This is a genomic window from Streptosporangium sp. NPDC004379, assembly GCF_042873875.1.
Classification (GTDB): Bacteria; Actinomycetota; Actinomycetes; order Streptosporangiales; family Streptosporangiaceae; genus Streptosporangium.
This window is the reverse complement of the sequence record NZ_JBIAMC010000003.1, coordinates 398,162-628,847: the sequence shown is the minus strand read 5'-3', so window position 1 is coordinate 628,847 and position 230,686 is coordinate 398,162. Positions and strand designations below refer to the sequence as shown.

Sequence of the window (230,686 nt, the reverse complement as noted above, 5' to 3'; positions counted from 1 at the left end):
CGTACGTGACCGGGATGACCTTGGTGGAGACGTCGGCGAGACGGCCGGCGAGGGCGGTCAGCGCCTCGCGGGGACCGGAGACGACGACCGAGCGCGGGCCGTTGACGGCGGCCACGGTGACGGGCGCGGACAGGTCCGCGATCGCCCGTTCCACCGCGTCGAGGCCGGCCGCGACGGACATCATGCCGCCGGAGCCCTCGATGCCCGCGATGGCCCGGCTGCGCAGCGCGACGACCCGGGCGGCGTCGTCCAGGGTCAGCGCGCCGGCGACGACCGCGGCGGCGATCTCCCCCTGGGAGTGGCCGATCACCACGTCGGGCTCGACGCCGTGGGACCTCCACACCTCGGCCAGGCCGACCATGACCGCCCAGAGCGCGGGCTGCACCACGTCCACCCGGTCCAGGCCGGGCGCGCCGGGGCGCTCGCGGAGGACGTCCAGGAGGTCGAGGCCGGTGAACGGGGCCAGCGCGTCCGCGCACTCGGCGAGCCGTCCGGCGAACACGGGCGAGACCGTCATCAGCTCGCGCGCCATGGCGGGCCACTGCGAGCCCTGTCCGGGGAAGACGAAGGCACGCGCGCCGGCGGTCTCCGTGCCGGTCACGAGGGCGTCGTGCGGCTCCCCTGCGGCCAGGGCCCGGAGCGCGGACAGGCGGGTGCCGCGGTCGGGGGCGAGGACCACGGCGCGGCGTTCGAAGGAGGTACGGGTCCGGGCGAGGCTCAGCGCCACGTCCGCCGGGCCGGTGCCGGGATCCGCGGCCGGCGTCGTGAGGCGCGCGGCCCACTCCCGCAGCGCTCCCTCCGACCGTGCCGACAGCGTCCAGGGCGCGTCCTCCGTACCCGCGTCCCCCGTACCCGCGTCCTCCGCGCCGGCGTCCTCCGTACCGGAGGAGGGAGCGGAACCCGGGACGGAGGCCCGCGCGGGAGGCGAGGCGAGGATCAGGTGGCAGTTGGTGCCGCCCATCCCGAAGGAGCTGACGGCGGCGACCACGGGACCGGGCAGGGGCCGGGTCTCGGTGACGACGTGGAGGCGCAGGTCGCCCAGGGGGATCTCCGGGGGCGCGGACTCGAAGTTGAGGCTGGGGGGCAGTTCGCCGTTCCCGAGCGACAGGACGACCTTGAGCAGCCCGGCGATGCCGGCCGCGCCCTCCAGGTGACCGATGTTGGTCTTGACCGAGCCCACGAGCAGAGGGTCGCCGGCCGGCCGGGCGGTCCCGTACGCGGCTCCGAGCGCCGCGGCCTCCACGGGGTCGCCGACCTTGGTGCCGGTGCCGTGGAGCTCCACGTACCGGACCTGGGCGGGCCGTACCCCGGCGCGGTCGCAGGCCAGCGCGATGACGTCCCGCTGGGCGCGGCCGCTGGGCACGGTGAGGCCCTCGCCGCCGCCGTCGTTGTTGACCGCCCCGCCCAGGATCACCGCGTGCACGGTGTCGCCGGCGGCGAGCGCGTCGGGGAGGCGCTTGAGCACGACCAGCGCGCCGCCCTCGCCGCGCACGTACCCGTTGGCGCGGTGGTCGAAGACGTGGCAGCGGCCGTCGGGCGACAGCGCGCCGAACGCGCCGATGGCGTCGGTGGTCTCCGGCAGCAGGTTCAGGTTCGCGCCGCCGGCCAGCGCCACGTCGCTCTCGCCGCGGCGCAGGCTCTCGGCGGCCATCCAGACGGCCACCAGCGACGACGACTGGCCGGTGTCGAGGGTGAGGGAGGGGCCGCGCAGGCCGAGCACGTACGACACCCGGTTGGCGATCATGGCGCGGTTGGCGCCGGTGTAGGCGTGGCGGCCGGCGCCGCCGATCCGGTCCTGCAGGGCCGCCCAGTCGTTGGAGATGGCGCCCAGGAACACCCCGGTGGCGCTGCCGCGCAGCGAGGCCGGAACGGCGCGGGCGTTCTCCAGCGCCTCCCAGGCCAGTTCGAGCACCAGGCGCTGGTGCGGGTCCATCGCCGCCGCCTCGTTGGGCGAGATGCCGAAGAAGCCGGGGTCGAACCCGTACACGTCCTCCAGGAACCCGCCCCGCCGGTACGCGGTCCCCTCCGCCGCCCGCCCCTCGGGCGCCTCGGTGACGGCGTCCACGCCCTCGCGCAGCAGCCGCCAGAACCTCTCGGGACCGGCGGCTCCCGGGAGCCTGCACGCCATGCCGACGACGGCGACGGCGACCGGCCCCTCGTTCTCGGCCCGCTGTGTCGACTCACCAGCCATCAATGCGCCACCTCAAGCTTCACGCCTCGGGGAGCGTCAGGTATCGACGCCTTGCCTGGGAACGGCTCCGAATAATTACTCGACAGCCGATCTGGAACGCGGCCATGACTTAATCCATTGCGACTTTAAGGTTGCGTTCCGTCCCGGCACACTCCCGGATCGCCGACATGTAGTTGCCACCGCTTCTGGCCACCGGAGGCCACCGGCTCCGCCCTTGACCCCGATCGTTCTCGTCCGCGGAGAATGGCAGGCGGAGAAAGCTGCGGAGGAGATCACATGTCCGTCGAGGCGCCTCTCAGTAACGGCCAGCTCTTCAGCTGGCGGGAAATAGAGCGGTATCCGGACGACTGGCTGGCGGAGGCCAACCTGCCGACCACCTGGGATCTGCGCGGGCTCTCCGGCGAGCGGGTGGACGAGGCGCTGCGGCGGCTGGTGGACCGGCACGAGGTGCTGCGCACCACCTACCGGGATCGGGGCGGCCGGCCGGTGCAGCACGTCCACGAGGACGTCGAGCTTCCGATCGAGCGGATCGACCGGATCGTCACCGACCCCGCCGAGCACGAGCGGACGAAGGCCGAGCTGGTGACGGTGCCGTTCGCGATGAGCGACGCGCTGAACTGGCGCGGCCGGCTGGTCGGCTCGCGGGGCGAGCCGATGTACCTGTGCCTGTCGTTCTCCCACCTGATCGTGGACCTGTGGTCGATCCACCACCTTCAGGACCAGTTCAGGGCGCTGACGGCCGACCCGCGGGCGACCGCGCCGGTGGGGTCCCCGCCGCGCGAGCTGGCGCGGCGGCAACGGGAGGAGTCGTGGCGGCCCCGGCAGGAGGGCTCCGAGCGTTACTGGCGGAGCGTGCTCGACGACGGCCTGATGGACGTCCTGCCCACGCTGCCCGCGAAGGTGAAACGCGACCGGCTGGAGCTGACGCTGCGGTCACGCGGCCTGGGCGGGCTGGCGGCGGAGGCCGGCAGGCGGCACGGGGTGACCGCCCCGGCCGTGGTGATGGCGTTCGTGGCCGCGGGCCTGGCCCGCCACCTGGACGTGGACCGGGTGACGATGAGCCTGATGTCCTCCAACCGGTTCGCACCGGAGGACCAGCACAACGTGGGCACGATGAACCAGCTCATCCCGTTCGTCACGGCCGTGGACCCGCGGTCCACGATCGCCGAGCACGTCAGGCGGCTCCACTGGGCGAGCGCGAAGGCGTACCGGCACTCCGCCTACGACTTCGACAGGATCGCCGAGACGGCGGCCGGGCACGGCGAGCGGCCGGAGCACGACTGCTGGGTCAACCACCTGTTCCGCGCCTGGTTCAACTACATCCAGGTGGACCGGCGCCCCAGCGACCCCCACGACCCCACCCCGGCCTCGCTGGCCTGGACACCGCTCGCCCAGCAGTACGGCCAGGCGTTCCGGGTGCGGGTGGAGGTGCGCGGCGGGTGCACCAGCGTGCTGATGCTGGCCGACCCCGACGTGCTGCCGGCCGGGGCGATGACCGACATCATGCGGACGATCGCCGACGGCGTACGGCTGGCGGCGACCGATCCGGGGCGCGCGCTGAAGGACCTGTGGAGCGCACGCGGCGACCTGCCGCCGTCGCTGTTCCCGCCCGAGCCGCCAGAGCCGCCCCGCTGAGTCCTGGAGAGGCCATGGAACGCACCCTTCACCGGTGGTTCGCCGACGCCGCCGCCCGCCACGGTGAGCGGGTCGCGCTGGAGGTGGGCGGCGGCCGTCACACCTACGCCGAGCTGGAGGCGCTGTCCCGGCGGCTGGCCGCCGAGATCGTCGCGGCCTGCGGCGAGCCGCCCGCCAGGGTCGGCCTGTACGCGGCCCGCAGCCTCCTGGCCTACGCCGGCTACCTGGCGATCCAGCGGCTCGGCGCCACCGCGGTGCCGCTGAACCCGTCCGCGCCCGCCGCGCGCAACCGCGCCGTGACGGCGGCCGCGGGGCCCGGCCTCGTGCTCGCCGACGCCGGCCTCCGGCCGCCCGTGCTGCCCGCCGCCACGCTGGCGGTGAGCCTGGACCGGCTGGACGCCCCGCCGCGCGCCGTGCCCGACGCCTTTCCGGCCGGCCCGGACGACCTGGCGTACGTGCTGTTCACGTCGGGGTCGACGGGTGTGCCGAAGGGCGTGCCGCTGCGCCACCGCAGCGTGGACGCGTACCTGTCGCACGTGGTCCCTCGCTACGAGCTGGGTCCGGGCTGCCGGCTGTCGCAGACGTTCGACCTGACGTTCGACCTGTCGGTGTTCGACATGTTCGCCGCCTGGGGCAGCGGGGCGACGCTGGTCGTGCCGGCACCGTACGACCTGCTCAAACCCGTCGCCTTCGTGGCCCGCGAGGAGCTGACGCACTGGTTCAGCGTGCCGTCGGTGGTGTCGCTGGCCATGCGGCTGCGGCGGCTGACGCCGGGCGCGATGCCGTCGTTGCGGTGGAGCCTGTTCTGCGGCGAGCCGCTGACGCTGCCCCAGGCCGCGGCGTGGCGGACGGCCGCCCCGGGGAGCGTCCTGGAGAACCTGTACGGTCCGACGGAGCTGACCATCAGCTGCACCGAATACCGCCTTCCGGCCGACCCGGGGCGCTGGCCGGAGACCTCCAACGGGACGGTGCCGATCGGGACGCCGTACCCGGGGGTCGAGTACCTGGTGGTGGACGGCGGGGGACGGCCGGCCGCCGAGGGCGAGCTGCTGCTGCGCGGCGTGCAGCGCTTCCCCGGGTACGCCGATCCCGGTGTGAACCGGGGACGGTTCGCCCGCTTCGACGGCGTGGCGGCGCGCGACGCGGCGACGGCGGGCGGGACCGTCGCGCCGGACCTGTGGTACCGGACCGGTGACCGGGTGGCCTGGTGCGACGGCACGCTGGTTCACCTGGGACGGCTGGACCAGCAGGTCAAGATCTCCGGGCACCGGGTGGAGCCGGGCGAGGTCGAGGCCGCGCTGCGGGACCGGCCGGGCGTGGTGGAGGCGGTCGTGCTGGCGGTGCGGGGACGGGACGGCGAGCTGGGCCTGGAGGCGGCCTGCACGGGGACGGGGCTGGACCCCGTGGCGCTGGTCAGGGGGGTGGCGCAGGTGCTGCCCGGCTACATGGTGCCGCGCTCGGTGACGATCCTGGACGAGCTGCCGCTGAACGCCAACGGCAAGGTCGACCGCCGTGCCACGGCCGCCGCCCTGAACACCGTCTGAGGCGGACGCGGTCCGAGACGGACACGGTACGGGGCGCCGCCGCCCGATGGGGTGGCGGCGCCGGCGAGCGGGGCGTCAGAGGGGCGGAGGCGTCAGGCACGACGACAGGGTGCCCCACAGGGAGCCGACCGTCCTGAACGTGGACTCGTTCAGCAGGTCGTCGGGCAGCTCCACCCCGTAGGTGTTCTCCACGTCCACGAGAAGCCGCACCACGCCCATCGAGTCGAGGCCGAGCGCGCCCAGCTGGTCCTGCGGGGTCAGCCGCTCCGCGTCCGCGTACGGCAGATGGATTCTCAGAAGGCTCTTGAAGCTGTCGGGTATTTCCAGCATGGCGAGGTGTCCTCATCTCACGGAATCATCCCCTTGAAAAGAGGTTTCCGAAAAACAGGGGCCCCGGTCAAGCGACCCCTGCTGACAGGTTCTCCGCCGCCGAACCGGTCATCGCGTGACCATTGCCGGACACGCGGTGAAGCCCAATCCTCGAGATGTCCGGTTTCATGGAATCCGCCGAGGTGAACGTCTCATGAAATCCGCAGGCCTGTGCTGGGGGCAGCGCTACATGTGGCTGCGCGTCCATCAGCTTCCTCCGGAGCACCAGCACGAAACGCACGTGGTGCTGCGTTTCGAGGTGCCCTCGGGGATCACCGTCGCCCAGGCGAAGGCCATCCTCACCCATCTGACCCGGCGTCACGAGATCCTGCGGACGACGTACCGGCTCGACCCCGAGCCCGGGCAGCACGTGGATCCGCCGCGCCCGCTGCCTGTCCGGGTCGTCACCACGGAGCGGGACGGCACCCCCGGACCCGTCGAGACGGTCGAGGAACTGACCCGCAGCCCGTTCGACCCGGCCGGGGAGTGGCCGATCCGGGCCTGCCTGGTCACCACCGGGGGCGCGCCGAAGGCGTGCGTGCTGGTGTTCAACCACCTGGCGGTGGACGTCTGGACACTGGGGGAGATCAAGCGGGAACTGCGTACGCAGGCCGCCGGGATGGCCGCGCGCCGCCCGGCCGCGCTGTCCCCCGTCCGGAACCGGCCGGCCGACCTGGCCCGCCACGAGGCGTCGGCGGACGCGGCGATCACGGCGGCGCGGGCGATGGCGCACTGGCAGGAGGAGGTGACCCGCCTCCCCCTCGATCCCTTCGCCCGCCGGCGGGCGGAGCGCGACGGCCCCCCGGCCCGGCACGCGACGCTGGTCTCGCCCGTCTTGCCGGGGGCCGCCCGGACGGCCGCGGGACGGCACGGAGTGTGGCCGTCGCTGGTGCACGTCGCCGCGTACGCGGCGATGACCGCGATCTACACCGGCGGCGACTCGGCGGGGTTCCTGTCGTTCGTCAGCAACCGCGAGACGCATCCCTTCCCCGACGTGATGACCTGCATGTTCTCCCCGACGCTCGTCCGGGTGGACTGCGCGGGCGACCCGTCCTTCGGCGAGCTGCTCGGCCGCGTGGCCGGGAGCTTCTCGCGGGCGCGCGAGCACGCCTACGTCCCCTACGACGAGATCGTCGAGATGGTCTCGCGCGAGGGGTCGCGGCGCGGCGGCCCGGTGCTGCTGAGCTCCGAGCTCAACTTCATCAAGCAGCGCACCAAGGAGTACGGCGGGCGGCGCACCGCCTTCACCTGGAACCCGGTCCCGGAGTCGTGGGCATACTGCGGGCTGGACACGTACCTGCGGATCGACGAGTGGCGCGACGCGGTCTCGCTCTCCCTGCACGCCATGTCGTCGGTCATGGACGCCGGCGCCGTCGAGTGGTTCCTGCGCGGCATGGAGCGCCTGGTGCTGGCGGCCGGCGACGACCTGCGGCTCACCGAACTGGCATCCCTGGTGCCCTTCGCCCCGGAGACGGCCACCGCGTCCGCCATGCCCACCACGCCGCCCTCTGCACCCGCCGACGAGGCCGTGCAGGCGTTGCTGGCGGCCGTGCGGGACGCGCACGGACTCGCCGGCGTCGACCCGTCCGACAGCTACACGCTGGCCGGAGGCCGGGCTCTGCGCATCCCGCGGGTACTGGCGGAGCTGAGCGGCCGCGGCTGGCGGGGACTCACCCTCCAGCAGCTCGCCGGTCCCACACCGCTGGGCGCGCTGGCCGCCCGCCTGACCCCCGTCCCGCAGAACTCCACCACCCCTATTCCCAGTCACAGGGAGTGAACGTCATGTCCCAGACCCTCAACGGACAACAGGTGGTCAGAAGCCGCCGCCTGGTCGCCTCGGAGCAGGAGTTACGCGAGACCATCGACCGCGAGCTGCCCGCCGCCGACCTCGGCGACCTGGTCATCATGGGTGGTCACTTCATGCTCTTCGAGGACCCGGAGACGGGCCGGCTGACGCCCGGCGTCATCGAGGAGCAGCACGACGAGACCATGCGCCGCCGCGTCGCCGGCCGCGTCGGCATCTTCCCCGGTTACACGTGGCGGATGTCGGCCGAGCTGCTCCGGAGCTACGCCGCGGCGGGCGCCGACGTGCGGCTGCTGCTGCTCATCAACGACTGGCAGTACGTGCCCGCCGGCGGCCGCCCGGCCGGCGAGCTTCGCGCGGAGTTCTTCGCCGGCATGTCCGCGCTGCCGTCCTCTTACGAGAAGACGCTGCGGGAGGCCGGGCTGAACGGGGACAGCGTGCTGCCCAGCCGCAAGCACCCCCTGGCCTTCCCCGAGACCTGGCTGAAGTACCGCTTCCAGAAGGCCGCCGACCGCCTCGTCAAGGCGGGGCGCCTGGAGAAGCGCTACCTCGACACCGGCCGGAACGACACCGAGGTGGCCTTCCTGGACGCCGACGGCAACTACCGCACCCTGATCAGCTGCGGCGTCACCGGCTGCGCGGGCGAGATCACCGAGATGGTCTCGGAGGTGTACAGGGCCGGCCACCGCAACCTGCTGATCTTCGCGCCCGGCGAGTGCCTGCGGCCGGTGGAGACCGGCGTCGACATCGCGCTCGGCCTGTACGACCTGCCCGGCATGCGGGTGGTCGTGGCCGATCCCGGCGGCAGCGGCGAGATGTCCGAGGACGAGATCTACGACAAGCTCGTCACCGTCAGCACGTTCCGGCGGTGATCCCCGATGAAGCCCATATACCTGGACGGCTGCGCCACCACCCGCGTCGACGACGAGGTGCTGGAGGCCATGATGCCGTACCTGCGCGAGGAGTACGGCAACCCCTCGTCGCCGCACGCCATGGGCAAGCGGGCACGGCGCGCGGTGGACGCCGCGGCCGAGTCGGTGGCCCGGCTGATCGGCGCCGGCCCCGGCGAGATCGTGTTCACCTCGGGCGCGACCGAGAGCAACAACATCGCCCTGCTCGGCGTGTTCGCCCACGGTGACACCGCCCCGGTCAACGGCGTGTTCTGCCCCACCGACCACAAGTCGTCGCTGGCCGTCGGCCAGGCGCTGGCCGCCCGCGGCGTCGGGACCAGGACCATGCGGGTGCGCCCGAGCGGCCAGGTCGACCTCGGGCACCTGGCCGGGCTGCTCGATCTGAACACCCGGGTGGCCACGGCCGCCTGGGTCAACAGCGAGATCGGAGCCGTGCAGCCGGTGCGGGCCATGGCCGCGCTCTGCCACGAGGCGGGCGCGCTGCTGCACGTGGACGGCGCGCAGGCGGCCGGCCGCATCCCCATCGACGTGCGCGACACGGAGCCGGACACCCTGTCCCTGTCCGCCCACAAGATCCACGGTCCCAAGGGCGTCGGCGCGCTGTACGTGCGGCCGGAGATCCGCCACCGGCTGCGCCCGATCATGTACGGCGGCGGCCAGCACGCGCTCCGCAGCGGCACCGTCCCCACCCACCTGGTCGTCGGCCTCGGCAAGGCGTGCGAACTGGCCGCCGGGCGCTGGGACGCCGAGTGGCGGCGGGTACTCGAACTCCGCGCCGTCGCCCTGGACGTGCTGACGGCCGGGTTCCCCGGGCTGCGCGTCAACGGCGACCCGGACGTGAGCGTGCCGCACGTGCTGAACGTGGTGCTGCCCGGCGTGCGCGGTGAGAGCCTCGTCTCCAGCCTGCGGTCGGTGGCGCTGTCCACCGGCTCGGCGTGCAACTCCGGCTCCCAGGAGCCCTCGTACGTCCTGACCGCCATCGGCCTCTCCCCCGAGGACGCCAACAGCTCGGTCCGGCTGTGCCTGGACCCGCGCATGTCGTTCGAGGATCTGACACTCGGCGTCGAGACCGTCGTGGAGCGGGCCCGCGCGCTGGCCGGCGTGGCCCTGGACAGGGTGACCCCGGCCGGTTCCGAGCCCGCCGGTCTCAGGCCGGTCGGTTCCGAGCCCGCCGGTCTCAGGCCGGTCGGTTCCGAGCCCGCCGGTCTCAGGCCGGTCGGTTCCGAGCCCGCCGCTCTCACGCCGGCCGGTTTCACCCCGGTCGGAGGTGAGCCCGCCGGAGTCGAGGAGGTCACCCCGCTGTGAGGTACTTCCTGGCGGCCTGCACTCCGGCCTGGAAACGGCTGGTGGCGTCGAGATCGCGCATCATGGTGGCGATGTGCCGGCGGCAGCTCCGCACCGACATGCCGAGCTTCCTGGCCACCACCTCGTCGGTGTAGCCCTTGGCCATCAGGGCGGCGATCGACTGCTGGAGGTCGTCGGCCACGCCCGAGTAGCCGAAGTCGATGCCCTCCAGCGGCGTGGCCATCTCCCACAGGTGGTTGAACAGGTCGAGGAAGAACTGGATGACGCCCTGGTTGTGCACGCGGGCGATGCTGGCCTCGGCGTCGTCCGCGCCGAACAGCACGACCAGCGAGCGGTCGAAGACGATGGCCGACCGCGGCACGTGGCTGACGGTGTAGACGGAGGCGCCCGCGTCGGTGAGCCGCTTCATCCGCATCCTGGTGCCGACGTCGGCCCGGTTGCGGTGCTGGCAGATGATGCGGACGGTCACCCCCCTGGTCACCAGGCCGAGGTAGGTCTCCGCCATGTCCTCGACCACGCCGCCTCCCTGGAGCACCAGGACCTCGTCGCGGCAGGCGTCGCCGGCCGTCTTGAGGAAGCCGCGCACCTCCATGGTCCCCGCCAGGTAGTCCACGGTGCCCTGGGACGCGCCCGGCGACTGCTCCACCAGGCCGACCCGTTCCTTGATCTGGTCGAGCAGCTCCCGCCGCCGGTAGATCTCGCGCTCCACGGTGGACACCAGCGACGCCGCGGCCAGCTCCGGGTCGACCGGGGCGTACCGCTCGACGGCGCCGGCGCCGTCGTCCGGCCGCAGCAGGTGGCTGTCCGTCAGATGGCGCACCGCCTCCCGCATCTCCCCCACGCCGATGCCGAGGTCGGCCGCCGCCACCTCGATGGCCTCGATCGCGCCCTTGCTCTCGGCGTAGCGGTACACGTCCATCACGTGGTCCCGGGTGAACGACATCAACGTCATGATCTTTCCTCCTCAGGCGGCGGACAGCGCTCGGCGGCGGAACAGGGCCAGGGCGGCGCCCAGCAGCAGGGCGGCCATCCCGGCCAGTACGGCGAGCTGGGGCAGCACCGCCGTGAGGCCCTTGCCCGGCTGGGCGAGCGTGAGCAGCGCGTCCATGCCCCAGGCGTGCGGGAACAGGTGTCCGATGGTGTTGATCACTTCGCCGGACGACTCGCGCGGCCACAGGCAGCCGCCGAGCATGCCCAGCACCACGCCGAGCGGCGGGCCGACGGCGGGGGCCTGGTCGGGCGCGTTCAGCAGGGTGCCGACCAGGAGGGCGGCGCCGGTCGCGACCAGCGAGAACACCACCACGACCGCCGCCACGCCGAGCGGGTCGCCCCACGTCACGCCGAACGCCAGCGCGCTCACCACGACGACCAGCACGGCCTGGGCGAGCGCCACGAGGAACCGGCTCAGCGCCTCCCCGAGCAGCACCGACGCCCGCCGGACGGGAGCCGTGAGCGCCCGCTGGAGCATGCCGAGCCGGCGGCTCTCGACCAGGGCTGCGGCCACGGCCATGGAGTTGATGAAGGTGAACAGCAGCAGGTTGGCCGGGGCGGTGTAGGCGAAACCGCGCGGGTCGGCGGCGCCCGCGGACCCGCCGGTGACGGCCACGCGGCCGGACTCCGCCTGGGCCTGCCGGACGTACGCGGCGGCCTGGGCCGGCGTGGCGCCCGCGGTGACGGCGGCCCGGGTGGCCTCCTCCACGGCGGCCACCCGGCCCACGGCCACGTCGATGGCGCTGCGGGCGGCCATGCCGCTGCCGTTGACCTCGGTGACGACGAGCCGGAGCCGGGCGGGGTCGTCCGGGACGACCAGGCCGGCGGCCAGCGCGCCGGACCGCACGCCGGAGCGCAGGTCCGCGGCCGACTCCACGCGGGTGACCTCCAGGTCGGGGCGGCGGTCCAGCTCGGCCAGGAGGGCGGCGGTGACGGGGTCGGAGCCGTGCGCGACCACGCCGACGGGCAGGCGTCCCGTGCCGTTGCCGATGGCCATGCCGACGAACGCGATGGACACGAACGGCATGATCACCATGAAGAACAGCCCCACCCGGTCGCGGGTGTGCCGTCGCAGGTTGGCGGCCACCAGGGCCAGGACGGGGCGTGGGCTCACAGCAGCGTTCCCTTCTTCATCCCGAGTACGGCCAGGCCCCCGGCGACCAGTGTGATCGCGCACAGCACGGCGACGGGCCCGGCGACGGCGGCCGGGCCCGCTCCGGAGCCGGCCAGTTCGGTCAGCGCCGTGGAGGTCCAGCCGTTGGGGGTGAGCAGGGCGGCGGCCTGGAGCACTCCGGGCAGGCTGTACATCGGCACGAGGCTGCCGCCGAGGAAGGCCATGACGAACGACACCACCATGATCACGCCGTCCGCCTGGGCGTCGGTCTTCGCCCGGGAGGCCACCAGCATCGTGATCGCCGCGGCGGCCAGCACGTGCGCCAGCAGCACCGTGAACACGGCGAGCGGGTCCCCCCAGGTCGCGCCGGACACCAGCACGGAGGCCGCCCAGGTGACGCACACGCTGACCAGCGCCAGCGCGAACCCCACCGCGGCCTTGCCCGCGAACGGCACCCACGCGGCCAGCGGCCCGGCGCGCATGCGGTCGAGCGTGCCGAGCTTTCGTTCGGTCAGCAGGCCACGGAAGGACGCCCCGACCACGAAGAACGCGAACAGCGCCGCCATGCCGGAGCCGTAGTGGACCGACAGGTCGACCTTGCCGCCGGACATCGGGTCGTCCTCCAGCGCCGGCGACGGTCCCGCCGCCCCGTTGCGCTCCACCAGCTCCTTGACCTCGTCGCCGGGCACCCCGGCCTTCAGCACGGCGCGCACCGCCAGGGTCCTGGCGTCCACCAGCGCGGAGATGCGGTCCACGACCGCCCGCGCCACCACCCCGGCCAGAGGGGACTTCGGCGAGGTCAGGACGGCCACGTCGCCGCCGTTCCCCTCCCCCACGCTGCGGCTGAAACCGGCGGGGAAGACGATCGCCGCGCCGATCTCCTCGGCGTCCAGGGCGCGGTCCGCCTCCTCCCGGCCGGGCAGGTCGCGCAGCGTCATGACGCCCTTCAGCTCCTCCGAGGCCATCACCTCGCGGCGCACACCGGCGGGGAACTCGCCGCGGTCCAGGTCCACGAACCCGACCGTGGCCCGCAGCGGCGGGTCGTCCCCGCCGAGGACCACGCTGAACAGCGTGGCCAGCGTGACCGGGACGATCAGCGCGATCACCAGGGCGGTGCCGTCGCGCAGCCGGGTCCGGAACTCCAGCGCGCTCACCGCGGCGAATGCTCTCCACATGGTCAGTCCCGCAGGGTGGAGCCGGTCAGGTGCAGGAACGTGGCCTCCAGGTCGGGCTCGATGACCTGGGCGGCCGTCACGGTGGAGCAGCCGTCCACGGCGGTGATGAGCGCGGGGAGCAGGTGCCGCCCGTCCTCGGCGAGCAGCCGGATCGACGTGTCGCCGGTCATGGCCGCCTCGATCACGCCCTCGACCGCGCGCAGCTTGGCCAGTGCCGTCTCCATGTCACCCTCCAGCGACAACTCCACCTTGTCGGCGCCGCCGACCAGTGCGATCAGTTCGCGCCGGGTGCCCTCGGCGATGATCCGGCCGTGGTCGATGATCGCCACCCGGTCGCAGACCCGCTCGACCTCCTCCATGTAGTGGGAGGTGTACAGCAGCGACATGCCCTCGCCGACCAGGCGTTCGACGCCGTCCAGGATCGCCTTGCGGCTCTGCGGGTCCACGCCCACGGTGGGCTCGTCCAGGATCAGCACCTCGGGCCGGTGCAGCAGCGCGGCCCCGATGTTGATGCGCCGCTTCATGCCCCCCGAGTACGTCTTGAGCCTGCTGTCGGCGCGGCCCGTCAGCCCCACCAGGTCGAGCACCTCGTCGATGCGCCCGGCCAGCTCGCGGCGGGGCAGGCCGAACAGCCGGCCGAAGAAGCGCAGGTTCTCGCGGCCGGTCAGCTCCGGGTAGAGGGCGATCTCCTGCGGGACGTACCCGATCCCGGCCTTGGCGCGCATGGGGTCGTCGGCCAGGTCCACGCCGCGTACGCGCACGTGACCGGTGTCGGGACGGAGCAGGCCGACGAGCATGGAGATCGTGGTGGTCTTGCCCGCGCCGTTGGGGCCGAGCAGCCCGTACGCCTCGCCGGGCGCGATGTCGAAGCCGACGTCCCGGACGGCGTGGACGTCGCCGTAGCGTTTGCCCAGGCCGTGGCAGGACAGCGCGGGCGGCGTGGCCAGGGTGGACGGCGTGGGCGCGGTCGCCGGCGTGGGCCCGGTCATATCGCCCAGCCCCGCGCGTCGGCCGGGTCGCCCTTGTCGGCGGTGTTGGCGGCGGACACCTGGCGGTCCGGGTCCACGCCGAGCTGGTAGTCCAGCGGGGTGTTGCCGTGCACGCGGTTCCACAGCACGTGGGTGTCCAGGGTGTCGTCACCGCCCCAGTCCTTGGACGAGCCCATGACGAAGGCCGCGCCCATGACAGACTCGCCGCCCGGGTGGTTGTCGTGGATGTGGTTGTCCACGACGCTGACCCGGCTCGTGCCGATCAGCGCGAGGCCGACGCCGGACATCGGCGGGCCCGCCGCGCCCAGGCCGTCCGGCCCGGCACCGGAGGCCAGGTCGTTGCCGTACAGGTCGTTGCCCGCCACCAGGCAGTCGGTGACGCCGCCCGGCGGCTCGCCCTCGTAGACCTGGTTGAGCAGGAGCACGCCGACCGCGTTGCCGTGGCAGGCGTTGCGCAGCACCCTGACGCCGGAGGAGTTGTCGACGAAGACGCCGAAGGCGTTGGCGCAGGACTCGTTGCCGGCCACCAGGTGGTCGGACAGGGGGCAGAAGCTGAGGGCGGCACCGCCGTACCGGCTGCCGCGGGCCCGGCAGTCCATGATCCGGCAGCCGGTGGACTCCCGCAGGTAGACACCCCAGACGTCGTTGTCCACGACCTCGACGCGACGCACCGTGACGCCGGCGACGGAGTGCGCGTAGACCCCCGCGCCGGAGAAGCCGCGCACCGTCAGCCCCTCGATCCGCACGTTCGAGAGGTTCTCGCCGTACACGGTGACGCCGTTGACCACGTCCCCGGCGGCGTCGTGCAGGGGCGGCGCCCCGGACGGCGTGACCTCGCCGGGCTCCAGGATCGTCCGGCCCGCGCCCGCCCCGGTGAGGGTCACGCCGGGGTGCCGGATCCAGACGCTCCCGGCGAAGACGCCCTCCGCCAGGGTGACGTGCGCGCCGGGACCGGCCTCGTCCAGCGCCCGCTGGATCGGCTCTCCCGGCTGGACGGTTCTCCTCATGACGGCATCCCTTCCTCCTGGGTGTGGACGGTCCGGGCGTAGACGACCGCCAGCGCCGCGAACAACCCCTGGCTCTCCCCCCACCGGGCGGCTCCCACGGGCACGCCGGGCCCGAGGCGGACGGCGGCGGCCCTGGCGCTGGCGCCGCGCACGGCGTAGGCGGCGCCACCGGTCAGGGACACCCCCGTGGCGTCGGCCAGTTCCGCCGCCGCCTCGTCCAGGAGGGCCGCGGCCCAGGCGGGCGGCCGATCGGGCAGCGCCTCGAAGTCGTGCCAGCTGAATCCGGCCGGGCGGACGCCGACCGCCTTGATCAGGCTCTCCTTGACGGAGAACGCCGCCACCCCCGGCCCCAGCGTCAGCTCGTCCGGCGTGCTGACGTGCCGGGCGAACACCTCGCCGCCGCGCGCCATCGCCCGTGCCAGCCGGTCGCACTCCACGATGTCCACCCCCATCAGCAGGGCGGGCGCGTCCGGCCGGCCCGCGGGCGGGCGGGCGGCACGTGACCGGGGAGCGGGCGGCGCGACGGCGGGCGGGGAGAGGAAGACGGCGAGCGCGTCCCCGCCGGCGACCGGGAGGGTCCGGGGGGTCATGTGAGGGCTCCGGCGCGGCGGGTGACGAAGCGTTCCAGGGCCGCGGTGTATCCCTCGGCGCACTCGACCATGGGGATGTGACCGCTGTCCTCGACGACCAGGACCTCCGCGTCCGGGCGGCCGGCCAGCACGTCCAGCCAGGGGGCGACGGGGGTCATGCGGTCGTGGCGGCCCCAGACGTACAGGGAGGGGCAGCGGACGCGATCCAGCGCGGGCCTCACCTGGTACCGGCGGGTGGCCTTGAGGCTGCGGGCCATGCTCACCATGGCCTCCGGCCGCTCCAGCAGGGCGCCCGCCTCGGCCATGCGCTCGGGGGCGAAGTGGCTGCGCCCACTGTGGAAGAGGGCGGCCACCATGCGCTCGCCGAAGTCGTCCCCGAAGGGCCGCACGCTGGCGCGCCGGTCGAAGCTCAGTCCCACGTCGGGGTCGGGGGTGAGGCCGGGGGCGCCGCTCACGACGATCCCCCGCACCCGGTCGGGTCGGCGTCCCGCCAGGTCGATGGCCACCAGCCCGCCGAGCGAGTTGGCGCACACCACGGCGTCCTCGACGCCCGCGTCGTCGCAGGCCCGCAGCAGCGCGTCGCCGAGCCGTTCGATCGACCCGGCCACCTGGCGGTCGAGGGCGCAGATGGCCTCGTTCGTGCGCAGCACCGGCCACCCGTCCTCGGACAGCCGCCGGAAGGGGTGGTCCCAGATCCAGCCGCCGGCGAACAGCGCGGACATGAACACCACGGCCGGCCGGCGGTCACCGGGCCGGTGCTCGGCGGTGAATTCCAACATCGGGGTCTCCGATCGCTCGGCGGGTCTCACAGGGTCGGTGCGTCGCCGGGGGTCCAGCCGCACGGGCAGGCCGCGTCCGCGCCGGCCACGACGACCGCCGCGCAGCCGGGGCAGCGGGCGTAGTCGCGGGCGTGGATCGGCCGCCACACGCTGGTGTGGACGCGGGTGCACAGGCCGCTCTTGAAGAAGCGGCGCACGGCGCGCTGGTGGGGCCGGGCGTGGACGGCGCGCACGGACTCGGGCCGGTCGAAGGCGCTCAGCGTGTACTTGCGGTCGCCGATGTCGAACGTGGTCACGCCGAGGAAGCCGCGGGCCGCGCGCAGGGACTTGACGATCTCCACGCTGAGCAGGTCCACGTCGGCCGCCTCGGCGTCGTCGCGTACCTCAAGCCAGGTGAGGACGAGCGCGCCGGGGCGTTCGGTGCGGCCGGTGGCGGCGCGGGTGCTCACGCCGAACTCGCGCGTCCCGTCGGACTCGGGCACGAACCGCGCGCCGTAGCCGAGCCCCGTGGCCAGCGCCAGCCGGTCGAAGTCGCGCCGCACGTGCGCGCCGTCCGCGCCGACGGTCACCAGGTCGGTGCCGGTGACGGTGACGGCGCCGCCCGTGGCGGGGATGCCGAGGTAGGCGTCGCGGTGGTCGGCCGTGAGCGTCCAGGAGACGACGGCCGCGTCGGCGTCCCCGGCCACCCGCCCGGTCTCGAAGCGGAGGTTGCGGAAGCGCGCCAGCACGGCGGCGGCGTGCGCGGCCAGCGCCGGGCCGGCCAGCGTCCCGCCGGAGTCGGGGTCGGCGTAGGAGGCGACCGCGGCGGCGACGGCCTCGGGGTCGCCGTCGCACCACGCCCGCAGGTGCTCCTCCGCGGTCTTCCTGGCGTCCGTCACCGGTCCTCCTCGTCCTCGGGGAGGCGGGGGGCGCGGAGGGCGACGGCGAGGGCGCGGCGCGAGGTGTGGCTGAGGGAGACCCGGATGCGGGCGCCGGGACCGTCGAGCCCGGCCAGCCGGCCGGTGAGGCGGACGGACGGGGGATGCATGTCGCGGCAGGCGGCGTCGCCGCGGCAGGCCGGGGTGGGCACGGGCAGCACCTCCACCTGGCCCAGGCGCTCGGCCGTGGGCCGCATGCCGAGCAGGCGCAGCACCGCGTGCTTGGCCGCGAGCCGTCCCGCCCAGTGCTGGAGGGTGCGCCCGTCGGCGGACCTGACCCGTTCGGCGGGCGTGAAGACCTCCTCCAGGGGCATCGCGCCGACCAGTTCGTGAGGCCGCGTGAACCCCTCGTACCCGACCACGGCGCTCCCCCAGCGGTTCGGCGTCACGCCGCCGCTCCGCCCGTTCACGCCGCCACCGTCTTGGCGAGGCGGCGGAGGGTGGCCGGGTCGGCCATGCTCAGGCACCGGGCCCCCGCGCGCCGGGACAGGCCGGCGAGCACCTTGCTGTCGCCCACCTCCACGCCGGGTGCGACGGCCTCGACCGCGGCGACCGTACGCGTCCACAGGACACGGCCGGTGAGCTGTTCGATCAGGGCCTCCCGCAGCGTCCCGAGGTCGGTGGCCGGCTCGCCGGTGACGTTCGGCACGACGGGGACGCGCGGCTCACGCATCGGCGCCCTCCGTACGGCCTCGGCCCACTCCGGCACGGCCTCCGCCATCAGCGGCGAGTGGAAGGCGTTCCCCACCCGCAGGGTCACGATCTTGGTGGCGGTGACGGCGAGCGCGGCCAGCCGGTCGAGCGCGGGCGGCGTCCCCGAGACCACCACGTGCCCGGGCGCGTTCTCCAGCCCCACCACGACCGGCTCCCCCGGCTCGGACGCGGACGCGGCCAGGTCCTCCACCTCCTCGACGGGAAGTCCCATCACGGCCCGCATGCCGCCGATCCGCCCGACGCCGGCCATGAGCCGCGCGCGGATCGCGACCAGCCGCACCGTGTCGTCGAAGGTCAGCACCCCGGCCGCGTGCAGGGCGCTCAGCTCGCCCACGCTGTGCCCGGCCACGACGGCGGGCTCGTACCCCTCCTCCGTGAGGACGGCCAGCGCGGCCAGGTTGCAGGCCGTCACCGCCACCTGGGCGTGTTCGGTGGCGACCAGCCGCTCCTCGGGCCCGCGGGCGCACAGCGGGGAGATCGGCCGCGTCAGCAGCGCGTCGAACCGGTCCAGCCGCTCCCGGGCGGCGGGACGGCGGCGCAGCCACGCACCCATCCCGACGCGGACGGTCCCCTGGCCGGGGAAGAGATAGCCGAGCATGCGATGCACACCTTTCCGGGGCGGCTAGAGGCGACGGCGCGGACGCCGTTCCTCGTGCGCGGGTTGTTCCGTGCCGAGGAAGCCGAGCAGCAGCTTGCTGACCTCGTCGGGGGCGTCGAGGGGCAGCCAGTGGCCGGCGTCCTCGACGCGCTCGTACCGCCAGGGGCCCTTGACGAACTTGCCGGAGGCGGACATGCCCTCCTCCAGCAGCGCCTTGTCCCCGGCGCCCCAGACGCCGAGCGTCGGCGCGAGCACGGGCGGGAAGGGGCGGGCCGGACGCAGCTCGGCGGCCGGCGAGCGGTTGGCGCGGTACCAGTTGAGCCCCGCGGTCAGCGCGCCGGGCCTGGCCAGGTCGCGCAGGTAGCGGTCGTAGTCGCCGTCCCGGCCCATGATCTCCTTGAACAGCCGCCACCCGTTGCGCCGCAGCAGTTCCTCGCTCACGCCGGGGAACTGGTAGAAGAGCATGTACCAGGAGGCCGCGCGCTGCTCCAGCGACGGGGTGGCGAAGACGCCGGGGTGCCCGACCGAGAGCACCGCCAGGTGGTCGACGCGGCGGGGCATGAGGAAGGCGTACATCCAGGCGATGGCCGCGCCCCAGTCGTGGCCCACCAGGTGGGGCCGCTTGACGCCGAGTTTCATGGTGAGGGCCACGACGTCGTTGACGATGGTCTGCATGCCGTACGCCTCGACCTCCTGCGGCTTGCCGGAGTCGCCGAAGCCGCGCAGGTCGGGCGCGATGACCCGGAAGCCGCCCTCGACCAGGGCGGGGATCTGGTGCCGCCACAGGTAGGAGGAGTCGGGGAAGCCGTGCAGCAGGATGACGGCGTCACCCTCGCCCTCGTCCACGTAGGCCAGGTCCACGTCGTTGACGCGGACGAACTTCTTCTCCGTCATGCCGTCTCCCTGAACAGCCGTTCAGCGAAGAACTCGCTGAAGCCGAACTCCGGTACGTCCTCCGGGGCGACCATGTTGAGCAGCCCGGTCACCTGCGCGGCGAAGTTCTTCGCCATGAGCCTGCGCACCCGCCGCCGCCGCTCGACGGCCTCCGGCCCGAACTCGACGTGCAGCCTGCTGATGATGGAGGCTCCGAAGTGGAGCCGCTCCAGGCGGAGGTTCCGCTCCTCCACGTACGGGGCGAACGCCTCGGGCGACCAGTCGCCGGAGGCCAGCAGGATGTCGCAGACCGTGCGGGAGTCGCGCATCGCGCAGGACAGGCCGGTGCCGAGCACGGTGTCGGCGTTGCCCGCCTCGTCGCCGATCAGGATCACGCCCTCGAACACGGGCGACCTCTCGGGGAAGCTGGACACCGACGGCCACACCGACAGCGGCCCGGCCGGCACCGCCTCGGTGACCGCCTTGCCCCGGTCGGGCAGGCAGTCGAGCTCGAACGCGGCCAGGAACCGCTCCACGCCGCCCGGTCCCCGGTAGCGGTGCTTGTTGGCGACGGGGAAGTTCAGGTAGAGGCGGGCGCGGCCGTACCCCTGGGGGAAGACCATGAACATCACGTCGCCCTCGGTGCCCATGGCCTGCACGTCCGCCGGCCAGGAGTCCAGGCCCTCGACCATCATGCCGCCGCCCCAGTGGTGCATGGAGTTGCGCATGGTGGCGCCGACCTGGCGGCCGACGGTGTTGCCGCGCCCCGTCGCGCCGAGCACCATGCGGGGCCGCAGCTCGTGGTCGCCCTCGGGCGTCCGGTACGTCACCACCGGCCGCGGCCCGGCGGTGACGCCGATCCTGGAGGCGTCCATGACCAGGCGCGCTCCGGAGGACACGGCCTGCTCGGCCATGAGCTCGCAGACGCTGTGGTGGGGGAAGGACAGCGGCCCGCCGATGCCCGGGATGAACCGGGTCATGTCCACGGCCTCGACCTCGTCCTCGGTGACGGCCTCGTCCCAGGTCATCCACTCGCGGATCTCCCAGCCGCCGCCGGCGGAGAAGCAGTCGTACACGCCCAGCCGCTGGGCCTCCCTGATCCCCCACGGCGCCAGCCACTCGCCGCGTACGAGGTCGTGGTAGGCGTCCTGCTTCTCCAGCAGCACCACCGACTGTCCGCCGGCGGCCAGCCTGCAGGCCGCCGACGCGCCGGAGATGCCGCCGCCGACGATCACGACGTCGGGGTCCTCGGGTCGTCGGGTCACGTCCCCCACCTCTCCCAGTAGGTGCGCTCCTTGGCGCTGTGGCGGTCGGCGGGCCGGAAGTCGGTGCCGACCGTGTAGGCGACCGGGATCATGCACACCTGCGTGACCCCGGAGGGGATGCCGAGCAGTCGTCCCACGGCGCGTTCGTGGGGGACGTGCAGGCAGGTGATGGTGCTGCCGAGGCCCCGGCTGCGCAGGGCGAGCTGGAAGGACCAGACGGCCGGGAAGATCGAGCCGTAGAAGATGCTGGCCCGGGTCTCGCCGTGCTGGACCTCGTGGCCGGGGTCCTCGGAGACCTTGTCCGCCATGCGTTCGCGCCAGGCGGCGTTGATGGCCGCGACGTCCGGCGGGCGGCCCAGCACGCACGGGATGACCAGCGCGGGGACCCGGGCGATCGTCTCGGTGAGCGCCTGGGCGGAGTCGTGGTTGCGGCGGGCCTGCCGGTCGTTGCGGCGGCGCCCGGCCCTGACCCAGATGTCGTTGAGGTGGAACTGCCACGACGAGCGGATCATCTCGGCCAGCCGCGCCTTGACCGCGGACTCGGTGACGACCAGCCACCGCCAGTTCTGGTGGTTGTTGGCGGTGGGCGCCTGGACGGCGACCTCCAGGCACTCCTCGACGACCTCGCGGGGGACGGGCCGCTCCAGGTCGAGGCGGCGGCGCACGGACCGGGTGGTGGTCAGCAGCCGGTCGGTCTCGGCCACGTCGAAGGGGGGCGCGCTCACAGGGCCTCCAGCAGTGTCGCGCCGCGCACCGAGCCGGGGGCCGCGGTGAGCGCCACCGCGCGGCGCACGGGGCCGGGGAGGTCCGGCTTGGTCACGTACGAGACGAGGTCACCGGCGCGGGGCGCGGTGAGCCCGGTCAGCGCGGGGGCGACCTGGTCGCGCAGGGCCAGGGCGGCCAGGACGATGTTCATGGCGCCGGTGGCCGCCTGGCAGTCTCCGGTCAGCCCGGCCGAGGCGGTCAGCAGCGCGCCCGGCAGGCGGGCGAGCACGGCGCCGGCCTCCGCGCCGTCCTCGGGCGCCCCGGCCCCGGCGCCGATCACCAGCTCCGCCGGTCCCTCCCCCGCAGGCGACTCCGGCGTGCCGAGCGCCGTCAGGGCCCGGAGGACCGCCTCGGTGCCGGTGCCGGTGTCGGGGGTGTGGGCGGTGGCGGTCACCGTCGCGTACGCCCGGCCGCCGCGGCCCGCGCAGTGCTCGGCAGACTCGACGACGAAGGCCACGGCCGCCGACCCCGGCACGGGCGCGGGCGAGCCCTCGCCGTACGGGACCGGCGGATCCTCCGGCGGCGCGGACGCGGTCGTCTCGTCGGCGGCGACGATCAGGACCACCTCGGCCTTGCCCGCCCGGATCATCTCCAGCGCGCAGTCCAGGGCGATCGAGGCCGACGCGCCGCCGTTGCAGATCGTGGTGGTCGGCCCGCGCAGCCCGAGCGTCTGGCAGACCGCGCCTCCCGTGGCGTTCAGCACGACGTTGGAGAAGCTCAGCACGGCCGGCTTGTTCGGGTTGAGCGCGATGCTCTCGTCGAATCCGCCGGTGCTCTCCGCCGACCCGGCGGCGGTGGCGAACACCAGGCCCACGTCGTCCAGCGCCTTCCTGGGCAGTTTCAGCCCGGCGTCCTCCCAGGCCAGGCGGGAGGCGGCGATGGCCATGCGCGACAGGTGGTTCATGTGCCGCCACAGCGAGCGCGGCGCGTACGTGCGCCCGTCCAGCGACGGCGGCCTTCCGGGCTCCTGACGCCCGGCGGCGACCGCCTCGGCGACCTCGGCGATCCCGGCGCCGGCCCCGGTCACCGGCCCGAGACCGGTGATCACGGCGGTACGGCGCGGCAGCGCGTCGTACGGGCGCGGGTCACGGGGCCGCGTCAGCACGAGGGAGACGTTGTTGCCGCCGAAGGCGTAGTTGTTGGAGACGACCGTGTCGATCGTCATCGGCCGCGCCGTGTTGGGCACGAAGTCCAGGTCGCTCGCGGCCGGTTCGTCCTCGAAGCCGATCGTGGGCGGGGCGGCGCCGTGCTGGAGCGCCAGCACCCCGGCCACCGCCTCCACCGCGCCGGCCGCGCCCAGTGTGTGGCCGACGAACGACTTGATGCTGCTGGTGGGCACCTGCCCGGCGCGTTCGCCGAAGACCAGGCGCATGACCTTGGCCTCCATGGCGTCGTTGGCGGGGGTGCCGGTGCCGTGGCCGCTGACGTAGTGGACGTCGGCGGGGGTGAGGCCGGCGTCGGCCAGGGCCCGCCGCACCGCGCTGGCCCCGCCGCGGCCGGTGGGGTCGGGGGCGGTGGCGTGGTAGGCGTCGGCGGACAGGCCGTACCCGGCCACCTCGGCCAGCGGGGTCGCGCCCCTGGCCAGCGCCAGGTCCAGCGGTTCCAGCAGCAGGAACGCCGCGCCCTCGCCCAGGTTGAGACCGTCGGAGCTGCTGTACGGACGGCAGGGGCCGGTGCTCAGCGCCTGCAGTCCCGCGAAGCCCGCGTACGTGCCGAACAACAGCGGGTCGACGCCGCCGGCCAGCACGGCGTCCGCCTCGCCGGTGAGGATCTTGTCCCTGGCCAGGCCGACCGCGTTGCCTCCGGCCGCGCAGGCGGTGGAGACCAGGACGCGCGGGCCGAGCAGCCCCAGCCGGTCGGCCACCACGTCGCCCGTGCGGTGCATGGGCTGGTAGCGTCCCGCCGCGTCGGGCGTCGCCTGGCACTTCCCGAGGATGATCCCGAACCGGCCGGCCGCGGGCCGGCCGGCCGTTCCCGTCCCCGGCGGGCCGGCGAGGCCGGCCTGTCCGAGCGCCTGACGGGCGGCGACGAGCGCGAGCCTGGCGGTGCGGTCGTCGTCGCGGTCGTCGTCCGGAAGCCGTTCGTCGATCCACGCGTCCGGCACCTGGCCCGCGTACCGGGCCGTGAAGACGGCGAACGCCTCGTCCTCGATGGGGGTGAGGCCACCCTGGCCGGCGGTGAGCCGCCGCCAGAACTCGGCGGGGTCGCGACCGGCCGCGCAGATGATGCCCAGGCCGGTGACCACGACGGGCCGCAGCGCCATGCTTGCCCTCCTTAACTCGGCACCGGAACTCGGCACCGGCCGGTCAGATGATCGGAATGCTCCAGCTCTTGGGCACGATGTAGGGACTGGTCAGCGTGGTCACGGGCAGCCCGCCGACGCTGAGCTCCAGGCCCGCCGCGGCGAGGTCCTCCGACACGCGGGCCAGGCCGAGGGTGGCGTCGAGGCCGACGCTGTGCACGGCGTACACGACCTCGCCGATGTCCTCGCCGCCGGCCTGCACGCGGGTGCCCGGGGTGGGGACGCCGGAGCAGCCGGTGAAGCCGACCGTGCGCCGCCCGCCGCCGGCCTCGAACGCCTCGACCACCGCGTCCTTGCCGACGAAGCCGTCCTTGGTGATGTCCACGAGCCAGTTGGCGCCGATCTCGATGACGGACGCGCCGGGGGTGACCTCGTGGCGGGGCACGGGCTGGCGCACCTCCAGCATCGCGAGCTCCAGCGCCTCCAGCCCCGCCGCCTGCGCGTGCTCCAGCGACCTGCGCCACAGGGCGGTGGCGGACTCGATGGGGACGATCATCTGGTAGCCGTACTCGCCGGTGAGGCCGGTACGGGCGAAGACGATCTCCACGTCGTCCCAGGCGGTGTCCACCACCGACTCGAACGGCAGCGACGCCAGCTCGGCGTCGATCAGCCGCCCGACCACGCCCCACGCGTACGGACCCTCCAGTCCGATGACGGTCAGGTCCCCGGAGCGGTCGGTGATCCGGACGTCGTCGTCCTCCTCCACCCGGGCCAGCAGGTGTGCGAGAAGACGGCCGCCGGCGCCGCAGGAGCTCTCCAGCAGCATCCCGTCCTCCCGCCCGAAGGCGAGGACCTGGTCCACGACCTGCCCGGCCTCGTCCAGGACGAGGCTCATCATGCAGCGATCGGAGGTGAGGTACTCCACGTCGCGGGCCAGCACGCGCTGCGCGAAGTCCACACCGCCGGATCCGGTGATCTCGATGAGGCCGTGCCCTCCGAGGTCCAGGACCACGGCACGGTCTCTGAGCACCCGGTACTCCTCCGCGAGTGACGAGAAACGCAGCGGCACGGTGGCATCACCCACCTCGCCGTACGCGGTGTCCTCCGGATGCTCGGTCGCGAGGACGCTTGCCATGATCACACCTTTCGCGCGGTACGTTGCGACGCCGGATCGGCGATCGTGAGGTTTCCTTCGGCGGCGACCTGGCCGTCCACCCGCGCCGACACGCGGAACTCGGCGAACCCGCCGGTGCCCGCGGTCCGTTCGGCGGTCAGGACGACCTGGTCTCCGGGGACGATCGGGCGGCGGAACCGCATCGACCTGACCCCGGCCAGGTAGCTGATCTCGCTGGCCCCCGCCAGGGCGAAGACCACCCCGCTGAGCTGGGCCATGGCCTCGACGATCACGACGCCGGGAAGCACCGCCTCGTTCGGGAAGTGCCCCTGGAACCACAGCTCGGTCCCCGCCACGTTCTTGGTGGCCGTGCCCTTGACCCCGGGCACCACGGAGCCGACCCGGTCCAGCAGCAGCATCGGCCACCGGTGGGGCAGCAGCTGCCGCACCTGGTCGTGGGAGAGCCGGACGACGGCGGGCGCCCTGCCCGGCTCCGCAGCCGGGAGCTCCGCGGCCGGAAGCTCCACAGCCGGGAGTTCCGTGACCGGAGCCGTCTCCGCGGTCGTCATGCGGAGACCGCCCGCAGAGCCGGGTTGACCTCTTCGGCCAGCCGCGACACCGAACCGAACCCCGCCATATCGCTGTCATAGAGCGCCACGCCGAACTCGGCCTCGATGGCCACGTACAGTTCGAGCACGTCGAGGCTGTCCAGTTCGAGCCCGCGGCCGAACAGCGGCTGGTCGTCGGTGATCCAGTCAGGGTCGATCTCCAGGTCGAGCCGGGAGACGATCATCTTCTTGATCTGGGAGCACGTCTGCTGCCGTTCCGCGGCCCTGGCGCGCAGTTCGTCGATGGTCATGGAGGCCTTCCTTGTCTCGCTCAGCCGAGGCCGCCGCCATGCGCGACCACCACGGATCCGGACATGTACGACGCCTTGGCCGAGGCCAGGAAGCTCACGATGGACGCGATCTCCTCGGGACGGCCCATGCGGCCCAGGCGGATACGGGACTCGTACTGCTTCTTGAGGTCCGCGGGGACCTTGCGCGTCATGTCTGTGGCCACGAATCCGGGGCACACGACGTTGGCCCGCACCCCGTGGGGGGCGGCCTCGTTCGACAGCGCGTGGGTGAACGCGACGATCGCGCCCTTGGAGGCCACGTAGTTGGTCTGGCCGGGGAAGCCCCCGTCGAGCCCGCTGGAGGACGACAGCGTCACGATGGAGCCGCTGCGCTGGTGCTGCATCAGCCGCAGCGCCTCCCTGCAGCTCAGGAACGTGCCGATGAGGTTGGTCTCGATCGGCGCGCGGAACTGCTCCAGCCCCATCGCCACCAGGTAGCGGTCGGAGGTGATGCCGGCGCTGGTCACCAGCACGTCCAGGCGCCCGTGGTCGGCCCGCACACCACGGAACATGGCCCGTACGGCCTCCTCGTCCGTGACGTCGGCCTGGACCGCCGTCGCGCGGCCGCCCTCGTCCTCGATCCGCGCGACGACGTCCTTGGCATCACTCTCGGAGCGGGCGTAGTTGACGATGACCGTGGCGCCCTCACGGGCCAGGTCGAGCGCGACGGCCCGGCCGATTCCACGCGACCCGCCGGTCACCAGCGCCACGGCTCCCTGCGCAAACAGCATCACGGTCTCCAGGAATTCGGCAATCACCGGATCGACTTATCTGGATCTTCCGTGAATGAAACTACTGAGCAGGTGTATCACGTCTGTATCATGCGATTATCTCCGCATTGACCCGGCAATTCCGCTGCATAACGCTGGGCGGCATGAAAGAGCTCGACATCGAAGTCCTGGTGGTCGGCGGCGGACCGGTGGGACTCTGCGCCGCCATTGAGCTGTCCCGCCACGGAATATCGACCCTGCTGGTGGAACGCCACTCCGGAACGTCGGTTTTCCCGAAGGCGCGGCTCATCACCACCAGGACCATGGAACTCTTCCGCGCGTGGGGGATCCAGGACGAGGTGGAGAGCGTGGGGATGCCGCGCGAGGAGTACCTCGCGGTGGGCGTGGGCAGCTCGCTGGCGGCCGGCGACTTCGTCCGCGCCGCGGCCGAGCTGGAGCGCGACACCCCGCAGAGCCCCACCTACACCTACCTGTGCGCGCAGGACGTGCTGGAGGTCGTCCTGCGCCGGCTGGCCAGGGCGCCGGCGTCGTCGGTTTCGTCGGCGACGCCGGCCGAGGTGCGCTTCGGCGCCGCCATGACCCGCATGACCGTGACGGACTCCGGCGTGGAGGCGCTGGTCGAGGGCCCCGAGCCCACGCTGGTGCGGTGCCGCTACCTGGTGGCCGCGGACGGCAGCCGCAGCGGGATCCGCGAGTCGCTGGGCATCGCCACCGAGGGACCGCCTCCGCTGGGCCACATGATCAGCATCATGTTCGAGGCCGACCTGGGCTTCCTGCCCGCCGACCGCCGGGCCGCGCTGTCCTTCCTGACCGACCCGCCGTGCGCCGTGGAGGCCGTGGACCACGGGCTGCGCTGGATGGTGCAGACGGGGTACGACCCGGAGAGGGGCGGCAGCCCCGAGGACTTCACCGAGGAGGTGTGCCTGCGCGCCGTACGGGCCGCCGTGGGGGTGCCCGATCTGCCGGTCACGCTCCTGGGCGTCATGCCGTGGCTGCAGCAGGCACGCGTCGCCACCGCCTTCCGCGCGGGCCCGGTCTTCCTGGCCGGCGACGCCGCCCACGTCGCGACCCCGCAGGGCGGTTTCGGCATGAACTGCGGCATCCAGGACGCGCACAACCTGGTCTGGAAGCTGGCCGCCGTCCTGCGCGGGGAGGCGGGCGAGGGGCTGCTGGACACGTACGAGGCCGAACGCCGCCCGATCGCCGCCCGCACGGTGGACGAGAGCCTGACCAACGCCCTGATCACCCGGCAGATGATGGGGGGCCTGCTGCCCATGGACGAGGCCCTCCGGCGGCAGGCGGACCGGCGCAGCTCGGAGGGCCTGGTCCTGGGCCACCACTACGACTCGTCCGCCGTCGTCCCCGACGGCACGCCGCCCCCCGCGGTGGAGGACCCCTACCGCGACTACGTCCCCACGGCCCGCCCCGGCCACCGCGCCCCGCACGTGTGGCTGACCGGCGAGGACGGCCGGATCTCCACGCTCGACCTCCTCGGCCCGCGCTTCACCCTGCTGACGCCGGCGGGCAGCGGCTGGCTCCGGGCGTCGGCCGGCCTCCCGGCGCGGGGGGCGTCGGGAGGTCTCCCGGTGCGGGGGCCGTCGCCCGGCCTCCCGGTGCGGGCGGTGGAGATCGCCGAGACGGGCGGGGCCGCCGCCCTCACCTCTCCCACCTGGGCGAAGGAGTACGGGCTCGGCCCGCGCGGCGCGGTCCTCGTCCGCCCCGACGGCCACGTGGCCTGGCGCGTCCGCGACGACGACCCCTCCCCCGGCGCCCTGGGGACGGCCCTCGCCACCGTCCTCGCGAGGCGCCGCTGAGGGAAGGCACCGCTGAGGGAAGGCACCGCTGAGGGAAGGCGTCACCGAGGGAGGGCATCGCTGAGGGAAGGCGCCGCCGGGGGAACGCGTCACCGAGGGAGGGGGCATCACCCAGGGGGAGGGCGGAACCGAGAGAGGACACGCCAGGGAGGGCGGAGCCGGGGCAGGGTGCCGCCGGGGAGGTCACGCGGCGGGCTGTCCCGCCCTCCCCACCCGGCCCTCCTGAGCCGGGGTCACGTCACGTGAGCGGAGGCGGGCGACCGCCAGCCGCAGCGAGAGGGGGTTCCCGCGGGAGGTGGCCACGAGCTCGCGCACCTCCTGCGCGGACGTGGGCCCGGCCAGCAGGCCGACGAGCTCCCGCGCCGCGTCCTCGGGCAGCGGCCGCAGGAACACGCGGTGCGCGCCCTGCCGGGCCACCAGGTCGTCCAGGGGGTCCCCGGCGGTGACGAGCACGCGGCAGTGCGCGCCGCCCGGCAGCAGGGCGAGCACCTGGTCGCTGTCACGGGCGTTGTCCAGCACCACCAGCACCCTCCGCCGGGCCGTGAAGCTCCGGTAGAGCGCGAGCTTCTCGTCGGGGTCGCAGGGGAGGTCCTGGGCGGGAACGCCCAGCGCGCGCAGGAACCGGTCGAGCACGGCGTCCGGGCCGGCGCCGGCCAGGTCGGCGTAGAGCTGCCCGTCGGGGAAGGCGTCCAGCCGGGCGTGGGCCCAGCGCACCGCCAGCGTGGTCTTCCCCACGTCGCCGCGGCCGCTGATGACCACGGTGGCCGGCGCGGCGTCCCCGAGCAGGGAGGCGTCCAGCGCGGCCAGTTCCTTCTCCCGCCCCACGAACGGCAGGACCTGCGGCGGCAGCTGGCAGGGAGGCATCGTCGCGACGGGCGGGGGGACGGCGCGGGCACGGGGCCGCATCAGCGCGGACTCGTCCCTGAGGATCTGCTCGTGCAGCCGCCGCAGCACCGGCCCCGGTTCGAGACCGATCTGCTCCAGCAGGTAGCGGCGCGTCTCCTGGTACGTGCGCAGCGCCTCGGCCCGCCGTCCCGCGCGGTACTGGGCCAGCATGAGCTGTGCCCGCACCCGCTCGCGGAACGGCGACTCGGCCACCAGCGCCACGAGCTCGGGGATCACCTGGTGGTGGCGTCCCAGCTCGATCTCCAGCTCCAGGCGGGTCTCCAGCGCCTCCAGCCGCGACTCCTCCATCCACGCCACGTCGTACCGAAGCCCCCGGATGTCCCCGAACGGCCTGCCCCGCCACAGCGCCAGCGCCTCCCGCAGCAGCAGGACGGCCTCCTCGGCCGAGCCCAGACTGACCAGTGCGCGCGACCTGTCGACCATGGAGGTGAACCTCAGCCAGTCGATGCTGTCGGGCTCGGCCCGCAGCAGGTAGCCGGGGCTGGAGGTCTTGATGACCCCGGCCCCCAGCGTACGGCGCAGCCGCGACACGCAGATGGCCACCTGCCGCCACGCGCTCGGCGGCGCGGACCCGGCCCACACGGCCTCGATCAGCCGTTCCACGCTCATCACCCGGTTGGCGTTGAGCAGCAGGCAGGCCAGGATGACCTGCTCCCGGCTGGCGTTCATGAACAGCTCGACGCCGTCCCTGACCACCTTGACCGGGCCGAGCACGCGGAACTCGAAAGCGGAGATCTCCATCACACCGCCCGTCGCGTCGATTCGGCGACCACGGCCGGAACGGGAATCACATCACCGCGGTCGGAATGCAAGATGAAAAGACAATGCCCCGTCATATCAAAGTCTTTCGGTTCATAAGCACTGTCACCCACCGCCCACGGTAGGGAGGGCGGATATCAGGCGTCATCCCCTATCCGTCCCCTCAAGCGCGCCGTCTCCCCTAGGGGCTTCACGCCGGGGAAGGCCGCGTTTCACCCATGGCCGTTCCCGCTCGTGGCCGGGATCGTCCTTTCCGAGTACGCGGCCGTTCCAGCTCGTGGCCGGGACCGTCCTTTCCGGATACGCGACCGGACCCGCAGGCGCCGTGAACGCCATGGAGGCCGCGGAGGCCGCGGAGGCCGCGTGCCGCCGGCTCAGTAGCGGGGCAGCAGGCCGCGGGCCGCCGCCTCGGCCAGGGTGGGCGCCCGCCGGTCGCGGTCCGACACCAGCGGGGACTCGACCGGCAGGGGCAGCCCCAGTTCGTGGTCGAAGTACGACAGCGTGAGCTCGTGCTCCCCGCGGTGCTCCCTCGACAGGAGGTGGCACATCACCGTGCCGTCCTCCAGCGCGGTGAACGCGTGCCCGACCCCGGGCGGCAGGTAGACCGCCTCCCCGCCGTCGCCGCTCAGCTCGACCGCCTCCCACCGCCCGAACGTGGGCGAGCCCGCCCGCAGGTCCACGGCGACGTCCAGGGCCCGTCCCGCGGCGCAGTGGACGTACCTGGCGGTGCCGGGCGGCGTCAGCGTGTAGTGCACGCCGCGGACCACGCCGCGCCGGGACACGCTCCTGCCGATCTCCGCCACGGGGAACGGCCGCCCCACCGCCGCGGTGAACACGCTCTCCCGGTACGGGGAGACGGAGCCGCCCCGGGCGTCGGGGAGAACCTCGGGGACGAACGCGTACGCGCCCGTCACGGCCAGCTCGCGGTACTCCATGTCAGGCCCGTGCCGCGCGGGCCCAGGGCCCGGTCATGCCGCCGCGCCTTCCGCGGATCCCCCGGCCCGGGCGGCGGTCATGACGACCGCCGTGAGCACCAGCCCGTTGCCGGACGTCCAGCGCCCCGCGAACCCGCTCAGCGGTCTCCCCTGCCAGCGCAGTCCGGCCACCAGCAGCCGGGCCTCGAACGTGCCCCGCAGCGGATCCAGGACGATCACCGCGTCCTGGAAGTCCAGCCAGCGCCAGGCCAGCGGATACCACGCCTTGTAGACCGACTCCTTGGCGCTGAACAGGATGCGGTCCCAGCTCGGGCCCGGATGGTCGGCGGCCAGCCGGCGCAGCATCCGGCGCTCCTGGGGAAGCGAGACGGCCTCCAGCACCCCGGGCGGCAGCGGCCCGTCGGGCTCGGCGTCGATGCCGATGGCGGCGGGCGCCGCGCCGACCGCGGCGGCGCGGTAGCCGGCGCAGTGGGTGATGCTGCCGACCACGCCGGGGGGCCAGACGGGCTCGCCGTAGGCGCCGGACAGCACGGGGACGGGGGGCACGCCCAGGAGTTCCATGGCGCGGTGCACGCAGTGGCGGGCGGTGGTGAACTCCCTGCGCCGTTTCTCCACGGCGTTCCGGACCAGATCGGCCTCTTCGGGGAAGAGCACGACGCCGGGCGGGTCGGTGAAGGCATGGAAGGACACGACAGTGTCGGGAAGAATCTCCTCGATCACCCCGCGCCTCCTCTCGTCCGCCCTCCGTCGCACAGTAACCAGGCACGGCATTTCCCGAAAAGGGCTGCGCGGAGTATCAGTGGGGACGGCCCGGAAAACAGGGGTTCGACTAGGGGTCCGGCGCACCCGCCCACCCCTCGACCTGCCCTCCCGCATGCCTTCCGCCCCCTAATGTGTCATTGTTGCATCTGCGCACCGGCTTAAAGTCACGCCGGTCGACAAACAAAGTTTCCACTCTTGACTTACCCTGTCGAGAAGAATTTCCGTTCCGCGAAGGGGATTTCGTGCGTCACACCAGGTTGGGTCCTGCGGGCCCGGTCGTCTCCGCCGTCGGGCTCGGCACACTCGCCCTGAGCGGCGCGTACGGGCCGGTCGAGCCCCACGATGCCGAGCGGCTGGTGCGCAGGGCGCTCGACGCCGGGGTGACGCTGCTCGACACGGCGGACTTCTACGCGGACGGGCAGGTGGAGAGCCTGATCGGGCGGGTGCTCGCCGGACGGTCCGGCGAGGTGACGGTGTGCACCCGCGGCGGGGCTCGCGTGGCCGGGCCCGGCGGCCCGGTCGTGTTCGACGGCCGTCCGCGCGAGCTGGAGCGTTCCCTGCACGCCTCGCTCAGGCGCCTGCGCACCGATTGCGTCGACCTGTTCCATCTCCACTGCCGGGACACCCGGGTACCCCTGGAGGAGAGCGTGGCGGGGCTGGCCGAGCTGGTGCGCGCGGGCAAGATCCGTCGTTTGGGGCTGTCCGGCGGCACGACCGAGCAGGTGCGCCGCGCGCACGCCGTCCATCCGGTCAGCGCGGTCGGCGTCGAGTACTCCCTGTGGGGGCCGCCTCCCTCCCCCGGGCTGCTGGCCGCCGCCCGCGAGCTGGGCATCGCCGTGATCGCCGCCCGGCCGCTCGGCCGCGGCTTCCTCACCGGCCGGGTCCGGCCGCAGGCCAGGTTCGAGCCGGACGACTGGCGGCATGCCGACCCCCGCTTCCACCCCGACCACCGCCACAGCAGCTGCTCCCGGCTCCAGGAGCTCGAGTCGGCGGCGGCCCAGCTCGACCTGGGGGCCGGACGGGTCGCGCTGAGCTGGCTGTTCTCGCGGGGCGAGCACGTCATCCCCGTGCCGAGCACCCGCGACCCGGTGCACCTGGAGATGAACCTGGCCGCCGCCTCGGTCGAGCTGCCTCCCGAGACCCTCGCCAGGCTGGACGACCTGTTCCCCGTCGTCCACTGCGTCCCGCCGGAGTCACCGCCGTTGTGAGCGGTCTCCGGCCGGGATCAGTCCACCTCGCTCCTGGGCGGGGGCGAGATCAGGGACATGGCCAGGGCCTTGTTCACCGCGTCGATCCGCGAGACCGCGTTGAGCTTGACGAAGATGTTGCGCAGGTGCCGCTTCACGGTGGCCTCGGCCAGCCCGAGCCGCCGCGCGATCTGCACGTTGCTCAGCGCCTGCGCCGCCAGCTGCAGCACCTCCAGCTCCTTCTGCGACAGCGTCCCGGCGCTCGGCGACTCCACCCTGGCCAGACTGTGACGCGAGACGGCCAGCACGACCCTGGAGGCGTCCTCGTGCACGCTGTGCACCGCCGCGATCAGCTCGTGCCGGTGCACGCTCTTGAGCAGGTAGCCGCGGATGCCCGCGGACAGCAGCCGGATGAGGAGCTGCGAGCCGTCGTACATGCTGAGGATGATGATCCGGGTGTCGGGCGACAGCCTCCTGATGTTGGCGACCGTCTCGGTGACCTCGTCACCGGGGATCTCGACGTCGAGCAGCACCACGTCGGGGTGGGTCCTCGCGACCACGGCCACGGCCGTCTCGGAGTCGCCGGCCTCGCCGACGATGCGGATGCCGCCGTCGCACTCGAGGATCTCGCGCAGCCCCTCGCGGAACAGCGCGTGGTCGTCGACCAGCACCACGGAGATGGCGTCGCTAGGCGTCTCTGCGATCACGGGATCTTCTCTTCAACGGGATGAACAGCTCGACGAGGCAGCCCTGCCCCGCCTCGCTGGTGACGACGACCCGGCCGTCGAGCAGCTCGGCGCGCTCACGCATGGACGCCATGCCGACCCCGTGGCCGCGTTCGGCTCCCGGATCGAAGCCGCGGCCGTTGTCCAGCACCGATGCCGACAGTTCGTGGGGGGCGATGTTCACGCGCACCAGGACCATGGGCGGGTTCCCGTGGGTGAGGGCGTTGCGCACGGCCTCGCGCACGATGAGGAACGCCTCGTCGCGCACCCGCGGATCGGCCCACGACTCGTCGCCGCTGACGTCGAGGACGACGGAGACCTCGTCGTCCTCCATCTCCTCCAGGAAGCCGATCAGCGACTTCTCCAGGCTCTTGACCGGCGTCTGCGGGTGCAGCTCGGAGGTGAGCTGCCGCAGGTTCTCCATGGTCTCCTGGATGGCCTGCTGCACCATGCCGGTCTTGGCGGAGGCGCGGGCCGCGTCGGACGCGCGGTACGCCTCCGACAACGCCAGTTGCTGGTGGGCGACGCTGAGGCCGTGGCCGATGCGGTCGTGCAGCTCACGGGCGATACGGCGGCGCTCCTCCTCCTGCGCCTCGCGCACCAGGTCGAGCAGGAAGCCGTGGTAGCTGTCGGCGGACTCGCGCACCCGCCGGGACAGGCTCTCCTCCAGGCCGGCGACCGCCAGCGTGACCAGCTCCGCGGTCGTGCCGTAGTCCGTCTCCGCGGCGATTCCCCTGACCAGATGGCGTAACGCCACGCGGAAAAAAAGTGAGCCCGCCTCAAGCGAGGCTTTCGGATGAACGCCGGCGACCGCCCTCGCGTTTCCGACTTCCCAGGCGTGGAATTTGTACAGTTCGCTTATCTGCACCTTACCGGCGCGTAGCGTGGCCACCACGTCGTCCAGGACGTATCGGGCGGTCGAGAGGGCCTGGTCACGGGCTCGCGCATCCGTGAAGACCATGCTCCCGGCGGCCTGCAGGGCCGACTCGAACTCGGCGACTATTTCATTGCGACACGCTTCAACTAATTTCGCCGGATCGTCCGACTGCCCGTGCACCGCCAATATCCCCCCTCCGCTGCGGGACTAACGATGGAGCGCTCCCCAACTATCCCTTGCCTCCGACAATAAGGCAACATTTCCGTTCATATGGGTCAGATGACCAGGAGGAATCCCGTCTTCCACCGCTCACCGCGCCGGAGCGGCCGTCGGCGGCGCGTCCGTGACGCGCAGCCGATCCCGTGAGGCCGGGCCTCCCGCACCCCCGTGCCACCCGCCGGAGGAGACGGTCCGGGACGGCGCGGCCGTCCACCCGCCTTCCGGCGCGGCACGCCGGGCCCGCCGGGGCGACGGCGCCGCAAGGCGGTTCGGGACCGTCACGGTGACGACCGCGACCGGGGCCGCCCGCCGGTCCTTCACACGCCATTCAAAGATGCATTCATATGGCACACACAACAGCGGCCAGATGAACGGCATATTGCGTTCCCATAAACACGCCGTACGGCCGGCGCAGCGATCTGCGTCCCCTCTCCGCCCGCCGCCGACGGGCCGCGGCGACGACGCCGGCGCTCCCCGCGGCCATGGCCGCCAGGACGCCCAGCAGAGGCAGCCCGAGCCGCCAGACGGCCGCGCCGAGCGCGGCGCACAGGGTCATCGAGGCCGCCGTCATCGCCAGCCGCGCCCCGCGCTCCCCGACGAGCACGCCGAACGTGCGCCGTCCGGCGGCGGCGTCGCCCTCGATGTCGGAGAGATCCTTCGCCGGCACGCCGACCAGCACCATCCACCCGATCGCCGCCACGGCGAAGACCTTCAGGTCAGGAGGCACCGGGACGCCCGTACCGCCGGCCGTCGCCACGACGAACCCGCCCAGGTACGACAGCAGCCCTGACAGGCACAGCACGGCCACCGTCCCGGCCGCGCTGCCCTTGAGCCGCAGCGGCGGCCCCGAGTAGAGGTAGCCCAGCACCAGGTTGCCCCCGACGATCCAGGCCATCGACGCCGGAAGCCCCACGGTGGCCGACATCGCCAGGCCTGCGCCCACGGCGCCGACGGCGGCGGCGGCCCGCCGGTCCAGGGCGCCGCGGGCGATCGGCCTGCCGGAGCCGTTGATCCGGTCCTCGGTGACGTCGGTGACGCCGTTGAACAGGTAGACGGCGAAAACGGACAGCACCCAGGCGGCCGCCCCCCTCAGGACCGTCAGCGGATCGGGCGCCGCGGCCACCGGCACGGCCAGGGCGACGCCGGACAGGAAGCGCAGGAGCGAGACCGCCAGGACGAGCGGGCGGGCTTCGGCGAGGCAGAGGGCGAGGGTGCGGGCGAAGGTGCGGGGAAGAGCCGGAACGGTCCGGAGCGTGAGATCGATAGCCGCCATGACTGGAGTGTTGACCGCCGTCAGGGTCGCGATAAGTGGCGTGACCCGAAAGCAGCAGGGGGGATGCGCCTTTCGATACCCCTGGAGTGCTCCTCCCGACACCGGGGACGAACTCCTGACCCCCTGCCTTGTCGCGGTCCGCGACCCCCTATAACTTCGGCACACCCAGTCAAGATCCCCACAGGACCGGAGCGGATTCGCGGAGGAGAGGCGAGCGTTCCGTTTCTCCCCCCGTGCGCCGCGCTCGCGAAGAACGCCGCGACAACGGTAACCCCGCGGACCGCCGCGACTCATCCGATCCAGGGAAAGGAAATCCGAGGATGCTGGGTGCCGAACGCTACCGAGAATTCCGGCCCATCGACCTGACGGACCGCACATGGCCCGGCAGGCGCATCCATGAGGCCCCCCGCTGGCTGTCCACCGACCTGCGCGACGGCAACCAGTCGCTGGCCCGCCCGATGTCCCCCGAGCGCAAGCTGGTGATGTTCGAGCTGCTCGTGCGCATGGGATACAAGGAGATCGAGGTCGGCTTCCCCGTCGCCAGCCAGGACGACCGCGACTTCCTGCGCCTGCTCATCGAGGAGGACCGCATCCCCGACGACGTCCGCATCACCGTGCTGACGCAGGCCCGCGAGGAGCTGATCAGGGACACCGTCGACGCGCTCAGGGGCGCCCCGCGCGCGCTGGTCCACATCTACAACGCCACGTCCCCGCTGTTCCGCCGGCTGGTCTTCGGCATCGGCCGGGACGACTGCCGCGACCTGGCCGTGCGCGCCACGCAGGTCATGATGGACCACGCCGAACGCGTCCTCGGCGACTGCGACCTCGGCTACCAGTACTCCCCCGAGCTGTTCAACGAGACCGAGCTCGACTTCTCGCTGGAGGTCTGCGAGGCCGTCATGGACGTCTGGCAACCGGAGGCGGGCCGCGGCATCATCCTGAACTTCCCCACGACCGTCGAGCGCTCGCTGCCGAACGTCTTCGCCGACCAGATCGAGTGGCTCGACCGCAACCTGTCCCGCCGCGCGCACGTCTGCCTGTCGATCCACCCGCACAACGACCGCGGCACCGGCGTGGCCTCCGCCGAGCTGGCGCTGCTCGCGGGGGCCGAGCGGATCGAGGGCTGCCTGTTCGGCAACGGCGAGCGCGCGGGCAACGTCTGCCTGGTGACCCTGGGCATGAACATGTACGTCCAGGGCGTCGACCCGGGCATCGACTTCTCCGACATCAACGCCGTGCGCCGCACCGTCGAGCTGTGCAACCAGCTCCCGGTCCACCCGCGCCACCCCTACGGCGGCGACCTGGTCTACACGGCGTTCTCCGGTTCCCATCAGGACGCCATCAAGAAGGGCTTCGACGAGCGCGAACGGCGCTCCGCCGCGACCGGGACGCCGGTGGACGAGCTGCCGTGGGAGATGCCGTACCTGCCGGTCGACCCCAGGGACGTGGGCCGCACCTACGAGGCGGTGGTCCGGGTCAACAGCCAGTCCGGCAAGGGCGGCGTGGCGTACGTGATGAGCGCCTGGCACGGGCTCAACCTGCCGCGCGGCCTCCAGGCGGACCTGGCCGTCCGCGTGCAGGCGCAGGCCGACGCCGGCGGCGGCGAGCTGTCGCCGGAGCGCATCGGCGCGCTGTTCCGCGAGGCGCACCTCTACCACGGCGACCCCTTCCGCCCGCTGCCGCTGAGCCGGGAGCCGGTCGAGGTCACGCTCCACATCGACGGGGGCGCGGTGCCGGCCGGGCCGGGCGCGGCCGCCGCCGAGGACCTGGCCTCGGTGCTCGCCCCCTGGGGGATCCGGGTCCTCGCGGTCCACACCACCGAGCCGCCGCTGCACGACGCGCACCCGGGGAGGCCGCCCGGCGGCCGCTCCCCCGGCGAGGTCGTGATCTACGCGGAGTGCGCGGTGGACGGGGGCACGTCCTGGGGCGCGGGCATGCACGCCGACGTGGCCGCCTCCGCCTTCTCGGCCGTCCGCGCGGCGCTGCGGGACCGTCCGGTGGAGTGCCCCGAGCCGTCCCGCCGCCCCCTCCCCCGTCCCCTCGCCACCGCGGGCTGACGGGCGCACGCCCGGCCGGCGGTCACCGGCGCGAGGAGGAGACCGCCCCGCCCCGGACGCGTCCGCCGGCCCGGCCCGCGCACCCCGTCGGCGCACGACCCGCCGCACCCCGCCATACCAGCACCACCGTCAAGGAGGGCCTTCATGGCCGAGCACGACCAGGTACAGGGGATGGCCCTCCTGCGGGACCTTCTGAACGAGGCGGTGTCGGGGCAGGGCCGCATCGCGATGGTCACGGGCCCGATCGCCACCGGCAAGAGCCGGTTGCTGGACGGCCTCACCGAGCACGCGTTCGACCACGGCGCCCTCCCGCTCACCGCGACCGGCTCGCGGACGGAACGGGACCTGCCCCTCGGCGTGCTGTCGCAGCTCGTGCACAACACGCCGATGCCGGAGGAGCACCGCGCGACCACGCTGAGCCTCCTGCAGGAGGGCGCCCGCGCCCAGCTCACGGGCGAGACCCTCGGCCACATGGACGTGCAGATCGTGGACGCGCTCTGCACGGTCCTGCTGGAGCTGTCGGAGCGCTGCCCGCTGCTGATCGTGGTGGACGACGCCCACCACGCCGACCGCGGCTCCCAGCTCTGCCTGTCCTACCTGGCCCGCCGGGTGAAGTACGCCAAGGTCATGCTGGTCTTCGGCGGCGCCGGCCGGGACTCGCGCCGGCCGTTCCCGCTCCACGCCGACCTGCTGCGCCTGCCCCACTGCCGCCAGGTCACGCTCGCCCATCTGTCGCCGGGGGAGGTGGCCGAACGGGTGGCCGAGCGGGCGGGCCGGGAGACGGCCGACCTCCACGCGGCGCGCTGCCACGAGCTGAGCGGCGGCAACCGTCTCCTGGTGGACGCGCTCGCCGATGACTTCCGGGAGACGGGCGCCCCCGACGAGCGGTACGGCGAGGCCGTGCTGACCTGCCTGCACGGCGCCGATCCGGACCTGCTGCGGGTGGCCCGCGCGCTGGCCGTCCTGGGCGAGCCCGGTCCGGCCGCCCGCCTGCTGGGCGAGAGCGAGGCCGACACCGCCCAGGCGGTCCGGACGCTGACCCGGGCCGGGCTGCTGGCCGAGAGCGGTTTCCGGCACGACGCCGCCCGGTCGGCGGTGCTGGCCGCGATCGACTCCGCCGACCGCGCCGGCCTGCACCGCCGCGCCGCCGAGCTGACCTACCACGACGGCGCGGCGGTGGCGGTGGTGGCCGGCCACCTGCTGCTGGCCGGTCACGCCGGCGAGCCGTGGAACGTGTCGGTGCTGGAGGAGGCCGCGGGTCACGCGCTGCGCGACGGCCGCGTGGAACCGGCCATCGAGTACCTGAAACTGGCCTGGCAGGGCTGTGCCGACGAACGGTGGCGCGCCAGGATCGCCACCAAGCTCGTGCGCGCCAAGTGGCGCATCAACCCCAGCACCCCGGCCGGGCAGCTGGCCGAGCTGACCGAGGCCCTGCACAAGGGCCATCTGGGCGGCGGCGACGCCGTGGTGCTCGCCAAGGCGCTGCTGTGGCACGGCCACGTGGCCGACGCCAAGGACGTCCTGGACCACCTCGGGGACCTGGACGAGCTGGACCGGGAGGGCATGACGGAGCTGACCGTCGCCCGCGCCTGGTTCCGCGGCGCCTCCCCGTCGTTCCTGTCCCACCTGCCCGAGCCGAACGCCCGCGAGAACGCCTGCGCCGCGCACTCGCTCACCGCGTCCCGCCGCATCGAGTCGGCGAACATGCTGGTGAAGGCCCTGAGGGAGGGCCCGAACACGGGGACCGCGGCGACCGCCGAACGCGTCCTGGGCGGCTCGCAGCTGGACGAGATGTCCATGGACACGGTCGAGAGCGCGCTGCTGACCCTCACGTACGTGGGACGCGCCGACCGGGCCGCGCCGTGGTGCGACGCCTTCATCGACGAGGCCGTACGCCGCCGGGCGCCCAGCAGGCAGGCCCGGCTGTCGGCCATCCGCGCCGAGATCGGGCTGCGCCGCGGCGACCTGGCCGCGGCCGCGCACGACGCCCGCCGCGCCCTGGAGATCATCCCTCCGGCCAGCTGGGGCGTGGCCGTCGGCGCCCCGTTGGGCACGCTGCTGTGGGCCGGCGCGGCGATGTCCCGCCACGACGCGTGCCTGCCGCACGCCACCCAGCCCGTGCCGGAGGCCATGCTGGAGACCCGCTTCGGCCTGCTCTACCTGTACGGCAAGGCCCGCTTCACGCTCATGGCGGGGCAGGCCGAGCAGGCGCTGAGGGACCTGCGGCTGTGCGGTGAGCTGACGGCCCGGTGGGGTCTGGACGGCCCGGAGTTCCTCCCCTGGCGGGTGGACGCGGCCGAGTGCCTGGTCCGCCTCGGAGACCTCGACGAGGCGAGGCGCCTGGCCGAGGAGGAACTGCACCGCTGCCACGGACGCTCCAAGCGGGTGCACGGGATGGCGATGCGGGTGCTGGCCGCCACCGGGGAGGCCAGGCACCGGGTGAACCTGCTGCGCCGCTCAGCCGACCTGCTCCAGGCGGGCGGCGACAGGTACGAGCTGGCCAGAGCCCTGTTCGACCTCGTGGAGGCGTACCACGCCAGCGGCGAGTACCGGCGCGGCGGGATGCTGGCGCGGCGGGCGAAGGCGCTGGCACAGGAGTGTCACGCGGACGGGTTGAGTCAGGCGCTGTCCCCGGGCGACCACGACGGCGAGGCGCCGGGTGTGCAGCCGATCCTCAGCGACGCGGAGCGGCGGGTGGCCGCGCTGGCCGCCGACGGCTACTCGAACCGGGATATCTCTGCCAAATTGCACATCACGGTCAGCACCGTGGAACAGCACCTGACACGGGTCTACCGCAAGCTCAGCGTGTCCCGCCGCGCCGATCTGCCGGCCCGGCTGGTCGGTGAGCGCCTGTGAGTCACTCCGCGACGGCCGTGCGCATGACCCAGGCGAAGACCAGGGCCGGTTCACCGCCGATCTCGGTGGACTCGCCACGGTGACGGAAGTGCTCGTACCCCGCGCCGTGGGGGAGCTTGAGCGTCTCGTCCGGGGAGCCCACGCTCTGGATCCGCCGCTCGGCGGGCAGGTGGGCGGGCCCGCCCACCAGTACGGCTGTGAACTGGGACATGATGTGCCTCCTGTTTCCTCACAAGGGGATGTTGGAGTGGTGGCCACGGGTGTGCGGGGCACGGGCGAGGGCCTCGGCGATCCGCAGGCGGGTGGTCTCGGGAGCGATCACTTCGTCCACGACGCCGATGGCCACGGCCCGCTCCACGCCGCCCGCGACCCGGCGGTGCTCCTCGGCCAGCCGGGCGCGCAGCCCCTCGCGCTCCTCCTCGGGGACGGCCGCGAGGGCCTTGCGGTGCAGCACTCCGACGGCCGACTCCGCGCCCATGACCGCGACCTCGGCGCCGGGCCAGGCGAACGTGGTGGTCGCGCCGAGCGAGCGGGAGTTCATCGCGATGTACGCCCCGCCGTACGCCTTCCGGGTGATCAGCGTGACCCGCGGCACGACGGACTCGGCGAAGGCGTGCAGCAGCTTGGCGCCGCGGCGTACCACCCCGTCCCACTCCTGGCCGACGCCCGGCAGGTAGCCGGGCACGTCCACCAGCACGACGAGCGGCACCCCGTGGGCATCGCACATGCGGACGAACCTGGCGGCCTTCTCCGCCGACAGCGCGTCGAGGCAGCCGCCCTTGTGGCGGGGGTTGTTGGCCAGCACGCCGACCGGCCGGCCGCCGAGCCGGCCGAGACCGACCAGGATGTTGGCCGCCCACCGGGGCTGCAGCTCCTCGAAGCCGCCGTCGGCGTCCAGCAGGCCGCGCACCAGCGGGCGCACGTCGTAGGCGCGGCGCGGTGACTCGGGCAGCAGCGCACGCAGGTCACGGGGCTCGCGGGTCTCATGGGGTTCACGCAGCGCGGCCAGGTCGAACGCCCCCCGGCAGGTGAAGAAGCCGGTCAGGAGGCGGGCGCGGCGGATCGCGTCCCGCTCGTCGGCGGCCACCACGTGGGTCACACCGGACCTGCGGGCGTGCGCGCCGGGACCGCCGAGCCCCTCCATGTCGATGACCTCGCCGGTGACGCTGCGGACGATCTCGGGGCCGGTCACGAAGACCCGGCCGGCGGGCGCCATGACGACCAGGTCGGTGAGCGCGGGCCCGTACGCCGCCGCGCCCGCCGCGGGTCCGAGGATGACCGAGATCTGCGGCACCACGCCCGAGGCCCGGGTCATCGCGGCGAACATGCGGCCCACACCGTCCATGGACTCCACGCCGTCGGCCAGCCGGGCGCCTCCGGAGTGCCACAGGCCGATCACCGGGCAGCCCCGGCGTACGGCGGCCTCGATGGCCGCCACGACGCGCATGGCCCCGGCCGCGCCCAGCGCACCGCCCATCACGCGGGCGTCGGTGCAGTAGGCGACGACGGGAGCCCCGCCGACCAGCCCGTGTACGGCCGTCACGCCGCTCCCGTCCGCGCCGCCGAGCGGCACGGCCGAGTCCGGATCGAGGAGCAGGTCGAGCCTGACCGTGGGATCACGGGGATCACGGGGATCGGCGGCGGGCTCTGCTGGAATTTCGACGCTTTCGGCGCTTTCGACGGGAACCGCGGGCACGACAGTCATCGCTGCTTTCCTCACACCGGCTCGACACGCAGGTACCTGCGAATGTGGCAACCGGTTCCCGTGCCCGTCCACCCCTACCCCGGACGGCAGGTTGTGACCGCCGCTTCTGCCCGTTGACCCCGACCGGCGGCCCGAGGTGCGGTGATAGCGGTCTCATCCCTGGAGGACTGCCTTGTCTCAATGGTCCCTACCCGTGGTCGCCGCCCTCGTCGCGACCACCCTGATATCACCCGGCCCGGCCGTGACCGCCACGGACACGGCGCTCGAACGCGACCCCGCCTCCCTGGTCAACGTCTTCCACGGAACCAAGGAGGCGGCGGCCGACTTCGGCCACGGCGGAGGCGGGGGCATGACGTTCCCCGGCGCCGTGCTGCCGTTCGGCATGCTGCAGTGGAGCCCCGACACGGTGGCCAACGCGGGCGGCGGCTACCGGTGGGAGGACGACCGGCTACGCGGATTCTCGATGACGCACATCTCGGGGCCGGGCTGCACGGGCGCTCAGGACTTCCCGGTGCTGCCCTTCTCCGGGCCGGTCGGCCGCTCCCCCGCCACCCACGGCGAGGACTACGTCCAGACCTTCAAACACGAGAACGAGACGGCCTCCCCCGGCTTCTACAGCAGCGTCCTGGACACCGGGATCAAGACGGAGATCTCGGTGTCCGCGCGGGCCGGCGTGGCCCGCTTCGCGTTCCCGCAGGGCAAGCCCGGGACGATCCTGCTGAACACCAGCGGCTCGGTCAACGGCGTGGACGACGGCGAGACCAGGATCAGCGGGAACACGGTCGAGGGGTGGGTCCAGACTGGCGGCTTCTGCGGCCCGCCGATGCGCTACAAGGTGTACTTCCACGCCGAGTTCGACCGCCCGGTCACCGGCCACGGCACCTGGAAGGACGACGAGGTCCGCCCCGGCGCGGCCACGGTGGCCAACGCAGGCAAGGCCAAGGTCAGGGGCGACCTGGTGGAGCCGGGCGACGTCACGGTGAACGGGCCCGGGTCGGGAGCCTACCTGCAGTTCGACCCGTCCCAGCCGGTCCAGATGCGGGTCGGCCTGTCGTACGTCAGCATCGACGGCGCCAAGCGGAACCTGGCGGCGGAGATCGGCGGCAAGGGCCTCGACCAGGTGAAGCAGGCGGCCGGCGCCGTCTGGAACGACCGCCTGCGCAAGGTGGCCGTCGGCGGCGGCACCAAGGACCAGCGCCGGACGTTCTACAGCAACCTCTACCACACCCTCCTCCAGCCGTACGTCTTCGACGACGTGGACGGCTCCTACACCGGCCCGGACGGCAAGACCCGCACGGTCCGTCCCGGCCACCACCAGTACGCGACCTTCTCCGGCTGGGACATCTACCGCAGCGAGGTGCAGCTCCTGGCACTCCTCGCGCCCGACGCGGCCTCCGACATCGCCCAGTCCATGTACGCCAACGCCCAGTCCCTCGGCAACGTCTGGGACCGCTGGTCCCACCAGACCGCCGTCACCGGCGTCATGGTCGGCGACCCGTTCCACGTGATCCTGTCCACCGTGTACGCCTTCGGCGCCCGCGACTTCGAGTACACCGCCGCACTCCGGGCCATGGCGGAGGCCGCACGCCGGGTCGGCCCCATGGACATCGGCCACCCGCAGCTCGGCTACGACGAACGCCCCGGCAACGCCGCCTTCATGAAGCAGGGCTACGTCCCGAACGACCCCTCCTCCACCCTCGAGTACGGCATAGCCGACTTCGGCATCGCCCAGCTCGCCGCCCGCCTCGGCGACCGGACCACGACCGCCGAGTTCATGGGGCGGGCGCAGGCGTGGCAGAACCTCTTCAACGCCGGCAACGACTGGATCCAGCCCCGCATGGGCGAGGGCTCGTTCAAGTCGCCGTTCGACCCGGGCGACCCCGACGTCTACATGGAGGGCAACGGCGCCCAGTACCAGTGGCTCGTGCCGCAGAACGTGCAGGGGCTGTTCACGGCGATGGGCGGACGCGACAAGGCCGCCGCCCGCCTGGACGAGTACTTCACCGAGCTCAACGCCGGCCCGGCGCGGCCCTACGCCTACATGGGCAACGAGCCCGCGATGCCCGCGCCGTGGCTGTACGCGTGGACCGGGCAGGCGTACAAGACGCAGGAACTGGTACGCCGCGTGCAGAAGGAGCTGTTCGGCCCCGGGCCCGACGGACTGGTCGGCAACGACGACCTGGGCACCATGGGCGCCTGGTACGTCTGGTCGGCGATCGGCCTGTACCCCGCCATCCCCGGCCGCGCCGAACTGCTGGTCAGCACGCCACTGTTCGACCGCGTGGTGATCGACCGACCCGCGGGCGACATCGTGATCAACGCGCCCGGCGCCGCCTCCCCGTACATCCGCGGGCTGAAGGTCAACGGCGCGGCGACGAGCCGGGCGTGGCTGCCGGAGTCGTTCGCCACGGCCGGCGGGCAACTGGACTTCACGCTCGGCTCCACCCCGAACCGGGGGTTCGGGAGCGACCCGCGTGACGTCCCGCCCTCCTTCGACCAGGGCTCGAAGCCGTACCTGGCGGGCCTGACCCGCGGCAGCGGCCCGGTGGAGCCGGGCGGCGCCTTCGAGACGGACCTGGTCGTCCGCTCCCTGAGCCGGGCGGCGACCCTCACCTGGCGGGCCCAGCCCCCCGCGGGCGTCACGGTGACGCCGTCCGGCGGCACGCTGTCCGTGACGGCGTCGGGGAAGGCGCAGGTGAAGCTCACGATCTCGGTGCAGAAGGACACCGCGCCCGGCTTCCGCACCGTGCCGATCACGGTGGGCGACACGACCGCCGGCGTCCGGCTCAACGTCGCCGCCCGCGGCACCCCCGAGTGGCACCGCAACAACGCCGGCATCGGTGACGTCACCTCGCCCGGCGAGTCCAACCTCGACGGCCCCGGCTTCAGCTACTCCGCCCAGGCGCTGGCCGATGCGGGCCTGCGCCCCGGCGAGCCGGTGACCTGGAAGGACTTCCGCTTCACCTGGCCCGACACCAAGAAGGGCGACTGGGACAACATCCGCGTCGGCTCCACCCCCCTCGACGTGGCCGCCCCGGCCGGCGCGAGCAGGCTCTCCTTCCTCGGCGCCGGCACCCAGGGCAACCCCCAGACCACCGTGACGCTCACCTACACCGACGGGACCACGAGCACGGCCCGGCTGGGCTTCAGCGACTGGATCCTGGACTTCGGCAACGACACCCCCCAGTACGGCAACGAGATCGTGGCCACCGCCCCCTACCGGCAGTTCTGGGGATCCTGGCTGCTCCAGCCCATCAGCGCCAATGTGTACGCCTCCCAGCCCATCGCTCTGACCCCGGGGAAGACGCTCAAGTCCCTGAGCTTCTCACCGGTGGGCGAGGGCCAGATGCACATCTTCACCTGGTCCTTCGCCTGACGTCTCTCGCCTGACCGCTCGTCCCCGGCCCGCCGGGCCCCGACTCCGGGGCCCGGCGGGCCGATGCCGGATTCCGGGTCGCGGAATCCGTACTGGACGGGCGAGCCCGTACCCGTCAGAAAAAGCAAAACGACCCGCGTTTCCGCGGGTCGTAGCCGGGTTTCCCCTGGTGGATCACTGGTGCCCCCTGCAGGATTCGAACCTGCGCACCCGGCTCCGGAGGCCGGTGCTCTATCCCCTGAGCTAAGGGGGCCAGCGAGTGAAAGATTACCAGGTTCTGGAGGTGGACTGACACTCGAAGCGCAGAGGGGAGATCACGGAAGGCGAACGGTCACCGGGGGCCGGGCGGCAGGCTCACCGGGGACCCGGGCGGACGGCTCCGCGGTAGCGGGCGCGGTAGTAGGGGGAGGCGGTGAAGTTCGTCAGCTTGACGACGTCACCGGTCTTGGGGGCGTGGACCATGACGCCGTTCTTGACGTAGACACCCACGTGGGTGGGGTCTCCCGCGCCGCCGCCGAAGAAGACCAGGTCTCCGGCGCGGAGCCGGGAGAGCGGCACCCGGCGGCCCTGCCTGAACTGGCTGCCGGTGTAGTGGGTGAGGGTGACACCCGCCCTGGACCACGCGTGCAGGGCGAGCCCCGAGCAGTCGAAGCCGCCGCCCGTCGGGCCCGCCCCGGACCCGCCTCCCCAGACGTACGGCCTGCCGACATGGCGGAGGGCGGCGGCCACGGCCGTCAGGCCGGGCGAGGCCCGGCGCGACCTCGAAGAGGGAGAGGGGATGGGTGAAGCGCCGGGTTTCCCCGCCCTGGCCGCCGGCCGCCCGGCAGGAGACCGACCAGCCGAAGGCCGGCCGGCGGAGGACCGACCAGTGGAAGGCCGGCCGGCGGCCGGCTGATCGGCGGGAGGGCTTCCGATCCCGGTCTCATCCCGGGTCGAGGGCGGCACCCACGACGGGGGTGGAGTGGGTGCCGGAGACGGCGTCCACGGCGACATGGGGGCAGGGGTCACGGACGGTGTCCATGGCGGCGCGGGAGCGGGGGCCGGGGGCGGTGCCCATGGCGGCGCGGGAGCAGGGAACTCCCGGCGGGCCTCGCAGGCGGAGGCAAGAGCGTCCCGCACCTCGCTCTCGACCCATCTCCGGATGCCGTCCGGCATCCCGGCTCCGAGGAGGGAGCGGATACCCGACAGGAGCCGTACGGCGTCGGGGCAGCGACGGGCCGGGGACGCCTGCGGCGCTCCCGCGAGAGCAGCCGCGAGAGCGGCGGTGGTGAGGAATGCGGTGATCATGTGTCCTCCCGGGTTCGGCGGATGACCGGGGTCCAGGGTCGGCCGGAACACGTGATCGCCAAGGAGCCGAACGGGATTCTGTGGATAACGCGGCGTCCTCCACGGCTTTTCCGGGACGCGGCGGATACGCGTCCGGCGAAAACCGCGCGTGGCCCCACTCCCACGGGTTAGCCTCACGGCCGTGGGCGAGGTTCTGGGCAAGGTACTGGTGGTGGATGACGACGAGGTCATCCGGCAGCTCATCGCGGTCAACCTGACCCTTGAGGGGTTCCAGGTGGAGACCGCCTTCGACGGGCAGGACTGCCTGGACAAGGTGCGGGACGTGATGCCGGATGTGATCACGCTGGACGTCATGATGCCGCGGCTCGACGGCTGGATGACCGCCACGAAGCTGCGGAGGAACGAGGGGACGAGCCACATCAAGGTCGTTCTGATCACCGCACGGGCGCAGGAGGACGACAGGCGGCGCGGGTTCGGCATCGGGGTCGACGCCTACCTCACCAAGCCGTTCGACCCGGCCGAGCTGATCCAGGTCGTCCGCGAGCTGGCCGTCTCCACCCGGAGCCGCTGACCTCCGGACCGGTTCTCCGCCGCCCCGGCCGACCGGCCCGCCGCCCGGCTTCCATCCGGGCGGCGGAGCCGTGCGACCGGTTCGAAGACCCGCCGCCCCGGCTCGGGAAGACTTCCGGAACCCCGGAAAGCCTCCCGGCACCCGCCGAAGCCGAAGGTCCTTACAGCAGGCCCTCCCTGCGGGCCACGGCGGCGGCCTGGGTGCGGGAGGAGACTCCGAGCTTGCCCAGGATGTTGGAGACGTGCACGCTCACCGTCTTCTGCGCGATGAACAGCCGCTCGCCGATCTCCCGGTTGGCCAGGCCCTCGGCCACCAGCGAGAGCACCTCCCGCTCCCGCCCGGTGAGCGCGCCCGGACGCGGCCCGGCGGACGCCCGTCCCCGCGCGCCCTCCCGTGTCTCCCGCTCCACGGTGGCCCCTGCCCCGGACCCCGCCGCACCCCCGTAGAGACCACCGGAAGCGTCCTCGAGCCCGCCCCCGGAAGCGGTCCCGGACAGCGCCCCGGACTCGGCCGAGGGGAACCGCGCCCGGCGGCCCAGGTCGGCCAGGGCGTCGCCCAGCGGCCGGGCGCCGAGCGACGCGGCGGTCCGGACGGCCGTCCGCCATTCCTCAAGGGCCGCGGCGTGGTCTCCCGAGACGAGCAGCGCCTCGGCCAGCCGCCAGCGCGAGCGCGCGGTCTCGTAGACGAACCCGTAGTCGAACGCCTCGACCGCGGCCCGCCAGGCCCCGACGTCGGCGCGGCCGTGCGCGCGGTGCCACTCGGCCTCGGCCCTCGCCAGCCAGGCGTGCCCCTCGGCTCCCGTCCCGGGACGGACCGGCTTGCGGGCGAGGGCCAGCAGTTCGTCGGCGCCGTCGGAACGGCCCAGCTCGGCCAGCGCCCACAGCCCGACCGCTCCGATGCGGATGTTGCCCATGTCGTCCGGGCCGAGGGCGTCGAGGACGGCGGTCACGTGCTCCAGGGCGAGTCCGGGGTCGCCGTTCCACAGGGCGTGCTCGGCGGCCAGCGCCCGCGACATGTAGGCGACCAGGGAGTCGGACCAGAAGGGACGCACCCAGGTCAGCCGCTCGTCCACCTCGGGCAGCCCCATGGCGACCTCGACGAACAGCGCGAAGGACGACAGGACCGCCTCGTGGCCCGTACCGACGCGCACACCGAAGCCCGCACCCTCCCTGCGGGCCCGGACCCAGTCCCCCGCCGTGTAGTGGATCAGCAACTGGAGGAACCGCAGGTCGGTGCCGAAGGTGCTCCAGGACAGACCGCTGTCCTCGGCCAGCCGGATGCCGCGCTCGGCGATCACGGCGGCCTCGGCCATCGAGCCGTGCTCGAACTCGACCCTGGCGTGCTGGAAGATCGCCCGCAGGTCGACGGCCAGGTCGCCGGACGCCTGGGCTGCGGCGGCGCCGAACAACTCCCCGGCCCGGCCGGGGTCGCCGTCGTACTCGGCGCAGGAGGCGAGCGTGACCATCGCGCTCTTCTCCGCGTCGCACGCCCCGGTGGCCCGCGCGATCTCCAGGGCGCGTTCGGCGAGCGGCCGGATCTCCCCGCGGCGGTCGGTGGGGATGAGGGTGCGGGCGAGGGTCGCCAGCGCCCGCGCCAGTACCGCCGTGTCCGGGTCGGCCGCCGCGACGGCCTCCTCGGCGGCGGCGACGGCCGCCGGCACGTCGTCGGAGTCGTAGAGGTAGTAGGCGAGGCGCTCGTGGGTCTCGGCCGTCGGGGGCAGCTCCCGCAACTGGGCGATGGCCCGGTGGTTGTCGCCCGTGCCGGCCGCGGCGACGGCGGTGCGCATGGCGAGCCGTACGCGGTCGGTTCCGGCGCGGATCTCGGCGTCGGGGACGCGGTCCCAGAGCCCGAGCGCCTGCTCGAAGTGGCGGTGGGCCTCGGCGGGCGCGCCGAGGCGCTCGGCCCGCCGGCCCGCCTCGACGGAGGCCGACAGCGCCTCGGCGAGGTCATGACCGGCGAGGTAGTGGTAGGCCAGCTCGGCCGCGGCGCCCTCGCGGGCGGTGAGCAGCCGGGCGAACTCCGAGTGCATCCGGGTCCGCTCGCCGGGCAGCAGGTCGGTGTAGACGGCCTCCTGGAGCAGGGCGTGACGGAAGGCGTAGCCGTACCCTCCGTCGGGGCGGAGCAGCCCCTGGGAGATGATCTCCCGCATGGCGTCCTCGAAGGTGAGGTCGTCCAGGCCGGACGCCTCCTGGAGCAGGGCGTGGTCGACGCGCCGTCCGGCGACGGCGGCGCCCCGCAACACCCGCTGTGCGGCGTCGGAGAGCGGTTCGATCCGGGAGAGCAGCAGGTCGGCCAGGCCGTCACTCATCGAGCAGCCGTCGGTCGCCGCCTCCAGGAGCTCCTCGGCGTAGAACGGGTTGCCTTCGGCCCGGTCGACGATCTCTCTGATCACCCGTGGGTCCGTCCCGCCGAACCCGGAGAGGTGGCCGGCCATCTCGTCGGGACCGAGCGGGTTCAGCTCGACGGCGGTCACCGTGGGGAGGCGTTTGAGCTCGGCGAGGACGCGGCGCAGCGGATGGCGGCGGCGCAGGTCGTCGGTGCGGTAGGTGCCGACCAGGCAGACGCGCTCGGTCTGCAGCATCCGGCTGAGGAAGACGAGCAGGTCGCGGGTGGACCGGTCGGCCCAGTGCAGGTCCTCCAGGATCAGCAGCACGGGCCTCGCCGCCAGGAAGCCCAGCATCGAGCCGAAGAGCCGCTGCTGGGTGAGGGCCGAGTCGGTCCCGGCGTCGAGGTCGGCGCCGCCGGGCAGCAGCCTGCCGAGCACCGGACGGGCCTCGATCTCGGCGCGCAGCTCCGCGGGCGCGCCGCGCAGGGCGTCGGCCAGCGGGAGGTACGGCAACGCGTCGCCCAGTTCGGCGCACTGCCCGACCAGTACGGCGAAGCCGGCCGCCTCGGCCCGTTCGGCCAGCTCGGTGACCAGCCGGGTCTTGCCGATCCCGGCGTCGCCGCCCACGAGGGCCACTCCCGCGAGCCCCGCGGCGGCGGAGTCGAGGACGGCGGTCAGACGGGCGAGCTCCGCCGATCGCCCGATAAGCGCGTTGAGCGCCTTTTGCCAGCCCACGACGGCGAGTATGTCACGGCCCGCCGACAGCCCGGCCGCCGTCCCGCCGGTCATCGTCCCGCCGATCCCTCTCCCACCGATCCCTGTCCCGACGGCCCCCGTCCCGACGGTCGCCGGACAGGTCGCGCAGATCCTCCATCAGGCGGGCCAGCGGCCCCGGAGCCGTCAGCACTCCCAGGTGCCCTCTGCGGGGCAGCAGGATCAGCCGCCCGTTCCGGCAGGCGCGCAGGAAGTCGCGCTCGTTCGCCCGCATCGGGTCGCGGGCGCCGTTGACCAGCCACACCCGGCCCGGATAGGCGGCCAGCGCCGCGAGGTGGTCGTGTCCGGTGACGGCCTCGACGACCTGCGGCAGCGCCTCGCACGACAGTCCCCCGGCGACCATCGCCGCACCGGCGGGGCCGGGCAGGAGGCCGCGGAGGAGGAGGGCGCCGACCCGGTCGGCGCGCGCCGGGTTCCGCGCGGCCAGGGAGGCGGCGAACCGGTAGGGGACGGCCGCCCATCGGCTGTTCGCGGTGCATCCGAGGGCTGCCAGCCCCGCCACCCGTCCGGGGAAGAGGCCCGCGGTGGCGATGCCGACGTAGCCGCCCAGGGAGAGCCCGGCCACGAACGCCCGGCCGCCGAGCGCGTCGATCGCGTCGGCCACCGCCGACGCGGCTCCCTCGATCGTGAACGGCTCTCCCCGGCGCGAACCGTGTCCGGGCAGGTCGGGCGCGGCCACCGGGCCGCGGATGCGGGCGGCCACCGGATCCCACATGGTCGCGCTGACCCGGATTCCGTGGACGAGGACGATCGGCAGCATCACTGACCTCCGCGCTTCGAAGACGATCGAGCAGAACACAACGCAACGGTGCGTTGCATTTCGACATGCCGCCATTAAAACACAACGCACCGTTGCGTGGTTATAGTCGGGTACGGCCCGCCGGGCATCCGCGCGGGACCGCGGAAGCACAGGAACCGCGGAAGCACAGGGACCACCCAGGACGGACCGGAGCCACCCAGGACCGGAAGGACCACACAAGGCCAGAGGAAGCCGGCCGTAGCCGGAAACCAGACGGCACCGGACGGCGAACCCGGACAGGACCGCGCAGAGCGCAGAGGGCAGAGCGAAGGGCAGGGAGCGGGGATGGCACCGCGCAAAGAACAGCAGATCTTCCGGGCCACGCTGGACCTGCTGGCCGAGAAGGGCTACGACGGGCTGACCGTCGAAGGGGTGGCGGAGCGGTCGGGGGTCAACAAGACCACGATCTACCGCTGGTGGCCGTCGAAGGCGGCGCTGCTGGCCGCCGCACTGGTGGAGGCCGACCTGCTGACGGTGGAGCAACCCGACACCGGCAGCCTCAGGAAGGACCTGGAGGCGCTGGTCACCGGCATCGCCGGGCTGCTCACCCGCTCACCGTCGGCGGACGTGGCGCTGGCCGCGCTCGGCGCCGCCGTACGCCATCCCGAGATGGCCGCCGCGGCCCGGCGCTTCTTCGCCGAGCGGCTCTCCGGGGAGGCGGAGATCTTCGAACGAGCGCGGCGGCGCGGCGAGCTGCCGGCCTCGGCCGACCCGCTGATGATCATGGACCTGCTCGGCGGCGCGGTATGGCTGCGCGTGGCCTTCCGCGGCCTGCCCCTGGACGACGGCTTCGCCGCGAGGGCGGTGTCCACGGTCCTCGACGGAATGGCCCACGCTCCGGAGTGAGAGCCGCCCCCGAGTGAGAAGCACCGGGTGAGAGCCGCTCCAAAGCGGATCACTCCGGGCGGGCCGGGCGGCGCGGTCAGCCCGTGAGCGCGGCCGTGACGCGCTCCAGGATCGGGTACGGCACCAGCCCGTAGGCGTGGAAGTCGACCGCGTCCGCCCCGGCCGCGCGGGCCGCGCGGACCTTGGCGGCGAGCCGGTCGGCCGAGTCGGTGTCGGGCGGGCCGGGCCGCAGCACGACCCGCAGCTCCCGCTCCTCGCCCGCCGAGCGGCGGTAGGCGCCCACGTCGTCGGCCACCCGTACGGCGTCGCGGGCGTAGCCGAACGCGCCGAGCGAGGGCACCAGGTCGCCCAGCGCCACCAGGTCCACGCCGAGCTGCCAGGCGTCGTGCGCGGCCAGTCCCGGGGAGGGCAGGCCATCCTCGTGTCCCTTCACCGCGCCGGTCCCGTCGAGGAAGACGAGCCGGGAGCCCTCCCCGGCGACGGCGGCGGAGACCTCCGAGACCAGCGAGGTCACCGCCTCCGAGCGGGCCCTGGCATAGGCGACGGCCTCGGGGCCCGCGTAGGCGGTCAGCGCCGCCCGGGTCACCTCGCCCTGCGCCGGAGGGTCTCCGCCGAGCACGCCGCCCACGATCCGCGCGCACTCCTCGCGCGCCGCCTCGGCGTTGACGCCCAGGTCGGTCGCGCGCCGCATGCAGAAGTCGCAGAAGCACAGGCCGAACAGGAACGCGTCCATCGGGCCCATGGGGACGTGGCCGCGCCCGGGGCCGTGCCCGCGGCCCGCGCCGCCGAAGCCGCAGGGACCGCCGAAGGCGCCGAAGTGCAGCGCCTCGGCGACCACGCTGTCCACCCCCTGCCTGGCCACCGCCCGGCCCAGCGCCACCGCGTAGGAGCGGACGTCCGGGTGGGAGGGGCACAGGTCGGCGGGCGCGCCCCGGTCGCCGAAGCAGCTCCGCACGGTCACGTCGGGGGCGGCCAGGCCCAGCGTGGCGTTGCGCAGGAAGACCGCCCAGCCGTGCAGCCTCAGGCCGCGCCGGGCGGTGTCCGCGCGCAGGGCGGCCAGCGGCCCCCCGGCGGCCCCGGCCTGGACGGGCGGGGCCAGTCGCAGCCCGTCGAACAGGTCGGCGGGCGGCGTGAAGTGGACCCCGTCCGCGCGCAGCGTCACCCGGGCCGGACCGTGGGGCGTGATGTCGCGGGACCGCTCACCGGCCACCGCCACGGTCACGCCCGCGACGCCGTACCCGGCGATCCGGTCGAGGACCGCCGCGCGGCCCTCCCCGCGCACGTCCTCGACGTGGACGTGTAGCGAGCTGTCCAAACCGCCGCCCTTCACCCGGTTCCGGAGTCGGAGTCGAAGCCGGTCAGACTCTAACGTCCCTTGTAGGCGATGAAGTCGATCTCGACGAGGATGTCCATCAGGTCGGACCCGACGGTGGTGCGGACCGGGTAGGGCCGGGTGAAGTAGGACTTGTAGACCTCGTTGTAGGCGGCGAAGTCACGCTTGAGGTGCTCAAGGTGGACGGTCGCCTTCACCACGTCGTCGAAGCCCAGTCCGTGGGCGGCCAGGATCGCGCCGAGGTTGCGCATGACCTGGTGGGTCTGCTCGGCCACGTCGGTCCCGACGACCTCGCCGGTCTCGGGGTGCAGCGGTCCCATGCCGGAGGTGTAGACGAAGTCCCCGACGACGAGGCCCTGGGAGTACGCCCCGACCGGCGCCGCACCCTCGGCGGTGCGCAGCTCCTGCTTGACGCTCATTGACTACCTCCAGCGTGGAACCCGGCCCTCGGGGGCCGGGAGGAGGCGCGGCGCACCGCCGCGCCTCCGATCGGGTCGTGTGTCCGTGACCGCCGGCTCGGCGGGTCACGGACGAACGGGAGCAAGTGAAACAGAGGGAAATATACGGAACTCAGAAGAAGGTCGTGACGAGATCGACGACTCGGTAGTCGTCGTCCACCACCGGGATGACCCGCCACTTGTCGAAGGCGGTGCACGGATGGGAGATGCCGAACGGCACCAGCTCGCCCGGCGTGGCCCGCGATCCGGGCGCGAGCCGTACGACCGCGTGCTGGTCGTGCATCCTGATGACCTCCGAGCCGTCCAGGACGCCGCGCGGCACCGGGAACCCCTCGTCGAAGGGGGCGTCGCGCTTGCCGAGCCCGACGACGGCCGTCCCCGGCTCGGGGACGCTCAGCACGTGCGCCCAGACCTCCAGCGCCGCCCGCAGCTCGCCCTCGATGCGGTTGTACGGCGTGCGCTCGCGGTAGTGGCCGTCGTCGTGGGTGACGTAGGCGCCGCTGCGCAGCACGATCCTGGCCTGGCAGGTGGCGAGCTCCCTGCCGACCACGTCGAACCACTGGCTGCCGCCGACCGACAGGATCGGGTCGCGCACCCGCAGGTGTTCCAGCGCCTCCAGCATCCGGCCCAGGTAGGCCCGCACCTCTTCGGCCGTGCCGAGCACCCCTTCGTACCCGGCGACGCCGGCGAGCTCCACGCCCTCGGCCGCCTGCGCCGCCCCGGCGACCTCCAGCAGCTCGCCGAGCGTGCGGCTGCCGCACCGCGCGCCCGCGACGCCCAGCTCGGCCAGCACCCGGAACGGCCTGGCGCCCGCGTGCGCCGACAGCGTCTCCACCCCCGCCACCGAGTCCACGAAGCACAGGAACTCGGCCGCCGGGTCCTCCTCCAGCCACGCGGCGACCGCGTCGAGCCCGGCGGGGTCGAAGAACTGGTTGGCCAGGACGATCCGGGAGACCCCGAACTCGCGCAGGATGAGGACCTGGCTCGGGGTGGCGGCCGTCATCCCCCACGCGCCCGCGTCCAGCTGGGCGCGGACCAGCTCGGGGGACATGGTCGTCTTGGCGTGCGGGGCGAGCAGCATGCCGTGCCGCCCGGCGAAGTCCGCGAGCGTGGCGATGTTGTGCTCCAGCGCGGAGCGGCGCGCCACCATGACAGGGAAACTGAAGGCCCCGCCGAACAGCGAGGACCCCACCGCCTTCTCGGGGTCCACGATCCCCTTCACCGTCGCCGTCATCGCACCGCTCCCTTCGGTCTGCCCGCCGACCCTATCCTCGCGGCCCACGGCTCACAGGGGAAACGGGCCGAACCCGTCAGAGCCACCGGGAAACGGGACCGGACCCTTCACGATCACCGGGGAAACGGGACCGGACCCGTCAGGGTCGCAGCGCCCGTCCGGGGGTGGCGCCGGTGAGCCGTCCCGCGGCCAGGACCGGCACGCCGGAGACGAGGACGTCGTCCACCCCGGCGGCCGGGACGCGGGGGGACCCGTAGGTGGCCAGGTCGCGGACGGCGGCGGCGTCCACGACGGCGAGGTCGGCGATCTGCCCGGGACGGACCAGGCCCCGGCGGGGCAGGCCGAAGCGGCGGGCCGGGTGGGAGGACAGGTGGACGGCGGCCGCCTCCAGGCTCCAGTCGCCGGTCTCGCGGACGTGACGGCCGAGCATGCGGGCGAACGCCCCGTACCCCCGGGGATGGGGGTGCCCGCCGACGTAGATGCCGTCGGAGCCGCCCGTGTGGGCCGGGTGGCGCAGGATCGCGCGGACCGACTCCTCCCCCTCGGGGCCCTCGTCCGGGCGGGCCGTCACGCAGCCGGCTTCCAGCCGGGTGCCGAGGAGGATCCGGCGGCAGAACTCCCCCGGATCGGTCCCGGCCTCGGCGGCGGCCTCCGGGATCGTCATCCCCTCGGCCCACTCGTCCCCGGGCACGTGGGACAGGGTGATCCTCGGCCAGATGGAGTCGTCCCACTCGATGGGCCCGGACGCGAGGATCTCCAGTGCCCGCCCGGTGTCGGCGGCCGGGATCCGCGCGGGCAGCGCGACCATCGCCAGGATCGTGCTGCCGCGCAGGTAGGGGTAGCTGTCGAAGGTGACGTCCAGCCCCTCGGCGAGGGCCGCGTCGAGGCGCGGCAGCAGGACGGACGCCGGGCCGTGGTAGTGCGAAACGTGGACGGAGGCGCCGGACGCGCGGGCGATGGCGGTCACCTCGGCCATGCCGATCGGGGCCCGCTCGCCGTACGCGCGCATGTGGGTGACGTACGGCAGGCCGCCCAGCGGCGCGCACAGCGCGGCGATCTCGGCGGCGTCGGCGTAGCGGCCGGGGGCGTACTCCAGCCCGGTGGACAGGCCCGCCGCGCCCTCCTCCAGGCCGCGTTCGACCCGGGTGAGCATCGCGGCCAGCTCCTCGCGGGTGGCGGCCCGTTCGGCGGGGCCCATCACGTCGTAGCGGATCGTGCCGTGCGGCAGCAGGTAGGCGGTGTTGAGCGCGGTCGTCCCGTCGTGGCCGTCCAGCAGCTCGCGGACGCTCAGCGGCCCGTCGGCCCAGGGGTGCGCGCCGTTGACGGCCGCGAAGTAGCGGGTGACGTAGTCGAGGGTCCCGGGGGTCGTGGCCGGGGCGAAGGACAGGCCGTCCTGACCGAGGACGAACGTGGTCACGCCCTGGCGGAGCGCGGCGAGCTGCACCGCCGGATCACCGGCCAGGGCGTCACCGTGGACGTGGCAGTCGATCAGGCCGGGCATGACGTGCCGCCCGGAGGCGTCGACGACCGTGCCGGCCTCGGCTCCGGCCTCGGACAGTCTCCCCACCGCGACGATCTCGTCGCCGACGACGCCGACGTCAGCCGGGAACGCGGGGGCTCCCGTGCCGTCCAGCACCCGGCCGCCACGGACCAGCACATCGAAGATCACACCGGGATTGAACCACTCCGCCGTACCCCGGCGCACTTTCCTCTCCGCGGCGCCTCGCGGAAAGAGGAGCCCCCGGGGCCACGAGGGACCCCCGGACCGGCCCCCGGCGCACCCCCGTCCACGCGAGACCCCGGACCGGCCCCCGGCGCGCTCCCCGGCCGCGTGAGACCCCCGGGCCGCCCCCTCCCCGATGCTCCCCGGTGGGCCGGTGCCGCCCCGGGCCGAGGGCGGTGGCATCCTTCAACGGGTCAGGCATCTCCCCGCAGGAAGGCCGTCGTCCCGTGCGCATGAGGCAGCTCCTCCGTCGTCCCCGCGGTCTCCCGGCCGCCGTCCCGGCGGTGACGGCTGCGCTGGCCGCGGCGGCGCTCGCGGTGGCCGCCTGCGCCGCGGACGGGGGTGCGGCCGGCTCCGCCGCCGCCAGGACCCCCGCGGCGAGCGGCACCGGCGGGGCCACCCGTGGATCCGGGACCGGGAGCCCCACCGGCGCCCCCGGGACCGATGGTGCTCCCGGGAGTCCCACCGGCACGCCCGCCCCGGCGGCCCCGGACGCGCCCCGCGTGCCGTTCGGCGGCCACGCGGGCCGCTACGCCGCCGGGACGCTGCGCCCGAGCGGCGAACAGGCCGCCCTCGACGCGAAGGTCGTCGAGCACTACCGGCGATGGAAGGCCGCCTTCGTCCGGCGCGGTTGCGGCAACGGCCGGTACCAGGTCCTCTCCCCCGACGCCGACCACCCATACGTGGCCGAGGCACAGGGTTACGGCATGGTCGTCACCGCGACCATGGCCGGGGCGGACCCGGACGCGAAGAAGATCTTCGACGGGCTCCTCCGGTACGTGCTGGCCCACCCCTCGTCGATCACCCCCGGCCTGCTCGCGGCCGAGCAGGACGCCTCGTGCAGGAGCGTGAACGGCGGCGACTCCGCCACCGACGGCGACCTCGACGTCGCCTACGGCCTGCTCCTGGCCGACCGGCAGTGGGGAAGCTCGGGCGCGTTCGACTACCGCGGGCTGGCGCTCGACCGGATCCGCGCGATCAGGAAGGGCGAGATCAACCCGGTCACCCGGCTGACCAAGCTGGGCGACTGGACCGACCGGGGCGACGAGTACTACTGGGTCAGCCGGTCCTCCGACTGGATGATCGGTCACTTCCGGGCCTTCCGCCGCGCCACCGGCGACCCGTCCTGGGACGAGGTGATCGCCGCCCACCAGGATCTGATCGCCGCCCAGCAGACGCGGTACGCCCCGGGCACCGGGCTGCTGGCCGACTTCGTGGTCGGCACCCGCACCGATCCGAAGCCCGCGCCCCGGGAGGTCCTGGAGGACCCGCACGACGGCGCGTACTGGTGGAACGCCTGCCGTACCCCGTGGCGGATCGGCGACGACGCGGTGGCCTCCGGGGACGCCCGGTCGCTCGCCGCGGTCCGCCGGATGAGCGCCTGGATCAGGAAGGAGACCGGCGGGGACCCCGGCCGGATCGCCGCCGGCTACACCCTCGCCGGCCGCCGCCTCTCCGAGGACGCCGAGGCCGCCTTCTCCGCCCCGTTCGCGGTGGCGGCGATGGCCGACCCCGGCGGCCAGGCGTGGCTGGACGCCCTGTGGGACGAGATGGCCTCCGCCGCCTTCGGCCGCCGGGACTACTTCTCCGCCAGCGTGACCCTCCAGGCGATGATCACCGTGTCCGGCAATCGCTGGACGCCCTGACCGGGTGGCGGGCCAGCACCTCCCTGGCCCGCTCCCTGGCGAGGTTCCAGCCGTTCCACGGGTCCGGCGCGGCCAGGTCGTTGCGTTCGGTCACGTTCCGCAACACGCAGCTGCGGACCGGCTCGGGCAGCCGGTCCAGCGCGGGTACGGCCTCCGCCCCCAGGCCGCCCAGGTAGCGGTGGTCGATCCGGTCCGGGCCCCGGACGGCGATCTGGGTCTCGGCGACCCGCAGGTCCGGGTTCCACACGGCGAAGGCCAGCAGCGCCGCCCCGGTCATCGCGACCAGGGTCCTGGGCAGCCACCGGACGGCGCGGCGCCGGACGAGCCGTACGGCGCCGGCCACGAGCACCAGCGCGAAGACGGCGCCCAGCCACCAGATCGCCGCCTCCACCGAGGCCCGCAGCCGGGTGAAGCCGTAGGCGCCGACGTAGAGGTCCAGCCGGTGCAGGGCCGAGACCAGGACGACCATGGTCAGCGCGCAGAGCGGGCCGAGCAGCCCGGCCATCAGCCACCGCTCCCCGCCCCGCAGCCTGATCGCGCCCGAGGCGACCGCCACGATCGCCAGCACGAACACGCTGACCGCGGCGAGCTGGAAGAACCCCGAACGGGCGTACTGGGCGTAGGTCAGGCCGGTCGCCGACACCAGCCACCTGGACGAACCGAACAGGACCGTGAGCTGCATCGCCACGAACACGCCGAACAGCAGGTCGAGCGCGACGAGCGGCAGCACCCACACCCCCCGGCTCACCGAAAGGCGCGTGGCCGGGCCCTCCGGCTCCGCCACCGGCCGCAGGCCGACCAGCACGGCGGAGGCGGTCACCGCCGCGAAGACGCCGAACAGCAGGATCCGCAGCGGCAGCGCCCCCGCGCCCAGCAGGTCCCGGACGCTGAAGACCCGGGCGACGGCCTCGGCGAAGACCGCGTCGGCCGAGGCGAACAGCGCCCCGAACACCGCCACCAGCACGGCGCTCAGCGCGACCCCGGCGAGCACCGGCACGACCCGCCGCCGCAGCGGCAGTCCCCTGCCCGGCCGCAACGGCGCGGCCAGGAACCACGGCACCGGCAGCAGGCCCAGCACCACCGACGCCCCGCCCCGCAGCACGCCCGCCCAGCCGCGCCCGGCCCCCGACAGGGCGAGCGCGGCCAGCAGGAACCCGGCCGGCAGGAGCGGCCCGGCGAGCCAGTCGGCGTCCCGGAACGCCGCCACCGCGACCAGCCCGTAGGCGATCAGGCCGAGCACCGCCGGCCAGGGGGTGACGCGGCGCCGTACGGCGGGCAGCGCCGCCGCCCCCATGGCCGCGGCGACCAGGACGAACCCCAGGCTCATCGCACTGCCCGGAAGCGCGACGGCGGCGAGGAGCCCGACGGCGGCGCACGCCGGGAGCGCCCACCGAGGAGTGGGCGGCAGCTCGGGCCGGGGCAGCACGGGCGGCACCACGTACTCCGCGGTGGTCCCGGGCGGTGCCGGGGAGGGCTCCACCGCCCTTCCAGGGACCGGCGGGGCGGGCGCACCGGACGGCCGGACCGGAACGGTGGACGTCATCCGCCGCTCGCACGCGGACGGGGCCGGAGCCTCCCACCGGGACGGCCCCGGGATAGCCGGTTCGGACGGAGCCGGGACGGGCGGTGGCCGGACCGGGACGGGCGGTGGCCGGACCGGGACGGGCGGCATCGCGGGCGGGGCGGCGTCCCCGGCGGTGCGCCCCGGCAGGTCGACCGCGACGCGGCAGCCCGGACCGTCCTCCACCCGGATGGATCCGCCGTGCAGTTCGACGATCTCCTTGGTGATGGCCAGCCCCAGCCCGGCGCCGCCGTCGTCCGCCGCGCGGCCGGCGTCCAGGCGGGAGAACCGCTCGAAGACCCGGGCCCGCTCCGCCTCCGGGATGCCGGGCCCCTCGTCGGTGACGCGTAGCCGCACCCCGCCGCCCTCCGGGGCCGCCGCCAGCACCACGGCGCCGCCGTCGGGGCTGTGCCGTACGGCGTTGTCCAGCAGGTTGGCCAGCACCTGGGCCAGCAGGTCGGGATCGGCGCGCACGCCCAGCCCCTCGGGCACCTCGCAGCGCGCGGCGACCCCGTCCCTGGCCAGCACGGCCTCGCGCAGCGCCTGCTCGCACAGGGGCCGCAGCCCGACGTTCTCCAGCTCGATCAGCCGGGCCCCCGACTCCAGCCGGGACAGGTCCAGCAGCTGGGTGACCAGCCGGCCGAGCCGCTCGGTCTGGGCCAGCGCCGTCTCCAGCGTCGCCTGGTCGGGCGCGGAGACGCCGTCCACGACGTTCTCCAGCACGGCCCGCAGCGCGGTGATCGGCGTGCGGAGCTCGTGGCTGACGTCCGCCACCAGCGCGCGCCGCTGGCGGTCCACCTCGGCCAGGTCGGCCGCCATGGCGTTGAACGCGCGGGCCAGCTCGCCGACCTCGTCGCGGGAGGTCGCGGTGACGCGCAGGCCGTACCGTCCCTTGGCGATGGTCTGCGCGGCGGCGGCCATCTCGCGCAGCGGCTTGGTCATCCCCCGGGCGAGGAGCTGCATGATGACCAGGGCGAGCACGGCGGCCACCGCGACGCGGACGTCGCGCGAGTAGCCGGAGTTGATGCCGACCTCGTTGACGACGAACGCCACCACCACGGCCAGCAGGATCACCAGCCCGAGCTTGACCTTGATCCGTCCCAGGAAGTCGAGGGGCCTCAAGCGGAGCACGTCCCGTCGTCGGAGGGAAGGTCGGAGGGGAGGAGGGAGAGGAGAGGGGAAGCGCGCGGGGGGACCGGGTGGCGGGCCGGTCGCCGGGCGGGGACGTCCGCGGTCACGGGCGGACGAGGGCGTAGCCGACGCCGTGGACGGTCCGCACGACGCCGGGTCCCAGCTTGCGGCGCAGCGCCCGCACGTGGCTGTCGACCGTGCGGGTGGCGGCGGCCTCGGAGAAGCCCCAGATGTCGGCGAGCAGCCGTTCCCGCTCGAACACCTGGCCGGGCCGGTCCGCCATGCGGCACAGCAGGTCGAACTCGGTCCGGGTGAGCTGCACCTCGGCGCCCCGGGTGTAGACGCGCCGCTCGGCGACGTCGATCTCGACGTCGCCGAGCCGGATCACCGTGTCCGGCCCGGCGAGCTGGGAGGCCCGCTCCACCCGCCGCAGCAGCGCGTGCACCCGGGCGACCAGCTCGCGCATGCTGAACGGCTTGGTCATGTAGTCGTCGGCCCCGACGCCGAGCCCCACGAGCAGGTCCGTCTCCTCGGCGAGCGCGGTGAGCATGAGCACGGGCACCGGCCGGGCGGCCTGCATCCGCCGGCACACCTCCAGCCCGTCGAGACCGGGCAGCAGCCGGTCGAGCACCACCACGTCGGGCCGCGACCTCGCGTACGCCGCCAGCGCCGCCTCACCGTCCCCGACGGCCGCCACGTCGAAGCCCTCGGCGGCCAGCCGGTGCCGTACGGCTCGCGCGATCGTCTCGTCGTCCTCCACCAGGAGGACGCGTCGTTGCTGAGGTGTCGCCATACGCCGGAGCGTAGACCGGGGCGGTGCAGACGATCGGCGGATAATTGTGAATGTTTCGCGCACCCGCGCCGGGAAGGCGCGGGTGCGGCGGGCCGGGGCGCGGTGTCCTCCGGCCCGCCGCCTCCCGGCGCCTCCCGCGGCGGGAGGGGCCGGCGGTCAGATCATGATCAGCCGGCGGCCGACGACCTGGTAGCCGATCCGGGCGAACGACGCCGCCATGGGTGCGTTGCCCACGTCGGTGCTGTCCCTGACCTGGGGCTCGCCCTCGGCGGTGAAGATGTGCAGCGTCTCGGCGACCAGGTCGTCGATGTAACGGCGGCCCCGGTACGCGGGGTCCACGCCGATGTAGCCGATCGTGGCGGTGGTGGCGTTGCGGGTGGGCATCGTGATGCCCACCACGTCGCCCGCGGCGTCGTGCGCCAGCCGCCAGCGGTGCCGGCCGCCGGGGAAGTCCGCGATGTCCTTCAGGGTGTCCTCCGCGGTCCTCCTCGGCCCGTGTTCGGCGAGACGGCTGCGGTCCCAGGCGTCGAGGCTGCCCTCGGCGATCTTGGTCAGGATGTCGATGACGGCCTCGTCGTCGTCGGCCGGGGTGAAGGTGAGCCGGGTGGAGCGGGGCGGCAGGCCGTACTCGGGGATCCAGCGCAGGTTGAGCCGCTCCACGGAGTGACGCAGCCCGGCCCGTTCGGCCGCCTCGACCCGGTCGGCGACGTCGGCCACGGCGTCGGGGCGGTCGTTCCAGTCGGCGGGCAGGAACAGGTGGAAGTCGGGGCGGTCCCCGGCGGGCGAGGAGTAGTCCGGCGTGACGAGCGCGGCGTAGGCGGCGCGCAGCAGGGCCGCGCCCGTCTCGACGCGGTCGGGGCCGGTACCGGGGTCGAACCAGTCGAGGCTGAACGGGTGCCCGGCGCCGGGCGGGCCCCAGAAGGCGGCGCGGGCCACCACCTGGTCGCCGCGCAGCGCGACCCAGAGCCAGTCGGGCCGGCCGTAGCCCAGCTCCTCGAAGGGGGCGTGGCGGGCGCCGACACCGGAGGCGGGCGGCGGGCCGTAGGCGTGGAAGAGGTGGAGGTCGTCCGCGGTGAGCGGACGGAAGGTCAGGTCAGACACGTTTTCTCCGAAAAAGCGGTGCGCTTCCCCGGGTCTCAGGCGTTCTGTAGCCCGAGGCGGGAGCGCGTGACGATGGCGGACATCACTCCTCACCTCCTGTCCTGTCTCACGTCACCGGCCGGACCTCGGCCGGTGAGGCCGCAAGAGTAGCGGGAGGGTCGCCGGGCCCTCAACCGGTTATCCGGCCGGCGGGCGGAGGCCGCCCGGTCGCGGCCGGTGAGCGGACGGCCGTTTCGTCGCCGTCGGCGGCCGGAAGGCCGGGTCATCCGCTCCGCCGGCCCCGATGACCCGCCGAGATCGACGACCGGGACCTCCGGCCGCCCGTTCCGTTCACCGGTATTTCGGTGATGCGAAAGGTGCTGGTTCATTGGTCCATATCGCGCTAAGTGGCTATGTTTCTGTGCTCGATGGGACAGTGAACGGGGTGAACGGGATCGACACTCGACTGTTAGCGGACCGCTACCGGCTGCTCAACCCGCTCGCCGAGGGCGGGATGGGCACCGTCTGGCTTGCCGCCGACGAGCTGCTCGGCCGTGACGTGGCCGTCAAGGAGGTACGGCTGCCGCCCGACCTCGACCCCGCCCGGCGGCAGGAGCTGTGCGACGCGGCGCTGCGCGAGGCCAACCTGGCGGCCCGGATCAAGCATCCGTCCATCGTCACCGTCCACGACGTGATCGTCGAGCAGGACCGGCCGTGGCTCGTCATGGAACTGCTGTCCGGCGCGTCGCTGGAGCAGACGGTCCGCGACGGCCGGCCGCTGCCGGTGCGCCAGGCCGCCCGGATCGGCGTGAGCGTCGCCGGCGCGCTGGTCGCCGCGCACGCCGCCGGGGTGGTCCACCGGGACGTCAAGCCCGGCAACGTCTTCCTCACCAGGACCGGCCGGGCCGTGCTGACCGACTTCGGCATCGCCGTCGTCGAGGACGAGGCCACCGCGGCGCAGACCGGCCGGCTGGTCGGCTCGCCCAACTACATCGCCCCCGAACGGCTGCGCGGCGAGCGGGGCGGGCCCGCCTCGGACCTGTGGTCCCTGGGCGCCACGCTCTACTTCGCCGTCGAGGGCGTTCCGCCGCACCCGGCGGACACCCCCGTCTCGGCGATCAGCCGGGTACTGACCGAGCCTCCCCGGCCGCCGGAGCGGGCCGGCGCCCTGGGCCCGCTGCTGCTCGGCATGCTCGCCTCCCTGCCCGAGGACCGGCCGCTCTTCGAGGAGGTCGTCCAGGCCCTGCGCGAGCTCGCCGCGGGCCGCCCGGCCGCCGTGCCCTCCGCGCCCTCCACGCCGTTCCCCGCCCCCTTCCCGGCTCCGGAACGGGAGGCCGGTCCACGGCACGGAAGGGGAGCGGGACCCGCGCCGTCCTCCGTCCCCGCCGCGCGCCGGGCGGACCGTCCCGGCCCCCGCGTCGCGCTGTGGGCGTCCGCCGAGATCGCGGCGGTCGCGGCGGTCATCGGGGCGACCATGGGCGTGGTCCACGTCACCGGCGCCTCAGCCGCCCCGGCGAAACCGGCCCGGCTGAGCGAGAAGCCGGGCGCCTTCGCCGTACCCGTGGACATGTGCAAGCTGGTCACCGCGGCCGACGTCAGGAAACTCCTGCCGGCGTCGGACGCCAAGGGGTCGGACGCCAAGGGGTCGGACGCCAAGGGAGAGCCGCTCAACACCGGCGGCTGCGCGTGGGCGGTCCCCGGAGCCGGCCTGCGGATCGATCCCCTCAGCGACGGGATGGACAAGCCGTGGGGCAAGAGCCCCCGGCGGGCCCACGAGATACTGGTGAACCAGCGCAACGGCACCGTGCCGACCGGTTCGATCCTCTGGAGCTGGTCGGAGATCAAGGCCGCCGGCCGATCCACCCGCACCACCGGCGCGCTGCCGGTGAAGCCGGTCGGGGAGGAGGCGTTCGGCTACGACTACTACGAGAACCGGAAGACCGGCCGCCTGGAGCAGAGCCACGTGGTCTTCCGCGTCGACAACCTGGTGCTGGACGTCGGTTACACGGTGGTGGACGGCAGCAAGGACGCCCCGGCGATCCAGGCCGGCGCCCACACCGCCGCCACCTGGATCGCGAACGCGCTGAACAAGCAGAAGGCGAACGGATGAACGACCCAGACGTCACCCGGCCCCAGGGCAGGCGCGGCCGCAGGCACGCCACCCCCGAGACGGAGCCCGCCGGGGCGGCGCTGCCCGCCGTGCTGGAGCAGTCCCCGGGCGAGCAGATCTCACTGGAGCACGCGGTCGGGCGGGGCGGGCCGATGGCGCCGCGCCAGGCCGCGGCGGTCGGCCTGGCCGTACTGGACCAGATCGTCGCCATGCACGCCCGGGGGACGCTCCACGGCGACGTGCGGCCGGGATCGGTGCTGCTCGGCCCGAACGACCGGGTCACGCTCCTCGGGCCGACCTTCCGGTCGCCGACCTTCACCGCCCCCGAGGGGGTGACGGGCCCGGCCGCCGACCTGTGGTCGCTCGGCGCGACCGTCTACACCGCCGTCGAGGGCCGTCCGCCGGCCCCCGGCGGGTCGCTGGACAACGCCGGCCCGCTCGGGCCGATCCTGACCCACCTGCTGTCCGGGGACCCCGGCCGGCGGCCCGACCCGGGGACGCTGCGCAACGTCCTGCTGGAGATCTCCCTGACCGGCACGGCTCCGGCGGTGCCGTTCCAGCCTCCCGCCCCGGACCAGGCTCCCCCGACGCCCCCCGGTACGGCGCGGCGGGACGCCCGGACGTCCCCGGCGGGCCCGCCGCTCGCGCTTCCCGCGGGCTCCGGGACGACGACGCCGGACCGGGAGCACGCGGGCCCGGGTCACGCGGTCCCGGGCTCGGGTCACATGGTCCCGGGTCCGGGGCACGCCGCCCCGGACCCGGGGCCGCCGGACGACGACCCCGCGGCCAACCCCGAGGCGACCGCGCCGCGCCCGGCCGTCGTCGTCGGTCCGGGACCGGCGGCGTCCTCACTCCAGGCCGGTCCCGGCGCGCCCGCCCCGCACGAGGCGGCGCCCGGCTCAGGCTCCGCCTCCCGCTCCCGGCGCCAGGAGGGCCCGACCGGCCCGACCGAGCACGCCCGGGGCAGATCCGGGTTGCTGGTTCCCATGCCGATCGTGGCGCTGACCGGCGCCCTGGTCGTCGGCATGGCGGCCGTCATCGGCTACCTGCTCGCCTCGGCGCCCGGCGACCCCACTGCGGCCGAGCCGGTCGCGTCCGCCTCCGCCGGACCCGGGGGCCGGTTCGCCGCCGCGCCCCGCACCTGCAGCATGCTCGACGAGAAGCAGGCCGGGGAGCTGGTGCCGGGCTTCCGCAGCTCGGAGGTCGAACCCGGCGTCTGCGACTGGCTCAACCAGCAGGACTGGCGCAAGCCGAGCACGCAGAAGTACGACCTGCACGTGCGGCTGGTGGCCATGAAGCAGAGCGACTCCGGCATCCAGCGGGCGAAGGAGTACATCGCGGGCAAGAAGAAGGACTTCGTCACCGACGCCCAGTTCGCCACCCCGAAGCCCGCCCCGCCGGGCGACCTGAAGGGCATCGGCGAGGAGGCGTTCACCACCGGCAAGTACAGCAAGATCAATCTGTACGGGGGGTCGTACAAGGTGAGCGTGGTCTTCCGGGTCAGCAACCTGATCGGGGAGGTCGAGTACGAGCAGGGCGGCGTCGACAAGGACGCCGAGGGCAGGCTCGCGGCGGGGGCGCAGAAGGCCGCCCGCTGGATCGTCGAGTCCCTCAAGGCCAATGGCTGACCCGGCCCTTCCCGTCCTCGCGGGCCGATACCGGGCGATCGACCGGCTCGGCGCGGGCGGGATGGGCGTGGTCTGGCGCGCCCGGGACGAGATGCTGCACCGCGAGGTGGCGATCAAGGAGGTCAAGCTCGGCCCCGGCCTGCCGGAGGCGCAGCGCGCCGAGATGCGCGAGCGCACCCTGCGCGAGGCCAGGGCCGCCGCCCGGCTGGGTCACCCGTCCATCGTGACCGTGCACGACGTCATCTCCCAGGACGGCCGGCCGTGGATCGTGATGGACCTCGTCCGGGGCCGCTCCCTGCAGCAGGTGATCCGCTCCTCCGGGCCGATCGACCCGCGGCGGGCCGCGGCCATCGGGGCGGCCGTGCTGGACGGGCTGGCCCTCGCGCACAGCCGGGGCATCATGCACCGCGACGTGAAGCCGGCCAACATCATGCTGGCCGACGACGGCGGGGTGCTGCTCACCGACTTCGGCATCGCCACGCTGGAGGGCGACGTCCAGCTCACCTCCCCCGACGCGCTGGTCGGCTCCCCCGGGTACATCGCCCCGGAACGGCTGCGAGGCACCGGCGACGGCCCCGCGGCCGACCTGTGGTCGCTGGGCGCGACCCTCTACACCGCCGTCGAGGGGCGCGGGCCGTTCCACCGGGGGGCCTCCGCCGCCACCCTCGGCGCGGTCCTCACCGAGGAGACCCCGGTCCCCGCGCGTGCGGGCGAGCTGACGCCTGTGCTGCTCGCCGTACTGGACAAGGACCCCCGGCGGCGGCCCGGGGAGGCCGTCCTGCGCGAGGCCCTGCAACGGGTGGCCCGGGGACTGCCCGCCGGACCGCTCCTCCCCGAGGACCAGACCGCGCCGGCGGGTACGGCGAAGCGGGGCCGCACCGGCCTCCTCGTGGGGGCGGGGCTGGCCGCGGTGGCCGCCGTCGTGGCCGGGACGGTGGTGCTGACCTCCTCGGACGGCTCCGCGAAGCCCGTCCCCGCCGGGCCCGACCCGCGCGCCGGACGGTTCACCGCCGCCCCCGACCCCTGCTCCCTGCTGACCGCCCGGCAGGTCCGGGCGGTGGGCCCGACCGGTAAGCCGTCCCCGTTGGACGCCATGAGCGGCCACGGCCCCTCGTGCTCCTGGGACAGCGGATCGGGCACCCCGCAGATCCGCGTCACCGTCACCCACTACGCGTCCGTGCCGGGGAAGACTGCGCCGGAGACGGCGAAGGCGTTCTTCGCCGCCGACCGCACCAGGACCGCCGCCGACGCCGGTACGGGCCTCTTCGGCGAGGTCGGCCCGCTGCGCGACGCGGGCCGGATCGGCGCGGAGGCGTTCGCCTTCGACCTGACCAGCGGCGATCGCGTCTACTCCGAGGTCCACTTCCGGGTCAGCAACGTGCTGGTCGAGGTGAACGTGTCGCGGAAGGGCAAACAGGCCGGCGCCGCGCTGCGCGGGAACGCGCTCACCGCCGCGCGTCAGATCGCCGAGGAGCTGAACAGCCGTGACTGAGCAGACCCGCGCCCCGGAGGGACCACGCCGCACGCGGCCCGCGCGCCGGCCGGGCCGTACGGCGGGCCGCCGCGCCGGGGTGTCCGGGACCGGCGGGAACCGGGCGCGATCGGAGCGGGTGGCGTGAGCGCGCCCAGCAACCTGCTGGCCGGACGCTACCGTCTGCTGGAGCGCCGCGACCGCACCGGGACCGCCTGGCGCGCCCGCGACGAGGTGCTCCACCGCGACGTCACCGTCTCGGAGGTACGGCTCCCGCCGCCGGGCCCGCACCGGGACCGGCTCCTCGGCCAGGTACGGGCCGCCGCCGGCCTGCGCCACCCCGGCGTCGTCGCCCTGCACGACGTGATCTCCGCCCCGGACCGGGTGTGGCTGGTGCTGGAGTCGGTCGACGGCCGTTCGCTGCTGCAGACCGTGCGCGCCGAGGGGCCGCTCGCCCCCGAGCGGGCGGCCGAGGTGGGCCTGCGGGTGCTGGACGCGCTGACCGCCGCCCACGGCCGGGGCGTCCGTCTCGCCGCCACCCCCGACACCGTGCTGCTCGGCGCGGACGGCCGGGTCGTGCTGACCGGCGTCGCCGGTCCCGCGCCCGCCGACGACCTGCGGGACCTGGGCGCCACCCTGTTCACCGCCCTGGAGGGCCGGGCTCCGGCCACGGGATCCCTCCCTCCGGTGGTGAACGGCATGCCCCTGGCCGACCCCGACCCCACCACCGGGACGGTGACGTCCGGCCCGCTCGCGCCGCTGGTGGAGGGGCTGCTGGCGGCCGACCCGGCGCACCGCCCCGATGCCACCTCGGTCCGCCTCACCCTGGAGCGGGTCGCCCCCGCCCCTCCCTCGTCCCGGCGCAGGCACCTCGTCACGGCGGCGGTGGCGGCCGCCGCGCTCCTGGCCGGCGCCGCGTTCTGGCTCTGGCCCCGCCCCGCCGGCCCCGCCGCCCCACCGCCGGTCACGCTGCCCGCCTCCTTCGCCGCCGCCCCCGACCCCTGCTCGCTGATCTCCGCGGAGCAGGCGGCCGAGCTGTCGCTGGCCGCCGAGCCGCAGCCCGACGGGAAGACCGGATGCGGCTGGGGCACCGAGGACCGCGAGCTGCCACGGAACCTCCAGTACAGGCTCGCCGTCGAGGTCCTGCGCTACCCGACGGGCGAGAAGGCCCACGCGGGCTACGCGCGCTTCATGGCCGCCGAGGCGAAGAAGGACAGGACCCCGGCGGGCTCCCCGCTGCGGACGGCCAGGCCCGTCACGGCGCAACCCGGCATCGCGGCGGAGGCGTACACCTTCGCCACCACCAACGAGATCACCTACAACAGCGGCGTGGTCCTTCGCGCGGCCAACCTCGTGGTCGCGGTCCAGTACCAGCGCGGCGGAGGCGGCGAGGACCCCGGCGACCACACCCGCTCGGGAGCGATGCGGGCGACCCGGTGGGTTCTCTCGGCCCTGTCCCGGGCGAGCTGAGCCGTACCCGGGGATCCGCGTCGCGAAGACCGGGCCGGCGGGAGGCCGGTCGCGGAGACCGGGCCGGCGGGGTTCGGGATCGGCGGAGACTCCGGGGCGGTACGGCGCGGCGATCACGGGCGCACGAGATATATCTCGCCGGAACCCGGGGGACGGGCCCGCTCGTTGGACGGGCGACGCAGAATGAACTAAAGGCGGGGCGCCGGCTCCGCGTTCGGAGGATGTTGAGGATGTCGCCCGTCCAGAAGTACGCCGTCGGGGCCGCCGCGGTGATCGTGCTCGCCCTGATCCTGCCCCTGCCGAGCATCGTCACCTGGTTGATCGTCCTGGGCGTCATCGCCGCCCCGGTGGTCGGTTACCTCATGCTCGACCCGTCCCAGCGCGCGCGGCTCAAGCGCGCCCGCAGGCGCGGCATCGGCCGCTGACGCCTCCGGACCGCCGAGCCCCCGGGAAGACCTGAGACCGCCGAAGACGACGACCCGCAGGCCCGCGCCCCCGCCGGGGGCGCGGGCCTGCGCGCTTCCGTACGGCGCACGCCCCGGCCCGGACGCCGTGGAGCGCCCGCGCCGAAGGCTCAGGCGGCCGTGGGGGCCGCGGCGGCGAGTTCGGCCTCCACGCGGTGGGTGACCCGCCGCTCGAACACGAACGACAGGAACGGGACCGTGCCCGCGAGCATCACGCCCAGGACGTACGGCCACGACCAGCGGGCCTTCATCCCGAGGTTCATCGTGGCGACGAGGTAGAGCATGTAGAGGAAGCCGTGGATCGGCGAGACGACCTTCGACGGCCCCTCGATGTCGAACCCGTACCGCAGCACGATGCACGTGCACAGGACGAGCAGCATGGTCCCGACGATGTAGGCCAGGACACGAAAGGGCTTGAGGGCGGATTCCACGGTCATCTACCTCGGTCTGTGAGTTGTCGGCACTGCAACGATATGCGGATCAGGCGGCGGCCGGTTCGGCGCCGGAGTCCCGGCCGCCGGAACGGCCGCGGACCATGTCGCGCAGGAAATGCCACCACATGAAGACGGCGAACAGCCCGAAGATCCACCACTGGGCGGCGTAGGCGAGGTTGCGCCAGGTGAGCCCGCCGGGCTCGGTCGGCGGGGGCACGCTCACCGGCTTGACCGCGACCGCCGGGGCGGGCGACTGGGTCTCGGCGGACACGAACCCGTCGCGCAGCCCGGCGCCCGGCCACAGGTTGATCAGCTCTGGCGACGAAACGGTCAGCACCTGCCCCGCCGGAAGCGCCCGCGCCCTGCGCGGCACGCTGTCGGTCGGTTCCGAGGGCTGCAACCGCCCGGTCACGGTCACCGTCCCCTCCGGCACCGCGGCGACGGCCGGGTCGTCGGCCCGGGGCACCCATCCGCGTACGACGGGGATCGCGGTGCCGTCCCCGAGATCGAGCGGGACGAGCAGCCACAGGCCGCCGTCGCGTTCGGCCACCAGGAGCTGCCTGGACCGCTCGAACGTTCCCTGCGCCGTCACCCGGCGGCTGACCGCGTCGCTCGTCAGGTGGCTTCCCTGCTTGGCGAGGGTCTGCACGGCCACCGGGGCTGGGTCGCGCGCCGCGCGGGGCTTCCCCGAGTCCTCGAAGACGCCGAGCTGCCATCGGCCGAGCAGCGCGCACACGACGAGGGCCCCGACCGCGAGCAGGTGGAGCACCAGCGCGCGGGGCGAGAACAGGATGCGGAGCATGACACCACGCTATCCGCCCGGATCGGCGGTCCCGTCTCCAGCAGGGAGGGAGTGCGGGGAGAGCGGCCGGGCTCTTCGCGAAAATGGCATGAGTGGTGGTGGAAGAACCCGCTATATCGCTAAAGTCGTCCCATGTCTGATCCGCAGATTGACCCGGCCGGCAGCACCCAGCAGTTCCGCGCGTTCGCCCAGGGGGCGGAGCCGGAGGCGGCCCCTCAGAAGAAGTCGCCGGTCGTGCCGATCGCGATAGCGGTCGTGGTGCTGGCCGTCATCGCCGTGGTCGCGTACCTGATGATCTGAGACGCCCTGATCGCGGGCCCGCGGCCCGCGACTCGGACGAGGCACGCGGACGAAGCAGCGCCGGTGGGGTTCCCCCGGCGCTTTTGCCTGTGCATGGACGACCGCGTCCCCCATCGACGGCCGGAGCGTCCCCGCCACGCGGAGCCGCTCCCGTCCCGTGTGTCCCGTCGGAACCCACGGGACACACGAGACAGGACCCGGACGCCCCGCGTGCCGGGGCGCCGGTGGCCCCTAGCGGCGTTCGCTCAGCACCAGGGCGCTGCCGCCGCCCCGCCGTACGGGTTCGGCGACCGCCTGGAGCCTGCCGCCGGGCAGGAACTCCACGGCCGTGGCCGCGCCGATCTCGGGGGTCGGCGCGAAGGCGTGCCCCTTGGCCGTCAGCTCGGCGCCGTAGCGCTCGATGAACGCGGGCTCGGCCTGGGTCTGGGCGGTGTTGCGCTGGCTGGCGCGCGGCGCGGCCAGCGCCTCGGGCATCGTCATGCCGAGTTCCCAGCGGTTGACGAGGATCTGCAGGACGGTGGTGATGATCGTCGCGCCGCCCGGTGAGCCCACGGCGAGCAGCGGCCTGCCGTCCTTCAGGACGATGGTCGGCGCCATCGACGAGCGCGGGCGCTTGCCGGGCCCGGGGAGGTTGGGGTCGCCGGGCGCGGGGCCGAAGGTGAAGTCGGTCAGCTCGTTGTTGAGCAGGAAGCCCCGGCCCGGGACGACGATGCCGTTGCCCCCGGTGGACTCGATGGTGATGTTGTAGGCGACCACGCCGCCCCACCTGTCGGTGATGACCATGTGGGTCGTCTCCGGCCCCTGTGGGGCCTCCTCGGCCGTCTCACCGGCCGGGGCGGCGGGGGCGCACGGCTCGTAGGAGCCGTCGGGGCTGCCCGCGGGGGCGGGGTGGGGCATCGCACGGTCGCCGATCAGGCAGGCGCGCTCCTTGGCGAAGCCGTCCGACAGCAGCTGCTCCAGCGGCACGCCAGGGACGTCGCCGACGTACTTGTTGCGGTCGGCGAAGGCGAGCCGGGACGCCTCCAGATACTCGTGCAGGCCCACGTCCGGCAGGGCCTCCAGGATGTTGAGCGCCTCGCCCACCGTCGAGCCGCCCGAGGACGGCGGCGCCATGCCGTACACGTCCATGCCCCGGTAGGAGACCTTCGTGGGCGGCCGTTCGAGCGCCCGGTAGGCCGCGAGGTCGGACGTCTCCATCAGGCCGGGCCGTACGTTCCGGGTGGATCCGGGGGTGACGGGGGGCTTCTTCACCGTGGCCACGATCTCCGCGCCGAGCCGCCCGCGGTACAGCCAGTCGCCGCCCTCCCGGCCGAGGGTGCGGTAGGTGGCGGCCAGCTCGGGGTTGCGGAAGGTGGAGCCGACCCGCGGCGGCGCGCCGCCCGGGAGGTACAGCCGGGCGGTGGAGGTGAAGTCCGCGAAGCGGGCGGCGTTGGCGGCCACCTGGTCGTGGAAGGTCTGGTCGACGGTGAAGCCCCGGGAGGCGACCTCGGCCGCGGGCTGGAGCGCCTGCCTCAGCGAGATGGTGCCGAAGCGGCGCAGGGCCAGCTCCCACTGCGCCACGCTGCCCGGCACCCCGGCCGACAGCCCGCTGGTGACGGCGTCGTCGAACGGGATGCCCTCCAGGGAGGAGGCGGTCATCGCCTTCGGCGCCGTCTCCCGGCCGTCGATCGTGTGGACCTTTCCGCGCCGGGCGTCGTAGTAGACGATGAACCCGCCCCCGGCCAGACCCGCCGAGAACGGTTCGGTCACCCCCAGCGTGGCGGCGGCCGCGACCGCCGCGTCCACGGCGTTGCCCCCGCGGCGCAACACGCCCAGCGCGGCCCGGCTGGCGTCCAGGTCGACGGTCGCGACCGCTCCGCCGTATCCCTCGGCGACGGCTTTCTTCTCCACCCCGTGGCCGGACGCCGCCGGATGGCCGGGGGACATCGGGTGTCCGGGTGACATCGGGCGACCCGCCGGTGCGGCGAGTGCGGGCTGGGTGAAGAGTACGGATCCTCCGGCCAGGACCACCGCCAGAGGCAGGGCGAGACGGCGATCGATCATCGAATTCCTCCAGCGTGGAAACCCCCGCCTTCAGGTGGGGGAGGAAACGCGGTACGGTACCGCGCTTCTGGTTGGGTCGTGTAGCCGTAACCGTCCGCGCGTTGGAGTACGCGCATATGGCGGTGGCCGATGCCCTGCACGGTGCCGTGCCGGGTGGTGATGTTGAAACTGCCGGTGGAACGGACCGCGACCCGGCCGGTGTGCACTCCGGCCTTCTCGCCTGTCGGGACGTTTGCCCGGACCGGGTCCCCGGTCCGGAAGCCCCGAACGGTTTTGGTACGAGGTAGCCGCAGTCTCGGAAAGCCGTGGCGGTCGGCGCGGGTACGGGCGTAGGTGCCGCGCCCGGTCGCCTTGGCCACCAAGGTCGTCGACGGCCGGCCGGTCACGGTCTCCAGGTGGCCGATGTGCACGGCGTCCAGGGTGTGCGGCTTCGGCGCGCCGGTCCGAAAGCGGTTCCACTTGGTGCGCCCGCCCGAGGCCGACGCGACCGGCAGACCGGTCGCCTCCAGCGCCCGCCGGGTGGCGTTGACGGCGGCGGCGTCACGCAACGGCGCCTTCGCCAGCTTGAGGACCTTCGCCAGGAGTGTGGGCTTGCCCCGAAGGAATCCTTCGATCGGAGTGGCGCTCTTGGCCTGGTTGCACGGGACGCACGCCACGGTGAGGTTGCTGATCCGGTCGGAGCCGCCACGAGAACGCGGGTGGATGTGGTCGATGTTCAAGGGCACGTCCTGCGTGCCGCAGTAGGCGCACACCCGGCCCCACTTGGCCAGCAGGTACTCGCGGACCTCGCACCCGACCAGAGTGCCCCGCTGGTATCGCGCCCCTTCGAGCGGCCTCCCGGCCGACATGGCGTGGGTGTCGAAGCAGACCCGTTCCACATGGACGGTACGGACGGGTGCCCAGCGCCTCAGCCGCGCCACCCAGGACATGGTGGTGTCCACGCGGTGCTTCAGGGACGGCGCGAGCCACCCCTTGGGTTTGGTGCGATTGTTGAATCGGGGTGCGCGGTAGCGCAGGTTGCGCGACCGGCGACCCCGGCGCAGTGCGGCCCGCGCACTGAGCTTGTCGCGGATCTGCCCGCCTCGGTGGTCGAGCTGGATCGCATATCTCCCAGTTCGACTTCCGTCGCGGTCAGTGAACACGGCGATGCCGGTGTGCTTGGAGCCGGGGTCGATGCCGACCGCGACGCCCTGGACGGTGGAATCGGCGGCCACGCGGTCACGCAACCGGATGACGAACGGGGTGTGGCGCACCATCACCGCCCGCCCGGACGCCAGTAGGCGACGAGCGCGGGCGGGGTGGCACGGGTCGAGCGGGTGGCCGTGGGCGTCGAGGACGAACACGGCCGGGTGAACCTCACGGTTCGCTCCCTCAGGCGCCGAAGCGCCCTCGGGGTGACGCCGAAACAGACCGGTGCCGTCCGCTTCGATCTCCCCTCGCCCATGTTCCACGCCGGCGCCCGGCGAGGCCGGGAGTCCGCAAGCCGTTTCGTCCCCACCCTCGGGGTTGTCCGCTCTCACGGATTCCAGAGCGGCAGGCTGAGGAAGCACCTGCCGGTGGGTCTGCTCACCCACGTGAAACGTAGTCAATCGAATGCACCTCCTTCAGATGATCGACTCGTGCTGGTCAACGCGGGGCTTCAAAGCGCATCACTGCACCTCAAGCCCCCTCCTTCAGGAGGGGGTCGTTGACCTTTGGCCTCCCACAGTCAGCTCGCCCCAGCCTTTCGCGGTTCGCTCGTTCTGTCAGCCCTTCGCATGACCTTGGTCGAATTCCCGTCCGCCGCCGGTCGAATCCAGGCGGCCTTCGTCAGTTCCCCGTCCGCCGACGACCGGCTTCGCGGAAACCACCGGCGGCCTCGGAAAACCACCGACGGCCCCCGGACCGCCGCGGGCTTCCCGGAAACCACCGGCGGCTTCCCGGAAACCGCCGCCGACCGGCCTCCGGCTACCGCGGACGGCGTAGCCGGCCCTGCCGCGCCGGGGGGACGAACCGGGCGGTGGGCGGGCGTAAAGTTCGGGCGTGCGCGCCGGAACCCGATGGATAGACCCGCTGCTCCCCCTGCTCGTGGCGGCCGTGCAGGTCGTGACGACCCAGGGCGCGCAGTGGAACCAGCCCGACCGCCTCCCTGTCGACCTCCTCGGCAACGCGCTGCTGGTCGCCGGGCCGCTGGCCCTGGCCGTACGGCGCCGCCACCCGGCCCTCACCCTGGCCGTCAACATCGCCGCCACCTGGGTCTTCATCCTCCGCGGCCACGCCTACGGGCCCATCTTCTTCAGCCCGGCCATCGCCCTGTACACCGCCGTCACCCTGGGCCACCGGCGCGCCGCCTGGATCTCCTCGGCCGTGACCTACGTGTTCTTCGTCGTCTACACCACCTGGCTGGCCCCGGTCCCCAGCCCCGGGCTGTGGCACATCCTGGCCATCGCCGCCGCCATGGGAACGGTCCTCGCGACGGGCGAGTTCGTCCGCGCCCGCCGCGAACGGCTCACCGAGCAGCGGCGGGTGGCGCGGGAGGAGGCCCGGCGGCAGGCCAGCGAGGAGCGGCTGACCATGGCCCAGGAGCTGCACGACGTCCTCGCGCACAACATCTCCCTCATCCACGTGCAGGCGTCCACCGCGCTGCACCTCATCGACGACCACCCCGAGCAGGCCCGCACCGCGCTCACCACGATCAAGCACGCCTCCAAGGACGTGCTGACCGAGATGCGCTCGGTCCTCGGCGTGCTGCGCGACGGCGCCCCCCGCTCCCCCACCGCCGGGCTGGACCGGCTGGAGGAGCTGGCCGGGCGCAGCGGGCTGCCGGTCGCCACCGAGGTCACCGGCGCCGTCAGGACCCTGCCGCCGGGCGTCGACCGGGCCGGCTACCGCATCGTCCAGGAGGCCCTCACCAACGTCACCCGGCACGCCCCCGGCGCCTCCGTCGCCGTCCGGCTGGAGTACGGCCCGCGCGAGCTGGTGGTGCGGGTGACCGACACCGGCGGAGACGCCCCCGCGGGCGGGCCGGGCAGCGGCCTGGGCGGCGGCAACGGCATCCCCGGCATGCGGGAGCGGGCCGCGGCCCTCGGCGGCACGCTGACCGCCGAGCCGTACGGGCGGGGCTTCCGCGTCGAGGCGCGGCTGCCGATCCCCGAGGGGAGCGCACGCTCGCCCGAAGAGGACGCACGGCCCCCCGAAGAGGGCTCGCGGCAGGCACCGCGGGACGGCGCGGGACAGGACGGTCCACGGCCTCCCGGGGAAGGCGCGCGATCCGCCGGAGAGGCCCCATGATCCCAGGAGACCGCATGATAAAGATCGTCATCGCCGACGACCAGGCGCTGGTCCGGGCCGGGTTCCGCGCCCTGCTCGACGCCCAGCCCGGGATGACCGTGGTGGCCGAGGCCGCCGACGGGGAGCAGGCCCTGAGGCTGGCCGCCGAGCACGGGCCCGACGTGGTGCTGATGGACATCCGCATGCCGGGCATGGACGGCCTGACCGCCACCCGCCGGATGCCCCCCGGCCCGAAGATCATCATCCTGACGACCTTCGAGCTGGACGAGTACGTCTTCGAGGCCCTGCGGGGCGGCGCCAGCGGCTTCCTGGTCAAGGACACCGAACCGGACGAGCTGATCCAGGCGGTCCGCGTCGTGGCCGCCGGGGACGCGCTGCTCTCCCCCGGCGTGACCCGCCGCCTGATCGCCGAGTACGCCAGCCGCGCCAAGCAGCCCCACCCGGCCCGCGAGCTCGCCCTGCTCACCGACCGTGAGCGCGAGGTGCTCGGCCTCGTCGGCACCGGCATGACCAACGACGAGATCGCCGCCAAGCTGTTCATGAGCCCCGCCACGGCCAAGACCCACGTCAGCCGGGCCATGGTCAAACTGCACGCCCGCGACCGCGCCCAGCTCGTCGTCATCGCCTACGAGACCGGCCTGGTCCGCCCCGGCTGGACCTGACCCTCCCTTTGCGAACCCTCCGCCCCGCGAGGCGGCGCCTGGAATACTCATCGTGTTCACAAGGACACTAAGGGGAATCATGGTGGTCGTCATGACAACGCATCGGAGGTCCGCCGACCTGAGGCCGACCCCCGAGACCGCGTCCCGCCCCCTGCCCGGTACGGCACGTCGCCGGTCACGCTCCGTGTCGATCCCGTTCCCCGCCCGTCACCGGAACGACTGACGGGTACGGCGCGCACCGGCGCGGCGGCGTAACGGCCGCCCCTGCGAAAGGCGGTCATTTTTCGGCCCGTCCGGGAAAAATTTCAATTACACTCCGTGCTCGCCCGGTCACGTGGCAATCTGTCGGATGTCCTGACGAGGAGGGTGACATGGGGTGGTGGCCCGATGGTCCGGAGACGGTTTCGACCCGGGCGACCCCCCGGAGTACGGCGGTGCCGCCTCCCCGTGGCGGCCGCCACGGCTCCGGCCCCGATCCGGGCCCCGGCCCGGCTCCCGGGCCGGGTCTCGATCCGCACATCGGGCCGGATCCCGACCCGGGTCTCGGCCCGGACGAGGAGGCGGAGCTGCTGTCGGCCGCGTACGGCGGCGACACGCGGGCCGCGCACCTGCTGGGCCGGCACTTCGCCCGGCGCGGCGACCGGGCGGCGGCCCGCCGCTGGTGGGAGCGGGCCGCCGCCGGGGGAAACATGGACAGCGCCTACAACCTGGGCCTGTGGCACGAGACGCACGGCGGTTCCGACGACGCCGTGCGGTGGTACGAGCTGGCGGCGGACGCCGGTGACGCCGAGGCGGCGGCCGGTCTGGCGAGGCTCCTGCTGGAGCAGCGCGGCGACGTGCCCGGCGCGCGGCGCTGGTTCGAGGCGGCGGCGCGGGGCGGATGCCGGGCGGCGGCGCGGCGGCTGGCGCTGATCTGCGAGGACGCCGGTGAGACGAGGGCCGCCGGGGAGTGGCATCGCAGGGCGGCGGTGGCGGGCGACCTGGCCTCGGCCCACGACCTGGGGTTCATCGCCTACACCCGCGGCGAGGACGACGAGACGCTGCGCTGGTGGGAGCTGGCGGCCCGGGGCGGCCACGCCGACGCCGCCTACCACCTGGGGCTGTTCCTGCGGGCCGACCGCGACCCCGAGGGGGCCGAGGCGTTCTACCGGCTCGCGGCCAAGAGCGAGCATCCCGGCGCCGCGTCCCAGCTCGGTGGGATCGCGCTGTCCCGCGGTGACCTGCGCACCGCCCGCGCCTGGTTCGAGCGGGCCGCCCGCGCCGGGCGGATCGACGACCAGCGGATGGCGGGGTTCGTGTGCGTGGAGCTGGGCGATCCGCGGACGGCCGGCCACTGGCTGGGCCGGGCCGCGGCCGGGGGCGACCCGGAGGCGGCCTTCACCTTCGGCCTGCTGCTGATCGCCGAACGCGGCGACGTGCGGGGCGGGCGGCGCTGGTTCCGGGAGGCGGCGCGGGCCGGGCACCGCGGGGCCGCCGCCGAGCTGGCCTCGCCGACCGTGGAGGCGGGGCAGCGGCGGCCGGCGGTCGTGCTCCCGCCGTTCTGGGACCGTTCGGCCTCGCCGGAGCTGGTGGCCCGCGCCGAGCTGACGGCCGCCGCCGTGGCGCGGCAGGGCGGCACCCCGCTGAAGGTGGCGGACCTGACCGAGATCCTGGGCACCTGGGATCTGGTGACCCGGCCGCCGCGCGACCGCGCCGGCGCGCTGGCGTGGCTGGCCGGGCGGAGCGACCTCCCGCGGGACGCGCTCGCGCACCTGGCCTCGGTGCGGGACACGCTGCTGCGCCCGGGCGGCGCCCCGTGGCCGACCCCCTCCGAGGTCGAGCGGGTCCTGGCGGTCGCCCGCGACCTGCGCTCGTCCTGGCCGCTCTGACGCCGCCCCGCACGGCCGGTCCCGCACAGGCCGTACCGGGCCCGCCTCGCACAGGCCGTACGGGTCCCGCCTCGCACGGCCCGGCCGCGCACAGCCGTACGGCCCGCCCCGCGCGGCAGGAGCGCGGGAAGCGGGCCGTACGGGGTCGGGTCAGGCGGCGAGGACCTCGGAGACCGGCGTGTACGGCAGGTCGAGGGCGAGTGCCACCTGGTCGTTGGTGAGCCGTCCGTCGTGGGTGTTGAGGCCCGGGGCGAGGGCGGGGTCCTGCTGCAGGGCCGACTTCCAGCCCAGGCCGGCCAGCTTGACCGCGTACGGCAGGGTTGCGTTGGTCAGCGCGTAGGTGGAGGTGTTGGCCACCGAGCCCGGCATGTTGGCCACGCAGTAGAAGACCGAGTCGTGCACCTTGTAGGTCGGCTCGGCGTGCGTGGTCGGCCGGGAGTCCTCGAAGCAGCCGCCCTGGTCGATGGCGATGTCGACGAGCACGGAGCCCGGCTTCATCCGGGAGACCAGGTCGTTGGAGACGAGGGTGGGGGCCTTGGCGCCGGGGATCAGCACCGCGCCGATGACCAGGTCGGCCGCGAGGACCTCCCGCTCGATGGCGTAGGAGTTCGAGACGAGGGTCTTCAGGCGGCCCTGGTAGACGGCGTCGATGTGGCGCAGGCGGTCGATGTTGAGGTCGAGGACCGTGACGTCCGCGCCCATGCCGACCGCGATCTGCGCCGCGTTGAGTCCGGAGACGCCGCCGCCGATGACGACGACCTTCGCCGGGGCCACGCCGGGCACGCCGCCGGGCAGGATGCCGCGGCCGCCGTTGAAGCGCATGAGGTTGTAGGCGCCCACCTGCGGGGCGAGGCGGCCGGCGACCTCCGACATCGGGGCGAGCAGCGGCAGGGTGTCGCCGACCTGCACGGTCTCGTACGCGATGCCGGTGACCTTCCGCTCCAGCAGGGCGTCGGCGCACTCGCGGCCGGCGGCGAGGTGCAGGTAGGTGAAGAGCACCTGACCCTCGCGCATGCGGTGGTACTCCTCCGAGATCGGCTCCTTGACCTTGAGGATCATCTCGGCCTCGGCCCAGACCTCGTCGGCGGTGTCGAGGATCTTGGCGCCGGCGAAGAGGTAGTCCTCGTCGGGCAGGTGCGAGCCGAGGCCGGCGTCGCGCTGGACGTACACCTCGTGGCCGTGGCGGACGAGTTCGTGCACGCCCGCCGGGGTGGCGGCGACGCGGTATTCGTGGTTCTTGACCTCGGCGGGCACGCCGATCTTCATCGCGGTTCCTTTCGGTGCCGACGGGACGCCGGAGAAGCGGGGGGTGAAGGGGCAGGGTAGCGCCGCGCACCGGTACGGGGACGCGCGGCGCGCGGCGCGGCGCCGTACGGCTAGAGCAGGCTCCACGCCTCCGTCAGCACGGAGCGCAGAATCGACTCGATCTCGTCGAACTCCTTGGGACCGCAGATGAGCGGCGGGGCGAGCTGGATGACCGGGTCGCCGCGGTCGTCGGCGCGGCAGTACAGCCCGGCGTCGAACAGGGCCTTGGACAGGAAACCGCGGAGCAGGCGCTCGGACTCGTCGGCGTCGAAGGTCTGCTTGGTGGTCCTGTCCTTGACGAGCTCGATGCCCCAGAAGTATCCGGAGCCGCGGACGTCTCCGACGATGGGCAGGTCGAGCAGGCGCTCCAGGGTGGCGCGGAAGACCGGCTCGTTGCGGGTGACGTGGCCCAGGAGGTCCTCGCGCTCGAACAGGTCGAGGTTGGCCAGGGCGACGGCGGAGGAGACGGGGTGTCCGCCGAAGGTGTAGCCGTGGGCGAACATCTCGGTGCCGCCCTTGAACGGCTCGAACAGCCGCTCGGAGGCGATCATGGCGCCGATCGGGGAGTAACCGCTGGTCATGCCCTTGGCGCAGGTGATGATGTCGGGGACGTAGTCGAACTTCTGCCCGCCGAACATGGTGCCGAGGCGGCCGAAGGCGCAGATGACCTCGTCGGAGACCAGCAGGACGTCGTACTCGTCGCAGATCTCGCGCAGGCGCTTGAAGTATCCGGGGGGCGGCGGGAAGCAGCCGCCGGCGTTCTGCACCGGTTCGACGAAGACGGCGGCCACGGTGTCGGGGCCCTCCATCTCGATGGCGCGGGCCACGCGCTCGGCGGCCCAGTAGCCGTACTGCTCGGGGGTCATGCCGGGCACGCCGGTGATCTCGTCGGCGCGGTAGTGGTTGGTGTTCGGCACCCGCACCGAGCCGGGGACGAGCGGCTCGAACATCTGCTTGAAGGCCGGGATGCCGGTGATCGACAGGGCGCCCTGCGGGGTACCGTGGTAGGCGATCTGGCGGCTGATGACCTTGTGCTTGAGGGGGCGGCCGGTGAGCTTGAAGTACTGCTTGGCGAGCTTCCAGGCGGTCTCGACGGCCTCGCCGCCGCCGGTGGTGAAGAAGACCCGGTTGAGGTCGCCGGGGGCCTGCTCGGCCAGGCGCTGGGCGAGCTCGGCGGCCTTGGGGTGGGCGTAGGACCACAGGGGGAAGAACGCCAGCTCCTGGGCCTGCTTGGCGGCGGCCTCGGCCAGCTCGCTGCGGCCGTGGCCGGCCTGGACGACGAACAGCCCGGCGAGCCCGTCGAGGTAGCGCTTGCCGTGGACGTCGTAGATGTACGAGCCCTCACCACGGACGATCATCGGCACTTCGGAGTCCTGGTAGGCGCCGTGCCGGGTGAAGTGCATCCAGAGGTTGTCCTGGGCGGCCCGCATGATCGAGGCCACGTCGGTGTTTTCGGGGTGCGTCATTGCCATCTTCCCTCGCTGAGCTGGGCTGCCAACCAGTGTGCCCGGAAAATACGGACATTGACAAGTGAAAACGTGGCTTCGATGTGAAACAGCGTCGAAATCCGTGGCTGCGGTACGCTACGGCAACGAAATCCGCGCACTCATATCGGGGCGGAACGGGCAGCGCACGCCCCTCGGGCCGCAGGTCGGAAGTGGGATGTGCTGGAATCGGACGTTGGAGCGGCCCACCTCACCGGCCGCTCCACAACGGAAACGATCAGATATCGAGATGCGGGGTAAAGTTCGTGACTCCTGACGAGATCGAGGGCGCCGTCGCCGCCGGCATGCCTCAGGCGGTCGAAGACCTCAAGCGGCTCGTCGCCATCCCCTCGGTGGCCTTCCCCGGCCACCCGGAGGAGCCGGTGCACGCGGCCGCCGCCGCCACCGAGGAGCTGCTGCGCAGCGCGGGGCTGCCGCACGTCCGCCAGATCCCGGTGGACGGCAGCTTCCCCGCCGTCTACGCCGAGGCCCCGGCGCCTCCCGGCGCGCCGACCGTCCTGCTCTACGCCCACTACGACGTCCAGCCCGCCGGGGACCCGGTGCTGTGGCGCACCCCGGCCTTCGAGCCGACGGAGATCGACGGCGCCCTCCACGGCCGCGGCGCCGCCGACGACAAGTCGGGCGTCATCTCCCACGTGGCCGCCCTCCGCGTCTTCCAGGGCCGCTTCCCGGTGGGCGTCAAGGTCATCATCGAGGGCCAGGAGGAGTACGCCGGGGAGCGCCTGGAGGCGTTCGTCGAGCGCAACCCCGAGCTGCTCCGCGCCGACGCGATCGTGGTGGCCGACACCGGCAACCCGCACGTCGACGACCCGGCGGTGACGACCTCCCTGCGCGGGATGGGCGCCTTCACCGTCGAGGTGCGCACCCTGGAGGAGGCGCTGCACAGCGGCACGTTCGGCGGCGCCGCCCCGGACGCCCTCGCCGCGCTGCTCCGCATGCTGGCCTCGCTGCACGACGACAACGGCGACGTCCGCGTCCCCGGCCTGCCGCACGGCGTCTTCCTGGGGGATGGCCCCTCGGAGGAGGACTTCCGCAAGGGCGCGGGCGTGCTCGACGGCGTCTCACTGGTCGGCTCGGGCTCGCTGGCCGACCGGCTGTGGGCCTCCTACGCCATCACGGTCACCGGCCTCGACGTGCCGACCGTCGCCGGGGCCATCAACGCGGTCCAGCCGGTCGCGCGCGCCCGGGTGACCGTACGGGTCCCCCCTGCCGCCGACCCGAGGACGGCCGTCGAGTCCGTGGTCGACTTCCTCAACCAGGTCGCCCCCTGGGGCGTCAAGGTGAGCTTCAGCGACTACGTCGCCGGCTCCGGATTCCTCGCCGACTCCGGCGGCACGGCCCGCACCGCGCTGAACGAGGCGATGGAGCGCGCCTACGGCCGCCCGCCGCGCGACGTCGGCACGGGCGGCTCGATCCCGCTGGTCTCCACACTGGCCAGGCAGTTCCCGGCCGCGTCGATCCTGCTGTTCGGCGCCGAGGACGACGACGCCTCGATCCACGCGCCCAACGAGCGCGTGGACCTCGGCGAGCTCCGCCGCAACATCCTGGCCGAGGCGCTCTTCCTGCAGCGGTACGGCGCCGCGACGGCCTGAGGCCCGCCACCCGGCCCCTTCCGGCCCCCGGCCTTCCGGTGGGGAGGCCGGAAGGCCGGGGACCGGAGGACCGGAGACCGGAACGGGCCCGCCGGAGGCCGGAGACCCGAAGCCGGTCCGCCGAAGGCCGGTCCGCGGAGGGCCGGCCGCCGAGAGCCCTGCCCGCCCTCGGGCAGGGCTCTTTTCACGTGATATTTTTTATACTGACTGGTCAGTTTAAAGAACGGAGGGTGCGTGGTGTTCCGAGGAGCCGAGGTGCGCGCGACGGGTCTGTCGCTGAGAGGCGACCACGGCTGGGCCTACCGCGGCGTCACCCTCCACGCCGAGCCGGGCGGCGTCACGGCGGTCACAGGCCAGGCCGGCACCGGGCGGACGAGCCTGCTCCTCACCCTGGCCGGGCGGATGAGGCCCACCGAGGGCACGCTCTCGGTCGCCGGGCACACCACGCCGAAGACGATCCGGCGGATCGCCGCGCTCGGCCTGGTGGACGGGGTGAACGACCTGGAGAAGGCGCTGTCGGTCGCCGAGCACCTGCACGAGCGGTCCCCCGGTCTCCTCCGGCGCGGCCGGCAGGAGGCGCGCGCCGCGCGTGCCCTGGAGCTGGCCGGCCTGGACCTTCCGCCCGATGACCGGACCCTGGTCCGCGACCTGGGGCGGGAGCAGCGGATCCGCCTGGGCGTCGCCCTCGCGCTGCTCGACGAACCGGGGCTGCTGGTCGCCGACGACATCGACGTCGGCGTCACCGCGGACCGGAGGGAGGCGATCTGGGGGACGCTGTCGGACCTGGCCGCCCTGGGGCTGACCGTCGTCGCCTCCTGCGTCGAGGACGCCCCGGTGCCGTCGGTGCGCCTGCCCTCCGGAGCCGCGGCCCCGGAGGCCCCGAAAGCCCCGGAAGCCGAGGCGGGTACGGCGGGCGCGGTCGTCCCCTTCGCCGGGCAGTCACCGCCGGAGCCGCCCGCCGGCCGGGCTCGGACCGCGCCGCGCCGGGACGCGCCGGACGGGGGGACGCCGGACGGGGGGACGCCGGACGGGAAGGCGCCGGACGGGCGCGGAGCGGGAGCCGTACCGGGCGGGGGCGGCGAGGACGACGGACACGCGGCACGCGAGGAACACGAAGGAGAGAACCGATGAGGGCGCTGGGACCGGGACGGCTGGAGCTGCGGCGGTTCACCCGCTCACGGCTGACCCGCTCGGCGCTGGCCGGCGTGGTGATGCTGCCGCTGCTGTACGCGGGGCTGTACCTGTGGTCGTTCTGGGACCCGCAGGGCCACCTGGAGAACATCCCGGTCGCCCTCGTCATGGAGGACCGGCCCGCCGAAGCCGGCGGCAGGACGATCGACGCGGGCCGCGACCTGGCCGACGAGCTGCGCGACCGGAAGGTCTTCGACTGGCACCGGGTCGACGCCCGCGAGGCCGCCGACGGCGTCAACGACGGGAGCTTCTACCTGTCGCTGACCATCCCCGCCGACTTCAGCGCCCATCTCGCCTCGCCGTCCGAGAAGGACGGCACACCCACCCCCGCCGAGCTGGGCGTGCGGGTGGACACCGGCCGCAGCTACATCATGGGCACCATCTCCGACGCGGTGTTCGCCGAGGTCAGGGAGGCGGCGGGCCGCACCGCGCTCAAGGACTACTGGGACGACGTCTTCGTCTCCTTCGGGGAGCTGCACGACGCCACCGCCAAGGCCGCGAACGGCGCGGACGAGCTCCACGACGGCGCGGCGAAGGCCGGCGAGGGCGCGTCCTCCCTGAACGACGGCCTCGGCCAGGCCCGGAACGGCGCCCACCAGCTCGCCGTGGGCCTGGGCAGCGCCGACACCGCGACCGGGAAGCTGGCGGCCGGCGCGGACAGACTGGCCGGAGGTCTGGGCGAGGCGGAGAGCGGCTCACGCAAGCTGGGTGCGGGGCTGACCAAGCTCACGAGCGGCGCCGAGCAGGTCGCGAAGGGCAACGCCAAGGTCTACGGGCAGGTCCACGGACAGGTGACGAAGCTCAACGCCGTGGCCGATGAGGTCATCCCGGCTCTGGAGGAGAACGGCACGCGTCTCGCGGCGCTCGCCGAGGCCGTGCGACGCGGCGCGGACGACGTCGCCGACGGCGCGGGGGCGCTGCCCGGCGCGGTCAGGCAGAACGCGGACCAGGCCGGTCGGCAGGCGCAGGAACTGCGGAACCTGCTGGACGACGACCCCGACGCCGACCCGCGGCTGCGGGCCGTCGCCGACCGGCTCACCCAGTCCACCCAGGAGGTCGCGAGCGGCCTGGACGGCGCGGGCGGCGGTGACGCCGGAAACGCCGTGGCCCGGCTGCGGCAGAGCGCCCAGCGGATCTCCGAGATCGCGGACCGTACGGCGAAGCTCGCCCCGACCGCCGGTGAACGGCTCGGCCAGATCAGGGACAAGATCAACGAGCTGGACGCGGGGCTGGGCAAGCTGGCGGACGGCTCGGCCAAGGTGTCCCAAGGGCTCGGCGACGCGTCGGCGGCGAACGGCAAGCTCACCGCCGGGCTGGCGAAGCTCGGTGACGGCGCCGGACAGCTGTCCGGCGGACTGGCCCGGCTCAACGGCGGCATCGTCAAGCTGAGCGACGGCGCGGCCCGGGTCGACAGCGGCGTCGGCCGCCTGCACCGGGGCGCGGGGGAGCTCAGCACCGGCCTCGGCAAGCTCACCGACGGCTCCGCGGAGCTGAGCGACAAGCTCGGCGACGGGGCCGGGGAGATCCCCGACTACGGCAAGGGCGAGCGCGCCGACCGCAGCGACATGATGAGCGAGCCGGTCAGAGTGGCCAAGCAGGTCCTCAACGAGGTTCCCAACTACGGCACCGGCTTCGCGCCGTTCTTCGTCCCGCTCGCCCTGTGGGTGGGCGCTATGGTCAGCTACATGGTGCTGCGGCCGCTCAACCCCCGTCTCCTCGCCGGCACGGCCACCGCGTGGCGGATCGCGGTGGGCGGCTGGCTGCCGGGCCTGGTGCTGGGCGCGGCCCAGGTGGGCGTGCTGCTGGCGGTGCTGCGCTTCGGGCTCGGCATGGAGGCCGCCCACTGGGCCGGGGTGGCCGGGATCCTGCTGCTCACCGCGGCGGCGTTCCTCGCGGTCGTGCAGGCGGTCAACGCGCTGCTCGGCCCGCCGGGCCGGGTCGTGGTGCTGGCCCTGCTGATGCTGCAGCTCACCTCCTCGGCCGGCACGTACCCGATCGAGACCTCGCCGGGCTTCTTCCAGACGATCTCGCCGTGGCTGCCGATGAGCTGGGTGGTCAGCGCGCTGCGCCGGCTGATCAGCGGCGGCGACCTCACCGTGGTCTGGCAGGCCTGCGGAGTTCTGGGCCTGACCGTCGCGGTGGGCCTCGCGCTGACGGTCCGCGCGGTGAACAAGGGCCGCACCTGGTCGCTGCGCCGCCTCCACCCGGAGCTGGCGCTGTGACCGCCGGCGCGGCCTCGTCGAAGACAGCGGCGAAGACGGGAGGGCGGCGGGCCGAGACCCGGCTGAAGCTGTTCACCGCGGCCGTGGAGGTGATCGCCGAGCAGGGCTACACCGCCGCCACGGTGGAGGCGATCGCCGAGCGCGCCGGGGTGGCCAAGGGCACCGTGTTCTACAACTTCGGCAGCAAGGAGGCGCTGTTCGCGGCGATGCTCGACCACGGCATCGAGCGCCTGGCCGGCGCGCTGGCCGAAGCGGCCTCGCCCGCCCCGGCGGCCTCGGTGACTTCGGCGGCCTCTGCGGCCTCTGCGGGCGGACCGGGCGGAGCCGCACCGGGCGGGCCGGGCCCCGCCGCACCGGGTGACGCCGTGCCGGCTGGCGCCACGGCACTGGAGGCCCTGGACGCGGTGGTCATGGCGCAGCTCCGGTTCTTCGAGGAGTACGGCGCGTTCGCCCGGGTGCTGCTCGCCGAGATGTGGCGCACCGCCTGGCAGGACGCGGTGGCCAGGCTGCGCGACCAGGTGCTGGGCGTCTACGCCGACGTGCTGCGCCGGGCGGTGGCCGAGGGCCTGGTCCGGGAGGGCCTGGACGTCGAGACCGCGGCGACCGCCGTGTTCGGCATGGTGGTGACCGTGTCCATCGAGCGCCGGGCGCTGCACCCGGACCGCCCATTGGAGGAGCTGCACGCCACGCTCGCCGACCTGCTGCACCGGAGGGTCACCGGCTGACCGGCCCCGCACCGGCTCGGGCCGGGAGTGGCCCGGTTCCGGAGCCGGGAGGCCGGTCCCGGCCCGAGCCGGAAGCGGCCCGGTTCCGGAGCCGGGAGTGGCCCGGATTCGGAGCGGGAAGCCGGAGAGCGGGAAAGCCGGGGAGCAGGGAGGCCGGGAGCGGCCCGGATTCGGAGCGGAGAGGCCGGGAGGCGGAGAGGCCGGGAGGCGGAGAGGCCGGGGGCGATCAAGAGGAGCCGGGAGAATCGGAAGGCCGGAAAGCAGGTTCCGGAATGCCCGAAAATTCGGAATAACCAGGGGAGACGGCGTCCCCCGGCGTTTCCCTTGTCCCGGCGGACCGGCCTTCCTACGATCACCCCGTGGCCTACACCCCCGCACGTCCCCGCCGGAGGATCCTGCCCTACCTCCTGGCCGTGGTGCTCGCCGTCGGGCTGATCGCCGGACTGCGCTGGTACACCGGCCGGGAATCGGGCGTCGCCGAGCCGAGCGCCTGCCGGGGCGAGGCGACGCGGATCCGCCTGGCGTCCTCCCAGGACAAGATCTGGCTGCTGCGCGAGGCCGCCAAGGCGTACAACGGCCGGGCCGTCGCCGGCCGGTGCGCCGAGGTGGTGGTCGACGAGGCCAACTCCGGCACCGCGATGCGGGCGCTCGCCCGGGGCTGGAAGGACACCGACGGCCCGCGGCCCGACGTGTGGTCGCCCGCCGCCTCGGCGTGGGTGACGCTGCTGCGCCAGCAGGCCGGAGGCTCCGACGGCACCGTTCCGGTCGCCGACGCGAAACCCGTCCCGATCGTGACCGCCCCGCTGGTCTTCGCGATGCCCAGGCCGATGGCCGAGGCACTGGGCTGGCCGGGCAAGGCCGTCGGCTGGTCGGACCTGGCCGCTCTGGCCGGTGACCCGCGGGGCTGGGCGAAGTACGGGCACCCGGAGTGGGGCCGGTTCAAGCTCGGCAAGACCAACCCGAACTACTCCAGCAGCGGTCTCAACGCCACCATCGGCGCCTACTTCGCCGCCACCGGCACGACGTCCGACCTGACCGCCGCGGACGTCGCCGACGCGAAGACCCGCGCCTTCGTCAAGGGCGTCGAGCAGTCGATCGTCCACTACGGCGACATCTCCATGACCTTCCTCGGCAACCTGCTCCGCGCCGACGACCGCGGCGAGGCGATGTCCTACATCTCCGCGATCACCATCGAGGAGAACTCGGTCACCGACTACAACCGGGGCAACCCGTCGGGCAACCCGGCCACGCTGGGCCGGCACGCCCCGCCGCGCACCCCGCTGGTGGCCGTGAACCCCAAGGAGGGCACGCTCTACTCCGACCACCCCTACGTGCCGCTGACCTGGATGGACCCGGCGAAGAAGGCGGTCGCCGACGACTTCCTGGCCTACCTGCACAGCGCGCCGGTGCAGGCGAAGTTCACCGAGTACGGCTACCGCGGCTTCGACGGCAGGCCGGGGCCCCGGGCCACCCGGGAGAACGGCGTCGTCCCCGACGCGAAGATCACCGCGCTCAGCCCGCCCACCCCGTCCGTCATGGACAAGGTCCTGCGGAGCTGGTCGGAGCTGCGCAAGCGGGCCAACGTGCTGATCGTGGTGGACAGGTCCGGTTCGATGGAGGAGGAGGCCACCGGCACCGGGCAGAGCCGCCTGGAGCTGGCCAAGAAGGCGGTGGCCGGCGCGCTGCCGCAGTTCCGCGGGGACGACCGCGTCGGGCTGTGGGCCTTCTCCACCGGGCAGGACGGCGGCCGCGACTACCGGGAGCTGGTCGGCGTCGAACCGGTGTCGAAGACCGGCTCCGCGCTGCGCGACCGGATCGGCGAGCTGACCGCCCAGGGCGGAACCGGCCTCTACGACACCGTCCTCGCGGCCGTCGACCGGATGCGCCGCGCCAGGGACGAGGAGGCGATCAACGCGGTGGTCTTCCTCACCGACGGCAAGAACGAGAAGAACGGCGGCAGTGACCTGAACCACCTGCTCACGCGGCTCAACCCGGAGGTGCGCCTGTTCACCATCGGCTACGGCGAGGGCGCGGACCAGGACGTGCTGCGGCGGATCGCCGAGGCCACCGACGGCGCCGCCTACGACTCCTCCCGGCCCGACACCATCGACCAGGTCTTCACCAGCGTGATCTCCAACTTCTGAGCGGGCGCCGGTACCCGGCGCCCGCCCCGGCGACGGTGCGGTCCTCAGGACGACGCGGTCCGGAACCCGTCTACGCCCTCCCGGGCGACGCCGTGGTCCAGAGACGACGCGGTCCGGAACCCGCCCACGCCCTCCCCGGCGATGGTGTGGTCCGAAACCTGCCGGTGCTCACCGCCTCGTCGCTGCTTGGCTGGATGCCCGCAGTCCGCACGCCCTCGCCTGGACGGGAACCATGCCGACGACCACGCTCACCCGGCCCCGCCCGGCCCTCATCGACTGGCTCGCGATCATCTCGCTCACACTGGGGATCTTCGCCATCGTCACCAGCGAGATCCTGCCCATCGGCCTGCTGCCCGACATCGGCGCCGACTTCGGCGTCTCCGACGGCATCACGGGGCTCACCATGACGCTGCCCGGTGTCGTCGCCGCGGTCGCCGCGCCCGTCGTCACGCTGACCACCGCCCGTCTGGACCGCCGCGTCATGCTGTGCGTCCTCATGGCGGTGCTCGCCGTCGCCGACGTCCTGGCGGCCGGGGCCGCCTCCTACTGGGTCATGCTGGTCTCCAGGGTGCTCGTCGGCCTCACCATCGGCGGTTTCTGGTCGATCGGGGCGGGGCTGGCCGGTCGCCTGGTGGCGCCGCCGTCCGTCGGCACCGCCACCGCCGTGATCTTCTCCGCCGTGCCGCTGGGCTCCGTGCTCGGCGTGCCGGCCGGAACCCTCCTCGGCCAGCTCGCCGGCTGGCGGGTCTCGTTCCTCGCCCTGGCCGCGCTGGCCGTCCTCGTCCTGGCCGCCCTGCTGGCGCTGCTGCCGCCGCTGCCCGGCGACCGGGCCACCGGCCTCCGTGTCCTGATCGGCCTGCTGCGCACCCGGGGCGCCGCCGCCGCCCTGCTGGCCACCTTCCTCGTCGTCCTGGCCCACTTCGGCACCTACACCTACGTCACGCCCTTCCTCCAGGACGTCACCGGTCTGCGTCCCGCGGCCGTCAGCGCCGTCCTGCTGGCGTACGGCGTGGCCGGGATCGCCGGCAACTTCCTGGCGGGCAGGGCCGTCACCACGCACCCCCGAGGCGCCTTCGCGGCCTGCGGCTTCCTGATCGCGGCCGTCACCCTGCTGCTGCCCTGGGTGGGCACCACGGCCGCCGGCGCCACGGTGGCACTGGTGCTCTGGGGCCTGGCCTACGGCGGCGTGCCCGTCTGCTCGCAGGCGCCGTTCGCCGGCGCCGCCCCGCACGCGCCCGAGGCCGCCATGGTCGTCTTCACCTCCTCGTTCCAGGCGACCTTCGCCCTCGGCGCGTTCCTCGGCGGCCGTCTCGTCGACGCCTTCCCGATCTCCACCGTGATGATCTGCGGCGGGCTGACCGCCCTTATCATGGCCGTGTCCCTGCGATCGCTCGCCGGGCCCCGCTGAGTCCTCCGGGCACCGATCGCCACGGAGGCGAACTTCGGCGGGGGCTCATTCGTCGGACATATACCGACACCCCCCGGGAGGCAGGGTTGTACCAGCAGCCGCCGCGACGCCGCAGGAACTTCGCCCCGTTCGTCATCGCGGTCATCCTCGCCGGAGCGATGATCGTCGGCCTGCGGTTGTACGTCGAGAACAGGGGGCCGGACCGCGCGGCCGGTGACTCCGGGCGCGGCGCCGGGCGGTGCGACGGTGAGAAGACCACGCTGACCGTGGCCGCGTCGCCGGAGAAGGCCGGGCTGCTGCGGGAGATGGCGGACCGCTACAGCGGCCGGGAGGTCGGCGGGCGCTGCGCCGAGGTGGTCGTCCGGAACGTGGCCAGTGGCGGCGCGATGCTGGCCCTGGCCCGCGGCTGGGACGAGCGCGCCGACGGCCCCCGTCCCGATGTCTGGTCCCCGGCGAGCAGCGGCTGGATCACCCTGCTGCAGCAGCGCGCGGCGGCGGCCGACACCGGCTCGCTGGTCGCCGCGGAGAACCCGTCGGTCATCAAGACGCCGCTGGTCGTCGCGATGCCCAAGCCGATGGCCGAGGCGCTGGGCTGGCCGGGCAGGAAGCTCGGCTGGTCCGACCTGCTCGACCTGTCCACCGGCTCCTGGGCCGGCCACGGCCACCCGGAGTGGGGGGCCTTCCGCCTCGGCAAGACCAACCCCAACTTCTCCACCAGCGGCCTGAACGCCACCATCGGCGCCTACTTCGCCGCCACCGGCCTGTCCGGCGACCTGACGGAGAAGAACGTCGCCGACGCGAAGACCCGGGACTTCGTCCGGGGGGTGGAGCGCTCGATCGTCCACTACGGCGACACCACGCTGACGTTCCTGTCGAACCTGCAGCGGGCCGACGACGCGGGGGCGGGGCTCGGCTACATCTCCGCGGTGGCCGTGGAGGAGAAGTCGGTCTGGGACTACAACCAGGGCAACCCGACCGGCGACCCCGCGACGCTGGGGAAACACGCCAAGCCCCGGGTGCCGCTCGTCGCGATCTACCCCAAGGAGGGCACCCTCTACTCCGACAACCCCTACGCCGTGCTGACCGCGCCGTGGGTGGACGACGCCAGGCGCGCGGTCGCGGCCGACTTCCTGGCCTACCTGCGAGCGGCGAAGCAGCAGGACCGCTTCGCCGAGTTCGCCTTCCGGTCCCACGACGGGAAGGCCGGAAAGCTGATCACCGAGGCGAACGGGCTGCTGCCGTCCGAGCCGAGGAAGACGCTCGACCCGCCCGCCCCGAACGTGCTGGACAAGGTGCTCGCCGGCTGGGCGGACCTGCGCAAGCCCGCGAACGTGCTCCTGGTGATGGACGTCTCGGGTTCGATGGGGGCCTCCGTGCCGGGCACCGGGAAGAGCAAGCTGGACCTGGCCAAGCAGGCGGCCTCCAACGCGCTGTCGCAGTTCGGCCCGCAGGACACGGTGGGCCTGTGGATGTTCTCCACCCAGCGGGACGGCCCCAAGGACTACCTGCAGCTGGTCCCGATGGGCACCACGGGCGCGGGCCGGATCAAGGACCTGCGGGCCAGGATCGACGGCCTGACGCCCGACGGCGGGACCGGCCTCTACGACACCGTTCTCGCCGCATACCGGCACGTGCTCGGCCGGCACGAGGACGGTGCGATCAACGCGGTGGTCTTCCTGACCGACGGCAAGAACGAGGACACCAACAGCCCCTCCCTGGAGAACCTGCTGCCCGACCTGCGCGCCGAGCCCGGCGGGGAGTCCGTACGGATGTTCACGATCGCCTACGGCCAGGACGCCGACCTGAGCGTGCTCCGGCGGATCTCCGAGGCGACCGACGCGGCCGCCTACGATTCCCGTGAACCCGGGGGTATCGACCAGGTGTTCACCGCGGTGATATCCAACTTCTGATGTCCCGTATCGGTGAGGAACTCCGTGATCCCTGGGGGCTGCTGCTCGGCGCGACCGCCGGCGGAGCCGCCTGGGCCGTCAGCGTGCACCCGGCCGGCGCCGTCTTCGTCGGCGTCACCGTCTGGCTGGTGAAGGCGGGCGTCACCGTCGCCCAGGGGGGCGACGCGCGTCCGGCGGCGCGGGTCGTCGCCGCGGGCAGCCGGGAGGCCTACTGGCTGGATCGGGCCGCCGCGGCGGCCCGCGACTTCGGCGAGCTGAGCGCCTCGCTGGAAGACGGCCCCCTCGCCGGGCGGATCGCGCTGATGCGGCCCCAGATCGACGACGCCCTGGCCACCCTGGAGCGTCTGGCCGAGCAGGCGTCCCGTACCGGCACGGCGCTCGGGCGCTTCGACCCCGCCCAGCTCTCCCGCGAGCACGAGCGCCTGACCCGGGAGCTGAGAACGGCGAAGAAGGGCGTGATCGACGACATCGGCCGCGCCCTCACCTCGCTGGCCGCCCAGCAGGACGTGATCGCCCGGCTCACCGAGACCAGGGACCAGGTGCTCGCCCGGATGGAGTCGAGCGCCATCGGCATCGAGGGTCTCGTCGCCCGCGTGGTGGAGCTGTCGGCGATGACGACGGCGGGCGCCCTGGAGCCGGCCCGGGTCCTCGACGAGCTGGCCGACAGCCTCGAAGGGGTCCGGCAGGGCCTGCACGAGACCGAGCGGATCACCCGTGACGCGCTGGACCCCCACGACGCGCCGGACCGATGAGGATCGACAAGAGGAGCCCCAATGTTCAAGGTCGTCCGCCGGGCGTGGCGCTACCTGGTCTTCGCCCTCTCCGGCAGGCTGGACGAGCTGGCCGATCCGCGGATCCAGATCGAGCAGGCCATCCAGGAGGCCAAGGAGCAGCACCAGCGGCTCTCCCAGCAGGCCGCGGCGGTCATCGGCAACGAGCATGAGCTTCAGCTGAAGCTCACGCGCTCGCTGGAGGAGGCCGAGAAGCTCCAGGCCAACGCCCGGCAGGCGGTGCTGCTGGCCGAGCAGGCCAGGGCCGCGGGAGACGAGCGCAAGGCCCTCTCCTACGAGGACTCCGCCCGTGCCTTCGCCTCCCGGCTGGTCGCGGCGGAGACCGCCCTGCAGGACGCCCGGCTCATGCACGAGCGCGCCGCGCAGTCCTCGGCCCAGGCGCGGGCGGCGGTCGAGACCAACGCCATGGCCCTGCAGAAGAAGATCGCCGAGCGGATGCGCCTGCTGTCGCAGCTCGACCAGGCCGCGATGCAGGAGCAGCTCAACAAGGCCATGGGAGACCTGTCCGGCCTCGCCCCGGCCGGGGAGACCCCCACCATGGACCAGGTCCGCGACAAGATCGAGAAGCGCTACGCCCGCGCGCTCGGCGAGGCCGAGCTGACGTCGAACTCCGTCGAGGCCAGGATGATCGAGGTCGAGCGCGCCGCCATCGACGTGGAGGGCGCGGCCCGGCTGGAGGCCATCAAGGAGAGCCTGGCCCTGGAACGGAAGCCCGCCCAGGACGACCGCCCCGGCCCCACCCCCTGACCCGCGCCGTACGGCCGTGCGTTCCTGACGGGCCCGTCCGGTCCGGGCCGCGGCCGACGCGGTGCCGTGCGGGCGGGGGCGGCGGGGTCAGCGGATCGGCAGGTCGTAGACGCGGCGGACGCTGCTCGGGGTGCCACTGAGATCGGCGCCGTAGATGTGGAGCGAGACGGCGGTGCCGTCCCCGATGTTGCGGACCCGGTGGATGTCGCCGGGCGGCGCGAAGCCGCTGACCTCGCCGGTCCGGTTCGCCGTACGGCCGATCTCGGTGAGGTGGTCGCCGTCGAGGCGGTAGAGCGTCTCGTACTCCACGCCCTGCAGCACGCCGAACACGCACCAGGCGACGTGGTCGTGGATCACGGTCTCCTGACCGGGCCGCCAGACGACGGCGGCGACCGAGAAGTCCGCCTCGGTGTGCAGGACGTGGGTGACGTAGCGGTCCGGGTCTCCGACCCGCTCCTCCTCGGTGAGGATCCCGGGCGCCGGCAGCCGTCCGCGGAGCAGGTCCGCGACGGCGAACGCCGTCTCGCGCGGGCTCATGGCCTTCGTGACCAGCTCACGGGTCCCCTCGACGAGTTCCGCGAGGCCGGGCCGGGTGATGAGTGTGGTCTCCATGCCTCCAGCCTGCGCGACGGGAACACATACGTCCAATGCCATGTTTCCCGCTGATTCATAGATATCGTTGATACATGCTGGATCTCGTACGGCTCCGCGTGCTCGCCGCGGTGGCCAGGCACGGCTCGGTCACCGCCGCCGCGCGTGAGCTGCACTACTCCCAGCCCTCGGTCAGCCACCACCTGGCCCGGCTGGAGGCGGAGACGGGCGCCAAACTCGTCCAGCGGGTCGGCCGGGGCATCCGGCTCACCGAGGCCGGCCGGCTGCTGGCCGAGCGGGCCGCCGAGATCGCCGGCCGCGTCGACTCGGCGGCCGCCGAACTGTCGGCGCACGTGGGACTGCGGGCGGGCCGGGTCAGGCTGGCGGCCTTCCCCTCGGCGCTCAGCACGTTCGTGCCCGAGGCCGTCTCCCTGCTGGCCCGGCGGCACCCCGGCCTGGAGCTGCGCCTCACCGAGACCGAGCCGCCGGAGGCGCTGCGCATGCTGCGCGAGGGCCACGTGGACGCGGCGGTGGTCTTCCGCTACGACACCGCCCCCGAGGAGGACGGCGTCCGGCTGCTGCACCTGCTGGACGATCCCAGCTACCTGGTCGCCCCGGCCGCCTCCGAGGCCCCGTCCGGGATGGGCGTTCCCCCGCCCGCCGATGGCCTGACCGCCGGTGATCCGGCCACCGGTGACCTGACCGCCGGCGGTCTGGCCGCGCACCGCGGCGACCGGTGGATCGGCGGCTGCGAGCGCTGCCGCGTCCATCTGGTGGACCTGTGCGGCCGGGCGGGCTTCGAGCCGGAGATCGCCTTCACCACCGACGACATCGTGGCCGTCCAGGCGCTGGTCGTCGCCGGGATGGGGGTGACGGTGCTGCCCGGCCTCGCCCTGCGGGCGCACCGCCACCCCGCCGTCGAGGTGACCGAGCTGCCCGGCTCGATCCGTCACGTCTACGCCGCCACGTACGGCGAGCCGCTCCTCCCCCCGGCCACCGCCGCGCTGCTGGAGACGCTCACCGCATCGGTCTGACGCGTTCCCGGGCCTTCAGCCGCGCCTGCCGCCGTGATGGTCGGCGAGGCGGGTGAGCAGGTCGACCAGGTTCCGCCGGTCGTCCGCGGGCAGCGGCGCGAGGAACTCGTCCTGGGCGGCGGCGAGCAGCCGGTCCAGGTGGGTGAGCTGCCTCCGGCCCGCCGCGGTGATGGTGACGACGTTGCGCCGGCGATCTTCCGGGTCCGGTGCGCGCTCCAGGAGCCGCCGCTCGGCGAGGTCGTTGACGGTCGCCACCATGTCGCTGCGGTCGATGCCGATGCGGCGGCCGAGGGCCGCCTGGCTGGCGGGGCCGTACTCCTCCAGCGCGGCGAGCAGGGAGTAGTGGTAGCGCCGAAGGCCGGCCTGGGCGAGCGCCTGGTCCACGATCCGGTTGGCGGCCAGTGCCGCCTGGTTGGTCAGCCTGCTCGGCAGTGCGCGCAGCCGCCGCGGCGGCGTTCCCTCGGGGGTGTCCACGGAAGCAATGTAGCAAGTCGTTGGCCGCACCCATGATCACGCGCGTCACCGTCCGGACACCCGGCTCCCGGCTCCCGGCTCCCGGCTCCCGGCTCCCGGCTCCCGGCTCCCGGCTCCCGGCTCCCGGCTCCCGGCTCCCGGCAGCGAGGGTGCCTCTCCGGTGCGGAGAAAGCACGGAGAAGGCGCGGAAAAACCGGCGGCGACGGCGAGGCCGGCCGCCCTACGATACGGACATGCCGGATCTGACGACACTCGCCCTCTTCACCGCCGCGACGCTCGCCCTGCTGCTCGTGCCGGGCCCCGCGGTCTTCTACATCGTGACCCGCAGCGTCGCCCAGGGCCGGAGCGCGGGGCTGGTGTCGATGCTCGGCGTCCACCTGGGATCGGTGGTGCACGTGGCCGCCGCGGCGCTGGGGATCAGCGCCCTGCTCGCCGCCTCGGCGACCGCGTTCGCGGTGGTCAAGTATCTCGGCGCGGCCTACCTGGTGTGGCTGGGGGTGCGCAAGCTGATGACCCGTTCCGGCGACCTCGACGCGGCCGCGCCGCCGATCGCCTCCCGCTCCCGGCTGTTCTGGGAGGGCTTCGTGGTCAACGTGCTCAACCCGAAGACCGCCATCTTCTTCCTGGCGTTCCTGCCGCAGTTCACCGACCCGTCGCGGGGAGCGATCGCCCCGCAGGTCATGCTGCTGGGCGTGATCTGGATTGTCCTCGGCGTCATCAGCGACGGCGCCTACGCCCTGCTGGCCTCGGCCATGGCGGGCCGCCTGCGCCGCTCGGCCCGCGCCCGCCGCCGGCTGGACACCGGCAGCGGCGTGATCTACCTGGGCCTCGGGGCCACCGCCGCGCTCACCGGCCAGGCCCACGCCTGACGGCGCCACGAGCCCACGCCTGACAGCGCCACCGGCCTACGAGCCCACGTCTGACGGCGCCACCGGCCTACGGGGCCACGCGCCTGACGGCGCCACCGGCCCGCGCCGCCTCACGTACGGCCGGGCCCGCGCCACCCGTGTACCGGCCGGGCCGGCGCCGGCCGGGGTCAGAGGTCCACCTCGCGGGAGGCGACGACGTTGAGCGCGCCGGGCTCCCGGCCCGCCGGGGTGACGAGGACGTGCCGGCCCGGCTCCTCGTACCCGTTCTCCGACAGCCACGTCAGCGTGTAGGGGTCGAGCCGGCTGAAGTGGATCGGGCAGCCGGGCGAGAAGAGCTCGGTGCCGACCGCGTCCCGGCCGGCCTCCCCCTCGATGATCGACAGAGTGTAGACGGTCATGGCAGGCCCCCCGAGAAAGACGAGCGGCCCGCGGAGCCCCCGCGGACCGCGTTCCCGCCGGGATTCATACCCCGGGCCGCCCGTCCGGCCCCGCCGTACCGCCCCGGTCGGCCGTGACGTCCCGGACCGGCGCGCCATGCGGGGCCGGCGCGCCGGTAGGGCCGGTCAGCGGAAGCGGTAGACGGTGGTGGAGGCGAACTCCTCGCCGGGCCGCAGCACCGTCGAGGGGAAGTGCTCCTGGTTCGGCGAGTCGGGGAAGTGCTGGGTCTCCAGGCAGAGCCCGGCGTGCCTGCCGTACGCCGTGGAGACGCCGTCGAGGAGGTTGCCGGTGTAGAACTGCACGCCGGGCTCGGTGGTGGTGACCTCCATGGTCAGGCCGCTCGCCGGGTCGGTGACCTCGATGCCGCCGTCCAGGACGTAGCAGTGGTCGTAGCCGCCGCCCAGCGCCGGGTCGTCGATGCGGTCCCCGATCCTGCGCGGTGCGGTGAGGTCGAACGGCGTGCCGGCCACCGGGGCGAGCTCGCCGGTCGGGATCTGCGTGTCGTCGACCGGCAGGTAGCGGGCGGCGTCGATGCGGACCACGTGGTCCAGCACGTCGCCGCCGCCGGCGAGGTTGAAGTAGGAGTGGTTGGTCAGGTTCAGCACGGTCGGCGCGTCGGTCGTCGCGCGGTAGTCGAGCCGGATCGCGTCCCCGGTCAGCGTGTAGGTGACCGAGACGGTCAGCGTGCCCGGGTAGCCCTCCTCGCCGTCGGGGCTGACGTAGGCGAGCGTCACCGCCTCCGGGGAGACCTCGGTCGCCCGCCACACCCGCTGGGAGAAACCGCCGGGCCCGCCGTGCAGGCTGTTGGGGCCGTTGTTGACCGGCAGCCGGTGGGTGACGCCGTCGAGGGTGAACCGTCCGCCCGCGATGCGGTTGCCGTACCGGCCGACGACGGCGCCGAAGTAGCGGCTGCGCGTCAGGTAGTCGTCCAGGGTGTCGCAGCCGAGCACGACGTCGACCCCGGAGACCTCCAGCGACTGGAGGACCGCGCCGTAGGTGAGCACCGACGCGCGCATCCGGCCGTTCTCCAGCGTGTGCCGCCAGACCTCCTCGCCGTCGGGTGTGGTCCCGAACGGCCGGCGCGACCCGGCCTCGTCCCCGGTCGCCGCGGTGTCCCCGTTCCGTGTGGCCTCGCCGTTCACGATCGCGCCTCTCCTGTGGATTCCCGGACGACCAGGCGGGTCTCCAGGGTGGTCAGGGTGGAAGTCCTGCCGTCGCCGACGGACTGCAGCAGCAGGTCGACCGCCATCCGCCCGGCGGCGGACGTCGGCATGGCGACGGTGGTCAGCTTCGGCCGGTTCAGCCGTCCGGAGACGGTGTCGTCGACGCCGACCACGCTGACGTCGTCCGGGACCCGCACGCCCCGCTCGTACAGGCCCTCGATGAGCCCGATGGCGACCAGGTCGTTGTAGGCGAGCACGCCGGTCGCGCCGGAGGCGACCACCTCGGCGGCGACGGCGAGGCCGCCCTGCTCGGTGGGCGCGTTCGGGCCGAGGATCACCAGTTCGGCGCCGGAGGCGGCGGCCGCGGCGGAGGCGGCCTCGCGCATCTGCCCGCTGGTCCACGAGCCGCTCGGCCCGGCGGCCAGGGCCAGCCTGCGGTGCCCCAGCCCGGTCAGGTGCTCGATCGCGAGCCGGGCGCCCTGGGCGACGTCCATCAGTATGGTCGGCATCCCCTTGATCCGCCGGTTCACCACGACGAACGGCACGTCGGCGTGCAGACGCTCGATGACCCGGTTGGACAGCCGGGGGCTGCACAGCAGCACCCCGTCCACCTGCTTGGTGAGGGTCTGGATCAGTTCCTCCTCGACCTGCGGGTCCTCGTCGGTGTCGGCGACGAACACATGGTAGTCGCGGGCCCTGGCGTGTGCCTGGGCGGCCTTGATCAGCGGGGGGAAGAACGGGTTGGAGATGTCGGCCACGATCAGGCCGATGTTGTGGGTGCGGCCCGTGGTGAGGGCGCGGGCGGCCCGGTTGGGCCGGTAGCCGAGGTCCTCGGCGACGGCGAGCACCCGGTTGCGCGTCTCGGTGTTGACCAGGTGGGGTGCCGAGAAGGTGCGGGAGACCGTCGAGACATGGACTCCCGATGCCCGCGCCACATCCCTGATCGTCGCTGCCACTGTGCTCCTTCGTCGCGCCCTGTCGCGCTCTCGTGCACATTAGTGCAAACGGTTGCAGCGCTGTCAACGGCACGGGATCGAGCTCCCCGGAACACCATGGCAACGGTTGCACCGAACCCGCTTCGGAAAATACGGGAAAACTCGCTGGTGAGCCCGGGTTTACCAAATTGAGCCCTTGACGTTGCGAACAGATGTCCGCCATGTTTCATGCAACCGGTTGCAGCTCGCGACGCCGAATCCCCCCGTCGAACACGAAGGAGTCGCCGGTCATGGCAATCTCCACGGCCTCCACGGCGAACCATCGGATGCGCCGGTCGCGCGGCGCCGCGCGAACCCCCTACCTGCTGATCGCCCCCGCGGTGATCGCGATGCTCGGGTTCCTGGTCTACCCGATGGCCAGCGTCATCTACTACAGCCTGCAGAACTACAACGTCACCAAACCCTGGGACAACGGCTTCGCCGGCCTGGACAACTTCCGCCGGCTGCTGTTCGAGGACCCGCTGTTCTGGCAGAGCCTCGGCTTCAGCGTCCGGTGGGTCGCCGTCGAGGTGGGACTGCAGCTGGTCTTCGGCCTCTTCCTGGCGCTGATCGTGAACGAGACCTTCGTCGGCCGGGGACTGTCACGGGCCCTGGTGTTCTCCCCCTGGGCCGTGTCCGGGGTGCTGACCACCGGGATCTGGGTGCTGCTCTACAACCCCACGACCGGTGTGTCCCGCTACCTCGCCGACCTGGGTCTCATCGAGTACGGCGCCGCCCCGCTGGCCCAGCCCGGCACCGTGTTCTGGGCGGCGGTCCTGGCCGAGCTGTGGCGCGGGGTGCCGTTCTTCGCGATCCTGCTCCTCGCCGACCTGCAGAGCATCCCCAGGGAGCTGTACGAGGCGGCGTCGGTGGACGGCGCCACCCGCCGCCAGCGGTTCCTGAACGTCACGCTGCCGCACCTCAAGGACGCGATCGTCCTGTCCACGCTGCTGCGCTGCGTGTGGGAGTTCAACAACGTCGACCTGCTGTACACGCTGACCGGCGGCGGCCCGGCGCACGCGACGACCACGCTGCCGCTGTACGTGGCGAGCAAGGCCGCGCAGTCCCACGACTTCGGGTACGGCTCGGCGCTGACCACCGCCGCGTTCCTCATCCTGACCTTCTTCTCGATCGCCTACCTGCGACTGAGCAAGTTCGGAGCCAAGTCATGACCGTCCAGACGGCCGCACGGCCACGTCTCCCCGGCCCGACGACGGCGCCCCGGGGCACGAAGAGCCGGGAGAGGATGCGGGTCAGCCGCTGGCAGATCTGGGTCCCGCTCGGGCTCTACCTCCTGTTCACGCTGGTCCCCTTCTACTGGATGCTGGTCTTCGCCGTACGGCCCAGGGGATCGACCTCGCTGCTGCCCTGGCCGGTCACCTTCGACAACTTCGAGACCGTCTGGAACGAGCTCGGGTTCGCGGTCTTCTTCAAGAACAGCCTGATGGTCGGCGTCGCCTCGCTGATCATGACCACGGTGATCGCGCTGGCCGGCGGCTACGCCCTGGCCCGGTACGACTTCCGCGGCAAGAAGGCGTTCATGCTCGGGATGCTCTGCACGCAGTTCATCCCCGGCGCGATGATGCTGATCCCGCTGTTCGAGATCTTCAGGACCCTCGGCCTGGTCAACTCGCTGTGGAGCCTGGTGATCGCCGAGACCGTCTTCCAGCTCCCGCTCTCGCTCATCCTGATCAGCGGCTTCATCCGGAACGTGCCGATCGAGCTGGAGCAGGCCGCGTGGGTGGACGGCTGCGGACGGCTGCGCGCCTTCTTCGCCGTCGTGCTGCCGCTGCTGCGCCCGGCGCTGGTGGCGGTCGGCTCCTTCGCCTTCATCCACAGCTGGAACAACTTCCTGTTCGCGCTGATGTTCGTCAGCGAGCAGGAGAAGTTCACGGTGCCGGTCGGCCTCGCCTACTCGCTGGGCGAGTTCAGCGTCGACTTCGGCGCGCTGGCCGCGGGCGGCGTCGTCGCCGCCGTGCCCGTCGTCCTGGTCTTCGCCGTCATCCAGCGCTATCTCGTGCAGGGCATGTCCGCCGGCGCGGTGAAGGGATGAGTCCTGTGGTCCGCACTCTCGTCACCGGAAGCGCCGGCCGGTTCGGCCGCAGCGTGGTCACCGCGCTCGCCGAGGCGGGTCACGAGGTGATCGGCGTGGACACCGCGCCCGGCACCCCCGCCGGCGCCGCCGAGACGCTCCCGGCCGACCTGACCGACCTCGGCGAGACGTTCGAGGTGATGACGCGCTTCCGCCCGGACGCCGTGGTCCACCTCGCCGCGATCGCCACCCCGTTCAGCCGGACCGACGCCTTCACCTTCCGGGTCAACACCCAGCTCGCGTTCAACGTGTGCGAGGCGGCCTGCGGCGTCGGCGTCGAGCGGGTCGTGGTCGCCAGCAGCCCCACGGTCATCGGATACGGCACGCCGGGCTGGAAACCGTCCTACCTGCCGATCGACGAGGACCACCCGGTCGCCCCGGGCAACGCCTACAGCCTGTCGAAGCTGGTCGCCGAGCAGGTGACGGCCTCCTTCGCCCGCCGGTCGCCCGCGAGGTTCGCGGCCGTGCGGCCCTGCTTCGTCGTCGCCCCCGAGGAGTGGGCGGGCGCGCCCACCCAGTCCGGGCACACGATCGCCGAACGGCTGGACCGGCCGGAGCTGGCCGGGACGTCGCTGTTCAACTACATCGACGCCCGCGACGCCTCGGACCTGGTGCTGACCCTGCTGGACCGGCTTCCGGAGCTGCCGTCGGGCGAGGTGTTCTTCGCGAGCGCGGCCGACGCGCTGGCCCGTGAACCCCTGGCGGAGCTACTGCCCCTGCTCAACCCCGCCACGGCGGAGTTCGCGGCCGGTCTGACCGGCTCCTCCCCCGCGTTCTCCTCCGCCAAGGCCGGACGACTTCTCGGCTGGCAGGCCAAGCGCAGCTGGCGCACAGAGATCGGAGAGTCCTGATGAACCTCAGCGGAGTGCTGTTCTTCCCCGTCACGCCGTTCGGACCGGACGGCTCCCTGGCCGAGGACGTGCTGGCCGAGCACCTGCGGCGCGGTCTCGCGCACTCGCCGGGCGGGGTCTTCGTGGCCTGCGGGACCGGCGAGTTCTCCGCCCTGTCGGAGGCCGAGCACGCCCGCGCGGTGCGGGTCGCCACCGAGACCGTCGGCGGCCGGGTGCCGGTGCTGGCCGGGGCGGGCGGCCCGATCGGCGCCGCGCTCGCCCAGGCTCGGGCGGCCCGGGAGGCCGGCGCGGACGGGCTGCTGCTCATGCCGCCCTACCTGACGAACGGCCCCCGCGAGGGTTACGCGGCCTACGTGTCGGCGGTCGCCGAGGTGCTGCCCGTGATCATCTACCAGCGCGGCTCGGTGGTGCTGACCCCCGAGCAGGCCGTGGAGCTGTCCCGGATCCCAGGCGTCGCCGGCATCAAGGACGGCGTCGGCGACATCGACCTCATGCAGCGCACGGTACTGGCGGTGCGGGAGGAACGGCCGGACTTCCTGTTCTTCAACGGGCTGCCCACGGCCGAGCTGACCATGCCCGCCTACCGGGGCATCGGCGTGGACCTGTACTCCAGCGCGGTGTTCTGCTTCGCCCCGGAGATCGCCACCGCCTACCTCAACGGCGACGAGCGGCTGATCAGGGAGTTCTACGCGCCGCTGGTGCGGCTGCGCGGCAAGGTCCCCGGGTACGCGGTGTCGCTGGTCAAGGCCGGGGTGCAGTACCGGGGGCTGGACGCCGGCCCGGTCCGGCCGCCGCTGGTCGAGCCGTCCGCCGAGCACATGGAGGAGCTCGTCAAGCTGATCACGACCGGGCTCGCCCTGGTGGAGGGACGATGACCGGCGGCGCGCCGTCCGGCTCCGGGACGCCGCCGGACCGATCGGACGGTTCCCGAACGCGGCCCGGCGACGGGGCCGGAGCCGGCGTCCCGGCCGGCGGGACCCGGGCGGACGGCGGGCGTCCGGTGGTCACCGGCCTGTCCACGACGCTGCGGACCGTGGCCCTGTCCCGCCCGTGGGGCGCCGGCGTGCCCGCCAACCACGTCATCGTCGTGGAGCTGACCCTGTCGGACGGCCGTACCGGGCGGGGCTTCTCCTGGACGCCGCAGATCGGGGCGCACGCCGTACGGGCGCTGCTGGACCACGAGATCCGCGAGGCCGTCATCGGGTGCGAGCCGCACCCGGAGGTCGTGTGGGACCGGCTGTGGCGGCACCTGCGGGAGGCCGGCGGCGGCGGCCTGACCACGATCGCGCTGGCCGGGGTGGACCTGGCGCTGTGGGACCTGCGCTGCGGGGACGGCGGGCTGGTCGGGACGCTCGGCCGGCGGCGCGACAGCGTCCCGGTGTACGGCAGCGGCGTCAACCTGCACTACCCGCTGGAGGAACTCGTCGCGCAGGCGGAGCGGTGGCGCGCGGCCGGCTACCCGGCGGTCAAGGTCAAGGTGGGCCGTGACGCTCTGCGGGAGGACGTGGCGCGGGTCGCGGCGGTGCGCGAGGTGATCGGCCCGGACACGCTCCTCATGGTCGACGCCAACCAGCGCTGGGACCTGCCGAGGGCGCGGCGGGCCATCGCGGCGCTGTCGGAGTACGACCTGCACTGGGTGGAGGAGCCGCTGCCCGCCGACGACGTGACCGGCCAGGCCCGGCTGCGCTCGTGCGTGGACGTGCCGATCGCCGTCGGCGAGAGCGCCTACTCCATCCACGACTTCCGGGACCTGCTCGCCGCCGGGGCCTGCGACATCGTCCAGCCGAACGTGGTCCGGGTCGGCGGGATCACCCCGCTGTTGCGGATCGCCGAGCTGGCCAGGGCGTTCGGCGTGCCGGTCTATCCGCACCTGCTGCCGGAGATCTCCGGCCAGCTCGCCCTGGCGCTGCCGCTGCCGTGCATGGCCGAGGAGGTCGAGGACGCCTCCTTCGCCGCGCTCGGCCTGATCGACGAGCCGTACCCGGTCTCGGTGAAGGCGGGCGAGCTGCGCGCCGGGGACCATCGCGGCCTGGGACTGAACTGGAGGGCGCAGTGACGGAACCCGTCAGGGTCGTGCTGGCCGGCGCCCACGGACACGGCTGGTGGCACCTGGAGAACCTGCGGCGTCTGTCCGCCGCCGGGACGGTCGAGCTGGCCGGGGTGTGCGACGTGCGGCCCGTCGAAGGGCTGCCCGAGGGGGTCGCGTTCTCCGGCGACCTGGAGGAGCTGATCGGGCGGACCGGCGCCGAGGCGGCGATCCTGTGCACGCCGATCCACACCCACGCCGACCTCGCGGTCCGGGCGCTGCGCGCCGGGGCGCACCTGCTGCTGGAGAAGCCGCCCGCCTCCACCTACGAAGGCTACGAGCGGATCGCCGCCGCCGTACGGGAGACCGGGCTGGCCTGCCAGGTGGGTTTCCAGAGCCTCGGTTCCGAGGCGGTCCCGGCGGTGCGGAAGCTGGTCCGCGACGGGGCGGTCGGCCGGGTCACCGGGATCGGCGCGGCGGGCGCCTGGGCGCGCCCCTACTCCTACTACTCGCGGGTGCCGTGGGCCGGGAGGCGTCGGGCCGACGGCGTCGACGTGGTGGACGGCGTCCTCACCAACCCGCTGGCGCACGCCGTGGCCACCGCGATCGCCGTCTCCGGCGCGGAGGTCGAGTCGGTCGAGGTGGAGCTCTACCGCGCCAACGCGATCGAGGCGGACGACACCTCGTCCGCGCGGCTGCGGATGGACGACGGGACGACGGTCACGGTGGCCGTGTCGCTGTGCGCCGACCGGCGGCACGAGCCGTACCTGGTCGTGCACGGCGAGACCGGGCGGATCCGGCTCACCTACACCGAGGACCGCGTCGAGTTCGGTGGCGCGTCGGCGACGCACCCCCGGACCGACCTGCTGGAGAACCTGGTCGCGCACATCCGCGGCGAGGCGGACCTGCTGGTCCCGCTGGAGCGGACCGCCGGGTTCATGCGGGTCCTGGAGGCCGTACGGCTGGCACCCGAACCCCGGGTGATCCCCGACGCCTTCCAGGAGGTCGGCGCGGAGCAGCGCGTGCTGCCCGGGATCGCCGAGGTCACGGCGGCGAGCGCGGAGCGCCTGGCGCTGTACTCGGAGCTGGACGTGCCGTGGGCCCCGGACGCCGCCCCCGCGACCGCCTCCGCGTCCGTGCCGGTGTCGGCACCCGTACCGCCCGCCGCGGTCGCACCCGCCGAGGCCGCGTCCGCCTCCGCCTCCGCCTCCGCGTCCGTCTCCGGCGCGGCCACCGGCCCGCCCGGCCCGGCCGGCCCGGCCGGCCCGGCCGGTTCCGCCGTGGGCCTCGACGTCGGCGGGGTGCGGGTGGCCGAGTACGTGATCCGGCCCCGGCTGCCCGGGACGTCGTCGCCCCGCCCCTACCTGCACCCCGTGCGGACGCTGGGCGGGACCGTCGTCACCGAGTTCGCCCCCGCCGACCACGTGCACCACCTGGGGGTGAGCGTCGCCGTGTCCGACCTGGGCGGCGCCAACTTCTGGGGCGGACGCACCTACGTCCGCGACCACGGGCCCGCCTGGCTCGGCGACCACGGCTCCCAGCGCCACCTGGCCTTCCTCCGGCGCGACCCGGCCGGCTTCACCGAGACGCTGTCCTGGCGCGGGCCCGACGGGACGGAGATCGCCCTGGAGGAGCGCGAGGTCCGGGCGGTGGAGCTCGACGGCTGCTGGGCGCTCGACTTCTCCTTCACGCTGACGAACCTCACCGGCGCGTCGCTCGAGGTCCGCAGCTCGGCCACCAAGGGCAGGACCGGGGCCGGCTACGGCGGCTTCTTCTGGCGGGCGCCGGGTGAGACCGCCGACCGGGAGGTCTTCACCGAGGACGCCGAGGGCGAGGACCGGGTGCACGGCTCCACCGCCCCCTGGCTCGCCCTGGCCTCCCCCGGCTGGACCCTGGTCTTCGCCCAGCGGTCGGACCCCTGGTTCGTCCGTACCGAGGAGTATCCGGGGGTGGGCCCCGCGCTCGCCTGGGAGAGGCCGCTGGTCGTCGAGGACGCCCTGGCCCGCAGGGTCGTCACCGTCGTCGCGGACGGGCGGCTGGACCGCGCCGCCGCCGCGGCGCTGGCCGGCGAGGCCACGACATGATCTCCGGCCACCGCGGGCCCGGCCTCCGGGCCCGCGGACGCCGGGAGGGACCCGCGCGGGCGGGTCCCGGACGCACCTCCGGCGGGCCGTGCCCGGCCCGCCGGATCGACAGGGAAGATCTCACGCCGCCGGCCCTCCGGGGGCGTCAACGTCACAGCGATGTCGGGGGACAGACACTGAAAGGCAGGGAGCAATGACTGCACGCTCGAAGCGGCTGGCGGTCCTCGCCACCGCGCTCATGCTCGGTTCCGGTCTGGCCGCGTGCGGTTCGGACGACGCCGCGTCCTCCGACGGCACCACCACGATCACCTTCTGGGACGACAACGGCGGCCCCGCCCGGACGCCGGTGTGGCAGCACATCATCGACGAGTTCCAGAAGGCGAACCCGAAGATCAAGGTGAAGTACGTCGGCATCCCGATCGCGCAGGTCCAGCAGAAGTACGACACCGCCATCGCCGGCGGCGGCCTGCCCGACGTCGGCGGCGTCTCCACCGCGATGCTGGCCAGCCTCGTGGCGCAGAAGGCGCTCGACCCGCTGGACACCCGGATCTCCGGCGGGGCGCTGAACGGCAAGCTGAACGAGCAGGTGGTGAACACCGTCAAGGCGACCGTGCCCGACGCCAAGACCTACATGATGCCGATGTCCACCAACATGGGCGTCTTCTGGTACCGGACCGACTGGTTCAAGGAGGCCGGGCTGGAGGAGCCCAAGTCCTGGGACGAGTTCTTCACCGCCGCCCAGAAGCTGACCGACAAGTCCAAGAACCGCTACGGCTTCACCATCCGCGGCGGCGCGGGCTCGATCGCGCAGATGGTCGAGGTCGTCTACGGCCAGTCGGGCATCACCGAGATCTTCGACGCCTCCGGCAAGGCGACGGTCAACGACCCGAGGAACGTGGCCGCCCTGGAGAAGCTGGTCGGCATGTACGACAAGGTCACCCCGCAGGCCGACATCAACAACGACTACGTGAAGATGGTCGCCCAGTTCGACGGCGGCACCGTCGCGATGATGCAGCACAACCTCGGGTCGTACAACGACCACGTCAAGGCGTTCGGCAAGGACAAGGTGGCGGCCATGCCGGTGCCGAAGTCCGACGGCGGCGTCCAGACGGTCCTGTCCAACCCGGTCGCCGGGATCGGCCTGTTCGCGAGCGGCAAGAACAAGGACGCCGCCTACAGGTTCGCCGAGTTCGCCGCCTCCAAGGCGATGAACAGCTACTGGGCCGAGAAGACCGGCGTGCTGCCGGCCAACACCGAGGTCAACGACGAGCCGTGGATCAAGGATCTGCAGCACGTCTCCACGGCGGTCAAGGTGCTCAACGACCCGGCCACCAAGGTCGTGCAGATGCCGTACTACCTGCCCGAGTTCAACGCGATCACCAAGACCGACGCGGAGCCGGAGTTCCAGAAGGTCCTGCAGGGCAGCCAGACCGCCAAGCAGTTCCTGGACACCCTCGCGGCCAAGCTGACCGAGGCCCAGGCCTCCTACAAGCAGCGCAACGGCGGCTGAGCGAGGGGGCGCCGGTGCCCGGACCCGCTCGGGGGCACCGGTGTCCGGACCCGCTCGGGGGCGCCGGTGTCTGGACTGAGGAGCGCAGCCGCGGAGCGGCGGAGTGACGAGGGAAGACACCGGGCTTGAGCCCCCGAGCCGCGACGCGCAGCGTCGCCATGAGCACTACAAGACACCGGGCTTGAGCCCCCGAGCCGCGACGCGCAGCGTCGCCATGAGCACTACAAGACACCGGGCTTAAGCTCCCGAGCCGCGACGCGCAGCGTCGCAATGAGCACAGCCCCACCCCGGCGCCGGTCCCGCGACCGGCGCCTCCCCCTCCCCTCACCTGACCTGATCTGCGGAGGAATTTCATGAAACGGACAGTCACCCTCGCTGCCCTGTTGTCCCTGGCGGCCCTGGCCGCCCCGCCCGCGCTGGCGGCGGCCCCCGGCCCCGCCGCCCCGGCCGCCTCGTCCGGTCACGGTCACGGCGCCGACCTGGGCCGGCAGACCCTTCCCAGAGGCGACGGCTGGGCCTCCGAGGGGACGGGCACCACCGGCGGCGCCGCCGCGCCCGCCGCGAACGTCCGTACGGTCACCACCCGCGCCGAGCTGGCCGCCGCGCTCGCCTCGCCGGGGCCGAGGATCATCTATGTCTCGGGGACCATCGCACCGGACAAGACCTGCGCCGACTACGTGACCGGCGGCTACTCCCTGGAGGCCTACCTCGCGGCCTACGACCCCGCGGTGTGGGGCCGGGACACCGAGCCGTCCGGACCGCAGGAGGACGCGCGCGCCGCCTCCGCGGCCCGGCAGACCGCGGACATCAAGCTCAAGGTCCCCTCCGGCACCACCATCGTCGGCCTGGGCGGGAACGCCGTCATCCGCGGCGTCAACCTGCACGTCGACAAGGCCGACAACGTCATCATCCGCAACATCACCTTCGAGGACACCGCCGACTGCTTCCCGCAGTGGGACCCCACCGACGGCGACGAGGGCAACTGGAACTCCCTCTACGACAACATCTCGGTGACCGGCTCCACGCACGTGTGGGCGGACCACAACACCTTCAGCGACGGCGACAACCCCGACTCCGGCCAGCCGCTGTACTTCGGGCGGCCCTACCAGGTCCACGACGGGCAGCTCGACATCACCTCGGGCTCCAACTACGTGACGGCGTCGTGGAACCGGTTCACCGACCACGACAAGACGATGCTGATCGGCTCGACCAACAACCCGGCCACCGACTCGGGCAAGCTCAAGGTCACCGTCCACCACAACCACTTCAGGAACACGCTCCAGCGACTGCCCCGGGTCCGCTTCGGCCAGGTGCACGTCTACAACAACTACTACGAGGTGCCGGGCGACTCGGGCTTCGAGTACGCGCTGGGCGTGGGCGTGGGGTCGCAGATCTTCGCGGAGAACAACTTCTTCCGGCTCGGCCGCGCGGTGGACCCGGCGTCGCTGCTCCACGACTGGGGCGGCACCTCCCTCACCGCCCGCGGCAACGTGCTGCGGGTGGGCGGCAGGGTCTCCCCGATCGACCTCGTCGCGGTCTACAACGCCGGGCACGACCCCGACCTCGGCTCCGACGCGGGCTGGACCCCGGTCCTGCACACCGGGATCGACCCGGCGGAGTCGGTCCGGCTGTCGGTGTCGCAGCACGCGGGCGCGGGCCGCGTGCGCTGACCCTCTCAAGGAGCCGGGGCCCCGGTCCGCGTACGGCGGGCCGGGGCTCCGGCGCGTGAACCGGCCTTCACGAACCGGCCTTCATGAACCGATCCTCGCGCAGCGATCCTCGTGAACCGGATCTCGCGAACCGGACCGCCGTCGCACGGCCGCCTTCAGCCGAGTCGCGCCAGCGCCTTCGCGTTCCGGACGGCGTTGTCACGATCACCCCGGCCGGTGGTGATCAGGCTCCTCAGGCTGCCGGCGACGTAACCGTCCCAGGCCGTCGTGCAGACGTCGAAGCATTCGTAGTCGGGGACCAGCCCCTGGTGTGTGAAGCGGAGCCGCGTCCCGCCGTCCTCCTCGGAGATCTCAAAGATGATCTTCGTGCCGATCCACTCGGTCTTGTCCCGGGTGAAGCCGAAGTGGTTGTCCAGGCACAGCCAGACGACCTTCTCCCCGGGCACGAGCTCCACGATCCGCATCGTGCAGCGGTGGTTCTCTCCGGAACGGTAGGTGAACTCGCCGTCGAGCTCGTCGGTGGGCCCTTCGATGTCCTGCGACCACCACTCGCGGACGTCGGTGACGGCGGCGAAGACCTCCTCGGGGGTCTGGTCCACCAGGAACGTTATGGTGTGACCCGAATCACTCATGGTCGTGTTTCCTTCCTTTCGCGGGTGGCGCCGTGCTCCCGGCGTCACCACGGGCATGAGGGAGCGATGTCCTGACATCACTCCAGATGTGAGCACATCACTCCAGGTGTGAGCGCAGTGCCGCGAGATGTCCGTCCCAGTCGCGGGCCAGGGCGGCGAGGAACCGCTGCGCGACCCGCATCGGCTCCGCCCGCAGGCGGTAGCGGATCCTGCGTCTTTCGCCGGGCTCGGCCGCCACGAGGCCCGCCTCGGCGAGCACCGCGAGGTGCTTGGCGATCCCCTGCCTGGTGATCGGCAGCCTGGCGGCCAGGTCCGTCGCGGTGGCCGGTCCCCCCTCGGCGAGCGCGGCGAGGATGGCGCGCCGGTTCGGGTCGGCCAGTGCCGCGAAGACGGCCTCCGCGACGGCTTCCGACGCCTGGTCAGACATGGAGATAGGCGGCCAGCTCGTCGAGTTCGTGTGCCCAGCCCTGGGTGTTGCCGTCGAACGCTCCGCGGTGCTCGGCCGGTTCGAGCTGGGCGAATCCGGTCTCGACGACGGTGACGACGGTGCCGTCGCCGTCCGGCGTGAGGGTGAACTCGACGTAGGTACGGCGCGGGTCGTGATCGGGCAGGCCGTGGATGTGCCACGTGTACCCGAAGACCGTCCGCGGCTCGATCCGCTCGATGCGCAGCTCCGCCGCGTCGCCGCTCTTCCAGGTCAGTTTCGCGGTGCCGCCGACGCTCAGGTCGATCTCGGCGCTGTCGCCGAACCAGGCGCCGAGTCCCTCGGCCGTGGTGACGGCGTCCCACACCCGCTCCACCGGCCGGTTCACGCGCACGGTGCGTTCGATCCGATCAGGAAACCCCACGGGGCACCTCCAAATAGCAACCATTCGGTTGCCATAACCATATGGCAACCGAATGGTTGCGTCAATTACGGCCCGGAGCACCGCCTCACGACCTCGGCGTGGCGACCTTGCCGGCGATCCTGGGGTCATCGGCGCCGACCCGCTCCAGACCGGCCGCGACGCGCAGCGCCTCGTCCCGGCTGAGACGGCCCCCCAGGGAGAACCGGCGGCCGTCCTTCGCCATCCAGATCAGGCGGATCTCCTCCGCGCCCTCACGCGCCAGGTAGCCGGTGCCGCGTACCGAGGGGTCCTTCGCCGCGATCGTCACCCTCTCGGCGCCCTCGTGGGCGAGGGGGTTGCGGCCGCGGTCCTCGACGGTCAGGGAGAAGCCGCCGTCCTGCTCGAATGTCCCGTAGGCGGCACTCATCCGCCATCGGGGTCTCGGCGCGTGCCCCGCGGAGTCCACGGTGACCGTGAAGCCCTCCGGCAACGGCCAGCGGGTCACCGTACCGCCCTCCAGGACGAGCCCGTCGAGCGCGGCGAGCACCTTGTCCGCCGGAAGCCCCCGGGACCGGGCACTCCACCACAGTCCGTGCTCCCGCCAGGCCACCACCAGCGCCCCGGCGGTCCGCGCCGCCTCGTCCGCGGGGCGGGCCAACCGCCCGCCGACACCGCGCACCGTCACATCGGTGAGCCGGTCCGGGTCGTCGACCTCCAGCGGGCCCGCTCCCGGCCCCCACAGGGTGATCACCGGTGTCGCGTCCGGACCGCCGGAACCGGTCTGTTCGGCCACGGCCGAGGGACGGGTGCCCTCGGCGGGGAGGTCGTCCGGACCGCACGGCGCCACGGCGGCCGCGAAACCGGTCAGTGGGGGCGCCGGCAGCGAACGCGCCGGCAGATAGCGCCCCTCGGGCGGCAGTGCGCCCGGGTCGGTGAGCGAGTCGACGCATTCCAGTCCTCCCGCCTGGGCGGGGGGCGGGGCGAACACGTCCCAGGCGGTGGTTCCCGCCGGCCGCTCCCAGGGCTGCCCCGGGACGACGACCCCGGAGAGCGCCAGCACCACCGCTCCGGCCACGGTCCCCGCCACCGCGACCGCGACGTGTGCGCTGCGCCGCCGGCGGCGCAGCGTGCGGGCGCGGTCCTCGATCTCCGCCAGCGGGCGGGCCGGCCCCGCCGGCAGATGGTCCCCCAGCCTCCGCAGCTCGTCCTCGTCGATCGACGTCATCGCTCTGCCCCCTTCGGCTCCTCGGACAGCACCTGAGCGAGGCGTCTGCGGGCATGGTGCAGGGTCGCCGAGACCGAACCGGTCGCCACCCCCATCGCCTCGGCCACCTCCGCCACGCTCAGGTCCGCGACGTACCGCAGCACGACCGCGGTCCTGGTCCGGGGCGGAAGGCCGGACACCGCCCGCCACAGCGCGGTGTCCGGTTCCTCGGGCGGAGGGTGATGAAGCTCCCCCTCCGCCCGGCGGCGTTGCAGGTACCGGCGTTCCAGGCGCAGCCGCCGGAACCTCGACCGGGCCTCGTTCAGCGCGACCCGGTACACCCAGGCGCGCCGGGAGTCCGCCCGCCGGACCTTCGGCCAGTGCACCAGTGCCCTGGCGAACGCCTCGGCCGTGGCCTCCTCGCCGAGGTCGGCGTCGCCCACGGCGAGCGTCACCGCTCGCCGGATCTCCACGAACGCCTCGGCGTACCACTCGGCGAAGTCGTCCGCCGTCACATTCCGCGCCTCGCTCATGCCGCCTAGACGCGGAGGCGCCGGTTTTCCTTTAGCGTCCGGTCTTCCTTGAGTGCCCGGTCTTCCTTGAGTGCCCGGTCTTCCTTGAGTGCCCGGTCTTCCTTGAGTGCCCGGTGCCGCCGGCCGTCCCCCGGCCTCGCGTCACCCTCCGGTCCGCAGGACCCCGTCGACCCGGCGCGGGACGCCGAGGGGGTTGTCGTCGCGCAGCTCCGGCGGGAGCAGCTCGGCGGGCCAGTCCTGGTAGGAGACGGGCGTCAGCCAGCGGCGGATCGCGGCGGCGCCGACCGAGGTGTGGGCGGGGGCGGTGCTGGAGGGCCAGGGGCCGCCGTGGTGCATCGCCCAGCTCACCGCGACCCCGGTGGGCCAGCCGTTCCAGATCAGCCTCCCGGCCTTCCCGAGGAGCACCTCGGCGACCTCGCGGGCCTCTCCGGGGTCGCTTCCGTGGACGGTGGCGGTGAGCGCCCCGTCCAGCCGCTCCAGTACGGCGGGCAGCTCGGCGGGGTCGGCGTAGGTGACCACGATCGCAGCGGGGCCGAAGCACTCCTCGGCGATGCCGGGCAGGGCCTCGGCGAACGCCGCCAGATCGACGGTGAACACCTGCGGCGTCACCGCGAACGCGCCCTCGCCGGGCCGTCCCTCGGCGAGGGGGGTGAGCGCGCCCAGCCGCTCCAGCCCGTGCAGGAACCCGCCCCGCATCCGCTCGGTCAGCATCGGTCCGCCCGCGGTGGCGGCGACCGCCTCGGCGACGGACTTCAGCAGCTCGGCGTCGTCGGGCACGAACACCAGGCCCGGATTGGTGCAGAACTGGCCGACGCCCAGGGTGAGCGAGGCGGCGAACCCCGCCGCCAGGCCCTTGCCGTGGTCCTGGGACAGGGCGGAGGGCAGGACGACCACCGGGTTGACGCTGCCCAGCTCGCCGTAGAACGGGATCGGATCGGGCCGCTCGTCGATGAGCGCCTGGATGGCCTTGCCGCCGGGGATCGACCCGGTGAAGCCGACCGCCGCCACCTCGGGGTGCCGCGCCAGGGCCTTGCCGGCGTCCAGCCCCCGGACGAGGCCGAGGAGCGCGGGGTCGGGCAGGGCGCCCTGGATGATCCGGTGGGACAGCTCGGAGGTGCGGGGGTGCCCGTCGTGCGCCTTGACCACCACCGGGCAGCCGGCGGCCAGTGCCGAGGCGGTGTCGCCGCCGGCGACCGAGAACGCGAAGGGGAAGTTGCTCGCCGCGAACACGCCGGCCACGCCGGGCAGCGGGTGGTTCATGCGGCGCAGGTCGGGGGTGGGCGGCTCCGCCTTGGCGTGGTCGATCACCGCCTCGACGTGGGCGCCGTCGCGCAGGACCCGGGCGAAGAGCCGGAACTGCCCGGCGGCCCGGCCGACCTCGCCGCGCAACCGTACCTCGCCGAGGGCGGTCTCGGCGTCGGCGGCCCGCCACAGCTCCTCGATGTTCGCCTCCAGCGCGTCGGCGACCGCTTCGAGCACGACGGCCCTGTCGGCGGCCCGCCAGGCGGGTGCGGCGGCGTGCGCGGCGCGGACGGCGGCGTCCACCTCCTCGTCGGAGGTGAGGGGGAAGGGGTCACCGAAGGACTCGCCGGTCCGGGGGTCATATGAGTGGATCAACGCGGAGCAACCTTTCATCACCGTGAAGCGCCCCCATGGAGGCACACGAGAACCACTCTCTTACGGTAAGCGCTTTCCGCAACAGGGGGTAATATTTTACTGTGCTCATTGCGACGCTGCGCGTCGCAGCTCGGGGGCTCTTACCCGGTGTCTTCCCTCGTCACTCCGCCGCTCCGCGGCTGCGCTCCTCAGTCCAGACACCGGTGCCCCTCGCGGGTCCAGACACCGGCGCCCCCGAGCGGGCTCATGGTGACGTGGCGGACAGGGCGGTCTCCCGGGCCCAGCGGTAGTCGGCCTTGCCCGCCGGGGAGCGGACCATCTTCTCGACGAAGGCGAAGACGCGCGGCACCTTGTAGCCGGACAGCCGGGTACGGCAGTGCGCGGTCAACTCCTCGGCCGAGGGGGCGACGCCCGGCCGGGGCTCGACCACGGCGGCGACCCGCTCGCCCCACCGCTCGTCGGGGACCCCGGCGACCACCGCGTCGAAGACCGCGGGGTGGCCCTTGAGGACCGCCTCGACCTCCTCGGGGAAGACCTTCTCACCGCCGGTGTTGATGCAGGCCGACCCCCGGCCGAAGATCGTCAGGGTGCCGTCCTCCTCGACGGCGGCGATGTCGCCGGTGAGCAGCCAGCGGGTGCCCGCCCGATCGGTGACGAAGGTGCGGCGCGTCTTGTCCTCGTCGCGGTAGTAGCCGAACGCGATCCGGCCGCTCTTGGCGACCGTGCCGAGCTTTCCGGACCCGGGCTCGACCGGCTCCAGGTTCTCGTCGAGCACGGCCAGGCCGGAGCCGTCGTTGACGCGGAACCGCTGCCCCGACTCCGGTGAGGAGCCCGGGACGGCGGAGGCGGTGTAGCCGGACTCGCTGGAGCCGAAGCCGTCCATGATCATCCGGTCCGGCAGCAGCTCGGCCAGCCGATCGCGGACGGCTCCGCTCAGGATGGCGCCGGTGGAGCTGACCACGAACAGCGACGACAGGTCGTGGCCGCCCCGGGCGATCTCCTCGGCCAGCGGGCGGGCCATCGCGTCGCCGGTGATGTTGATCGACACGACGCGCTCCCGCTCGATGGCCCGCAGCACCTCGGCCGGGTCGAACCGGCGGACGTAGACCATGGTGCCGCCCAGCCACCAGGTGATGAAGGTGGCCATCTGGGCCGCGCCGTGCATCAGCGGGGCCGCCGCCATCATGCTGAACGGCCGGCCCGCCACGGCCGCCTCGACGACCTCGCGCGGCGTGGCGCGCGGCTCGCCGTACGGGTTGCCGCCGCCGAAGGCGAAGAACAGGTCCTCGCACCGCCACATCACGCCCTTGGGCATGCCGGTGGTTCCGCCGGTGTAGATGATGTAGACGTCGTCGCCCGATCGCTCCGGGAAGCCGCGCGTGGCCGGCTGCCCGGCCAGCGCCGCCTCGTACGGCACCGCCGTCCCGAGCGAGGAGGGGCCGCCCGCCACGATCAGGTGACCGAGCCGTTCGGCCCGCGGCGCCACGGCCGACACCCGCCCGTCGAACTCCGCGTCGAACAGCAGGGCCACGATGTCGGAGTCGCGGTAGAGGTGCAGCAGCTCCTCCTCGACGTAGCGGTGGTTGACGTTGACCGGCACGGCCCGGATCTTCAGAGCGGCCAGCAGGCCCACGACGTACTCGACGCCGTTGCGGAGCTGGATGCCGACGTGCTCCCCGGCCCGCACGCCCACGGCGAGGAGGTGGTGGGCCAGCCGGTTGGCCTCGGCGTCCAGCCCGGCGTAGGTCATCCGGTCGTCACCGCAGACGACGGCGACCCGGTCCCCGACCGCGTCCGCGAGGCCCTCGAACAGATCCGCGTGGTTGAACTCCATTCGGCCCTCCCGGAGGGGTCAGGGTCTGTCGCTGCCGACCATCCACATCGCGAAGAACTGGGCGCCTCCCCCGTAGGCGTGCCCGAGGGCCCGTCGGACGCCGTCCACCTGGTGCTCACCCGCCATTCCCCTGACCTGGAGCGCCGCCTCGGCGAACCGGATCATCCCGGACGCGCCGATGGGGTTGCTCGACAGCACCCCGCCGGAGGCGTTCCACGGGATGTCGCCGTCCAGGGCGGTGGCGCCGGACTCGGTGAGCTTCCATCCCTCCCCTTCGGGGGCGAACCCGAGGTTCTCCAGCCACATCGGCTCGTACCAGGAGAAGGGCACGTACACCTCGGCCACGTCGATCTCCCGGCGCGGGTCGGTGACCCCCGCCTGCCGGTACACGTCGGCGGCGCAGTCCCGGCCGCCCCGGGGGTTCACGGTGTCGCGGCCCGCCCGGAAGATCGGCTCGGACCGCATGGCCGCGCCCAGGACCCAGGCGGGGACGGAGCCGGTGAGCCGGTCCTCGGCGGCCAGCACCATCGCGCACGCGCCGTCGGAGGACGGGCAGGTCTCCAGGTAGCGGATCGGCTCCCACAGCATCGGCGTCGCCTCGACCATGGCCCGGTCGATGCCGGGGATGCGCAGGTGGGCGTAGGGGTTGCGCAGCGCGTTGCGCCGGTCCTTGACCGCCACCAGCGTGCCGATGTGCTCCGGCGCGCCGGAGCGGCGGATGTACTCGCGGATGTGCGGCGCGAAGTAGCCTCCCGCGCCGACCACCAGCGAGGCGCTGAACGGCAGGTGCGTGGACAGCGCCCAGGTCGCGTTGGACTCCGACTGCTTCTCGAACGCCACCGTGAGCACCCGGCCGTGCACGCCGCCCTGGATGAGCGAGGTCCCGGCCAGCGCGGTGGACCCGCCGACCGAGCCGGCGGTGTGCACCCGCATCATCGGCTTGCCCGCCGCGCCGAGCGCGTCGGCGAGGTACGCCTCCGGCATCATCACGCCCTCGAACAGGTCGGGCGCCTTGCCGATGACGACGGCGTCGATGTCCTTCCAGGTCAGCCCGGCGTCCTCCAGGGCGCGCAACGCCGCCTCGCGGACGAGTCCGGCGAGGGAGACGTCGCGCCGCCGCGTCGTGTACCGCGTCTGGCCGACCCCGATCACCGCGCAACGGTTCATCTTCAGCCCTCCAGCACGGCGACGAGGTTGTGCTGGAGGCAGGGGCCGCCGGCGGCGTGCGCGACGGCGCGGCCGGCCCTTCCCTCCATGACGTGACGGGCGGCCTCGCCGATCCGGATGAGGCCGGTGGCCATGACGGGGTTGGCGGCCAGCGGCCCGCCGCTGGGGTTGACGTCCGTGGCGTCGGGGATGTCCAGCGCCCGGCGCAGCACGATCTCCTCGTGGCTGAACTGGGCGTGCAGTTCGGCCACGTCGGGATGACCCTCGCCGGCCCCCGCCGCTCGCGCGGCATCGGCGGCGGAGGCCGACCGGGCGAGATCTCTCATGCCCGGGTAGTGCGGCTCTATGCGGTGGGCGACGCCCTTTATCCACGCGGGCCGCTCACACAGCTCCCGGGCCAGGTCGCCGGCGGCCAGCACCACCGCGGCGGCGCCGTCGGTGATCGGGGCGATGTCGTACGGCCTCAGCGGCGCGACCTCGAACTCCTCCCCCTCGGGGTCGGGCAGGTCGAGGGCGCAGGGGTTGGCCCGCCCGGCGGCGCGGCTGCGCCGTACGATCTCGTCCAGTTCGGCGCGATCGGCGGACACGGCCGACGCCTGGAGCGCGGCGAGGGACACCTGGTCGAGGCCGAGCGGAGCCAGGTAGTAGGGGTCGAGCTGGAGCGTCATGATCTCCCGCAGGTCGCCCTGGGACGACTTGCCGAAGCCGTAGACGAGGGCGGAGTCGACGTCGCCGTGCTGCAGCCTGGCCCACGCCTCGTACAGCGCCCAGGCGGCGTCCATCTCCACGTGGCTCTCGGAGATCGGCGGCCAGGCGCCGAGCGCGTCCAGCGCGGAGACGAAGGAGAACGGCGCGCCCGCCAGGTAGTCGCACGAGCCCGAGCAGGTGAAGCCGAACCGGCGCAGCCCCGTCGCCCGGCGGACCTCCTCCAGCGGGCCGAGGATCATCTCCGGCTCGCTGCGGCCCTCGTCGACGGCGCTGTGCCGGGTCTGCGCGAACGCCACCACCGCGACCTCGCGCATCACACCCCCTCCCGTACGGCGCCGCCCGCCGCGGGTCCCGCGCCGCGCCCCGTGTGGTCCTCGCGCATCACGTCTCCTCGTCCGGCTCGCCGGTGGGGGCGAACCACCGCACGCTGTCCATGGACGGCCCGCGTTCGGCCTCGGGGACCCACACCGCCCGCACCCGCATGCCCTCCCGCACCTCGTGGGCCGGGACCCCGCCGATCAGGACGATCATGGGGACGTCGGCGCCGTCGAGCCGGACGTAGGCCGACACGAACGGCACCTCGGGGGCGCGCGGGTCCGGGAGGTTGTTGATCGCGAAGGTGGTGACCGTCCCGGTGCCGGGCAGCACGACCTCCTCGGTGACGGCGACGCCGCACTCGGGGCAGGACAGCCGGTAGGGCACGTACACCTTGCCGCAGGAGTCGCAGCGGCTGCCGAGGAAGACGCCCCGGGCGATGCCCTCCAGGAAGCGGGCGAGCGCCAGCCCCGGCGTGACGCTGTACTCCACCCGCACCGGAGCGGTCATCGCGGTGACCTCCGGGACGAAGCACTCGATGTCGGTGACGTGGCCGGTGCGCTCGGCCCGCCAGCGGGGCCGGACCCGCAGGCCGGGACGCATGGCCCGGACGTCGCCCGCGTCCACCGCGTGCAGCAGGGAGGTGTCGGCGCCGTCCAGGCGGATCAGGGCCCAGGCGAACGGCCGGTCCAGGGGGTGGCCGGCGCGCGGGGAGCCCGCCCACGACCAGCTCCCGACCGTCCCGGCCGGACCGACCTCGACGAACTCGTCGGTGACGGCGTCCCCGGTGTCCGGGTCGTACTCCAGCGGCGGCACCAGCGTCCGGCCCGTCGCGGTGCGGACGCCGACGAGGCGGCGGTCGCGCAGCTCGGTGAGGAACCGGCCGATCACCGGCCCGGTCGTCCGGGTGTAACCGCCGGGGAACTCCAGCACGTGCCGCGTCCGCGGGATCATCGGCGCCTCCCGTTCCGGGGCCGGACGGCGGTCCAGGGCCGGACGGCGGTCCAGGACCATGCGGTGGTCCGTGGCCGTGTCCACGCGGCGCGGCCGGGTCGTTCAGATGGCACGGTCGCGCCCCTCCCAGTACGGGTCCCGCAGCCTGCGTTTGAGGAGCTTGCCGTTGGGCTCGCGCGGCATCTCCGCGATGAAGTCCACCGACTTCGGCCACTTCATGGTGGACAACCGGCCCCGGAGCGACTCGACGAGCTCGGCTGCCAGCTCGGGTGAGGGCTCGACGCCGGGTGCGGGCTCGACCACGGCCTTGATCTGCTCGCCCCACTCCTCGTCCGGGACGCCGAACACGGCCACGTCGGCGACCTTGGGGTGGACCATCAGCTCGTTCTCGATCTCGGCCGGGTAGATGTTGGCCCCACCGGAGATGATCAGGTCCGCCTTCCGGTCGCAGAGGAACAGGAAGCCGTCCCCGTCGAGGTAGCCGATGTCGCCGACGGTGAAGAAGCCGTCGAGGCGGCCGGCGTCGGTCTTGGCCCGGTCGCCCTTGTACTCGAAGTCCGCGCCGGCCATCTTCATGTAGACCGTGCCGGGAGTGCCGGGCGGGACGGGCCGCAGGTCGTCGTCCACGACGAGCAGCTCGCTGATCGGCCAGGGCCGCCCGACGGTGCCGGGGTGCTTCTTCCAGTCCTCGGGGGTCGCGATCGTGCCGCCGCCCTCGGTGGCCGCGTAGTACTCGTAGACGCAGTCGCCCCACCAGTCGAGCATCGCCCGCTTGACCGGTACCGGGCAGGGCGCGGCGGCGTGGATCATCCACCGCAGCGACGACAGGTCGTAGGCGCCCCTGACCTCCTCGGGCAGCGAGAGCAGGCGCTTGAAGTGGGTGGGGACCATGTGCGAGCTGGTCACCCGGTGCCGCTCGCAGAGCCGGAGCATCTCCTCGGCGTCCCAGCGGTCCATGAAGACGAGCGTGTGACCCATGTGCAGGGCGGAGCCGCCGAACTGGGTGACCGCGGTGTGGTAGCCCGGCGAGGTGACCAGGTGGACGTTCCCGCCGCCCGGGGTCATGCCGAACATCGCGAGCAGGAACGTCATCAGCTCGGCCCCGTCGTCGGGGTCCAGGCCGCTCAGCGGCCGGCGGACGCCCTTGGGCCGGCCGGTGGTGCCGGAGGTGTAGTGCATGGTGGCGCCCGCCGTACGGGCGGCCGGGGTGGTGGCGGGATGCCCGGCGACCAGTTCGGCGACCGGGCGCGCGCCCGGCACGTCCCCCAGGGCGAAGACCCGGGACGGGTCGATCCCCGACGCGGCCGCCCCGCGCGTGCCCTCGGCGGCGAAGCGCTCGTGGACGAAGAACGCGCGGGCCTCGCTGTCGGCGACGATGTGGCCGATCTCCGGGCCGGTGAGGTGCCAGTTGACCGGCGTGTAATACCACCCGGCCTGCAGCGCCGCGAGGTAGAGCACGAGCCCGTCCGCGCCGTTGGGCGCCAGGCCGCACAGTCCGTCCCCGGTCTTCATCCCCAGGTCCCGCAGCGCGTGCACGAGGCGGTCGGCGCGGGCGAGCAGGTCGCCGGCGCGGTGCGGGGTGCCGTCGGGGTCCACGGCCGCGATCCAGTCGGGATCGGCCTGCGCCAGTCTCCAGAAGCCGAGCGTGCCCATCACAGATCCTTCCCGACAATGCGAAAGGGCCCGACCGCCAAAGTGAATCACGTTCTCGTTATTGATGAAACCTCTGGTGATACGGGGAAGATGGAACGAGAATCTGTTCTCACAAGCATGGGCAGGGTAACCCGCCCGACCTGACCGAGCAAGCGCTTGACAGTAGACCGGAGGCCCCGTGGAACTCCTGCCGATCAGCACGCCGCACTGCCGGGTCGAGCGCGACGGCCACGTCGTCGTGGTGACCATGGACCGGCCGGAGGCCCGCAACGCCCTGTCGACGGACATGCTGGTCGGCATGGCCGACGCCTGGGCCTACGTCTCGGCCGAGCCGGACGTCCGCGTCGCCGTGCTGACCGGCGCGGGCGGGACGTTCTGCGCGGGCGCCGACCTCAAGGCCATGGGCGCCCCCTCGGAGGACCCCCGGGTGCGGGAGCGGGCCGCGAAGATCCCCGACGTCCACTGGAAGGGCCTGCTGCGCGACCCCGGCGCCCTGCCGTCGAAGCCGGTCGTCTGCGCGGTCGAGGGGTACGCCGTGGCCGGCGGCACCGAGCTGCTCGTCGGCACCGACCTGCGGGTGGCCGCCGAGTCCGCCGTCCTCGGCCTGTTCGAGGCCCGCCGCGCGCTGTTCCCGATGGGGGGCTCCGCCGTACGGCTGCCGCGGCAGATCCCCTACGCCTTCGCCATGGACCTGCTGCTGACCGGCCGGTCCGTCACGGCGCGGGAGGCCCTGGAGATGGGGCTGGTCAACCGGGTCGTCCCGGACGGCAAGGCGCTGGAGGAGGCCCTGGAGCTCGCCGGCCGGGTCGCCGAGTGCGGGCCGCTGGCCGTACAGGCCATCCTGCGCACCCACCGCGAGACCCTGGGCATGCCCGAGGCCGAGGCGCTGGCGGTCGCCGACGCCATCGGCTGGCCGGTGATCGGCTCCGAGGACGCCAAGGAGGGCGCCCGCGCCTTCCGCGAGAAGCGCCCCGCGGTCTACCACGGCAGATGAGCATCGCCGGCACCCCGGCTCGCCCTCCGCCGGGGCGCCGGTAGACCTCAGACGCCGACGACCCTGACGGTCTTGCCGCAGAGCTTGTACATGTCGTCCTCGTCGGAGGTGAGGACGATCACCGGTCTGACGGCTTCCAACGCCGTCGCGGCCACCACTGCGTCGATGGCGTACTTGTGACCGTGCAGGCGGGCATCGCGAAGGAGGCCGATCGCCCGCGAACAAATCTCCTCGGTGACCGGCTCGACCTTCAACCGGGACAGGTGCCACCGGAGGCGGCCGCCTTTCACGCGGACGTCCTGAGCCTCGATCGGGGTCATAGCGCTGACCACGACTCGGAAGTCGTTGTCCTGGGCCTCACGCACGATCGCGGTCACTTTCGGGTCGGCGGCGCACCACCTGACGAGCCCCTCGCAGTCGAGGACGACGGTGCCGGCGCTCAGCCTGCTTCGTGCGCGCGCCATCCGCCCTCTTCCTGAAGCTCGGGCGCGGACTTCACCTCGCGGAACAGCTCGGCGGCCTCGTCGCGCAGCGCCTGCGGGATCGGCCCGGAAACCGTCTCGTTCTCCTGGAGCGCCTCCTCCAGAAGATCCCGCTCGATCTGCCGCTCGACTGCGGCGTCCACATAGGCCGAGAACCCTCGTGCTCCGACACGTTCCCTGACGGCTCGAATGTTGCCGGCACGCAGGGAGACACTGACCTTGGCCGCCGGGCCGTCCCCGGGGGCGAACCGTTGTTCAGACCCTTTCATCCATCCAGTTTACTACTTGAAGTAGCAATCGGAAGGTCTCTTCATGGTGGACGGCACGGCTTTCCGGCGACCGGCCTCGCGCACATCCCCGGACGATGATCCTCCGGATCGTTCTTGGGATCAGACGATTGAGCCCTTCGGGGGAGAAATGCTGATAATCGGGGAGCTGAACCAGGGACATTCGTCTTCAGGAGGCTTCATGACGTACGACGTGGCGACTGTGCGGGCGCACTTTCCGGCGCTGGAGGAGGGGGCCGCGCACTTCGACGGCCCCGGCGGCTCACAGGTCCCCGACGTGGTCGCGGACGCCGTGGCGGGCACGCTGCGCGCGGCGGTGTCCAACCGGGGCGTCATGACCGCCGCCGAACGCCGCGCCGACGGGATCGTGACCGGGGCGCGGCAGGCCATGGCCGACCTGCTCGCGGCCGACCCGGCGGGCATCGTGTTCGGGCGCAGCATGACGCAGCTGACCTACGACATGGCCCGCGCGCTGGCCAAGGAGTGGGGTCCGGGCGACGAGGTCGTGGTCACCACGCTGGACCACGACGCGAACATCCGGCCGTGGGTGCAGGCGGCCGAGGCGCGCGGGGCCACGGTGCGCCGCGCCGACTTCGACCCGGCCACCGGCGAGCTGCCCGTCGGGGCCGTCACGGGCCTGCTCACCGGGCGCACCCGGCTGGTCGCCGTCACCGCCGCATCCAACCTGCTGGGCACCCGGCCGGACGTCCCGGCGATCGCGGAGGCGGTGCACGCGGCCGGGGCGCTGCTCTACGTCGACGGCGTGCACCTGACCCCGCACGCCCTGGTCGACATGGGGGCGCTCGGCGCCGACTTCTACGCCTGCTCGCCGTACAAGTTCCTAGGACCGCACCTGGGGGTGCTCGCCGCCGATCCCGCGCTGCTGGAGACCGTGCACCCCGACAAGCTGCTGCCCTCGTCCGACGCCGTACCCGAGCGGTTCGAGGTGGGCACGCTGCCCTACGAACTGCTCGCCGGCACGACGGCGGCGGTCGACTTCCTCGCGGGCCTGGTTCCGGGGAGCGGGAGCCGGCGCGAGCGGCTGGCCGCCTCGATGGGCGCGCTGGAGGAGCACGAGCGGGCCATGCTCGACCGGCTCGACGCGGGTCTGACCGGCATCCCGGGCGTCACCCTGTACGGCGCGGCGGGACGCAGGCGCACCCCGACGACGCTGTTCTCCCCGGGCGGCGTCACCCCGGCCGACGCCTACCGGCTGCTGGCCGAGCGCGGGGTCAACGCGCCTGCCAGCAGCTTCTACGCGCTGGAGTGCTCGCGGAGGCTGGGACTCGGCGACGCGGGCGCGGTCCGGGCGGGGATCGCGCCGTACACCGACGAGTCCGACGTGGACCGGCTGGTGAAGGGCGTCCGCGAACTCGCCGGCTGATCCCATGCCCGAAAAACCCGGAAATTTGAGCCGTTTCTTATATGATCCTTTTCGGTAGCTTTGGCAGGTGATTTCGCACGAGCAGCCGGCCGACCCCCCACGAGCGGCCGGTTCCGGGGCGGCGGCGAAAGGACCCGATCGTGGCGACGGACATCGAGTGGAGCCGCCAGGCACTCCTCGAACTCGGCCGGCTGGCACACCGGCGGGGACGCGAGCTGACGGACGCCCGCGAGGGCTTCCCCGCCGAGGTGGGCGCCTCCCTCTTCGGCACGCTGAAGGGCGGCGCGGAGCTGGCCGCCACGGCGGGCCGGGTGGAGAAGCACGTGGACGCCGACGTCCGCGCCGGGAAGAACCGCCTCGACGACGTGGAGCGGGCCCTGGACAACGTCGAGCGGAACATCCGGAAGACCGAGCCGGGCCACGGGAAGGGCACACGCGCGGTATGACCGACATGGGAGCCGTGCGAAGCCTGGGCGGGGAGCGGCTGGTCGCGCTGGCGGCCAAGGCGGACGGGAACCCCGGGGAGATCCGCGCGATCGCGAAACGCTGGCGGGACGCCGCCACCAAGAGCGCCGAGCCGTTCGACGACCTGGACGGGGCGATCCGCCGGAAGGTGTACGGAGCCTGGCACGGCGACTCGGCCGACGCGTTCGTGCGGTACATGCGGGCCTATCCCGAGGCGGGCAACGAGCTGCGCGACACGCTCCGCGACTGCGCCAACGCCCTCGACGACGCCGCCGACGCCGTGCACACGGCCAAGAGCAAGATCGACGAGGTCTGCTCCGCCCTCCTCGACTGGCACCGCGGCAACCCGCGCGCCACCAAGGAGCAGATCAGCACGGCGGTCGGCCGGTCCGTCACCAGCGCCGAGGGACACGTGACCACGGCCGAGACCGCGCTCTCCACCGCCAAGGGCAAGATAGACGGGTACCTCCGCGACCTCTCCTCGACGTTCGGCAAGATCGCGGCCCCGGCGGGGCAGGAGTTCGCGCCCAAGGACGGCAGCGTCGACGGGTGGATACCGGCGGACCGCACCCCCGTCCGCACCACCTCGCTCGCCTCGGCGACCGGCGCCCCGCCCGGCGGCGCGCCCTGGTCACCCGGCGGCGGCGGGGGCGGCGGAGGCGGCGTCGCCACCGCGGACGCCCTGCCGTACGTGACGGGTTCGGGGACCGGGGCCGACATCGTGTCCGCCGTACGGACCCACCTCGGCAAGCCGTACGTCTGGGGCGCCAACGGCCCCCGCGCCTTCGACTGCTCCGGGCTCGTGTACTACTGCCTGAACCAGGCCGGGATCAAGATCGGCGACACCACGGCCGAGGGCTACCGGGTGAGCGGGAAACCGGCCACGCTCCCGCTCCAGCCCGGGGACGTGATCACCTTCGGCAACCCCGCCACGCACTGCGGCATCTACATCGGCGACGGCAAGATGATCCACGCCCCGCACACCGGGACGGTGGTCCAGGAGGCCAGGGTGGCCGACGTGGCGGGATCGAGGGCCGTCACCTACCGCCGCTTCACCTGACGGCGGGCGGGTCCCCTACCCGTCGCCCGACAGGCGGCCCAGGCGCTCGACGGCCTCGATGTACTCCTCGACCATCGTGAAGACCACCTCCTTGGCGGACCGCACCTGGTTCATCGCCCCGATGATCTGTCCCGCGGGGAAGGTCGCCAGTTCCGCGGCGTCGGACCGGCCGATCCTGCGCAGGGCGTCGGAGACCAGCATGAACTGCAGCGGCATCGGCAGCGTGCCGGGCGAGCCCTCGGCCTCCCACGCCTCGGTCCACTCGTTGCGCAGCAGGCGCGCGGGCTTGCCCGTCCACGAGCGCGAGCGGACGGTGTCGCGGGAGGTGGCCGCGAGGATGCGCCGCCGGGCCGGCTCGGGGGTGTCGGCCTCCTCCACGGCCAGCCAGACGGAGCCGGTCCACACCCCCTCGGCTCCGAGCGCCATGCCTGCCGCCATCTGCCGGCCGTTCCCGATGCCCCCGGCGGCCAGTACGGGCACGTCCACGGCGTCCACGACCTGCGGTATCAGCACCATGGTGGAGATGTCGCCGGTGTGCCCGCCCGCCTCGGTGCCCTGGGCGACGACGATGTCCACGCCCACCTCGACCTGCTTGACCGCGTGCCGGGGCGTGGAGGCCAGCGCCGCCACCCGCACCCCCCGCGCGTGCGCCGCCTCGACGACGTCGGCGGGCGGCGGCCCGAGGGCGTTGGCCAGCAGGGCGATCGGGTGCCGCAGCGCCACCTCGACCTGCGGCCGGGCGGTGGCGTCGGTCCAGCCGAGCAGGACCTTCCCCGCGCCCGCCTCGGAGTCGGGCAGTTCGGCCACGCCGTGCGCGGCGAGCAGGCCGTCGACGAAGCGGCGGTGCCCCTCGGGGATCATCCCCTGCAGCCGCGCCACCAGGTCCTCGGGCGAGTCGACGTCGAGGCCGGCGCCCTCGTAGGAGGCCGGCATGACGACGTCGACCCCGTACGGCCGGCCGCCGGCGTGCTCGTCGATCCAGGCGAGCTCGACCTCCAGCTCCTCCGGGGTGAAGTAGAGGGCGCCGAGCACGCCCATCCCGCCGGCGCGGCTGACCGCGGCGACGACGTCCCTGCAGTGGCTGAACGCGAAGATCGGGAATTCGATGCCGAGCATGTCCGTGACGCGTGTCCGCATGCGCCCACGGTACGACCGGCCCCGAATGACTGCAACGTGTTCTAGCTACGTAATTCCCTCCGCAGCGGGAACAGGAGATGAGAAGGGAACAGGTTTCAGCGTGGCATTCTGCGCCAGATCGCGCGCGGCAGCACGCGCATCACCGCGAACACCCACCGCAGCCGCCCGGGGACCCACACCGTCTCGGCCCCCGAGCGCAGGCCCGCGACCACAGCGTCGGCCACCTCGCCCGGGGTGGACGACATCGGCGCCGGGGACATGCCCTCGGTCATCCGGCCGACGACGAACCCGGGCCGGACCACCATCACCCGGGCCCCGGAGCCGTGCAGGGCGTCGCCCAGGCCCTGCGCGAAGCCGTCCAGGCCCGCCTTGGCCGAGCCGTACACGAAGTTGGCCCGCCGTACCCGCACCCCAGCCACCGAGGACAGGACGACCAGCGTGCCGTGCCCCTGCTCGCGTAGCCGCCGGGCGGCGGACAGCCCGGCCGAGACGTGCCCGCCGTAGTTGACCGCGACCGCCCCGGCGGCGGCCACCGGGTCGGCGTCGTAGACCGCCTGGCTGCCCAGGACGCCGAAGGCGGGGATCACCACGTCGAGGTCGCCGACCAGCTTCGCGGCCGTCTCGATCACCTCGCCGTGCGTCTCCGGGCGGGCGGCGTCGAAGTCGACCAGGTGCACCTCGGCGTCGCCGATGACGGGGGGCGTCCCCCCGGCGATGCCGCGGGCGGCGAGCACGACCCGGCGGGCGCCGTCGCGGACCAGCCGCTCGACGATCGCCAGCCCGATCTCGCTGCGCCCGCCGAGCAGCAGCACGGTGTCCACCGACCCCAGCGCGTTCCTCACGGAATGAGCCTCCTTCTCTCGGGACCCGGGCCCACCGGCCCCGGACGACCGGCCGCCCGTACGGCGCCGGCCCTCACAGCAGCAGTCTGCGGGCCAGGTCGGAGCGGAACACCCCGTCCGGGTCCACCTCTTCGCGGACCCCGCGCCACTCTCCCAGCCGCGGGTACATCGCCGCCACCGTCGCGGCCGACGCCCGGGAGTCCTTGGCGAGGTAGATCCGGCCGCCCGCCTCGGCCACCTGGTCGTCGAACCCGCGCAGCAACCGGGCCAGGCCCCGCCGCCCCGCCGGGATGTCCAGGGCGAGCGTCCAGCCGGGGACCGGGAACGACAGCATCCCCGGCGTGCCCGGCCCGAACCGCTTGAGCACGGTCAGGAAGGACACCACGCCCTCGGCGGACAGCCGGGCGACGATCCGCCGCAGCGTCGCCTCCTGCCCGAACGGCACCGCGAACTGGTACTGCACGAACCCGCGCGAGCCGTAGACCCGGTTCCAGCCGTCCACCCCGTCGAGGGGGTGGAAGAAGGGCGCGATGCCCTGGATGAGGCCGGTCGCCGGGCGCGACTTCGCGTACCACGCCTCGTTGAACGCCCGCACGGTCAGCGGGTTCAGCAGGCCGTTGGGCGCCCAGGGCGGGGCCTTGAGCACCGGGCCGGGGCCGAACGCCAGCGGGTCGGCGCCGCGCGGCAGCTCGTCGCGGGACGCGTGGTCGCCCCGGGTGAGGACGCTGCGGCCCATCCGGCCGCCGCGGGCGAGCAGGTCGATCCAGGCGACCGTGTAGCGGTAGCGGTCGTCGGTGGCGGCCATCGTCTCCAGCGTCTGGTCCAGGTCGCGGGTCCGCTCGACGTCCACCCGGACGCGGGAGGTCTCGATCGGCACGCACCGGAAGACCGCCTCGGTGATCACGCCGGTGAGCCCCATCCCGCCGACCGTGGCCCAGAACAGGTCACCGTCCGGCACCGCCCCGCCGCCACCGGAGCCGGCCGCACGGTCGCCCCGGTCTCCGTCCGGGGTGACCGTGCGGGTCTCGCCCGAGGCGGTGACCAGGGTGAGGGAGCGCAGGTGGGCGCCGAAGGAGGAGTCGACGTGGTGGTTCTTGCCGTGCACGTCGGCCGCCACCGCGCCGCCGACGGTCACGTGCCGGGTCCCCGGGGTGACCGGCACGAACCAGCCCCGCGGCACCAGCGCGGTCATCAGGTCGTGCAGGCTCACCCCCGCGCCCGCGGTGACCAGGCCCGTGTCCTCGTCGATGGACCACGTGTCGAGCCCGGTGCAGTCGCAGACCAGCCCCCCGGCGTTCTGCGCGGCGTCGCCGTAGGAGCGGCCGAGCCCCCGGGCGGCGACGCCGCGGCCGGGGGCCCGCCGTACCAGCTCGGCGACCTCCTCGGCGGAGCGGGGGCGGGCCAGGCGTGCCGGGGTCGGCGCGGTACGGCCCCAGCCGGTGAGAAAGGTCATGAAAGGTAGATTCCCACGAGCAGAGGCACGAGCAGCAGTCCGGTGAAGAGGAGCAGGGGCCGGTCACGCAGCACGAGCTCCTCGGGCTCCTCGCCCACCCCACGGTCCACCAGCAGGTTGTGCCGCAGGACGATGAGCACGAACGGCACGATGCTGATCGCGTGGAAGGGGCCGGGGTGCCGCTCGTTCAGCGCCCACAGGCAGTAGGTCACGATCATCGCGCCCGAGGACATCGCCCGGACCCCGGCGAGGTAGCTGGGTGTGTAGGCCGACAGGGCCCGCCGGGCGGAGTCGCCGGAGGCGCGCAGCTCGGCCTCGCGTTTGCCCGTCACGAGCAGCAGCGAGCCGAGCGAGACGACCACCAGGAACCAGCTCGTCACCGGCACGTCCACGGCGACCGCTCCGGCGAGGGCGCGGACCACGTGGCAGCCGGCGACCGCGACCAGGTCCACCACGGCCTGGTGCTTGAGCCAGAAGGTGTAGGCGAAGGTCAGCGCCAGGTATCCGGCGACGACGGCGGGCAGCCGCCAGTCGCCGGTCAGCGCGGCCAGCGCCGGGCCCAGCAGCAGCAGGACGACCCCGACGATCCGCGCGAGCCGTACGGTGACCAGCCCCGCCGCGATCGGACGGCGGCGCTTGCGCGGATGGCGGCGGTCGGCCTCGACGTCGGCGGCGTCGTTGAGCAGGTAGGCGCCGCTCGCGGCCAGGCAGAACGCGCCGAAGGCGATCGCCGTGCCCAGCAGGCCCCGGGGGGTGGTCAGCACCCCCGCCGCCGCGGGGGCCGCGAAGACGAGGGCGTTCTTCAGCCACTGGCGGGGCCGGCAGGCCCGCAGCAGCGCCACGGGCGAGAACCTCGAGGAGGCGGGCGGGTCCGCCGGCGGCCGCGCGACGGCCGTCTCCTCGTTCACCAGGTCGGTTCCCGCCGCCTGCGGCCGGCGATGACCATGAGGATCCCGGCGACCAGCATGACGACGCCCACGATCAGCAGGACCAGCGGGATGGTGACCTTCAGCAGGGTGATCTGGCTCTTGCCGTCCAGGGCCTTGCTCACCAGGGCGTCGACCGTCTTGGGGGTCATCCTCGCCGTCGCGTCGAAGGCGGTGATGGTGTGGGCGCCGTCCTGGGTGGTGAGGACCTCGTGGCGCTCCTGCTCCTGCCTCACCGGCGAGCCGGTCGTGGGCTCGACCCAGAAGGTGTTCCGGCCGCTGTAGTACCGGTCGACCTCGATGTCGCCGGTCGTGTCCGTCACCCCCATGATCGAGGCGGGGACGGTGCGGGTCTCGGTCTTCGTCTTCGGGACGTCCTGCTCGAACCGGTAGGCGCGCACCCCGTTGACGTTCTCCTCACCGACGAAGCGGGCGTCGAACGCCTTGCCGGCGGTGGCGTTGAAGACCCGGTAGGTCTTCTTCTGCACGTCGAAGGGGAACAGGTAGACCTGCCCCTCCAGCTTCACCGGCTTCTTGTCGATGTTGGCGGCGCAGCAGTCGACGGCCTCGCCGGTGTACTTGTTGAAGGCGCTGCGGCGGGGGACGAGCGAGATCAGCGGGTTGTCGTTGGTCACGTCGTTGACCGCCATGACCTCGTCCCAGACCACCCGGTCGCCCTGGGCCTGGGAGACGTCCCCCCGCGTGGTCACGGTGATGTCGGCGTCGCCGGTCATCACCTTGAGGTCCCCGGCGCTGAAGTACCGCGCGCCCGGGGCGGTCAGCTCGCTGATCCCGTAGTAGTCGGCCGGGGCGGCGATCAGCTTCGGTCCGACCTGGAACCGCACGAGCGGCGCCAGCACGATGAGGAACGCCCCCAATGCTATGAGGACTAGTCCGACGGTCCGGCGCATCTGGCCTCCTGGGGGTCCCGACCTGGGAGAATTAGGGGGATATATCTGGATTAACGAGGCTACTGGCCAGTATGTTAGTTGCCGAGAGTGACCGTCGTCACGTAGGGATGCGGAAAAGTGACCGAAACAGGTTCTGCCACGGAGGCCCTCTCCGGCCCGGATCCCGCGACCCCCCGCAAAACTACCCCCGAACTGCGCCTCCCGGACCCAGGGGACATCCCGGAACCCGCCATACCGGCCGCTGGAAACGCGCCCGCGACGCCGTCCGGGCCGCCGTCCGGGACCGGGCGGGCGACGCTCACCGAGGACGGCCCGGCGACGCCCTCCGGCGACGGGCCCGCGACGCTCACCGGGGACGGCCGGCTCGACACCCTCGACGGCGTGCGCGCCGTCGCCGCGTTCGCCGTCCTCGTCTTCCACGTGGCGACCGAGAGCGGGGCCGCGCTCGCGCCCGGCTTCGGCGGCGCGCTGCTCTCCCGGGGCGACGTGGCCGTGCCGATCTTCTTCGCGCTCTCCGGGCTGCTGCTCTACCGGCCCTTCGCGGCGTCGCTGCTGGCCGGGGAGGCGCCCGTCCACGTGCGGTCCTACCTGTGGAAGCGCGCCCTGCGGATCCTGCCCGCCTACTGGCTGGCGGTCGCCGCCGCCCTGCTCCTGTGGTCGCGCGACCACCTGTCGGACGGCTGGACCTGGCTGAAGCTGCTGACCCTCACCCAGAACTACGACACCCACCCCTGGTGGTTCGGCCTGGGCCCCAAGGGCCTCGCCCAGATGTGGAGCCTGTCGGTGGAGGCGGCCTTCTACGTCGCCCTCCCGCTGCTGGCGGCCGGGCTCGCGGCCTTCGCCCGGCGCGGCGGCCCGGACACGGACGTCCGGGCCCGGCGGCTGCTGACCGGGCTGGCCGTGCTGGGGGCGGTGTCGCTGGTCTGGACCCTGCTGACCTACTACCCGGAGTACCGCCCCTACCTGAACTCCTGGGCGCCCCGGTCGGCGATCTTCTTCGCTGCCGGGATGGCCCTGGCCGTCGTGCTGGCCTGGGACCGGGCCGACCCCGCCGGAGACTCTCCCGCGAGCCGGTTCCGGCGGGCGGCCTCCGCCTCCCCCGGCTCGTGGTGGCTGGTCGCCGCGCTGGCCTACGCGCTCGCGGCCTCCCCGGTGACCGGCACCCGCTTCCTCGGCATCGACGGCTTCTGGTCGGGCCTGTTCGAGATCGTCCTCTACACGGTCGTCGCCGCGTGCCTGCTCGTCCCGGCCACCCTGCCGCCCCCCGGCGACTCCCCGGTCCGGCTGCTGCTCGGCAACCGGGTCATGGCCTACCTCGGCCGGATCTCCTACGGGGTGTTCCTCTGGCAGTTCGTGGCCATCCATCTCTGGTACGGCTTCACCGGGCAGCCGTCGTTCACCGGCGGCTTCCTCGCCAACCTCGTCCCCATCGCGGCCATCACCCTCGCGCTGGCCGCCCTGACCCACCGCTTCATCGAACGCCCCGCCTACCGGCTGGCCCATCTCGGACGAGGAGAAGGCCGAAAGCCGATGCGATGACACATCGCGATGTATATTTGATGCATATCTAGGCATACAAGGGAGACGCGATGAGTCGAACCATGATCGATCTGGATGACGATCTCCTGGCCGAGGTGGCCAAGGCACTGGGAACCGGCACGAAGCGAGAGACGGTCAACACCGCTCTGCGCGAGGTGCTGGAGAACCGGCGACGCGCGCTGGCACTGACGCGGCTGCGCGCGGCCGCCGCCGACGGCGCCTTCGACCTGGACATGTTCGAGGACAAGGCGAACTACCGCCGGTGAGCGCCGCGCGGTTCCTCATCGACACCAGCGCTCTGGCCAGGTTCATGCGTGGCGAAGCCGAGACGTACGGCTGGGATCAGGCCGTCACGGCGGGACTGGTCGCCGTATGCCCCGTCACCGAGCTTGAGTTCTTCTACAGCGCGCGATCACCGGCAGATCGCGAGCAGGGCATCGAGGAGATACGTCGTCTGTTCGGATGGGTGCCCGTTGACGACCGTGCTTACGACCGGGCATGGCAGGTTCAGGCCCTCCTGACCTCCAAAGGGCTGCATCGCTCAGCAGTGCCGGTGGACCTGGTGGTGGCGGCCACCGCGGAGCTGAGAGGACTCACCCTGCTCCACCGCGACCGCGACTTCCAATGCATCGCCTCGGTCACCGGCCAGGCCCTCCAGTGGTACGGCCCCGAGAAAACAGGTTAATCGGAGCGGCCACCGAAGATCTTCGCTCGGGCTTCGGCCAGCTCCTCCTCGGTGAAGGCGCCCTCCCTCTCCTGATAGCGGCGGAGGTCCTCGGCGATCAGGTGGTGCCTGATCCGACGTGCCACGGCCTCGGCGACATAGCCCGAGACGTCGTCGGTCAGCTTCCTCAGCTCGTCCAGCTGCTCGGTGGGAAGAGTCACCGTGATGCGTGTGGTACCAGCCACAAGAGAAACATACTCCGGCGGGCTTCCGCGCGATCGGATGTCCTGGCGACCCGATCCCGCAAAGGTGTCCGCCACCGTCCGGACGGTACCTTCGACCTGGAGATCAACAACTGTGATGCCGTGGTACGCGGGGGTACGATCGAGCCATGGACGCTCCAAAGCCTCGTTCGATCGAGGTGAGCGTGCGTCAGTTCGTCAACGACTCCGGCAGCGTCACACGCGGCCTGCGTGAGGGAAGACGATACGTTCTGACGCTCAACGGCGAGCCGCTCGCCGAAGTGAAGCCGATCAAGCGTCGCCGGTTCGTTCCCACGGCTGAGGCGCAGTCCGTCTTCGCCACCGCCCCGGCCATCGACTGGGACGAGGTGCGGGCTGATCTGGACACGACGATCGATGACGAGCTCCACGATCCGCTTGAAAGCAGCGGGTGCGGCGACCTCTGAGGTCAGGTCAGGACGGGTTTTCGCCCTCGGGGGCCGGAGAGCCCAGGGCGACGGCGATCACGCAGACCGGGGCCTCCGGGTCGTTCATCTCGATCCGCATCCCCCGTCCGATCCCGTGCACCGGGAACTGGACCAGCCCCGAGGCGGTCCTGCGCAGCGACAGGACCGTGCGCTCCCCGCCGACCTCCACGGTGACCGAGGCGGGGCGGTCGGCCGAGTAGGACAGGCCGCCCACGGTGGCCCGGCCGCCGAAGGAGACCGCGTCGGGGAAGGACATCGCGCCCAGCAGCGTCCGCATGCACCGCTCGTCCGGGCCCCGGGTGGCGAAGAAGCCGGGGACGACGTTCATCCGCACCAGCTTCCCCTGCCGGTTGAAGACCCGGGCGTCCTCGGTGGGTTCGGGGTGGGCCATCCTCGCCCGCAGCGCCGGCCGGGCCAGCGGGGCGAGCAGGCGGTCGGTGAGCCGCCGCTCGCCGTTCACCGGCAGCACGATGTCGGGCGGCACCGGCGCCGGGTAGATCACCGCGGTGTCCGGGGCGGCGGCCAGCTCCGCGGCGGCCGCGTCGAGGTAGGCCCGGACGCGCTGGCCGTTCAGGGTCGCCCGGTACGCCTCGACGGAGAACACCGACAGCACCAGGTAGGCCCCGGCGGTGAGCCCCGCGACGAGGGCGAGCGAGGACCGTTCGGGGAGCGGACGGCGGTAGGCGTCCGTCTCCCCCGCCACCGGCAGCAGCGCGCAGCCCAGGCAGACCGCGAGGACCAGCGCGGCGTCGGCGACGTAGCGGGTCTCGGCGCCCACCAGTCCCAGGTAGCTGCCCCGGGCGATCACCGTGGGGATCGCGTCGGCGAGCACCAGGTACCCGGCCAGCGTGAGCCACGCCCGGTGCGCCCGGCGGCGGTAGACGAGCGTGGCCACCACCGTGACCGCCAGCACCGTCCAGGAGAGCGCCACGACGAAGCCGGACGGCGCGGCCAGGCCGCCCGCCGGGGTCGGCGTCCACGACACCGGCCCGCCGACCGCCCCGCTGGGGAAGGTACGGCCCAGCAGCAGGGAGACCAGGTCGGCCGCCACACCGGGTTTGGGAGCCGAGGCGCCCTCGCCCGGCGCGGTGTCCATCCGGTCGAGGTAGACGAGCGTGTAGGCGGCCAGCACCGCCGCGTGCGCCGCCCAGAGCCAACGGTTCGCCCGCAGTTCCCGCCACATCGAGCGGAGCCAGCCGGTCTCCCGGTCCCGCAGGAACGCCGTGGTCAGCGCGAACAGCAGGAAGGGCGCGAAGACGCCCTTGGTGCTGAAGGCCATGCCGGCCACGCACCAGATCAGCGCGCGCCGGCCGTACCCGGCGCCCTCCCCGCGGGCGAAACGCACCTGGGCGGTGAGCGCGAGCACCAGGGCGAGCTGAAGCGGGATCGCGTTGATCGCCGCGGCCCACCAGGTGAACGCGGGGAAGGTCAGCGGGCAGAACAGGAACAGCGCCAGCGGCAGCAGGATCGCCGGCCGGACGCCGAACAGGGTCCGCAGCAGCCGCAGCGCCAGCACGCCGAGCAGCGCCTGCGCGGCGAGCGTGACGGCCGACACCAGCGCCCAGTCGTAGGGGGCGACGCGGGACAGCACCCAGGTCAGCGCGATCGCGCCCGGCATGAAGTGGCCCTTGTGCACCCGGGTCAGGTAGTCGAGCGTGAAGTCCTCGCCGTAGGCGTTGCCGACGAACAGCAGGTCGTCCTCGACGAAGTAGGAGTCGCGCAGGACCAGCACGCGCAGCACCAGCGACGCCGCGATGAGGGCCGCCCCGCCCAGCGCCACCGGGCCGCGCAGGCGCGCCAGCCACCCGGGCAGCGTGAGCCGCACCGCCGGCGGCCCCGCCTCCGTCCCGCCCTCGGCGGTTCCCGTGTCCTTCGTGGCGTCCACCAGGCGTCTCCCTACGATCCGGTGTTCCGGTGGAACACCGTACGAGCTGTCAGGACCAGAGATGATGCGGTGTTATGCTCCGGCCCACCTGGTTTGTCCAATTGCGGTGAGGAGCAGCGTTGGAGACCCCGCAGGCACCGTTCCGGGCCACTTTGGGCCGGTCTGTCGCGCTCCTCCGCGCCTTCCGCAAGGAGCAGACCGACCCCGACTTCTTCTACGGCATGCTGGCCCGCGACACGGTCGCCCAGCTCGCCTCCTACACCGAGCTGGACGGCGCGCTCGTCGCCGACGTCGGCGGCGGCCCGGGATACTTCACCGACGTGCTGCGCGCGGCGGGCGCCCGCCCGGTCTGCGTCGACTGCGACGCCGGCGAGATGATGGCCCGCCGGGGCGCCACGCCCGAGGGGGCGGTGCTGGGCAGCGCGCTGGACCTGCCGCTGGCCACCGGGTCGGTGGACGTCTGCTTCTCCTCCAACGTGCTGGAGCACGTGCCCGACCCGTGGCGGATGGCCGCCGAGATGGTACGGGTGACCAGGCCCGGCGGCGTGGTGTACCTGTCGTTCACCAACTGGCTGTCGCCCTGGGGCGGCCACGAGACCTCGCCCTGGCACTACCTCGGCGGCCACCGCGCCGCCGCCCGCTACACCCGCCGGTACGGCAGGCGCCCCAAGAACGTCTACGGCGAGAGCCTCTACCCCGTCTCGGTCGGCGCCGCGCTGCGCTGGGCACGGCGGCAGCCCGGCGTCACGGTCCTGGACGCCCTGCCCCGCTACCACCCGCGCTGGGCGACCCCGGTGATCCGCGTCCCGGGGCTGCGGGAGATCGTGAGCTGGAACCTGCTGCTCATCCTGCGCCGTCACTGACCGCCCCTTCCGGGTTCTCCGGCACGGCCGCGCCGACCACCACGGCGCGCAGGCAGACACCGCTCTCCCCGCCTCCGTCCGAGCGCGAGCCCTCCGGGCGCGAGCCCTCCGGGCGCGAAACGTCCGGGCGCGAAACGTCCCGGCGCGCAACGTCCGGGCGTGAGCCGTCCGGGAGCGTGACGCGGACCGGCCCCGGGGCGGGCGGCGTCACGAGGTGGACCCGCTCCCGGTCCGCCCGCAGCGTGACCTCGGTCCGCCGCTCCCCTGCGGTCACGGTGACACGCGTGTCGCGGGGCACGCGGTAGTGCAGGCGGACGACGTTCCCCTCGCGGACGGCGAGATCGGCGGTGACCGCGCCGCCGCGCCACGGGAGGCAGCCGCCGTCCTTCCCGGTCACGAAGCCGCCGAGGACCGCGGCGGGCACCAGGTGCCCCCGGTCGTCGAAGGTCACCGCGTCGTAGGCGACCCCGGGGTGGATGATCCGCTCGCGCAGCGCGCCCGTGGCGAGCGGGGCGAGTGCCCGGGAGGTCAGCCGGTCCGGCAGCGGCTGCCAGGGGAACATCATCCGCTCGGGCACCAGCCCCGGGTACACACCGGTTTCGGGGCCGAGTGCGGCGAGGTCCGCACGGGCCGCGTCGAAGTAGGCGCGGCCGGTCCTGCCGGGGAGCGTGGGGCCGAAGACCGACGCAGACACCAGGGCGAGCGCCACGTAGGCGCATACGGCCGGTACGGCGTACACCGGAAGGGTCGGCGCGCCCCCGTCCGGGACCGCCGGGACCGCCTCCGGACCGGAGCCTGCCCGGACCGCGGGGACCGACTCCACTGCCGGAGCCGCCGAAACCCTCGGGACCGCCGGGACCGCCTCCGGGCCGGAGGCCACCGGGTCCGCCGTGCTCCCCGCCGCGCCCCGCCGTACGGCCTCCGTGTCCCGCGCCGCGCCCCGCCACGGCATGAGGGCCAGTGCCAGGCAGACGGCGAGCAGGGGGAGGGCGTCGGCGATGTAGCGGCTCTCGAAGGCGCGCCAGGACCCGCCCCGGGCGATCATGATCAGCAGGCCGTCCGCGACCAGGAGGTAGCCGCCCGCCAGCAGCCACGCGGGGACGGCCGCGCGCCGTGCCCGGCAGGTGCCCGCCACGACGGCCGCCAGGGCCAGCCAGGCCACGGCGATCTCGACGGGCCGGTGACCGGCCAGCGCGCCGGCCGACGTCACCGGCCCCCAGGTCAGCGGTCCCCCGGCCAGCAGGGTCGGGACCGTGCCGCCGAGGAACGTCCCGGCGTAGTCCACAGCCGTGTAGAAGTCGGGAGGTATGACCCCCTGGCCGCCGGACCGCCCGGACGCCGTGAGGTAGGCGGCGAGGTAGGCGCCGGCCACCGCCGCGTGGACGAGCCACAGGCCCAGGTGCCGGCGCGCGGCGCCGAGCACCCCGCGCTCCCCGGCGAGGAGCACGACGGTGAGGAGGAACAGCACCGGCGGGATGAGGACCGCCTTCTCGAAGAACAGCAGCCCGGCGCAGGTCCAGGCGAGCCCGGCGACCGCATGCCGCGGGCGGCCGGTGCGGATCAGCAGCACCTGCGAGCACATCGCCATGAGCATGGCGATGTGCAGGGGAAGGATGTTGACCGCCGCGGCGAACCAGGCGGTCGCCTGGAAGGCCGCGGGTGAGAACAGGAAGAACGCGAGCGGGACGAGGATCATCGGCCGGGGCCCGAACAGCAGGCGCAGCAGCCGGTACAGCGCCAGGGACGCCGCCGCGGACAGGACGAGGACCACGGCCGAGACCAGTCCCCAGTCGTACGGGGAGATCGCGGTGAGGGCCCGGACCAGCGCGAGACCGCCCGGCATCAGGTGGCCGATGTGCACCCGCAGCAGGTGCGCCCAGCCGAACGGCTCGGTGACGGCCCGGCCGGCGAAGACGATGTCGTCCTCGGTGAAGTAGGACCGGCTGAGCAGCCATCCCTTCAGCACGAGGCTCGCGGCCACAAGCAGCAGCGCCGCGGCCGTGAGGCCGTACCGGAGCCGCGGGACGCCGCGCGCCCAGGCCGGCAGCCGCAGCTCCACCTCGACCGGGCCGCCGCCCGTCCCCGTCATCGCCCCACCCCGGCCGCCGCGCCGCTCACTTCCGCTCCCCGTCCGCCCGGACCGGGTCACGGCCTGTCCCCGTGCGCGTGCCCGTCCGAGCCTCCGCCGCGCCCGTCTCCGCCCTGGTCACGCCGTTCGGCCTCGCCTCGGACACGGCCGAGCCCGTCTCCGCCCCGGCCACGGCCGGGTCACCGTCCGGGCCGGGCCGCCCGTCCCGCCTCCGCCGCCGGAGGGCCACCGGGACCAGCGCGAGCCCGGCCGCCAGGAACACGCCCGGCAGCAGGTCGCGGACGAGGAGGACCCAGCGGTCGAAGGCCCCCGCGTCGGCCACCCGGTCCGCCACGTCCTCGGGCGTCATGTCGAGGTCCGCCAGGAGGGTCACCTTGCGCTCGACCCCGTCGGGGGTGCGCAGGGCCTGGCGCTGGTGCTCGCGCACCTTGACGGTCAGGCCGCTCTCCGGATCCACCCAGATCGTCCGGGTCACCTCGGCGTAGCGGGAGACGCTGACGGCCCGCCACTCCGGCAGTCCGAGCGCCTTTCCGGGGAGCTGCCCGGGGACGTCCTCGATCCTGATCGGGCCCGCCGTGTAGGTGTAGCGGTAGGCGGGCCGGCCGAACACCCGTTCCTGCCGCTCGTAGCGGAGCGGGACCGCCGTCCGCAGCAGCACGTCGTACATCGGGTAGGTGCGCGGCTCGGCGCGGAACGGCAGGCGGAAGGCGATTCCCTCCTGCCGGGCTCCGGGGTCGTCGTCGACGTACCCGTCGCAGCAGGCGACCGCCAGGCCCGTCCTGCGGTCGAAGGCGGTCCGGCGCTCGTGGTAGTCGATCCGGTCGCCGCCCTCGGCGGTGAGCGAGGTGAACTCCACCCACACCGCCGTGTCCGGGCCGCCCGCGCCGGCGTCCCCGCTCACCGTCGTGGTGGACAGCAGCGAGACCCCGGCGTGGGAGGTGAGCGTCGCGGTGTCGAAGTACTGGGCGCCGGACGCCGTCATGCGGTACGTCCTGGCCTGCTCCAGCGGCATCACCAGGGCGCTGGGGTAGACGTACAGGCGCAGCAGCGCCGCCAGCGTGACGAAGAAGGCGCTCGCCGCCGCGAACGCGGTCCAGGGGACCCGCGGGCCGGTCACCGGCGCACCGCCGCCGCGACCGGCTCGGGGTGTCGCGCCGGTTCCGGCCCCGGGGCGGCCGGGTCGGCGGGGGCCGGTTCCGGGGCCGCGACCGGCAGCCAGGCGAGCGCCAGCAGGCAGAGCGCCTGCGGCACGATCCCGGTCAGCGCCCCGGCGAGGGCGGTCCCGCCGTACGCGGTGCCCGCGGCGAGCGCGAGACCGGCGAGGCAGAGCGGGACCGCGGGCGCCCACCGCAGCAGCGTCGCGGGCACGGACCCGCCGGGGCGGGCGCTCCAGCGCCTGACCGCCAGGGCGTACAGCGCCGCCGCCGCGGTGACGGCCAGCGCGCCCGCGACGCCGCCGGTCCACAGGCCGACGGCCGGGGCGAGCGGCCAGAACCAGGCCGCGCGGACCGCGGCGGCCCCGGTCCCGGCCCGGCGGGGCGCGGTACGGCGCGGCCGGACGAGCGCGAGCACCGCCACCAGCGGCACCAGGCACCCGCCGCCGAGCAGCGCCGCGCGGTAGGCGGAGTCGGGCTCGTAGCGCATGGTCACCACGCCCTGCCCGGCGGGCAGTTCCCACGCCTGCCGCCAGCCGTCCAGCCGGACCGGCTTCAGCCGTCCGTCGCCGAGGTACGCCTGCCAGCCCGCGTTGTGGTTCTCGTTGACCACCAGGTAGGAGGGGGCGGAGACGGAGAAGCGGACCCGCCGCTCGGCCGGTCCCCACGCCTGAGTGGTCACGGGCGCGGCCGTCACGACGCCACCCCCCGGACCGGCCCCGGGGGAACCGGAGGAGGCCGTGGACCCGGTGGACTCCGACGCGTTCAAGGACTTCGAGGACTTCGGGGACTTCGGGGGGTTGGAAGTTGATCCGGATGAGGAGTCCGAGGACGACCCGGTCCTCCGGTCCGCCGTCCCGCCGTCCGCCCCGCCGTCCGCCGTCCCGCCGTCCGCGGTGCGCACCACGACCGACTCGATCCGGAAGGCGTCGGCCGGGGCGACGCTCACCCGGGCCGTGCCCGGCTCCAGCTCGACCCGTCCGCAGGCGCGGTAGCCGACGGGGCGTCCGCCGAGCACGTCGCCCATCGTGCCCCGGACGACCTCGGTGCGCACCGCCTTGCCGTTCACCGAGAGGGTGGGCCCGTACCCGCAGGGCAGCCGCAGCGGGGTCCTCTCCATCGAGCCGAGCGGCTTCACCCCGGGGACGGTGACCTCCGACACCTCGATCGGCCGGGACGCCGGGGCGGTGAAGCCGATCTCCAGGGTGTCGGTGGTGATCTTGGGGAAGACCACCCGGCCGTCGGCGCGGATCCAGCCCCGCGTGGTCTGCCCGCCGCCGCTCACGCTGACCTGGACCGGCGGCTGCCCGAGGAAGGAGTCGGGGAACAGCACCATGATCTGGGAGATCGTCCGTTTCCTGCCCAGCCTGACCGTCAGGGACGGGTGGCGGTCGGCGGGGTCGGCGTACCAGACGGTGGAGACGTCGCCGTCCATGGCCGCGCGACCGAGGACGGCCGGATGATCGGTCAGCGTGGAGGAGGCGGTCACCTGCGGGTGGACGCCGTGCAGGGTGGTGACGAGGCGGGAGGAGACGGGGTCGGTCAGCACGGCGTCGCCGCCGATGGACCGCTTCCCGCCCTCGCGGACGGTGAACGAGCGGTCGAAGCCGTCGCCGTCCTCGCCGGTGATCTGCAGCGTGGCGGGGTCGCAGGTCCAGGTGGACGATCCGCGCATGCAGGCGCTCGCCGTGCCCCGGCGGGTCAGCAGCACCGTCCCGGGGTCGCGCGGGCCGCCCGGGGGGACGACGAGGGTCCGGCCCGGCCGTACGCCGGGGATCGCGACCTCGGTGACGCCGACGCGGGCGCCGGTCGGCGTCGCGAGCTCGGCGGCCAGCCTGGTCACCCGGATCCGCAGCCAGGAGGTCCGCCCGAGGGGCGGGCGCATCAGCTGCGGGGCGGCGTCCGGGCTCACCGCGACCCGGCGGGCGCCCGCCTCGGTCTCCAGGGAGACCTCCGCCACCTGCGGCAGCACCGGCGACCGTTCGAAGGCGACGGTGATCTGCGGCATGTCGATCGGCGCGGTGAAGCGCACCTGGAGCCACTGCCCGACCGCGCCGTCCCAGCCGTCGGAGCGCCACCCGGTGCGCGGGTCGCCGTCGAACGCCGCGTACGGCTGGCGGCCCGGATCGCGGCGCTCCCCCGCCTCGATGCCCGACTCGGCGGAGGAGGCCCGCACGTCCCGGACGCCGGTGTAGGCGGCCGTGACGGTCGCGCCGGACCAGGCGGGGTCGGTGAGGTCGGTCCCCCGGTCCCGTTCGGGCGGCTGGCCGGCGGTCATGGCGGGGGTGGCGATGCGGCGCAGGTCGCCGAAGAGGATCTCGCGGCGGCGCAGCGTGTCGGTGGCCACCGTGTCCCGCGCGGACACGGCGGGCGCCCCGGGCTCGTCCCCGACCACGACGGGCCGGTCGCCGGTGAGCAACCCCTCCTCGGCCAGGTCCAGCACCGCCTCGGGCGCGCCGGTGACCCGGAGCGTCCCGTCGCGCGGCACGGTCGCGGCGAGCGGCGCGGGGCCGGGCACCGCGTAGACCTCCAGCGCCGAGTAGGGCTGTTCGAACCAGCCGGCGGCCGTGGGGCTGGACCGCAGGCCGATCTCCGGGCCGAAGCCGGCGACCCGCCGCAGGCCGGTGGACTCGGCGAGGGTCTCGTGGACCCGCGCGGGCCAGGCCGTGCCGAGGCTCTGCCGGGCGAGGTCGTTACGGACGAGCAGGTACTTCACGCCGATCCGGCGCAGCGAGGCGGTGAGACCCGGCGACCCGCGGCCGGTGGCGAAGCGCTCGTCCACCGCCTGGATGAGCCGCGCCAGCCCCGGGGAGCCCCAGGGGACGTTGGTGTGGGTCGCCCAGCGGACGTTCAGCAGCGACTGCATGGGCTCGTCCATCGGACGGCCCCACAGGTAGTCGCCGCGGCGTGATCCGGGCACGGCCAGGACCATGCCGTCGCCGGTGTTGCGGTTCAGCCAGGTCGCGGCGTCCCGCCAGTAGCCGGGCAGGGCCTCGAACCCCCCGGCGGGGGTCGCCCCGGCGGTGGCCACCGGCAGCGCGGCCAGGGCCGCCAGTACGGCGGCGCCCGCCAGGACGGGCCTGCGCAGCCGTACCGGACCGGCCAGGGGCAGCGCGGCGAGGCCCAGGGCCAGCGGGAGCCGGATGAGGGCGTCGAACTTGTGCAGGTTGCGGAAGGGCGCCAGCGGCCCGTCGAGCAGCGCCCGGACCTGCTCGGTCCACGGGTGGACGAGCGCGTCGGCGTGCCCTGCGGTGACGATCACCACCCCGGCGAGCACGCTGAGTGCGAGGAAGGGCCGCTCCGGCGTGGCGCGGGCGGCGATCCCGGCGAGGCCGAGCGCGGCGACGGCGGCGGTCAGCGCGATCATCACCGGTACGGTGGCCTGCTCGAACGACGCGGGCAGCCACGCCTGGCCGTCGATCGGCAGGAAGGACATCCAGCTCGACGTGCCGCGCAGGGTGTTGAGGAGCGAGGTGACGCCGGTGGTGGCGTCGGCGGTCTCGATGAAGGGCAGGAAGGAGAAGATGTAGCGGCCCATCACCAGCAGGGGCAGCAGCCACCACATCGACACCGCGGCCACGCAGGCGAGCCACCACGCGAGCAGGCGTCGCCGGTGGGGGCCGCCGCACCGGGTCAGCAGGTACAGCAGCGGCACGACGAGGACCGCCAGCTCGGCCACGGCGTTGATCCCCCCGGCGAGGACGAACGCCAGCGCCGACAGCGCCGCGGCCCGGCGCGGGCTCGCCCCCGGCCGGGTGCCGCGGATCAGGGGCAGCAGCACCCACGGCAGCACGGCGCTCGGCTGGAACTCCGAGGAGTTGGTCCCGATCAGCGCGACGGCGTGCGGGGCGAGGGCGTAGGCGAGCCCGGCGAGGACGCGGGTGGCGGGGGTGCCGATCCCCATCGCCCGCGCGACCCGCTCGACGCCGAGGAACGCCGCGCACAGCACCAGCGCCATCCAGAGCCGCTGGATGTTCCAGGCGGGCATGTCGAGCGCGGTGAACAGCGCGTAGAACGGGCCCATCGGGAACAGGTAGCCGTGCGCCTGGTTCTGCAGGTGGCCGAAGAACGCGTCGTCCCACAGGTGCGCCGCCCGTGCCAGGAAGGCGACCGGGTTGATCGCCATGTCCAGCTTGGTCTCGCCGATCACCTGGCCGGGGGAGGTGTTGAACGCCACGGCGGCGAGCAGCAGGCAGCCTGCCAGCAGGCGCAGGCCGTGCCGGAGCCGGCCGGTCTCGGAGCCGCCGGCCGTGCGGGGTCCTCCGGCCTTCCCCGCGTCCTCGGTCTTCCCCGCGTCCTCGGTCTTCCCCGCGTTCTCGGTCTTCCCCGCGTTCTCGGTCTTTCCGGTCTTTTCAGCGGGTACGCCGCGACCGCCGGCCACGGCGTCGTCGGGCGCGGCGGTTCCGGCGGTCTCGGAGGCGGGTCCCGTGTTCAAGCGGGGTCGGTCTCCCCAGGGGCGAGGAGACCGGGGGCCGCGACGCCGCGCAGCGGGCCGGCCGTACGGGCGGCGCGGCGCTCAGGGCGCTCAGGGCGCTCACGGAGCTCGCGGAGCTCGCGGAGCTCGCGGAGCTCGGCGGTGATGAGGGAGGTGACGGCGGCGCCGGTCCGGCCCCAGGTGAACTCGCCCGCCCACGCCCGGCAGGCCGCCTGGATCTCCGCGCGCCGCGCCGGGTCCGACAGCTCCCCGATCGCCCGGTCCACCACCTCGGCGAGCGTCTCGCCGTCGTGGACCAGCCAGCCGGTCACCCCGTCCCTTACCGAGTCACGCAGTCCGGCGACGTCGTAGGCGACGGTCGGCACGCCGAAGCCCGCGGCCTCGATCACCGTCAGGCCCCACCCCTCGAACTCCGAGGCGGTCACGTTCAGCAGCGCCGCGCCGAGCACGGCGTTCTTGGCGGGCTCGGCGAGGAAGCCGTGCAGGTGCACCCGGTCGGAGACGCCCAGCTCGGCGGCCCGGCGGGCGAGCTCCCCGCTCTCGGGTCCCCGGCCCACGACGTGGACGTGCAGGCCGGGACGGGCGTCGCCCAGCTCGGCGGCCAGGCCGACGACCCGCTCGACCCTCTTGTGCCCGACCAGTCTGCCCAGGTAGGCCACGAGCGGGTCGCCGGGCAGCTCCCGCATCGTCACCGGGCGGGCGGCGGGGCTGCCGTTGGGCACGACGTGGATCGGCGCCTTCCAGCGCAGCCGCGCCCGCAGGTCCTCCCGGGACGACTCCGAGACGGTGATCGTGGTGCGGCGGCGGTAGAGCAGCCGCGCCACCGGCCCCTCGACGAGGCAGCCGATCCTGGCCAGCCAGGGCGGGAAGAAGGCGTGGAACTGCCGGTCGTGCACGTGGTGGACCAGGCAGATCACCGCGGTGCGACGGCGCACCACCAGGGGGGAGAAGAAGGGGATGCCGTTCATCGAGTCGATGACGACGTCGAACCGGCGGCGGCGCAGCAGCAGCCAGAGCGGCACGAGCAGGTAGACGAGGTAGCGGTTGCCCATCCTGCGCAGCTCGACGCCGTCGCGCCGCTCGGCGGCGGGCTGGCCGGGCTCGCGGGCGGTGGCGAACCACACCTTCGCGCCCTGGCCGGTCAGGTAGCGGCTGACCTGCCAGGCGTACTCCTCCGCGCCGCCCGCCACCGACTGCTGCGGTTCGCGGAAGTTCAGCACCGCCACCCGGACGCCGCGCAGCGGCGCCTCGGGCGTCCCCTCGGTCTCCACGCTGAGGACGGGCCGCGACGGGGCGGGCGGGCGCGGCCCCGCGCTCGCGCTCCGGCCGAAAAGGGCCACGCTGCCTCCTTGCTCCTTCGGTCCGCGGTCCTCCGCGGCCTCTCCTGTCCCCCGCGTCCGTGCGGGCGCCGCCGGACGCCCCATCCGGTCCGGGCCGATCCGGTCCGGGTAGGGCGCCGCCGCCCACGCCACCTCGGTCCGGGGCGGCGCGCCCGTTCCAGGGCATGGTGAAACCGCGCTCCGTGCCGGTGGATGATCTCCGCGGCCCGGCCGGGGGCGGTGCGCCCGCCGGCCGCCGCGCGGCCTCAGGTCACCTGGTGCCGTAGTTGTACAGGGGCCGGTTCGGCGGCTCCGGGGTCGGCGAGCCCACGTTCACGACTGCCACGGAGGCGCCGACCGCGAGGATCGCTCCGATGGCCAGCGCCAAGAGCACTCGCATCACTGGGCTCCCTTCAGCGACGGACAGTGTGCCGAGACTAGAACGTGATTCGCGCATAAGCCATGGTTTTGGTTAAAACGTGACAAAGAAAGTTACCGTTGGGTACTCCTCCGAGCTGGGGATACACCCCGCCCAAGAGCGTCGATCAAGCTGTTCAGAGGCCCTGGTCAAGCCGCAGGAGCCGGATCTCCGGGCCGGTGAACACGGTCACCGCGTCACGGAACGTGTCGTCGCCCGCCCGGGTGAGGACGTAGCGGACCCCCAGCCGCGCCAGCGCCGCCTCCCGCGCCCCCGGTCCGGCACGCAGCGCCGCGTCCACCCCCGCCGTCGCCGGGTCCTCGGGCGCCACCCGCAGCCGCCCGCCGCCGGGCAGCCCCACCAGCAGCGCGTCGTTCCACAGCACCCTGCGCCGGAACATCTTGGTCGCCGGGTCCAGGATCACCCGGTGGCCGTTCCACCCGAACGCCCGGTGCGCGCCCCACGGCAGCGACAGCAGCGCCCCGGGCGCCGGATCGGAGTTCACGATCGCCTGGACCCGCCGCCACTCGTCCGGGTAGTCCACCGCGGCCAGCCTGCCGAACGCCCCCATCGCGAATGTGGGAAGCACCAGCACGGGGACCGCCACCGCGACCGCGGCCACCGCGCGCGAGCTCCAGCGCGAGCGCGGCGCCTCGCCGGCGCGGCCGGTCCCCGCCTCCACCGCGCGCGAGCTCCAGCGCTCCACCGCGCACGCCAGGCCCACCGCCTGCAACAACACGAACGGGGCGAGGTAGAGCTGACCGTCCCGCAGCGGCCCGAACCCCGGCCACCATCCGACCAGGCCGCCCAGCACCCCCGGCGCGAAGGCGCCCGTCAGGGCGACACCCAGCCCGGCCGCCGCCGCCGTCGCCAGTCCCGTCCGGTACGGCGCCGCCCGCCCGGCGCGCGTGAACGCGTATCCCCAGACCGCGACCGCCGCCAGCGCCAGCCGCACGCCCGCCGACCACCAGGTGCCCTGCCCCGGCACGCCGGCGTCCGAGTTCCAGATCCCACCGAGCCCGAGCAGGCTGCCGACCGTCCCGAAGGGGCCGTCGGCGCGGGCCGCGAACGCCCGCACCCCCGCCGGGTCCGTCACCGCGCGGCTACCCAGGGCCGGCACCAGCCACGGCAGGCTGAGCAGGACGACGACCGCCGCGGCCCCGCCTGCCCGGCGGAACGCGGCCCCGGCCCGCCACCGGTCACCGTCCCCGCTGGGCTCACCGGGACGCCCGGCCTCCCCCGGCACTCCGGACGGTCCCCCGGGACCCGCACCAGGCGGCCCGGCGGGCGGCGGGTGAACGGCCGGGGGCCGCGCGGTCGCGGCCACCGGGAGCACCGCCAGCGCCGAGACCAGCATCGCCTGGAACCCGCCCACCGCGGCCGGCAGCAGCGCGACCGCCAGCCGTACCGGCCAGACGGCCCGCGCCCGCCACGTCCCCGGGGACCGCCGCCCCGGAGCCCGCGCGTCCTGCCGTACGGCTTCCGCGGGCCGGGCCGGGCCGCCCCGGAAGGCGTGCGCCGCGGCGGCGCGCACCGCCCAGGGCAGCCCGGCCACCCCGAGCAGCAGCGCCCACTGGCCCAGCAGCAACCGCTGCGCGAGGTAGGCGTTCCAGGCATAGAAGGCCGCCGCCGCCAGGCGCGGGCCGAGACGCCGCGAGGGCACCAGCGCCGCCGCGCCCGAGGCCGCCAGCACGAAGACGCCGAGCAGCGCGGCCTTCTGCACCACCTGGGCGGGCACGGCCTGCGCGAGCAGCGCGACCACCAGGTCACTGGGCACCGCCCGGGGGAAGCCCTCCCCCGCCGCCGCCAGGGGCGGGTCCGGCACGAAGACCATGTCATAGCGGAGCACGAACCCCGGGCCCAGCGCGGGGCCGAGGGCCAGCATCCCCAGCGCCAGTCCCAGCAGGGCGGGGGCGGATCTTACCGCCCTCCCGGCGAGCCTGCTCCACACAAGGACCGACCCTAACCGGTCACCCACAATGGACGATCCCCTTCGAAGCGGCTCCGTCCGCGGCCGGTCCCGGAGGGACGGCCACGGACGGGCTCGGAGGCGCCGCCGCCGCGAGCTACCGGCCCGGCTCCGGGTCGCGCGGCAGGCCGAGCATGCGCTCACCGATGATGTTGAGCTGCACCTCGGTGGTGCCGCCGTAGATCGTCATCGCCCGGGTGGCGAGCACGGCGCGGTTCCAGTAGCCGGCGTCGCCGAGCTTCATGTCGGCCGCGACCACCGCGGCCGCGCCGAGCAGGCCGACCGCGCACTCCGAGACGTGCTGGGCGTGCGAGGTGGACAGCAGCTTGCGCACCGAGGCGTCGGCACCCGGCTCCGCGCCGGTGAGCTGCTTCAGCGTCACCCGCATGCCGAGGGCGCTGATCGAGTGGCCCTCGCAGACGACCCGGGCCACCTCCTGGCGCTCGGCGGGGGTCAGCTCGCGGCCGAGCCGCCCGGCCAGGCCGATCAGGTCGGGGACGGACGCCCCGGTGCCGCCGGAGCCCGCCGACAGCGAGACCCGCTCGTTGGACAGCGTGTTGCGGGCGACCTTCCAGCCCTGGCCGACCTCGCCGACGACCAGCTCGTCCGGGACGAAGACGTCGTCCAGGAAGACCTCGTTGAACAGGTTCTCGCCGGTCATCTCGGTCAGCGGCCGGACGGTGACGCCCGGGGCCTTCATGTCGACGATGAAGTAGGTGATGCCCTCGTGCTTGGACCCCTCGGAGGAGTTGCGGGCGATGCAGATGCCCCACTCGGCGACGTGGGCCACGGAGGTCCAGATCTTCTGGCCGTTGAGCCGCCAGCCGCCCTCGGTCTTCTCGGCCTTCATCTGCAGTGAGGCGAGGTCGGAGCCGGCGCCCGGCTCGGAGAAGAGCTGGCACCAGATCATCTCGCCGCTCAGCGTGGGCGGCAGGAAGCGCTCCTGCTGCTCGGGCGTGCCGTACGCGACGATCGACGGCACCACCCAGGCGCCGATGATCATCTGAGGCGTCCGGACGCGGGCGGCCTTGAGCTCCTGGAGGATCAGCACCTGCTCCAGCGGCTTGGAGTCGCGGCCCCAGGGGCGGGGAAGGTGCGGCATGACGAACCCGGCTCCGGCCAGGGCCCGCTTCTGCTCCTTGCCCTCCAGCGCGGCGATCTGGGCGATCTCGGCGCGGATCTCCTCGCGCAGCGCCGCCGACTCCTCCGGGAGCTCGATCTCCATCTCCCGGCTCACGCCGGAGAGCGCGAGCCCGGCGACCCGTTCGGCCCACTCGGCCGAGGGGCCGAGCAGCGCGCGCAGGGTCAGCGCGCGGCGGTAGTAGAGGTGGGCGTCGTGCTCGAAGGTGTAGCCGATGCCGCCGAAGATCTGGATGGCGTCCTTGGCGCACTGCACGGCGGCGTCGGGCGCGACGACCCCGGCGATCGCGGCGGTGTAGGCGGCCACCGCGGCGGCGCCGTCCCCCTCCCCGGCGGCCTCGGCCGCGGCACGGGTGGCGTCCCAGACCGTGGCGCGGGCCTGCTCCAGCGCGACGAGCATCCGGGCGGCCTTGTGCTTGACGCCCTGGAACTGGCCGATCGGGCGGCCGAACTGCACGCGCACCTTGGCGTACTCGGCGGCGGCGCGCACGCACCACGCCGCGACGCCCGCGGCCTCCGCGCCGAGGAGGATTGCCGCGAGGTCGCGGACCTCGGCGCCGGTGAGGCCGTCCAGCACCCGCCCGGCGGGCACGGTCACCGCGTCCAGCTCGGCCCTGGCCACGCCGCGGGTGAGGTCGAGGGACGCGACCGGCGTCACGGTCACCGCGGAGGCGTCCAGCACGACCCATTCCGCCTCGTCCCGGCCGGTGTCCACGGGGAGCACCAGGACGTCGGCGAGCGCGCCGCCCAGGACCGTCGCGGCGGTGCCGGTGACGGTGAGCGCCCCGGCGTCGTCACGGGTGCCGGTGAGGGACCCGCCGAGCGCGACCGCGCCGGTCAGCGTGCCGTCGGCGAGGCCGGGCAGCAGTTCGGCGCGGGCCTTGCCGTCGGAGGCCAGGATCGCGGCGGCGGCGAGGACGGTGGGGACGTAAGGGCCGGGGGCCGCCTTCTCACCGAGGGCCTCGACGGCGACGGCGGCCTCCAGCAGGCCGTAGCCGCTGCCGCCGTACTCCTCGGGGAGGTGCAGGCCGAGAAGACCCTGACCGGCGAGGGCGGGCCAGAAGGCGGGGCGCTCCCCGTCCCCGGCCGCGACGGCGGTGCGCACGACCTCGGGGCGGATGTTCCGCTCGGCCCAGCCGGTCACCGACTCGCGGAGCGCCTCGTGCTCCTCACTCAGTCCGATCGCCATGACAGCCTCCAGATACGGTTCTCTGCCAGAACCATATTCTAGAAGTTGCTTCCATCACAACGGCCGGGCACTGGCCATCAGGGGGGCGATGTCCGCCCAGAGCTGCTTGCGCGAGTCGGGCACGGTCACGAAGAGCATGGCGGGCTTGCGGCGGCCGACGTCGAGCACGGTGACCGCCGCCTGGGAGGTGCGCTTCCTGCCGTCCAGCACGTAGGTCACGCGGTATCCGAGCGTCCAGCCCCTGCCGCCGGCCGCCTTCTGCGAGGCCGTCCAGGTGATCTTCCCGCCCGGCGGGTGGTGGTTGGCGGCCGTCCACTTCACCGCCTGCATCGCCGCCGTCCGCAGGGCGGTGTAGGTCTTCAGGGCGGTGGCCGGGGTCGCGCCGGGGAGCATCCCGGAGCCGACGACCGTGCGCGGCAGCCGCGCCGCGCCGACCTGCTGGCCGACCGAGAAGGACGGCACGGCCGCGGTCTTCCAGGGACTGCCGAGCTTGGCGTAGGTGATGTCGGCCATGGTGTCGGTCACCGAGCCGACCACCCCGCTGGGCGTGCCGGGCAGCGTCGCCAGGGCCTTCATCTTGGGCCTGCCGGGCAGCGTGATCGTGGGGACGGCCTTCGCGCCGGGCGCGGCGGCGCCCTCCTGGCGGGGCTGCGCGCTCCGCTCCGGCGGCTCGTCCCCGGAGAACAGGACGAAGACCAGGACGACCGCGGCGGCGGTGAGGAGCGCGGCGACGATGCTGTAGACGGCCCGCAGCGACAGCCCGCCGCGCCGCGCCGGCCCGGTGGGCGAGCCCCCGGACGGCGATGGCGGCACCGGCGGCACCGGCGGCTCCGCCCGTCCTGACCGGTCGCCCGCGGGCGACGGCCGCTCCGGCGCGGGGAACGGTCCATCCGGGTCGATCCTCGGGACCAGCAGGGTCTCCTCGCCGTCCCCGATGGGGAACCGGCGGGGCACCCGGGTGCCGATCATGGTGCCGTCCTCGGCCTGGACCGCGGGCATGGGCGCCGTGGGCGCCTCGTACGACGGGATGTATCTCTCGTGAGAACGCCCGGAGGAGTCACCGTCAACGTCCGCCATGGTCGTCAGGCTACGTCACCGGACCCCGAACGATGAACCCGGACCCGATCAAAACCTCGGCAGGGTACCGCCGCCGGTGTCCGGGAAGATATCCCTGCATGGGGGGATCGACATCGCGGGCCGCGCTGCCGGCGGCCGTCACCATCGCCGTCGCCGTGGCACTCGCGGGCTGCGGCGGGACCGGCGGGACGGGGCTGAGCGGCTCGGTCTCCGACTCGGTCTCCGGCTCGGCCGGCGGACCGCCGGGGAGCCCGCCGACCGCCACGGCCGGCGGGCTCCCCGCCTCCCCGACCGGCACGCCCGCCGGCCCCGGGACGCCGGTCTCGCCGCAGTCCCTCCAGGCGGCCTACGAGCAGGTCATCACCGCGGTGCTGCCGTCGATCGTGCAGATCACCACGAGTGAGGGTCTCGGCTCCGGGGTCGTCTACGACACCGCCGGGCACATCGTGACCAACGCCCACGTGGTCGGCCGGGCCAGGCGCTTCCAGGTGACGCTCGCCAGCGGCGGCCCGCCCCGGGCGGCCAGGCTGGTCAGCTCCTTCGAGCTGGGCGACCTGGCCGTGATCAAGGTGGACGACCCCAGGGGGCTGCGGCCCGCCGCGTTCGGCGACTCCGGCCGTCTGCGGGTCGGCCAGTTCGTCCTCGCCATGGGCAACCCGCTGGGCCTGTCCGGCAGCGTCACCGACGGGATCGTCTCCGCGCTGGGCCGTACGGTCACCGAACCCGCCGACGGCGAGGGCCCCGCCGCGACGATCACCAACGCCATCCAGACGTCGGCGGCGATCAACCCGGGCAACAGCGGCGGCGCCCTGGTCGACCTCTCGGGGAGGGTCATCGGCATCCCCACCCTCACCGCCGTCAACCCCGAGCTGGGGGGCGGCCAGGCGGCCGGCATCGGCTTCGCGATCCCCTCCGACACCGCCGTGGACATCACCCGGCAGATCATCGAGAAGGGCAAGGTCGTCAACACCCGCCGGGCCGCCCTCGGCGTCACCGTGCAGACCGTGATCGGCTCCGACGGCCTGCCGGCGGGGACCGGCGTCGTACGGGTCGACCCCGGCGGCAGCGCCGCGCGGGCGGGGATCCGGACGGGCGACCTGATCGTCTCCATCAACGGCACCGCTACCCCGACGACGCAGGCGCTCTCGGAGGTCCTCGCCGGCCTCGACCCCGGCGACCGCGCCCGGGTGGAGCTGCGCCGCACGGACGGCTCCACCACCGCCGTCACCGTGACCCTGAGCGAACTCCCCGGCGCCGGCTGACCCGGCCGTCACGCTCACCACAAGATCTTCTGTACTGAAGAGAGTGCACGTAGATTCATGCGCCTTGCAGTACATTATGAGCATGAGCAAAGAGATCCTGCAGGTCCGCGAGGTGGACACCGCAGACCTCGCCATCCTGCGCGAGCGGGCGACCAAGGAAGGGAAGTCCCTGTCGGCCTACGTCCGCGACATCCTGCACGACGAGGCGACACGGATGACCAACGCCGAGGTCATCGCCCGGATAGCCGAAGAAGAACCGGTGGACGTGAGTCTCGACGAACTTCGCTCCTATGTGGAGAAGGACCGCTCCTGGTGACCGTCGTCGACACCTCGATCATCGTGCGGCTGTTGCTCGCCGTCAAAGGCGACGACCTGCTGCGGCAACGCCTGGCAGGGGTGGGACGCAGCCTGCACGCCCCGGCCCATCTCGACATCGAGGTCCTTTCCGCGATCAGGGGACTGCTGGCCGGAGGGAAGATCCCCGAAGATCGGGCCCGGCGCATGGCCGGACAACTCAACGCCCTGCGCATCACCCGGCACGAGGTGGCTCCGTTGGGCCCACGTGTCCTGGCCTTACGGCACAACTTCACGGCGTACGACGCCGCCTACGTGGTGCTCGCCGAAGCCCTGGAGCAGCCCCTGCTCACCTGTGACGCCAAATTCGCCCGCGCTCCGGAGGGCGCCCACCGAGCCGAGATCCACATCTATCCCGCCTGAGGGGCCGGCCAGAACGACGAAGTCCGCGAGGGCGAGTGCCACCCGCCCCCGCGGGCGTCACGGGGCGGGTGCCGGGGTCAGCCGGCGGTGAAGACGAGTTCGACGCGGCGGTTCCTGGCCCGGTTCTCCTCGGACGGCCTGCCGTCGACGACGTTGGGCACCTTCGGTTCCCGCTCGCCGCGGCCGGTGGCCTGGAAGGTCACGTTCCGCCCGGCCAGCAGCGGCAGCAGCGCCCGCCGCACGGCCTGCGCCCGCCGCAGGGACAGCCGGTCGTTGTAGGCGTCCGCCCCCTGGTCGTCGGTGTGCCCCACGACCTTGACCACCCCGCCGGCCGACTCCGCCGCGATCCGGTCCGCCACCCCGCGCAGCCGCGCCGACGCCCCGGAGGTGAGGGAGGCGCGGTCCAGTGCGAACAGCACGTCACTGGTGATCGCCAGGGTGACCGTCTCACCGGTTTTCGACTCGCTCTCGCTGCCGTCCAGGGACTCGGTCTCGGCGAGGATGTCCTCGACGGGCAGGGCGATGTCGTCGACCGGGGCCGTGGTGCCGTCCGGCGGGTCCGGCTCCGCCAGCACCGGCGACGCGGTCCCGGCGGCGAGCCCTGCCGCCAGCGCCGCCGTCAGCACCGCGGCCGTCAGGGCGCGGCGGGCGCGCTCAGGAGATCGGGACATCGGTGAACACCCCGAGGACCGGCATCTCAACGTTGATCTTCTGCACGTCCGGCGGCGGCGCGGCGTACGTCGCGTACATCGTGACGACCTCCCCCGCGTCGATCGAGTTCTCGTACGCCGAGCACACGCACTTCGTCCCGGTGCCCTCGCCCGTGCGGGCCACCCGGTAGCGCTTGGCGTTGACCGGGTCGACGAGGCTCACCCCGGCCACCGTCAGGCCGAGGTGGGTGGATTCGTCCCCCAGGCGGGTGTACATGCTCCAGTCGGTGTCACCGGTGTTGGTGATGGTCCAGCTCAGCGTGACCATCCGGCCCTGCCGCCTGAGCCCCGTGATGTCCGCGGTCAGCTCGGTGCCCTCGATCTTGGCGTCGCGGGTGGCGATCACCGTTCCCTGCTGGGCGGGGGCGCTGGTCCGCGTGTCCGGCGAAGCCTGGTCGCCCGGCCCCGCCGTGCCGGTCCCGCCGTCCCGCGGCGCCTCGCCGCCCGTCTCCGCCGTCTCCGCCTGCGCGGACCGTGCCTGGCGCTCCTGACCGCCGCCGCCCGGCTGCAGGCCGTCGAGCGCGCCGCACGCCGTCAGGGCCAGCGCGAGTCCGGGTACGGCCACCGCGACGGCGATCTTCCTTCGCATCCTGGGTCACCTCTGTTCGTCGGGGTCGGTGTCGGTCCCGAACCTACCGAGACGACCTTAAGGATCCGTATAGTCCGCTATAACCGGTCCGCTACAGCCGCAGGCCGCGCCGTCGGCGCGCCTCACCCGCGAGCTCCCGGGCCTCGCCCAGGCCCTGCCGGTCACCGAGGACGTCGAGTTCCTCCATGGCGGCGGAGACGATCGCGAACGCCTCATCCACCTCGTCGAGGTCGAGGTGCGCCCCCGCGAGGACGAGGGCCGCGCGGGCCGCGCCCCGGCGGTCACCGTACTCCCTGAAGATCGACGATGCCTCACCCGCCGCCACGCGCGCCGGCTCCGGCAGCCCTTCCGCGCGCGCCACCCGCGCCAGCAGCAGCAGGCCCGCCGCCTCCGGCAACCGGTCGCCCAGCCTCCGGTCGATCCGCAGGGCGCGCTCGACGCGGTCGCGCGCCGCGGCCACGCGCCGCCCCTCCAGGTGCGTCCGGGCCAGGTCGCGCAGCGCCGCCGCCTCGCCCCGGGGGTCGCCCAGCTCACGGTAGGCGTCGAGAGCGGCCGACAGCAGGGGCTCGGCCCGCCGTACGGAGCCCAGCGCGCGCAGCGCGTCCGCCCGGCCGCGCGCGTCGCCGGCCGCCTCGAACTCCGCCAGGCACTCCGACAGGCGCCGTTCCGCCTCCACCGGTTCCCCCCGCGCGAGAAGGACGAGGCCGAGCCGGTACCGGGCGCGTGCCGCCTCCGGCCCGTCGCCCAGCTCGCGGAAACACGACAGCGACTCCCCGAGCTCCCGCGCGGCGTCGTCCAGCCGCCCCTCTGCCCGGTGCAGGTCGGCCAGCGCCCGGCGCAGCAGCGCCTCGCCGTGGCGGTGGCCCGCCCGCCGGGCGGCCGCGAGACCGATCCGGTTCGTCGCGTGCCAGTCCTCCCGATGCGCGCGCAGCTCGAAGAACGGCGTCAGGTAGAAGGCCAGCCGCCAGGCCGCCTCGTCCAGTCCCGCCCGGTGGAAGTCCGCGACGGCCGCGACCAGGAACCCGCGTTCGGCGGCGAGCCACCGGACCGGCTCGCGCAGGTGGACGGTCTCGGGGGCGAGCCCCCGCTCCGTCGTGCGGGCCAGCGTCCGGCCGGTGCCCGGCTCGGCCGGCAGCAGCAGCGCGCGGGCCCGCCGGACCCGGTCCAGGACCTCCCGGGCGAGTACGGCGAGCACCCGCTCCGCCGTCCCCTCCTCCTCGGCGAGGCGTTCGGCGGCGTAGAGACGGGTGAGGTCGTGGCGGCCGTAGCGTTCCTGCCCCGCGTCGTCCAGTCCCCGCGCCTGCAGCAGCCCGGCGCGGGTCAGCTCCTCCAGTTCCCGGTCCACCCGCACGGCCCCGAAGACCGCCGCGGCCGCCCACGGCGCGACGTCCGGCGCCGACAGCGCCCCGAGGCGGCGCAGCAGACGCCGCTCCTCCTCGGCCAGGTCGCGGTAGCCCAGGGCGAGGCTGCTCCGCACGGCCAGGTCGCCCGCGGTCAGCTCGTCCAGCCGCCCCCGCTCGTCCTCCAGCCGCCCGGCCAGGTGCGCCAGCGTCCAGCCGGGACGCCGCGCCAGCCTGGAGCCCGCGATCCGCAGCGCCAGGGGCAGGCCGCCGCACGACACGGCGATCCGCCGCGCGGCCTCCGGCTCGGCCAGGACGCGTGACGCGCCGACCACCCCGGCCAGCATCGCCGTCGCCTCCGCCTCGTCGAGGACCTCCAGCTCGAAGGCGCGGGACGCCTCCAGCCCGTACAGCGGCGACCTGCTGGTCACCAGCGTCAGGCAGCCGCGTCCCGTCGGAAGGAGCGGTCTGACCTGCGCCTCACCGACCGCGTCGTCCAGCACCACCAGCAGCCTCCGGCCGGACACCATGCTGCGGTAGAGCCGCACCCGGTCCTCGATGCCCGCCGGGACCGCGCCCTCGGGGCAGCCCAGCGAGCGCAGCAGGTCCTCCAGCACGGCGCCCGGAGCCGCCGGGCGGTCTCCCCCGGCCCTCAGCGCGGCGTGCAGGCGCCCGTCGGGGAAGTCCCCGCCCAGCACCGTGGCGGCGTGGACCGCCACGGCGGTCTTCCCCGCCCCGGCCGGACCGTGCAGCACCAGGTGGACCGGGGCGCCGTCCGGATCGGGGGCCTCACGGGCGATCCAGTCCATCACCGCCGCGCGGCCGGTGAAGTCCGCGATGTCGGGCGGCGTCTCCTGCGGGACGGGACCTCCGCCGCCCGGCCCGTGCCCCCGCGGCGAGCCGTGTCCCCCGGCGGATCCCCCGGCGACGTGCACGGTGTGCACGCCGTACGACCCGGCCGGCACGCGGGCCGCGTGCGGCTCCGGCCCGGCCAGCACGCTGTCGTGGGCCGCGCGCAGCTCCGCCCCGGGCTCCAGTCCCAGCTCGTCCACCAGAACGCGGCGGGCGTCCTGGTAGGCGGCGAGCGCCTCCGACCGCCTGCCCGCCCAGGCCAGCGCGAGGATCAGCTGTGCCCAGGACCGCTCCCTGAGCGGGTAGGCGGCGACGAGCGCGCGAAGCTCGCCGACGACCTCCCCGTGGCGGCCGAGCACCAGGTCGAGGTCGATCCGCTCCTCGGTGGCGGCGAGACGCGCCTCCTCCAGGCGTACGGCCTGCGTCCGCCACAGCTCGGCCGAGTCGACGCCGGCCAGCGCCGGTCCGCGCCAGAGCCGCAGGGCCTCACGCAGCCCCTCGGCGGCCTCGGCTGCGGCTCCCGCGTCGCGCGCCCGGCGGGCCCGCTCCACCAGGCGGCCGAACAGGTGCGCGTCCACCCGGACGGGATCGACGTCGGCCAGGTAGCCGCCGGGGGCCGTCCGGATCGTCGCGGCGCCCAGCGACCGGCGCAGCGCGCTCACGTAGACCCGCAGGACCGCCTCCGCCGAGGCCGGTGGTCCCTCGTCCCACACCGCGGCGGCCAGGCGGTCGAGCGTGACGACGCGCCCGGCGTTCAGCAGCAGCGCCGCCAGGACCGCCCGATGCTTGGCCGGGCCCGGCGTCAGGTCACGGCCGCCGTCACGGACCTCCAGCGGTCCCAGAACGCCGAACCGCACGGGTCAGTCCCCTGCCGGGCGCGCGCCGAACGAGGCGAACCGGACCCGCACCACCGCGTCACCGTACGGCGCCGCGTACACGCCCGTCTGCCCGGGACCGTACGGATCACTGTCGACGGCCTCACCGGCGAAGCCCTCGTTGACCCACATGCGCAGCGCGATCCTCCGCCCGTCGGGACGGCACTCGGCGACGACGCGATTGTCCGCCGACGCCCTGACCTCCGCGTTCTTGACGGGACCGTAGAGGACGGCGGGCGGGCGGCCCGCCCGCCGCTTGGTGATCGACACCGTTCCCGCGGAGCCGACCGCGAACTCGTAGCGGTCGCCGCCTCCCGCGCCGCCCCGGCACCAGACGCCGAACTCGCCGGTTCCGTCCGTCAGCCTGGCCGAACCGGTGACGACCGTTCCCGTCTCGGGCTCGTCCGGCACGGGCGCCGACTTCCACAGCCGCCACCCCGGGTTCACCGACAGGAGGTAGGCGCCATCGGTCACCCGCGCGCTTCCGGCGTCGGTGGTCCCCTCCGACCAGGGCCGCCGGGCGTCGCCGAAGCCGGCCTGGAACGACCACTGCCCGCCCGGCCGGGTCGTCGCCCACCACACCGCCCCGCCGGCCACCACCGTCACCGCCACCGCCGCGGCGGCCAGACGGGCCGTCGGCCGGATCCGCCGTCCGCGCCCGGCGGCCCGGGGTTCATCCCGCCCGGCCGTGTCAGGCGCGGTACCGGCCGTGCCGGGCGGGGCAGGGGACGCCGGTGGGCCGCCCCACCCGCTCGTGGCGGGCGCCGGCCGCGGGGCGCGGGCGTCCGCCGTACCGGAGGCGGACGGAGGGCCGGCCACCGCGCCGGGCGCGTGACCGCGCGACGGCTCGGACGCGAACCCGCGGTCAAGGGCCGCCCCGGGACCGGGGGCGGGCCCGGAGGCGGGGGCGGGCCCGGGGGCGGAGGCGGGGGCCGTGCCGTACCGGGGGCCGGGACCGGTCTCCATGACGCCGCCGGTCCAGGTGCGCTCGACGACCCGGGTGGCCGTGTCCGGGGTGAGCTCCGGCCCGCCGACCAGTTCGGCGAGCAGCTCCCGGGCGCTCGGCCGCCTGGCGGGGTCCTTGGCCATGGCCCGCTCGACGACACCGCGCATCCGCTCGTCCAGGCCGTCGAGCCGGGGGCCCTCGTTGACGATCCGGTAGAGGACCTCCGCCGGGGCCCCGCCGCCGAACGGCAGCCGCCCGGTCCCCGCGAAGACGATGACGCCGCCCCACGCGTAGACGTCGGCCGCGGGGGTGAGCTCCTCTCCGCGCACCTGCTCGGGAGCCATGAACGCCGGGGTTCCCAGGATCACCTGACTGGTCAGGTTCTCGCCGTCCACCAGCTTCGCGATCCCGAAGTCGATCACGCGCGGTCCCATCGGGGAGAGCAGCACGTTCGACGGTTTGAGATCCCGGTGGATCACTCCGGCCCCGTGGATCGCGTTCAGCGCCACCGCGACCCCGACCGCCAGCGCCTCCAGGTCGGAGCCGGTCATCGGCCCCCGCTCCCGTACGGCCCGCGCCAGGTCGGGTCCCTTGACGTACTCGGTGACGAGGTAGGCGACGTCCCCCTCGACGCCCGCGTCCAGCACCGGAGCCGTGCAGAACCGGGCCACCCGGCGGGCCGCGTCGACCTCGCGCCGGAAGCGCCTGCGGAAATCCGGGTCGCGGGCCAGCTCCGGGTTGATCACCTTCACCGCGGCCAGCGCCCCGGTCGGGGAGGTCGCCAGGTGGACGGTGCCCATGCCGCCGCGCCCGAGCACCCGCCGGAGCAGGTACCCGCCGATGGCGGGCTGCTCGGCCGATATGCCCCGTTCCGAAGGATTCATCGGGCTTAGCGTAGCTTTCCAGCACGATTCTCACGCGCTGCTCTCACGTCCGGCCCTGCCCTGCGCACCGCACGGTTCGCCGGACGGCCGGGGAAGCCGGGAAGGCCGCACCCGAAGGAACGGACCGAGGAGATCCCGCGGACCCGCGGCGTGGACGCCACCGAGATCGCATCCGTCCCGCCTGGAGGCGGACGGAACGAAGCCGAGCCGAGGTCGCATCCGTCCCGCCTGGGGGTGGACGGAACGAAGAAGCCCGCCGGGGCGAGTGCTACTCGCCCCGGCGGGCTTCTTCACGGGGTGGTGGAGGTGGCGGGAATCGAACCCGCGTCCTTCAGCTCCAAAACAGGGCTTCTCCGGGTGCAGCCCGCTGTGCTTTTCTCAGCCCCGGCGATCACGCAGGCAAGTCGCCGACGGGCTCAGCCACTGTTAGATTTCCCGATCTCCCCCGTGGCCGGGTCGATCGGTTGAGCCTCCTAGCGATGCCGGATCCGGGCCGGAGGCGCTCCCGGGCCGGCAGAGGTCACTCGCTGCTTAGGCGGCGAGGGCCAGGTTGCCCTGGCTGACCTCGGAGTGCGTCTTATTGGCACTTGTTGGTCGCGGTCACAGTGTTAACGAGGTTATGTCCGCAGTCCTCGACCCGCTTCCCCTGAGATGCAAAGCCAAAGTCGAAACCAGTCACCCCCCTGTTGAGTTGTCAACCCGACCCCGAAGGGCGGGCTATCCGAAGATACCCGTAACAACACCGTCGATGCCAACCTGATTCCCGCCCGGGAGCCCTTCCGGGCGGGAAGATCCAAAAATCCTGGGGGCGCGGGCGTCGCGCCGCGCGCCCCCGGGATCGACCGGCAGGGTCGAGCCGGTCCGGGCCTACGGGGCCTCCCCGAGACGAGGCCCCGGTCCCATCACAGTGACCGGGCCCGCAACCCCCCAGGCGGTGCCCGGTCACCTGGAAGGACGCAGCGCGGGCGCCCGATGGTTGCTCGGGGCCGCGAGATTGTCGCCGGGAATGCGTGCGAGGCCGGTGACACGGCCGGCTCCCGCGTGCGGCGGGTCACAGGCCCGCGCGCAGCCCCCGGAAGAACCGCCCGGCGACGGTGGCCCCCGCGGCGGGGTCGGAGCTCTCCATCAGCACCGCCACGGCCGTGTCCCCCTGCCAGCCGACGAACCACGACAGGGGCTTGCGGCCGCGGACGGCGGTGGCGGTGACGCCGTACACCGGGTCACCCGGAGCCGCGGCGGCGCGGGCCGAACCCGAGGTCACCCCGGCCCGCATGAGCGTCTTGAGGGTGGCGACCGTCCTGTCGTCGAGCTTGATCGGCGCGGGCGGCTGCGCCGGCCTGGTCTCGGCCGAGGGGTCGGGTTCCTTGGGATCGGTGACCAGGACGGGCGGGTGCCAGGTGCCCGTGGGCGAGGCGACCGCCCCCGCCACCAGGGCCATGGTCAGCGGGCTGACCAGCACGTTCTGACCCACGATGGCCCGTGCCGTGGCCGCGTCGCCCTTCAGGGGCCGTATCGAGCCGCTGAAGGTCGAAAGCGGCAGGTTCCAGCGCGTGCCCAGGCCGAACCTCTTCGCGCCGGCCTCCAGCTCGGCGCCGTCCACCTTGCGGGCCAGCGAGGCCAGCGCCGTCACGCAGCCGGTGGCGAACGCCCCCTGGACGGTGGGCGTGCTCGGGGCGGGCGGCCCGGACTGGCGGAAGCGGGCACCGCCGACACTCCGCTCCCCGGGGCAGGCGAGCTTCTGCTTGAAACTCGTCCCCGCCTTGATCAGCCCCTCGACGGCCATGAGTGAGAACGCCGAGCCGGGGTGGAACCGCCCGGCCAGGGCGTCCTCCTTCTGGTTGTACTCCTTGGTCGCGCCGACGGCCCGTACCTCGCCGGTGGAGGCCTGCACCGCGACGAGCATGCCGGGCGTGATGCCGAGCAACGCGTCGTCGGCCGTCTTCTGGACGCCGCGGTCGAGGGTGGTCCGCACCGGCGAGGTGGGCCGTCCGGACCACTTCTTCAGCTCGGCCACCTCCTTCATCGTCCTGACGTCCAGCGTGATCACGCTGGTCTCGGTCGAGCCGGTGAGGTACTCCTGGTAGGCCTTCTGCAGCCCGGTGCGGCCGACCGTGTCGCCCGCCCGCTGGGGGCCGCCGAGCTGCTGCTGGAGGTCGGCGGTGACCGCGGAGACGACGCCCACGATCTGCTTCGGGGAGTCGGGCGCCAGGGGCTGCGGGTCCTTGGCGATGGTGATGCCCGGGATGGCCTTCAGCTGCGACTCCAGCTGCGCGTAGCGCCGGCCGCCGAAGGTGGCCAGCGGCACGGCCGCGTCGGGCCGGGCCGACCGGATCCGGCTCAGCAGGCGGTCCTGGGGGAACCCGGTGACCTTGGCCAGCTGTTCGCAGACCTCGGACGGGTTCTTCAGCTCGGCCGGCGTGACGTTCGCCACGTAGAGGGTGGTCTCCTGCTGGAGGGGGGCGCCGGTGCGGTCCTCGATCGGGTTGCGCCCCTGGGGCTTGATGTCCACCGCGAACCGCTGGCCCTCGTGCAGGTCGGGGTGGAGGACGCTGGGCGACCAGTGCACCTTCCACTGGCCGTTCACCAGGCGCAGCGGCAGCCGCCCGTCGTACTCCCACAGGGGGTTGTTCTCCCCCAGGTCGACCTCGGCCGCGAAGTCGGCCTCGGCCTGCTCGTCCTGCCCGGCGCGCAGGCCGGTCAGCCGGAAGCGGAACGAGGCCGCGTCGAGCTGGACCTTCGCGTCCTCCAGCGCCGTGCGGACCGCCTTCTCGTCGCCGTCGGTGCGCCTGGCGGCGGCGGCGTAGTCGCCCGTCTGCCAGCCGACCAGGAAGTCGCGGACCGCCTCGTGGGCCGACGGCTCCTCCAGACACGCCGACAGCAGGGGGACGGTCGCGGCCAGTGTGAGCGCCGCGGCGACGGCGCGCCGAGCCTTCCTCGTCACGGTTACCTGTTCCTGTACCGGACCGCGCGCGCCATCTCCCGCTTGGCCTGCTGCTCGGCCAGCGTCTGCCGCTTGTCCCAGTCCTTCTTGCCCTTCGCGAGGCCGATCTCGATCTTGGCCTTGCCGTCCTTGAAGTACAGGGCGAGCGGCACCAGTGTGAGACCGCCCTCCTTGGTCTTGGAGGCCAGCTTGTCGAGCTCCTTGCGGTGGAGCAGCAGCTTCCGGGTACGGCGCGCCGCATGGTTGGTCCACGTCCCCATCGTGTACTCGGGGATGTGGACGTTGATCAGCCAGGCCTCGCCGTCCTTGATCGTGGCGTACCCGTCGACGAGGGACGCCCGCCCCAGGCGGAGCGACTTGACCTCGGTGCCCTGCAGCACGAGGCCCGCCTCGTAGGTCTCCTCGATGTGGTAGTCGTGCCAGGCACGCTTGTTCTGGGCGATGACCTTCCGCCCGGTCTCACGTGGCATGCCTTCGAGCCTACCGGTGACCGGGACGGCGTACCGCGCCCGAGATCGCGCGCATGTCCGGCGCGGGGGTCATCGCGGCGTCATACCCGCAGGTAGCGGCGGAGCGTGACGAACGACGCCAGGATACAGATCACCACACCGATGACCAGGGTGAGGAGGATGACCGAGGTCACCTTCTCCCAGGTGAGCACGGTGTTGGCGAGGTAGACCTGCACCTTGTCGAAGAGGAACACCTTGCTGACGATCAGCAGCACCCCGGACATCACACCGCCGATCAGGCCGGCGATGACGCCCTCCATGACGAACGGGAGCTGGATGTAGATGTTGGAGGCGCCCACCAGCCGCATGATCCCGGTCTCGCGCCTGCGGTTGTAGGCCGACAGCCGGACGGTGTTGCCGATCAGCAGCGTGGCCGCGAAGACCAGGATGATGGCGATCACCAGGGCGGCCCAGCGCAGGCTCTCCAGGAGGGCGAAGAACTTCTCCAGGAGCTCCTTCTGGTTCACCACGTTGGAGACGCCGGGGGCCCCCTTGAGCTGCTCGATCACCGCGGGGTAGGTGTCGGGGTCCTTGAGCTTCACCCGGAACGACTCCGGCATGTCCTCGGCCCGGATCGCCGAGAGCAGCACGGTGTTGCCGGCGTTCTGCGACTTGAAGACCTCGTAGGCGTGGGCGGCGTCCTCGAAGGAGACCGACTCCACCTGGGGCAGCGACTCGATCCGCTGCTTGAGGGCCGCCTGTTCCTGGGCGTTCACCCCGCCGCTGCCCTTGCACTGCGGGAAGGGGTCGTTCTTCTTGCACAGGAAGGCCGAGACCTCGACCCTGTCCGACCAGAAGTCCTTCATGGTGGAGATCTGGGAGTTGATCATCAGGCCGACGCCCAGCAGGGCCATGCCGATCGCCACTGTCACGATCACCGCGACGGTCATCGTGAGGTTACGCCGGAGGCCGATCCAGACCTCGGAGAAGATGAAGTTTGCCCGCATGCTCTTCCTGTCGCTGCTGCCGGTACTGGTGTGTCAGTACGCCTGGCCGTAAACGCCACGCGACTGGTCTCGGACGATCTTGCCGTCCTCCAGTTCCACTACGCGTTTGCGCATGGAGTCGACGATGGCCGCGTCGTGCGTGGCCATGACGACGGTGGTGCCCGTCCGGTTGATGCGGTCGAGCACCTTCATGATGCCGATGCTCGTGGCCGGGTCGATGTTGCCGGTGGGCTCGTCGGCCAGGAGGATCATCGGCCGGTTGACGAACGCGCGGGCCATCGCGACCCGCTGCTGCTCACCACCGGAAAGCTCGTCGGGCATCCGGTGGGCCTTGCCCTCCAGGCCGACGAGCTCGACGACCTCGGGCACGACCTTGCGGATGAACCGCCGCGGCTTGCCGATCACCTCCAGGGCGAACGCGACGTTCTCGTACACGTTCTTGTTGGGGAGGAGCCGGAAGTCCTGGAACACGCAGCCGATCCGGCGCCGCAGGTGCGGCACCTTGAAGTTGGACAGCCGGGCGAGATCCTTGCCGGCCACCTGGATCACCCCGGAGTCGGGGCGCTCCTCCTTGAGGACAAGGCGCAGGAAGGTGGACTTCCCCGACCCGGAGGGGCCGACGAGGAACACGAACTCACCCTTGTCGACATCGACGCTGACGTGGTCCAACGCGGGCCGGTTCTGGTTCGCGTAGACCTTGGTGACATTATCAAAATGGATCACGGGCGCATCACGGCATGCCAGTCTAGGGGGTAGGACGGTCGAGGTAGTGGCGGAGCTTCGCCTTCGCCTCTCGCCGGCCGGGGGGCGCCGGTCTTTACCGACGATCGACGTTCCGGTGGGCGGAGCCCAGTCTAGAGGGAAGACCGGCCTGGAAAGTCCATAACGGAAACAAAACGATTCGGCCGCCCGGTAACGACCGCATAAAGTGGTTCTGAAGGCTAGAAGGAGGACGTATGAGCTGTGAGGACTTGGTCTGCGCGCGGTGCGCGCACCCTGTCGCCGAGGGCCGCTGTCCTCAGTGCCGCGCCGCCCGCGAGCGGATGCACCACCACGGCCTGGACGGCACGGCGGCCACGCTGGTGCTGCTGGCGCTGGTCGCGCTGCTCCTGCTGTCCCTGGCCCTGAACCACCTCACGGGGACCTGAGAAGGCCCCCGACGGGCGCCGGACGGCGCCCAGGCGCCCCGCCGTACGGCGGTCCCGCCCGGACGCCCGGCGGCGTCGCCCGACGCCCGGCGTCACCCGGCCGTCACTCGGCGCCCGCCTCCTGGCGGCGCGTCCAGCGGATCTCCGCCTCGATGAACTGGTCGAGGTCGCCGTCGAGCACCGCGGCCGGATTGCCGGCCTCCGAGCCCGTACGGAGGTCCTTGACGATCTGGTAGGGGTGCAGCACGTAGTTGCGGATCTGGGTGCCCCACGACGTGGTGGCCTCACCCCGGATCTCACTCAGCGCCGCGGCCTCCTCCTGCCGCTTGCGCTCCAGGAGCTTCGACTGCAGGACCGCCATGGCGGTGGCCTTGTTCTGCAGCTGCGAACGCTCGTTCTGGCAGGAGACGACGATCCCGGTGGGCAGGTGGGTCAGGCGGACCGCCGAGTCGGTGGTGTTGACGCCCTGGCCGCCGGGCCCCGAGGAGCGGTAGACGTCGACGCGCAGGTCGTCCTCGTTGATGTCGATGTGGTCGGTCGTCTCGACGACCGGCACCACGTCCACGCCGGCGAAGGAGGTCTGGCGGCGGCCCTGGTTGTCGAACGGGCTGATCCGCACCAGGCGGTGGGTGCCGTGCTCGCCGCGGAGCGTGCCGTAGGCGTAGGGGGCCTTGACGGTGAAGGTGGCCGACTTGATACCGGCCTCCTCGGCGTAGGAGGTCTCGTAGACCTCCGTCGGGTAGCCCTTGCGCTCGGCCCAGCGGAGGTACATCCGCAGGAGCATCTGCGCCCAGTCGGCGGCGTCGACGCCGCCGGCCTGGGAGTTGATCGTGACGACGGCCTCGCGGGCGTCGTACTCGCCCGACAGGAGGGTGCGCACCTCCAGGGCTCCGACGTCGCTCCTGAGCGACTCCAGCTCGCGGTCGGCCTCGACGCGGGTCTCCTCGTCGTCCTCGGCGGCGGCGAGCTCGTACAGGACCCCCAGGTCCTCCAGGCGGCGCCCCAGCGACTCGATCCTGTTGACCTCGCCCTGGAGGTAGGAGAGCCTGCTGGTGACCTGCTGGGCCCGCTCCTGGTCGTTCCACAGGTCGGGCGCGGCTGCCTGCTCCCCGAGCTCCTCGATCTGCTTGCGCATCACGCCGAGGTCGAGGACGTCCTGGATGCTGGCGAGCGTGCCGGTAAGCTCGTTGATCTCTTCGGCCGGATCGATGACTGCCACGTCTGTAAAGGGTACGCGACCGCCGAACCCCGTTGGGTACGGCTCGCGTCCCGCCGGTGGCTAGCATGGGCGCGCGAGGGGACCACGAGGAGGCCGGCAGTGCGAGCACATCGGAGACGCGGGCCGCTCGCGCTCGCCCTCGCGCTGGTGACCTGCGCCGCGGCCTGCTCGGGCCCCGGCGACCAGACGCCGCTCAAGGGCGGGATGCCGCCCGGCTCGACCTCCACCCCCGCGGCCCTGGCCGCTCCGCCGGTCACGCTCGCGGAGGCGGACGAGGCCCTGGAGGGCGTCCTGGCCGTCGAGGGCGTGCTGAACGGCGCCACGCCGCACCTGAGCGCCGACCGCAGGAACGCGCTGGCCCAGACCTGCGACGCGCAGTACGACATCACCTTCGCCGCTTTCAAGGTCTCCCGGGACGCGCCGCCCCACCGCACCTGGGGCCGGCCGCGGCTGCTGGTCCCCCGCGTCCAGCGGGCGCCCTACTGGTTCGCCGCGGTGGTGAGCAACGAGGACTCCGCGGGCGGCTCCCGCACCGCCGTGCTGACCCTGACCGAGCGCGACGACAGGTGGTGCGTGAGCTCCACCGCGCTGCTGGAGCCGGGCGAGCGGGTCCCGGAGATCGCCGAGGACGCCGAGGGCTACGCCACCGCGCTCGACCAGGACGACCGGTCGGTGGAGATCAGCCCGCGGCTGATGCCGCCGCTGCACGCGACCGCGGCGGAGCAGGGCACCCGGGGGATCGCGGCCGGACTGGTCGAGAAGGGCCGGCGCACCACCGGCTACGCCGAGGAGATCGCGGCCGAGCGGGCGAAGTACAAGAAGGACGACTGCCAGGGCTACGACTCGATCTTCGGCGCGAGCGGCTACCCGGTGCGCGCCCTGCGCACAGCCGACGGCGGGGCCATGGTCATGTACGCGCTGATCAGGACCGACACCCTGACGAACAAGGTCCCGCCCTGCGCGATGATCAGGGTGCCGGAGCACCTGGAGCCGCTGTACTCCGGCCCGAAAACGGTGGTCAAGGAGCTGCGGATCGCGGAGACGCAGCCCTACGTCAGCGTCGTCCCGCGCCGCAACGCCCACGCCCCGGCGCGGATCATCGCCTATCTCGGCTCCGTCACCAAGGTCTTCGGCACCTGACCCGCCTGACCTGCCCGGCCCCCACATGACCCGCCGAGGGGCCCCGGTGACCGGCCGGTCACCGGGGCCCCTACGGGGTCACGCCTCGCGGACCGGCAGGTTGACCGTGGCCACCAGCGCGCGGATCGCGCGCAGCGCCACCGACAGCGTCGCCAGGTCGAAGTTGTCGCTCTCCCAGATCTCCGACAGGGTCTGCCGGGCACGGGCCACCGCCGCCGCGTTCGCCTCGGTCCAGCGGGCCAGGCGCTCCTCCGGCGACAGGCCCGGCGAGCTGTGGGCCAGGACGTCGCGGGTGAGGGAGGCGTGCGCGGCGTAGAGGTCGTCGCGCAGCGCGGCCCGTGCCATGGAGTTCCACCGGTTGTCCCGCGGCAGCGCGATGACGCGCTCGCGCAGCCCGGCCAGCTGGAGTCGGTCGGCCAGGTCGAAGTAGACCTCGGCCACCTCGCCGACCGGGCGGCCGAGCTGTGAGGCGACCTCCACCAGGTCGAACGTCGAGTAGGCCGGGACCATCGACGCGACCCGCTCGGCCAGCTCCCCGGGGACGCCCCGGGCGACGAAGGAGTCGCGGCGCTCCTCGAACGCCGCCAGGTCCGAGCCGGTCAGCAGCTTGGGCAGGTGCGGCAGCAGGCCGTTCATGCCCTTGGCGAAGAAGTCGGCCGTGGAGGCCAGGTCGAGCGGCGCCCGGCGGTTGCCGAGCAGCCAGCGGGTGCCGCGCTCGGCCAGCTTGCGCGCCTCCAGCTCCATGGCGATCTGCGTGGCGGTGTCCACCTTGTTGTCCAGCTCCTCGACCTGCCGCCAGAAGCTGGGCAGGTCGAACACCTCGCGGGTGACGAGGTAGGCGCGGGTGATGTCGGGGGCGGACGCGCCGCTCTCCTCCCCCAGCCGGAACATGAAGGTGGTCCCACTGGAGTTGATCATGTCGTTCACCACGCAGGTGGTGATGATCTCCCGGCGCAGCGGGTGGGCGTCCATGTGGGGGCGCATCCGCTCGCGCAGCGCCGACGGGAAGTAGGACACCAGCCAGGAGGCCAGGTAGGGGTCGTCGGGCAGGTCGGAGGCGAGGATCTCGGCGTCCGTCACCAGCTTGGTGTAGGACAGCAGCACCGAGAACTCCGGCGCGCTGAGCCCGAGCCCGGCCTGGCGCCGCTCGGCGATCGTCTTGTCCGAGGGCAGGAACTCCAGCTCCCGGTTGAGCAGCCCGGCCCGCTCCAGCCTGCGGAGCTGGCGCGCGTGGATGTGCAGCATCTCCGGCGCCTGGGCGCGGGCGGCGGCCAGCACCACGTTCTGGTCGTAGTTGTCCCGCAGGACCAGGTCGGCGACCTCGTCGGTCATGTCGAGGAAGATCTGGTCGCGCTGTCTGTCGGTCAGCTCGCCGTCGCGGACCGCGCGGTCCAGCAGGATCTTGATGTTCACCTCGTAGTCGGAGGTGTCCACGCCGGCGGAGTTGTCGATGAAGTCGGTGTTGACCAGCCCGCCGTTGAGCGCGAACTCGATCCGGGCGAGCTGGGTGAAGCCGAGGTTGCCGCCCTCTCCGACCACCTTGCAGCGCAGCTCGGCGGCGTCGACCCGCAGCGCGTCGCTGGCCTTGTCGCCGACGTCGGCGTGGGACTCGCTCGACGCCTTGACGTAGGTGCCGATCCCGCCGTTCCACAGCAGGTCCACCGGGGCCCGCAGGATGGCGCTGATCAGGTCGTTGGGCGCCAGCGAGGTCACCTCGTCGGCCAGGCCGAGCGCGGCGCGCATCTGCGGGGAGACCGGGATCGACTTGGCCGTACGGGGCCAGACGCCGCCACCCTTGGAGATGAGCGAGGTGTCGTAGTCGGCCCAGGAGCTGCGGGGCAGCGCGAACAGCCGGGCGCGCTCGGCGTAGCCGCGGGCCGCGTCCGGGTCGGGGTCGACGAAGACGTGCCGGTGGTCGAAGGCGGCGACCAGCCGGATGTGCTGGGACAGCAGCATGCCGTTGCCGAACACGTCGCCGGACATGTCGCCGATGCCGGCCACGGTGAAGTCGGTGCTCTGCACGTCCACGCCGATGGTGCGGAAGTGGTACTTGACCGACTCCCAGGCGCCCCGGGCGGTGATGCCCATGGCCTTGTGGTCGTAGCCGACCGAGCCTCCGGAGGCGAAGGCGTCGCCCAGCCAGAAGCCGTAGTCCTTGGCGACCTCGTTGGCGATGTCGGAGAACGTCGCGGTGCCCTTGTCGGCGGCGACCACCAGGTAGGTGTCGTCCTCGTCGTGCCGGACCACGTCGGCGGGCGGGACGACCCGGCCGTCGACGAGGTTGTCGGTGATGTCCAGCAGGCCGGAGATGAACATCCGGTAGCAGGCGACGCCCTCGGCCAGGACCTCCTCCCGGTTGCCCGACCTCGGCGGGTTCTTCACGACGAAGCCGCCCTTGGAACCGGTGGGGACGATGACGGTGTTCTTCACCATCTGCGCCTTGACCAGGCCCAGCACCTCGGTGCGGAAGTCCTCCATCCGGTCCGACCAGCGCAGGCCGCCGCGCGCGACCTTGCCGAAGCGCAGGTGCACGCCCTCCACCCGCGGCGAGTAGACGAACACCTCGAACCTCGGCCGGGGCAGCGGCAGCACGCTGATCGACGGCGAGTCCAGCTTGAGACTGATGTACGGCTTGCGCTCGCCGTCCACGGTCTGGAAGCAGTTGGTCCGCAGGGTTGCGCCGATCATCTCCAGGTAGGCGCGCAGGATGCGGTCCTCGTCCAGGGAGGCGACGTCCTCCAGGGCGCCGAGGATCTCCTCGTGCAGCGCGTCCTGCAGCTCGGCGCGGACGTCCTCGGCGCGGCGGGGGTCGAGCCTGGCCTCGAAGTAGCGGACCAGCAGCCGGGCCACGCGGACGTTGCCGAGCAGGACCTGCTCGATGTAGTGCTGGCTGAAGGTCGTGCCGGCCTGGCGGAGGTACTTGGCGTAGACCCGCAGGATCTCGGCCTGCCGCCAGGTCAGGCCGGCGGCCAGGACCAGCGCGTTGAAGCCGTCGCTCTCCACCCGGCCGTGCCACAGCGCCTCGAACGCGTCCTGGAACAGCCGCTTGAACTCGTCGCGGTCCACCTCCTGCGAGGGGGTGTAGCGCAGGCCGAAGTCGTAGATCCAGGCGTCCTTGGTGTCGGGGTCGTTGTCGCGGTCGATCTCGTACGGCCGCTCGTCGACCACCTCGACGCCCATCCGCTGCAGCAGCGGCAGCACCTGCGACAGGGAGACGGGAGCGCCGATCCGGTAGATCTTGAACCGGCGCTCGCCCTCGGCCGCGTCGTAGGGCTCGTAGAGGTTCATCCCGAGCTCGTCGGACGACTCCGCGAGCTCCTCCAGGCGGCGCAGGTCGGCGACGGCCATCCGCGGCGGGAAGTCGGCCTTGTACCCCTCGGGGAACGCCGTGGCGTAGCGGCGCACGAGGGCGGGGGCCTCCTCCTCGGAGCTCAGCTCGACGATCGCGGAGGCGAGGTCGTCGTCCCAGGAGCGGGTGGCCGCGGCCAGCTTGGCCTCCAGCTCCTCGACGTTCACCGCGTCGGCGCTCAGCGGCCGGCCGCGCTCGCCGCGCACCACCACGTGCAGCCGGGCCAGGGCCGATTCGCCGATCATGGCGCTGTAGTCGAGCGAGGTGCCGCCGATCGCCTTGAGCAGGAGGTTCTGCAGCTTGACGCGGATCTTGGTGGTGTAGCGGTCGCGCGGCAGGTAGATCAGGCAGGAGATGTAGCGGCCGTAGTCGTCGGGGCGCAGGAAGAGCCTGACCTGCTTGCGCTCGCGGAGCCTGAGCACGCCGAGCGCGATGGGCAGCAGCTGCTCCACCGAGGTCTGGAAGAGCTCGTCGCGGGGGAAGGTCTCCAGGATCTCGATGAGGTCCTTGCCGTCGTGGCTGTCGGCGGCGAACCCCGCCAGGTCCAGGACTTCGGCCAGCTTGCGGCGGAGCACCGGGATGCGGGAGATCGACTCGCTGTAGGCCACGTGGGTGAACAGGCCGAGGAAGCGCCGTTCGCCGACGACCTCCCCGGCGGCGTCGAACATCTTGACGCCGACGTAGTCGAGGTAGGCCGGGCGGTGCACGGTGGCGCGGGTGTTGGCCTTGGTGATGATCATCAGCTGCTGCCGGTCGCGGGCCTTCGCGCGCAGCTCGGGGCTGAGGGCGGCGAAGCTCTCCGAGCCCGCCTTGTCGTGGCGCAGGATGCCGAGGCCGGTGCCGGGAACCTGGCGCAGGCTGTCGCCGTCCTCGCCCTCCTCCAGGCGGTACTCGCGGTAGCCGAGGAACGTGAAGTGGCCGTCGGCCAGCCAGCGCATCAGTTCCAGGCTGTCCTCGGCCTCGGCCGGCTCCAGCGGCGGCGGGTTGAGCGAGACGTCCTCGGCGGTCTGTACGGCCAGGGCCCGCATCTTGACGAAGTCCTCGACGGCGAAGCGCACGTCGGACAGGATCCGCTCCAGGTCCTCCTCGATCACCCTGAGGGTCGCGGCGTCGGCCTGGCGGTCGACCTCGAAGTGCATCCAGGACTCGACGAGCATCTGTCCCGTCGTGTCGTCCTCGCCGCGGCCGAGCAGCCTGCCGGTCATGTCCCTGCGCACCCGCATCTGGGGGTGGACGACCAGGTGGACGCCGATCTCGTGGCGGTCGAGCTCCATCGTCACCGAGTCGACCAGGAAGGGCATGTCATCGGTGACCACCTCGATGACCGAGTATCCGGGGTCCCAGCCGTGCTCCTCCAGCGTGGGGTTGTAGGCCCGCACCAGGGCGCGGCCCTGGGGGCGCCGCTCGGCGAGCTGCCGCTGGGCCATGGCCGGGCCGTAGACGTCGACCGGGTCGCGGCTCAGCAGGTCCTCGGGGGCGACATGCCGGTAGTACAGCCGCAGATAGGCGAGGGCCTCCTCGGTGCCCACGTGCTCGCTACCCGGCGTGTGCGCGCACATCTCGGCGGCACCCCTGAGTAGCTCGTCCTTGGCCTCGTTGAGCGGCATGTCGCTCTCACTCCTTTGTGAGGGATTTTTCATAGTTGGAGGGATCTACGGCTTAATCCGTAGTTCCCAGGGGCGGAGGAAGTAATACGGAAGCCGCGGATCTCCCGGCGGCGGGTCTCCCGCCGTACGGCCCGCGCCCGCACGGCCCACACCGTGGCACCTCGCCCCCGGACGGCCCGCGCCCGGCGCGGACGGGAGCGGAGGCGGAGTGCGGCGCGGTGTCCCCGCGGCGGAACGGGCGAAAGGACCGGCGTGACCGTCGCGGCGGATGACCGGTCGCCGCCGGTCGCCGTGGCAGGGTGCGTCGTGGGCCCCGCGGCTCCCCGCCGCCGTCGGCGCGGAAGCCGCCGTCGCCTGCGCGGGACCGGCGGTCCCGTGGTGCGGGAGGGACGGTCCCCGCCGGATGCGGGCGGTGAGGCCAGCATCGCACAGGGTGGCCTGGATGAGGCGGCGACACCGCGCCCCCCCGCTCACCGAAACTCCGCCCACCGGGCGTGGCCCGCGGCACAACACCTCCAGCGGCCGCTGTCCCGGTCCCCGTTGACCGGAATATGCCGCCGCCCTGCATATCACCCGAAAAGCCAGGAAACGTCAACGTGGCGTCGATGCTCCGGCGGGCCGCCGGAACGGTCCGGCCGGATACCGGGGGCGCCTCGTGCGATCCGGGCGGCGAGGGGAAACCCCGCCCTCCCCCCATGGTAGAGCCCCTGGAGGGCGTCTTCGCGGGGTTCGCGCATCACCGGAGGTCCGCCGAAAACGGGTGGAGCGCCGTCCGCCCGGGTTGACACCATCGGGAGATGCGCAACTGGCCTGTTTTCGGACTGCGGGTGACCACCCCTCGCCTGGAGCTGCGACTCCCGTCCCTCGACGACCTCGACGCCCTGGCCGACCTCGCCGCCGAAGGCGTCCACGACCCCGACGCCATGCCGTTCCTGTTCCCGTGGACCGACGCCGAGCCCGCCGAGCGGGCGCGGAGGAGCGTCTCCTACCACTTCCGGCAGTGGGGCGACTGGTCCCCGGAGAAGTGGGCCTGCGCCTTCGTCACCGTCGTGGACGGGGAGGTCGCCGGCACCCAGGAGGTCTGGGCCTCCGACTTCGCCGTCACCCGGCAGGCCGAGACCGGTTCGTGGATCGGCCGCCGGTTCCAGGGGCGGGGCATCGGCACCGAGATGCGCGCCGCCGTACTGCACCTGGCCTTCGCGGGTCTCGGTGCCCGCCACGCCGTCTCGGGCGCGTTCGCCGACAACCACGCCTCGCTCGGGGTCTCCCGCAGGCTCGGCTACGCCCCCGACGGCGTGGAGATCCGCAGCCGCAGGGGTGAGCCCGCCGAGCTCCTCCGGCTGCGGCTGGCCCGCGACGCCTGGACCGCCCGGGACGACGTCGAGATCCACGGACTGGAGCCCTGCCTGCCGCTCTTCGGCGTCAGCCGTACGACGGAGAGCGGCTGACCGCCTCGGACGTCACCTCGCCACGCGTTCCTCCGGCGAGGGAGACATGGACCTCTGGATCTCGTTCATGGTCCGGGAGGACGGCCCTCGATGACTTCCCTCGGGAAGCAGGACACTGAAGTACGGTTCAGCGAACCGTACTTCAGTGATCGGGGCCGCTTCCGGGTGCCGATCGAACGAGTGAGCCGATCAGCGCGCCCGGCGTCAGCCGTACAGCGCGGGAAGGTCCACCAGGAGGACGCGGTCGTCCCGGCGGGCGGCGGCGGTGAGATCGGCGTCGAACCCCGCCCCGCTGTAGCAGGCCAGTTTCGCCTCCTCCACCCTGTGCCCCTGTGCCGCGAGCACCTCACGGGCGCGACGCAGCCTCTCCAGGTGCCCGAGCCCCATCACCCTGTCCCACTTCACCTCACCGATCGACAGGACCCGCCGCTTCTCGCCGAGCAACGAAGGCGACACCGCCACCACATCAAGTTGGATCTTGTTGTTCTCCCGCTTCGCGTGGTCGACGACGAGAGTGGAGCCCACCTCTCCGGGTGGCTCGTCGAAGGCGTCATCAGCCAGAATCGCCCAGTCGCGGCATGTCTGTTCGAAATCGGGGCCGACGACCTGGGACAGGAACCTCGGCCGCGAACCCCGCCACACCCGCTCGGCCTCCCCGAGTTCGAGAGCGGCCCACTGCGGCCTCATCACCGCCTGGTAGAAGGTGATGAGGGGTTCCGCTATCCGATAGACGGGCTTACCGCTCTTGAGGGCGTCGTGATCCTTCACGATCAGCTGACAGTCCTCAAGCACGTTGAGCGGGTGAGCGATCTCCGCGGACTTGCGTCCCACATAAGCGGCTATCCCACCATTGGTGGAGTTTTCAGCGGCGATGGCACCGAGAACCGAGTGGTAGAGGCCCGAGTCCCGCGCTCCCATCTCCTCCGCGAGGAGATACCGCGCCTCGCGGAACAGCGGCGTCTGGGGGTTGAGAACCGTGCGACGCACCCAGTCGTCGAAGTCGCCCGGTCCATCGGGGGCGTCGTTGCGGACGAACTGGCGCCGGTAGGCGGGCGTGCCGCCGACGACGGCATGGAGAAGGGCGGCGAGCGTCGGGTCGTCCGCTCCCCAGAACGCGGCGGCGGACCGGTAGCGCAACGGCTTGACGACCAGTTCGAGTCCGGCACGCCCCCGGAGCGGGGCCTGCCCGGAGAGCAGACCGCCCATCACCGACATCGCCGACCCACAGAGCAGGACACGGGCGAAGCACCGTTCACGGCTGACGTGCCAGTACGTGTCGAGGTGACGCTGCACGATCGAAGGCAGTGCGGGGCTCGCCTTCATCAGGAGCGGGAACTCGTCGATGATCAGCGGGATGGGCCGGTCCGCCGCCAGGGAGAAGAAGTGCGTCAGGGCGTCGTCCCAGCCGGAGAACATGATCGGCGTGGGAGCGTTCGTGAAGCGGGCGAGTGCCGCGCCGAACATGCGCAGCGCTTCGGTCTCGGTCGACTCGTCCGCCTGGAAGTAGAAGCCGCCCATGCTCTCGGCCAACGCGGTGAGCAGGTAGGTCTTGCCCTGCCGTCGCCGACCACTGATCACTCCCAGGGTCGGCTCCGGCTCGGCGTACTCGACGAACGAGACCAGCGCGTTCCAGTCGCTGTCGCGATCGAAGATTCGTTCAGGCTTGGCAACCGGCATGTGCCGATTCTACTAAACTAGAGTTTAGTCAACTGCAGTTTAGTGATCTGGGTCACTCCTGATTCGGCGTGAAGTGCGACAGCACCTCAGGGTTGGCCATGGCGTCGAGGTTGGCGGCCTTCTCCGGTGGGACGCCGAGGAGGATCTTGCGCACCGGAACCTCCAGCTTCTTGCCGCTGAGCGTGCGCGGGATGCCCGGGACCTCGATGATCTCGTTCGGCACGTGCCGGGGCGACAGCTCCTCGCGCAGCGCCGTGCGCAGCCGGCCCAGCAGGTCGTCGGAGAGCCCGGCCCCCTCGGCCATGGTGACGTACAACAGCAGCCTGCCGTCCTGGCCGAGCTGACCGGTGTCGATCACCAGGCTGTCGGCGATCTCGGTGAAGCGCTCCACCACCCGGTAGAACTCGCTGGTGCCCATCCGCACCCCGCCCCGGTTGAGGGTGGAGTCGGAGCGGCCGTAGATCACGCAGCCGCCGTCCGGCAGGATCTTGATCCAGTCGCCGTGCCGCCAGACGCCGGGGTAGTCGGCGAAGTAGCTCTCCCGGTAGCGGGCGCCGTCCGGGTCGTTCCAGAACATGACCGGCATCGAGGGCATCGGCGCGGTCAGCACCAGCTCGCCGACCTCGCCGACCACCGACCGCCCCGACGGGTCGAACGCCTCCACCTTCGCGCCCAGGCAGCGGCACGGGATGACGCCCGCGCGGACCGGCAGCAGCGGGACCGCGCCGACGAAGCCGGTGCAGACGTCGGTGCCGCCGGAGAACGAGCCGAGCTGCACCCGCGGCAGCCTCTCCGCGATCCAGGCGAACCCCTCCGGCGGCAGCGGCGAGCCGGTGGAGCCCACGCCGCGCAGCGCCTCCAGCCCCTCCGGCCGCACCCCGTCCTTCATCGACGTCACGATGTACGGCGCGCCGACGCCGAAGTACGTGACCCCCTCCTCGGCGGCCAGCCGCCACAGCGCGTCGGTGCCCGGGTGGGCGGCCGACCCGTCGTAGAGCACCACCGTCGCGCCGACCAGCAGGCCGCCGACGAGGTAGTTCCACATCATCCAGCCGGTGGTGGTGTACCAGAAGAAGACGTCGTCCTCACCCAGGTCCTGGTGGAAGGAGAGCGACTTGAGGTGCTCCAGCACGATGCCGCCGTGGCCGTGCACGATCGGCTTGGGCAGGCCCGTCGTGCCGGAGGAGTAGACGATCCACAGCGGGTGGCCGAACGGCACCGGCTCGAAGTCGAGCGGCCCCTCGGCGGCCCGCAGCTCCGCCCAGTCGATCACCCGCCCGCCGTCCCCGGCGTCCTCTGGGGCCGCCGCCCCGGCGGACTCTCCCGGGGAGGGGATGCGCACCCGGGCGGCCAGGGTCGGCAGCTCGGCCGCGATGTCCCGCACGACCTGGGAGCGGTCGAACCGCCTGCCGTTGTAGTGGTAGCCGTCCACCGCGATGAGCACCTTCGGCTCGATCTGGGTGAAGCGGTCGATCACACTGGAGGCGCCGAAGTCCGGGGAGCACGACGACCAGACGGCCCCGAGCGAGGCCGTGGCGAGGAAGGCGACCAGCGTCTCCGGCACGTTCGGCGCGTAGGCGGCGACCCGGTCGCCCCTGCCGACGCCCAGCGCCGCCAGGCCCGCGCGGACCCGCGCGACCTCTCCGGCCAGCTCCCCCAACGTGAGGGCCCGGCGTTCACCGGTCTCGCCGCGCGACACCACCGCGAGGCGGTCCGGGTCGGACGCGGCCCGGCGCAGCGCGTTGGCCGCGTAGTTCAGCGTCGAGCCGGCGAACCACTCCGCGCCGGGCATCGTCCCGGACAACACGGGCCCGTCACCGCGCTCGCCGACCACCCCGAAGTGGTCCCAGACCGACGTCCAGAACCCGGCCGGGTCGTCCACCGACCAGCGCCACAGGGAGTCGTAGTCGCCCGGCCGTCCGAGCCACTCCATGTAGCGGGTCACCTTGGCGTCCCTCACGACCTCCGGGGCGGGTTCCCAGAGCAGCGCACCTTCCTCAACCATGGTCCCCATCCTGTCGGCGGCCCGCCCGAATGTCATCCCCGGGACGCACACACCGGCCGGGTGCGGGGTGTGGGCCGGACACGTGGCTCAATCGCGCAGCCACTCCACGGCGGCCCGCGCCGCGGAGCCGATCACCGCGTCGGCGCGGGGCTGGTTGTACGCCGTGCCGTACGAGCGGGTGAAGACGGCGACGGCGTAGCGCCCGCCGTCGGGGTACTCCACCACGCCGGCCTCGTTGCGGATCGTGGGCAGCGTCCCGGTCTTGCCGCTGACCGCGACGTCGTCGTAGGGGAAGCCGGCCGAGAGGCGGTGCGGCCACACCTGCAGGCCGAGCAGCCTGCGCATCGCGGCGCACGACCCGGGCGAGGCCGCCTCGTCGCGCCAGATCATGCCGAGCAGCCGCGTCGTCTCGCGCGGGGTGCTGCGGTTGGTGCGCGCGGGGTCGAGCACCCGGAGCCGCGCCAGCACCGAGGGGTCGGTGGGCATCTCCTCCTGCCCGGCGTCCTCGACGATGCTCGCGAACAGCTCGCGGCAGTCGTGCTCGACCCGTGTGCCGGTCAGCCCCAGACCCGCGAGCATGGTGTTGACCGCCGACAGCCCGACCCGGCCCATCAGCGTGTCGGCGGCGGTGTTGTCGCTCACCGCCATCATCAGATAGGCCAGGTCGCGCAGGGACATCGTCACGTCGTCGGACATCGCCGACACCCCGGTGGGCCCGGGAGTGTGGCGGTCCGCCATGACCGTGACCCGCTCGGCCGGGTCCAGCAGCCCACGGTCCGCCTGCCGGAAGAACTCCACCAGCAGCGCGACCTTGAACACCGAGGCCGTGACCACGGCCTCGTCGGCGCCGTGGGCGACGTCGGCGCCGGTGTCGATGTCCACGGCGTGCAGGAAACCCGTCACCCCGGCGGAGCGGAAGAGGGTGCCGAGGCCGGTCATCGAATCTCCTTGCGAGGGGGAAGCCCGGTCGCCGGGGCCGGGGCGGAGGCGGTCACGCGAGGAACCCGGAGGCGGGGCGGGCCCGCACCCGCCGGGCCGGCGCCACACCGTCGTCCGTCATCCCGGCGTTCTCCCTCAGCACTCGTGCCGCCACCGCACCGAAGGCTACGGCAGCCTCTCCGGGCTCTCCCCGCCAGGCGGTGGAGACCTGCCAGGTCAGCGGACTCCCCAGCAGCGGCCGCCAGCGCAGCCCAGGGAGGGTGACCTGCGGCCCGAAGGCGACGGCCGTGCCCGCCATGACCAGGCCGAGGGTCTGCGCCTCGTGGACCTCCTCCGGGACGAACCCGTGGCGGCGGCACTCGGTGAGCGTCTCCTCATGCAGCCCGGGTTCGTGAGGGTAGAGCACGAGACGCCGCCCGGCCAGGTCGGCCAGGTGCACCGACGCCGACGCCGCCAGCGGGTCGGACTCGGCCAGCACCACGCCGGGGCGCTGGACGAGCACCGGCCCGAAGCGCAGGCCCGGCACGGCCACCGGGTGGCGGACCACGCCCACGTCGAGGGCGCCGTCGAGCAGCGCCGCGACCTGGTCGGCGCTCCACATCTCCGCGGGCGCCGGCCGTACGTCGGGGGCCCGTTCCCGGAATCCGGCGATGAGCGCCGCGATCACCGCCGACCCCAGGTCGGGCAGGACCCCCACCCGCAGCACCGCGCCCTCGCCGCGCCCGGCCAGCTCGCGCAGCCGCTCCACCCGCGACACGATCTCACGGGCCTCGGGCAGCAGCAGCCGCCCCTGCTCGGTCAGCCGCACCTGGCGGGCGGAGCGGTCGAACAGCCGCACGCCGAGCTCCTCCTCCAGCCGCCGGATGCGCTGGCTGAGCGGCGGCTGGGCCATGCCGAGCCGGATCGCCGCGTTGCCGAAATGGAGCTCCTCGGCGACGACGGTGAAGTAGCGCAGATGGCGGACGATGTCCATGAGCAGCAACCATATCGGTTCCGCTATGGAGTGACTCCAGATATCAATATTGGACACCACCGGGATCCCTCTGGTCTCCTCGATCCGCGAGACAGGGGGACGAACCATGAGGAACACATACAGGTACGGTGCGGCGGCGGTGACGCTGGCCGTCGCGGCGGGCGCGGGCGTGTGGCTGCTGCGCACGCCGGGGTCGCCCGAGGACACCGCCCGGGACTTCCTCGCCGCCTGGGCCCGCCAGGACCACCGGGCGATGCGGGCGCTGACCGTCGACCCGCCGGACGACTTCGACCGCTGGTACACCCGCTTCCGGTCCGACCTGAAGCTGTCGAAGGCCGCCTTCCGGGTAACCGCGGGCGACTACTCCGGCGGCTCAGACGACTCCGGCGACTCCGGCGACTCGGGCGACTCGGGCGGCTCCGACGGCTCCGACGGCTCCACGGTCAGGTTCCGGGCGACGCTGGACGGCCCGGTGCCCTGGTCCTACGACGGGTCGCTGCGGGTGGTCGAGCACGAGCGGGCCTGGCGGGTGCGGTGGACCCCGGCGGCGATCCACCCCCGCCTCGGCCGGGGCCTGCGGATCAAAGCCATGCCGTCGCGGTCCGAGCGGGCGCCGATCCTGGCCGCCGACGGCGCCAGGATCGACACCCCCTCCGCGCCCGGCTCGGTGCAGCAGCTCGTCGAGGGGCTCTCCGAGAGATACGCCGCCCGCCTCACCGGCTCCTCCGGCGGCCGGGTGGACCTGGTACGGGGCGCCGAACGGGTCGCCACGCTCACCACCGCGGGCGCGCGGCCCGGCCGGAAGCTGACCACCACGATCGACCTGCGGGTGCACCGCGCCGCCGCCGACGCCATGGACGGCGTGACCAAGCCGGCCTCGCTCGTCGCGCTGCGCCCCTCGACCGGCGAGGTCCTCTCCGTGGCCAACCAGCCGGGCGGGTTCAACCGGGCTCTGCTCGGCCACTACCCGCCCGGCTCCACCTTCAAGGTGGTCACGGCCTCGGCGCTGGTGGCGGGCGGCATGACGGCCGACCAGCCGGTGGGCTGCCCCGCCGAGCGGAACATCGGCGGCTACGCCTTCCACAACGCCGGCTTCGAGGAGTTCGGCACGGTGCCGCTGCGGGCCGCGTTCGCGCACTCCTGCAACACCACGTTCGGGTCGCTGGGCGTGGAACGGCTCGGCGCCGAACGCCTGGCCTCGGTTGCGGCGAGCTTCGGGTTCGGAGGGCCGGTGGACCCGGGGGTGCCCGCCGTACGGGCGCAGTTCCCGAAGCCGAAGGACGACACCGACCTCGCCTCGGCCGCGATCGGGCAGGGCCGCGTCCTGACCAGCCCGCTGAACATGGCCACCGTCGCCGCCGCCATCGCCGACGGCTCCTGGCGCCCGCCCCGCCTCGTGGACGCCTCCCTGCTGCCGGCCGCCCCGTCCAGGAAGCTGGAGCCCTCGGTGGTGCGGGCGCTGCGCACCCTGATGCCCGCGGTGGTGACGGACGGCACGGCCAAGGGGGTCTCCTTCCCCCCCGGTACGGCGGGCAAGACCGGGACCGCGGAGTTCGGCTCGGGAACCTCGGGGAAGGAACCGCCCACCCACTCCTGGTTCATCGGTTACCGCGGCGACCTGGCGTTCTCGGTGATCGTGGAGGGCGGCGGCGAGGGAGCCGCGGTGGCCGCCCCGATCGCCGCCCGCTTCCTCGACGGCCTCGCCTCACCGTGAGCCCGGCGGAATGCCGAGGCACGGCGGCACCGGTCACGGCCAGGCCCTGACGCCATCGGCCGGCGCGGGACGCGCGCGGTTCAGCCCGCCCTGCGGGACGGGGAGGTCAGGCCGGCCACGGCGGCGACGACCTCGGAGGGGTTGGCCAGATCGGGCAGCACCACGTCGGCGCCCGCCTCGTGCAGCTCGGCCGGCAGGGAACGGCCGGTGGCGACGCCGATCATCGCGGCCCCGGCGATCCGGGCCGCCTGGACGTCGCGGGCCGAGTCGCCGATCATCACGGTGTTGCCGCCGTCGAAGGCCGTGCCGTACTTGGCCTTGGCCCGGCCTTGGGCGACCTGGAGCAGGGTGGCCTTGGGATAGACCTCCTCGCCGTAGCCGCCGACCTCGAAGTCGACGTGCCGGTCCAGACCGAAGGCGGTCAGCTTGTGCACGGCGTTGCTCTTGATCGTGCCGGTGAGCACCGCCTGGACGGTGCCCTCCAGCCTGGCCACGGCTCTGAGCGCCTCGGCCGCGCCGGGCATCGTCCGGCCGTTCCGGGCCAGCAGGCCGCGCCGGGCCGCGAAGGCGTCGGCCAGCGCGTCGAGGAACGCAGGCAGGTGGTCGTCGGTGGCGACGACCCCGTTCAGGGCCAGCATCTCGAAGACGATCTCGGAGTCCGGGCGGCCGTTGTGCTGGGTCAGCTTGACCAGCGGACGGCCGGTGACCCGCCGGAACGCCTCTGCGTACGCGTCGCGGGTCACGATGGACACGTCGACCAGTGTGAGATCGATGTTCCAGAGAACCAGGCGGTTGATCGTGGCCTCCCGGGGGTGGGGCGCGGATGCCACCGGGGTGGGGGTTCACGGACGCCGGTGGTACGGATGCCAAGGGTACGGCCGCCGCCGGGCCCGCGCTCCACCCGATGCCGAGAACGTCCGGCCCGGTGCGCGTCAGGCGTGGTCGAGGGCCTCGGCGAGGGTGTCGACGACCGGGACGCCGCAGGTGGCCAGGGCCGCCCTGCCGGTCACGCCGCCGCTGTAGAGCACCGCCCGCGCCCCGACGTGCCGCGCCGCGTGCGCGTCGTCGAGGCTGTCACCGATCACCAGCACGTCGGCGGGATCGGTGCCGAGCGCCGCGAGGTGCGCCGCCATCGACTCGGCCTTGCGGCTGCCGGAACCGGCGAGCAGGCCGTCGATCCGCAGGAAGTGCCGGGCGATCCCCAGCTCGGTCACCTTGGGCACCAGCCGGTCGTGCGCCCACATGGACAGCAGCGACTGCCCGCCGCCCGACTCCTCCCAGCTCAGCAGGGTGGCCAGCGCGTCGGCCGCCAGACCGCAGCCCGGCATCAGCCGGTGGTAGTGGTCGTGGAACCCGACGTCGAGCCTCTCCCACTCGCCGTCGAGGAGAGAACGGCCGAGCATGCGCTCGTAGGCCGTCCAGATGGGACGGGAGTACACCGTCCGGAAGCCCTCGACGTCGTAGGGGGCCAGACCGTAGGGCTCGAAGACCGCGTTCGTCGCCTCCACCACGGCGTCGATGTCGTGAAAAAGGGTGCCGTTCCAGTCCCAGACAATGTGTTTCGCCATAGCCGTTCCAGCCTAGTACGGCCGCCGCGGCGGGTCCTCCAGGGTGGGGTCCGTCACGCCGTCCGGTACCAGTGCCCGTACGTTCTCGGGGGAACATCTCGGCGTGGACCACGCCGAGCCGAGTGCCGTGGCGGCACACTCAACCCATCGGCTGGAGCGCCCTCACCGGGTGAAGCCGCCCGGGCTACGCGGCGGCCGGCTCATCCGATCATGAGATCGGTCACACTCGCGTCGTACGGGCTTGAGTGTGCCGTGGCGGCATACCCGTTAATCGTTCGGATGCGTACCGACGAAGAACCGAACGTGACGCCGGAGCAGAGTCGTGGGCCTGCCCGCCCTGACGACGGTGTCGAGGCCCCGAAGCCCACCGTGCTGCACCAGATGGGGGGCACCGCCGGGTTCGTCTACTCGACGGTTCCGGTTGTCGTGTTCGTGACGGCGAACGCGTTCCTGCCGCTGCCGGTCGCCGTCGGCATCGCGGTCGCGACCGGGCTGGCGCTGTCCGTCTTCCGGCTGTCGCGCGGGGAACGCCTCGTCTCCGCGGCCGGGAGCCTGCTCGGGGTGGCGCTGGCCGCCGGGATCGTCGTGTGGACCGGCTCCGCGCGGGACTTCTTCGTGATCGGGATCTGGGCGTCGCTGGCCGGGTTCGTCGTCACGTTCGGGTCGGTGCTGGCCCGTCGGCCGCTGACCGGTGTCATCTGGAACGCCTTGCACGGCGGGACGTGGGCGTGGCGGTCCGACCGCCCCGTGTGCGTGGCGCACGATGTCGCGACCCTCGCCGCGGCGTCGGTGTTCGGGGCGCGGTTCGTGATTCAGCAGTGGCTCTATCTGGCCGACAGCACCGGCGCCCTGGGCATCGCCCGGGTGGCCATGGGCACCCCGCTCACCGTGCTGGCCGCGCTGGTGGTCCTGTGGGCTTTCCGGCGCAGCACCAGACGCCTCATCCGGACGAACTGATGACCGGGGCGCCGAGCCCGCCGGTGGCGCCGGCGCCGTGCTCGTGGCCGCGGTCGGAACGGTCCTGACGACGGCGCGTACCGTCACGGCGGAACGGTGCGGATCCGCCTGAACCCCTCCCCTCCCCTCGCCCTGCGGGCGACGAATGAGCCGAAAAGGTAATGAGCATGACCCTTTACGAAGGTGCGATGCAGGTGGTCCCCGTCCTGTTGATCGTCCTGTTCATCGAGACCCGCAGCGGTGACCCGCAGGCCAGCCCAAGAATGCGGCGTTGGGAGGACATTCAGAACAGGGGTTACGCCGCGCTCGGCCTCGCCGCGTTCCTGGTGTCGATGCTCGTCGTGGCAGGCATCGTCCCCGTCGGACGCATTCCGGCCGTGATCGTCATCGCCGCCCTCTCCGGCTGCATGGGCCTGTTGTACGCCCGGATTCAGCAGCGCCTCGCCCGTAACCGCAGCGAACGGTACGGCCAGGCGGCGGACGACCGCTGACGCTCCGCGTCGCCCGCCGGTTCGGTGGAAACCGTGCCGCCTCGGCATGGCCGGGCCGGGCCGCCGCACCGACAGGGCATGCGGGCCATGGACGCCGTCACCGTCCGACGTGGCTCGACCCACCTGGAAAGCGCCGGCTCCCCGCGGGGGCCGGCGCTTTCCAGGGATGGTCAGCGGCAGGCCTTGGCGGTGACGCCGGCCCCGTTCTGGCCGCCGGCGCCCGTGCCCCACTGGATGCTCGCCGCGCCCCACGCGCAGACACCCGGGGCCCGGAGCATGTTGCCCCAGTGCCGGCCGTGGTTGCCCGCCTTGAAGCGGAAGGTGTCCGAGCTCCGGTTGGTGTAGACACGGACCGACCCCCGGGCCGTGCTGCTGACGGAGATCTCGGTCCAGTTGGTCTTGCAGCGGCTGGACCACATGAGCCTGACCGTGCCGACCGTCCCGTTGGCCCGGCTCGTGATGTCGGCCTTCTTCACCACCCGGGCCGTGTTGCCACAGCCGGTGCGGTACGGATCCTTGTGGTCGTAGTAACTCTGCGCGTTCGCCGGCGCCGCGGCGACCAGGGTCACGCCGGCGACCGCCAGCGCGGTCGCGACCGTTCGAATCCTCATTTTGTGCCCCCTTCTTCGGATGTGGATCTGAAGACGGGGATCAACCCTAGACCGAAAAGTAAAGGGAAATAAGCAAATATCGGATTTTAAGCCAGAAAAGCCGCCTGACCTCGCCGTACGCCATCAGCCGGCCACCGTCAGCCGACCAGGTCGGGCATCTCCTGGGTGGCGTACCACAGCAGCTCGTGGGCCTCGGCGCCGTCCACCGTGAACCGCGCGTCCTCGTCCGCGAGGTCGGCCTCGGGCAGCGCGGCGATCGCGGCCTCGACGTCCGCCACCGCGGCCTCCTCGTCCACGTGGACCGCGGCGATCCGCGCCATGGGGACCGCGGCGGCGAGCCGTACCCGGGCGCGCTCCTCCAGATCCGCGCCCATGCCCACCTCGCCGTCCGGCACCTCGGCGGCGACGACGACCCGGCGCGCGGCCGCCTTGACCCCGTCGGCGCGGTCGGCGGCCAGCATCCGCAGGGACGCGCGGGCGGCGTCGGTCAGGGCGACGTACTCCAGTTCCTCGGTGTCACCCGAGGCGTACCACTCGACCAGCGCGGGCGTGACCGCGTAACCGGTCAGCGGGGCGGGGCCGAGCTCACCCTCGGCGAGCACGCGGGCCAGCGCCGGAAGCGTGCAGGGCAGGTAGACGCGCATCCATGCCTCGATCTGTTCATCCCACACCGGCGCCGGTGCGGCGCCGATCACCCATCGAGTGTGCCAGCCCGGACGGCCGGGCCGCACGCGACGCGGACACCCGGCCGCCCGGCGGGCGCCGCACTGCCGTAGCCGCGGCACCGGCACGGCCGTACGGCGCGGGCACGGCCGTACGGCGCGGGCACGGCCGTACGGCGCGACGGGACGAGTGGACCGGGGCGGGGACGGCGGTGCGGCGTCAGCGCAGCGGCAGGCCGAGAAGCGTCTCCAGCTCCGCGATGGTCTCCTCCGCCTCCCGATGGTGCACGCCGACGATGCCCAGCGCGCGGGCGGCGACGATGTTGGCCTCGATGTCGTCGACGAACACGCACTCCTCACCGGTCAGGCACACCCGCCCCAGGGCGTGCTCGAAGATCCTCGGCTCTGGCTTGCGCATGCCGACCTCGCCGGAGATGACGACCTCGTCGAAGAACTCCTCCCAGCCGTCACGGGGGTACTCGTTGGCCCAGGAGTTGGAGACCAGGCAGGTCCGCAGTCCCGCCGCGCGCGCCGCGCGCAGCATGTCGTACATCGGCTCGATCCGGAGGAACCCGGAGAACATCCTCTCCAGCAGCCCCTCGGCGGCCGGTGGCACGCCGTCCGTCGTCACCAGCATGGCCGCCAGGGAGCGTTCGAAGTCGGGCCCGGAGATCTCCCCGCGTTCCAGGGCGTGCACGACGTTCTCGGCCGCGCCCGACCCCTCGTAGGCGTGCTGCACCAGCTGCTGCATCACGTCGCGGTAGTGGTCGGCGTCGATCCGGTCGGCGACGATCCAGGAGGCGATCGCCTCGGACAGGTTCGTCGTCAGCACCCCGCCCCAGTCGATGAGCACACCTTTGAGCATCCCGCCTCCTTCTCGACATCAGCCCCAGATTATGACGTATCCGGACGAACTCAACGGGGGTCTTATCTTCCCCCTGATCGCCGAGGGGCGAAACACCCCCTTCATCGTCTCTTCTTGATGTTTCGGGAAAGCGCGTGGAATGCAGACGCCTTTGCATGGCGAATGCCCACCTGAGCAGGAGAAACGCGTTTCGGACGCGGCTTGGGAGGAACGCTATGGAAACGGCGGCATGACCATGGAACCGTACGTAGATGGCCTTATGGGGCCTCTGCGGGCTTTGTTCCGATCGTTTCTCAGAACTCCGTCCTGGAGGGACCATGACAGTGAGCCAGACGTCGAGCCGGACTTCGAGCCGGACGCCGACCCGGGCGTCGAGCCGGGGTGCGACCCGGGCGTCGAGTCAGGCGTCCCGGCCGTCGCGCAGTCGCGCGGCGACGGGTTCCACCGCGAAGGCGTCGGCGCCCGCGACGACCGGCCGGAAGACGGAGCGGCACGGGACCGCGGGGCAGAGCACCGACGGTCACGCGCTGACGCTGAACCTGCCGATGCTGACCGTGCAGCTGCGTCCCCCGCACATGCATCTACCGCACCTCAGCCGGCAGGAGGCGGGCCAAGCCGTCGACACGGCCCGGTCACTCCTCCCGTCACCGGAACGGATCGTCTACTACGGCGGGCTCGGCGCGCTCGCGGTCGCGGGACTGATCGAGTGGCCGGTGGCGGCGGCCATCGGGGTCGGTACGGTGATCGCCCAGCGCGCCCGCCGGGAGCGGGCCGCCTCCCGCTCCTCGAAGGCCGCGTCGCCCGTCCCGGGCTCCGTGATCGCCCCGGACGTCGCCGAAGGCTCCGGGAAGACCGGTACGGCGGGCACCTCGCGCACCCGGGCCGCCCGCACCACCGCCCGCGCCACCACACGGAGCACCGCGCGGACCCCCGGAAGCGCGTCACGAGCCACCGGCGGCACCGCCCGGACCACCCGGTCCACCTCCGCGGCCACGGGAGGGACCACGCGCGCCACCCGATCCGCCACGGGCGGCGGAAGCACGTCACGAGCCACCCGGGCCGCCACGCCGGCCGCCCGGTCCACGTCGCGGACCACCCGGGCCACCGCCTCGGCCACCAAGACGGCGTCCCCGGCCGCCAAAACCACCCGGGCCGCATCACGGACCACCCGGGCCGCCACACCGACCGCCCGATCCGCATCACGGACCACCCGGGCCGCCACCGCGAAGAGCGCCTCCGGGTGACCTTCGTGCCGCACGCACTCAGATCGCCGATCGAGGCGCTCTGGGGACTCGTGCCCGACCCGCTCCGCGCCGCCCTTCCGGGCTCCCGTGAGGCGCGGGCCTGTCCCGGCGGGGTCCGCATCGATCTACGGAGAATCGGTGGTCCGGGCACCGGCCGGATGGCGCGGCGGCTGGAGGACCGGCTGCTGTCGGTGAAGGGCGTCGACCGGGCGGAGGTCAACGGCGTTCTGGGCTGGGTCTTCGTCGGCTGCGACAGCGCCGCGGCCGACCTGGGCAGGCTGCTGTCGATCGTCGAGCAGTTCGACGGCGGGGCCGGGGAGGAGGAGTTCGAACCGGGCCCCGTGGAGGAGGCCGAGACCACGGAGGACCGGTGCCCGCGCTCCCCCTCGTCCCGGCTGGCGGAGAACCACGCCCGGGCCGGCCTCCGGCTGGGCGCGAGCGTGCTCGGGGCCGGGCTGGCCGTCGCCGGACGCGCGTTGCGGACGCCGCCGCTCCCCCCTTCCGTCCCCACCATCCTCAATCTGGTCGACTCCACCCCGTTCGTCCGCACCGCGCTGGAGCGCCGCCTCGGGCGCGCGGTCACCGACACGCTGTTCACCACCGCCGGAATCGTCGGCCACACGTTCGCGCTGCGGCCGTTCGGGATGGTGGTCCAGTCGGTGACCGCGGCCGCCCGCTACGCGGAGACGCGCGGCACCCTTCGGGCCTGGCGGGAGCACCAGGAGGAGCTGGCCAACCGAGAGGGGGGCTACCGTCACATCCGGTCGGCGCGGACGCCCCGTACGGCCCCGATGGCCCGCAGCCCCGTGGACCGGTTCGAGCGCGCGGCGAGCCCGCTGGCGGTGGGCGTCTCCGGCCTGACCCGACTGCTCAGCGGCAGCCGCGAGCAGGGCCTGGCCATGCTGGTCAACGCGACGCCCAAGGCCGCGAAGCTGGGCCGCGAGGCGTTCGCGGGAGCGGTCGGCCGGGCCGCGGCCGGGCGCGGCGCGATCGTGCTGAGGGGCGACGCCCTGCGCCGGATGGACGGCGTGGACACGGTCATCCTCGACGCCGGAGTCCTCGCGACGGGCTCCTGGACGATCGACCGCGTCGTCCCGCTGACCGGCGACGCGACCGGTGGCGCGGACGGCGGCGCGGACGGCGGCACGGACGGCGGCACGGACGGCGGCACGGACGGCGGCACGGACGGCGACGAGCTGCGGGCCCGGCTGTACGGGCTGATCGACCTCTCCGACCCCGCCGCGCGGTGCGAGCACGACGGGTGGACGGCCGAACCGCTCGCCGACCCGGCCGGGTTCCTGCCGTCGGGCGGTCCTCCCCCGCCGGACGACCTCGGCGAGTGGGAGAGCCGGGGGCTGCGGGCGGTCGGTGTGAGGAGGGAGGGCGTGCCGGTGGCCCTGGTGGGCGTGGCCCCGGGGGTCGATCCCCTGGCCGACGCCCTCGTCGCCGCGGCCCGGGGTGCGGGCACCGTACTGCTCGCCGGCGGCCGCGCGAAACGCCCGGAGCACGCGGGACACGCGAAGCACACAGGGGCCGCGGAACCCGCGGAGCTCGCGGAGCTCGCGGAGCTCGCGGAACTCGGCCGGCGGCTGGGGGTCGCCGAGAGCGTCCCTGGCGGCTCAGGGCTCGCCGCGAGGGTCCGCGCGCTCCAGGCGGACGGGCACGGCGTGGCCGTGGTGTCGGACCGTCCCCTCGCCGCGCTGGCCCAGGCCGACCTGGGCGTCGGCGTGCTGCGGCCGTCGGGCCCGGTGCCGTGGGACGCGGATGTGATCTGCGAGACCGGCGAGGCCCACCTGCTGCTGAGCTCCCTGGGCCCGGCGCGCCGGACGAGCGAGCGGTGCGTGTGGCTCGGCGTCGCGACGGCGTTGCTCGGCACCGGCCTGACCTTCCTCGGACCGAGGGCCACGACGGTGCGCTGGGCACAGCTCGTCAGCGACGGCACGGCGCTGGTGGCCATCGCGGTCGGCGAGTGGTCGGGCCGCGACGCCGGACGCGTGGCGGCGCCGGTCCGCACCGACCCGACCCCCTGGCACGCCATGCGGGCCGAGGACGTCCTGGCCCGGCTCGGCTCCTCGCCCCGGGGCCTCAGCGAGGCCGAGGCGCTGCGGCGCCGTACCGCCTCGGGGGCCCGTCCGGAGGCCCCCGCCTCACTGCTGCGCGCCTCCGCCGAGGAGCTGGCCAACCCGCTGACACCGGTCCTGACCGCGGGCGCGGGCCTGTCGGCCCTGGTCGGCTCGGTCCCCGACGCGGTGCTGATCGCCGCGGTCATGGTCATCGACGCGTTCATCGGGGGCGGCCAGCGGTTCGCCGCCGACCGCTCCCTGCGCCGCCTGACCGAGACCGTCGCGCTCCGGGTACGGCTGCGCCGCCCCGGCGGGCAGGAGAGCACGACCGTGGAGAACCTCGTGCCGGGCGACGTCGTCGAGCTGCGGGCGGGCGACGCGGTGCCCGCCGACTGCCGGGTGGTCAGGGCGGTGGGCCTGGAGGTCGACGAGGCGAGCCTGACCGGCGAGTCGCAGCTCGTCACCAAGTCACCGGCGCCGGTCGGCGCGTCCGCCCTGGCCGAGCGGACCTCGATGGTCTACGAGGGCACGACGGTGGCGGCCGGGCACGGTCTCGCCGTGGTCGTCGCGGCGGGCCGGACGACCGAGGCGGCCCGTACCGCCGGGATCACCGCGGAGCGGCCCCCGCCGACCGGGGTGCAGCTGCGGCTGCGGCGGCTGAGCCGGGAGATCCTCCCGGTCGCGATCGGCTCCGGCCTGCTGCTCCTGGTCGCCGACCTGGCACGGGGCAGGTCGGCGGCGCAGGCACTGGCGCCCGCGGTGAGCCTCGCCGTCGCCGCCGTGCCCGAGGGGCTGCCCTTCGTCGCCTCGGTCGCCGAACTCGCCGCCGCCCGGCGGCTTTCCAGGCGCAACACCCTGGTGCCGAACCCCTCCACCATCGAGGCCCTGGGCCGGGTGAACGTGCTCTGCTTCGACAAGACGGGCACCCTGACCGAGGGACGCATCAACCTGCGGCGCGTCTCCGACGGCCGGACCGAGCAGCCGGTGGAGGCGCTGACGCCGGAGCTGCGGCGGATCGTGGCCGCGGGGATGCGGGCCGGGCCCCGGAGCGACCCGGGGCGGCCCGTCGCCCATCCCACCGACCGCGCCGTCCTGGAGGGGGCCCGGCGGCTGGAGGTGACGCCCGAGGACGGCGTTGAGGGGTGGGTGCGGATCGACGAGCTGCCCTTCGAACCCGGCCGCGGCTACCACGCCGTGCTCGGCGCGGGCGGGGCGGGGGCGCTGCTGAGCGTCAAGGGCGCTCCGGAGATCGTGATCACCCGCTGTACGGCGGTGCTGCGCGACGGCCGCGAGACCCCGATGACCGATCCCGTGCGCGCGGAGCTGGAGAAGGAGGTGAACCGGCTGGCCCTGCAGGGGTACCGGGTGCTCGCGGTGGCCGAGCGCGGAGCCTCCGACCGCCGCGACCTGGACGAGGAGCGCATCCGCGAGCTGCGCTTCCTCGGGTTCCTCTGCCTGGCCGACCCGATCCGGCCCACGGCGGCCGAAAGCGTCCGCCGGCTGATGGGGGCGGGCGTCCGGATCATCATGGTCACCGGTGACCATCCCAGCACCGCCGAGGCGATCGCCGCCGAGCTGGACGCGCTGAACGGCGGGCGGGTCATGACCGGCCCGGAGATCGACGACCTGGACGACGAGGAGCTGGCCGAGGCGCTGTCGGACGCGGCCGTCCTCGCCAGGACCACCCCGGCGCACAAGGCCAGGATCGTCCGCTGCCTGCGCCGGTCCGGCAAGGTCGTGGCGGTCACCGGCGACGGCGCCAACGACGCGCCCGCGATCCGCGTCGCCGACGTGGGCATCGCCCTGGGCTCCCGCGCCACCGCCGCGGCCCGGGCCGCCGCCGACGTCGTGGTGACCGACGACCGCATCGAGACGATCGTCGACGCGATCATCGAGGGCCGGGCCATGTGGAGCTCGGTGCGCGACGCCCTGAGCGTCCTGCTCGGCGGCAACATCGGGGAGATCGTCTTCACGGTCGGCTCCAGCCTGCTGTCCGGCCGGAACGTGCTGAACGCCCGTCAGCTGCTGCTGGTCAACCTCCTCACCGACATGCTGCCGGCGCTGGCGGTGGCGGTCCGGCCTCCGGCGGCGACGAGCCCGGAGAAGCTGCTGGCCGAGGGGCCCGAGGCGTCCCTGGGAGCCTCCCTGACCCGGGACATCTACCTGCGGGCGGTCACCACGGCGAGCGCGGCCGGGGCGGCCTGGTGGATCGGCCGGATGACCGGCACGGCGGGCCGGGCGAACACGATGGGGCTGGTGGCGCTGGTGTCGGCGCAGCTCTTCCAGACCCTGGCGCTCGGCCGCCGGGACCGGGTGGTCCTGCTGGCCTCGGCCGTCTCGCTGGCCGTGCTGGGCCTTGCGGTGTCGGCTCCGGGGGTGAGCCGGTTCTTCGGCTCCCGCCCGCTCGGGCCGGTGGGGTGGACCGTCGCCCTGGGCAGCGCCGTCGCCGCGACGGTCGTGGAGACGGCGCTGCAGGCGTCGGCCCGCAAGGTGTCATCGCCTGTTCATCCCGAGGTAACCTGACCTGGGCGTTTAGTCCATGTTTGTCATGAATTATTGCTTATAAGAGGATTTCTCCCCTGTTGTGAGGTCGTCATGCCCGCCATCCTGACGTCGCTGCTGGCCAAGCTGGCCGTCATCGCGCTCGAAGCCATCGCCGCCTACGCCATCCGGGCGATCGTCGCCTCCGTCCTGGAGCGCCGGGGCCTCCAGCCGGTCTAGACCCGGCTCGGCCCCGGCCTCCCGGTCAGCGGGCCCGCGACTCGATGAGCCGGGCCACCCTGCGGTGCTCCGCCGAGCGCAGCGTCTTCTCGGCCTTCGCCGGGTCCGCCACCGGCGCGCGCTCCAGCAGCCCCCGCGCCTCCTTCAGCGTCAGCAGCCGCCGCACCGACTGGTCGAGCCGCGCCCGGGTGATCTTCCCCGACTTCACCGCGGCCAGCACCGCGTCGTACGCCTTGGTGAAGTTCGGCGGCATCAGCAGCAGGTCGACCCCGGCCAGGATGGCCCGGACCGGCACCTGCGCGTCGCCGTACTTCTTCCGCACTCCGGCCATGTCGAGCGCGTCGGTCGAGACGACCCCGTCGAACCCGAGCCGGTCGCGGAGCAGCCCGGTCAGGATCGGCTTGGACAGCGTCGACGGATCCCCGGACGGGTCGAGCTTCGGCATGACCACGTGAGCGCTCATCACCACGTCGGTCTTCGCGCCGATGGCGGCGGCGAACGGCGGGGCGTCCAGCTTCCGCCACTGCGACAGGGAGTGCCGGATCACCGGCAGCCCGGTGTGGCTGTCGACGTCGGTGTCGCCGTGGCCGGGGAAGTGTTTGGCTGCCGTGGCCGTCCCCGCGTCGTGGAAACCCTTGACCGCCGCGGCGACCATCCGGGAGACCTTGGCCGGGTCGGAGCCGTAGGCGCGCGGGCCGATCACCGGGTTGCGCGGGTTGATGTTCACGTCGGCGACCGGGGCGAAGTCGAGGTTGATCCCCAGGACGCGCAGCTCGCTCCCGGTGACCTCGGCGGCCTTCCGTGCCAGCGAGGGGTCACCGGTCGAGCCGATGACGGACGCGCCCGGCATGGTCGTGACCAGCGGCGCGAGGCGGGAGACCCGGCCGTTCTCCTGGTCGGCGCCGATCAGCAGCGGGATCTTCGGCGAGGCCTTCTGCAGCCCGTTGGTCAGGGACACCAGCTGCCGGACGTTCTTGACGTTGCCCGCCCAGGGGAACAGGATCACCCCGCCCGGCCGGTACTTCGCCACGGCCTTGGCGGGGGTGTCCGCGCCGAACCGCGCGCTGTTCTCCCCCGACGCGGTGTCGGGGGCCGCGCCGTACACCACGGGCATGAAGAGCTGCCCGACCTTCTCCTCCAGGCTCATCCGGGCGAGCACGGCCTCGACCTTCGAGGAGGCGGACGCCCGGGACGCCGGGGGCGCCTGCGATCCGTCCGGGGTCGCGGACGGGGTCGCGGACGGGGTGGGGGGCGCGGCGGACGTGGCGGTGGCGCTCGCGACGGCGCCGTCGTCCCGGCCCGCGGCGGGCCGGGCGGGCGAGTCCGCTCCCGAGGCGGCGCAGCCGGCCACCATAGTCGCGATCACTGCCAGACCAGTCGTACGAATGCACCGAACCATGCGCCCCACGCTATCCGCGTCCGCGGGCGGACACGCCGCGCCGCCCCATCTCCGGACCGGAAATCCCCCATCTCCCGGCCATCCCAGTCATCCCGGCCATCCCGGTCAAAGGCCCAGCTCCGCCAGGCCCGGCAGGTTCGCCCGCGCCACGGCGCGCGCCTCGTCCGGCGAGCCCGCGGCCACGGCCGCCGCCGCGGCGAGCACGCACTCCTCCCGTGAGTGCCGCGCCAGGGCCGCCCGTACGGCGGGCAACGCGGGCGCGGCCATCGACAGCGAGGTGACGCCGATCCCGACGAGCACGCAGGCCAGCGCCGGGTCGCCGGCCGCCTCCCCGCACACCCCGCACGGCCTGCCGCGCTCGGCCGCGCCGGCCACCGCCAGGCCGACCAGGTCGAGCAGGGCCGGCTGCCAGGGGTCCTGCAGCGCGCTCAGCGACCCCACCTGGCGGTCGGCGGCCAGGGTGTACTGGGCCAGGTCGTTGGTGCCGACGGAGAAGAAGTCCGCCTCCGCGGCCAGGTCGGCGGCGCGCACCGCGGCCGACGGGATCTCGATCATCACCCCCGCGGACGGCAGCCCGGCCTCCCGGCAGGCGGCGGCGAACCAGGCGGCCTCCCGCGCGGTGGCGACCATCGGGGCCATCACCCGGAGATCCGCCCGCGAACGCGACGCGGCGCGGGCCAGGGCGCGCAGCTGCGTCTCCAGGATCCCCGGGTGGGCGCGCAGCAGCCGCAGGCCCCGCTCGCCCAGCGCCGGGTTGGGCTCCGGGCGCGGCGGCGGCAGGAACGCCAGCGGCTTGTCCGCCCCCGCGTCGAGCGTCCGGACGATCACCCGGCCGCCCGGGAAGGCGTCCAGCACCGCGAGGTATGCCTCCTCCTGCTCCCGCTCGCCGGGCGCCGCGGTCCGGTCCAGGAAGAGGAACTCGGTCCGGAAGAGCCCGACGCCCTCGGCGCCGTTCGCGAGGGCCGCCTCGACGTCGTGCGGGCCGCCGATGTTGGCCAGCAGCGGCACCGGGTGCCCGTCGGCGGTGGCCCCGGGGCCCGTGGCCGCGGTCAGGGCGGCCTCCCTGTCCGCCGCGACCCCGAGGGCCGCGGCCACGTCGGCGTCCGGCGGGGCGGTCCGTACCGTCCCGGCCGCGCCGTCCACCAGCAGCGGCGTGCCCGCCGCGATCGAGGCCGCCCCCGGGCAGGCCACCACGGCCGGTACGCCCATCGCGCGGGCGAGGATCGCGGTGTGGCTGGTCGGCCCGCCCTCCTCGGTGACGAAGGCGGCCACCACGTCCGGCGACAGCGCCGCGGTGTCGGCGGGCGCCAGGTCGCGGGCCACGAGGACGTACGGTCCCGGCGGGCCGTCGAGGGCGTCCAGGGAGGACGGCGGGCCGGGCGGCGGCCGACCGTCGAGCACCGCGATCGCCCGGTCCCGGACGTCGTCCAGGTCGGCGACGCGCGCACCCAGGTATCCCCCGGCGTCGGCCAGCATCGCGCGGTAGCCGCCGAACGCCTCGTAGACGGCGCGGGCGGCGGACTTCCCGGCGTCGATCAGCTCGGCCACCCCGGACGCCAGGCCGGGGTCGCGCGCCATCATCGCCTGGGCGTCCAGGATCTCCCGGGCCTCGCCGCCGGCCCTGGCCCCGCGCTCCTCCAGGTCGGCGGCGACGTCGGCGAGGGCGCCTTCGGCCCGCGCCCGTTCCGCCTCGGCGTCGCCGCCGTGGCCGGATCCCGGCTCGGGGACGGGCGGCTCCCAGTCGAGCACGAAGGCCGGGCCGAAGCCGACGCCGGGGCTGACGCCCGTCCCCGTCAGCTCGTTCACGGAGCCGATGCGATCTCGGCCAGCCGGTCCAGGACCTCGTCGGCGCCGTCGCCCTCGGCGGCGATCACCACGGTGTCGCCCTTGCGCACGTCGAGCGACAGGACCGACAGGATGCTCTTGGCGTTCACCGGCTTGCCACCCCCCTTGGAGATGGTGATCTCCAAGGGGGCCTTGGCCGCGGTCTGCACGAACATCGCCGCCGGGCGGGCGTGCAGGCCGACCTCGGCCTCGACGGTGACTTGACGCTGGTTCACGGACTCCTCCTGCGAGTGCCGGCCGGGCGGTCCAGACCACCCGGCGTCCTGTCGCCCGGCGGAACCCGGGCGGCCTCCACCGTACGGCGGCCGGTGATCGGCCGCTGCGGGTCCCGTGCCCGCGCGTGACCCGGCCATGCGGCGTGCGCCGTACCGGGCACCGGACGCGCCCGTGCGCGCCGTGCCGGGGCCCGGACGTGTCCGGGCGCGCCCGGACGGGGCGTACCGGTTCAAGGGGCTCACGTCCACCGGAAGAGCTCGTCTCCGGCGCGCACGGGGCCCCGGGCGAGCGCGGTGACGGCCTCGGAGAGGGCGTCGAGGGCCACCACCGGGCAGACCGGCGAGCGCCCGCCCGCCGCCACCCGCGCCGGGTCCCAGGCCACCACGGGCTGTCCCGCGCCGACCCGCTCCCCCTCCGCGGCCAGCGTCTCGAAGCCCTCCCCCTTGAGCTGCACGGTGTCGATGCCCAGGTGCACCAGGACCCCGCGGCCGTCGTCGCCGACGACGACGAAGGCGTGCGGGTGCAGCTTCACGATCGTGCCGGTGATCGGCGAGACCGCCCGGCCGGCCGTCCGCTCGGGCTCGACCGCCATCCCGGGACCGACCAGGCCCTGGGAGAACACCGGGTCGGGCACCGCGTCCAGACCCACCGCCGTCCCCGTGACGGGGGTCATAACCGTGATCATCGCAAATCCCCCTCGGTCTTCCCCGTGTGCCGGGGCGGGACAGCGTCCGGCCGCCGGGCGGGACCGGCCCGTGGTCCTCCCCCGCTCGCCGGGGCGGGGCGCCCGCGGGCCGCCGCGCGGATCGGTGTCCGGTCCTCCCCCGCCGGGGCGGGGGAGGACCGGCGCGTCAGCCGATGATGTCCTCGATGTCACCGGCGATCGTGTCGGCCTCGGGGCCCACGACCACCTGGACGACGTTGCCGGTGGCCATCACCCCGTGCGCGCCGGCGGCCTTGAGGGCCGCCTGGTCGACCTTGGAGGCGTCGCGCACCTCGGTGCGGAGCCGGGTGATGCACGGCTCGATCTCGATGATGTTGCCCGCGCCCCCGAGACCCGCGATGATCGCGTCGGCGTCAGCCGCCATGTCGTCCTCCCTTGCCGTCGGTCTGTGACCAGGCTAAACGACGCTCGGTGATCAGTCGGTCTGCGTCACCTTGTTCAGGCCGCGCGGAGCGTCGGGGTCGATCCCGAGCCTGCGGGCCAGTGCCTCGGTCAGCAGCTGCCCCGGGACGATCAGCCCGAGCGGGGCGACCCATTCGGGCAGGTCGGGACCGTTCAGCGCGGCGCTGGAGGCGGAGGCGAGCTCGGTGCCGCCGCCGACGGTGAACGCCTGGGCGCCCGCCTCGGTGACCCGCCGGGCCAGGGCCACCGTACCGGCCAGGGTGGGGCCCTGACCCGCGGCGACGAGGACGGCGGGGGTGTCGGCGTCCACCACCGCGATCGGGCCGTGCAGCAGGTCGGCGTACGACAGGCCCATGGCGTGCAGGTAGCACGCCTCCTTGAGCTTGAGGGCCAGTTCGAGGGCGGTGGAGAAGGCCAGCCCGCGGCCGGAGACCACCGCGCCCGGCTTGTCGGCCAGGCCCTCGACGACCGCCTCCAGGTCCCCCGGCTCGGCGATCAGCTTCTCCACGGCGTCCGGCACGCGCCGCAGGTCGCCCGGATCGACGTCGGCTCCCAGGCCCAGCCCCAGGACGGCCAGGGCGGCGAGCTGGGTGGTGTAGGTCTTGGTGGCCGGGACGGCCTTCTCCTCGCCCGCGAGCGTGCACAGGGCGAGGTCGGCGGCCTGGGCGAGCGGGCTGCCCTCGCCGCCGTTGGTGACGGCCACGGTCGTCGCGCCGCAGTCCTTGGCCCAGGAGAGGGTCTCGACGATCTCCTCGGTCCGGCCCGACTGGGAGAGCGCCACGGCCAGGACACCGTCGAGATCCAGCCTGCGGCGGTAGGTGGTGGCGATCGACGGCGCGGCGAGGGTGGACAGACGGCCCGCGTGCGCCTCGGCCAGATAACGGCCGTAGACTGCGGCGTTGTCGGAGGTGCCGCGGGCGATGAACAGCAGCTGGCGGGTCCGCCGGGCGAGCCGTTCCACCTCTCCGACCCGGGGGAGGAGGGCGTCCAGGGTGGCGCGCAACGCGGCGGGCTGCTCGGCGATCTCGCTGCGCATCTTGGTCGTCATCTCGTTCATCCTTCGGCTCGGACGGACGAGATCGGGCCGTTATCCATCCGTCTCCGGTCCGTACGTTGACACCCTTTTCCAGCACGTGGTCTAGTCCGGACTAGACCAGTACGAACCATAGCTCATCACCACATACAGATCGAGTGGCTGGTTGCCGGTCAGAGAGGGGGACGCCGTGGCCCGGATCGATCCGGACAGCCCGGTGCCGAAATACTTCCAGCTCCGGGAGATCCTGCTCGACATGATCGAGAGTGACGAGCTGGTCATCGGCACGGCGATCCCGTCCGAACGCGAGCTCTGCCAGCGCTTCGGCCTGTCCCGCATGACGGTACGGCAGGCGGTCGACCACCTGGTCTCCGAGGGCAGGCTGCAACGCGTCCCGGGCAAGGGCACCTTCGTGGCCCGCCCGAAGATCGAGATGGCGCTCCGGCTGACCTCGTTCAGCGACGAGATGCGCTCCCGGGGCATGGAGCCCGGCTCCCGCGACCTCGACCGCCGCGTGGTCCGGGCCAGTGCCCACCTCGCCAGGGAACTCGGCATCCGTCCCGGCGAGGAGGTGCACTTCATCGAACGGCTGCGGACCGCCGACGCCGAGCCCATGTGCATCGAGCGGGCCCACATCCCGGTCTCCCTCGCACCCGACCTCGGCGACCACGACCTGAGCGGCCGCTCGCTGTACGCCCTGCTGGAGACCCGCTACGGGCTGGTGCTCGACGCGGGCGAGCTGACCATCGACGGCGGCATCGCCGACCCCGGCGACGCCGACCTGCTGAAGCTGCCGCGCGGCGGGGCCGTGCTGCTGCTGCAGCGGCGCTCCTTCGCCGGGGGAGTCTGCGCCGAGCTGGGGGTATCCACCTACCGAGCCGATCGTTACCAGCTGCGCACCGTCCTGGAGACGCCGCGTCGCGCCTGACACGCCCCCGCCCGCCTGCGAACGGAAGGGACAACACCAGTGAAGCGATCCTCTTTCCCGGCTCCTGTCCCGGCGGTCTTCCCGGACGGCCCGGCGGTCTTCCCGGGCGGTCCGGCGGCCCGTCCCGCGCCCCGCGTCCCACGCGGTGAGGGAGGCGCGGGATGAGCGCGGCGGCGGAGCACCGGCCGTCGCCGTGGTCGTCGGCGTGGTCGTCGGTCTTCGCGGTGCTCCAGCGGGTCGGGCGCTCGCTGATGATGCCGATCGCGGTGCTGCCCGCCGCCGGGCTCCTGCTCCGCTTCGGCCAGGACGACCTGCTCGGCCGTACCGACAATCCCGTCCTCGACCAGTTGGCCGGGGTGTTCGCGGCGGCGGGCGGCGCGCTGTTCGACAACCTGCCGCTGCTGTTCGCGATCGGCGTGGCGATCGGGTTCGCCCGCAAGGGCGACGGCTCGACCGCCCTGGCCGCGCTCGTCGGTTACCTCGTCTTCGACCGGGTCTCCCGGACGCTGTTCTTCGCCGCCCCGCAGGACTCGGCGGTCTACCGTAAGGTCGCGCTGACCGTCGTGGGGCCCGAGGGGCGGCCCGCGCCCGCGCTCGACCTGGGCGCCCAGAACCCCACCGGCGTCCTGGGCGGCATCGTCATCGGCATCGTCGCGGCCCTGCTCTGGCAGCGTTACTACCGCATCAAGCTCCCCGCCTGGCTCGCCTTCTTCGGCGGCAGGCGGTTCGTCCCGATCGTCACCGCCGTCGCCGCGCTGCTCCTCGGCGTGGTCTTCGGCCTGCTCTGGCGGCCGGTCGGCGACTGGCTGGCGTCCGCGGGCGACTGGCTCGCGCTGCACGGCCCGGTGGGCGCCGGCGTGTACGGCGTGGCGAACCGGCTGCTCATCCCGGTCGGCCTGCACCACTTCCTGAACACGATCGTCTGGTTCACCCTGCCGGAGTGCCGGGCGGGCGTCGACGGCGCGACCAGGAACGCCGCCGGCGACCTGAACTGCTACTTCGCCGGCCAGGACGGCGCCGGCATCTTCATGACCGGGTTCTTCCCGGTCATGATGTTCGGCCTGCTCGGCGCGGCCATCGCGATGTGGCGGGCGGCCCCGCCCGGCAAACGCGCGACCGTCGGCGGGATCATGCTGTCTGCCGGCCTCACCGCCTTCGTCACCGGCATCACCGAACCGCTGGAGTTCGCCTTCATCTTCGTCGCGCCCGTGCTGTTCGTGGTGCACGCGCTGCTCACCGGCCTGTCGATGGCCCTGATGGCCGAGCTGGACGCCCGCCTGGGGTTCACCTTCTCCGCGGGCGCCATCGACATGCTGCTGAACGCGGGCAAGTCCAACACCCACCGGCTCGTCCTGGTCATCGGCTTCGGGCTGGTCTACTTCGTCGTCTACTACCTGCTGTTCACCGTGCTGATCAGGAGGATGAACCTCGCCACGCCGGGGCGGGAACCGGACGAGGGCGCTCCCTCTGCGGAGTCCACCCCCTGAGGTCCCGCCGAACTCTGAGGTCCCGCCGAGCCCTGAGGTCCCGCCGGGGTCTTCCGAGGTCCCGCCGGGCCTTGTGAGGGGCGTTCCGGACGTCCGCCGGACATCGCGAGCCGTCCCGGAACCCGTCCCGCCCGGCTGGGGACCGCACCAGGTCGACGTGGCCTTCCTCTCCTACCGGGACGAACCGGCACGGCCGAGTGGAAAGTTGGCGGCGGCGGTATCTGGACGGGTGGCCGGAAACTCCTGAACGCGTCAGGTAAGCCGACGACGATCGGAGCCCCCATGCCGCGTCCTCCACACCCTCCGGGCCTGCCGGTCCCTCCACGCCCGCAGCGTTCCCTCCGTTCGCCACGCCCGCCGCGCCTCTCCCGTCCGCCGCGTCCCGTGCCGCTCCCCCGGCTCGCGCCGCACCCCTCGGCGGAGCCGCCCTACGACGACGAACACCCGCCGCCGCCCGGCCCGCCGTACGTCCAAGGCGCCCTCGCGCTGGCCGGCGAGCCCGAGCCGGCCGGAGTCCCGGAGCCCGAGCCGACCCGGGCCCGCGAAACCGGACCGGCCCGGACCAGGGAGCCCGGGCCGGTCCGGGTCCGGGAGCCCCGGCCCGCCGGGCGCGGTGACCGTCTGCCGCCGGTGTGGGGGGAGCCGGGCCCGGTCCCCGACGGGCGGCGGCTGCGCGCCCTGGGCCAGGCCGTCGCCGAGGCCCTGTCCGGGCGCCGGCCGACGGCGAGCCTGTCCGCCCACATGACCGTCCGGGCCCACGCCGAGCTGGTCCGAGCCGGGAAGGTCATCGGAGGCGCCCGGCCGCCGCTGGTCGGCACCCCGCACGTGTCCCAGCCCGAGGACGGGGTGGTGGAGATGTGCGTCCTGGTGCACTGCGGCGACCGGCCTCGCGTCCTGGCGCTGCGCCTGGAACGGCGGGGGGCGCGGTGGTTGTGCACCGACGTGGAGACCACCCCCTGAAAAGCCCCGGAAGCCCTCGAAGCCCTGGAAAGCCCGAAAAGGGGCCCGCACGTCGGCCGTGCGAGCCCCTTTTCGGGTGTGTGGCGGGTCAGGCCTGGACGTTCCTCGGGTCGCCGTGGCAGCGCTTGTACTTCTTGCCCGAGCCGCAGGGGCAGGGGGCGTTGCGCTCCACGTCGCCGTAGGCGTCACGCTCGGCCTTCGTGCTCACGCGGGTGTGCTCGATCTCGCCGCTCTCACCGGGCGCGGAGTATTCGAGCTCGGAGGGACGCTCCGGGCCGCGCAGCCCTCGGGCGATGATCGAACGGGTCTCGGCGATCGCCGAGTCCTCGTGCGCGTGGTCGTGCTCCTCGACGATCGGGTTGGTCTGCACCTCGACCTCGAGGTTGAACAGGTACCCGACCGACTCCTCCTTGATGCCCTCCAGCATCGCGGAGAACATCTCGAAGCCCTCGCGCTGGTACTCGATCAGCGGGTCGCGCTGCGCCATCGCGCGCAGGCCGATGCCCTCCTGGAGGTAGTCCATCTCGTAGAGGTGCTCGCGCCACTTACGGTCGAGGACCGACAGGATGACGCGGCGCTCCAGCTCCCGCATCGCCTCGGAGCCCAGCTCCTCCTCGCGGCGGTCGTAGGCGGCCAGCGCGTCGGCCTTGATCTTCTCGGAGAGCACCTCGGCGGTGAGCTCCTCGCGGCTGCCGGCCTCCTCGACGACGTCGTCGACGGTGAGGGTGATCGGGTAGAGCTGGCCCAGCGCCTTCCACAGCTTGTCGAGGTCCCACTCCTCGGCGAAGCCCTCGGCGGTGGCGCCCGTGACGTAGCCGTCGACGACGTCGCCGACGAAGCCGCGGATCTGCTCGTGCAGGTCGGCGCCCTCCAGCACCCGGCGACGCTCGGCGTAGATCACCTTGCGCTGCCGGTTCATGACCTCGTCGTACTTCAGGACGTTCTTACGGATCTCGAAGTTCTGCTGCTCGACCTGGTGCTGGGCGGAGGCGATGGCCTTCGACACCATGCCGGACTCGATCGGCACGTCGTCCGGGATGTTGAGCCGCGTCATGATCATCTCGACCCGGGCCGAGTTGAACAGGCGCATGAGGTCGTCCTCGAGGGAGAGGTAGAACCGCGACTCGCCCGGGTCGCCCTGACGGCCGGACCGGCCGCGGAGCTGGTTGTCGATGCGCCGCGACTCGTGGCGCTCGGTGCCCAGGACGTACAGGCCGCCGAGCTCGGTGACCTCGTCGTGCTCCGCCGCCACGGCGGCCTTGGCCTTCTCCAGCGCCTCGGGCCAGGCCTTCTCGTACTCCTCCGGGGTCTCGACCGGGTCGAGGCCGCGGTTCCGCAGCTCCAGGTCGGCGCGGAAGTCGGGGTTGCCGCCGAGCATGATGTCGGTGCCTCGACCGGCCATGTTGGTGGCGACGGTCACGGAGTTCTTGCGGCCGGCCTCGGCGATGATCGCCGCCTCACGCGCGTGGTTCTTGGCGTTGAGGACCTCGTGCTGGACGCCCCGGCGCTTGAGCTCCTTCGAGAGCCGCTCGGACTTCTCCACGCTGGTGGTGCCGACCAGGACCGGCTGGCCCCGGTCGTAGCGCTCCTTGATGTCCTCGACGCAGGCGAGGAACTTGGCGTCCTCGGTCTTGTAGACCACGTCGGCCTGGTCCTTGCGGATCATCGGCCGGTTCGTCGGGATCGGGACGACGCCGAGCTTGTAGGTCTGGTGGAACTCGTTGGCCTCGGTCGCCGCGGTGCCGGTCATGCCGGACAGCGTGGTGTAGAGGCGGAAGTAGTTCTGCAGCGTGATCGTGGCGAGAGTCTGGTTCTCGTCCTTGATCTTGACGCCTTCCTTCGCCTCGATGGCCTGGTGCATGCCCTCGTTGTAGCGGCGGCCGTGCAGGACGCGACCGGTGAACTCGTCGACGATCAGGACCTCGCCCTCGACGACGATGTAGTCCTTGTCCTTCTTGTAGAGCTCCTTGGCCTTCAGCGCGTTGTTGAGGAAGCCGACCAGGTGGGTGTGCTCGGGCTTGTAGAGGTTGTCGATGCCGAGCCAGTCCTCGACCTTCTCCACGCCGGACTCGAAGATGCCGACGGTGCGCTTCTTCTCGTCGACGGCGTAGTCGCCGGTGCTCTCCTCGCCGTCCTTGCCCTCGGTGCCGCGGCGGAGCCGGGGCGCGATCTTGGCGAACTCGGCGTACCACTTGCCGGACTGCTCGCCGGGGCCGGAGATGATCAGCGGCGTGCGGGCCTCGTCGATGAGGATCGAGTCCACCTCGTCGACGATGCCGAAGTTGTGGCCGCGCTGGACGCACTCCTCCAGCGACCAGGCCATGTTGTCGCGCAGGTAGTCGAAGCCGAACTCGTTGTTCGTGCCGTAGGTGATGTCGGCGTTGTACTGCCTGCGACGCTCCTCCGGCGCCATGTTCGCCAGGATCACGCCGACTTCCAGGCCGAGGAAGCGATGGATGCGGCCCATCTCGTCGGCGTCGCGCTTGGCGAGGTAGTCGTTGACCGTGATGACGTGCACGCCCTTGCCGGAGATGGCGTTGAGGTAGGCGGGGAGCGTACAGGTCAGGGTCTTGCCCTCACCGGTGCGCATCTCGGAGATGTTGCCCATGTGCAGGTTGGCCCCGCCCATGATCTGCACGTCGAAGTGGCGCTTGCCCAGCACACGCCGGGAGGCCTCGCGGACGGTGGCGAAGGCTTCGGGAAGCAGATCGTCGAGGGACTCGCCGTCGGCGTGGCGCTGCTTGTACTCGTCGGTGAGCGCGCGCAGCTCGGCGTCGGTCAGGCTCGTGAAGTCGTCCTCGATGGAGTTGACCTGGTCGGCGATCCGCTTGAGCTTACGCAGAAGCTTGCCTTCGCCTGCGCGAAGAATCTTGTCGAGAAAGGCTGGCACTTTAGGTAAGGCTCCTCGCAGGTCTTCCGGACCGGACGGGCCCGGATGAGGACGAGACATGGTTCTCCGCAGCCATCGTAGGCGGTTCCGCCACCCGGCACAGCCATCCTCGGCGACGCCTTCCACGACCGCGGGGTCCATCGCGTCCCGTGTATCAGGACTACTTCCCAGACTAAAGGGTATGCCGATTGCCCCACGCGCACGATGACGGCCGGTGCCGTACGGGCGCGTCGCCCCCTCGGGTCACCCCCCTCGGAAGGAGACGCCGCCATGCCGGACGGCGCACCTGGCCCCCCTCATTCCGACCACGGCGCGGGCCACGGCGGCAGGGCCTCGTCCTGGCTCGCCGTGACCGTGCTCATCCTGGGTTTCGCCGCCGCAGGGATCGGCCTGTGCCGCGGTCCCGACTGGTTGCTGCTCTGGGCCGGCACGGCCGTCTGCGTCATCGGCGGGGTCCTCATCGTGGCGTTCGGCGCGTTCCGGGACGTCTCGGTCGAGGTCCCGCGCGAGTTCCCGGACGCCCGGACCGGCCGCGCCGCCCCGGGTCCGCGCGGCTGACCGGCCCGCCACACCCTTCTGCCCCGGTTCACCCGGCCGGCCTGCCCGCCTTCTCACGCCCATGCGCACAGCGACGCCGACCGGCCCCGCACCCGGGCCCGCTAACCGGCATACCGTTTTCGTCGGTGTGGGGCGCTAGTCTCGGCGTCATGCTGACGCGATGCCTGCCCCGGGGCCGCTCATGACGGTCACGCTCTCCGCCGACGAGGCCCGCCGTATCATCCTGCGCGCCCAGGGTTTCCTCGGCGCCGACGCCCGCCGCGGCGGCGTCCCCGCCGTGCTGCGCCGGCTGGGCGCCGTCCAGCTCGACACGATCTCCGTCCTGGCCCGCTCCCACGAGCTCGTCGCCTACTCCCGTCTCGGCGCCGTCGGCCGGGCGAAGGTCGAGCGCGCCTACTGGGACGACCCGGCCCGCGCGTTCGAGTACTGGTGCCACGCCGCGTGCGTGCTGCCGATCGGCGACTGGCCCCTTTACGCCTTCCGCCGCCGGTACTACGCGGCCAGGAAGTACCGCTGGCACGAGGTGCCGCCGACTGTCGACAAGGTGTTGCACCAGGTGCGGGAGAACGGCCCGGTCACCACCGCCGACCTCGGCGGCGCCAAGAACGGCGGCCCCTGGTGGGACTGGTCGGACGCGAAGATCGCCATCGAGTGGCTGCTCGACACCGGGCAGGTCGTCTGCGCCCGCCGCGTCGGATGGCGGCGGGTCTACGACCTGACCGAGCGGGCCGTCCCCGCCCACCTGCTGGCCGAGGACCTCTCCGACGCCGAGTGCGTCACCCGCCTCACCCGGACCGCCGGACGCGCCCTGGGCGTCGCCACCCGGGCCGACCTGGTCGACTTCCTCCGTCTCAAGGCGCCCGAGGCCGTGTTCCTGGACGGGGCCCTCGCCACCGGCGCCGCCGGGCTTGTCCCGGTGCGGGTCTCCGGCTGGCCCGACCGCGCGGCGGACGCCTGGGCCGACCCGGCGGCGCTGGAGAGCAAGCCGCGGGGACGGCACCGCACCACCCTGTTGTCGCCGTTCGACTCCCTCGTCTGGGACCGCCCCCGCACCTCGCGCGTCTTCGGCTTCGACCACCGGCTGGAGGCGTACGTCCCGAAGGACAAGCGGGTCCACGGCTACTTCACGATGCCGGTCCTGGCCGGCGGCCGCCTGATCGGCCGGGTGGACCCGGCGCGGGAGGGCACCACCCTGGTCGCCCGGCAGGTCGGCCTCGAACCCCGTGCGGGCCGCGGAGCCGTCGAGGCGCTGGCGGGGGCCCTCGCGGAGGCGGCGGCCTGGGTCGGCTGCGACGCCGTACGCGTCGAGCGGGCCGATCCGGCCGTGACCGTCGCGCTGTCCGCGGCGCTCGACGAGGCGCTCTGACCACCGGGATCACGCCGGGCCGGCCTACGGCGGGCTCGGAGCACACCGCCGAGGACCACCGGTACCACCCGGCCCGGCCCGCGGCGGGCTCGGGGCGCACCGCCGGGCACCGCGGAGACCACGCCGGACGGGCCCCGTGAGGAAGGGCTCACGGGGCCCCGCCGGTCAGGTGATCTCGAGCATCCGCTCGCGGACCGCGTAGACCACCGCTTCCATCCGGGAGTGGAGCTGGAGCTTGTCCAGGATGTTGCGGACGTGGTTCTTCACGGTGTTCTCGGCGATGAACAGCTGCTTGGCGATCTCGCGGTTGTTCATCCCCTTCGCGACGAGGCGCAGCACCTCCATCTCGCGGTCCGTCAGGCGCGGGACCGGGAGCTGGGGAGGCCGCTCGGCCTCCTTGCGGCTCATGTTCGCGAACTCGGTGATGAGCTTGGCGGCCATCGCCGGGTTGATCAGCGACTGCCCTTCGTGGACGCCGCGGACGGCCTCGGGCACCTCGTCGAGCTGCACGTTCTTCAGCAGGTAGCCGGTGGCCCCCGCCTTGATCGCCTCGAAGAGGTCCTCCTCCTCGTCGCTCACCGTCAGCATGATGATCCGCGTGCTCGGCACCGAGGCCTTGATCTCGCGTGTGGCCTCGATGCCGCTCCGGCGGGGCATCCGTACGTCCATGAGCATGACGTCAGGGGTGAGGCGGTCGGCGAACTCGACCGCCTCCTGCCCGTCGCTCGCCTCGCCGACCACCTCGATGTCCGTCTCCGTGGACAGCGCCATCTCCAGACTGCGGCGGATCAACGCGTGATCGTCGACGATCAGCACGCGGATCGGGTCACCGCTCCTGGCAGGGCGGGTCGTCTCATCGGATTCCGTCACGCCTCCTCCTCGGGGGGCCAGAGCCGTTGGACCGCCATGATTACACGGTTTCAGGTCCTCGGGGTGGTCGGAGAGGATCTTCGTCCGGGTTCGTCAGGGTTCGACGAGCCGCAACACTCCGTAGTTGTAGCCTCGCCGACGGTAGACGACGCTCGGCAGGCCGCTCTCCTTGTCACGGAAGAGGTAGAAGTCGTGGCCGACCAGCTCCATCTCCAGCAGCGCCTGGTCGATGGTCATCGGATCGGCTTTGTGGGTCTTCTCCCGGACCACCAGCGGCCCGTCGCCGTCCATCTGGATGGGGACGATCGCGCTGTCCTCGGAGAGGTCGTCGGCCTCCGCGGACGGCCCGGGCTCGAAGCGGTACTCGTCGCCGCCGCCGCCGACGGTCGCGGGCTCGACGCGGACCCCGGCGGGGTCGATCTCGAAGGACTCCGCGAGCGCGCCGGCGGTCAGCTCGGCCACCGAGGGGGGACAGTGGTTGCCGTAGTGGACCTTGCGCCGGTCGGCGAGGCGCCGGAGCCTGCCTTCGAGCTTTCCGAGTGCGATGTCGAGGGCTGAGAAACGGTCGTCGGCCGAGGCCTCCGCACGGATGGCGGGACCCCGGGAGTGGATGGTGAGCTCGACCCGCTCTCGCTGGCCGCTGATGCGCGGGTTCGTCTCCTTCGACACCTCCACATCGATCCGGATCAGTTTGTTGTCCAGACGCTCGATCTTGGCCAGCTTGGCGCTCACGTGGTCTCGGAACCGGTCACTCACTCCCGTGTGCCGACCCTTGACGATGATGTCCATGCACAGCCCCCCTTCGAAACCTCGACGGTGTTGGAGCGGCGGCACCCACCCGGCCGACCTGGTCTTCGTCCCCACATCCGCCTGCTGAGGGTCTCGCAGCTCTCTGCCACTACTGCCCTTCTCTTCTGGCGAGGAACATCTGGCTCCCCGGGAAGGCAGGACTTACCTCTAAGCCGCACCGTGATCGATCGACGAGAAGTCGTCTTACGTGGACCGTTTAGCCTGCGGCTGGCATCGGCTAGCCGGGCCGACCCCTTCGCGGGGGCCGGTCCGGCGCAACCACGGACCCGGGCGGGTGCCATGTTCAGACGCTATCCGCATCGCGGCCGAATGTCAGCTTGGCCCCGCCTTTGCCGGTCACTTTGCGTCATCTTCACCGCGCGGCCGAGGGGGGAGGGCGGCCGTTTCCCCGGCGCGGCCGCGGCGCGCGCCCGCTTCTCAGGGGACCGGGCGGATCGGACGGAGCCGATCCGGACAGGGGGACGCCGGCACCGGACGAGACCGTTTTCCGGCCGTTACATTACGTACGGTGATCGTTCCGGAATCCGCTCTCCCGGCGTGTCGCGGCGACCGTGGCGGCCAGCGGGACCTCCGTGCCCGCCTCGCGCAGCGCCCGGGCCGCCTCGGCGAGCGTCGCACCGGTGGTGAGGACGTCGTCCACCAGCACGACGGCCCCTCGCCCGGCCCAGAAGCCGAGCCGCGCGCGGTTGTGGCCTCCGGCGACCCGGAACGCCCCGCCGAGGTTCTCGGCCCGCCTGCGGGCGCTCAGGCCCGCCTGGTCGGCGACCCGGCGGCGCTGGGTGAGGACCCGGGCGACGGTCGCCGGCCACCCGGCGGCGCGGAGATATCCGGCGGCCAGCTCGGCGAGCCCGGCCACCGGGTCGTGCCCGCGCCGCCGCAGCGCGGGCCGGGCGCTGGGCACCGGGACCAGGATGACGGGCCGCTCGCCCGCCGCCGCGGCCACCGTCAGCGCCAGGGCGCCGGCCAGCGGGTGGGCGAGAGCCGTACGGCCGCGCTCCTTGTAGGCGAGGATCGCCCGCCGCGGGCCGCCGGCGTATTCGGCCGCCGACCAGCACTCGGGCAGGCCGGACGGGCGGGGATTGGGCATCCGGCGCGCGGGCTCGCCGTGCAGCTCCGCCGTACAGCGGGGGCAGACGAGGGCGCCCGGGGCGTCGCACCCGGCGCAGCGCGGCGGCAGGACCAGATCGAGCAGAGCGGTCGACACGTGCCCACGGTTTCACGCGCCACCGACAAAAACGCCCGTGAGCCCGCGCACGCGGCTCCCCGGCACGGCCCGCGCCATCGGCGGAACGCCGGCGCGGCTCCCCGGCACGGCTCACGCCTCCGGCCGAACCACCCGGCACGGCTCACGCCTCCGGCCGAACCACCCGGCACGGCTCACGCCTCCGGCCGGACCACCCGGCACGGCCCGCGTCTCCGGCGGAGCGCCGTGCCGCGGCTCAGCCCAGCGGGTAGGCGGGGTAGGCGGGACCGTCCTTGGTGAAGGAGGCGGAGCCGTTCTCGTTCTTGACCACGGCCTCCCACTGGGCCGAGTTGCGGTTCCAGGAGAGCAGCTGCCAGTTGCCGTCGTCGTCCTTCGCTCCGGCCAGCAGGGAGCCGTTCAGCGCGGTGATGCTCTGGATCTGCGGGTTGGACGGCAGTTGCTTGGGCTCGGCGACGACGGACGCCTCCAGCAGCTCGGACTTGCCGGTGAGGACGTAGAGGGTCGCGCCGTCCTTCCAGGCGATGTCCTTGATGGTCTGGTTCGGCTCGACGTTCACCACCGGGTGCAGATTCGTGATCTTGGTGGCGGCCCCCTGGCCGATGACCGTGCCGATCTTCACCTCCTCCTCGGTGCCGCTCCGCACCACCGCCGCGACGTGCACCCCGTCCCGGGCGACCCGGAGCGCCTTGACGTAGACCGTCTCCAGGTCGGGGGCGGAGACGGCGTACTGCTTCCGGCCGTCGTGCCGCAGCACCTTCGAGGTGTGGTCGTCGGGCCGGTCGACGGTCCACAGGGTGTGGTAGCGGTCCCAGGAGGGCGGGGTCAGGGAGGTGCCGGAGATCCAGGGCCGCCACTGGCCGCCGGGGTTCATCGGGGCGACCGCGACCTCCCGGTCGCCGGACGACAACGCCGCCACCTGCCACTGGTCGCTGATCGCCGGACGGGTGCGGGAGCCGTCCTTCCCCCCCGCCTGGCCGGGCACCGGCTGGCCGACGTTGTCCCGGCCCAGCGTGCGCAGCGCGCCGTCGGCGAGGAAGTAGGGGTGGATGTCGCCGGGGGTCATCCAGGCGTCGAAGTCGATGTGCTCCTGGGCGTCGATCGGCAGCAGGCTGTCGGAGTAGTACGGCTCGCCCTTCACCCGGACCTCGAAGTCCCAGCCGCCCTTGGTCAGCTCGGCGAGCGTCCCGGCGATCTGGGCCGACATCGGGCCGATCAGGTCGGAGTCGACCGGCTTGGACAGGTCGATGACCACGCGGTCGTCCTGGGTGTCGACGCCGAGGAGCTGCGTGTCGGGTTCGAAGGCGGTGTTCACCGCGCCCTTGAGCAGGCTGCTCGGCCCCTTCAGCAGCCTCTGGACGATCGTCTTGGCGAAGTTGGCGGTGGGGTCGATCGGCACGCGTACCTGGTCGACCACCAGTCCCTTCCACGCCGAGTCCAGGAAGTACAGGTCCGCCTTGAGGTAGGCGCGCTCGACGTCGGCCTCCGACAGCAGCAGCCCGTCGGGCGCCGCGTTGATCCGCCACCCGTTCGGCCCCTTGACCAGGCTGAACGGCTCGTTCAGCGGGCCGCCGGTCGGCCGGTAGCGGCCGTCCTGGTCGATGATCGCGGTGAGGGTCCCCTTCAGGACGACCCGGGCCGTCCCGTCGCCCTGCTCCGGCGGGGGCTGGACCTCGCCCTGCTTGTAGACCGTCACCCCGCTCTGCGGCTTCCACTTCCCGGCGAAGTCGTCGGTGAGGTACCTGCGCGCGATGCCGCGGTCGCGGTCGTCGACGCTGGCCATCGCGGCGCGGAACCCGGCGACGACCTGCTCGGGCGTCCAGCCGGCCTCCGGCGGCACGGCGATGACCCGCGCGTACGGGTCGCCCAGCGGGTTGCCCTTGCGCACGTCGTCCACGACGGCCGACCGGCCCCCGACCGGGATGACCGAACAGGCGGCGGACATCCAGCCCAGCGCCAGTACCAGGCCCACCACGCCCACGCGCCGCCCGGTACGGGCCGGCCGCCGGCCGCCCGCCGCCCGCCCGGGGGGCGCGGGCCGTTCCGTCTCCCGGAACGGCGTCTCAGTCCGCATCGCGTCCCCCGTCGGCCGTCGCCGGCGACAGCACCGGCGTCATGTGCGCCCGCCACGTCCGGCGCATCTCCACCTCCGGCGGGACCAGCGGCAGCGGCGACCCGCGCAGCGGCGACCCGGCCGTCCTGGGCAGCGACAGCCGGAACTGCGAACCCTCCCCCGGCGAGCCCCACGCCTGGAGCCAGCCGCCGTGCAGCATCGCGTCCTCGCGGGAGATCGCCAGTCCCAGTCCGGTGCCGCCGATCGTGCGCGCCCGCGAGGGGTCGGCCCGCCAGAACCGGTCGAAGACCATGTTCTCCTCGCCCGGCTTCAGGCCCACGCCGTGGTCGCGCACGGCCACCGCCACCGCGTCGCGGTCGGCGCCGACCGTGACGATGATGTCGCGGCCCTCGCCGTGCTCGATCGCGTTGAACAGCAGGTTGCGCAGGACACGCTCGATCCGCCGGCTGTCCATCTCGGCCATGCAGGGCTCGCCGGGCAGCCGCAGGTCGAAGCGGGTGGAGTGGCGTTCGGCCAGCGCCTCGGAGTCGGCGACGGCGCTCAGCACCACGTCTCTCACGTCGACGGGCTCGATGTCCAGCTCGGCCGCGCCCGCGTCGTAGCGGCTGATCTCCAGCAGGTCGGCGAGCATCGTCTCGAACCGGTTGAGCTGGTTCTGCATCAGCTCGGCCGACCGCGCGGCCATCGGGTCGAAGTCCTCCCGGGCGTCGTAGAGCAGGTCGGCGGCCATCCGCACGGTGGTCAGCGGGGTGCGCAGCTCGTGCGAGACGTCGGAGACGAACTGCCGCTGGACCTGCGACAGCTCCTCCAGCTGGTGGATCTTCAGCGCCAGGTTGGCGGCCATCTCGTTGAAGGAGGCGGCCAGCCGGGCCAGGTCGTCCTCGCCGCGGACCTTGAGCCGCTCGTCCAGGCGCCCGGCGGCCAGCCGCTCGGCGGCCTGGCGTGCCAGCCGTACCGGGGTGACCACCTGGCGGGTGACCAGTGAGGCGATGGCGGCCAGCAGGAGCACCAGGGCGACCCCGACCAGGATGAGCATCCGCAGGACCGAGGTGAGGGTCTTCTCCTCCTGGTCCAGCGGGACGAGGTGGTAGATCTCGTAGCCGCTGTCCAGGGGTGTGCCGGAGGTGTCCAGGCGGGTGCCGAGGATCATGCCGGGCCGCGAGTCGCCGCCCTCGTAGCGCAGCCTGCCGTAGTAGGTGGTGACCTCCTCGGGCTGCTTCTTCAGCACGTCGGCGCGGAGCCGCTCGGGGATGCTCACCGGGTCGATGTTGGTGGTGACGTAGAACTCGCCGGGCCGGTTGTCGTTGCGGATGACCACCGAGTAGCGGGGGACGGCGCCGGCCCGGCCCGCCAGCGCCACGATCGCCTGGCCGAGCGGGCTGTCCCCGCCCGCCTGGAGCGCCCCCGCCATGTCGGCCTGCTGCTTGGGAGTCTCACCGTCGGGCTGGTTCTTCAGGTAGCCCAGCACGGCCTTCCGGTCGGCCTGCGCCTCGCTCCTGGCCGCGCGCTCCCGGGACTCCAGCGTGGTCGCGACGATCTGCTGCATGAGGAAGACCCCCAGCACGGCGACCACCGCGATGGAGATCACCATCGTGCTGGTGACCACGCGGAGCTGGAGGGAACGCCAGAAGACGCGGCGCACCCAGCCGGCCGCCCATCGGGCCCGGCGGCGGAGGCCCCGCGCCACCCGGCGCGGGGTGCGGAGGCGCTTACTGGAGGGCATGTCGGGATCCCGGGGAGGCCGCGACGGGTCTTCAGGCGGGTCCGGCCTTGTAGCCCACCCCGCGGACCGTCACCACGATCTCAGGGTGCTCGGGGTCCTTCTCGATCTTCGCCCGGAGCCGCTGGACGTGCACGTTGACCAGGCGGGTGTCGGCCGCGTGGCGGTAGCCCCACACCTGCTCCAGCAGCACCTCGCGGGTGAAGACCTGACGCGGCTTGCGGGCCAGCGCGACGAGCAGGTCGAACTCGAGCGGCGTGAGATTGATCGTCTCCTCGCCGCGTTTGACCGAGTGTCCCGCCACGTCGATGGTGATGTCGCCGATCTGCAGTATCTCCGGCGTCGGCTCGTCGGTGCGGCGCAGCCGGGCGCGGACCCGGGCGACCAGCTCCTTGGGCTTGAACGGCTTGACGATGTAGTCGTCGGCGCCGGACTCCAGGCCGAGCACCACGTCGATGGTGTCGCTCTTGGCCGTCAGCATGACGATCGGCACGCCGGACTCGGCGCGGATGCGGCGGCAGACGTCGATGCCGTCGGCCCCCGGCAGCATCAGGTCGAGCAGGACGAGATCCGGCCGGGTGTCGCGGAAGGCGTCGAGCGCCTTGTCGCCGTCGGAAACGAAGGAGGGCTCGAAGCCTTCTCCCCGTAGGACGATGCCGAGCATCTCGGCGAGAGCGGCGTCGTCGTCGACGACCAGCACGCGTCCTTTCATGGCCCCTCATTCGTTACGCCGTCTGGGAGTTTTCGGGGGGAATGCACGGTTAACGCAGATTACCCTTGCCTGGCCAGTGGGTGACACCGGCACCGACGTCGAGCATTCGGAAGGCGAATTTTAGGCCCACGTACGGCAAAGCCTCGGCCCGGCCCCCGCGCCACCCTCCCCGTTCCCGGCGACCCCGGACGCCAAGCGGAGGTGGTGACCTTCCCAGTCTGGAGTAAAGAACCCGGTCTCGGCCATCCCTGCGGCGTCTCGGTCGTCCGCGATCCGGCCGATCCGGAGGCCGGAAACCCGGATCAGTCATCCCGCCCATCACAATCGGCACCCACGACATGCCAGGATTGGGATATGTCAGACGGTCACGATCCCGCTCCCGACACGCCCTCCGGCTGGGCGGCCCACCAGCCCCCGCCCTACCAGGGAGTCCCGGGATCGCCGTGGACCGCCCCCGGGCCGCCGCCCGCCTCCCCCGCCGGACCCGCCCAGGGCGGCCACCCGCCGTACGGCGGGCCGCCCCACCCCGGCGGGCCGTACGGCCCCGGCCCGGATGCCCCGCCGTACGGCCCGGGACCCCAGCCGCCGTACGGCAGGCACCCGCAGCCGGCCGCGCTGCGGCCCGGGATCATCCCGCTGCGCCCGCTCGGCCTCGGCGACATCCTCGACGGCGCGATCAAGCTGATCCGCTCCAACCCCAAGACCGTCCTGGGCCTCTCGGCGATCGCCGCGGTGCTCGGCGTGATCCCCACCGCCGTCGGCCAGGCGGTCGTCTTCGGCCAGATCGGCGCGGCCGTGAACGACCCCTCCGCGCTGGACGGCGTCGGGGAGAGCGGCTTCCTCGGCCAGTACGGCGACGTGCTGGTCTCCTACGCCGTGGAGTTCGTCGTGGTGACGCTGCTCACCGGCGTGCTGACCCGGATCCTGGGCCGGGCCGTCTTCGGCGGCCGGACGACCGCGGGCGAGGCGTGGCGGCTGTCCCGCGGCCGCATGCCCGCGCTGTTCGGGCTGGTGGCCCTCGAAGCGCTCCTCATGCTCGTGCCGGTGGTCCTGATCTCACTGGTGATCGTGGCGCTGGCGAACGCCGGGGCCGGAGCCGGGACGGCGGTCGCAGTGGGGGCGCTGGCGGTGCTCGGCTACATCGCCTACGCCGCGTTCGTCTCCACCCGCCTGGCGCTCGCCGCGCCCGCCGCGGTGCTGGAGCGGCGCGGGGCCCTCGACTCCATGCGCAGGTCGTGGCGGCTGGTGAACGGCGGCTTCTGGCGCACCCTCGGCATCCTGATCCTCACCAGGATCATCACGTTCCTGATCACCTTCGTGGTCGCCGTCCCCTTCACCTTCGGCGCCGCCCTCGTCAGCATCGGCGTGCCGGGCTCGACCGGCGCGCAGGTCGCCACGGCGGTCCTGATCGCGATCGGCGGCACCGTCGGCGCGATGATCACCTATCCGTTCCTGGCCGGGGTCAACGGCCTGCTCTACGCCGACCGGCGGATGCGGTCCGAGGCGTTCGACCTCGTCCTGCAGACCGCCGCGATCGAGCAGCGGCGCCAGGGCTGGGTGCACGCCACGGCCGACGACCTGTGGCTTCCCTCCGCCACGCCCGGCGCACCCGGCCCGCACCCGCAGGCCGGACAGGGAGCTTCGTGGCCCCACTCCTGACCCTCCTGAATCTCGGCACGCCGGTCGACGTCGGCCGTGACGAGGCCCGCCGCGAGGCGGCCCGCGAGCTGCTCCGGGCCGGGTACGCCAGGGAGTCGGCGTTCGACCGCGCCGTCCGGGCCGTGAACCAGTTCATCGGCGACCTCACCGACCAGGACTCCCTCGGGACCGTGGGAAGCGTGACCGTCCGGGTGGTGCTCGTCGCCCTCGTCGTCACCGCGATCGTCGCGCTGGCCGTGGTCGCGCGGCGGACGGCCGGGGGCCGCGCCGCCCGCCGCGAGGAGGTCTTCGGCGACGGCCGGCGCACCGCGGCCGAGCACCGCGCCGCGGCCGAGCGGCTGGCCGCCGAGGGCCGCTGGGCCGAGGCGGTCCGCGAGCGGCTGCGGGCCGTCGCCCGTGATCTGGAGGACCGCGCGATCGTCGACCCCGTCCCGGGCCGCACCGCCGCCGAGCTGGCCGCCGAGGCCGGCCGCGCGCTGCCCGGCCTGGCCGCCGCCCTGGTCGCCGCGGCCCGGACCTTCGACGACGTGACGTACGGCGAGACCCCCGGCACCGCCGAGGCGTACGAGACGCTGCGCGACCTCGACGAGCGGCTCCGCGCGGCGCGCCCGGCGGACGCGGTCCCCGCCCCGGCGGACGCGGCCGGCGGCGCGGCCGCGTGGGGAGGGCCCCGATGAACGACCCCACGGGCACCACGGGCACCACCGGCACCATGGACACCGCCGGCGCCGCCGACGCACGGGCGGCGGACCCCGCGGACGTCGGCCTCGCCGCCGCCCCGGTGACCGGTTCGACGTCCGTCTCCCCCACCGCCGCGAGCCTGTGGCGCGGCGGCCGGGGCGTGCTCCTGGTCGCCCTCATCGTGGTGGCCGCCGCCGTCGCCGGCGTTCTCCTCGGCGGCACCGGCGGACCCGACCGGCGGCTCGACCCCGACGACACCTCGCTGTCCGGCGCGGGAGCCCTCGCCCGGCTGCTGGAGGGCCGTGGCGTGCGGATCGCCCGGGTCACCTCGGCCGCCGACGCGCGGGCCGCCGCGACCGCCGGCAGCACGCTGCTGGTCACCGACGCCTTCCCGCTCACCGCCGCGGACGCCTCGCGGCTGGCCGGGGCACCCGCCGACCTGCTGCTGGTCGGCGCCGGACGACGGCTGCGGACGCTCGCCCCCGGCCTGCTCGCCACCGGGGAGGCCCGGCCGCGCTCACGCGAGCCCCGCTGCGCACTGCCGGCCGCGGCCGCCGCGGGCAGCGCCCACCTGGGCGGGACGACCTTCTCCGTCCCCCGGGGCGGGACCGGCTGCTACCCCGCCGGGGACGACCCGACGCTGGTCGCCTACCGCGACGGAGACCGGACGATCACCGCGGTGGGCGACGGCGACTTCATGACCAACCTGCGCCTGGCGGAGGACGGAAACGCCGCGCTGGCGATGAACCTCGCCGGCGCCAGGCCCACGCTCGTCTGGCTGGTCCCGCCGCCCCCGGGGGAGGCGCCCGCGGCGTCAGGCGAGCAGGGCCTCTACGATCTCGTCCCGCCGGGCGTCAGATGGGCCGCGGCGCAGCTCGCGCTGGCGGTGGTGCTGCTGGCGCTCTGGCGGGGCCGGCGGCTCGGCCCGGTGGTGGCCGAACGCCTGCCCGTGGTGGTGCGGGCCGCCGAGACCGCGGAGGGCAGGGCCAGGCTGTACCGCGCCAGGCGGGCCCGTGACCGCGCCGCCGCCGCGCTGCGCGAGGGCTTCGCCGACCGCGTCGTCCCCCGGCTCGGGCTGCCGTCGGCGGCCGGGCCGGACGCCAGGGTGAGCGCGCTCGCCGGACGGACCGGGCAGCCGGCGCCGCAGGTGGCGTCCGCCCTGTACGGCCCGCCGCCGGCCGACGACGCCGGGCTGGTCGCCCTGGCCGCATATCTGGACATGTTGGAGAGGCAGGTCAGAGATTCGTGAACGTGCGTGACGAGCGAGCCGTTGATGCGAACGGCGGCGCGAACGGCGGCGCGGACGCCGCCCGGGAGGCGCTGGGGGCGCTGCGCGCCGAGGTCGCCAAGGGCGTCGTCGGCCAGGACGCCGTGGTCACCGGGCTGGTCATCGCCCTGCTCTGCCGGGGACACGTACTGCTCGAAGGGGTACCCGGGGTCGCCAAGACCCTGCTCGTGCGGACCCTCTCCGCGGCGCTGTCGCTGGATTTCAAGCGGGTGCAGTTCACCCCCGACCTGATGCCCGGCGACGTCACCGGCTCCCTGGTCTACGACGCGAAGACCTCGGAGTTCGAGTTCCGCCCCGGACCGGTCTTCACCAACCTGCTGCTCGCCGACGAGATCAACCGCACCCCGCCCAAGACGCAGGCGGCGCTGCTGGAGGCGATGGAGGAGCGGCAGGTCAGCGTGGACGGAGTGCCGCGCCACCTGCCCGATCCGTTCATCGTGGCCGCCACCCAGAACCCGGTGGAGTACGAGGGCACCTACCAGCTCCCCGAGGCGCAGCTCGACCGGTTCATGCTCAAGCTGACCGTGCCGCTGCCCTCCCGCGAGCAGGAGGTCGCGGTGCTGGAGCGGCACGCGCTCGGCTTCGACCCGCGCGACCTGTCACACATCAGGCCGGTGGCGACCGCCGCCGACCTGGAGGCCGGGCGCGCCGCGGTCCGCCAGGTGCACACCGGGCCCGAGGTCCTCGGCTACATCGTGGACATCGCCCGCGCCACCCGGCAGTCGCCGTCGCTGCAGCTCGGCGTCTCGCCGCGCGGCGCCACCGCGCTGCTGGCGGGCGCCCGAGCCTGGGCCTGGCTGTCCGGCCGCACCTACGTGACGCCGGACGACGTCAAGGCCCTGGCCCGGCCGGCCCTGCGGCACCGCGTCCAGCTCCGCCCCGAGGCCGAGCTGGAGGGCGCGTCCGCCGACGGCCTGATCGACGCCGTCCTCGCCGCCGTCCCCGTCCCCCGCTGAAGCGACGATGGCACTGACGGGACGGGCCGCCCTGCTGGCCCTGCTGGGCACGCTGGTCGTGCTGTTCGCGCCGCGGCCGGGACCGGCCGTGGCCGGGGTGGCGCTGCTGCTGGCCGCGCTGGTCGCGGTGGACCTGCTGCTGGCCGGGGGCGTGCGCCCGCTGCGGTTCACCCGCTCCGGCGACCGCCTGGTACGGCTCGGGGAGACCGCCACGGTCGACCTGGTCGTGGAGAACCCCGGCCGCCGCCGGGTCCGCGGCCTGCTCCGGGACGCCTGGCCGCCCTCGGCCGGAGCCGTCCCCCGGCACTTCGCGCTGGACGTCCCGGCCGGGGAGCGCCGCCGCCTCACGCTGACGCTCACCCCGGCCCGCCGGGGAGACCGGGAGGCCGCCGCCGTCACGGTGCGGTCGCTGGGCCCGCTGGGCATCGCGGCCCGCCAGGGCTCGCACCGGGTGCCGTGGTCGGTACGGGTGCTGCCGCCGTTCCTCAGTCGCAAGCACCTGCCCGCCAAGCTGACCAGGCTCAGGGAGCTGGAGGGCGCGCACCCGTCGATGGTCAGGGGCCAGGGCACCGAGTTCGACTCGCTGCGCGAGTACGTGCCCGGCGACGACGTGCGGTCGATCGACTGGCGGGCCACCGCCCGCCGCTCCGACGTCGTGGTGCGCACCTGGCGGCCCGAGCGCGACCGGCGGGTGCTGATCGTCCTGGACACCGGGCGCACCTCGGCCGGCCGGGTCGGCACCGCCCCGATCCCGCTCGCCGGTCAGGAGGACCGGTCCCCCGCGGGCCGCGGAGCCGGGCCCGGCGGGCTTTCGACCGGGCTTCCGGGCGGTCTTTCCGGCGGGCTTCCCGGTGGGCGGGGCGGCGTGTGGACCGCGCCGGGCTGGCCCCGGCTCGACTGGTCGATGGACGCGGCGCTGCTGCTGGCCGCACTGGCCTCCCGAGCCGGCGACCGGGTGGACTTCATGGCCCACGACCGCTCGGTGCGTGCCTGGGTGTCCGGGGCGGGTCGTACCGAGCTACTGTCGTCGCTGGTCAACGCGATGGCACCGATCGAGGCCGAGCTGGTCGAGGCCGACGCGGCCGGCATGGTCGCGGCCGTCCTGGCCCGTGCCAGGCGGCGCTGCCTGGTCGTCCTGCTGACCGACCTCAACGCCGCGTCACTGGAGGAGGGGCTGCTGCCCGTACTCCCCCAGCTGTCCTCCCGGCACCTGGTGCTGGTGGCCGCCGCGTCCGACCCGCAGGTCGCGGCGATGGCCGCCGGGCGTGGCACCCCCGAGCTGGTGTACGACGCGGCGGCGGCGGAACGCCAGGGCGCCGACCGGCGCCGCATCACCGCCCGCCTGCGCCGCCAGGGCGTCGAGGTCGTGGACGCCGCCCCCGAGCAACTCGCCCCCGCCCTCGCCGACGCCTACCTCGCCCTCAAGGCCGCCGGCCGCCTCTGACCCCCGTCCCGCCGGGCCCGATGGCCACCGTCCCGCCGGACCGGATGACATGAAACGCCGGACATCCCCTGATCGTCATCGATAGCTTTTGACCATGACTCCTGGTGACGGCCGGGTGGCCGATCGTCATATCCGCTGGGCGCGACCTGAGCCGCAGGCCGACGATCCCGAGCGCGTCCTGATCCCGGAGGCGCTGGCCTTCGGCAAGGCCCTGTACGACCGGCGCAACGCGCTGGGGCTCAGCATCGCCGAGCTCGCCGGGCGCGCGGCCCTGACAGAGGACGAGATCGAGCGCATCGAGGAGGGCGGGACCGCCCCGACGGCCGCCCTGCTCCGACGCCTGGCCGGGGCGCTCCCGGCACGACCCCACCGCCCCGGCGTGTGTTCGGCTCGGCAGAGCCCCTCCGGCACGGAGCCTCCTAGACTTGGGACGGGACGACAGCGGAGAGGACAGCGATGACAGCTCAGCCACATGAGGTCTCCGGCGCGGATGCGCCTCTCCCCGAGAAGAACCTGCGGTCGATCCGCGCCGCACTCGCTCTGCCACAGGATCGCGCCGCCTTCGACGCGGGTCTGCGACTCGCCTTGGACGAGGTGCGGGTCAGCCTCGACCTGGGGAGGCTGACCGAGTTCGTGCACAGCTGGTGGCTGATCGCCTGCGACTCCGTCCGCGATCGGGCGGGCCGCGAGGACATGTACGAACGCGCCGCCCACGCGCGGGCTCTGGCCGAGCAGGGCCGCCCGCTTCCCCGGGGGAACCGGTCCTGGCGGGAGATACTGGCTGAGCGCGGGACCGACACGTAGGTGTACACCATCACGCCGCCCGATCCTCTCGCCGAGGAACAGATCGCGGCACTGCCGACCGAAGCCGCCCGTTACCTCGCCGAGGTGTTCGCCCTTCTGGAGACCGCTCCGTGGACCGGCAGGCCGGCGAACCCCGCCAGTCCCGACGGAAACATGCGGATCATCTCGTTCGGAGAAGGCGGTCTGGTGACCTATCTGGTCCTGGAGCCACAGCGCGAGATCTACATTCTGCGCGTGCAGTGGGTGTGACGGAAAGACCGTTCACAGGTGTTCCTGTGGCCTTCCGCGCTCCGGTCCGGGGTCAGCCGGAGGTGGGGGTGACGTCGGGGGCGCGTTCCAGGTCGCCGGTCTCGCCCGCGCGCAGGGCGCGGCGGCCGAAGTAGACCACGTAGGCGAGGAAGGCCGCCTCGGCGACGACCCCGATGCCGATCCGCGCCCAGGTGGGCAGGGGCGAGGGGGTGACGAGCCCCTCGATGAGCCCGGAGACCAGCAGCACCACGACCAGCGCGAGGGCCACGCTCATGACGGCCCTGCCCTGCTCGGCGAGGGCCTCGCCGCGTCTGCGGGGGCCGGGGTCGACGACCGTCCAGCCCAGGCGCATGCCGACGGCCGAGGCGAGGAACACCGCGGTCAGCTCCAGCAGGCCGTGCGGGGTGATCAGGCCGAAGAAGATGTCGAGCTTGCCGCGCGAGGCCATCAGCCCGGCGGAGACCGCGACGTTCAGCGCGTTCTGCAGCAGCACGTACGGGATCGGCAGGCCGAGCAGTACGGCCATGATGATGACCTGCATCGACACCCAGGCGTTGTTGACCCAGACCTGCCCGGCGAAGGAGGCCGCGGGGTGCTCGGAGTAGTAGTCGGCGAAGTCGTGGTCGACGAGCTGGGTGATCTCCTCCGGTGTGCCGATCGCGGCCTGCACGGCCGGGTCTCCCGCCACCCAGACCGCGACGACCGCCGAGACCAGGAGGAACGCGGCGGTCGTGCCGAGCCACCACCACCGGGCGCGGTAGGCGACCACCGGGAACGAGACGGTGAAGAAGCGGACGAGCTCCCGCCAGGCGGGGGCGTGCGCGCCGGTCACCGCCGAGCGGGCGCGGGCGACCAGCGACGACAGGTGGCTCACCAGGATCGGGTCGGTGGGGCCGGAACGCACGATGGACAGGTGGGTGGCGGTCCGCTGGTAGAGCTCCACGAGTTCGTCGATCTCGGCGCCGTCCAGCGACCTGCGTCGCCGTACCAGGTGTTCCAGGCGGTCCCAGGAGGGGCGGTGCGCGGTGACGAACGCGTCGATGTCCACCCGGAAAGCGTATCCACCTTCCAGGCGGCGGGGACTTCCGCGACCGGCTCGGGGTGAGCCGGAGCCGGAGCGGCCGCTAAGCCGCTCAAGGGCTCAAGGGCTCAATGGCTCAGCCGCTCAATGGCTCAGCCGCTCAGTGACTCAGCGGCTCAGCGCCTCAGCGGCTCAGCGGCTCAGCGGCTCAGAACGCGACGCCGCAGCGGAGGATCACGTTGGCGTACGGCCGCGCCTCACCGGTCCGCACCACCAGCCGGGCGGAGCGGGACCTCTCCTTGAGCCGTTCGTGCGGGACGTGGTCCAGGGAGGGCAGCCGTTCGCCCAGCAGCGCGTGGCAGGCGGGGTTGGCCGTCCTGACCTCCTCCGCCGCGACGGCGCCCTCCACGACCAGTTCGGCGAGGAGGCCGTCCAGCACGTCGGCGAAGGCCGGGACGCCCGGCAGGAAGGCGAGGTCGACTACCTGGACCCCGGGCGGCAACGGCATCCCGGCGTCGCAGACGAGCACCTCGTCGGTGTGGCCGAGGCGGGCGAGCGCGCCCGACAGGGCCGCGTTGAGGATTCCCGCGCGCTTCACCGCGGATCCCGGCTCACGGCGACCCCGCCCTCCCGGCGGCACCGCGGGTCCCGGCTCACGGCGACCCCGTCGTCCTCCCCGCGACACCCCGGCTCCCGGTTCACGGCGACCACGTCGCCCTCCCCGCGGCTCCGGGCCCCCGACGAGTCCGGAGCCACGGGGACCACACGTGACTTCACGTTCACAGCGTCTCCAGGTCCCCGACCCGGGGGTAGGAGCTCTGCGCGCCGTGCAGGCGGACGGACGCGGCGCCCACCCGGACCGCGAACGAGGTGGCGGAGGCCAGGTGGTCGCCCTGGGACAGGCGCCAGGCCAGCGCACCGGTGAACGCGTCGCCGGCGCCGGTGGTGTCCACGGGCTCCACCCTGGGGCTCGGCACCGCGGTGACCTCCCCGGCGTCGGCGACGACCGCGCCGTCGGCGCCGAGGGTGAGGACCACCGAGCGGGGGCCGAGCGACAGCAGCTCCCGTGCCTGCCGTACGGGGTCGGCGTGGCTGCCGAGGAGCAGCGCGGCCTCGTGCTGGTTGACGACGAGGGGGTCGCACGCCTCCAGCAGCTCGTCCGGCACCACCGCCGGCGGCGAGAGGTTGAAGACCACCCGGCTCGCGACCCGCGCCGCCGCCACCACCGTGGCCAGCGGGCTCTCCAGCTGCAGGCAGACGACCGGCGCCGAGGACAGCAGGCGTTCGGCGGCGGTGATGTCGTCCTCGGTCAGCAGCCCGTTGGCGCCCGGCGAGACGATGATGCTGTTGTCGCCGCCGGCGTCCACGGAGATCAGCGCGACCCCGCTCGGGCCGGGCGTCTCGATGAGGTGGCCGAGGTCCACGCCGTCGGCGCGCAACGCCTCGCGCAGGAACTCGCCGTGGCCGTCGGAGCCGACCCTGCCGAGGATGGCGACCCGGGCGCCGAGCCGCGCCGCGGCGACGGCCTGGTTGGCGCCCTTACCGCCGGGGTGGGTGGCGAGCTCCGAGCCGATCACGGTCTCGCCCGGCGCGGGCCGCCGGGCGACATGGACCACCAGGTCGGCGTTGACCGACCCCACGACCACCACGTCGTACGGCGACACGGGCCGGCCGCCGGGGCCGGCCCCCGGCCGGGGGGACCCGTCGATGTGGCCGCTCATCACGAGCCCGCGAACTCTGCGACGTTGTCCTTGTTCACGATCTTGACGGGCACGGCGACCGTGGCCTCCACCTTCTCGCCCTTGGCGGCCTTGACGGCGCCCTGGACGGCCTGCTGGCCGAGGAGGGCCGGCTGCTGGGCGACGCTGGCGCTCAGCGTGCCGTCCTGGACGGCCTTGAGCCCGTCGGGGGTGCCGTCGAAGCCGACGACCTTGACCTCCTTGCCCGCCTTGGCGCCCAGCGCCTTGACGGCGCCGAGGGCCATCTCGTCGTTCTGGGCGAACACGCCGGTGATGCCGGGGTTGGACTGCAGCAGGTTGGTCATGACGTCCAGGCCCTTGGTCCGGTCGAAGTCGGCCGGCTGCTGGGCGATCACCTGGATGTTGGGGAACGCCTTGATCCCCTCGGTGAAGCCCTGGCCACGGTCGCGGGCCGCGGAGGTGCCGGGCACGCCCTGGAGGACGACGACCTTGCCCTTCTCGCCCATCTCCTTGGCCAGTTCCTGCGCGGCGAGCTTGCCGCCCTCGACGTTGTCGGAGGCGACGGTCTGCGCGACGGTGCCGCCGTTGACGACGCGGTCGGCGGCTACCACCGGGATCTTGGAGCGTTCCGCGGCCTTGACCGCGGGCCCGGCGGCGTCGGAGTCGACCGGGTTGATGATGATCGCCTTCATGCTCTGGCCGGCGAAGTTCTGGATCTGGTTGACCTGCTGGGAGGCGTCGTTCTGGGCGTCGGTGACGGTCAGCGCGACGCCCTCCTTCTTCGCCTCGTCCTCCGCGCCCTTGCGGAGCTGGACGAAGTAGGGGTTGTTGAGGGTGGAGACCGACATGCCGATCTTGATGTCCCCACCCGACGTCCCCGAGCCGCCGTCGGAGGAACCGCTCGAACCGCCCGAGCCGCAGGCCGCGAGGCCCAGGGTGAGCGCGGCTCCGGCCGCGGCGAGGCTGATGGTGCGCTTGATCATGATATTTCGTTCCCCTCGGGGTGATTCTCAGGCTGTGGCCTTGCGGCGCAGGGTGTCGAAGAGGACCGCGAGCGCGATCACCACTCCGATGACGACCTGCTGCCAGAAGGCGGAGACGGAGAGCAGGTTGAGGCCGTTGCGCAGCACCGCGAGGATGAGCGCGCCGACGAAGGTGCCGAAGGCCCGGCCCTTGCCGCCCGACAGGCTCGCCCCGCCGATGACGACGGCGGCGATGGCGTCGAGCTCGTAGCCGGAGGCCGCCTGGGGCTGCGCCGAGGCGAGCCGGCTGGCCAGGACGATGCCGGCGATGGCGGCGAAGAGGCCGGACAGGCCGTAGGTGATGAGCTTCTGCCGGTCGACCTTGATTCCGGAGAGCCGGGCGGCCTCCTCGTTGCCGCCGATGGCGTAGATCGCCCGCCCGGAGTAGGTCCGGCTCAGGATCAGGGCGGTGATCAGCCCCATGGCGATCATGACGAGGACCGGGATCGGCAGGTATTCGCCGATGGTGTCGCCCAGGTGGGTGACGGCGTCGGGCAGGGCGATCGGGCTGCCCTGGGAGATGACCAGGGCCAGGCCGCGGGCGATGCCCAGCATGGCCAGGGTGGCGATGAACGGCGGCAGCTTGCCGTACGCGATCAGGGCGGCGTTGGCGAGCCCGCACACCAGGCCGACGACCAGCGCGGCGACGACGGCCAGCGGCCACGGCAGGCCCGAGTCGGTCGACAGCCAGGCCAGCGCGATCGCCGACAGGGCGGCGACGGAGCCGACCGACAGGTCGATGCCGCCGGTGATGATGACGAAGGTGACGCCGAAGGCGAGGATCGCGGTGACCGCCGCCTGGACGCCCACGTTGAGCAGGTTCGTCACCGTCAGGAAGTCTCCCGACAGCAGTGACAGACCGGCCACGAGCACGACCAGGGCGACCAGCGCGCCGTTCTCGGCCAGCCAGGCGGCGGCCGGGTGCCGGCGCCGCGTCGCCTTGGCGGGCCCGTTGAGCACATCAGTGGACACGTGCATCCTCCACCTCGCTGACGGCCAGGGCCATCACCGAGTCCTGTGTCGCTTCACGCGCGGCGAGCTCTCCGGCGAGCCTGCCGCGGGCCATCACCAGCACGCGGTCGCTCATCCCGAGGACCTCGGGGAGATCACTGGAGATCATGAGAACCGCGTGCCCGGAGGCGGTGAGCGAGTTGATCAACTGGTAGATCTCGACCTTGGCTCCCACGTCGATGCCGCGGGTGGGCTCGTCGAGGATGAGAACGCTCGCGTCGGCGAGCAGCCATTTCCCGATGACGATCTTCTGCTGGTTGCCGCCGGAGAGCGTGCGGACCTCCTGGGCGAGGCCGCTCATCCGCACGCCGAGCCGTCCGGCGACGTCGGCGGCGGCCCGGCGCTGCCCGGCCCGGTCGACGAACCCGCCGCGGCTGGCCCGGCGGAGCGTGACCAGACCGAGGTTCTCTGCGACGTCGGCGCCGAGGACCAGCCCCTGGCCCTTGCGGTCCTCCGGGACCAGGCCGAGACCGGCCTCCATGGCGGCGTGGACGTCGCCGCGCGGCAGCGGGCGGCCGTCCACCAGGACCTCGCCGGTGTCGTAGGAGTCGGCGCCGAAGATCGCCCGGGCGACCTCCGTACGGCCCGCGCCCACCAGCCCGGCCAGGCCGACGACCTCGCCGGCGCGGACCTCGAAGGAGACGTCCTCGAACGCGCCGCGCCGGCCCAGGCCGCGGACCCGCAGCAGGGGCTCGCCCGGCGCCGCGGGCTCCCGGGGGTACCGCTGGTCGATCGGACGGCCGACCATGAGCCTGACCAGCTCGTTCTCCGGCGTGCTCGCCGGAACCCGGGTGACCGAGCGGCCGTCCCGCAGTACGGTGACCCGGTCGCCGACCTGCGGGATCTCCTCCAGGTGATGGGTGATGAACACGATCGCCACCCCCTGGTCGCGGAGCCGGCGGACGATGGCGAACAGCCGCTCGACCTCGCTGGTCGTCAGCACGGCGGTGGGCTCGTCCATGATGAGCACCCGGGCGTCGAGGGCGAGCGCCTTGGCGATCTCGACCATCTGCATGCGGGCGATGCCGAGGCGGCCGACCGGGGTGCGCGGGTCGACGTCCACGCCGACCCGGGCCAGCAGTTCGCGCGCCCGCTCGTGCATCCTCCTGGTGTCGACGAGCCCGAAGCGGCGGGGCGGGCGGCCCAGCGCGAGGTTCTCGCCGACGGAGAGCTCGGGGACCAGGTTGAACTCCTGGTAGATGGTGGCGATGCCGAGCCGCTGGGCGTCTCCGGCGCCGCGGATCTCGACGGGCGCGCCGTCGACGACGATCCGTCCGGCGTCGGGGCGGTAGGCCCCGGAGAGCATTTTGATCAGCGTGCTCTTGCCCGCGCCGTTCTCGCCGAGCAGGACGTGGACCTCGCCGGCCCGCAGGTCGAAGTCGACCCCGTCCAGCGCCACCACGCCGGGGAACTCCTTGCGCAGTCCCTCGACGCGGAGGATCTCACCCCCGGCCGCCCCGCCCCGCGTGCTGTCGTCGTTCGTCACGAGACGTTCCTTCCTTCCCCGCACGACTGCCTGGGCACCAGTACGGCCGGCAGGACCACCGATCCGGCGGGCCGCCCGTGGAGCAGGTCGAGGATGACCCGCACGGCGCGCACGCCCAGTTCGGCGACGGGCTGGCTGATGGCTGTTATCGGGGGGTTCATGTGGGGGAACCACGGCACGTCGTCGAAGGACACCAGTGCCACGTCCTCGGGGATGCGCAGACCGCGCGCCCGGATCTCGTCCAGCGCGCCCAGGGTCATCAGGTTGTCGCCCCCGAAGATCACCTCGGGCGGCTCCGGAAGGTCCAGGAGCCTGGCGGTGAGCTCCCGGCCGCTGCCCAGCTGGAAGTCCCCCGACCGAATGTACTCCGGGCGCAGCTCGATCCCGTGCTCTGCCGCCGCCTTCACGAAGGCGTCGGTGCGCTCGCGGCCGGTGGAGAGCCGGAGCGGGCCGGAGATGAGGGCCACCCGCCGGTGCCCCAGCCTCTTCAGGTGGCCGGCGAGCTCGCCGATCGCGGCGGTCCCGTCGACCCGGACCGACGGCACGTCCATGCCGGGGAGCACGCGGTCGATGAACACCAGCGGGCCGCCCGTCGCGGCCGCCTGCTCCACCAGCGGGGTGACCTCGGCGGTGGGGCAGATCAGCAGCCCGTCCACCCGCTGCTCGATGAGGGTGCGCACGTAGTGGTCCTGCTCCTCGGGCCGCTCGTCGGCGTTGCCGATGACGACGGTGTAGCCGGCCTCGCGTGCCGCGTCCTCGACCGACCGGGCCAGCTCGGCGAAGAACGGGTTGAGGATGTCGCCGATGATCAGGCCGAGCGTCCGGGTCGCCTCGGTGCGCAGCGAGCGCGCCACCGCGTTGGGGACGTAGTTCAGCTCGGTCATCGCGGTGTAGACCCGGTTCCGGGTCTCCTCGGACACCGAGGGGCTGGCGTTGAGGACCCGGGAGACCGTGGCGACGGACACACCCGCGCGAACGGCCACATCCTTGATACGTGCCACCGGCCCTCCCGTGTAATCGATTACATGAGGGTATGTAATCGATTACATGAACACCACTCGCATCGAAGTGACCTGCGTCACAGATCGTTTCCGCCTCCTGGACCCCGGATTCAGGTGGTGTCCGCCCCCGCCCGGCGGGCATCCGGGACGGGCCGGGCGGGGGCGGGCGGAGAGCCCCCGGGCGGGCACCGCGGGACATCGGGCGGAGAGGGACGGGGAGGGCCGGGCGCCGCGGGGACGGCCGGGGCGGGCGCCGCGGGACCGGCGGGAACCGCCGGGACGGGCGGAACCGGACCCGGCCGGGGCGGGCGCCGCGGGACCGGCCGCCGGTAGGGTTCTTGTGTGTCCGAGGTCGTAACCGGCGAGGCGGTCGTCGTCGAAGTCCGGATCGCCCAGCTCCCGAGCCGGGTCGCCGCGCTGCTCATCGACATCCTGGTCCAGCTCGTGACGCTGGCCGGGGCGTCCTTCGCGGCCGGCGCCCTGCTCCTCGTCTCCGACCCCGCGCTGACCGCGATGGTGTACATCACGCTGTCCGTGCTGGTCCTGGTCGGCTACCCGGTGGTCTTCGAGACGCTCTCGCGCGGGCGCAGCCTCGGCAAGCTGGCCCTGGGCCTGCGGGTGGTCAGCGACGACGGCGGCCCCGAGCGGTTCCGCCAGGCCCTGTTCCGCGGCCTGGCCGGGGTGCTGGAGATCTGGACGCTCAGCGGCGCCCCCGCCCTGATCAGCTCGCTGATCTCGGAGAAGGGCAAGCGCCTCGGCGACGTCTTCGCCGGGACCATCGTGATCGCCGAGCGCGCCCCCCGCCGGTACGGCCCGCCGCTGGAGATGCCGCCGCCGCTGGCCTCGTGGGCGGCGACGCTGGAGCTGTCCCGGCTGCCCGAGGAGGTCGCGTCGACCGCCGTCCGGTACCTCACCCGCCGGAACGACCTGTCACCCGCCGTCCAGCACGAGATGGGCGCGCGCATCGCCGCCGAGATGTCGGCCTTCGTC

Annotated in this window: 193 protein-coding genes, 1 tRNA gene and 1 other RNA gene (2 of these 195 cut by a window edge); 75 read left to right on the top strand and 120 right to left on the bottom strand. The window is 73.4% G+C overall.

All coding sequences use genetic code 11. The annotated features are described in order from the left end of the window. Positions 1–2,191 carry part of the coding region annotated (locus ACFYSC_RS09990) for a beta-ketoacyl synthase N-terminal-like domain-containing protein (protein ID WP_389959238.1) on the bottom strand (this coding region is incomplete at its 3' end). The annotated region extends 2,329 nt beyond the left edge of the window, so 2,191 of the 4,520 annotated nt are shown. A 276-nt stretch (positions 2,192–2,467) separates the two neighbouring features. On the opposite strand from ACFYSC_RS09990, the gene ACFYSC_RS09985 reads away from it, so the two are divergent. Together ACFYSC_RS09985 and ACFYSC_RS09980 are read left to right on the top strand one after the other, a co-directional pair. After that, positions 2,468–3,826, top strand: a complete 1,359-nt coding sequence (locus ACFYSC_RS09985; protein ID WP_389959235.1) for a condensation domain-containing protein — start codon at positions 2,468–2,470, stop codon at positions 3,824–3,826. A gap of 14 nt (positions 3,827–3,840) precedes the next feature. Continuing rightward, positions 3,841–5,370 carry an amino acid adenylation domain-containing protein gene (locus tag ACFYSC_RS09980; protein WP_389959232.1) on the top strand — a complete coding sequence of 510 codons (1,530 nt, stop codon included), beginning with the start codon at positions 3,841–3,843 and terminating at the stop codon, positions 5,368–5,370. 75 nt (positions 5,371–5,445) lie between these two features. Here the strand turns inward: ACFYSC_RS09980 and ACFYSC_RS09975 are convergent, their stop codons facing one another. Further along, a complete protein-coding gene (locus ACFYSC_RS09975; RefSeq protein ID WP_362942891.1) occupies positions 5,446–5,700 on the bottom strand; it encodes a phosphopantetheine-binding protein in 255 nt (84 codons plus the stop codon). A gap of 193 nt (positions 5,701–5,893) precedes the next feature. On the opposite strand from ACFYSC_RS09975, the gene ACFYSC_RS09970 reads away from it, so the two are divergent. From ACFYSC_RS09970 to ACFYSC_RS09960, 3 genes are read left to right on the top strand one after another with little or no spacing between them, the layout of a single operon-like run. Then, the gene (locus ACFYSC_RS09970; protein WP_389959229.1) at positions 5,894–7,516 is read left to right on the top strand and encodes a condensation domain-containing protein; all 1,623 of its coding nucleotides are present in this window, start codon (positions 5,894–5,896) and stop codon (positions 7,514–7,516) included. 5 nt (positions 7,517–7,521) lie between these two features. After that, positions 7,522–8,415 carry an LPD16 domain-containing protein gene (locus ACFYSC_RS09965; protein WP_362942897.1) on the top strand — a complete coding sequence of 298 codons (894 nt, stop codon included), beginning with the start codon at positions 7,522–7,524 and terminating at the stop codon, positions 8,413–8,415. 6 nt (positions 8,416–8,421) lie between these two features. Next, complete coding sequence (locus tag ACFYSC_RS09960; protein ID WP_389959224.1) at positions 8,422–9,759, top strand: cysteine desulfurase family protein; 1,338 nt, start codon at positions 8,422–8,424, stop codon at positions 9,757–9,759. On the opposite strand, the gene ACFYSC_RS09955 is transcribed toward ACFYSC_RS09960, so the two are convergent. From ACFYSC_RS09955 to fabG, 18 genes are read right to left on the bottom strand one after another with little or no spacing between them, the layout of a single operon-like run. Further along, complete coding sequence (locus ACFYSC_RS09955) at positions 9,746–10,711, bottom strand: hypothetical protein (RefSeq protein WP_362942903.1); 966 nt, start codon at positions 10,709–10,711, stop codon at positions 9,746–9,748. The two genes, ACFYSC_RS09960 and ACFYSC_RS09955, sit on opposite strands and share 14 nt — an antisense overlap. Positions 10,712–10,723: 12 nt before the next feature. Beyond that, complete coding sequence (locus ACFYSC_RS09950) at positions 10,724–11,863, bottom strand: ABC transporter permease (RefSeq protein WP_389959221.1); 1,140 nt, start codon at positions 11,861–11,863, stop codon at positions 10,724–10,726. Further along, complete coding sequence (locus tag ACFYSC_RS09945) at positions 11,860–13,038, bottom strand: ABC transporter permease (RefSeq protein ID WP_389959218.1); 1,179 nt, start codon at positions 13,036–13,038, stop codon at positions 11,860–11,862. Before ACFYSC_RS09945 ends, ACFYSC_RS09950 begins: the two co-directional genes overlap by 4 nt. A gap of 2 nt (positions 13,039–13,040) precedes the next feature. Continuing rightward, on the bottom strand, positions 13,041–14,027 hold the full coding sequence (locus ACFYSC_RS09940; RefSeq protein WP_389959216.1) for an ABC transporter ATP-binding protein: 987 nt from the start codon (positions 14,025–14,027) through the stop codon (positions 13,041–13,043). Further along, positions 14,024–15,034: a nitrous oxide reductase family maturation protein NosD gene (locus ACFYSC_RS09935; RefSeq protein WP_389959214.1), complete on the bottom strand. Its 1,011-nt coding sequence runs from the start codon at positions 15,032–15,034 to the stop codon at positions 14,024–14,026. Before ACFYSC_RS09935 ends, ACFYSC_RS09940 begins: the two co-directional genes overlap by 4 nt. Next, entirely contained in the window at positions 15,031–15,624 is a 594-nt protein-coding gene (locus ACFYSC_RS09930) for a 4'-phosphopantetheinyl transferase superfamily protein (RefSeq protein WP_389959211.1), read from the bottom strand. Before ACFYSC_RS09930 ends, ACFYSC_RS09935 begins: the two co-directional genes overlap by 4 nt. After that, positions 15,621–16,403, bottom strand: coding sequence for an alpha/beta fold hydrolase (locus ACFYSC_RS09925; protein WP_389959208.1), 783 nt, complete (start codon positions 16,401–16,403; stop codon positions 15,621–15,623). Before ACFYSC_RS09925 ends, ACFYSC_RS09930 begins: the two co-directional genes overlap by 4 nt. A gap of 26 nt (positions 16,404–16,429) precedes the next feature. Continuing rightward, positions 16,430–17,281: an ester cyclase gene (locus tag ACFYSC_RS09920; RefSeq protein WP_389959205.1), complete on the bottom strand. Its 852-nt coding sequence runs from the start codon at positions 17,279–17,281 to the stop codon at positions 16,430–16,432. Beyond that, positions 17,278–17,730, bottom strand: coding sequence for a phosphopantetheinyl transferase (locus ACFYSC_RS09915; RefSeq protein ID WP_389959203.1), 453 nt, complete (start codon positions 17,728–17,730; stop codon positions 17,278–17,280). The genes ACFYSC_RS09920 and ACFYSC_RS09915 overlap by 4 nt, the downstream gene beginning before the upstream one ends. Next, positions 17,727–18,632, bottom strand: coding sequence for an ACP S-malonyltransferase (locus tag ACFYSC_RS09910; RefSeq protein ID WP_389959200.1), 906 nt, complete (start codon positions 18,630–18,632; stop codon positions 17,727–17,729). The genes ACFYSC_RS09915 and ACFYSC_RS09910 overlap by 4 nt, the downstream gene beginning before the upstream one ends. A 24-nt stretch (positions 18,633–18,656) precedes the next feature. Beyond that, positions 18,657–19,526 carry an alpha/beta fold hydrolase gene (locus ACFYSC_RS09905; protein ID WP_362942933.1) on the bottom strand — a complete coding sequence of 290 codons (870 nt, stop codon included), beginning with the start codon at positions 19,524–19,526 and terminating at the stop codon, positions 18,657–18,659. Continuing rightward, positions 19,523–20,770, bottom strand: a complete 1,248-nt coding sequence (locus ACFYSC_RS09900) for an FAD-dependent oxidoreductase (protein ID WP_389959198.1) — start codon at positions 20,768–20,770, stop codon at positions 19,523–19,525. Before ACFYSC_RS09900 ends, ACFYSC_RS09905 begins: the two co-directional genes overlap by 4 nt. Then, positions 20,767–21,495, bottom strand: coding sequence for a nitroreductase family protein (locus tag ACFYSC_RS09895; RefSeq protein WP_389959195.1), 729 nt, complete (start codon positions 21,493–21,495; stop codon positions 20,767–20,769). The genes ACFYSC_RS09900 and ACFYSC_RS09895 overlap by 4 nt, the downstream gene beginning before the upstream one ends. Further along, positions 21,492–23,798, bottom strand: a complete 2,307-nt coding sequence (locus ACFYSC_RS09890; protein ID WP_389959192.1) for a beta-ketoacyl synthase N-terminal-like domain-containing protein — start codon at positions 23,796–23,798, stop codon at positions 21,492–21,494. The genes ACFYSC_RS09895 and ACFYSC_RS09890 overlap by 4 nt, the downstream gene beginning before the upstream one ends. Positions 23,799–23,841: 43 nt before the next feature. Next, entirely contained in the window at positions 23,842–24,912 is a 1,071-nt protein-coding gene (locus ACFYSC_RS09885) for an aminomethyl transferase family protein (RefSeq protein ID WP_389959189.1), read from the bottom strand. 2 nt (positions 24,913–24,914) lie between these two features. Continuing rightward, entirely contained in the window at positions 24,915–25,460 is a 546-nt protein-coding gene (gene fabZ / locus ACFYSC_RS09880; protein WP_389959186.1) for a 3-hydroxyacyl-ACP dehydratase FabZ, read from the bottom strand. Then, a complete protein-coding gene (locus ACFYSC_RS09875; RefSeq protein WP_362942951.1) occupies positions 25,457–25,750 on the bottom strand; it encodes a phosphopantetheine-binding protein in 294 nt (97 codons plus the stop codon). Before ACFYSC_RS09875 ends, fabZ begins: the two co-directional genes overlap by 4 nt. A gap of 20 nt (positions 25,751–25,770) precedes the next feature. Next, entirely contained in the window at positions 25,771–26,520 is a 750-nt protein-coding gene (gene fabG / locus ACFYSC_RS09870; RefSeq protein WP_362942954.1) for a 3-oxoacyl-ACP reductase FabG, read from the bottom strand. A 143-nt stretch (positions 26,521–26,663) separates the two neighbouring features. On the opposite strand from fabG, the gene ACFYSC_RS09865 reads away from it, so the two are divergent. Beyond that, positions 26,664–28,334 carry an FAD-dependent monooxygenase gene (locus ACFYSC_RS09865; RefSeq protein WP_389959181.1) on the top strand — a complete coding sequence of 557 codons (1,671 nt, stop codon included), beginning with the start codon at positions 26,664–26,666 and terminating at the stop codon, positions 28,332–28,334. Between the two features lie 183 nt (positions 28,335–28,517). Here the strand turns inward: ACFYSC_RS09865 and ACFYSC_RS09860 are convergent, their stop codons facing one another. The 3 genes from ACFYSC_RS09860 to ACFYSC_RS09850 all read right to left on the bottom strand — a co-directional run bounded on the left by ACFYSC_RS09860 (position 28,518) and on the right by ACFYSC_RS09850 (position 31,654). Beyond that, complete coding sequence (locus ACFYSC_RS09860) at positions 28,518–29,981, bottom strand: BTAD domain-containing putative transcriptional regulator (RefSeq protein ID WP_389959178.1); 1,464 nt, start codon at positions 29,979–29,981, stop codon at positions 28,518–28,520. Positions 29,982–30,373: 392 nt separating this feature from the next. Next, positions 30,374–30,934, bottom strand: coding sequence for a dTDP-4-dehydrorhamnose 3,5-epimerase family protein (locus ACFYSC_RS09855; RefSeq protein ID WP_389959175.1), 561 nt, complete (start codon positions 30,932–30,934; stop codon positions 30,374–30,376). Positions 30,935–30,967: 33 nt separating this feature from the next. Further along, positions 30,968–31,654 carry a 4'-phosphopantetheinyl transferase gene (locus tag ACFYSC_RS09850; protein WP_389959173.1) on the bottom strand — a complete coding sequence of 229 codons (687 nt, stop codon included), beginning with the start codon at positions 31,652–31,654 and terminating at the stop codon, positions 30,968–30,970. A gap of 284 nt (positions 31,655–31,938) precedes the next feature. On the opposite strand from ACFYSC_RS09850, the gene ACFYSC_RS09845 reads away from it, so the two are divergent. Then, the gene (locus ACFYSC_RS09845; protein WP_389959170.1) at positions 31,939–32,904 is read left to right on the top strand and encodes an aldo/keto reductase; all 966 of its coding nucleotides are present in this window, start codon (positions 31,939–31,941) and stop codon (positions 32,902–32,904) included. Between the two features lie 17 nt (positions 32,905–32,921). On the opposite strand, the gene ACFYSC_RS09840 is transcribed toward ACFYSC_RS09845, so the two are convergent. The 3 genes from ACFYSC_RS09840 to ACFYSC_RS09830 form a co-directional block, all read right to left on the bottom strand. Beyond that, complete coding sequence (locus ACFYSC_RS09840; RefSeq protein ID WP_389959167.1) at positions 32,922–33,590, bottom strand: response regulator; 669 nt, start codon at positions 33,588–33,590, stop codon at positions 32,922–32,924. Then, positions 33,571–34,365, bottom strand: coding sequence for a sensor histidine kinase (locus ACFYSC_RS09835; RefSeq protein ID WP_389959164.1), 795 nt, complete (start codon positions 34,363–34,365; stop codon positions 33,571–33,573). Before ACFYSC_RS09835 ends, ACFYSC_RS09840 begins: the two co-directional genes overlap by 20 nt. Before the next feature lie 679 nt (positions 34,366–35,044). Continuing rightward, positions 35,045–35,977 (bottom strand): UbiA family prenyltransferase, encoded by a 933-nt coding sequence (locus tag ACFYSC_RS09830; RefSeq protein WP_389959161.1) that lies wholly within the window; start codon positions 35,975–35,977, stop codon positions 35,045–35,047. Positions 35,978–36,297: 320 nt separating this feature from the next. On the opposite strand from ACFYSC_RS09830, the gene ACFYSC_RS09825 reads away from it, so the two are divergent. Together ACFYSC_RS09825 and ACFYSC_RS09820 are read left to right on the top strand one after the other, a co-directional pair. Next, positions 36,298–38,034, top strand: coding sequence for a 2-isopropylmalate synthase (locus ACFYSC_RS09825; protein WP_389959159.1), 1,737 nt, complete (start codon positions 36,298–36,300; stop codon positions 38,032–38,034). 144 nt (positions 38,035–38,178) lie between these two features. Next, a complete protein-coding gene (locus ACFYSC_RS09820) occupies positions 38,179–40,890 on the top strand; it encodes an AAA family ATPase (protein WP_389959156.1) in 2,712 nt (903 codons plus the stop codon). Position 40,891: 1 nt separating this feature from the next. On the opposite strand, the gene ACFYSC_RS09815 is transcribed toward ACFYSC_RS09820, so the two are convergent. Both ACFYSC_RS09815 and ACFYSC_RS09810 read right to left on the bottom strand, forming a co-directional pair. Further along, a complete protein-coding gene (locus ACFYSC_RS09815) occupies positions 40,892–41,101 on the bottom strand; it encodes a DUF5988 family protein (RefSeq protein ID WP_362942986.1) in 210 nt (69 codons plus the stop codon). A gap of 18 nt (positions 41,102–41,119) precedes the next feature. Next, positions 41,120–42,595, bottom strand: a complete 1,476-nt coding sequence (locus tag ACFYSC_RS09810) for an acyl-CoA carboxylase subunit beta (protein WP_389959152.1) — start codon at positions 42,593–42,595, stop codon at positions 41,120–41,122. Between the two features lie 193 nt (positions 42,596–42,788). On the opposite strand from ACFYSC_RS09810, the gene ACFYSC_RS09805 reads away from it, so the two are divergent. Then, positions 42,789–45,971 (top strand): GH92 family glycosyl hydrolase, encoded by a 3,183-nt coding sequence (locus ACFYSC_RS09805; RefSeq protein WP_389959149.1) that lies wholly within the window; start codon positions 42,789–42,791, stop codon positions 45,969–45,971. 178 nt (positions 45,972–46,149) lie between these two features. Here the strand turns inward: ACFYSC_RS09805 and ACFYSC_RS09800 are convergent. From ACFYSC_RS09800 to ACFYSC_RS09790, 3 genes are all read right to left on the bottom strand, one after another. Further along, positions 46,150–46,224: transfer RNA gene (locus tag ACFYSC_RS09800), tRNA-Arg, on the bottom strand. 101 nt (positions 46,225–46,325) lie between these two features. Then, positions 46,326–46,700, bottom strand: a complete 375-nt coding sequence (locus ACFYSC_RS09795) for a C40 family peptidase (protein ID WP_389959146.1) — start codon at positions 46,698–46,700, stop codon at positions 46,326–46,328. A gap of 193 nt (positions 46,701–46,893) precedes the next feature. After that, complete coding sequence (locus tag ACFYSC_RS09790; protein ID WP_389959143.1) at positions 46,894–47,028, bottom strand: hypothetical protein; 135 nt, start codon at positions 47,026–47,028, stop codon at positions 46,894–46,896. A gap of 411 nt (positions 47,029–47,439) precedes the next feature. Here ACFYSC_RS09790 and ACFYSC_RS09785 point away from each other — a divergent pair, with 411 nt between their 5' ends. Next, the gene (locus tag ACFYSC_RS09785; RefSeq protein ID WP_389959140.1) at positions 47,440–47,829 is read left to right on the top strand and encodes a response regulator transcription factor; all 390 of its coding nucleotides are present in this window, start codon (positions 47,440–47,442) and stop codon (positions 47,827–47,829) included. A 160-nt stretch (positions 47,830–47,989) separates the two neighbouring features. On the opposite strand, the gene ACFYSC_RS09780 is transcribed toward ACFYSC_RS09785, so the two are convergent. Both ACFYSC_RS09780 and ACFYSC_RS09775 read right to left on the bottom strand, forming a co-directional pair. Then, positions 47,990–50,944: an AAA family ATPase gene (locus ACFYSC_RS09780; RefSeq protein ID WP_389959137.1), complete on the bottom strand. Its 2,955-nt coding sequence runs from the start codon at positions 50,942–50,944 to the stop codon at positions 47,990–47,992. Further along, the gene (locus ACFYSC_RS09775; protein WP_389959134.1) at positions 50,904–51,689 is read right to left on the bottom strand and encodes an alpha/beta fold hydrolase; all 786 of its coding nucleotides are present in this window, start codon (positions 51,687–51,689) and stop codon (positions 50,904–50,906) included. Before ACFYSC_RS09775 ends, ACFYSC_RS09780 begins: the two co-directional genes overlap by 41 nt. Before the next feature lie 324 nt (positions 51,690–52,013). Between ACFYSC_RS09775 and ACFYSC_RS09770 the strand changes: the two genes are divergently transcribed. Next, a complete protein-coding gene (locus tag ACFYSC_RS09770; protein WP_389959131.1) occupies positions 52,014–52,574 on the top strand; it encodes a TetR/AcrR family transcriptional regulator in 561 nt (186 codons plus the stop codon). Positions 52,575–52,650: 76 nt separating this feature from the next. Here ACFYSC_RS09770 and ACFYSC_RS09765 read toward each other — a convergent pair whose 3' ends face one another. The 4 genes from ACFYSC_RS09765 to ACFYSC_RS09750 form a co-directional block, all read right to left on the bottom strand. Continuing rightward, complete coding sequence (locus tag ACFYSC_RS09765; RefSeq protein ID WP_389959128.1) at positions 52,651–53,889, bottom strand: hypothetical protein; 1,239 nt, start codon at positions 53,887–53,889, stop codon at positions 52,651–52,653. Positions 53,890–53,939: 50 nt separating this feature from the next. Then, positions 53,940–54,326, bottom strand: coding sequence for a Rid family detoxifying hydrolase (locus tag ACFYSC_RS09760; protein WP_389959125.1), 387 nt, complete (start codon positions 54,324–54,326; stop codon positions 53,940–53,942). A gap of 151 nt (positions 54,327–54,477) precedes the next feature. Beyond that, the gene (locus ACFYSC_RS09755; protein ID WP_389959123.1) at positions 54,478–55,599 is read right to left on the bottom strand and encodes an alanine racemase; all 1,122 of its coding nucleotides are present in this window, start codon (positions 55,597–55,599) and stop codon (positions 54,478–54,480) included. A gap of 139 nt (positions 55,600–55,738) precedes the next feature. Next, positions 55,739–57,268, bottom strand: a complete 1,530-nt coding sequence (locus ACFYSC_RS09750) for an amidohydrolase family protein (protein WP_389959120.1) — start codon at positions 57,266–57,268, stop codon at positions 55,739–55,741. 287 nt (positions 57,269–57,555) lie between these two features. On the opposite strand from ACFYSC_RS09750, the gene ACFYSC_RS09745 reads away from it, so the two are divergent. Continuing rightward, a complete protein-coding gene (locus ACFYSC_RS09745; protein WP_389959117.1) occupies positions 57,556–58,968 on the top strand; it encodes a glycosyl hydrolase family 8 in 1,413 nt (470 codons plus the stop codon). Here the strand turns inward: ACFYSC_RS09745 and ACFYSC_RS09740 are convergent. The 3 genes from ACFYSC_RS09740 to ACFYSC_RS09730 form a co-directional block, all read right to left on the bottom strand. Continuing rightward, positions 58,937–61,660 (bottom strand): DUF4153 domain-containing protein, encoded by a 2,724-nt coding sequence (locus ACFYSC_RS09740; RefSeq protein WP_389959115.1) that lies wholly within the window; start codon positions 61,658–61,660, stop codon positions 58,937–58,939. The genes ACFYSC_RS09745 and ACFYSC_RS09740 overlap by 32 nt on opposite strands. Positions 61,661–61,763: 103 nt before the next feature. Next, positions 61,764–62,453, bottom strand: coding sequence for a response regulator (locus ACFYSC_RS09735; RefSeq protein WP_389959112.1), 690 nt, complete (start codon positions 62,451–62,453; stop codon positions 61,764–61,766). Positions 62,454–62,609: 156 nt separating this feature from the next. Then, the gene (locus ACFYSC_RS09730) at positions 62,610–63,554 is read right to left on the bottom strand and encodes a GNAT family N-acetyltransferase (protein WP_389959110.1); all 945 of its coding nucleotides are present in this window, start codon (positions 63,552–63,554) and stop codon (positions 62,610–62,612) included. 424 nt (positions 63,555–63,978) lie between these two features. Between ACFYSC_RS09730 and ACFYSC_RS09725 the strand changes: the two genes are divergently transcribed. The 5 genes from ACFYSC_RS09725 to ACFYSC_RS09705 all read left to right on the top strand — a co-directional run bounded on the left by ACFYSC_RS09725 (position 63,979) and on the right by ACFYSC_RS09705 (position 70,637). Next, positions 63,979–65,643 carry a protein kinase gene (locus ACFYSC_RS09725; protein WP_389959108.1) on the top strand — a complete coding sequence of 555 codons (1,665 nt, stop codon included), beginning with the start codon at positions 63,979–63,981 and terminating at the stop codon, positions 65,641–65,643. Next, positions 65,640–67,271 (top strand): hypothetical protein, encoded by a 1,632-nt coding sequence (locus ACFYSC_RS09720; RefSeq protein ID WP_389959105.1) that lies wholly within the window; start codon positions 65,640–65,642, stop codon positions 67,269–67,271. The genes ACFYSC_RS09725 and ACFYSC_RS09720 overlap by 4 nt, the downstream gene beginning before the upstream one ends. Then, on the top strand, positions 67,264–68,763 hold the full coding sequence (locus tag ACFYSC_RS09715; RefSeq protein WP_389959102.1) for a protein kinase: 1,500 nt from the start codon (positions 67,264–67,266) through the stop codon (positions 68,761–68,763). Before ACFYSC_RS09720 ends, ACFYSC_RS09715 begins: the two co-directional genes overlap by 8 nt. A 123-nt stretch (positions 68,764–68,886) precedes the next feature. Continuing rightward, positions 68,887–70,212, top strand: coding sequence for a serine/threonine-protein kinase (locus ACFYSC_RS09710; RefSeq protein ID WP_389959099.1), 1,326 nt, complete (start codon positions 68,887–68,889; stop codon positions 70,210–70,212). Positions 70,213–70,442: 230 nt separating this feature from the next. Next, positions 70,443–70,637, top strand: coding sequence for a hypothetical protein (locus ACFYSC_RS09705; protein WP_389959096.1), 195 nt, complete (start codon positions 70,443–70,445; stop codon positions 70,635–70,637). Between the two features lie 149 nt (positions 70,638–70,786). On the opposite strand, the gene ACFYSC_RS09700 is transcribed toward ACFYSC_RS09705, so the two are convergent. Next, on the bottom strand, positions 70,787–71,113 hold the full coding sequence (locus ACFYSC_RS09700) for a DUF3817 domain-containing protein (RefSeq protein WP_362943041.1): 327 nt from the start codon (positions 71,111–71,113) through the stop codon (positions 70,787–70,789). Positions 71,114–71,156: 43 nt separating this feature from the next. Continuing rightward, the gene (locus tag ACFYSC_RS09695) at positions 71,157–71,912 is read right to left on the bottom strand and encodes an SURF1 family protein (protein WP_389959093.1); all 756 of its coding nucleotides are present in this window, start codon (positions 71,910–71,912) and stop codon (positions 71,157–71,159) included. Positions 71,913–72,044: 132 nt separating this feature from the next. Here ACFYSC_RS09695 and ACFYSC_RS09690 point away from each other — a divergent pair, with 132 nt between their 5' ends. Next, positions 72,045–72,212 (top strand): hypothetical protein, encoded by a 168-nt coding sequence (locus ACFYSC_RS09690; RefSeq protein ID WP_362943047.1) that lies wholly within the window; start codon positions 72,045–72,047, stop codon positions 72,210–72,212. 231 nt (positions 72,213–72,443) lie between these two features. On the opposite strand, the gene ACFYSC_RS09685 is transcribed toward ACFYSC_RS09690, so the two are convergent. Beyond that, positions 72,444–74,255, bottom strand: a complete 1,812-nt coding sequence (locus tag ACFYSC_RS09685; protein WP_389959090.1) for a gamma-glutamyltransferase family protein — start codon at positions 74,253–74,255, stop codon at positions 72,444–72,446. Continuing rightward, entirely contained in the window at positions 74,252–75,598 is a 1,347-nt protein-coding gene (iscB, locus tag ACFYSC_RS09680) for an RNA-guided endonuclease IscB (protein ID WP_389959087.1), read from the bottom strand. Before iscB ends, ACFYSC_RS09685 begins: the two co-directional genes overlap by 4 nt. Before the next feature lie 679 nt (positions 75,599–76,277). On the opposite strand from iscB, the gene ACFYSC_RS09675 reads away from it, so the two are divergent. The 3 genes from ACFYSC_RS09675 (at position 76,278) to ACFYSC_RS09665 (ending at position 80,055) form a co-directional block, all read left to right on the top strand. Then, positions 76,278–77,525: a sensor histidine kinase gene (locus ACFYSC_RS09675; protein ID WP_389959084.1), complete on the top strand. Its 1,248-nt coding sequence runs from the start codon at positions 76,278–76,280 to the stop codon at positions 77,523–77,525. A 14-nt stretch (positions 77,526–77,539) separates the two neighbouring features. Further along, positions 77,540–78,187: a response regulator transcription factor gene (locus ACFYSC_RS09670; protein WP_362929385.1), complete on the top strand. Its 648-nt coding sequence runs from the start codon at positions 77,540–77,542 to the stop codon at positions 78,185–78,187. 434 nt (positions 78,188–78,621) lie between these two features. Then, positions 78,622–80,055, top strand: a complete 1,434-nt coding sequence (locus ACFYSC_RS09665; RefSeq protein WP_389959080.1) for a tetratricopeptide repeat protein — start codon at positions 78,622–78,624, stop codon at positions 80,053–80,055. Positions 80,056–80,205: 150 nt separating this feature from the next. Here ACFYSC_RS09665 and ald read toward each other — a convergent pair whose 3' ends face one another. Continuing rightward, positions 80,206–81,321, bottom strand: a complete 1,116-nt coding sequence (gene ald, locus ACFYSC_RS09660) for an alanine dehydrogenase (protein WP_362929379.1) — start codon at positions 81,319–81,321, stop codon at positions 80,206–80,208. Positions 81,322–81,431: 110 nt separating this feature from the next. Next, complete coding sequence (locus ACFYSC_RS09655; protein ID WP_362929377.1) at positions 81,432–82,826, bottom strand: aspartate aminotransferase family protein; 1,395 nt, start codon at positions 82,824–82,826, stop codon at positions 81,432–81,434. Between the two features lie 284 nt (positions 82,827–83,110). Here ACFYSC_RS09655 and ACFYSC_RS09650 point away from each other — a divergent pair, with 284 nt between their 5' ends. From ACFYSC_RS09650 to ACFYSC_RS09610, 9 genes are all read left to right on the top strand, one after another. Continuing rightward, positions 83,111–84,457: a M20/M25/M40 family metallo-hydrolase gene (locus tag ACFYSC_RS09650; protein ID WP_389959077.1), complete on the top strand. Its 1,347-nt coding sequence runs from the start codon at positions 83,111–83,113 to the stop codon at positions 84,455–84,457. Between the two features lie 234 nt (positions 84,458–84,691). After that, entirely contained in the window at positions 84,692–85,588 is an 897-nt protein-coding gene (locus ACFYSC_RS09645) for an ATP-binding cassette domain-containing protein (RefSeq protein ID WP_389959075.1), read from the top strand. Continuing rightward, positions 85,585–87,870, top strand: coding sequence for a YhgE/Pip family protein (locus tag ACFYSC_RS09640; RefSeq protein WP_389959071.1), 2,286 nt, complete (start codon positions 85,585–85,587; stop codon positions 87,868–87,870). Before ACFYSC_RS09645 ends, ACFYSC_RS09640 begins: the two co-directional genes overlap by 4 nt. Further along, entirely contained in the window at positions 87,867–88,595 is a 729-nt protein-coding gene (locus tag ACFYSC_RS09635) for a TetR/AcrR family transcriptional regulator (RefSeq protein ID WP_389959068.1), read from the top strand. Before ACFYSC_RS09640 ends, ACFYSC_RS09635 begins: the two co-directional genes overlap by 4 nt. Before the next feature lie 359 nt (positions 88,596–88,954). Continuing rightward, a complete protein-coding gene (locus ACFYSC_RS09630; protein ID WP_389959065.1) occupies positions 88,955–90,739 on the top strand; it encodes a substrate-binding domain-containing protein in 1,785 nt (594 codons plus the stop codon). A gap of 232 nt (positions 90,740–90,971) precedes the next feature. Continuing rightward, on the top strand, positions 90,972–92,147 hold the full coding sequence (locus ACFYSC_RS09625; protein WP_389959063.1) for an MFS transporter: 1,176 nt from the start codon (positions 90,972–90,974) through the stop codon (positions 92,145–92,147). 86 nt (positions 92,148–92,233) lie between these two features. After that, positions 92,234–94,057 (top strand): substrate-binding domain-containing protein, encoded by a 1,824-nt coding sequence (locus ACFYSC_RS09620; RefSeq protein WP_389959060.1) that lies wholly within the window; start codon positions 92,234–92,236, stop codon positions 94,055–94,057. Next, on the top strand, positions 94,057–94,809 hold the full coding sequence (locus tag ACFYSC_RS09615; protein ID WP_389959058.1) for a hypothetical protein: 753 nt from the start codon (positions 94,057–94,059) through the stop codon (positions 94,807–94,809). Before ACFYSC_RS09620 ends, ACFYSC_RS09615 begins: the two co-directional genes overlap by 1 nt. 21 nt (positions 94,810–94,830) lie before the next feature. Next, on the top strand, positions 94,831–95,595 hold the full coding sequence (locus ACFYSC_RS09610; RefSeq protein ID WP_389959055.1) for a PspA/IM30 family protein: 765 nt from the start codon (positions 94,831–94,833) through the stop codon (positions 95,593–95,595). 87 nt (positions 95,596–95,682) lie between these two features. Here ACFYSC_RS09610 and ACFYSC_RS09605 read toward each other — a convergent pair whose 3' ends face one another. After that, a complete protein-coding gene (locus ACFYSC_RS09605) occupies positions 95,683–96,207 on the bottom strand; it encodes a cysteine dioxygenase (protein ID WP_389959053.1) in 525 nt (174 codons plus the stop codon). A gap of 74 nt (positions 96,208–96,281) precedes the next feature. Here ACFYSC_RS09605 and ACFYSC_RS09600 point away from each other — a divergent pair, with 74 nt between their 5' ends. Then, positions 96,282–97,220: a LysR family transcriptional regulator gene (locus ACFYSC_RS09600; RefSeq protein ID WP_389959050.1), complete on the top strand. Its 939-nt coding sequence runs from the start codon at positions 96,282–96,284 to the stop codon at positions 97,218–97,220. Between the two features lie 15 nt (positions 97,221–97,235). Here ACFYSC_RS09600 and ACFYSC_RS09595 read toward each other — a convergent pair whose 3' ends face one another. Continuing rightward, positions 97,236–97,694 (bottom strand): MarR family winged helix-turn-helix transcriptional regulator, encoded by a 459-nt coding sequence (locus ACFYSC_RS09595; RefSeq protein ID WP_362929353.1) that lies wholly within the window; start codon positions 97,692–97,694, stop codon positions 97,236–97,238. 233 nt (positions 97,695–97,927) lie between these two features. On the opposite strand from ACFYSC_RS09595, the gene ACFYSC_RS09590 reads away from it, so the two are divergent. Beyond that, positions 97,928–98,563 carry a LysE family translocator gene (locus tag ACFYSC_RS09590; RefSeq protein ID WP_362929351.1) on the top strand — a complete coding sequence of 212 codons (636 nt, stop codon included), beginning with the start codon at positions 97,928–97,930 and terminating at the stop codon, positions 98,561–98,563. A 167-nt stretch (positions 98,564–98,730) separates the two neighbouring features. On the opposite strand, the gene ACFYSC_RS09585 is transcribed toward ACFYSC_RS09590, so the two are convergent. The 3 genes from ACFYSC_RS09585 to ACFYSC_RS09575 all read right to left on the bottom strand — a co-directional run bounded on the left by ACFYSC_RS09585 (position 98,731) and on the right by ACFYSC_RS09575 (position 101,120). After that, on the bottom strand, positions 98,731–98,961 hold the full coding sequence (locus ACFYSC_RS09585; RefSeq protein WP_362929349.1) for a hypothetical protein: 231 nt from the start codon (positions 98,959–98,961) through the stop codon (positions 98,731–98,733). A 165-nt stretch (positions 98,962–99,126) separates the two neighbouring features. Beyond that, positions 99,127–100,143 (bottom strand): aldose epimerase family protein, encoded by a 1,017-nt coding sequence (locus ACFYSC_RS09580; RefSeq protein WP_389959045.1) that lies wholly within the window; start codon positions 100,141–100,143, stop codon positions 99,127–99,129. Beyond that, positions 100,140–101,120: a LacI family DNA-binding transcriptional regulator gene (locus ACFYSC_RS09575; protein WP_389959043.1), complete on the bottom strand. Its 981-nt coding sequence runs from the start codon at positions 101,118–101,120 to the stop codon at positions 100,140–100,142. Before ACFYSC_RS09575 ends, ACFYSC_RS09580 begins: the two co-directional genes overlap by 4 nt. A 269-nt stretch (positions 101,121–101,389) precedes the next feature. Between ACFYSC_RS09575 and ACFYSC_RS09570 the strand changes: the two genes are divergently transcribed. The 8 genes from ACFYSC_RS09570 to ACFYSC_RS09535 all read left to right on the top strand — a co-directional run bounded on the left by ACFYSC_RS09570 (position 101,390) and on the right by ACFYSC_RS09535 (position 111,371). After that, on the top strand, positions 101,390–102,310 hold the full coding sequence (locus tag ACFYSC_RS09570) for a sugar ABC transporter permease (RefSeq protein WP_362929343.1): 921 nt from the start codon (positions 101,390–101,392) through the stop codon (positions 102,308–102,310). After that, positions 102,307–103,191 (top strand): carbohydrate ABC transporter permease, encoded by an 885-nt coding sequence (locus ACFYSC_RS09565; protein WP_362929341.1) that lies wholly within the window; start codon positions 102,307–102,309, stop codon positions 103,189–103,191. Before ACFYSC_RS09570 ends, ACFYSC_RS09565 begins: the two co-directional genes overlap by 4 nt. A gap of 5 nt (positions 103,192–103,196) precedes the next feature. Continuing rightward, entirely contained in the window at positions 103,197–104,081 is an 885-nt protein-coding gene (locus tag ACFYSC_RS09560) for an NAD-dependent epimerase/dehydratase family protein (protein WP_389959039.1), read from the top strand. Next, entirely contained in the window at positions 104,081–104,956 is an 876-nt protein-coding gene (locus ACFYSC_RS09555) for a 5-dehydro-4-deoxyglucarate dehydratase (RefSeq protein WP_389959037.1), read from the top strand. Before ACFYSC_RS09560 ends, ACFYSC_RS09555 begins: the two co-directional genes overlap by 1 nt. 125 nt (positions 104,957–105,081) lie before the next feature. Then, complete coding sequence (locus tag ACFYSC_RS09550; protein WP_389959033.1) at positions 105,082–106,137, top strand: mandelate racemase/muconate lactonizing enzyme family protein; 1,056 nt, start codon at positions 105,082–105,084, stop codon at positions 106,135–106,137. Further along, on the top strand, positions 106,134–108,191 hold the full coding sequence (locus ACFYSC_RS09545) for a DUF6807 family protein (RefSeq protein ID WP_389959030.1): 2,058 nt from the start codon (positions 106,134–106,136) through the stop codon (positions 108,189–108,191). Before ACFYSC_RS09550 ends, ACFYSC_RS09545 begins: the two co-directional genes overlap by 4 nt. A 193-nt stretch (positions 108,192–108,384) precedes the next feature. Then, on the top strand, positions 108,385–109,701 hold the full coding sequence (locus ACFYSC_RS09540) for an ABC transporter substrate-binding protein (RefSeq protein WP_389959027.1): 1,317 nt from the start codon (positions 108,385–108,387) through the stop codon (positions 109,699–109,701). Positions 109,702–110,054: 353 nt separating this feature from the next. Next, complete coding sequence (locus ACFYSC_RS09535) at positions 110,055–111,371, top strand: polysaccharide lyase family 1 protein (protein ID WP_389959024.1); 1,317 nt, start codon at positions 110,055–110,057, stop codon at positions 111,369–111,371. A 155-nt stretch (positions 111,372–111,526) separates the two neighbouring features. Here the strand turns inward: ACFYSC_RS09535 and ACFYSC_RS09530 are convergent, their stop codons facing one another. From ACFYSC_RS09530 to ACFYSC_RS09480, 11 genes are all read right to left on the bottom strand, one after another. Further along, positions 111,527–112,003, bottom strand: a complete 477-nt coding sequence (locus tag ACFYSC_RS09530; RefSeq protein ID WP_389959022.1) for an SRPBCC domain-containing protein — start codon at positions 112,001–112,003, stop codon at positions 111,527–111,529. Between the two features lie 97 nt (positions 112,004–112,100). Further along, positions 112,101–112,430 carry an ArsR/SmtB family transcription factor gene (locus tag ACFYSC_RS09525; RefSeq protein WP_389959020.1) on the bottom strand — a complete coding sequence of 110 codons (330 nt, stop codon included), beginning with the start codon at positions 112,428–112,430 and terminating at the stop codon, positions 112,101–112,103. Continuing rightward, the gene (locus tag ACFYSC_RS09520; RefSeq protein ID WP_389959018.1) at positions 112,423–112,851 is read right to left on the bottom strand and encodes an SRPBCC domain-containing protein; all 429 of its coding nucleotides are present in this window, start codon (positions 112,849–112,851) and stop codon (positions 112,423–112,425) included. Before ACFYSC_RS09520 ends, ACFYSC_RS09525 begins: the two co-directional genes overlap by 8 nt. Before the next feature lie 85 nt (positions 112,852–112,936). Next, positions 112,937–114,055 carry a hypothetical protein gene (locus ACFYSC_RS09515; RefSeq protein ID WP_389959015.1) on the bottom strand — a complete coding sequence of 373 codons (1,119 nt, stop codon included), beginning with the start codon at positions 114,053–114,055 and terminating at the stop codon, positions 112,937–112,939. Continuing rightward, positions 114,052–114,567, bottom strand: coding sequence for an RNA polymerase sigma factor (locus tag ACFYSC_RS09510; RefSeq protein ID WP_389959012.1), 516 nt, complete (start codon positions 114,565–114,567; stop codon positions 114,052–114,054). Before ACFYSC_RS09510 ends, ACFYSC_RS09515 begins: the two co-directional genes overlap by 4 nt. 141 nt (positions 114,568–114,708) lie before the next feature. Next, complete coding sequence (locus ACFYSC_RS09505; RefSeq protein WP_389959009.1) at positions 114,709–116,184, bottom strand: aldehyde dehydrogenase (NADP(+)); 1,476 nt, start codon at positions 116,182–116,184, stop codon at positions 114,709–114,711. A gap of 244 nt (positions 116,185–116,428) precedes the next feature. Continuing rightward, on the bottom strand, positions 116,429–118,018 hold the full coding sequence (locus tag ACFYSC_RS09500) for an acyl-CoA synthetase (protein ID WP_389959006.1): 1,590 nt from the start codon (positions 118,016–118,018) through the stop codon (positions 116,429–116,431). Positions 118,019–118,036: 18 nt separating this feature from the next. Next, positions 118,037–119,185 carry a thiolase domain-containing protein gene (locus tag ACFYSC_RS09495; RefSeq protein ID WP_389959003.1) on the bottom strand — a complete coding sequence of 383 codons (1,149 nt, stop codon included), beginning with the start codon at positions 119,183–119,185 and terminating at the stop codon, positions 118,037–118,039. A 2-nt stretch (positions 119,186–119,187) separates the two neighbouring features. Beyond that, positions 119,188–120,207, bottom strand: a complete 1,020-nt coding sequence (locus tag ACFYSC_RS09490; protein ID WP_389959001.1) for a lipid-transfer protein — start codon at positions 120,205–120,207, stop codon at positions 119,188–119,190. A gap of 67 nt (positions 120,208–120,274) precedes the next feature. Next, positions 120,275–121,162, bottom strand: coding sequence for a Zn-ribbon domain-containing OB-fold protein (locus ACFYSC_RS09485; protein WP_389958998.1), 888 nt, complete (start codon positions 121,160–121,162; stop codon positions 120,275–120,277). A 102-nt stretch (positions 121,163–121,264) separates the two neighbouring features. Continuing rightward, entirely contained in the window at positions 121,265–122,815 is a 1,551-nt protein-coding gene (locus tag ACFYSC_RS09480) for an acyl-CoA synthetase (RefSeq protein ID WP_389958995.1), read from the bottom strand. A gap of 178 nt (positions 122,816–122,993) precedes the next feature. On the opposite strand from ACFYSC_RS09480, the gene ACFYSC_RS09475 reads away from it, so the two are divergent. Then, positions 122,994–123,809, top strand: coding sequence for a crotonase/enoyl-CoA hydratase family protein (locus tag ACFYSC_RS09475; protein ID WP_389958992.1), 816 nt, complete (start codon positions 122,994–122,996; stop codon positions 123,807–123,809). A 47-nt stretch (positions 123,810–123,856) separates the two neighbouring features. Here the strand turns inward: ACFYSC_RS09475 and ACFYSC_RS09470 are convergent, their stop codons facing one another. Beyond that, complete coding sequence (locus ACFYSC_RS09470) at positions 123,857–124,273, bottom strand: DNA-binding protein (protein WP_389958989.1); 417 nt, start codon at positions 124,271–124,273, stop codon at positions 123,857–123,859. Then, positions 124,249–124,560 (bottom strand): hypothetical protein, encoded by a 312-nt coding sequence (locus ACFYSC_RS09465; RefSeq protein WP_389958986.1) that lies wholly within the window; start codon positions 124,558–124,560, stop codon positions 124,249–124,251. The genes ACFYSC_RS09470 and ACFYSC_RS09465 overlap by 25 nt, the downstream gene beginning before the upstream one ends. 199 nt (positions 124,561–124,759) lie before the next feature. On the opposite strand from ACFYSC_RS09465, the gene ACFYSC_RS09460 reads away from it, so the two are divergent. The 3 genes from ACFYSC_RS09460 to ACFYSC_RS09450 all read left to right on the top strand — a co-directional run bounded on the left by ACFYSC_RS09460 (position 124,760) and on the right by ACFYSC_RS09450 (position 127,487). Continuing rightward, positions 124,760–125,962 carry a cysteine desulfurase-like protein gene (locus ACFYSC_RS09460; protein ID WP_389958983.1) on the top strand — a complete coding sequence of 401 codons (1,203 nt, stop codon included), beginning with the start codon at positions 124,760–124,762 and terminating at the stop codon, positions 125,960–125,962. 140 nt (positions 125,963–126,102) lie between these two features. Beyond that, positions 126,103–126,408 carry a hypothetical protein gene (locus tag ACFYSC_RS09455; protein ID WP_389958980.1) on the top strand — a complete coding sequence of 102 codons (306 nt, stop codon included), beginning with the start codon at positions 126,103–126,105 and terminating at the stop codon, positions 126,406–126,408. Then, the gene (locus tag ACFYSC_RS09450; RefSeq protein ID WP_389958977.1) at positions 126,405–127,487 is read left to right on the top strand and encodes an NlpC/P60 family protein; all 1,083 of its coding nucleotides are present in this window, start codon (positions 126,405–126,407) and stop codon (positions 127,485–127,487) included. The genes ACFYSC_RS09455 and ACFYSC_RS09450 overlap by 4 nt, the downstream gene beginning before the upstream one ends. 15 nt (positions 127,488–127,502) lie before the next feature. Here the strand turns inward: ACFYSC_RS09450 and ACFYSC_RS09445 are convergent, their stop codons facing one another. From ACFYSC_RS09445 to ACFYSC_RS09425, 5 genes are all read right to left on the bottom strand, one after another. Next, entirely contained in the window at positions 127,503–128,624 is a 1,122-nt protein-coding gene (locus ACFYSC_RS09445) for an NAD(P)H-dependent flavin oxidoreductase (protein WP_389958975.1), read from the bottom strand. A 95-nt stretch (positions 128,625–128,719) separates the two neighbouring features. Beyond that, positions 128,720–129,466: an SDR family NAD(P)-dependent oxidoreductase gene (locus ACFYSC_RS09440; protein WP_389958973.1), complete on the bottom strand. Its 747-nt coding sequence runs from the start codon at positions 129,464–129,466 to the stop codon at positions 128,720–128,722. Positions 129,467–129,539: 73 nt separating this feature from the next. Next, the gene (locus ACFYSC_RS09435; RefSeq protein WP_389958970.1) at positions 129,540–130,919 is read right to left on the bottom strand and encodes an FAD-binding protein; all 1,380 of its coding nucleotides are present in this window, start codon (positions 130,917–130,919) and stop codon (positions 129,540–129,542) included. After that, positions 130,916–131,827, bottom strand: coding sequence for a decaprenyl-phosphate phosphoribosyltransferase (locus ACFYSC_RS09430; protein WP_389958967.1), 912 nt, complete (start codon positions 131,825–131,827; stop codon positions 130,916–130,918). The genes ACFYSC_RS09435 and ACFYSC_RS09430 overlap by 4 nt, the downstream gene beginning before the upstream one ends. Continuing rightward, positions 131,824–132,756 (bottom strand): DUF3068 domain-containing protein, encoded by a 933-nt coding sequence (locus ACFYSC_RS09425; protein WP_389958964.1) that lies wholly within the window; start codon positions 132,754–132,756, stop codon positions 131,824–131,826. Before ACFYSC_RS09425 ends, ACFYSC_RS09430 begins: the two co-directional genes overlap by 4 nt. A gap of 117 nt (positions 132,757–132,873) precedes the next feature. Between ACFYSC_RS09425 and ACFYSC_RS09420 the strand changes: the two genes are divergently transcribed. The 3 genes from ACFYSC_RS09420 to ACFYSC_RS09410 all read left to right on the top strand — a co-directional run bounded on the left by ACFYSC_RS09420 (position 132,874) and on the right by ACFYSC_RS09410 (position 134,980). Next, positions 132,874–134,295, top strand: coding sequence for an acyltransferase family protein (locus ACFYSC_RS09420; protein ID WP_389958962.1), 1,422 nt, complete (start codon positions 132,874–132,876; stop codon positions 134,293–134,295). 62 nt (positions 134,296–134,357) lie between these two features. After that, the gene (locus ACFYSC_RS09415) at positions 134,358–134,561 is read left to right on the top strand and encodes a type II toxin-antitoxin system VapB family antitoxin (RefSeq protein ID WP_389958959.1); all 204 of its coding nucleotides are present in this window, start codon (positions 134,358–134,360) and stop codon (positions 134,559–134,561) included. Next, entirely contained in the window at positions 134,558–134,980 is a 423-nt protein-coding gene (locus ACFYSC_RS09410) for a PIN domain nuclease (RefSeq protein ID WP_389958956.1), read from the top strand. The genes ACFYSC_RS09415 and ACFYSC_RS09410 overlap by 4 nt, the downstream gene beginning before the upstream one ends. Here the strand turns inward: ACFYSC_RS09410 and ACFYSC_RS09405 are convergent. Next, positions 134,977–135,204, bottom strand: coding sequence for a hypothetical protein (locus ACFYSC_RS09405; RefSeq protein ID WP_389958953.1), 228 nt, complete (start codon positions 135,202–135,204; stop codon positions 134,977–134,979). The genes ACFYSC_RS09410 and ACFYSC_RS09405 overlap by 4 nt on opposite strands. A gap of 146 nt (positions 135,205–135,350) precedes the next feature. On the opposite strand from ACFYSC_RS09405, the gene ACFYSC_RS09400 reads away from it, so the two are divergent. Continuing rightward, positions 135,351–135,647, top strand: coding sequence for a hypothetical protein (locus ACFYSC_RS09400; RefSeq protein ID WP_389958950.1), 297 nt, complete (start codon positions 135,351–135,353; stop codon positions 135,645–135,647). A 7-nt stretch (positions 135,648–135,654) separates the two neighbouring features. Here ACFYSC_RS09400 and ACFYSC_RS09395 read toward each other — a convergent pair whose 3' ends face one another. Continuing rightward, positions 135,655–137,553, bottom strand: coding sequence for a hypothetical protein (locus ACFYSC_RS09395; RefSeq protein ID WP_389958948.1), 1,899 nt, complete (start codon positions 137,551–137,553; stop codon positions 135,655–135,657). Between the two features lie 119 nt (positions 137,554–137,672). Here ACFYSC_RS09395 and ACFYSC_RS09390 point away from each other — a divergent pair, with 119 nt between their 5' ends. Then, positions 137,673–138,416 (top strand): class I SAM-dependent methyltransferase, encoded by a 744-nt coding sequence (locus tag ACFYSC_RS09390; RefSeq protein ID WP_389958945.1) that lies wholly within the window; start codon positions 137,673–137,675, stop codon positions 138,414–138,416. Here ACFYSC_RS09390 and ACFYSC_RS09385 read toward each other — a convergent pair. The 8 genes from ACFYSC_RS09385 to ACFYSC_RS09350 all read right to left on the bottom strand — a co-directional run bounded on the left by ACFYSC_RS09385 (position 138,397) and on the right by ACFYSC_RS09350 (position 153,206). Continuing rightward, entirely contained in the window at positions 138,397–140,505 is a 2,109-nt protein-coding gene (locus tag ACFYSC_RS09385) for a hypothetical protein (RefSeq protein ID WP_389958943.1), read from the bottom strand. The two genes, ACFYSC_RS09390 and ACFYSC_RS09385, sit on opposite strands and share 20 nt — an antisense overlap. A 25-nt stretch (positions 140,506–140,530) precedes the next feature. After that, a complete protein-coding gene (locus tag ACFYSC_RS09380) occupies positions 140,531–141,622 on the bottom strand; it encodes a DUF3068 domain-containing protein (protein WP_389958940.1) in 1,092 nt (363 codons plus the stop codon). Next, entirely contained in the window at positions 141,619–146,094 is a 4,476-nt protein-coding gene (locus ACFYSC_RS09375; RefSeq protein ID WP_389958937.1) for an alpha-(1->3)-arabinofuranosyltransferase family protein, read from the bottom strand. The genes ACFYSC_RS09380 and ACFYSC_RS09375 overlap by 4 nt, the downstream gene beginning before the upstream one ends. Then, the gene (locus ACFYSC_RS09370; RefSeq protein ID WP_389958934.1) at positions 146,091–147,434 is read right to left on the bottom strand and encodes a glycosyltransferase family 4 protein; all 1,344 of its coding nucleotides are present in this window, start codon (positions 147,432–147,434) and stop codon (positions 146,091–146,093) included. The genes ACFYSC_RS09375 and ACFYSC_RS09370 overlap by 4 nt, the downstream gene beginning before the upstream one ends. A 250-nt stretch (positions 147,435–147,684) precedes the next feature. After that, complete coding sequence (locus ACFYSC_RS09365) at positions 147,685–147,813, bottom strand: hypothetical protein (protein WP_268246289.1); 129 nt, start codon at positions 147,811–147,813, stop codon at positions 147,685–147,687. Between the two features lie 154 nt (positions 147,814–147,967). Beyond that, the gene (locus ACFYSC_RS09360) at positions 147,968–149,716 is read right to left on the bottom strand and encodes a hypothetical protein (RefSeq protein WP_389959264.1); all 1,749 of its coding nucleotides are present in this window, start codon (positions 149,714–149,716) and stop codon (positions 147,968–147,970) included. Positions 149,717–149,897: 181 nt separating this feature from the next. Next, complete coding sequence (locus ACFYSC_RS09355) at positions 149,898–152,129, bottom strand: acyl-CoA dehydrogenase (protein ID WP_389958931.1); 2,232 nt, start codon at positions 152,127–152,129, stop codon at positions 149,898–149,900. 54 nt (positions 152,130–152,183) lie between these two features. Next, complete coding sequence (locus ACFYSC_RS09350; protein WP_389958929.1) at positions 152,184–153,206, bottom strand: hypothetical protein; 1,023 nt, start codon at positions 153,204–153,206, stop codon at positions 152,184–152,186. Between the two features lie 98 nt (positions 153,207–153,304). On the opposite strand from ACFYSC_RS09350, the gene ACFYSC_RS09345 reads away from it, so the two are divergent. The 3 genes from ACFYSC_RS09345 (at position 153,305) to ACFYSC_RS09335 (ending at position 155,185) form a co-directional block, all read left to right on the top strand. Further along, positions 153,305–154,468 (top strand): S1C family serine protease, encoded by a 1,164-nt coding sequence (locus tag ACFYSC_RS09345; protein WP_389958926.1) that lies wholly within the window; start codon positions 153,305–153,307, stop codon positions 154,466–154,468. Positions 154,469–154,550: 82 nt separating this feature from the next. After that, entirely contained in the window at positions 154,551–154,784 is a 234-nt protein-coding gene (locus tag ACFYSC_RS09340; RefSeq protein WP_389958924.1) for a hypothetical protein, read from the top strand. Beyond that, positions 154,781–155,185: a type II toxin-antitoxin system VapC family toxin gene (locus tag ACFYSC_RS09335; RefSeq protein WP_389958922.1), complete on the top strand. Its 405-nt coding sequence runs from the start codon at positions 154,781–154,783 to the stop codon at positions 155,183–155,185. Before ACFYSC_RS09340 ends, ACFYSC_RS09335 begins: the two co-directional genes overlap by 4 nt. A gap of 77 nt (positions 155,186–155,262) precedes the next feature. Here the strand turns inward: ACFYSC_RS09335 and ACFYSC_RS09330 are convergent, their stop codons facing one another. From ACFYSC_RS09330 to ftsE, 9 genes are all read right to left on the bottom strand, one after another. Then, on the bottom strand, positions 155,263–155,856 hold the full coding sequence (locus ACFYSC_RS09330; RefSeq protein WP_389958919.1) for an OmpA family protein: 594 nt from the start codon (positions 155,854–155,856) through the stop codon (positions 155,263–155,265). Continuing rightward, the gene (locus ACFYSC_RS09325; RefSeq protein WP_389958917.1) at positions 155,840–156,484 is read right to left on the bottom strand and encodes a hypothetical protein; all 645 of its coding nucleotides are present in this window, start codon (positions 156,482–156,484) and stop codon (positions 155,840–155,842) included. The genes ACFYSC_RS09330 and ACFYSC_RS09325 overlap by 17 nt, the downstream gene beginning before the upstream one ends. Before the next feature lie 91 nt (positions 156,485–156,575). Then, entirely contained in the window at positions 156,576–159,533 is a 2,958-nt protein-coding gene (locus ACFYSC_RS09320; RefSeq protein WP_389958914.1) for a BTAD domain-containing putative transcriptional regulator, read from the bottom strand. A 3-nt stretch (positions 159,534–159,536) separates the two neighbouring features. Beyond that, positions 159,537–161,381 (bottom strand): serine/threonine-protein kinase, encoded by a 1,845-nt coding sequence (locus tag ACFYSC_RS09315; protein ID WP_389958911.1) that lies wholly within the window; start codon positions 161,379–161,381, stop codon positions 159,537–159,539. 298 nt (positions 161,382–161,679) lie between these two features. Beyond that, positions 161,680–162,064: a transfer-messenger RNA gene (ssrA, locus tag ACFYSC_RS09310) on the bottom strand. Between the two features lie 368 nt (positions 162,065–162,432). Beyond that, positions 162,433–164,322 carry a penicillin-binding transpeptidase domain-containing protein gene (locus tag ACFYSC_RS09305; protein WP_389958909.1) on the bottom strand — a complete coding sequence of 630 codons (1,890 nt, stop codon included), beginning with the start codon at positions 164,320–164,322 and terminating at the stop codon, positions 162,433–162,435. Between the two features lie 2 nt (positions 164,323–164,324). Then, positions 164,325–164,792, bottom strand: coding sequence for an SsrA-binding protein SmpB (gene smpB, locus ACFYSC_RS09300; protein WP_362929235.1), 468 nt, complete (start codon positions 164,790–164,792; stop codon positions 164,325–164,327). Positions 164,793–164,872: 80 nt separating this feature from the next. Then, on the bottom strand, positions 164,873–165,778 hold the full coding sequence (ftsX, locus tag ACFYSC_RS09295) for a permease-like cell division protein FtsX (RefSeq protein WP_362929233.1): 906 nt from the start codon (positions 165,776–165,778) through the stop codon (positions 164,873–164,875). Between the two features lie 33 nt (positions 165,779–165,811). After that, positions 165,812–166,501, bottom strand: a complete 690-nt coding sequence (gene ftsE / locus ACFYSC_RS09290) for a cell division ATP-binding protein FtsE (RefSeq protein ID WP_389958906.1) — start codon at positions 166,499–166,501, stop codon at positions 165,812–165,814. A 233-nt stretch (positions 166,502–166,734) separates the two neighbouring features. Between ftsE and ACFYSC_RS09285 the strand changes: the two genes are divergently transcribed. Then, on the top strand, positions 166,735–166,926 hold the full coding sequence (locus ACFYSC_RS09285; protein ID WP_389958904.1) for a hypothetical protein: 192 nt from the start codon (positions 166,735–166,737) through the stop codon (positions 166,924–166,926). 103 nt (positions 166,927–167,029) lie between these two features. Here the strand turns inward: ACFYSC_RS09285 and prfB are convergent, their stop codons facing one another. Continuing rightward, positions 167,030–168,145, bottom strand: coding sequence for a peptide chain release factor 2 (gene prfB, locus ACFYSC_RS09280; protein ID WP_389958902.1), 1,116 nt, complete (start codon positions 168,143–168,145; stop codon positions 167,030–167,032). A 99-nt stretch (positions 168,146–168,244) separates the two neighbouring features. Between prfB and ACFYSC_RS09275 the strand changes: the two genes are divergently transcribed. Continuing rightward, positions 168,245–169,285, top strand: a complete 1,041-nt coding sequence (locus ACFYSC_RS09275; RefSeq protein ID WP_389958899.1) for a hypothetical protein — start codon at positions 168,245–168,247, stop codon at positions 169,283–169,285. Positions 169,286–169,363: 78 nt separating this feature from the next. On the opposite strand, the gene ACFYSC_RS09270 is transcribed toward ACFYSC_RS09275, so the two are convergent. Further along, positions 169,364–174,241, bottom strand: a complete 4,878-nt coding sequence (locus ACFYSC_RS09270) for an NAD-glutamate dehydrogenase (protein WP_389958897.1) — start codon at positions 174,239–174,241, stop codon at positions 169,364–169,366. A gap of 797 nt (positions 174,242–175,038) precedes the next feature. On the opposite strand from ACFYSC_RS09270, the gene ACFYSC_RS09265 reads away from it, so the two are divergent. Beyond that, positions 175,039–175,689 (top strand): GNAT family N-acetyltransferase, encoded by a 651-nt coding sequence (locus ACFYSC_RS09265; RefSeq protein ID WP_389958894.1) that lies wholly within the window; start codon positions 175,039–175,041, stop codon positions 175,687–175,689. A gap of 204 nt (positions 175,690–175,893) precedes the next feature. Here ACFYSC_RS09265 and ACFYSC_RS09260 read toward each other — a convergent pair whose 3' ends face one another. From ACFYSC_RS09260 to ACFYSC_RS09245, 4 genes are all read right to left on the bottom strand, one after another. Continuing rightward, positions 175,894–177,366, bottom strand: coding sequence for an ATP-binding protein (locus tag ACFYSC_RS09260; protein WP_389958891.1), 1,473 nt, complete (start codon positions 177,364–177,366; stop codon positions 175,894–175,896). Positions 177,367–177,418: 52 nt separating this feature from the next. Further along, the gene (locus ACFYSC_RS09255) at positions 177,419–179,371 is read right to left on the bottom strand and encodes an acetoacetate--CoA ligase (protein ID WP_389958889.1); all 1,953 of its coding nucleotides are present in this window, start codon (positions 179,369–179,371) and stop codon (positions 177,419–177,421) included. A gap of 87 nt (positions 179,372–179,458) precedes the next feature. Beyond that, on the bottom strand, positions 179,459–180,310 hold the full coding sequence (locus ACFYSC_RS09250) for a serine hydrolase (protein WP_389958886.1): 852 nt from the start codon (positions 180,308–180,310) through the stop codon (positions 179,459–179,461). A gap of 52 nt (positions 180,311–180,362) precedes the next feature. Beyond that, a complete protein-coding gene (locus ACFYSC_RS09245) occupies positions 180,363–181,283 on the bottom strand; it encodes a LysR substrate-binding domain-containing protein (RefSeq protein WP_362929213.1) in 921 nt (306 codons plus the stop codon). Positions 181,284–181,389: 106 nt separating this feature from the next. Here ACFYSC_RS09245 and ACFYSC_RS09240 point away from each other — a divergent pair, with 106 nt between their 5' ends. After that, complete coding sequence (locus ACFYSC_RS09240; RefSeq protein ID WP_389958883.1) at positions 181,390–182,997, top strand: penicillin-binding transpeptidase domain-containing protein; 1,608 nt, start codon at positions 181,390–181,392, stop codon at positions 182,995–182,997. Between the two features lie 80 nt (positions 182,998–183,077). Here ACFYSC_RS09240 and ACFYSC_RS09235 read toward each other — a convergent pair whose 3' ends face one another. Both ACFYSC_RS09235 and ACFYSC_RS09230 read right to left on the bottom strand, forming a co-directional pair. Beyond that, positions 183,078–183,827 (bottom strand): haloacid dehalogenase-like hydrolase, encoded by a 750-nt coding sequence (locus tag ACFYSC_RS09235; protein ID WP_362929209.1) that lies wholly within the window; start codon positions 183,825–183,827, stop codon positions 183,078–183,080. 102 nt (positions 183,828–183,929) lie between these two features. Continuing rightward, positions 183,930–184,565, bottom strand: a complete 636-nt coding sequence (locus ACFYSC_RS09230) for an HAD family hydrolase (RefSeq protein WP_389958880.1) — start codon at positions 184,563–184,565, stop codon at positions 183,930–183,932. 279 nt (positions 184,566–184,844) lie between these two features. On the opposite strand from ACFYSC_RS09230, the gene ACFYSC_RS09225 reads away from it, so the two are divergent. Together ACFYSC_RS09225 and ACFYSC_RS09220 are read left to right on the top strand one after the other, a co-directional pair. Further along, on the top strand, positions 184,845–185,522 hold the full coding sequence (locus tag ACFYSC_RS09225; protein ID WP_389958877.1) for a DUF3159 domain-containing protein: 678 nt from the start codon (positions 184,845–184,847) through the stop codon (positions 185,520–185,522). A gap of 167 nt (positions 185,523–185,689) precedes the next feature. After that, positions 185,690–186,013 carry a hypothetical protein gene (locus ACFYSC_RS09220; RefSeq protein WP_389958874.1) on the top strand — a complete coding sequence of 108 codons (324 nt, stop codon included), beginning with the start codon at positions 185,690–185,692 and terminating at the stop codon, positions 186,011–186,013. A 170-nt stretch (positions 186,014–186,183) separates the two neighbouring features. On the opposite strand, the gene ACFYSC_RS09215 is transcribed toward ACFYSC_RS09220, so the two are convergent. The 4 genes from ACFYSC_RS09215 to ACFYSC_RS09200 all read right to left on the bottom strand — a co-directional run bounded on the left by ACFYSC_RS09215 (position 186,184) and on the right by ACFYSC_RS09200 (position 189,409). After that, positions 186,184–186,624, bottom strand: coding sequence for a DUF2690 domain-containing protein (locus ACFYSC_RS09215; protein WP_389958871.1), 441 nt, complete (start codon positions 186,622–186,624; stop codon positions 186,184–186,186). A gap of 137 nt (positions 186,625–186,761) precedes the next feature. Further along, complete coding sequence (locus ACFYSC_RS09210; RefSeq protein ID WP_389959261.1) at positions 186,762–187,268, bottom strand: DUF6912 family protein; 507 nt, start codon at positions 187,266–187,268, stop codon at positions 186,762–186,764. 238 nt (positions 187,269–187,506) lie between these two features. After that, entirely contained in the window at positions 187,507–188,151 is a 645-nt protein-coding gene (locus ACFYSC_RS09205) for an HAD family hydrolase (RefSeq protein ID WP_389958868.1), read from the bottom strand. Positions 188,152–188,815: 664 nt separating this feature from the next. After that, entirely contained in the window at positions 188,816–189,409 is a 594-nt protein-coding gene (locus ACFYSC_RS09200) for a hypothetical protein (RefSeq protein WP_389958865.1), read from the bottom strand. Here ACFYSC_RS09200 and ACFYSC_RS09195 point away from each other — a divergent pair. Then, positions 189,401–193,981 (top strand): HAD-IC family P-type ATPase, encoded by a 4,581-nt coding sequence (locus ACFYSC_RS09195; RefSeq protein WP_389958862.1) that lies wholly within the window; start codon positions 189,401–189,403, stop codon positions 193,979–193,981. The genes ACFYSC_RS09200 and ACFYSC_RS09195 overlap by 9 nt on opposite strands. A 72-nt stretch (positions 193,982–194,053) precedes the next feature. Beyond that, positions 194,054–194,179, top strand: a complete 126-nt coding sequence (locus tag ACFYSC_RS09190; RefSeq protein ID WP_389958860.1) for a hypothetical protein — start codon at positions 194,054–194,056, stop codon at positions 194,177–194,179. Positions 194,180–194,204: 25 nt separating this feature from the next. On the opposite strand, the gene ACFYSC_RS09185 is transcribed toward ACFYSC_RS09190, so the two are convergent. The 6 genes from ACFYSC_RS09185 to ACFYSC_RS09160 form a co-directional block, all read right to left on the bottom strand. Then, the gene (locus tag ACFYSC_RS09185) at positions 194,205–195,578 is read right to left on the bottom strand and encodes a glycoside hydrolase family 3 protein (RefSeq protein ID WP_389958857.1); all 1,374 of its coding nucleotides are present in this window, start codon (positions 195,576–195,578) and stop codon (positions 194,205–194,207) included. A 105-nt stretch (positions 195,579–195,683) separates the two neighbouring features. Further along, the gene (ptsP, locus tag ACFYSC_RS09180) at positions 195,684–197,384 is read right to left on the bottom strand and encodes a phosphoenolpyruvate--protein phosphotransferase (protein WP_389958854.1); all 1,701 of its coding nucleotides are present in this window, start codon (positions 197,382–197,384) and stop codon (positions 195,684–195,686) included. Continuing rightward, positions 197,381–197,638 carry an HPr family phosphocarrier protein gene (locus ACFYSC_RS09175; RefSeq protein ID WP_389958851.1) on the bottom strand — a complete coding sequence of 86 codons (258 nt, stop codon included), beginning with the start codon at positions 197,636–197,638 and terminating at the stop codon, positions 197,381–197,383. The genes ptsP and ACFYSC_RS09175 overlap by 4 nt, the downstream gene beginning before the upstream one ends. 239 nt (positions 197,639–197,877) lie before the next feature. Then, entirely contained in the window at positions 197,878–198,324 is a 447-nt protein-coding gene (locus ACFYSC_RS09170) for a PTS glucose transporter subunit IIA (protein ID WP_389958848.1), read from the bottom strand. 166 nt (positions 198,325–198,490) lie between these two features. Further along, positions 198,491–198,727 carry a glucose PTS transporter subunit EIIB gene (locus ACFYSC_RS09165; RefSeq protein WP_362929185.1) on the bottom strand — a complete coding sequence of 79 codons (237 nt, stop codon included), beginning with the start codon at positions 198,725–198,727 and terminating at the stop codon, positions 198,491–198,493. Positions 198,728–198,778: 51 nt separating this feature from the next. Continuing rightward, positions 198,779–199,813 carry an SIS domain-containing protein gene (locus ACFYSC_RS09160; protein ID WP_389958846.1) on the bottom strand — a complete coding sequence of 345 codons (1,035 nt, stop codon included), beginning with the start codon at positions 199,811–199,813 and terminating at the stop codon, positions 198,779–198,781. Between the two features lie 175 nt (positions 199,814–199,988). Here ACFYSC_RS09160 and ACFYSC_RS09155 point away from each other — a divergent pair, with 175 nt between their 5' ends. From ACFYSC_RS09155 to ACFYSC_RS09145, 3 genes are all read left to right on the top strand, one after another. Next, positions 199,989–200,726, top strand: a complete 738-nt coding sequence (locus ACFYSC_RS09155) for a GntR family transcriptional regulator (RefSeq protein ID WP_362929397.1) — start codon at positions 199,989–199,991, stop codon at positions 200,724–200,726. Positions 200,727–200,887: 161 nt separating this feature from the next. Next, positions 200,888–202,213 (top strand): PTS transporter subunit EIIC, encoded by a 1,326-nt coding sequence (locus ACFYSC_RS09150; protein WP_389958844.1) that lies wholly within the window; start codon positions 200,888–200,890, stop codon positions 202,211–202,213. Between the two features lie 384 nt (positions 202,214–202,597). Further along, entirely contained in the window at positions 202,598–203,173 is a 576-nt protein-coding gene (locus ACFYSC_RS09145) for an Rv3235 family protein (RefSeq protein ID WP_389958841.1), read from the top strand. 88 nt (positions 203,174–203,261) lie between these two features. Here the strand turns inward: ACFYSC_RS09145 and secA are convergent, their stop codons facing one another. Next, positions 203,262–206,063, bottom strand: a complete 2,802-nt coding sequence (gene secA / locus ACFYSC_RS09140; RefSeq protein WP_389958838.1) for a preprotein translocase subunit SecA — start codon at positions 206,061–206,063, stop codon at positions 203,262–203,264. A 270-nt stretch (positions 206,064–206,333) separates the two neighbouring features. On the opposite strand from secA, the gene ACFYSC_RS09135 reads away from it, so the two are divergent. Further along, a complete protein-coding gene (locus ACFYSC_RS09135) occupies positions 206,334–206,621 on the top strand; it encodes an HGxxPAAW family protein (protein ID WP_389958835.1) in 288 nt (95 codons plus the stop codon). Between the two features lie 160 nt (positions 206,622–206,781). After that, positions 206,782–207,987 carry a winged helix-turn-helix domain-containing protein gene (locus ACFYSC_RS09130; RefSeq protein WP_389958832.1) on the top strand — a complete coding sequence of 402 codons (1,206 nt, stop codon included), beginning with the start codon at positions 206,782–206,784 and terminating at the stop codon, positions 207,985–207,987. A gap of 165 nt (positions 207,988–208,152) precedes the next feature. On the opposite strand, the gene ACFYSC_RS09125 is transcribed toward ACFYSC_RS09130, so the two are convergent. The 6 genes from ACFYSC_RS09125 to mtrA form a co-directional block, all read right to left on the bottom strand. After that, the gene (locus ACFYSC_RS09125; protein ID WP_389958830.1) at positions 208,153–208,857 is read right to left on the bottom strand and encodes a response regulator; all 705 of its coding nucleotides are present in this window, start codon (positions 208,855–208,857) and stop codon (positions 208,153–208,155) included. 93 nt (positions 208,858–208,950) lie between these two features. Continuing rightward, positions 208,951–209,646 carry a ribosome hibernation-promoting factor, HPF/YfiA family gene (gene hpf / locus ACFYSC_RS09120; RefSeq protein WP_362929169.1) on the bottom strand — a complete coding sequence of 232 codons (696 nt, stop codon included), beginning with the start codon at positions 209,644–209,646 and terminating at the stop codon, positions 208,951–208,953. 520 nt (positions 209,647–210,166) lie between these two features. After that, positions 210,167–210,871 carry a ComF family protein gene (locus ACFYSC_RS09115; protein WP_389958826.1) on the bottom strand — a complete coding sequence of 235 codons (705 nt, stop codon included), beginning with the start codon at positions 210,869–210,871 and terminating at the stop codon, positions 210,167–210,169. Between the two features lie 235 nt (positions 210,872–211,106). After that, positions 211,107–212,849: an LpqB family beta-propeller domain-containing protein gene (locus ACFYSC_RS09110; RefSeq protein WP_389958822.1), complete on the bottom strand. Its 1,743-nt coding sequence runs from the start codon at positions 212,847–212,849 to the stop codon at positions 211,107–211,109. Positions 212,850–212,931: 82 nt separating this feature from the next. Further along, positions 212,932–214,665 carry an MtrAB system histidine kinase MtrB gene (mtrB, locus tag ACFYSC_RS09105; protein ID WP_389958819.1) on the bottom strand — a complete coding sequence of 578 codons (1,734 nt, stop codon included), beginning with the start codon at positions 214,663–214,665 and terminating at the stop codon, positions 212,932–212,934. 31 nt (positions 214,666–214,696) lie between these two features. Next, positions 214,697–215,374 (bottom strand): MtrAB system response regulator MtrA, encoded by a 678-nt coding sequence (gene mtrA / locus ACFYSC_RS09100; protein ID WP_030509347.1) that lies wholly within the window; start codon positions 215,372–215,374, stop codon positions 214,697–214,699. A 354-nt stretch (positions 215,375–215,728) separates the two neighbouring features. Here mtrA and ACFYSC_RS09095 point away from each other — a divergent pair, with 354 nt between their 5' ends. The 8 genes from ACFYSC_RS09095 (at position 215,729) to ACFYSC_RS09060 (ending at position 222,455) form a co-directional block, all read left to right on the top strand. Continuing rightward, complete coding sequence (locus ACFYSC_RS09095) at positions 215,729–217,033, top strand: glycerophosphoryl diester phosphodiesterase membrane domain-containing protein (protein ID WP_389958814.1); 1,305 nt, start codon at positions 215,729–215,731, stop codon at positions 217,031–217,033. Continuing rightward, positions 217,018–217,710: a DUF4129 domain-containing protein gene (locus tag ACFYSC_RS09090; protein WP_389958811.1), complete on the top strand. Its 693-nt coding sequence runs from the start codon at positions 217,018–217,020 to the stop codon at positions 217,708–217,710. Before ACFYSC_RS09095 ends, ACFYSC_RS09090 begins: the two co-directional genes overlap by 16 nt. Next, positions 217,707–218,963, top strand: a complete 1,257-nt coding sequence (locus ACFYSC_RS09085; RefSeq protein ID WP_389958809.1) for a DUF4350 domain-containing protein — start codon at positions 217,707–217,709, stop codon at positions 218,961–218,963. Before ACFYSC_RS09090 ends, ACFYSC_RS09085 begins: the two co-directional genes overlap by 4 nt. Positions 218,964–218,965: 2 nt before the next feature. After that, positions 218,966–219,958, top strand: a complete 993-nt coding sequence (locus ACFYSC_RS09080; protein ID WP_389958806.1) for an AAA family ATPase — start codon at positions 218,966–218,968, stop codon at positions 219,956–219,958. 7 nt (positions 219,959–219,965) lie between these two features. Beyond that, on the top strand, positions 219,966–221,402 hold the full coding sequence (locus tag ACFYSC_RS09075) for a DUF58 domain-containing protein (RefSeq protein ID WP_389958804.1): 1,437 nt from the start codon (positions 219,966–219,968) through the stop codon (positions 221,400–221,402). 94 nt (positions 221,403–221,496) lie between these two features. Next, a complete protein-coding gene (locus ACFYSC_RS09070) occupies positions 221,497–221,862 on the top strand; it encodes a multiprotein-bridging factor 1 family protein (RefSeq protein WP_389958801.1) in 366 nt (121 codons plus the stop codon). Continuing rightward, positions 221,859–222,206: a DUF6247 family protein gene (locus ACFYSC_RS09065; protein WP_389958798.1), complete on the top strand. Its 348-nt coding sequence runs from the start codon at positions 221,859–221,861 to the stop codon at positions 222,204–222,206. Before ACFYSC_RS09070 ends, ACFYSC_RS09065 begins: the two co-directional genes overlap by 4 nt. Continuing rightward, positions 222,207–222,455, top strand: coding sequence for a hypothetical protein (locus ACFYSC_RS09060; protein ID WP_389958796.1), 249 nt, complete (start codon positions 222,207–222,209; stop codon positions 222,453–222,455). It abuts the gene before it with no gap. Between the two features lie 52 nt (positions 222,456–222,507). Here ACFYSC_RS09060 and ACFYSC_RS09055 read toward each other — a convergent pair whose 3' ends face one another. From ACFYSC_RS09055 to ACFYSC_RS09025, 7 genes are all read right to left on the bottom strand, one after another. Continuing rightward, a complete protein-coding gene (locus tag ACFYSC_RS09055; RefSeq protein WP_389958793.1) occupies positions 222,508–223,503 on the bottom strand; it encodes a stage II sporulation protein M in 996 nt (331 codons plus the stop codon). A gap of 181 nt (positions 223,504–223,684) precedes the next feature. Further along, entirely contained in the window at positions 223,685–224,074 is a 390-nt protein-coding gene (gene rbsD / locus ACFYSC_RS09050; RefSeq protein ID WP_362929147.1) for a D-ribose pyranase, read from the bottom strand. A gap of 181 nt (positions 224,075–224,255) precedes the next feature. Further along, positions 224,256–225,197, bottom strand: a complete 942-nt coding sequence (locus ACFYSC_RS09045; protein ID WP_389958789.1) for a ribokinase — start codon at positions 225,195–225,197, stop codon at positions 224,256–224,258. Continuing rightward, positions 225,197–226,159 carry a D-ribose ABC transporter substrate-binding protein gene (locus ACFYSC_RS09040; protein ID WP_362929143.1) on the bottom strand — a complete coding sequence of 321 codons (963 nt, stop codon included), beginning with the start codon at positions 226,157–226,159 and terminating at the stop codon, positions 225,197–225,199. Before ACFYSC_RS09040 ends, ACFYSC_RS09045 begins: the two co-directional genes overlap by 1 nt. 27 nt (positions 226,160–226,186) lie before the next feature. Further along, positions 226,187–227,176: an ABC transporter permease gene (locus tag ACFYSC_RS09035; RefSeq protein WP_389958786.1), complete on the bottom strand. Its 990-nt coding sequence runs from the start codon at positions 227,174–227,176 to the stop codon at positions 226,187–226,189. Next, on the bottom strand, positions 227,160–228,695 hold the full coding sequence (locus ACFYSC_RS09030; protein WP_389958783.1) for a sugar ABC transporter ATP-binding protein: 1,536 nt from the start codon (positions 228,693–228,695) through the stop codon (positions 227,160–227,162). The genes ACFYSC_RS09035 and ACFYSC_RS09030 overlap by 17 nt, the downstream gene beginning before the upstream one ends. Then, positions 228,692–229,696, bottom strand: coding sequence for a LacI family DNA-binding transcriptional regulator (locus tag ACFYSC_RS09025; RefSeq protein WP_389958780.1), 1,005 nt, complete (start codon positions 229,694–229,696; stop codon positions 228,692–228,694). The genes ACFYSC_RS09030 and ACFYSC_RS09025 overlap by 4 nt, the downstream gene beginning before the upstream one ends. A 342-nt stretch (positions 229,697–230,038) precedes the next feature. Between ACFYSC_RS09025 and ACFYSC_RS09020 the strand changes: the two genes are divergently transcribed. Continuing rightward, positions 230,039–230,686 carry the 5' portion of an RDD family protein gene (locus ACFYSC_RS09020; RefSeq protein ID WP_389958777.1) on the top strand. Its footprint extends 318 nt past the window's final position, so 648 of the gene's 966 nt are visible here — the first part of the coding sequence; its start codon is at positions 230,039–230,041; its stop codon lies beyond the right edge, outside the window.

Coding starts and splice junctions, on each gene's coding strand:
- ACFYSC_RS09685 (WP_389959090.1), bottom strand. CDS start 74,255: ATGATCGATCGCCGTCTCGCCCTGCCTCTGGCGGTGGTCCTGGCCGGA.
- ACFYSC_RS09515 (WP_389959015.1), bottom strand. CDS start 114,055: ATGACGTCGATCGACGAGGACGAGCTGCGGAGGCTGGGGGACCATCTG.
- ACFYSC_RS09905 (WP_362942933.1), bottom strand. CDS start 19,526: ATGACGGAGAAGAAGTTCGTCCGCGTCAACGACGTGGACCTGGCCTAC.
- ACFYSC_RS09605 (WP_389959053.1), bottom strand. CDS start 96,207: ATGGAGACCACACTCATCACCCGGCCCGGCCTCGCGGAACTCGTCGAG.
- ACFYSC_RS09415 (WP_389958959.1), top strand. CDS start 134,358: ATGATCGATCTGGATGACGATCTCCTGGCCGAGGTGGCCAAGGCACTG.
- fabG (WP_362942954.1), bottom strand. CDS start 26,520: ATGCTGTTTGCGCAGGGAGCCGTGGCGCTGGTGACCGGCGGGTCGCGT.
- ACFYSC_RS09035 (WP_389958786.1), bottom strand. CDS start 227,176: ATGCACGTGTCCACTGATGTGCTCAACGGGCCCGCCAAGGCGACGCGG.
- ACFYSC_RS09165 (WP_362929185.1), bottom strand. CDS start 198,727: ATGGCGGCTGACGCCGACGCGATCATCGCGGGTCTCGGGGGCGCGGGC.
- mtrA (WP_030509347.1), bottom strand. CDS start 215,374: ATGAAAGGACGCGTGCTGGTCGTCGACGACGACGCCGCTCTCGCCGAG.
- ACFYSC_RS09265 (WP_389958894.1), top strand. CDS start 175,039: ATGCGCAACTGGCCTGTTTTCGGACTGCGGGTGACCACCCCTCGCCTG.
- ACFYSC_RS09170 (WP_389958848.1), bottom strand. CDS start 198,324: ATGATCACGGTTATGACCCCCGTCACGGGGACGGCGGTGGGTCTGGAC.
- hpf (WP_362929169.1), bottom strand. CDS start 209,646: ATGGACATCATCGTCAAGGGTCGGCACACGGGAGTGAGTGACCGGTTC.
- ACFYSC_RS09720 (WP_389959105.1), top strand. CDS start 65,640: ATGAACGACCCAGACGTCACCCGGCCCCAGGGCAGGCGCGGCCGCAGG.
- ACFYSC_RS09450 (WP_389958977.1), top strand. CDS start 126,405: ATGACCGACATGGGAGCCGTGCGAAGCCTGGGCGGGGAGCGGCTGGTC.
- ACFYSC_RS09245 (WP_362929213.1), bottom strand. CDS start 181,283: ATGGACATCGTCCGCCATCTGCGCTACTTCACCGTCGTCGCCGAGGAG.
- ACFYSC_RS09865 (WP_389959181.1), top strand. CDS start 26,664: ATGAAAGAGCTCGACATCGAAGTCCTGGTGGTCGGCGGCGGACCGGTG.
- ACFYSC_RS09615 (WP_389959058.1), top strand. CDS start 94,057: ATGTCCCGTATCGGTGAGGAACTCCGTGATCCCTGGGGGCTGCTGCTC.
- ACFYSC_RS09400 (WP_389958950.1), top strand. CDS start 135,351: ATGGACGCTCCAAAGCCTCGTTCGATCGAGGTGAGCGTGCGTCAGTTC.
- ACFYSC_RS09045 (WP_389958789.1), bottom strand. CDS start 225,197: ATGAGCGGCCACATCGACGGGTCCCCCCGGCCGGGGGCCGGCCCCGGC.
- ACFYSC_RS09040 (WP_362929143.1), bottom strand. CDS start 226,159: ATGATCAAGCGCACCATCAGCCTCGCCGCGGCCGGAGCCGCGCTCACC.
- ACFYSC_RS09510 (WP_389959012.1), bottom strand. CDS start 114,567: ATGAGCGAGGCGCGGAATGTGACGGCGGACGACTTCGCCGAGTGGTAC.
- ACFYSC_RS09220 (WP_389958874.1), top strand. CDS start 185,690: ATGACCCTTTACGAAGGTGCGATGCAGGTGGTCCCCGTCCTGTTGATC.
- ACFYSC_RS09610 (WP_389959055.1), top strand. CDS start 94,831: ATGTTCAAGGTCGTCCGCCGGGCGTGGCGCTACCTGGTCTTCGCCCTC.
- ACFYSC_RS09470 (WP_389958989.1), bottom strand. CDS start 124,273: ATGGCGCGCGCACGAAGCAGGCTGAGCGCCGGCACCGTCGTCCTCGAC.
- ACFYSC_RS09640 (WP_389959071.1), top strand. CDS start 85,585: ATGAGGGCGCTGGGACCGGGACGGCTGGAGCTGCGGCGGTTCACCCGC.
- ACFYSC_RS09715 (WP_389959102.1), top strand. CDS start 67,264: ATGGCTGACCCGGCCCTTCCCGTCCTCGCGGGCCGATACCGGGCGATC.
- ACFYSC_RS09735 (WP_389959112.1), bottom strand. CDS start 62,453: ATGGCGACACCTCAGCAACGACGCGTCCTCCTGGTGGAGGACGACGAG.
- ACFYSC_RS09500 (WP_389959006.1), bottom strand. CDS start 118,018: ATGGAGTTCAACCACGCGGATCTGTTCGAGGGCCTCGCGGACGCGGTC.
- ACFYSC_RS09700 (WP_362943041.1), bottom strand. CDS start 71,113: ATGACCGTGGAATCCGCCCTCAAGCCCTTTCGTGTCCTGGCCTACATC.
- ACFYSC_RS09885 (WP_389959189.1), bottom strand. CDS start 24,912: ATGGCAAGCGTCCTCGCGACCGAGCATCCGGAGGACACCGCGTACGGC.
- ACFYSC_RS09360 (WP_389959264.1), bottom strand. CDS start 149,716: ATGCTGGCCCTCGGCCCCGCGCTGGGCCCGGGGTTCGTGCTCCGCTAT.
- ACFYSC_RS09480 (WP_389958995.1), bottom strand. CDS start 122,815: ATGGGCACGCTCGGCTTCTGGAGACTGGCGCAGGCCGATCCCGACTGG.
- ACFYSC_RS09760 (WP_389959125.1), bottom strand. CDS start 54,326: ATGAGCGTCAAGCAGGAGCTGCGCACCGCCGAGGGTGCGGCGCCGGTC.
- ACFYSC_RS09755 (WP_389959123.1), bottom strand. CDS start 55,599: ATGACGGCGACGGTGAAGGGGATCGTGGACCCCGAGAAGGCGGTGGGG.
- ACFYSC_RS09960 (WP_389959224.1), top strand. CDS start 8,422: ATGAAGCCCATATACCTGGACGGCTGCGCCACCACCCGCGTCGACGAC.
- ACFYSC_RS09810 (WP_389959152.1), bottom strand. CDS start 42,595: ATGACTGTCGTGCCCGCGGTTCCCGTCGAAAGCGCCGAAAGCGTCGAA.
- ACFYSC_RS09330 (WP_389958919.1), bottom strand. CDS start 155,856: ATGTCCCGATCTCCTGAGCGCGCCCGCCGCGCCCTGACGGCCGCGGTG.
- ACFYSC_RS09855 (WP_389959175.1), bottom strand. CDS start 30,934: ATGGAGTACCGCGAGCTGGCCGTGACGGGCGCGTACGCGTTCGTCCCC.
- ACFYSC_RS09565 (WP_362929341.1), top strand. CDS start 102,307: ATGACCGTCCAGACGGCCGCACGGCCACGTCTCCCCGGCCCGACGACG.
- ACFYSC_RS09465 (WP_389958986.1), bottom strand. CDS start 124,560: ATGAAAGGGTCTGAACAACGGTTCGCCCCCGGGGACGGCCCGGCGGCC.
- ACFYSC_RS09705 (WP_389959096.1), top strand. CDS start 70,443: ATGTCGCCCGTCCAGAAGTACGCCGTCGGGGCCGCCGCGGTGATCGTG.
- ACFYSC_RS09230 (WP_389958880.1), bottom strand. CDS start 184,565: ATGGCGAAACACATTGTCTGGGACTGGAACGGCACCCTTTTTCACGAC.
- ACFYSC_RS09525 (WP_389959020.1), bottom strand. CDS start 112,430: ATGTCTGACCAGGCGTCGGAAGCCGTCGCGGAGGCCGTCTTCGCGGCA.
- ACFYSC_RS09435 (WP_389958970.1), bottom strand. CDS start 130,919: ATGACCTTTCTCACCGGCTGGGGCCGTACCGCGCCGACCCCGGCACGC.
- ACFYSC_RS09625 (WP_389959063.1), top strand. CDS start 90,972: ATGCCGACGACCACGCTCACCCGGCCCCGCCCGGCCCTCATCGACTGG.
- ACFYSC_RS09485 (WP_389958998.1), bottom strand. CDS start 121,162: ATGATCCCGCGGACGCGGCACGTGCTGGAGTTCCCCGGCGGTTACACC.
- ACFYSC_RS09930 (WP_389959211.1), bottom strand. CDS start 15,624: ATGACCCCCCGGACCCTCCCGGTCGCCGGCGGGGACGCGCTCGCCGTC.
- ACFYSC_RS09775 (WP_389959134.1), bottom strand. CDS start 51,689: ATGCTGCCGATCGTCCTCGTCCACGGAATCCGGGTCAGCGCGACCATG.
- ACFYSC_RS09150 (WP_389958844.1), top strand. CDS start 200,888: ATGAGCGCGGCGGCGGAGCACCGGCCGTCGCCGTGGTCGTCGGCGTGG.
- ACFYSC_RS09945 (WP_389959218.1), bottom strand. CDS start 13,038: ATGTGGAGAGCATTCGCCGCGGTGAGCGCGCTGGAGTTCCGGACCCGG.
- fabZ (WP_389959186.1), bottom strand. CDS start 25,460: ATGACGACCGCGGAGACGGCTCCGGTCACGGAACTCCCGGCTGTGGAG.
- ACFYSC_RS09075 (WP_389958804.1), top strand. CDS start 219,966: ATGGCACTGACGGGACGGGCCGCCCTGCTGGCCCTGCTGGGCACGCTG.
- ACFYSC_RS09540 (WP_389959027.1), top strand. CDS start 108,385: ATGACTGCACGCTCGAAGCGGCTGGCGGTCCTCGCCACCGCGCTCATG.
- ACFYSC_RS09225 (WP_389958877.1), top strand. CDS start 184,845: ATGCGTACCGACGAAGAACCGAACGTGACGCCGGAGCAGAGTCGTGGG.
- ACFYSC_RS09365 (WP_268246289.1), bottom strand. CDS start 147,813: ATGCGAGTGCTCTTGGCGCTGGCCATCGGAGCGATCCTCGCGGTCGGC.
- ACFYSC_RS09490 (WP_389959001.1), bottom strand. CDS start 120,207: ATGCGCGAGGTCGCGGTGGTGGCGTTCGCGCAGACCCGGCACAGCGCC.
- ACFYSC_RS09820 (WP_389959156.1), top strand. CDS start 38,179: ATGGCCGAGCACGACCAGGTACAGGGGATGGCCCTCCTGCGGGACCTT.
- ACFYSC_RS09325 (WP_389958917.1), bottom strand. CDS start 156,484: ATGCGAAGGAAGATCGCCGTCGCGGTGGCCGTACCCGGACTCGCGCTG.
- ACFYSC_RS09250 (WP_389958886.1), bottom strand. CDS start 180,310: ATGACCGGCCTCGGCACCCTCTTCCGCTCCGCCGGGGTGACGGGTTTC.
- ACFYSC_RS09970 (WP_389959229.1), top strand. CDS start 5,894: ATGAAATCCGCAGGCCTGTGCTGGGGGCAGCGCTACATGTGGCTGCGC.
- ACFYSC_RS09355 (WP_389958931.1), bottom strand. CDS start 152,129: ATGGCGATCGGACTGAGTGAGGAGCACGAGGCGCTCCGCGAGTCGGTG.
- ACFYSC_RS09160 (WP_389958846.1), bottom strand. CDS start 199,813: ATGACGACCAAGATGCGCAGCGAGATCGCCGAGCAGCCCGCCGCGTTG.
- ACFYSC_RS09260 (WP_389958891.1), bottom strand. CDS start 177,366: ATGCCGGTTGCCAAGCCTGAACGAATCTTCGATCGCGACAGCGACTGG.
- ACFYSC_RS09210 (WP_389959261.1), bottom strand. CDS start 187,268: ATGCGCGTCTACCTGCCCTGCACGCTTCCGGCGCTGGCCCGCGTGCTC.
- ACFYSC_RS09495 (WP_389959003.1), bottom strand. CDS start 119,185: ATGAACCGTTGCGCGGTGATCGGGGTCGGCCAGACGCGGTACACGACG.
- ACFYSC_RS09770 (WP_389959131.1), top strand. CDS start 52,014: ATGGCACCGCGCAAAGAACAGCAGATCTTCCGGGCCACGCTGGACCTG.
- ACFYSC_RS09085 (WP_389958809.1), top strand. CDS start 217,707: ATGAACGACCCCACGGGCACCACGGGCACCACCGGCACCATGGACACC.
- ACFYSC_RS09985 (WP_389959235.1), top strand. CDS start 2,468: ATGTCCGTCGAGGCGCCTCTCAGTAACGGCCAGCTCTTCAGCTGGCGG.
- ACFYSC_RS09790 (WP_389959143.1), bottom strand. CDS start 47,028: ATGGGCACCGCCCCCGGCCCCCGCTCCCGCGCCGCCATGGACACCGTC.
- ACFYSC_RS09135 (WP_389958835.1), top strand. CDS start 206,334: ATGCCGGACGGCGCACCTGGCCCCCCTCATTCCGACCACGGCGCGGGC.
- ACFYSC_RS09255 (WP_389958889.1), bottom strand. CDS start 179,371: ATGGTTGAGGAAGGTGCGCTGCTCTGGGAACCCGCCCCGGAGGTCGTG.
- ACFYSC_RS09070 (WP_389958801.1), top strand. CDS start 221,497: ATGACTCCTGGTGACGGCCGGGTGGCCGATCGTCATATCCGCTGGGCG.
- ACFYSC_RS09425 (WP_389958964.1), bottom strand. CDS start 132,756: ATGCGCCGGACCGTCGGACTAGTCCTCATAGCATTGGGGGCGTTCCTC.
- ACFYSC_RS09185 (WP_389958857.1), bottom strand. CDS start 195,578: ATGGTTCGGTGCATTCGTACGACTGGTCTGGCAGTGATCGCGACTATG.
- ACFYSC_RS09130 (WP_389958832.1), top strand. CDS start 206,782: ATGCCTGCCCCGGGGCCGCTCATGACGGTCACGCTCTCCGCCGACGAG.
- ACFYSC_RS09745 (WP_389959117.1), top strand. CDS start 57,556: ATGAGGCAGCTCCTCCGTCGTCCCCGCGGTCTCCCGGCCGCCGTCCCG.
- mtrB (WP_389958819.1), bottom strand. CDS start 214,665: ATGCCCTCCAGTAAGCGCCTCCGCACCCCGCGCCGGGTGGCGCGGGGC.
- ACFYSC_RS09065 (WP_389958798.1), top strand. CDS start 221,859: ATGACAGCTCAGCCACATGAGGTCTCCGGCGCGGATGCGCCTCTCCCC.
- ACFYSC_RS09590 (WP_362929351.1), top strand. CDS start 97,928: ATGCCGGATCTGACGACACTCGCCCTCTTCACCGCCGCGACGCTCGCC.
- ACFYSC_RS09780 (WP_389959137.1), bottom strand. CDS start 50,944: ATGACCGGCGGGACGGCGGCCGGGCTGTCGGCGGGCCGTGACATACTC.
- ACFYSC_RS09695 (WP_389959093.1), bottom strand. CDS start 71,912: ATGCTCCGCATCCTGTTCTCGCCCCGCGCGCTGGTGCTCCACCTGCTC.
- ACFYSC_RS09555 (WP_389959037.1), top strand. CDS start 104,081: ATGAACCTCAGCGGAGTGCTGTTCTTCCCCGTCACGCCGTTCGGACCG.
- ACFYSC_RS09940 (WP_389959216.1), bottom strand. CDS start 14,027: ATGACCGGGCCCACGCCGGCGACCGCGCCCACGCCGTCCACCCTGGCC.
- ACFYSC_RS09445 (WP_389958975.1), bottom strand. CDS start 128,624: ATGCGGACACGCGTCACGGACATGCTCGGCATCGAATTCCCGATCTTC.
- ACFYSC_RS09890 (WP_389959192.1), bottom strand. CDS start 23,798: ATGGCGCTGCGGCCCGTCGTGGTCACCGGCCTGGGCATCATCTGCGCG.
- ACFYSC_RS09205 (WP_389958868.1), bottom strand. CDS start 188,151: ATGCTCAAAGGTGTGCTCATCGACTGGGGCGGGGTGCTGACGACGAAC.
- ACFYSC_RS09655 (WP_362929377.1), bottom strand. CDS start 82,826: ATGACGCACCCCGAAAACACCGACGTGGCCTCGATCATGCGGGCCGCC.
- ACFYSC_RS09815 (WP_362942986.1), bottom strand. CDS start 41,101: ATGTCCCAGTTCACAGCCGTACTGGTGGGCGGGCCCGCCCACCTGCCC.
- ald (WP_362929379.1), bottom strand. CDS start 81,321: ATGAAGATCGGCGTGCCCGCCGAGGTCAAGAACCACGAATACCGCGTC.
- ACFYSC_RS09980 (WP_389959232.1), top strand. CDS start 3,841: ATGGAACGCACCCTTCACCGGTGGTTCGCCGACGCCGCCGCCCGCCAC.
- ACFYSC_RS09345 (WP_389958926.1), top strand. CDS start 153,305: ATGGGGGGATCGACATCGCGGGCCGCGCTGCCGGCGGCCGTCACCATC.
- ACFYSC_RS09460 (WP_389958983.1), top strand. CDS start 124,760: ATGACGTACGACGTGGCGACTGTGCGGGCGCACTTTCCGGCGCTGGAG.
- ACFYSC_RS09240 (WP_389958883.1), top strand. CDS start 181,390: ATGAGGAACACATACAGGTACGGTGCGGCGGCGGTGACGCTGGCCGTC.
- ACFYSC_RS09530 (WP_389959022.1), bottom strand. CDS start 112,003: ATGAGTGATTCGGGTCACACCATAACGTTCCTGGTGGACCAGACCCCC.
- ACFYSC_RS09965 (WP_362942897.1), top strand. CDS start 7,522: ATGTCCCAGACCCTCAACGGACAACAGGTGGTCAGAAGCCGCCGCCTG.
- ACFYSC_RS09935 (WP_389959214.1), bottom strand. CDS start 15,034: ATGAGGAGAACCGTCCAGCCGGGAGAGCCGATCCAGCGGGCGCTGGAC.
- ACFYSC_RS09385 (WP_389958943.1), bottom strand. CDS start 140,505: ATGACGGGGACGGGCGGCGGCCCGGTCGAGGTGGAGCTGCGGCTGCCG.
- ACFYSC_RS09585 (WP_362929349.1), bottom strand. CDS start 98,961: ATGACCGTCTACACTCTGTCGATCATCGAGGGGGAGGCCGGCCGGGAC.
- ACFYSC_RS09975 (WP_362942891.1), bottom strand. CDS start 5,700: ATGCTGGAAATACCCGACAGCTTCAAGAGCCTTCTGAGAATCCATCTG.
- ACFYSC_RS09830 (WP_389959161.1), bottom strand. CDS start 35,977: ATGGCGGCTATCGATCTCACGCTCCGGACCGTTCCGGCTCTTCCCCGC.
- ftsX (WP_362929233.1), bottom strand. CDS start 165,778: ATGCGGGCAAACTTCATCTTCTCCGAGGTCTGGATCGGCCTCCGGCGT.
- ACFYSC_RS09285 (WP_389958904.1), top strand. CDS start 166,735: ATGAGCTGTGAGGACTTGGTCTGCGCGCGGTGCGCGCACCCTGTCGCC.
- smpB (WP_362929235.1), bottom strand. CDS start 164,792: ATGCCACGTGAGACCGGGCGGAAGGTCATCGCCCAGAACAAGCGTGCC.
- ACFYSC_RS09270 (WP_389958897.1), bottom strand. CDS start 174,241: ATGCCGCTCAACGAGGCCAAGGACGAGCTACTCAGGGGTGCCGCCGAG.
- ACFYSC_RS09860 (WP_389959178.1), bottom strand. CDS start 29,981: ATGGAGATCTCCGCTTTCGAGTTCCGCGTGCTCGGCCCGGTCAAGGTG.
- ACFYSC_RS09095 (WP_389958814.1), top strand. CDS start 215,729: ATGTCAGACGGTCACGATCCCGCTCCCGACACGCCCTCCGGCTGGGCG.
- ACFYSC_RS09340 (WP_389958924.1), top strand. CDS start 154,551: ATGAGCAAAGAGATCCTGCAGGTCCGCGAGGTGGACACCGCAGACCTC.
- ACFYSC_RS09875 (WP_362942951.1), bottom strand. CDS start 25,750: ATGACCATCGACGAACTGCGCGCCAGGGCCGCGGAACGGCAGCAGACG.
- ACFYSC_RS09570 (WP_362929343.1), top strand. CDS start 101,390: ATGGCAATCTCCACGGCCTCCACGGCGAACCATCGGATGCGCCGGTCG.
- ACFYSC_RS09690 (WP_362943047.1), top strand. CDS start 72,045: ATGTCTGATCCGCAGATTGACCCGGCCGGCAGCACCCAGCAGTTCCGC.
- ACFYSC_RS09315 (WP_389958911.1), bottom strand. CDS start 161,381: ATGAATCCTTCGGAACGGGGCATATCGGCCGAGCAGCCCGCCATCGGC.
- ACFYSC_RS09350 (WP_389958929.1), bottom strand. CDS start 153,206: ATGGCGGACGTTGACGGTGACTCCTCCGGGCGTTCTCACGAGAGATAC.
- ACFYSC_RS09910 (WP_389959200.1), bottom strand. CDS start 18,632: ATGCTCGGCTATCTCTTCCCCGGCCAGGGGACCGTCCGCGTCGGGATG.
- ACFYSC_RS09670 (WP_362929385.1), top strand. CDS start 77,540: ATGATAAAGATCGTCATCGCCGACGACCAGGCGCTGGTCCGGGCCGGG.
- ACFYSC_RS09535 (WP_389959024.1), top strand. CDS start 110,055: ATGAAACGGACAGTCACCCTCGCTGCCCTGTTGTCCCTGGCGGCCCTG.
- ACFYSC_RS09925 (WP_389959208.1), bottom strand. CDS start 16,403: ATGTTGGAATTCACCGCCGAGCACCGGCCCGGTGACCGCCGGCCGGCC.
- ACFYSC_RS09600 (WP_389959050.1), top strand. CDS start 96,282: ATGCTGGATCTCGTACGGCTCCGCGTGCTCGCCGCGGTGGCCAGGCAC.
- ACFYSC_RS09190 (WP_389958860.1), top strand. CDS start 194,054: ATGCCCGCCATCCTGACGTCGCTGCTGGCCAAGCTGGCCGTCATCGCG.
- ACFYSC_RS09825 (WP_389959159.1), top strand. CDS start 36,298: ATGCTGGGTGCCGAACGCTACCGAGAATTCCGGCCCATCGACCTGACG.
- ACFYSC_RS09955 (WP_362942903.1), bottom strand. CDS start 10,711: ATGACGTTGATGTCGTTCACCCGGGACCACGTGATGGACGTGTACCGC.
- ACFYSC_RS09215 (WP_389958871.1), bottom strand. CDS start 186,624: ATGAGGATTCGAACGGTCGCGACCGCGCTGGCGGTCGCCGGCGTGACC.